This is a genomic window from Actinoplanes nipponensis (assembly GCF_016862275.1).
Classification (GTDB): Bacteria; Actinomycetota; Actinomycetes; order Mycobacteriales; family Micromonosporaceae; genus Actinoplanes; species Actinoplanes nipponensis.
Genome location: NZ_BOMQ01000008.1, coordinates 110986 through 341671, shown reverse-complemented (window position 1 = coordinate 341671; position 230686 = coordinate 110986). Strand labels below are relative to the sequence as shown.

General features: G+C 72.0%; 182 protein-coding genes, 1 tRNA gene and 6 pseudogenes (1 of these 189 cut by a window edge). 105 read left to right on the top strand and 84 right to left on the bottom strand.

Features of this window, described 5'->3' with window-relative positions:
• Positions 1-64: 64 nt before the first annotated feature.
• The 5 genes from Ani05nite_RS02795 to Ani05nite_RS02775 form a co-directional block, all read right to left on the bottom strand.
• On the bottom strand, positions 65-247 hold the full coding sequence (locus Ani05nite_RS02795; protein WP_203764129.1) for a hypothetical protein: 183 nt from the start codon (positions 245-247) through the stop codon (positions 65-67).
• Between the two features lie 154 nt (positions 248-401).
• On the bottom strand, positions 402-842 hold the full coding sequence (locus tag Ani05nite_RS02790; protein ID WP_203764126.1) for an SRPBCC family protein: 441 nt from the start codon (positions 840-842) through the stop codon (positions 402-404).
• A gap of 46 nt (positions 843-888) precedes the next feature.
• A complete protein-coding gene (locus Ani05nite_RS02785) occupies positions 889-2172 on the bottom strand; it encodes an MFS transporter (RefSeq protein ID WP_203764124.1) in 1284 nt (427 codons plus the stop codon).
• 68 nt (positions 2173-2240) lie between these two features.
• On the bottom strand, positions 2241-3479 hold the full coding sequence (locus Ani05nite_RS02780; protein WP_203764122.1) for an MFS transporter: 1239 nt from the start codon (positions 3477-3479) through the stop codon (positions 2241-2243).
• Positions 3476-4831 (bottom strand): MBL fold metallo-hydrolase, encoded by a 1356-nt coding sequence (locus tag Ani05nite_RS02775; RefSeq protein WP_203764120.1) that lies wholly within the window; start codon positions 4829-4831, stop codon positions 3476-3478. The genes Ani05nite_RS02780 and Ani05nite_RS02775 overlap by 4 nt, the downstream gene beginning before the upstream one ends.
• A gap of 74 nt (positions 4832-4905) precedes the next feature.
• Between Ani05nite_RS02775 and Ani05nite_RS02770 the strand changes: the two genes are divergently transcribed.
• Complete coding sequence (locus Ani05nite_RS02770) at positions 4906-5565, top strand: ArsR/SmtB family transcription factor (RefSeq protein ID WP_239129142.1); 660 nt, start codon at positions 4906-4908, stop codon at positions 5563-5565.
• Between the two features lie 163 nt (positions 5566-5728).
• Positions 5729-6364, top strand: coding sequence for a class I SAM-dependent methyltransferase (locus Ani05nite_RS02765; RefSeq protein WP_203764118.1), 636 nt, complete (start codon positions 5729-5731; stop codon positions 6362-6364).
• Positions 6365-6408: 44 nt separating this feature from the next.
• Here the strand turns inward: Ani05nite_RS02765 and Ani05nite_RS02760 are convergent, their stop codons facing one another.
• Entirely contained in the window at positions 6409-7029 is a 621-nt protein-coding gene (locus Ani05nite_RS02760) for a TetR/AcrR family transcriptional regulator (RefSeq protein ID WP_203764116.1), read from the bottom strand.
• Positions 7030-7106: 77 nt separating this feature from the next.
• On the opposite strand from Ani05nite_RS02760, the gene Ani05nite_RS02755 reads away from it, so the two are divergent.
• Complete coding sequence (locus tag Ani05nite_RS02755; RefSeq protein WP_203764114.1) at positions 7107-7610, top strand: HXXEE domain-containing protein; 504 nt, start codon at positions 7107-7109, stop codon at positions 7608-7610.
• Positions 7611-7619: 9 nt separating this feature from the next.
• Here the strand turns inward: Ani05nite_RS02755 and Ani05nite_RS02750 are convergent, their stop codons facing one another.
• Together Ani05nite_RS02750 and Ani05nite_RS02745 are read right to left on the bottom strand one after the other, a co-directional pair.
• Positions 7620-8282, bottom strand: a complete 663-nt coding sequence (locus Ani05nite_RS02750) for a response regulator (protein WP_203764112.1) — start codon at positions 8280-8282, stop codon at positions 7620-7622.
• Complete coding sequence (locus Ani05nite_RS02745; RefSeq protein WP_203764109.1) at positions 8257-9429, bottom strand: sensor histidine kinase; 1173 nt, start codon at positions 9427-9429, stop codon at positions 8257-8259. The genes Ani05nite_RS02750 and Ani05nite_RS02745 overlap by 26 nt, the downstream gene beginning before the upstream one ends.
• Before the next feature lie 174 nt (positions 9430-9603).
• Here Ani05nite_RS02745 and Ani05nite_RS02740 point away from each other — a divergent pair, with 174 nt between their 5' ends.
• From Ani05nite_RS02740 to Ani05nite_RS02725, 4 genes are all read left to right on the top strand, one after another.
• Entirely contained in the window at positions 9604-11850 is a 2247-nt protein-coding gene (locus Ani05nite_RS02740; RefSeq protein ID WP_203764107.1) for an MMPL family transporter, read from the top strand.
• 132 nt (positions 11851-11982) lie between these two features.
• Positions 11983-12195, top strand: coding sequence for a hypothetical protein (locus Ani05nite_RS02735; RefSeq protein ID WP_203764105.1), 213 nt, complete (start codon positions 11983-11985; stop codon positions 12193-12195).
• Positions 12179-12520 carry a hypothetical protein gene (locus tag Ani05nite_RS02730; protein WP_203764103.1) on the top strand — a complete coding sequence of 114 codons (342 nt, stop codon included), beginning with the start codon at positions 12179-12181 and terminating at the stop codon, positions 12518-12520. The genes Ani05nite_RS02735 and Ani05nite_RS02730 overlap by 17 nt, the downstream gene beginning before the upstream one ends.
• Positions 12521-12675: 155 nt before the next feature.
• A complete protein-coding gene (locus Ani05nite_RS02725; protein WP_203764094.1) occupies positions 12676-13209 on the top strand; it encodes a GNAT family N-acetyltransferase in 534 nt (177 codons plus the stop codon).
• A gap of 15 nt (positions 13210-13224) precedes the next feature.
• Here the strand turns inward: Ani05nite_RS02725 and Ani05nite_RS02720 are convergent, their stop codons facing one another.
• The 3 genes from Ani05nite_RS02720 to Ani05nite_RS02710 all read right to left on the bottom strand — a co-directional run bounded on the left by Ani05nite_RS02720 (position 13225) and on the right by Ani05nite_RS02710 (position 16739).
• Complete coding sequence (locus tag Ani05nite_RS02720) at positions 13225-14943, bottom strand: amylo-alpha-1,6-glucosidase (protein WP_239129140.1); 1719 nt, start codon at positions 14941-14943, stop codon at positions 13225-13227.
• Positions 14944-14972: 29 nt separating this feature from the next.
• Positions 14973-15554 (bottom strand): carbohydrate ABC transporter permease, encoded by a 582-nt coding sequence (locus Ani05nite_RS02715; RefSeq protein WP_203764087.1) that lies wholly within the window; start codon positions 15552-15554, stop codon positions 14973-14975.
• A gap of 144 nt (positions 15555-15698) precedes the next feature.
• The gene (locus tag Ani05nite_RS02710) at positions 15699-16739 is read right to left on the bottom strand and encodes a sugar ABC transporter substrate-binding protein (protein WP_203764074.1); all 1041 of its coding nucleotides are present in this window, start codon (positions 16737-16739) and stop codon (positions 15699-15701) included.
• Positions 16740-16989: 250 nt separating this feature from the next.
• Between Ani05nite_RS02710 and Ani05nite_RS02705 the strand changes: the two genes are divergently transcribed.
• Positions 16990-18003, top strand: coding sequence for a LacI family DNA-binding transcriptional regulator (locus Ani05nite_RS02705; RefSeq protein WP_203764072.1), 1014 nt, complete (start codon positions 16990-16992; stop codon positions 18001-18003).
• Positions 18004-18086: 83 nt separating this feature from the next.
• A complete protein-coding gene (locus tag Ani05nite_RS02700; protein WP_239129138.1) occupies positions 18087-19886 on the top strand; it encodes an RICIN domain-containing protein in 1800 nt (599 codons plus the stop codon).
• A 94-nt stretch (positions 19887-19980) separates the two neighbouring features.
• On the opposite strand, the gene Ani05nite_RS02695 is transcribed toward Ani05nite_RS02700, so the two are convergent.
• Positions 19981-20577, bottom strand: a complete 597-nt coding sequence (locus tag Ani05nite_RS02695; RefSeq protein WP_203764070.1) for a hypothetical protein — start codon at positions 20575-20577, stop codon at positions 19981-19983.
• A gap of 159 nt (positions 20578-20736) precedes the next feature.
• Here Ani05nite_RS02695 and Ani05nite_RS02690 point away from each other — a divergent pair, with 159 nt between their 5' ends.
• The 4 genes from Ani05nite_RS02690 (at position 20737) to Ani05nite_RS02675 (ending at position 25811) form a co-directional block, all read left to right on the top strand.
• Positions 20737-21219, top strand: coding sequence for a hypothetical protein (locus Ani05nite_RS02690; RefSeq protein ID WP_203764068.1), 483 nt, complete (start codon positions 20737-20739; stop codon positions 21217-21219).
• Positions 21216-23987: a M48 family metalloprotease gene (locus Ani05nite_RS02685; protein WP_203764066.1), complete on the top strand. Its 2772-nt coding sequence runs from the start codon at positions 21216-21218 to the stop codon at positions 23985-23987. The genes Ani05nite_RS02690 and Ani05nite_RS02685 overlap by 4 nt, the downstream gene beginning before the upstream one ends.
• Before the next feature lie 111 nt (positions 23988-24098).
• Positions 24099-25361, top strand: a complete 1263-nt coding sequence (locus tag Ani05nite_RS02680) for an outer membrane protein assembly factor BamB family protein (protein WP_203764064.1) — start codon at positions 24099-24101, stop codon at positions 25359-25361.
• Between the two features lie 66 nt (positions 25362-25427).
• Entirely contained in the window at positions 25428-25811 is a 384-nt protein-coding gene (locus tag Ani05nite_RS02675; RefSeq protein ID WP_203764060.1) for a Rid family detoxifying hydrolase, read from the top strand.
• A 49-nt stretch (positions 25812-25860) separates the two neighbouring features.
• On the opposite strand, the gene Ani05nite_RS02670 is transcribed toward Ani05nite_RS02675, so the two are convergent.
• Positions 25861-26835 carry a hypothetical protein gene (locus tag Ani05nite_RS02670; RefSeq protein WP_203764058.1) on the bottom strand — a complete coding sequence of 325 codons (975 nt, stop codon included), beginning with the start codon at positions 26833-26835 and terminating at the stop codon, positions 25861-25863.
• Positions 26832-27398 (bottom strand): RNA polymerase sigma factor, encoded by a 567-nt coding sequence (locus tag Ani05nite_RS02665; RefSeq protein ID WP_239129137.1) that lies wholly within the window; start codon positions 27396-27398, stop codon positions 26832-26834. The genes Ani05nite_RS02670 and Ani05nite_RS02665 overlap by 4 nt, the downstream gene beginning before the upstream one ends.
• A 104-nt stretch (positions 27399-27502) precedes the next feature.
• Here Ani05nite_RS02665 and Ani05nite_RS02660 point away from each other — a divergent pair, with 104 nt between their 5' ends.
• Together Ani05nite_RS02660 and Ani05nite_RS02655 are read left to right on the top strand one after the other, a co-directional pair.
• Complete coding sequence (locus tag Ani05nite_RS02660; protein ID WP_239129134.1) at positions 27503-28990, top strand: glycosyltransferase family 39 protein; 1488 nt, start codon at positions 27503-27505, stop codon at positions 28988-28990.
• 13 nt (positions 28991-29003) lie between these two features.
• The gene (locus Ani05nite_RS02655) at positions 29004-29747 is read left to right on the top strand and encodes an SDR family NAD(P)-dependent oxidoreductase (protein ID WP_203764054.1); all 744 of its coding nucleotides are present in this window, start codon (positions 29004-29006) and stop codon (positions 29745-29747) included.
• Between the two features lie 6 nt (positions 29748-29753).
• On the opposite strand, the gene Ani05nite_RS02650 is transcribed toward Ani05nite_RS02655, so the two are convergent.
• The 5 genes from Ani05nite_RS02650 to Ani05nite_RS02630 form a co-directional block, all read right to left on the bottom strand.
• Positions 29754-30584, bottom strand: a complete 831-nt coding sequence (locus tag Ani05nite_RS02650; RefSeq protein ID WP_203764052.1) for a hypothetical protein — start codon at positions 30582-30584, stop codon at positions 29754-29756.
• A 40-nt stretch (positions 30585-30624) separates the two neighbouring features.
• A complete protein-coding gene (locus Ani05nite_RS02645; protein WP_203764049.1) occupies positions 30625-31131 on the bottom strand; it encodes a hypothetical protein in 507 nt (168 codons plus the stop codon).
• Positions 31132-31279: 148 nt separating this feature from the next.
• Entirely contained in the window at positions 31280-33952 is a 2673-nt protein-coding gene (locus Ani05nite_RS02640) for an outer membrane protein assembly factor BamB family protein (protein WP_203764046.1), read from the bottom strand.
• A complete protein-coding gene (locus Ani05nite_RS02635; RefSeq protein ID WP_203764037.1) occupies positions 33949-36621 on the bottom strand; it encodes a TIM barrel protein in 2673 nt (890 codons plus the stop codon). The genes Ani05nite_RS02640 and Ani05nite_RS02635 overlap by 4 nt, the downstream gene beginning before the upstream one ends.
• A 5-nt stretch (positions 36622-36626) precedes the next feature.
• Positions 36627-37415 carry a citryl-CoA lyase gene (locus Ani05nite_RS02630; RefSeq protein ID WP_203764034.1) on the bottom strand — a complete coding sequence of 263 codons (789 nt, stop codon included), beginning with the start codon at positions 37413-37415 and terminating at the stop codon, positions 36627-36629.
• Between the two features lie 158 nt (positions 37416-37573).
• Here Ani05nite_RS02630 and Ani05nite_RS02625 point away from each other — a divergent pair, with 158 nt between their 5' ends.
• Both Ani05nite_RS02625 and Ani05nite_RS02620 read left to right on the top strand, forming a co-directional pair.
• The gene (locus Ani05nite_RS02625; RefSeq protein ID WP_203764031.1) at positions 37574-38647 is read left to right on the top strand and encodes a ThuA domain-containing protein; all 1074 of its coding nucleotides are present in this window, start codon (positions 37574-37576) and stop codon (positions 38645-38647) included.
• A gap of 97 nt (positions 38648-38744) precedes the next feature.
• Positions 38745-39602 carry a shikimate dehydrogenase gene (locus Ani05nite_RS02620; RefSeq protein WP_203764028.1) on the top strand — a complete coding sequence of 286 codons (858 nt, stop codon included), beginning with the start codon at positions 38745-38747 and terminating at the stop codon, positions 39600-39602.
• A 7-nt stretch (positions 39603-39609) separates the two neighbouring features.
• Here Ani05nite_RS02620 and Ani05nite_RS02615 read toward each other — a convergent pair whose 3' ends face one another.
• Both Ani05nite_RS02615 and Ani05nite_RS02610 read right to left on the bottom strand, forming a co-directional pair.
• A complete protein-coding gene (locus Ani05nite_RS02615; protein WP_203764025.1) occupies positions 39610-40809 on the bottom strand; it encodes a CaiB/BaiF CoA transferase family protein in 1200 nt (399 codons plus the stop codon).
• 54 nt (positions 40810-40863) lie between these two features.
• Complete coding sequence (locus tag Ani05nite_RS02610; protein ID WP_203764022.1) at positions 40864-41664, bottom strand: IclR family transcriptional regulator; 801 nt, start codon at positions 41662-41664, stop codon at positions 40864-40866.
• A 213-nt stretch (positions 41665-41877) separates the two neighbouring features.
• On the opposite strand from Ani05nite_RS02610, the gene Ani05nite_RS02605 reads away from it, so the two are divergent.
• The 8 genes from Ani05nite_RS02605 to Ani05nite_RS02570 all read left to right on the top strand — a co-directional run bounded on the left by Ani05nite_RS02605 (position 41878) and on the right by Ani05nite_RS02570 (position 50775).
• Positions 41878-43353, top strand: a complete 1476-nt coding sequence (locus Ani05nite_RS02605; protein WP_203764019.1) for an aldehyde dehydrogenase family protein — start codon at positions 41878-41880, stop codon at positions 43351-43353.
• Entirely contained in the window at positions 43353-45092 is a 1740-nt protein-coding gene (locus Ani05nite_RS02600; protein ID WP_203764016.1) for a thiamine pyrophosphate-binding protein, read from the top strand. The genes Ani05nite_RS02605 and Ani05nite_RS02600 overlap by 1 nt, the downstream gene beginning before the upstream one ends.
• A gap of 28 nt (positions 45093-45120) precedes the next feature.
• On the top strand, positions 45121-46269 hold the full coding sequence (locus Ani05nite_RS02595) for an ABC transporter substrate-binding protein (RefSeq protein ID WP_203764013.1): 1149 nt from the start codon (positions 45121-45123) through the stop codon (positions 46267-46269).
• A 19-nt stretch (positions 46270-46288) separates the two neighbouring features.
• A complete protein-coding gene (locus Ani05nite_RS02590) occupies positions 46289-47158 on the top strand; it encodes a branched-chain amino acid ABC transporter permease (RefSeq protein ID WP_203764010.1) in 870 nt (289 codons plus the stop codon).
• Positions 47155-48963: a branched-chain amino acid ABC transporter ATP-binding protein/permease gene (locus Ani05nite_RS02585; RefSeq protein ID WP_203764007.1), complete on the top strand. Its 1809-nt coding sequence runs from the start codon at positions 47155-47157 to the stop codon at positions 48961-48963. The genes Ani05nite_RS02590 and Ani05nite_RS02585 overlap by 4 nt, the downstream gene beginning before the upstream one ends.
• The gene (locus Ani05nite_RS02580) at positions 48960-49703 is read left to right on the top strand and encodes an ABC transporter ATP-binding protein (RefSeq protein WP_203764004.1); all 744 of its coding nucleotides are present in this window, start codon (positions 48960-48962) and stop codon (positions 49701-49703) included. Before Ani05nite_RS02585 ends, Ani05nite_RS02580 begins: the two co-directional genes overlap by 4 nt.
• 90 nt (positions 49704-49793) lie before the next feature.
• A complete protein-coding gene (locus tag Ani05nite_RS02575; protein WP_203764001.1) occupies positions 49794-50423 on the top strand; it encodes a TetR family transcriptional regulator in 630 nt (209 codons plus the stop codon).
• Positions 50424-50499: 76 nt separating this feature from the next.
• Positions 50500-50775, top strand: coding sequence for a hypothetical protein (locus Ani05nite_RS02570; RefSeq protein ID WP_203764000.1), 276 nt, complete (start codon positions 50500-50502; stop codon positions 50773-50775).
• Positions 50776-50899: 124 nt separating this feature from the next.
• Here the strand turns inward: Ani05nite_RS02570 and Ani05nite_RS02565 are convergent, their stop codons facing one another.
• Genes Ani05nite_RS02565 through Ani05nite_RS02550 form a run of 4 tightly spaced genes read right to left on the bottom strand, consistent with a single transcriptional unit; the run spans position 50900 to position 58504 of the window.
• On the bottom strand, positions 50900-52351 hold the full coding sequence (locus Ani05nite_RS02565; protein WP_203763998.1) for a lipopolysaccharide biosynthesis protein: 1452 nt from the start codon (positions 52349-52351) through the stop codon (positions 50900-50902).
• Positions 52348-54450: a hypothetical protein gene (locus tag Ani05nite_RS02560; protein WP_203763996.1), complete on the bottom strand. Its 2103-nt coding sequence runs from the start codon at positions 54448-54450 to the stop codon at positions 52348-52350. The genes Ani05nite_RS02565 and Ani05nite_RS02560 overlap by 4 nt, the downstream gene beginning before the upstream one ends.
• Complete coding sequence (locus Ani05nite_RS02555) at positions 54447-57515, bottom strand: glycosyltransferase (RefSeq protein ID WP_203763994.1); 3069 nt, start codon at positions 57513-57515, stop codon at positions 54447-54449. The genes Ani05nite_RS02560 and Ani05nite_RS02555 overlap by 4 nt, the downstream gene beginning before the upstream one ends.
• Before the next feature lie 11 nt (positions 57516-57526).
• Entirely contained in the window at positions 57527-58504 is a 978-nt protein-coding gene (locus tag Ani05nite_RS02550) for a glycosyltransferase family 2 protein (RefSeq protein ID WP_203763992.1), read from the bottom strand.
• A gap of 628 nt (positions 58505-59132) precedes the next feature.
• Between Ani05nite_RS02550 and Ani05nite_RS42200 the strand changes: the two genes are divergently transcribed.
• Both Ani05nite_RS42200 and Ani05nite_RS02540 read left to right on the top strand, forming a co-directional pair.
• Complete coding sequence (locus Ani05nite_RS42200) at positions 59133-59393, top strand: PadR family transcriptional regulator (protein WP_369076840.1); 261 nt, start codon at positions 59133-59135, stop codon at positions 59391-59393.
• An 11-nt stretch (positions 59394-59404) separates the two neighbouring features.
• Positions 59405-60109 (top strand): SsgA family sporulation/cell division regulator, encoded by a 705-nt coding sequence (locus Ani05nite_RS02540; protein WP_203763988.1) that lies wholly within the window; start codon positions 59405-59407, stop codon positions 60107-60109.
• Between the two features lie 510 nt (positions 60110-60619).
• Here Ani05nite_RS02540 and Ani05nite_RS02535 read toward each other — a convergent pair.
• Positions 60620-62872, bottom strand: coding sequence for an N-acetylmuramoyl-L-alanine amidase (locus tag Ani05nite_RS02535; RefSeq protein WP_203763986.1), 2253 nt, complete (start codon positions 62870-62872; stop codon positions 60620-60622).
• Positions 62873-63056: 184 nt separating this feature from the next.
• Between Ani05nite_RS02535 and Ani05nite_RS02530 the strand changes: the two genes are divergently transcribed.
• From Ani05nite_RS02530 to Ani05nite_RS02510, 5 genes are all read left to right on the top strand, one after another.
• The gene (locus Ani05nite_RS02530) at positions 63057-66356 is read left to right on the top strand and encodes a DUF6603 domain-containing protein (RefSeq protein ID WP_203763984.1); all 3300 of its coding nucleotides are present in this window, start codon (positions 63057-63059) and stop codon (positions 66354-66356) included.
• The gene (locus tag Ani05nite_RS02525; protein WP_203763981.1) at positions 66356-68779 is read left to right on the top strand and encodes a hypothetical protein; all 2424 of its coding nucleotides are present in this window, start codon (positions 66356-66358) and stop codon (positions 68777-68779) included. The genes Ani05nite_RS02530 and Ani05nite_RS02525 overlap by 1 nt, the downstream gene beginning before the upstream one ends.
• A gap of 3 nt (positions 68780-68782) precedes the next feature.
• Positions 68783-72955, top strand: a complete 4173-nt coding sequence (locus Ani05nite_RS02520) for a hypothetical protein (RefSeq protein WP_203763978.1) — start codon at positions 68783-68785, stop codon at positions 72953-72955.
• Complete coding sequence (locus Ani05nite_RS02515; RefSeq protein WP_203763975.1) at positions 72952-74577, top strand: hypothetical protein; 1626 nt, start codon at positions 72952-72954, stop codon at positions 74575-74577. Before Ani05nite_RS02520 ends, Ani05nite_RS02515 begins: the two co-directional genes overlap by 4 nt.
• Before the next feature lie 137 nt (positions 74578-74714).
• A complete protein-coding gene (locus Ani05nite_RS02510) occupies positions 74715-76763 on the top strand; it encodes an NACHT domain-containing protein (RefSeq protein ID WP_203763970.1) in 2049 nt (682 codons plus the stop codon).
• A gap of 121 nt (positions 76764-76884) precedes the next feature.
• Here Ani05nite_RS02510 and Ani05nite_RS02505 read toward each other — a convergent pair whose 3' ends face one another.
• Positions 76885-78381: a hypothetical protein gene (locus Ani05nite_RS02505; protein ID WP_203763968.1), complete on the bottom strand. Its 1497-nt coding sequence runs from the start codon at positions 78379-78381 to the stop codon at positions 76885-76887.
• Between the two features lie 35 nt (positions 78382-78416).
• Positions 78417-78866: a hypothetical protein gene (locus tag Ani05nite_RS02500; protein ID WP_203763966.1), complete on the bottom strand. Its 450-nt coding sequence runs from the start codon at positions 78864-78866 to the stop codon at positions 78417-78419.
• Between the two features lie 819 nt (positions 78867-79685).
• Between Ani05nite_RS02500 and Ani05nite_RS02495 the strand changes: the two genes are divergently transcribed.
• Positions 79686-80177 (top strand): NUDIX domain-containing protein, encoded by a 492-nt coding sequence (locus Ani05nite_RS02495; protein ID WP_203763964.1) that lies wholly within the window; start codon positions 79686-79688, stop codon positions 80175-80177.
• An 18-nt stretch (positions 80178-80195) separates the two neighbouring features.
• On the opposite strand, the gene Ani05nite_RS02490 is transcribed toward Ani05nite_RS02495, so the two are convergent.
• Complete coding sequence (locus tag Ani05nite_RS02490; protein ID WP_203763962.1) at positions 80196-81296, bottom strand: hypothetical protein; 1101 nt, start codon at positions 81294-81296, stop codon at positions 80196-80198.
• Between the two features lie 55 nt (positions 81297-81351).
• Here Ani05nite_RS02490 and Ani05nite_RS02485 point away from each other — a divergent pair, with 55 nt between their 5' ends.
• Positions 81352-81528 (top strand): hypothetical protein, encoded by a 177-nt coding sequence (locus Ani05nite_RS02485; RefSeq protein WP_203763960.1) that lies wholly within the window; start codon positions 81352-81354, stop codon positions 81526-81528.
• A gap of 88 nt (positions 81529-81616) precedes the next feature.
• Here Ani05nite_RS02485 and Ani05nite_RS02480 read toward each other — a convergent pair whose 3' ends face one another.
• Entirely contained in the window at positions 81617-82162 is a 546-nt protein-coding gene (locus tag Ani05nite_RS02480; RefSeq protein ID WP_239129129.1) for a GNAT family N-acetyltransferase, read from the bottom strand.
• Here Ani05nite_RS02480 and Ani05nite_RS42195 point away from each other — a divergent pair.
• Positions 82126-82458: pseudogene (locus tag Ani05nite_RS42195) on the top strand (hypothetical protein); the annotation flags it as partial. The gene Ani05nite_RS02480 and the pseudogene Ani05nite_RS42195 overlap by 37 nt on opposite strands.
• 165 nt (positions 82459-82623) lie before the next feature.
• Here the strand turns inward: Ani05nite_RS42195 and Ani05nite_RS02470 are convergent.
• Positions 82624-85674, bottom strand: a complete 3051-nt coding sequence (locus tag Ani05nite_RS02470; protein WP_203763956.1) for a glycoside hydrolase family 9 protein — start codon at positions 85672-85674, stop codon at positions 82624-82626.
• A gap of 274 nt (positions 85675-85948) precedes the next feature.
• Between Ani05nite_RS02470 and Ani05nite_RS02465 the strand changes: the two genes are divergently transcribed.
• Complete coding sequence (locus Ani05nite_RS02465) at positions 85949-86671, top strand: pyridoxamine 5'-phosphate oxidase family protein (RefSeq protein ID WP_203763954.1); 723 nt, start codon at positions 85949-85951, stop codon at positions 86669-86671.
• Here the strand turns inward: Ani05nite_RS02465 and Ani05nite_RS02460 are convergent.
• Positions 86627-87559, bottom strand: coding sequence for a helix-turn-helix domain-containing protein (locus Ani05nite_RS02460; protein ID WP_203763952.1), 933 nt, complete (start codon positions 87557-87559; stop codon positions 86627-86629). The genes Ani05nite_RS02465 and Ani05nite_RS02460 overlap by 45 nt on opposite strands.
• Positions 87560-87763: 204 nt before the next feature.
• Between Ani05nite_RS02460 and Ani05nite_RS02455 the strand changes: the two genes are divergently transcribed.
• From Ani05nite_RS02455 to Ani05nite_RS02430, 6 genes are read left to right on the top strand one after another with little or no spacing between them, the layout of a single operon-like run.
• The gene (locus Ani05nite_RS02455; RefSeq protein ID WP_203763950.1) at positions 87764-88117 is read left to right on the top strand and encodes a cupin domain-containing protein; all 354 of its coding nucleotides are present in this window, start codon (positions 87764-87766) and stop codon (positions 88115-88117) included.
• Complete coding sequence (locus Ani05nite_RS02450) at positions 88110-89486, top strand: class I tRNA ligase family protein (protein WP_203763948.1); 1377 nt, start codon at positions 88110-88112, stop codon at positions 89484-89486. Before Ani05nite_RS02455 ends, Ani05nite_RS02450 begins: the two co-directional genes overlap by 8 nt.
• Positions 89479-90537 (top strand): NAD(P)/FAD-dependent oxidoreductase, encoded by a 1059-nt coding sequence (locus Ani05nite_RS02445; protein WP_203763946.1) that lies wholly within the window; start codon positions 89479-89481, stop codon positions 90535-90537. Before Ani05nite_RS02450 ends, Ani05nite_RS02445 begins: the two co-directional genes overlap by 8 nt.
• A 14-nt stretch (positions 90538-90551) precedes the next feature.
• A complete protein-coding gene (locus tag Ani05nite_RS02440; protein WP_203763944.1) occupies positions 90552-91811 on the top strand; it encodes a lysine N(6)-hydroxylase/L-ornithine N(5)-oxygenase family protein in 1260 nt (419 codons plus the stop codon).
• Positions 91812-91816: 5 nt separating this feature from the next.
• Positions 91817-92146, top strand: a complete 330-nt coding sequence (locus tag Ani05nite_RS02435; protein WP_239129244.1) for an avidin-fold protein — start codon at positions 91817-91819, stop codon at positions 92144-92146.
• Positions 92139-92816: a LysE family translocator gene (locus Ani05nite_RS02430; RefSeq protein ID WP_203763940.1), complete on the top strand. Its 678-nt coding sequence runs from the start codon at positions 92139-92141 to the stop codon at positions 92814-92816. The genes Ani05nite_RS02435 and Ani05nite_RS02430 overlap by 8 nt, the downstream gene beginning before the upstream one ends.
• Positions 92817-92872: 56 nt before the next feature.
• On the opposite strand, the gene Ani05nite_RS02425 is transcribed toward Ani05nite_RS02430, so the two are convergent.
• Positions 92873-93472, bottom strand: coding sequence for an RICIN domain-containing protein (locus Ani05nite_RS02425; RefSeq protein WP_203763938.1), 600 nt, complete (start codon positions 93470-93472; stop codon positions 92873-92875).
• 86 nt (positions 93473-93558) lie between these two features.
• Between Ani05nite_RS02425 and Ani05nite_RS02420 the strand changes: the two genes are divergently transcribed.
• Entirely contained in the window at positions 93559-94596 is a 1038-nt protein-coding gene (locus Ani05nite_RS02420) for a MerR family transcriptional regulator (protein ID WP_239129127.1), read from the top strand.
• A 73-nt stretch (positions 94597-94669) separates the two neighbouring features.
• Here Ani05nite_RS02420 and Ani05nite_RS02415 read toward each other — a convergent pair whose 3' ends face one another.
• The 7 genes and pseudogenes from Ani05nite_RS02415 to Ani05nite_RS02385 all read right to left on the bottom strand — a co-directional run bounded on the left by Ani05nite_RS02415 (position 94670) and on the right by Ani05nite_RS02385 (position 103262).
• Positions 94670-94963: an antibiotic biosynthesis monooxygenase gene (locus tag Ani05nite_RS02415; protein ID WP_203763936.1), complete on the bottom strand. Its 294-nt coding sequence runs from the start codon at positions 94961-94963 to the stop codon at positions 94670-94672.
• Between the two features lie 655 nt (positions 94964-95618).
• Positions 95619-95747 (bottom strand): annotated as a pseudogene (locus tag Ani05nite_RS02410) (IS30 family transposase); the annotation flags it as partial.
• A gap of 548 nt (positions 95748-96295) precedes the next feature.
• Positions 96296-97339, bottom strand: a complete 1044-nt coding sequence (locus tag Ani05nite_RS02405; RefSeq protein ID WP_203763933.1) for a polysaccharide deacetylase family protein — start codon at positions 97337-97339, stop codon at positions 96296-96298.
• Entirely contained in the window at positions 97336-98634 is a 1299-nt protein-coding gene (locus tag Ani05nite_RS02400) for an oligosaccharide flippase family protein (protein ID WP_203763930.1), read from the bottom strand. The genes Ani05nite_RS02405 and Ani05nite_RS02400 overlap by 4 nt, the downstream gene beginning before the upstream one ends.
• On the bottom strand, positions 98618-100012 hold the full coding sequence (locus Ani05nite_RS02395; protein ID WP_203763927.1) for an O-antigen ligase family protein: 1395 nt from the start codon (positions 100010-100012) through the stop codon (positions 98618-98620). The genes Ani05nite_RS02400 and Ani05nite_RS02395 overlap by 17 nt, the downstream gene beginning before the upstream one ends.
• Entirely contained in the window at positions 100003-100935 is a 933-nt protein-coding gene (locus Ani05nite_RS02390; RefSeq protein WP_203763924.1) for a Wzz/FepE/Etk N-terminal domain-containing protein, read from the bottom strand. The genes Ani05nite_RS02395 and Ani05nite_RS02390 overlap by 10 nt, the downstream gene beginning before the upstream one ends.
• Positions 100936-100937: 2 nt before the next feature.
• A complete protein-coding gene (locus tag Ani05nite_RS02385; protein ID WP_203763921.1) occupies positions 100938-103262 on the bottom strand; it encodes a glycosyltransferase in 2325 nt (774 codons plus the stop codon).
• A 292-nt stretch (positions 103263-103554) separates the two neighbouring features.
• Here Ani05nite_RS02385 and Ani05nite_RS02380 point away from each other — a divergent pair, with 292 nt between their 5' ends.
• From Ani05nite_RS02380 to Ani05nite_RS02370, 3 genes are read left to right on the top strand one after another with little or no spacing between them, the layout of a single operon-like run.
• Positions 103555-104820, top strand: a complete 1266-nt coding sequence (locus Ani05nite_RS02380; RefSeq protein WP_203763918.1) for a carboxylate--amine ligase — start codon at positions 103555-103557, stop codon at positions 104818-104820.
• Positions 104817-106034 carry an NAD(P)-binding domain-containing protein gene (locus Ani05nite_RS02375; RefSeq protein ID WP_203763915.1) on the top strand — a complete coding sequence of 406 codons (1218 nt, stop codon included), beginning with the start codon at positions 104817-104819 and terminating at the stop codon, positions 106032-106034. The genes Ani05nite_RS02380 and Ani05nite_RS02375 overlap by 4 nt, the downstream gene beginning before the upstream one ends.
• Positions 106031-107155, top strand: coding sequence for a hypothetical protein (locus Ani05nite_RS02370; protein WP_203763912.1), 1125 nt, complete (start codon positions 106031-106033; stop codon positions 107153-107155). Before Ani05nite_RS02375 ends, Ani05nite_RS02370 begins: the two co-directional genes overlap by 4 nt.
• Before the next feature lie 4 nt (positions 107156-107159).
• On the opposite strand, the gene Ani05nite_RS02365 is transcribed toward Ani05nite_RS02370, so the two are convergent.
• The gene (locus Ani05nite_RS02365) at positions 107160-108575 is read right to left on the bottom strand and encodes a sugar transferase (protein ID WP_203763909.1); all 1416 of its coding nucleotides are present in this window, start codon (positions 108573-108575) and stop codon (positions 107160-107162) included.
• A 407-nt stretch (positions 108576-108982) separates the two neighbouring features.
• On the opposite strand from Ani05nite_RS02365, the gene galE reads away from it, so the two are divergent.
• The 5 genes from galE (at position 108983) to Ani05nite_RS02340 (ending at position 114049) form a co-directional block, all read left to right on the top strand.
• Positions 108983-110029 (top strand): UDP-glucose 4-epimerase GalE, encoded by a 1047-nt coding sequence (gene galE, locus Ani05nite_RS02360; RefSeq protein ID WP_203763905.1) that lies wholly within the window; start codon positions 108983-108985, stop codon positions 110027-110029.
• 212 nt (positions 110030-110241) lie between these two features.
• Positions 110242-110757, top strand: a complete 516-nt coding sequence (locus Ani05nite_RS02355) for a hypothetical protein (protein ID WP_203763902.1) — start codon at positions 110242-110244, stop codon at positions 110755-110757.
• A gap of 7 nt (positions 110758-110764) precedes the next feature.
• Positions 110765-112222 carry a DUF7405 family protein gene (locus Ani05nite_RS02350; RefSeq protein ID WP_203763899.1) on the top strand — a complete coding sequence of 486 codons (1458 nt, stop codon included), beginning with the start codon at positions 110765-110767 and terminating at the stop codon, positions 112220-112222.
• 231 nt (positions 112223-112453) lie between these two features.
• The gene (locus tag Ani05nite_RS02345; protein WP_239129239.1) at positions 112454-112948 is read left to right on the top strand and encodes an RICIN domain-containing protein; all 495 of its coding nucleotides are present in this window, start codon (positions 112454-112456) and stop codon (positions 112946-112948) included.
• Positions 112949-113215: 267 nt separating this feature from the next.
• Complete coding sequence (locus Ani05nite_RS02340) at positions 113216-114049, top strand: S1 family peptidase (RefSeq protein WP_203763894.1); 834 nt, start codon at positions 113216-113218, stop codon at positions 114047-114049.
• A 162-nt stretch (positions 114050-114211) separates the two neighbouring features.
• Here Ani05nite_RS02340 and Ani05nite_RS02335 read toward each other — a convergent pair whose 3' ends face one another.
• Positions 114212-114502 carry a hypothetical protein gene (locus tag Ani05nite_RS02335; protein ID WP_203763891.1) on the bottom strand — a complete coding sequence of 97 codons (291 nt, stop codon included), beginning with the start codon at positions 114500-114502 and terminating at the stop codon, positions 114212-114214.
• Positions 114503-114793: 291 nt separating this feature from the next.
• On the opposite strand from Ani05nite_RS02335, the gene Ani05nite_RS02330 reads away from it, so the two are divergent.
• Positions 114794-116323 (top strand): exo-alpha-sialidase, encoded by a 1530-nt coding sequence (locus tag Ani05nite_RS02330; protein WP_203763888.1) that lies wholly within the window; start codon positions 114794-114796, stop codon positions 116321-116323.
• 444 nt (positions 116324-116767) lie between these two features.
• Here the strand turns inward: Ani05nite_RS02330 and Ani05nite_RS02325 are convergent.
• Positions 116768-117471 (bottom strand): annotated as a pseudogene (locus Ani05nite_RS02325) (IS6 family transposase); the annotation flags it as partial.
• Between the two features lie 152 nt (positions 117472-117623).
• Here Ani05nite_RS02325 and Ani05nite_RS02320 point away from each other — a divergent pair.
• A pseudogene (locus Ani05nite_RS02320) lies at positions 117624-117959 on the top strand (integrase core domain-containing protein); the annotation flags it as partial.
• A 293-nt stretch (positions 117960-118252) separates the two neighbouring features.
• On the opposite strand, the gene Ani05nite_RS02315 reads toward Ani05nite_RS02320, so the two are convergent.
• From Ani05nite_RS02315 to Ani05nite_RS02300, 4 genes are all read right to left on the bottom strand, one after another.
• Complete coding sequence (locus Ani05nite_RS02315; RefSeq protein WP_203763885.1) at positions 118253-118681, bottom strand: Imm32 family immunity protein; 429 nt, start codon at positions 118679-118681, stop codon at positions 118253-118255.
• Positions 118682-118952: 271 nt separating this feature from the next.
• Positions 118953-125900, bottom strand: coding sequence for a polymorphic toxin-type HINT domain-containing protein (locus tag Ani05nite_RS41740; protein WP_203763882.1), 6948 nt, complete (start codon positions 125898-125900; stop codon positions 118953-118955).
• Positions 125901-125994: 94 nt separating this feature from the next.
• Positions 125995-129390 carry a DNRLRE domain-containing protein gene (locus Ani05nite_RS02305; protein ID WP_203763879.1) on the bottom strand — a complete coding sequence of 1132 codons (3396 nt, stop codon included), beginning with the start codon at positions 129388-129390 and terminating at the stop codon, positions 125995-125997.
• 340 nt (positions 129391-129730) lie between these two features.
• Positions 129731-129964 carry a hypothetical protein gene (locus tag Ani05nite_RS02300; RefSeq protein ID WP_203763877.1) on the bottom strand — a complete coding sequence of 78 codons (234 nt, stop codon included), beginning with the start codon at positions 129962-129964 and terminating at the stop codon, positions 129731-129733.
• 238 nt (positions 129965-130202) lie between these two features.
• Here Ani05nite_RS02300 and Ani05nite_RS02295 point away from each other — a divergent pair, with 238 nt between their 5' ends.
• The gene (locus tag Ani05nite_RS02295) at positions 130203-131129 is read left to right on the top strand and encodes an NADP-dependent oxidoreductase (RefSeq protein WP_203763874.1); all 927 of its coding nucleotides are present in this window, start codon (positions 130203-130205) and stop codon (positions 131127-131129) included.
• Between the two features lie 9 nt (positions 131130-131138).
• Here Ani05nite_RS02295 and Ani05nite_RS02290 read toward each other — a convergent pair whose 3' ends face one another.
• Entirely contained in the window at positions 131139-132092 is a 954-nt protein-coding gene (locus Ani05nite_RS02290; RefSeq protein WP_203763870.1) for a GGDEF domain-containing protein, read from the bottom strand.
• Positions 132093-132406: 314 nt separating this feature from the next.
• On the opposite strand from Ani05nite_RS02290, the gene Ani05nite_RS02285 reads away from it, so the two are divergent.
• The gene (locus Ani05nite_RS02285) at positions 132407-132613 is read left to right on the top strand and encodes a DUF397 domain-containing protein (RefSeq protein ID WP_203763868.1); all 207 of its coding nucleotides are present in this window, start codon (positions 132407-132409) and stop codon (positions 132611-132613) included.
• Positions 132614-132683: 70 nt separating this feature from the next.
• Here Ani05nite_RS02285 and Ani05nite_RS02280 read toward each other — a convergent pair whose 3' ends face one another.
• From Ani05nite_RS02280 to Ani05nite_RS02270, 3 genes are read right to left on the bottom strand one after another with little or no spacing between them, the layout of a single operon-like run.
• Entirely contained in the window at positions 132684-133508 is an 825-nt protein-coding gene (locus Ani05nite_RS02280; protein ID WP_203764953.1) for an SAM-dependent methyltransferase, read from the bottom strand.
• 17 nt (positions 133509-133525) lie between these two features.
• The gene (locus Ani05nite_RS02275) at positions 133526-134521 is read right to left on the bottom strand and encodes a helix-turn-helix domain-containing protein (RefSeq protein WP_203763865.1); all 996 of its coding nucleotides are present in this window, start codon (positions 134519-134521) and stop codon (positions 133526-133528) included.
• A 42-nt stretch (positions 134522-134563) separates the two neighbouring features.
• Positions 134564-135268 (bottom strand): pectate lyase, encoded by a 705-nt coding sequence (locus Ani05nite_RS02270; RefSeq protein WP_239129123.1) that lies wholly within the window; start codon positions 135266-135268, stop codon positions 134564-134566.
• A gap of 456 nt (positions 135269-135724) precedes the next feature.
• Here Ani05nite_RS02270 and Ani05nite_RS02265 point away from each other — a divergent pair, with 456 nt between their 5' ends.
• The 7 genes from Ani05nite_RS02265 to Ani05nite_RS02235 all read left to right on the top strand — a co-directional run bounded on the left by Ani05nite_RS02265 (position 135725) and on the right by Ani05nite_RS02235 (position 146528).
• Entirely contained in the window at positions 135725-136138 is a 414-nt protein-coding gene (locus Ani05nite_RS02265) for a hypothetical protein (RefSeq protein WP_203763860.1), read from the top strand.
• A 325-nt stretch (positions 136139-136463) separates the two neighbouring features.
• A complete protein-coding gene (locus tag Ani05nite_RS02260) occupies positions 136464-138839 on the top strand; it encodes a NucA/NucB deoxyribonuclease domain-containing protein (protein ID WP_203763858.1) in 2376 nt (791 codons plus the stop codon).
• Between the two features lie 11 nt (positions 138840-138850).
• Positions 138851-139573, top strand: coding sequence for a hypothetical protein (locus Ani05nite_RS02255; RefSeq protein WP_239129121.1), 723 nt, complete (start codon positions 138851-138853; stop codon positions 139571-139573).
• Between the two features lie 320 nt (positions 139574-139893).
• A complete protein-coding gene (locus Ani05nite_RS02250; RefSeq protein WP_203763837.1) occupies positions 139894-142863 on the top strand; it encodes an alpha-mannosidase in 2970 nt (989 codons plus the stop codon).
• A gap of 192 nt (positions 142864-143055) precedes the next feature.
• Positions 143056-144447, top strand: coding sequence for a hypothetical protein (locus Ani05nite_RS02245; protein WP_203763834.1), 1392 nt, complete (start codon positions 143056-143058; stop codon positions 144445-144447).
• 389 nt (positions 144448-144836) lie between these two features.
• The gene (locus Ani05nite_RS02240) at positions 144837-145199 is read left to right on the top strand and encodes a universal stress protein (RefSeq protein WP_203763831.1); all 363 of its coding nucleotides are present in this window, start codon (positions 144837-144839) and stop codon (positions 145197-145199) included.
• A gap of 39 nt (positions 145200-145238) precedes the next feature.
• Positions 145239-146528 carry a lactate racemase domain-containing protein gene (locus Ani05nite_RS02235; RefSeq protein ID WP_203763827.1) on the top strand — a complete coding sequence of 430 codons (1290 nt, stop codon included), beginning with the start codon at positions 145239-145241 and terminating at the stop codon, positions 146526-146528.
• 580 nt (positions 146529-147108) lie between these two features.
• On the opposite strand, the gene Ani05nite_RS02230 is transcribed toward Ani05nite_RS02235, so the two are convergent.
• The 7 genes and pseudogenes from Ani05nite_RS02230 to Ani05nite_RS02195 form a co-directional block, all read right to left on the bottom strand.
• Positions 147109-147954, bottom strand: a complete 846-nt coding sequence (locus tag Ani05nite_RS02230; RefSeq protein ID WP_203763824.1) for an SMP-30/gluconolactonase/LRE family protein — start codon at positions 147952-147954, stop codon at positions 147109-147111.
• A gap of 15 nt (positions 147955-147969) precedes the next feature.
• Positions 147970-149013, bottom strand: coding sequence for an FUSC family protein (locus Ani05nite_RS02225; protein WP_203763821.1), 1044 nt, complete (start codon positions 149011-149013; stop codon positions 147970-147972).
• Positions 149014-149199: 186 nt separating this feature from the next.
• Positions 149200-149613, bottom strand: a pseudogene (locus tag Ani05nite_RS02215) (phosphoketolase family protein); the annotation flags it as partial.
• Between the two features lie 170 nt (positions 149614-149783).
• Positions 149784-151172: a mannitol dehydrogenase family protein gene (locus Ani05nite_RS02210; protein ID WP_239129120.1), complete on the bottom strand. Its 1389-nt coding sequence runs from the start codon at positions 151170-151172 to the stop codon at positions 149784-149786.
• Positions 151169-152584, bottom strand: coding sequence for a glucuronate isomerase (gene uxaC / locus Ani05nite_RS02205; protein ID WP_203763817.1), 1416 nt, complete (start codon positions 152582-152584; stop codon positions 151169-151171). Before uxaC ends, Ani05nite_RS02210 begins: the two co-directional genes overlap by 4 nt.
• 53 nt (positions 152585-152637) lie before the next feature.
• Entirely contained in the window at positions 152638-154764 is a 2127-nt protein-coding gene (locus tag Ani05nite_RS02200; protein WP_203763802.1) for a beta-glucosidase family protein, read from the bottom strand.
• A gap of 112 nt (positions 154765-154876) precedes the next feature.
• Positions 154877-156256: a glucose-6-phosphate dehydrogenase gene (locus Ani05nite_RS02195; RefSeq protein ID WP_203763799.1), complete on the bottom strand. Its 1380-nt coding sequence runs from the start codon at positions 156254-156256 to the stop codon at positions 154877-154879.
• A 235-nt stretch (positions 156257-156491) separates the two neighbouring features.
• Here Ani05nite_RS02195 and Ani05nite_RS02190 point away from each other — a divergent pair, with 235 nt between their 5' ends.
• From Ani05nite_RS02190 to Ani05nite_RS02180, 3 genes are read left to right on the top strand one after another with little or no spacing between them, the layout of a single operon-like run.
• The gene (locus Ani05nite_RS02190) at positions 156492-158552 is read left to right on the top strand and encodes a cytidylate kinase family protein (RefSeq protein ID WP_203763796.1); all 2061 of its coding nucleotides are present in this window, start codon (positions 156492-156494) and stop codon (positions 158550-158552) included.
• A gap of 39 nt (positions 158553-158591) precedes the next feature.
• On the top strand, positions 158592-160622 hold the full coding sequence (locus Ani05nite_RS02185; RefSeq protein ID WP_203763793.1) for a glycoside hydrolase family 3 protein: 2031 nt from the start codon (positions 158592-158594) through the stop codon (positions 160620-160622).
• Positions 160623-160650: 28 nt separating this feature from the next.
• Entirely contained in the window at positions 160651-161220 is a 570-nt protein-coding gene (locus Ani05nite_RS02180; RefSeq protein WP_203763790.1) for an NADPH-dependent FMN reductase, read from the top strand.
• On the opposite strand, the gene Ani05nite_RS02175 is transcribed toward Ani05nite_RS02180, so the two are convergent.
• Complete coding sequence (locus tag Ani05nite_RS02175; protein WP_239129117.1) at positions 161221-161484, bottom strand: hypothetical protein; 264 nt, start codon at positions 161482-161484, stop codon at positions 161221-161223.
• A gap of 26 nt (positions 161485-161510) precedes the next feature.
• Between Ani05nite_RS02175 and Ani05nite_RS02170 the strand changes: the two genes are divergently transcribed.
• Both Ani05nite_RS02170 and Ani05nite_RS02165 read left to right on the top strand, forming a co-directional pair.
• Positions 161511-161804: a hypothetical protein gene (locus Ani05nite_RS02170; RefSeq protein WP_203765064.1), complete on the top strand. Its 294-nt coding sequence runs from the start codon at positions 161511-161513 to the stop codon at positions 161802-161804.
• A 562-nt stretch (positions 161805-162366) separates the two neighbouring features.
• Entirely contained in the window at positions 162367-163725 is a 1359-nt protein-coding gene (locus Ani05nite_RS02165) for an extracellular catalytic domain type 1 short-chain-length polyhydroxyalkanoate depolymerase (protein ID WP_239129115.1), read from the top strand.
• Positions 163726-163780: 55 nt separating this feature from the next.
• On the opposite strand, the gene Ani05nite_RS02160 is transcribed toward Ani05nite_RS02165, so the two are convergent.
• From Ani05nite_RS02160 to Ani05nite_RS02150, 3 genes are all read right to left on the bottom strand, one after another.
• Complete coding sequence (locus tag Ani05nite_RS02160) at positions 163781-164233, bottom strand: hypothetical protein (RefSeq protein WP_203763784.1); 453 nt, start codon at positions 164231-164233, stop codon at positions 163781-163783.
• Between the two features lie 123 nt (positions 164234-164356).
• Positions 164357-164899, bottom strand: a complete 543-nt coding sequence (locus Ani05nite_RS02155) for a fascin domain-containing protein (protein ID WP_203763781.1) — start codon at positions 164897-164899, stop codon at positions 164357-164359.
• A 152-nt stretch (positions 164900-165051) separates the two neighbouring features.
• Positions 165052-167805, bottom strand: a complete 2754-nt coding sequence (locus Ani05nite_RS02150; RefSeq protein WP_203763778.1) for an AfsR/SARP family transcriptional regulator — start codon at positions 167803-167805, stop codon at positions 165052-165054.
• A gap of 489 nt (positions 167806-168294) precedes the next feature.
• Here Ani05nite_RS02150 and Ani05nite_RS02145 point away from each other — a divergent pair, with 489 nt between their 5' ends.
• Both Ani05nite_RS02145 and Ani05nite_RS02140 read left to right on the top strand, forming a co-directional pair.
• Positions 168295-168567 (top strand): recombinase family protein, encoded by a 273-nt coding sequence (locus Ani05nite_RS02145; RefSeq protein WP_203763775.1) that lies wholly within the window; start codon positions 168295-168297, stop codon positions 168565-168567.
• Positions 168564-169085: a recombinase zinc ribbon domain-containing protein gene (locus Ani05nite_RS02140; protein ID WP_203763772.1), complete on the top strand. Its 522-nt coding sequence runs from the start codon at positions 168564-168566 to the stop codon at positions 169083-169085. Before Ani05nite_RS02145 ends, Ani05nite_RS02140 begins: the two co-directional genes overlap by 4 nt.
• A 163-nt stretch (positions 169086-169248) precedes the next feature.
• Here Ani05nite_RS02140 and Ani05nite_RS02135 read toward each other — a convergent pair.
• Positions 169249-169333 (bottom strand) — tRNA-Leu (locus Ani05nite_RS02135).
• Positions 169334-169522: 189 nt separating this feature from the next.
• Between Ani05nite_RS02135 and Ani05nite_RS02130 the strand changes: the two genes are divergently transcribed.
• From Ani05nite_RS02130 to Ani05nite_RS02100, 7 genes and pseudogenes are all read left to right on the top strand, one after another.
• Positions 169523-170608, top strand: a complete 1086-nt coding sequence (locus tag Ani05nite_RS02130) for a fibronectin type III domain-containing protein (RefSeq protein WP_203763769.1) — start codon at positions 169523-169525, stop codon at positions 170606-170608.
• A 125-nt stretch (positions 170609-170733) separates the two neighbouring features.
• Positions 170734-173391, top strand: a complete 2658-nt coding sequence (locus tag Ani05nite_RS02125) for a fibronectin type III domain-containing protein (protein WP_203763766.1) — start codon at positions 170734-170736, stop codon at positions 173389-173391.
• A gap of 10 nt (positions 173392-173401) precedes the next feature.
• A complete protein-coding gene (locus Ani05nite_RS02120; RefSeq protein ID WP_203763763.1) occupies positions 173402-174388 on the top strand; it encodes an AAA family ATPase in 987 nt (328 codons plus the stop codon).
• 178 nt (positions 174389-174566) lie between these two features.
• Entirely contained in the window at positions 174567-175712 is a 1146-nt protein-coding gene (locus Ani05nite_RS02115) for a DUF58 domain-containing protein (protein ID WP_203763760.1), read from the top strand.
• A gap of 109 nt (positions 175713-175821) precedes the next feature.
• A pseudogene (locus Ani05nite_RS02110) lies at positions 175822-177798 on the top strand (transglutaminase TgpA family protein); the annotation flags it as partial.
• Between the two features lie 712 nt (positions 177799-178510).
• A complete protein-coding gene (locus Ani05nite_RS02105; protein ID WP_203764941.1) occupies positions 178511-178915 on the top strand; it encodes a YkvA family protein in 405 nt (134 codons plus the stop codon).
• Positions 178916-179021: 106 nt separating this feature from the next.
• Positions 179022-179498 (top strand): nitroreductase/quinone reductase family protein, encoded by a 477-nt coding sequence (locus Ani05nite_RS02100; protein ID WP_203763758.1) that lies wholly within the window; start codon positions 179022-179024, stop codon positions 179496-179498.
• A gap of 128 nt (positions 179499-179626) precedes the next feature.
• Here Ani05nite_RS02100 and Ani05nite_RS02095 read toward each other — a convergent pair whose 3' ends face one another.
• Together Ani05nite_RS02095 and Ani05nite_RS02090 are read right to left on the bottom strand one after the other, a co-directional pair.
• A complete protein-coding gene (locus tag Ani05nite_RS02095) occupies positions 179627-180697 on the bottom strand; it encodes a PIN domain-containing protein (protein ID WP_203763742.1) in 1071 nt (356 codons plus the stop codon).
• A gap of 4 nt (positions 180698-180701) precedes the next feature.
• The gene (locus Ani05nite_RS02090) at positions 180702-181577 is read right to left on the bottom strand and encodes a helix-turn-helix domain-containing protein (RefSeq protein WP_203763739.1); all 876 of its coding nucleotides are present in this window, start codon (positions 181575-181577) and stop codon (positions 180702-180704) included.
• A 326-nt stretch (positions 181578-181903) separates the two neighbouring features.
• Here Ani05nite_RS02090 and Ani05nite_RS02085 point away from each other — a divergent pair, with 326 nt between their 5' ends.
• Positions 181904-182158 (top strand): DUF6232 family protein, encoded by a 255-nt coding sequence (locus Ani05nite_RS02085; protein WP_203763736.1) that lies wholly within the window; start codon positions 181904-181906, stop codon positions 182156-182158.
• A gap of 1 nt (position 182159) precedes the next feature.
• On the opposite strand, the gene Ani05nite_RS02080 is transcribed toward Ani05nite_RS02085, so the two are convergent.
• Positions 182160-183032 (bottom strand): helix-turn-helix domain-containing protein, encoded by an 873-nt coding sequence (locus Ani05nite_RS02080; RefSeq protein WP_203763733.1) that lies wholly within the window; start codon positions 183030-183032, stop codon positions 182160-182162.
• Between the two features lie 131 nt (positions 183033-183163).
• Between Ani05nite_RS02080 and Ani05nite_RS02075 the strand changes: the two genes are divergently transcribed.
• Positions 183164-183364, top strand: coding sequence for a DUF397 domain-containing protein (locus Ani05nite_RS02075; RefSeq protein WP_275410487.1), 201 nt, complete (start codon positions 183164-183166; stop codon positions 183362-183364).
• A 12-nt stretch (positions 183365-183376) separates the two neighbouring features.
• On the opposite strand, the gene Ani05nite_RS02070 is transcribed toward Ani05nite_RS02075, so the two are convergent.
• Complete coding sequence (locus Ani05nite_RS02070) at positions 183377-184747, bottom strand: FAD-binding oxidoreductase (protein WP_203763730.1); 1371 nt, start codon at positions 184745-184747, stop codon at positions 183377-183379.
• Positions 184748-184890: 143 nt separating this feature from the next.
• Here Ani05nite_RS02070 and Ani05nite_RS02065 point away from each other — a divergent pair, with 143 nt between their 5' ends.
• From Ani05nite_RS02065 to Ani05nite_RS02055, 3 genes are read left to right on the top strand one after another with little or no spacing between them, the layout of a single operon-like run.
• On the top strand, positions 184891-186327 hold the full coding sequence (locus tag Ani05nite_RS02065; RefSeq protein WP_203763727.1) for an aldehyde dehydrogenase family protein: 1437 nt from the start codon (positions 184891-184893) through the stop codon (positions 186325-186327).
• 57 nt (positions 186328-186384) lie between these two features.
• Positions 186385-187623 carry a TIR-like protein FxsC gene (locus Ani05nite_RS02060; RefSeq protein ID WP_203763724.1) on the top strand — a complete coding sequence of 413 codons (1239 nt, stop codon included), beginning with the start codon at positions 186385-186387 and terminating at the stop codon, positions 187621-187623.
• A complete protein-coding gene (locus Ani05nite_RS02055; RefSeq protein ID WP_203763721.1) occupies positions 187623-189710 on the top strand; it encodes a KGGVGR-motif variant AAA ATPase in 2088 nt (695 codons plus the stop codon). The genes Ani05nite_RS02060 and Ani05nite_RS02055 overlap by 1 nt, the downstream gene beginning before the upstream one ends.
• Here Ani05nite_RS02055 and Ani05nite_RS02050 read toward each other — a convergent pair.
• Complete coding sequence (locus Ani05nite_RS02050) at positions 189657-190337, bottom strand: toll/interleukin-1 receptor domain-containing protein (RefSeq protein ID WP_203763718.1); 681 nt, start codon at positions 190335-190337, stop codon at positions 189657-189659. The genes Ani05nite_RS02055 and Ani05nite_RS02050 overlap by 54 nt on opposite strands.
• 63 nt (positions 190338-190400) lie before the next feature.
• On the bottom strand, positions 190401-190766 hold the full coding sequence (locus Ani05nite_RS02045) for a VOC family protein (protein WP_203763715.1): 366 nt from the start codon (positions 190764-190766) through the stop codon (positions 190401-190403).
• A gap of 58 nt (positions 190767-190824) precedes the next feature.
• Here Ani05nite_RS02045 and Ani05nite_RS02040 point away from each other — a divergent pair, with 58 nt between their 5' ends.
• A complete protein-coding gene (locus tag Ani05nite_RS02040) occupies positions 190825-191271 on the top strand; it encodes a MarR family winged helix-turn-helix transcriptional regulator (RefSeq protein ID WP_203763712.1) in 447 nt (148 codons plus the stop codon).
• On the opposite strand, the gene Ani05nite_RS02035 is transcribed toward Ani05nite_RS02040, so the two are convergent.
• Positions 191272-191802, bottom strand: a complete 531-nt coding sequence (locus Ani05nite_RS02035; RefSeq protein ID WP_203763709.1) for a GNAT family N-acetyltransferase — start codon at positions 191800-191802, stop codon at positions 191272-191274.
• Positions 191803-191907: 105 nt separating this feature from the next.
• On the opposite strand from Ani05nite_RS02035, the gene Ani05nite_RS02030 reads away from it, so the two are divergent.
• On the top strand, positions 191908-192603 hold the full coding sequence (locus Ani05nite_RS02030) for a phosphatase PAP2 family protein (protein WP_203763706.1): 696 nt from the start codon (positions 191908-191910) through the stop codon (positions 192601-192603).
• Here the strand turns inward: Ani05nite_RS02030 and Ani05nite_RS02025 are convergent.
• Positions 192595-193491, bottom strand: a complete 897-nt coding sequence (locus Ani05nite_RS02025) for an alpha/beta fold hydrolase (protein WP_239129111.1) — start codon at positions 193489-193491, stop codon at positions 192595-192597. The genes Ani05nite_RS02030 and Ani05nite_RS02025 overlap by 9 nt on opposite strands.
• A gap of 46 nt (positions 193492-193537) precedes the next feature.
• Entirely contained in the window at positions 193538-194539 is a 1002-nt protein-coding gene (locus Ani05nite_RS02020; protein WP_203763700.1) for a hypothetical protein, read from the bottom strand.
• A gap of 390 nt (positions 194540-194929) precedes the next feature.
• Here Ani05nite_RS02020 and Ani05nite_RS02015 point away from each other — a divergent pair, with 390 nt between their 5' ends.
• Positions 194930-196378, top strand: coding sequence for a methyl-accepting chemotaxis protein (locus Ani05nite_RS02015; protein WP_203763697.1), 1449 nt, complete (start codon positions 194930-194932; stop codon positions 196376-196378).
• 10 nt (positions 196379-196388) lie between these two features.
• Here Ani05nite_RS02015 and Ani05nite_RS02010 read toward each other — a convergent pair whose 3' ends face one another.
• Positions 196389-197468, bottom strand: coding sequence for a GNAT family N-acetyltransferase (locus Ani05nite_RS02010; RefSeq protein WP_239129110.1), 1080 nt, complete (start codon positions 197466-197468; stop codon positions 196389-196391).
• Between the two features lie 143 nt (positions 197469-197611).
• On the opposite strand from Ani05nite_RS02010, the gene Ani05nite_RS02005 reads away from it, so the two are divergent.
• From Ani05nite_RS02005 to Ani05nite_RS01965, 9 genes are read left to right on the top strand one after another with little or no spacing between them, the layout of a single operon-like run.
• Positions 197612-198382: a polysaccharide deacetylase family protein gene (locus Ani05nite_RS02005; protein ID WP_203763693.1), complete on the top strand. Its 771-nt coding sequence runs from the start codon at positions 197612-197614 to the stop codon at positions 198380-198382.
• Positions 198375-199505: an aminotransferase class I/II-fold pyridoxal phosphate-dependent enzyme gene (locus Ani05nite_RS02000; RefSeq protein ID WP_203763690.1), complete on the top strand. Its 1131-nt coding sequence runs from the start codon at positions 198375-198377 to the stop codon at positions 199503-199505. The genes Ani05nite_RS02005 and Ani05nite_RS02000 overlap by 8 nt, the downstream gene beginning before the upstream one ends.
• A gap of 26 nt (positions 199506-199531) precedes the next feature.
• Positions 199532-200788 (top strand): glycosyltransferase family 4 protein, encoded by a 1257-nt coding sequence (locus Ani05nite_RS01995; RefSeq protein ID WP_203763687.1) that lies wholly within the window; start codon positions 199532-199534, stop codon positions 200786-200788.
• Positions 200775-202421 (top strand): tyrosine-protein kinase domain-containing protein, encoded by a 1647-nt coding sequence (locus Ani05nite_RS01990; protein ID WP_203763684.1) that lies wholly within the window; start codon positions 200775-200777, stop codon positions 202419-202421. The genes Ani05nite_RS01995 and Ani05nite_RS01990 overlap by 14 nt, the downstream gene beginning before the upstream one ends.
• Positions 202414-203718 (top strand): lipopolysaccharide biosynthesis protein, encoded by a 1305-nt coding sequence (locus Ani05nite_RS01985; RefSeq protein WP_239129109.1) that lies wholly within the window; start codon positions 202414-202416, stop codon positions 203716-203718. The genes Ani05nite_RS01990 and Ani05nite_RS01985 overlap by 8 nt, the downstream gene beginning before the upstream one ends.
• Positions 203715-204944, top strand: coding sequence for an O-antigen ligase family protein (locus Ani05nite_RS01980; RefSeq protein WP_203763681.1), 1230 nt, complete (start codon positions 203715-203717; stop codon positions 204942-204944). Before Ani05nite_RS01985 ends, Ani05nite_RS01980 begins: the two co-directional genes overlap by 4 nt.
• Positions 204941-206101: a hypothetical protein gene (locus Ani05nite_RS01975; protein ID WP_203763678.1), complete on the top strand. Its 1161-nt coding sequence runs from the start codon at positions 204941-204943 to the stop codon at positions 206099-206101. The genes Ani05nite_RS01980 and Ani05nite_RS01975 overlap by 4 nt, the downstream gene beginning before the upstream one ends.
• A 12-nt stretch (positions 206102-206113) precedes the next feature.
• Positions 206114-207127, top strand: a complete 1014-nt coding sequence (locus Ani05nite_RS01970) for a GNAT family N-acetyltransferase (RefSeq protein WP_203763675.1) — start codon at positions 206114-206116, stop codon at positions 207125-207127.
• 9 nt (positions 207128-207136) lie between these two features.
• Positions 207137-208387, top strand: a complete 1251-nt coding sequence (locus Ani05nite_RS01965; protein WP_203763672.1) for an FAD-dependent monooxygenase — start codon at positions 207137-207139, stop codon at positions 208385-208387.
• Positions 208388-208496: 109 nt separating this feature from the next.
• Here Ani05nite_RS01965 and Ani05nite_RS01960 read toward each other — a convergent pair whose 3' ends face one another.
• Genes Ani05nite_RS01960 through Ani05nite_RS01940 form a run of 5 tightly spaced genes read right to left on the bottom strand, consistent with a single transcriptional unit; the run spans position 208497 to position 212398 of the window.
• The gene (locus Ani05nite_RS01960) at positions 208497-209087 is read right to left on the bottom strand and encodes a GNAT family N-acetyltransferase (RefSeq protein ID WP_239129108.1); all 591 of its coding nucleotides are present in this window, start codon (positions 209085-209087) and stop codon (positions 208497-208499) included.
• Between the two features lie 18 nt (positions 209088-209105).
• Positions 209106-209957 carry a DUF72 domain-containing protein gene (locus Ani05nite_RS01955; RefSeq protein WP_498366859.1) on the bottom strand — a complete coding sequence of 284 codons (852 nt, stop codon included), beginning with the start codon at positions 209955-209957 and terminating at the stop codon, positions 209106-209108.
• 57 nt (positions 209958-210014) lie between these two features.
• On the bottom strand, positions 210015-210599 hold the full coding sequence (locus tag Ani05nite_RS01950; RefSeq protein ID WP_203763669.1) for a hypothetical protein: 585 nt from the start codon (positions 210597-210599) through the stop codon (positions 210015-210017).
• 39 nt (positions 210600-210638) lie between these two features.
• Positions 210639-211292: a response regulator gene (locus Ani05nite_RS01945; RefSeq protein WP_203763666.1), complete on the bottom strand. Its 654-nt coding sequence runs from the start codon at positions 211290-211292 to the stop codon at positions 210639-210641.
• The gene (locus tag Ani05nite_RS01940; RefSeq protein ID WP_203763664.1) at positions 211289-212398 is read right to left on the bottom strand and encodes a sensor histidine kinase; all 1110 of its coding nucleotides are present in this window, start codon (positions 212396-212398) and stop codon (positions 211289-211291) included. The genes Ani05nite_RS01945 and Ani05nite_RS01940 overlap by 4 nt, the downstream gene beginning before the upstream one ends.
• Positions 212399-212535: 137 nt before the next feature.
• Here Ani05nite_RS01940 and Ani05nite_RS01935 point away from each other — a divergent pair, with 137 nt between their 5' ends.
• Both Ani05nite_RS01935 and Ani05nite_RS01930 read left to right on the top strand, forming a co-directional pair.
• Positions 212536-212922, top strand: a complete 387-nt coding sequence (locus tag Ani05nite_RS01935; protein ID WP_203763661.1) for a hypothetical protein — start codon at positions 212536-212538, stop codon at positions 212920-212922.
• A gap of 29 nt (positions 212923-212951) precedes the next feature.
• Positions 212952-213557, top strand: coding sequence for a DUF2306 domain-containing protein (locus Ani05nite_RS01930; protein ID WP_239129107.1), 606 nt, complete (start codon positions 212952-212954; stop codon positions 213555-213557).
• On the opposite strand, the gene Ani05nite_RS01925 is transcribed toward Ani05nite_RS01930, so the two are convergent.
• Both Ani05nite_RS01925 and Ani05nite_RS01920 read right to left on the bottom strand, forming a co-directional pair.
• Entirely contained in the window at positions 213545-214729 is a 1185-nt protein-coding gene (locus tag Ani05nite_RS01925; RefSeq protein WP_203763656.1) for a spore photoproduct lyase family protein, read from the bottom strand. The two genes, Ani05nite_RS01930 and Ani05nite_RS01925, sit on opposite strands and share 13 nt — an antisense overlap.
• 54 nt (positions 214730-214783) lie before the next feature.
• Positions 214784-215581, bottom strand: coding sequence for an SDR family oxidoreductase (locus Ani05nite_RS01920; RefSeq protein ID WP_203763654.1), 798 nt, complete (start codon positions 215579-215581; stop codon positions 214784-214786).
• Between the two features lie 180 nt (positions 215582-215761).
• Here Ani05nite_RS01920 and Ani05nite_RS01915 point away from each other — a divergent pair, with 180 nt between their 5' ends.
• The 10 genes from Ani05nite_RS01915 to Ani05nite_RS01875 all read left to right on the top strand — a co-directional run bounded on the left by Ani05nite_RS01915 (position 215762) and on the right by Ani05nite_RS01875 (position 228283).
• The gene (locus tag Ani05nite_RS01915; protein WP_203763651.1) at positions 215762-215953 is read left to right on the top strand and encodes a thiomuracin/GE37468 family thiazolyl RiPP peptide; all 192 of its coding nucleotides are present in this window, start codon (positions 215762-215764) and stop codon (positions 215951-215953) included.
• Positions 215954-216023: 70 nt separating this feature from the next.
• On the top strand, positions 216024-218702 hold the full coding sequence (locus tag Ani05nite_RS01910) for a lantibiotic dehydratase (protein WP_203763648.1): 2679 nt from the start codon (positions 216024-216026) through the stop codon (positions 218700-218702).
• Positions 218695-219588 (top strand): thiopeptide-type bacteriocin biosynthesis protein, encoded by an 894-nt coding sequence (locus Ani05nite_RS01905; RefSeq protein ID WP_203763631.1) that lies wholly within the window; start codon positions 218695-218697, stop codon positions 219586-219588. The genes Ani05nite_RS01910 and Ani05nite_RS01905 overlap by 8 nt, the downstream gene beginning before the upstream one ends.
• Positions 219585-220637: a thiopeptide maturation pyridine synthase gene (locus Ani05nite_RS01900; protein WP_203763628.1), complete on the top strand. Its 1053-nt coding sequence runs from the start codon at positions 219585-219587 to the stop codon at positions 220635-220637. Before Ani05nite_RS01905 ends, Ani05nite_RS01900 begins: the two co-directional genes overlap by 4 nt.
• Positions 220634-221953, top strand: a complete 1320-nt coding sequence (locus Ani05nite_RS01895) for a SagB/ThcOx family dehydrogenase (protein ID WP_203763624.1) — start codon at positions 220634-220636, stop codon at positions 221951-221953. The genes Ani05nite_RS01900 and Ani05nite_RS01895 overlap by 4 nt, the downstream gene beginning before the upstream one ends.
• Entirely contained in the window at positions 221950-223854 is a 1905-nt protein-coding gene (locus Ani05nite_RS01890; RefSeq protein WP_203763621.1) for a hypothetical protein, read from the top strand. The genes Ani05nite_RS01895 and Ani05nite_RS01890 overlap by 4 nt, the downstream gene beginning before the upstream one ends.
• Complete coding sequence (locus tag Ani05nite_RS40780) at positions 223844-224302, top strand: TOMM precursor leader peptide-binding protein (RefSeq protein WP_239129106.1); 459 nt, start codon at positions 223844-223846, stop codon at positions 224300-224302. The genes Ani05nite_RS01890 and Ani05nite_RS40780 overlap by 11 nt, the downstream gene beginning before the upstream one ends.
• Positions 224299-225744 (top strand): TOMM precursor leader peptide-binding protein, encoded by a 1446-nt coding sequence (locus Ani05nite_RS01885; protein ID WP_239129105.1) that lies wholly within the window; start codon positions 224299-224301, stop codon positions 225742-225744. Before Ani05nite_RS40780 ends, Ani05nite_RS01885 begins: the two co-directional genes overlap by 4 nt.
• A gap of 24 nt (positions 225745-225768) precedes the next feature.
• A complete protein-coding gene (locus tag Ani05nite_RS01880) occupies positions 225769-226575 on the top strand; it encodes a KAP family P-loop NTPase fold protein (protein ID WP_203763615.1) in 807 nt (268 codons plus the stop codon).
• Between the two features lie 40 nt (positions 226576-226615).
• A complete protein-coding gene (locus tag Ani05nite_RS01875) occupies positions 226616-228283 on the top strand; it encodes a hypothetical protein (RefSeq protein WP_203763611.1) in 1668 nt (555 codons plus the stop codon).
• Between the two features lie 18 nt (positions 228284-228301).
• On the opposite strand, the gene Ani05nite_RS01870 is transcribed toward Ani05nite_RS01875, so the two are convergent.
• The 4 genes from Ani05nite_RS01870 to Ani05nite_RS01855 all read right to left on the bottom strand — a co-directional run.
• The gene (locus tag Ani05nite_RS01870) at positions 228302-228889 is read right to left on the bottom strand and encodes a hypothetical protein (RefSeq protein WP_239129104.1); all 588 of its coding nucleotides are present in this window, start codon (positions 228887-228889) and stop codon (positions 228302-228304) included.
• Between the two features lie 80 nt (positions 228890-228969).
• The gene (locus Ani05nite_RS01865) at positions 228970-230004 is read right to left on the bottom strand and encodes a hypothetical protein (protein WP_203763608.1); all 1035 of its coding nucleotides are present in this window, start codon (positions 230002-230004) and stop codon (positions 228970-228972) included.
• Positions 229994-230626, bottom strand: a complete 633-nt coding sequence (locus tag Ani05nite_RS01860; RefSeq protein ID WP_203763605.1) for a sugar transferase — start codon at positions 230624-230626, stop codon at positions 229994-229996. Before Ani05nite_RS01860 ends, Ani05nite_RS01865 begins: the two co-directional genes overlap by 11 nt.
• Positions 230623-230686, bottom strand: partial view of a nucleotide sugar dehydrogenase gene (locus tag Ani05nite_RS01855; RefSeq protein WP_203763603.1) — the 3' portion only. It continues 1193 nt past the right edge of the window; only the last 64 of its 1257 coding nucleotides appear in the window; its start codon lies beyond the right edge, outside the window; its stop codon occupies positions 230623-230625. The genes Ani05nite_RS01860 and Ani05nite_RS01855 overlap by 4 nt, the downstream gene beginning before the upstream one ends.

The following is a 230686-nucleotide window of genomic DNA, read 5'->3' as shown; positions in this document are numbered from 1 at the left end:
CGGGTCATGACGACGAGTTGGGCCACACCCGCGCGAAGCAGGTCCCATCGATCCGCGGCCATGACTACGGCGAGGACGCCGCAGCGGTGAACGGCGCCGGCGGGCCGAACACTGCGTGGGGTGACCCGATGGGCGCGTCATCGGCCTGCGGCGCGTCGCGGGTCGCGCCGTGCGCGGCCGGTTCGTCGAGGGCGGCCAGGGCGATGCCGAGGGAGACGGCGAGAACTACGACCAGGAAAGTGATCATGGTAGGCGCTCCGATGAACGAGCAGGAGCCCCCAGGCTGCCGTCGACGGGCGTGCAGAACGCCACGCCTCGATGTCCAGCAGATGAATGGATCAACACCGCTCGGTCCGGCCATCCCCCGTTCGCCGGCGGCGCGATCCAGCGGTGCACGGTCCCTAACCATGTTCGAGGCGTCGTTTGAGCGCTGCCAGATTGTGCGGCATCTCCTTGCGGGCTTCGCGGCGTACGACGAGGGGAACGAGCAGCTTGCCGATGCCGCGGCCTTCGAAGTCGACCGCGATCGTCAGCCGCGCCCGGCCGGAAGGCAGGGGCTCGACGGCGACGTCGACGATGGCCCTGATGGGTCCGTCGATGCCGCGCACTCCCCACGAGTGTGGCGGGTTGAGGTGCGCAATGGTGGAGGTGCTGGACCGGTTCGCGCCGCCGATGCGCCGGGCCGTCAGGCATCGCGCGCCTACCGTCGGTTCGCCCGGCTGTTCCATGCGGCCGCTGACGACGCCCGACTGCCATTCGTGGAAGCGGGTCGGGTCGGTGGCGTAGGCGAACACGTCCTCGGCGCTGCGCTCCACTTCGATGCTGATGGTGATCGGCGGCATGCCCGACATGGTAAGCCGCCACGAACGGACTTACCTACCTCTGCCGTCAAGTCGGCGGTGCTTGCCGATCAGCCAGTGTGCTGGCCGGTCGTCGGCGCACGAGGAACGGGATGACGGCCAGCGCGAGGATCCCGCCGCCCAGAGCGAGCGTGGCGTAGTTGGTGACGGTAAGGATCAGGCCGCTGGCGATGCCGCCGCCCGCGCCGGCCAACGCCACGCACAGATCAACGGCGCCCTGCGTCCGGGCGCGGGTGTCCGGCGGCAAGGCGTCGGTGACCATGGCGGTGCCGGAGATCAGGCCGAGGTTCCAGCCCAGGCCCAGCAGCCCGAGGGCCAGGGCGAGGGCGGCGACCGAGGCGGTCGGGGCGCTCGCCGCGACCACCCCGGCGGCGAGCAGCGTCAGCCCGGATGCGACGGCGACGGGTATGCGGCCGAGGCGGTCCACGAGCAGGCCGGTCAGCGGGGACGGCAGGTACATGCCGGCGATGTGCACGGCGATGACCAGGCCGGTCGCTTGCAGGTCATGGCCGTGGGCTCGCATGTGGATCGGGGTCATGGCCATGACGGCGACCATCACCAGCTGGGTGAGGACCATCGTGGTCGCCCCGGCCATGACACCACCGGCGGACGCTGCGCCGGCGACGGTTCGCTGCCCGCCGGCGACGGCCGTGTCCGGCGGCTGGGCGGCAGTGATCCGCAGGGACGTCTGCAGCGGGTCCGGGCGCAGCAGGGCGAACAGGGTCGCACCGGCCAACGCGTAGGCGATCGCGGCGAGGCCGAACGGACCGGCCAAAGCCGGGATACCGACGTGGCGGGCGGCACCGCCGGTAATGGCGACCAGGTTCGGGCCGGCGACCGCGCCGAGGGTGGTGGCGACGAGTACGGAGCTGACGGCGCGGCCCCGGTGCTGCGGGACGGCGAGGTCGGCGCCGGCGTAGCGCGCCTGCAGGTTGGTGGCGGTGCCCGCGCCGTAGACGAGCAGGAACAGCATCAGCAGGGCAACGCTGTCGACGGCGGCGGCGAGCACGACCCCGGCGCCGCCGATCGCGCCGGCGGCGTACCCGGTGGTCAGTCCGGCGCGGCGCCCGAGGCGCTGCGAGAGCCGGCCGACCAAGAGTGCGGCGCCGGCCGATCCGGCGGTGAACAGGGCCACGGGCAGCCCGGAAAGACTACTGGTGCCCAGCATGTCCGCGGCCAGCAGCGTGCCGACGGTGACCCCGGCGGCAAGACCGGCGCCGCTGAACACCTGAGAGGTCATGACGACGCGCAGGGTTCTGCGCTGCAGGGCCGCACGGGCGGCCGGCGGGTCGAGGGAGGTGGTGGCGGCCATGCGGAGAGCGGGTCCTTTCGGCGTGGACAGCGACACGCCCGTGGGTGGGCGCGCCATGGGGCGGTTCGTCAGGGGCGGGGCCGCGTTTCGTACATGCGCGTCCAGGCGAGCAGTCCGGAGGCGGCGGTGAGCGCGGCGACGACCCAGACCGCGGCGCGGATGCCGGCGAAGTCGGCAACGATCCCGGCGAGCAGGGCGCCGACGGCGAAGCCGCCGTCGCGCCACAGTCGGTAGACGCCGACAGCGCGGGCCCGCCAGGCGGGGTGGGCGACGTCGCTGACGGCGGCGAGCAAAGTCGGGTACACCGCGGCGGTGCCCGCACCGAGCAGCACCGCGGCAATGGCCCAGGCGGTGAAGTCGTCCGCGAGCGCGATCAGGGCCAGGGCGGCGGCCTGCAGGAGCATCCCGGCGACGATGAACGGTTTCCGGCCGTACCGGTCAGACGCCGGGCCGGTGGCGAGCTGCCCGAGGCCCCACACCGCCGGATACAGGGCGGCCAGTGCGCCGATCTGGGTCAGTGACAGTCCGGCGGCGGCGAACAGCAGGGGGAACAGTCCCCAGGCCAGGCCGTCGTTGAGGTTGTTGACCATGCCGGCCTGGCTGGCCGACGACAGGGCGGGCTCGCGCCAGCTGGTCAGGGCGGCGACCTGCCGGGTGGACAGGTCCGCGTTCTGCCCGCCGGTGTGGGTGGCGGCCTCGTGGCGGGCATGCCCGCGGGTTTCGTGCACCGAGAACAGCGACAGGCCCAGGCCGAGGACGAGGTAGGCGGCGGTGAGCAGGAACGGCGCCGGGCGTAGTCCGTACTGTGCGGCGAGGGCGCCGGTGGCCATTGCGGTAGCGGCGACGGCGAGGTAGCCGGCGGCTTCGTTGAGGCCCATCGCCAGGCCGCGCCGGTTCGGTCCGGCAAGGTCGATCTTCATGATGACGGTGGTGGACCAGGCCAGGCCCTGGTTGAGGCCGAGCAGCACGTTCGCGGCGATGATCCAGCCCCAGCTCGGGGCCCAGATCAGCATGACCGGGATCGGGATCGCGACGAGCCATCCGGCGAGCAGGACCGGTTTGCGGCCGTAGCGGTCGCACAGGGTGCCCGCGAAGAAGTTCGTGACGGCCTTGGTCGCGCCGAACGCGAGGATGTAGGTCAGGCCGGCGGTGTAGGCGGCGAGGCCGAACTCGCGGTCGGCGAGCAGCGGCAGCACTGTGCGCTCCGAGCCGAGGACCCCGCCCACCAGAGCGTTGACGACGACGAGCAGGGTGAATTGGCCCGCGTTGGCGACCAGGCCCAGCCGAGGTACGGCGGCGGTGCTCATGCGCTCCGCTTCAGTTGGTGGCCGGTGGCGGTTGCCCAGTCATCCGGGCCGCCGACGAGCACCGACACGTCCCGCCGGCCGGTGCGTTCCAGCAGGGTGGCGGCGGTCATCGCGCGTTCGCCGTGCCCGCACATCAGCACCGCCGGGCCGGTCGGGGCGGCGTGTGCCGCGTCAGGAAGGTCACCGAGTTCGAGGTGTATCGCGCCGGGCAGGTGCCCGGCGCCGTATTCGCTGTCCTGGCGGATGTCGAGCACCGGGGCGTCCACCTGATCGGGGCGCACCAGCCGGGTGGTGATGACCTCGCCGGTCCACGCGCTCATCCCGCCGGCGAGTTCACCGGCGATCCGGTCGAAGCCGATGTTCAGTGCCGGCCACAGGACGTCGGCCGGGTCCTGGCCCGGGTTTCGCACGATCACCACCGGGGTGTCGGGGGCGACGAGCCAGCCGAGCCAGGTGGCGAACTGTGCCCGCAGCGGAATCGCGATCGCGCCCGGGATGTGACCGGTGGCCACGTCGGTTACCGGGCGCACGTCCACGACGACCGCGCCGGCAGCGAGCAGTCGCCGCGCTTCGTCGGCCGACAGCGCCGGCACTGCGGGGGCGCCGTCGAGGACGGCGGGCCCGCGCCGGTTCGCCTCCGCGAGCCACCGGAAGTACGCCGGATAGGAACCCAGCGAGGCGACGAGCCGGGTGACGAACGTGTCGGCGTCCGGCGCGGCCAGCAGCGGATTGCTCGCCTTCTGGGCGCCGATGGTGCTGGTCCGCGCCGTGCCGGGCGGCGCGGAACAGAACGACCCCGCACCGTGCGTCGGCCACACCGCGGTGCTGTCCGGAAGCAGCGCAAGGCGGTGCAAGGAGGCGTACTGGGCCCGAGCCAGTTCGCCGGTGCGGTCGTCGCCGAGCAGGTCGGTGCGGGCGGCGGCGCCGACGATCAGCGATCCACCGGTGAACACCCCCACCGGCGCCGCCGCGTCCAGCAGCACGAACGACAGGTGCTCATCGGTGTGCCCCGGGGTGGCGAGGGCGCGCAGCGTGAGACCGCCCAGGTCGACCTCGTCGCCATCGGTCAGCCCGCGGTGATCGAACTCCCGCATGCCGGCGGCCGAGGCCAGGATCTGTGCTCCGTCGGTCGCGGCGAGTTGCACTGCGCCGGAGAGGAAGTCGGCGTGCAGGTGCGTATCGGCGACCCACGCCACCGCCAGGCCCCGCCGGGCCGCTGCGGTACGTAATGCGCGCAGGTCCCGTGGCGGGTCCACCACCAGGGCCCGCCCGTCCCCGACGTCGTACAGGTAGGCGCTGTTACCCAGTCCCTCGTCGACCAGCGGTATCAGCCGCTCATCCTCGCTCGTCATGGCGTCCCTCCGACCCGAGCAGCGTTACCGGCTCCCATCTTCTATACTATTCCACAGAACATTGGAGGATCGTCATGGGTGATCCGATCGCCAAGGCCGAGCTGTTCGACAGCCTGGCCCGCGTCGGCAAGGCATTGGGTAGCGGCAAACGCCTCGAACTACTCGATCTGCTCGCCCAGGGTGAACGCAGCGTCGACGCTCTGGCCCGCGCCGCCCACCTCGGGCTGACCACCTGCTCGGCGCATCTGCAGACGCTGCGGCAGGCCGGCCTCGTCGCGACCCGCCGCGACGGCACGAAGATCCACTACCGGCTCGTCGGGCCCGATGTCGCTGCCCTGTACGCCCTGCTGCGCGACGTCGCCGGCGCCCGCAGCGCCGAGGTGGCCGCCGCGCGCGACGCCTACCTCGGCACCGACAACTCCACCGCCGTGGACCGCGAGGAACTGCGACGCCGCCTCGCCGCAGGCGAAGTCGTCGCGGTGGACGTGCGCCCCACCGAGGAGTACACCGCAGGACACATCCCCGGCGCCGTCTCCATCCCCCTGGACCAACTCGCCGACCGACTCGCCGACCTGCCGGACGGCACCGACGTGGTCGCCTACTGCCGCGGCGCGTACTGCGTACTCGCCCACGACGCCGTCCGGCTCCTGCACACCCACGGCCGCCGCGCCGCCCGACTGGCCGACGGGATGCTCGAATGGCGCCTCGCCGACCTACCCGTCGCCACCGCATGACCGCGCCGGTGGTGCTCGACGCCGGGCAACCCGACCCGGATCTGGCCGACTTCCGAATCCGGCACGTCATTGCCGGAGTCATCACCGCCGCCTCGGACAGCGGGCTCGGCGACCGTCCCCGACCGCCTGAACCCTCGCCCCCCTCGACCGGTTGGAGCACTTCATGACAGCGACACCGAACGAGACGGCCAAAGTCCTGCGCGCCTGGGAAAAGAGCGCACCGAGCTACGACAAGCAGATCGCCTTCTTCGAGAAAGTCTGGTTCGGCGGCGCCCGGCAATGGCTCGGTACCCGCGCCCAGGGCCGCATTTTGGAAGTCGCGATCGGCACCGGCCTCAACCTGCCGCACTACCCGGCCGACGCCACGATCACCGGGATCGAGCTGAGCCCGGCGATGCTGGCCATCGCCGAGCGCCGCGCCGCCGACCTCGGCCGCGACGTCGAACTACACACCGGTGACGCCCAGGCCCTGCCGTTTCCCGACGAGGCGTTCGACACCGTCGTCTGCGCTCTGTCGCTGTGCACCATCCCCGACCCCGCCGCCGCGATCGGCGAAATGAAGCGGGTGCTCGTGCCCGGCGGGCAGCTGCTGCTCGTCGACCACATCGCCAGCACCTGGCCGCCCATCCGTGCCGCGCAGTGGCTCCTCGAGCGACTGACCATCCGCGCCGCCGGCGAGCACTTCACCCGCCGTCAACTGCCGCTCGTCCGCGCGGCCGGGTACGACATCGTGGAGGCCGAGAGGCTCAAGGCCGGCACCGTAGAACGCGTCGCCGCCCGCAAACCGCGCAACGACTGACATCCCGCCGAACGCCGGAGTCGGGTGCTCAGCGTGGCTCGGCCTCATCGACTGGGTGGGCGCCAACCGCGGGATGCCCCGGGGGCCCGGATCGACCGGAGCGTCATCGCCGCGACCGCCATCGCGTCCGCGGCGGACGGGTTCTCGTGCAGGACGGTGGACCGGTAGATCATCAAGCCGGCGACCGTGTCGACCACCAGCGCCGGGTCGGTGCCCGCGCGGAACAGCCCCCCGGCCACACCGGCGCGGACCAGCCGGATGCCGTGTTCGCGTACCGGGTCGATGATCCTGGCCCGGTACGCGGCGGCCAGTTCGGGCTGTTGCATGACTTCCAGGCCGATCAGGGGCAGCGCCCGGGCGAGCGGCGTGCGGGCCATGGATTCCGCCACCACCCGGGTCAGGGTCAGCAGGTCGGCTTCCACGTCACCGGTGTCCGGCAGCGGGCGGGGTCCCAGCGCCGCCTCCATCACGGCCACGATCAGGCCGGTCAACGACGTCCACCGCCGGTAGATCGTCGTCTTGGCCACCCCGGACTCGCGGACGACGTCGTCGATGCGCAGCCCGGCCACGCCACGCTCGTCGAGCAGTCGCCGCGTCGCCGCCAGCACCCGGTCGGTGGCGTCCCGGCTGCGGGGACGTCCCGGACCGGTTTGCGCTGTTGTCACGTAGCTCACCCTATCCGCGCCGGGCCAATACGATACCATCAGTATCGTATTAGAACGCCGGCCCTGAGGAGACGGCAATGACCCCGATGACCAAGGTCGCGCTCGGCCTGTTCGGCGCCTGGGCCGTACACGACCTGGAAGAACTGATGACCATGGGCCGCAGCAGCCGGGAGATCCTGCCCCGGCTGCCCCAGCGCCTGCCCGTGCCGGAGGCGCTGCGCCGCGACGGTGTCTCGCCGCAGCACGCCGGCCTGTCGATCGCCATGATGGGCGCCCTGACCGCCGCGGCCGCCGCCGAGGGCGTCCGCACGCAGGGCCGTTCCGCACTGTTCCGCGGCGGCGTGCTCGCGTTCGGGCTGCACGGCTTCAGCCACCTGATGATGGCCGGGGCCGCACGCCGCTACGTCACCGGCGTGGCCACCGCCCCGACGCTGGTCATCCCGTACTGGGTGTGGGCCCGGCGCCGGCTGGCCCAGCGGGGCATCCCGGCGGCGGACGGCCGCGCCACCGCCGTGGCCCTCGCCGTCGGCCCGGTCCTGGTGGGCATCCACGTGCTGACGTACCGCCTGCTGCGGCGCTGACGCGCACTGTCAGGGGCCGGGGACGATCCGGCGGGTCTCGTAGGCCCACATCGCGATCTCCACGCGGTTGCGGGCGCCGAGCTTGGCCATCAGGCTCGCCAGGTGGGTCTTCACCGTGCTCAGGCTGATGTGCAGGGCATCGGCGATCTCGACGTTGGTCAGTCCCTGGGCGACGGCCAGCAGCACCTCCTCCTCGCGGGCGGTGACCGGGGAGATCGGCTGCGTGGCGGGCCGTCCGGTCGGCACGTCCGCGAACGCCCGCAGCAGGCGCACGGTGACGCTCGGCGCGATCAGCGCCTCGCCGTCGGCGGCCGACCGGACGGCCTGCCCGAGCAACTCCGGCCCGGCGTCCTTGAGCAGGAACCCGCGGGCTCCGGCGCGCAGGGCGCCGTAGACGTACTCGTCCAGGTCGAAGGTCGTGATCACGACCACCGCCAGCGGATCGGCGACGCCCGGACCGGCGATCATCCGGGTGGCTCGCAGCCCGTCGAGCACCGGCATCCGGATGTCGAAGAGGCAGACGTCGGGTCGCAGGTCCCGGGCCAGCCGGACCGCGTCCCGCCCGTCGGCCGCCTCGGCCACCACCTCGACGTCGGGCTGGGCGTTCAGCATGATGCGCAGCCCGGTACGGATGACGGGCTGGTCGTCAGCGACGAGCACGCGGATGGACACCGTTGTTCGCCCTCCCCCGCGGCAGCTCCGCCTCGACCCGCCAGCCCCGGTCGGCATCCGGCCCGGCGCTCAGCTCCCCGCCGAGCAGGGCGGCCCGCTCGCGCAGCCCGGCAAGACCGTACCCGTCGCGGCCGCGGCCGGCCCCCGCGCCGTCGTCGCGCACCGTCACCCGTACCCGCCGGGGTTCCCCGGTGATCCGGACGACGACCTCGGTCGCGTCCGCCGCGTGCCGCATGGCGTTGGTCACCGATTCCTGCACGATGCGGTAGACCGCCGCGTCCACGGCCGGGGACAGCGCTTCCAGGTCGCCGTCGAGGCCCAGGTCGACGCGGAGCCGGACGCCCGGGGCGCGCAGCAGGCGCGCCAGGTCGGCGATGCCGCCCGGCGGCGCCAGCTCGGCGCCGGCGCCGCTGTCCCGCAGGGTCGCGACCATGGCGCGCATCTCCTCCAGCGTGCGCGCGCCCTCCTCCTCGACCCCCTCCAGCGCCTCGACGGCGGCGGCCGGGTCCGCGCCGGCGACCACCCGGCCGGCCTGCGCGCGGATCACCATGGCCGAGACGTGGTGGGCCACCGTGTCGTGCAGTTCCCGGGCGAGCCGCTCGCGCTCGCGGGAACGCACCCGCTCCCACTGCCGCTCACGGGTGGTCACCCAGAGCCGCACCGACGCCCCGATCACCGCGGGCATGAGCAGGAACACCAGGCCCCCGACCGCCTCACCGGCCGGCGGGTCGTCGGTGGCGACCGACACCGCGAAGCCCGCGAGAACCACCACGCCGCCCAGCACGACCTCCCGGCCCGATCCCCACCGGGGCAACGCGTACACCAGCACGAGCACCACCAGGCCGGCGTACAGGCCGACCGGCTCGCCCGGGTCGGCCACCACCGTGACCACCTGGAGCAGGATCGTCGCGCCGAACGCCAGCGCAACCGTCAGCAGCGGGCGGGTCCGGCGCCACAGGGACAGGACGGCCAGCCAGACGCTCAGCACCACCGCCACCGGCCGCCACACCACGTCGTCGCGCAGCACGGCCTCCAGCGCCACCCCGCTCAGGATGGCGCCGAGCAGCGCCCAGTCCCGCCACACCCGGCCGGGGACACCGGGCGGGCGCGGTTCGGTCCACAGGGCCCGCACGTCGTCTCGCAGCACGGTCTCAGCCTAGGGAGCCCACCGCGGCGCACATCGGCCGAAAGAACGGGGCGTTCCTCCGTCCGGGGACGGGCCGATCCGCGGCCCCCGGGCCGATGCCGGCCGGCGCCGCCGTGACGACCCTGGTCCTCGGCGGTCGCACGACGGCGGCCGGCGAGGTGGTTGGAGGACCCCATGCTCACGAAAGCCCTCTCCCGACTGGGCGGCAGCGCCGCCCGCCATCCGTGGCGGGTGATCGCGGCATGGCTGCTCGCCGCCGTGCTGGCGGTCCTCGCCGCCACCGCCTTCGGCGGTCGGACCGCCGACACGATGACCGCTCCCGGGCTGGACTCCCAGCGGGCCGCGGAGCTGATCGAGCGGGCCGGCACCGGCCAGGAGGGGATGACCGCCCAGGTGGTCGTCACCCCCACCGACAGCGCGGCGACGTTCTTCGCCGACGGCCCGGCGCGCACCGCGTTGGCGCGGTTGCGGGACGAGGTGCGCCGGCTGCCGAAGGTGCGGGACACCAGCGACCCGGCGGAGGCGCTCGACCGGGGCCGGGACGCCGCCGTCGGCGCCGGCCTGGTCTCGGCGGACGGACGCATCGCCGTCGTGCGCGTGCAGTATCCCGACCAGAGCCGGCTGTCGGCCGACGACCTCGACGCTCTCGTCGACCTCGGGGACCGGCTGCGCGGCGAGCTGCCGCTGCGCGTCGAGATGGGTGGGGATCTGTTCTTCGCCTTCTCCGGCGCCGGCGGCGGCGCCGGCGAGCTGATCGGTCTGCTCGCCGCGGCCACCATCCTGTTCCTGGCGTTCGGTTCGCTCACCGCCGCCGCGCTGCCGATCGGGATGGCGGTCTTCGGCCTCACCGTCGGCGTCGCCACGATGACGGTGCTCGCGCGGGTGACGGAGATCCCGACGTTCGCGCCGGTGCTCGGCAGCATGGTCGGCCTGGGGGTCGGCATCGACTACGCGCTGTTCGTCCTGGTCCGGCACCGCGAATACCTCGGACTGGGGGTGGAACCCCACGAGGCGGCCGGGCGGGCGGTGGCCACGGCCGGGAGACCCGTCGTCTTCGCCGGCGGCACCGTGGTCGTGTCGATCCTCGGCATGGCCGTCTCGAACGTGCCGTTCATGACGGTGGGCGGGCTCGCGGTCGCCCTGGTCGTCCTGATCATGGTGGTCGCGTCGGTGACGTTGCTGCCGGCCTTCCTCGGCGCCGCCGGCCCGCGCCTGGCCCGGCCCGGGACCCTGGGCCGGCTGCTGCGCCGGGGTCGCTTCGGGCGGCGGCGGGCGGCGGCGGGCGGCGCGTCCGGCTGGCGGCGCTGGATCGGACACGTCAACCGGCACCCGGTGCCGTACGCGGTCGGCGCGGCCGGGCTGCTGCTGGCCGCGACGCTGCCCGTCCTCGGCCTGCGCGTCGGGCTGCCCGACGACGGCTCGCTGCCGGAGAACCGCACCGAGCGCCGGGCGTACGACCTCGTCGCCGACGGGTTCGGCCCGGGCACCAACGGTCCCCTCATCATCGCCGTCGACCTCGCCGGCGATCCGGGATCGGCGGGCCGGGTCGCCGCGGCGGTCGCGGCCGACCCGGGCATCGCCTCGGTCGCGCCGGCGCGCGTCGATCAGGCCACCGGGATCGCGACCCTCGTGGTGTTCCCGACCACCGGCCCGCAGGAGCGGGCCACGGCCGACACCGTCGCCCGGCTGCGCGCCGAGGTGCTGCCCACGGTGGTCGGGCCAGGCCCGGCGAGCGCCCACGTCGGCGGCGCCGCGGCCAGCCTGTCCGATGTGGGTCGCCGGACCAGCGAGCGCCTGCCGTACTTCGTCGCCGCCGTGCTGGCGCTGTCGTTCGTGCTGCTGCTGCTGGCCTTCCGGTCGGTGCTCGTGCCGCTGAAGGCGGTGCTGCTGAACCTGCTGAGCATCGGCGCGGCCTACGGCGTCATGGTCGCGGTGTTCCAGTGGGGCTGGGGTGGTGCCCTGATCGGGCTGGAGGCGACGGTGCCGATCGTGTCGTTCATCCCCATGTTCCTGTTCGCGATCCTGTTCGGTCTGTCGATGGACTACGAGGTGTTCCTGCTGTCGCGGGTGCGGGAGGAATACCTGCGAACCGGCGACAACGGCACGGCGATCGTGTCGGGCATCGCGGGCACCGCCCGGACGATCACCTCGGCTGCCCTGATCATGGTGGCGGTGTTCCTGTCCTTCGCCGTCTCCGACGATCCGTCGACCAAGATGTTCGGGCTCGGCCTGGCCACCGCGATCTTCATCGACGCCACCGTGGTGCGCATGGTGCTGGTGCCGGCGACCATGACGCTGCTGGGCCGGAGCAACTGGTGGCTGCCGGGGTGGCTGGACCGGCTGCTTCCCGGACGCCCGGCCGGCCTCGAGATCCGGCGGCCGCTTGTTGATCACGAGACGCCCGCCGGCGTTCCGTCATGACGGTGGCAGCTACGCGACCGCTCCGGGCGATATTCGTGGTTGAACGGGTTCAACTTGGGGAATGATCCGGCTCAGCCACCTCGTCCGCGCCCGCGGGCCGGGGCTTGCACGCTGAAGCGAAGGATGACGCTCATGACCACTCCCGCGCCCGAAGTGCACGACATCTCCGAGACCGGCAAGGAACTGTGGGACTACCTGACCGGCAAGGAAGCCGCCATCTCCTACACGTTCTCCGACATGGAGGTGCAGGTCCCGCGCCGCACCGGGGACGACTCGCCCCGGGCCACCTGGAAGATCAACGGCACGGTGCAGATCACCACCGCCGACCGTGACACCGCGCGCTGAGCGCACGTCGCAGGTCGTCGGCGACCTGACCGTCACCCTCGACGCCGGTGGCCGTACGGCCACCGCCCGCCTGCACGCCGAGGCGGGCCGCCCGGTGGTCATCACGGTCACCGATCCGTCCGTGCTGTGGCGCGAGGTGGCTCGGCCGGCGCTGCGGGACACCGTACGCCGGCTTGCCGCGCTCACCGCGGTCGACGTCGAGGACACCCGCGGCCGCCGGTTGCTGCGTTCGGTTCCCCGCAGGGGCCGGGCGCGGGCCCGCTGGACCGCGGCCGGCCTGGTCACCCTGGCCGGCGCCGGATGGCTCGCCCTCCGGCGGCACTGACAGGCCTTGGCCGGGCCGCGCGCGGCGCGGTGGAGGCAGTCGGGGCCGGCCGCCGTCGCTGATGCGTCGGCGGCCGGTCGCGGGTCAGGAGGATCAACCGCGGCGGCCCGGCAAAATCCTTTGACGGCGGGGAGGCCGGGCGCGAGGGTTCGGTGATGATGATTCGACGTGAACGCTCCGACGACGGTGACGCGATCCACGCGGTTACGGCGGCGGCGTTCCGCGGGCTCGCCTACAGCGCACCGCCGGCGGAGCCGGGTGGCGATCCGGGCGAGGCGACGCTCGTTTCCTGGCTGCGCGACGATGCCGGTTGGATCCCGGAACTGTCGCTGGTCGCGATCGAGGACGACCAGGTCGTCGGTCACGTTCTCGCGACGCGGGCTCATGTCGGGGCCCGGCCGGTCCTGGGTCTGGGGCCGCTGAGTGTGCTCCCGCGTCGCCAGCGATCCGGGGTGGGTACCGCCCTGATGCACGCTGTTCTCGGCGCGGCCGACGCGCTCGGCGAGCCGCTGGTCGCGCTGCTGGGCAACCCTTCCTTCTACGGCCGGTTCGGCTTCGTTGCGGCGCAGCCGGTGGGGATAGCCGCGCCGGTCGCCGCATGGGGTGATTCCTTCCAGGTCCGGACTCTCAGCCGGTACGACGGCCTGGCCGGCCGTTTCCGGTACGCCCGACCGTTCGACCGGCTCTGAACCCTTCCGGCCTGCTCAGCTCCGGCGCTGGTGGGCGGCGGCCAGGATGAGGTAGCAGCTCGCTGTCCAGGTGTAGGCGCGGTCGCGCAAACCGGCGCCGGTTTCGGCGTCGAAGTTCTCGGCGAAGCCGGATTCCTCGCACAGCGCCCGGAAGCGTTCACTGATGCTGTCGGCGAGGTCGGTGTAGCCGGCGCGGCGCAGCCCGTCCTCGATGAGCACGGTGGACGGGGCCCAGATGGGGCCGCGCCAGTATCCGTCGGCGGCGTAGTCCGGGGAGTCGGGTGGTTCGGTGGCCAGGCCGTGGTCGGTCAGGTGGCCGGCGATGCGCGTGGCGAGGGCGGCAGCGATCTCGGTGGGCAGGTCGTCGCCGAGCACGATCGGCATGAGATCGAGCAGGCTGGTGCCGGCCCGCGTGGTCCCGGAGCGGACGGACCGCGAGACGAACCTGGACTCCTGCCACAGCTCGTGCAGCAGCGCCGCGCGGATGGTGTCGGCGGTCTCGCGCCATCGGCGGACGTCGTCGGGCCGGCCGAGGGTGTCGGCGAGGGCCGCGAGTTCCCGTAGTTGCAGGATCAGGAAGGCGCTCAGGTCGCCGGTCTCGATGACGCGGTCGCCGTCGAAGGTGGTGGCGTTGTCCCAGCCGCTGTCGTTGCCGTGGTGGTAGTGCGGTAGGTGGTGGCCGGGCGCCCGGCGCTGGTCCAGCCAGAACCGGGTCCAGGCGGCCAGGCCGGCGTAGGCGTCGGCCAGCTGTTCCCGGCTGGGCGGGGCCTGGGCCCGGAGCCGCCGCAGGGCCCAGCCGTGGATCGGTGGTTTGACGAAGTTGTACAGCACCTCGGAGTGGGTGACCGAGTCGGGCAGCGCCCCGGTCGGGTCCTGGTGGTCGAAGGGCAGCCGGAACTGGTCCCAGGCCAGCGCGGGGTCGCCGGCGGCGAGGGCCAGGGCGTTGAAGCAGTGGTCCCAGCTCCAGACCTTGTCCATCCAGTGCTTGGACATCAGCACGCCGGGCCGGGCCAGGAATCCGGCCGGGTCGACGGTCGCCGACCACAGCACGTACGCGGCGAGTTCGGCGGCCGGGGTCGTCGTGCCGCGCCACGGGGCCACCGCGTCGACGAAGGTTCGGAACTGCCGGTCCGCCGCGGTGACGACGTCGTCGAACGAGGTTCCCGCGGGCACGGTGAACGGCGCCCGGCCGGTCCGGTATTCCTCGATCGCGATCTCCCAGCCGGCGCAGTCGGGCAGGGTGAGGTGGCGGTCTCCGGAGCCCAGCAGCTCCAGCCCGGCGCTGCCGGCGATCGCGCCGTGCAGCACGGTGATCCGGTACCGGCGCCCGGTCTCGTAGGAGGTCAGCACGTAGCCGCCGGCCACCGGATCCTGGTAGAGGTAGCACCCGCTGAACGGCGTCAGGGCGGTGGCGGCGACGGCGATGCGCAGTCCCAGGCCCGTGCCGCGGAGGCGGATCGTGTCGGCGTTCTGGTAGGCCAGCTCGATCCCGGCCGGGCCCGGGGTGTGGCGGGCGTGCCAGGCCAGCCGGGACGGGGTGGCGACCACGGTGGTGTCGGCCCGGGTGCCGCCGTGCAGGGGTACGAGACGCAGGACGGGATGCATGCCGGTCTGGTGCGAGACCAGGTGCAGGTCGTCGGAGACGGTCTTCTCGGCGATGACCGGGGAGACGTTCAACCACGATCCGCGGTACGAGAACGGGATGTCGTGGATGGCGAAGGTGGGGCCCTGCACGGTGCCTGCTTTCTTCCGGTACGGGCCGGTCAGTCCTTGACCGCGCCGGCGGTGACCCCGGCCGCGACGTACCGCTGGGCGATGATCAGCAGGATCGTGGCCGGGACGGAGGCGACCACGGCGGTGGCCATGATGGCGTTCCATTGCTGGTTGTTGTTGCCGATGTAGTGGTAAATCGCGGCGGCCTGGCTGAGCTCGTCGGGGATGCCGGCCATGAACGCGGTGAAGAGCACGCCGGCCTTGAGGTAGATCGCGTAGAAACCCATCGCCATGATGATGCCCGGGATCATCTGGGCGATCAGGAGTATGAAGCTGATCGCCGGTCCGCCCGCCGGGCGCAGTTTCGCCAGGGCGTAGCCGGCCGGGGCGGCCAGCACGACGGTCAGCACGACAGTGCCGAGGCCGACCAGCAGGCTGGTGCCCAGGTAGGGCAGCCGCTGGTCGAGGACGGCCCGGTAGCCCTCGATGGTGTCGTCGAACGGGAACAGGTGCGGTGGGCTGGCGCGCATGTCGGTGTCCTTGGTGAAGGACACGTTGATCATCCAGTAGACCGGGAACAGCATGACGGCGGTGAGCAGGACCCCGACGGCGGTTCGCAGGTGCCGGGTCATGACAGCTCCTGGCGGCGCTGGACCCGGATGTACAGCATGCCGTACAGCAGCGCCATGACGATGAGAAGGTTGCCGAAGGCGGCTCCGGGGCCGAAGTCGGGCAGCAGGCTGCCGAAGCCCTGTCGAGCCCGGCGAACGGCGCGTTCACTTGGCGGCGGAGGCGGCGCTCGCCTGGGCGGCGGTCAGCGCGTCCTGCGGCGACTTCGACCCGCTCAGCGCCGCCTGCACCGCGGTCCGGAGCGGCTCGGAGATCCTCGGATACTTCGTGCCCAGCCCGTCGCCGGTACGGCCCCTGGCCACCTTGACCGCGTCGACCCACACCTTCAGGGCGGGGGTCCGGGCGATCTGCCGCTGCTGGACGGCGTCGGTGGGGCCGACGTAGGACAGGGTGGTGTCCGTGGCCAGGAGGTTGTCGCTGCCGGTCAGGCACGTGACGATCTTCGCGCTGGTGGCGTACCGCCGGGTCGAGTTCTGGACCGGGATCGAGACGAACTCGCCGCCGGTGGGCGCCGGGGCCGTTCCACCCGCGGCGGCCGGGATGGGGATGATGCCGTACGCGAAGCCGGCCTTCTCGGCGTTGACCAGCTGCCAGGTGCCGTTCTCGGCGAAGGCGTAGTCGCCGGTGGCGAATTCCTGCCAGCTGGTGGTCTGGGTGTTGTTGATGACCGAGTTTGGGGCGTGGTCCGCCTTGAGCCAGCCGGTCCACAGCTGCAGCGCCGAGACCGCCTGCGGCGAGTCGAGCCGGGTGAGCTGGGCGCCGGAGCCCCCGAACCAGGGCAGGAACTGGAAGCTGCCCTCCTCGGTGCCGATGCCGGAGAAGGTGATGCCCTTCCTGCCGGCCGCCTTGACCTTCCGCAGGGCGGCGTTCAGGCCCGCCCAGTCGGTGACGGCGGCCGGGTCGACTCCGGCCGCGGCCAGGACCTGCTTGTTGTAGTAGAGCGCGAGGGTGTTGGCGCCGATCGGCACTCCGTAGGTGTTGCCGCCGGCCTGCCCGGCGCCGAGCAGGTTGGGCAGCATCGCCGAGGTGTCGTGCGGGTACGGATCCCAGATCTGGTAGGTGCCGGTGGCCGCGTCGTCCGATTCGCGGCCGGTGGAGCCGGACGAGCAGGCGGGCAGTGAGGTGGTGACCACGACGGCGGCCAATGCGGCGGCCGAGGCCCGTCGCGCCCGAGGAGAGAGTGGCATGCGGCGACTCCTTGATCTTCGAGGGGGACGCGGCGAACCGATTCGACGAATCGATTCGCCGCGAGAGTAGGACCGGCCCCGCCACCGGTCAAGCCCCATAGCGTTCGCTGGTACCGTCATTGACATCCATCAACGTGGGCATCTACGCTTTTTGGCGAATCGATTCGACGATCAGGCCGACGATGATCAGTGCGTCATGATGCCGGGGACGCGGGCACGAGCTCGCCACGCGGCAGCGCTGGAGGACGAGATGAACATCGGTGAGATCGCCCGCAGGGCGGGAGTGTCCCGCAGCACCGTCTCGTACGCCCTCAGCGGCAAGCGGCCCGTGACCGAGGAGACCCGAGGGCGGATCCAGGCGGTGATCGACGAACTCGGCTACCGGCCCAACGCCGCCGCGCGGGCGCTCAAGGAGGGCCGCACCCGCACTCTCGGTCTGGTCATCCCCCCGGCCAGCCTGCGTCTGACCGACATGCAGCTCAGCTTCGTCGCCAGCGTCGTCGAAGCGGCGGCCCGGGCCGACCTGGACGTGTTGCTGTCGCCGTCCGGAGGCGACCACGACCGGTCCTTCGAGCGCATCGTCTCCGGCCGGCGCGTCGACGGTGTCATCCTCATGGAGATCCGCCTCGAGGACGAACGCGTCGCCCGGCTGCAACAGGCCGGCCTGCCGTTCGTCACCATCGGACACACCGCCCACCCGCACGGCACGTGCTGGGTCGACGTCGACTACGGGACCCTCATCGCCCGCTGCGTGCACCACCTGGCCGACCTCGGCCACCGGCAGATCGCCCTGATCAACCGGTCGGCCGAGTTGGTCGCCGCCGGCTACGGCCCCGCCCACCGCGCCCTGCAGGGGTTCACCGAGGCGGCCACCCAGCGCGGCATCGGCAGCCTCACCGTGACCTGTGGCGACGACGCCGCCGCCGGGGAGGACTGCATCGAACGGCTCCGCGAGGACCACCCCGAGATCACCGCGGCGGTCACCCTCAACGAGGCCGCGCTCCCCGGCATCCAGCGCGGGCTGGAACGCGCCGGTGTCACCGTTCCCCGCGACTTCTCCATCGCCGGTGTCGCCGCCCGGCACTGGGCCGAGGACTTCCGTCCGCAGCTCACGGCGGCCGACGTGCCCACCCTGGAGATGGGCGCGGGCGCTGTCGACCTGCTGCTCGAACGCATCGCGGCTCCCGAGGCGTCCCCGCGTCACCTGCTGCTGACCCCGCCGATCTCGCTGCGCGCGAGCACCGGCCCCGCCCCGATCCGCTAGCCGGGTCCCGTTCACGCCGGGACGAGCCACCGCTCGTCCCGGCGATTCCCCCTGCCCACCCGCACCCCGAACAGGAGATCCCCGTGTCCCTACGCCGCCGTTTCGCCGCCGGACTGATGTCCGGCACGCTGCTGCTCGGCTTCGCCTCCCCCGCCCGAGCCGCCAACGAGAGCATCAGCATCGACTTCTCCGTCGCCGGGGGCACTCCCACCTACCGGGCTTCCGGCTGGATCTACGGAATGACCGAGGACGGCGCCGGGCCCGCCGACCACTTCTACACCGACCTGAAGTTCCGGGCGATGCGCGCCGGCGGCGCCCAGCTCGACCAGCCCGGCGGCTGGGTCTCCGGCCGCTACCAACGGCGCTGGGACGCCACCCGGGCCCAGATCCTGCGCACCGCGGCCCTGGGCGGAACCTTCGTGCTCCTCCCCCACGACCTGTGGGGCGCCGACGGCTACCCCATCTCCCGCTTCCCGGGCGACAACGGCGACTGGACCGACTACGACAGGTTCCTCACCCGCGTCATCGCCGACGTGCGCGCGACCGGCGTGCCCGTGCAGTGGGACATCTGGAACGAGCCCAACCTCGGCCTCTTCTGGAACCGCCCGCAGGCCCAGTACTTCGCCCTGTGGCAACGCACCTACCAGCGGCTGCGCGCCGACATGCCGACCACGCCCCTGGTGGGGCCCAGCTTCGCCGGAGTGCCGTCCACCGGCGGGTGGTGGACCCAGTACCTCGACTACGTCAAGGCCAACAACGTCGTACCCGACATCTTCAGCTGGCACAGCCTGCCCGGGGACCCGGTCGCCAACGTCGCCACCGCCAACAGCACCCTCGGCGCCCGCGGCATCGCGCATCCCCGCCCGTACCAGATCAACGAGTACGGCGACCCGGGGGAACAGAACCCGGGTGACGGCTCCTGGTACATCGCCCGCCTCGAACGCGCCGGCGCCGACGGGCTGCGCGCCAACTGGGCCAGCACCGCCAACCTGCACAACGACCTCGGCAACCTGCTCGTGCGCAACGCCGCGGGCCAGCACCAGCCCAAGGGCGAGTGGTGGGTCTACCGCTCCTACGCCGGACAGACCGGCGTGATCGCCTCCACCACACCCAGCCCCGCGTACGACGCGTTCGCCACCAAGAACACCGGCGTCGCCAACATTCTCGTCGGAGGGGGCGGCACCACCGGCGCCATCGCGGTACGCATCAACCGCATCGACGCCACGAGCGGCATCGTCGCCGGCAACCAGGTCCGGGTACGCGTACAGCGCATCCCCTACAACAACGGTGGCGCGGTCGCCGGCCCCACCACGGTCTCGGACTCGGTCGTCACGCTCTCCGGCAACGCCACCACGGTGAACCTCGACCACAGCAACGCCGACGACACCTTCACCATCACCCTGCTACCCCCCTCGGAGCGCAGCTTCCAGACCGTCGCTGTCGCCCAGCACAGCCAACAGTGCCTGGACAACACCAACCTGGCCACCGGCGACGGCAACCGGCAGCAGCAGTACTACTGCGAAGGCGGTGACCAGCAGCTCTGGAACTTCCGGCCGGTCGCCGGGGCGGCGGGCACCTACACCGTGGTCAACCAGCAGAGCGGCAAATGCCTCGACGTCAACGGCGCCGGCACCGCCGACGGAGCCGCCGTCCAGCAGTGGACCTGCCTGACCGGGGCCACCAACCAGCAGTTCACCCTGCGCAAGGTCACCTACAGCGGCAACGACTCCCACGACTACCAGCTCGTGGCCCGGCACAGCGGGAAGTGCGTAGACGTCAGCGAGATCTCCACCGCGGCGCACGCGGTCGTCCACCAGTGGACCTGCATCCCCGCCGGCCAGGGCAACCCGCTCAACCAGACGTGGCGCCTGCTCGGCCGCTGAGCCGACAAGGCGCGACCGGTGGCCCAACACCCGAGACGCCCGGCTCCGCGGAGCCGGGCGTCCCGCGGCGGCGGCACCGCCGTGACGAGGGTGGTCAGAGCGTGGCGAGCTCGTTCACCCGCGCCTTGACGTGAATCGTGCACTTCTTCGTGACGTGGCCGTGCTTCACGGTCAGCGTGTACCGGTGGGAGACGTAGGTGTTGGCCGGGCCGGCGCACGGGAAGTCCAGTGTGGCGGAGTCCTTGGCGCCGTACTCGCCGTAGAGGCCGGGGCCGTCGACCGCCAGTGTCGCCTTGGCGGCGCCCTTGACCTTCCATTCGAGCACCACCGGCCGGCCCGGGAAACGCACCGCATCCGTGCCGGATTCACAGGTCGGCTTCTGCTTGACCCGGAAATACACGATGCTCACGCCGGCGCGCTTCTTCGCCACAGGCCTCACGGCGTGGGAATTCTCGGTGATCTTCGCGGGGGTGGAATCGGCCGCGCCGGCCGGCTTGGCCTTCTTGGCCGGCTTCGGCGGCTTGGACGAGCTCTTCAGCGGGCTGTTGACGGAGACCGGAGTGGGTTCGCCGGCAGCCGGCCGAGCCAGTGCGCAACCGCTCCCTCCCGCGAGAACAACCGCGGAGATTAGAACGGGAATGTACCAACGGCGCTTCTTCGCCGCCGATGAAGCGGTGTATACATTCGGCACTTCAAGTCCTCCTCAGTAGTTGCTGTGGCACTGAGGAGAACTCTAGGAACAGAGCATCGCCGCCGACGGGACGAGCAATTCTCCTGGCACGAAGCCGGTACCCCGATGGTGGGGCGACCGCGTTGCCGGGGCGAGCGCGCACCCGTCACACTCTGCGGTATGGAAACCTCGGAGAGTGTGCCCGCTCCCCTGTCGACGTTCTCGCTGGCCGTGGCCACCCGATCCGCTGTGGAGCGCCTGGCGCCGCAGGAGCTCGAGCTCCTGGACGACACGCTGACCGCCTGGGAGCGGCACGACCTGCCTCGCCGGCGTGACCGTCGCGCGGCGGCCGGCACCGTCGGCCTGGGAGTCGACATCGCGCTGGTCACCGAGACGGTGCTGGCGGTGCTCACCGGCGCGGCCACCGAGGTGCTCGGCACGGTCGCCACCGACGCTTGGCAGCGGCGCCCCCGCTGGCGGCGCAGGACCCGGGCGGACCGCGGGCCCGCGGCGCAGCACCGGTTCGCCCTGACCGCCGGGGAGGCTGACCGGTTGCGCGAGGCGTGCCGCCGGCACGGTCAGACCCTGGGGCTCTCCGCCGAGCAGGCCGACCTGCTCGCCGATGCCGTACACGGCGCCATCGAGGGCCCGGCGCACCGGTGAGGCGGCCGACGGCCGACCTCGGCCGGATGTACGGTCTGCTCTTCCTGCTGCTGGGGGCCATCGGGCTGAACGCCGGATGGATCGCCTCGATGTCGTACGCCATCGGGGCGCACACCCGTTTCGACGCGTGCATGGCCGACGCGGGCACCCTGTGGCCGGCCCCGGACCTGGCCGGGACGGAGGCGACCCGTCGGGAGCTCGGGGCCTGCCTGCGGCCGATCACCCAGCCCTGGGCACTGATCATGCTCGCCGGTGCTCTCACCGCGTTCGCGCTCACCGCCCTGCTGGCCGTCGCGGGCGCCGCTCGGATGCGCCGCCTGCTTCGCGCGGCGGGCCGGGCGAGCGGACCGGCGGCGGACGCCGCCACCGCCCGTTTCGCCGACCTGTGCTGGGAACAGGGGGCAAGCGGCACACGGCGGCCGCAGATTCACATCCTGCGGCCCGGCGCACGCTTCACCCAGCCCTTCACCACGGCCGGCGCGGGGCGGCCGGTGGTGGTGATACCGGCGGCGGTCGCCTGCGCGGGTCCGGACGTGCTGGACGCTGTGGTCCGGCACGAACTGGCGCACGTCCGGTCCCGGGACGTGTGGCTCGCCGCCGGCGCGTGGTGGTCGGGGTGGACCGGCGTCCTGCTGCCCGCGGTGTGCGCGGCGCCCCTTCTCGACCCGCGCCGGGCCACCGCTCCCGGGTACGGCGCCGGGCTGCTCGTCGCCGCGGTTCTCGGTGGACTGTTGTTGGCGCTGCGGGCCCACATGCTGCGGCTGCGCGAGCTCGTCGCCGATCAGGCCGCCGCCGTACCCCCGGCGCAGCCCGGCGCGTTCGCCCAGCTGCTGCGTGCCGGGCAGCGGCCCGCCGGACGCCTGCGCTCGCTGCTCGCCGTACACCCGGACACCGCGACCCGGATCCGGGCGCTGAGCACCGGGACCGCCGGCACCGACGGCGGCTTCCTTCCGTCGGCGGTCACCGCCCTCGTGTCGATCATCGCCGTACAACCGGTCTACCAGGTGTTCCTGCACTGGGTCGGCTGGGCCGGGCCGTCATCGCGACCGCTGTTCGCGGTCGCGGGCGGGCTCGTCGCCGTGCTGCTGATCCCGGTCTGGGCCCGCCGGTACGCCGCCGACCCGCGGGCGCCGTGGTGGCCGCCGGTGCTCGGCGTCGCCCTGGGCGGGGCGGCCGGGTTCTTCCTGCCGGGACCGGGGCTGCCGGTCAGCCCGGGCGGCCGCGCGCTGAGCATGAACTGGATCACCGGACCGCTGCTGGTGCTGGCCCTCGGCGGGACAGCCGTTCTGCTGGTCGCCCTGGCGTACGGCGTGCAACCGGACCGACGCGGGCAGCTGCTCGCGGCGACGGTGGCCGGCATGGGCGTGGCCGCGGTGACGATGCCCGCGGCCGTACAGGTGGTCATCGAGTGGTCCAGCGGCATGCTGCCGCCCACCTTCCTGCGGCTGGCGATGTTCTACGGCGCCGCTCTGTGGGACGCCGAGCCGGCGGTGGCGTTCGTGGCGGTCGCCGCCCTCGCGGTGGTCGCCGCCCGGTCCGCGCCGCACCCCCGGCCGGCGCCGCGACCGGTGTTCAGCCTGCTCGTCGCCGTGGTGGTCACCGCGGCCGCGGCCGGCGTGCTGATCACCCTGGTGCGCCAGTCGCCGGACGGCGATCCGGTCGCCGACTTGCCGCTGCTCTGGCACCGGTGGTGGGTGTCGGCCCTGGCGGGCGTCGTCGCGCTGACCGTGCTGCTGACCCGCGCGCCGGCCGGCCGCACCACCACCCTGCGACTGGCCGGGGCGATGACCGCGGCCGCGGCGGTCACCCTCGCCGCGGCGGTCGCCCAGTTCGCCGCCCGGACCGTCGCCACCGGCTGGGACGACGACTATCAACCGTGGCTGCTCGGCCAGTACGTGACCGTGCCGCTGCGCCTGCTGCTGTTGATGAGCGCGGTGGTGGCGCCGGTCGCGCTGCTCGCGGCCCGGCCCGTACGGCGCAGGCCCGGACGATGGAGCACCCCGCTCGCCGCAGCCGTCACCGGACTGGTGTGCGCCGCCGTGATGTTCGGCGCGGGCGAGATCCTCACCGGCGGGGTGGCGGACGCGCGCAGCCTCGCCGCGAAGGCGCAGCCGGCACCGTCCACCACCGCGAGCACCGCCCCGCCGACACCGACAGCCTTGAGTGGCGTCCTGACGCCGGCGCAGGCCCGGCACGCGGTCGACGCCGCCGGCGCCGTGCTGCCCGGTTGGACCACCAACCCTTCCCTGACCGGCGGCGGCGACGACAAGTCGGCGTGCGCCGCCGCACTGGTGACTCCGCCGACCGCCGAGCCGGACGTGGAAGCCGCCAGGGGCTTCTCCGCGACGCCGGAAAGCCAGCCACCGACCGGCGCGCACATCGTCGTGACGGTGGAGTCGTACCGGCAGACGCCCAGGCCGGAGGCGGTGTTCGCCCCGCTGCGACAGGAGATCGACGCGTGCGGCTCGTACACCGAGCCGAACCCGGAGTCGTCCGACGGCCGCAGCCACATGCGGCTGTCCGTCCGGGAGCCGGGGTCGACCGGGTATCCCGCGTTCGCCTACGGCCTCGTCCGTACCGACAAGGGAGCGCGTGGGCTGTCCGCGGTCACCACCGTGCACGCGGTGATCGTGGTGGTCGGCCACCAGGTGGTGAGCGTCGGGACCATCCTGCCCTTCATCGGTGAGCCGCCCGAACGCCGGTTGGCCGCACTGGATGCCACGGCGGCGCGGGTGCTGGCCGAGGTGATCCATAACCTGGGCGGCTGATCCGGGCGGCGCCGGGACGTGACCCCGTCTCGGTGACGGCACCCCGCCTGCCCCGGCCGTGCGGTCGACGGGGTACCGGTCCGTCGGGGCCGGGTGTTAGATGAGGTCGTCATGACCATCATCGAGCTGGGCGACCCCGGCTCCGCCGCGACGGCGCCCGCACGACGCCGTCGTGAGCACGACGTCGTCCGGCGCTGGGCGGCCGCCGCCGTGGCCGCCCTCTGCGCTGCCACGCTCACCGGCTCGGCCGTCTCCGGGTCGGCCGTGGTCCGGCCCCGGTGGAGCGTCGCCCTCAGCCTGACCAGCCTCGTCGACGTGGCCCGCGACGCGGTGTTCGTCCAGTCCATCAACGCGGGCTCCCAGGTCACGGCGTACGAGCTGGGCAGCGGGGCGGTCCGCTGGTCGCGAGGGCTGCCCCGGCCGCGCGGCCGGATGACGGCCCGGGTGCCCGGTGCGGTGCTGGTTCCGATTCTGCTCGAGGGGACGGCCGCGCTCGATCCGCGTACGGGGGCGGAGATGTGGCGGCTGCCCGGCGACATCGTGTTCGCGACGCCCGGGACCGCTCTGCTCGCGCAGCCGGACCGGACGCTGGTGCTGGTCCGGATGGCCGACGGCGGGCGGATCTGGTCGCGGGCGATCGAGGGGGACGAGTCCTGGGCGGTCGTCGGTCCGGAACGGCAGCGGATCGTGGCCGCCACCCCGGACGGCCGGCTCCGGGTGTTGCGCCTGAGCGACGGTGCTGTGCTGTCGCAGGGCCGCGTGGACAACGGCAGCGGCGTACCCGTCCGCAACGGCCTCGTGGCCGAGTCCGGCCGGTTGTTCGTCAACCGGCTGGAGGCGGACCGGGCGGTGGTGACCGCGTACGACCTCGACACGCTGCGGCAGCGCTGGCGGTACGGGCAGTCGGCGACGGACGAGATCGTGACCGGGCCGGCGGCTCGCGCGTGCGGCGTCGTGCTGTGCTTCGCCGACGGCACCACGACCGTCGGGCTTGATCCGGGCACCGGCACCGTTCGCTGGCGTGCGGCGGGTCTCGTCAACGCCGTACCGGTCACCGGGCAGAACAGGGTGCTGGCCGACAGCGGCGACACCGGCAGCAGTGCGCTGATCGACCCCACCACGGGCACCGTCGTGGCGTCGCTGGGCGCGGGCACCGCCGTGCGGGACGCCGTCCGCGCCGTGCCGGCGTACTATCTGCGCCCGGCCGCCCCGGACGGACGCCGCGTCGCGGCCGGCCGGATCGACCTGGCGACCGGCGGGTGGCAACTGCGCGGCATCATCGGGGCCGTCGGCCCGCAGGGCTGCACGGCCGTCGCGGACACCCTGGTCTGCGGCACGAAGGACGGCCGGCTGACCGTCACCGACGTCGGCTGAGCCGCGCGCACGTGGCGGCGTGGGCCTAGTGTCGCGGCTGACGCTCATCGTGGAGAGGGACCAGTCATGGCGAGAACCGCGGTATCCACCGAGGCGGCTCCGGCGGCCATCGGGCCGTACAGTCAGGCGATCGTCGCGGGCGGGTTCGTCTTCTGTTCCGGGACGCCGGGCATCGACCCGGCCACCGGCGTCCTCGCCGAGGGCATCGAGGCCCAGACCGAGCAGGCCCTGCGCAACCTCGCCGCGATCCTCGCCGCCGCCGGCTCCTCGATGGCCGCGCTGGTCAAGACGACGATCTTCTACACGAACGTCGAGGACTTCCCGCTGATCAACGAGGTCTACGCCCGGCACGTGCCGGACCCGGCGCCCGCCCGCTCGGCGCCGGCCAACGCGGTGCTGCCGCGCGGCATCCTCATCTCCATCGAGGCGATCGCGCAGGTCGAGGCCTGACCGGCCGGCGACGGTGCGCCCGGCCGCCGGCGCGGCCGGGCGCCGGGGCCTACCCGGTCTGGCCCGGGCGGTCCACGATGGCCATCCTGCGATAGATCACCTGCCGGTACAGGTCGCCCTTGCGCCCGTCGCCGGTCCCGCGCTCGTCGTCGACCGCGATCAGTCGATCGCCGATCAGCGTGTACGTCTGCCGGTCGAAGAGCAGCTCCTGCGACAGGTAACCCTCCACCACCCGGCCCAGCCCGATCGCCGGGTGCCCGTCGAGGTTGACCGCGTCCGGGTTGACCTTCATGCCCGGCTGCCGGGCGAGGTAGCGGAAGACGGCCGCCTTGACCTCGGGCGGCAGCACGTACTGGCCGGCCAGCGCGTCGGGCGCCGCCATCACCCCGCCCTCGGGATGCTCGACGTAGGCGGCGATCGCCTCCGGCGTGGTCAGCTTGACGATCTGCGACCAGGGGACGAAGGCGAAATACGCGCCGTCCTGGCCCTGCCGCCGCACGTCCAGCCGGCCGTCGCGCATCGACGCCTGCACCTGGCCGTCGATCCGGTTCCACGTCTGGACCTTGCGGTACCGGGCCCGGCCGGGCAGCAGCGCGCCGTTCGGCGCCTTCTGCTCGTACGCCGGCGGGTTGCGCATCTCCTGGGTCTCGACGTACATGAACTGGGTCGGGGCCGGATCGGTCCACGTCTCCTGCTCGACCGTCCACGCCGCGTTCTCCAGCACCTGGGCCGCGTCGACCGGGCGCAGGTACGGCAGGCCGGCAGCCTGGGTGTGGTTCGGCCGCTGCGGCGGGACCGGCGGCGTCACCCGGGTCCCGCCGCCGGCGTTGCCGATCGCCACCGCCGCGACGACCGTCGCCGCCACCGCGACACCGGCGGCGATCGGGACCCGCAGCCGCCACGAGGCTCGGGCCCGGGGCGCCATCCGGCCCCGCAGGGCGGTCCGGGCCCGCTGCTCGGCCGCCGCGGACGGCTCCGGGTCCGGGCCGAAGGTCTCCCGCAGAATGCTGATCTCGTCCATCATTCGTCCACCTCGATCTCGGCGCCCAGCGCCTGCCGCATGTCCTGTCGTGCCCGGTGCAGCCGGGACCGGGCCGTGCCCGCGGGTATGCCGAGCGCCTCGGCGGCCTCCTGCTGGGTGAGCCCGGCCCAGGCGACCAGCAGCAGGACGGCCCGTACCGGTTCCGGCAGCCGCCGCAGGGCCTCGGCGAGCCGGCCCCGCACGGCCGCCGCGTCGAGCCGTCCGGCGACCGCGTCGGCGTGGCTGTCGGCCGCGCCGGCGTCCCGCCCGCCGGCCCGGGCGAGCGCCCGATAGCGCCGCAACTCGGCCCGGACGTGCCGGGCCACCAGGTTCGAGGCGATCCCGAACAGCCAGGGCCGCGGGTCGCCGCGGGCCGGATCGAAGGTGTGCCGGCGATCGAACGCGGTCAGGAACGTCTCCGACGCCACGTCCTCGGCCAGGTCGGGGCCGAGCCGGCGGGCCACGTACGCGTAGATGGTGCGGTAGTGCCGGTCGAAGATCGCCGTGAAGTCCCGCTCGATGAGGTGAGCGCCGGCGTCCAAGCCCGTGGTGCCCGGTTGTTCCACAGGGTGCATCACACCCTTACTTCGCCGGAGCCGGGAAGAGTGTTCGGCCGAACGGCTGCGGCCGGTTGGGGACCCGGGCGCCCGGCGTCGGCTAGGGTGCGCACGTGATCAGCGAGCGCTCCCCCGCCCGGCCACCCATGGCCTGGGCGCCGGTCGCCGCGGTGGCCGCCGCCGTCGCCGTGCTGCTCGCCGCCACGTCGAACGGCTACGGCTATCACCGCGACGAACTCTACTTCCGCCTGCTCGGCGACCACCCCGCGTGGGGCTACGTCGACCAGCCACCGGCCACGCCGCTGCTCGCCCGCGCCACCGCGGAGATCGCCGGTGATCACCTGTGGGCGTTGCGCCTGCCCGGCGCGCTGGCCCTCGCCGTCACCGTGGTCCTGACCGCGATGCTCGCCCGGGAGTTCGGCGGCGGCCGCGGCGCGCAACTGCTCGCGGCCGCCGGCGCCGGCGGCGCGTTCCCGCTGACCTTCGGCCATGTGCTGCTCACCGCGACGCTCGACCTGCCGATGACCGCGGCCGTCCTGCTCTGCGTCGTCAAGGCGCTGCGCGCCGATCCCCGCTGGTGGCTCGGGGCCGGCGCCCTGACCGGGCTGGCGCTCTACAACAAGCACCTGGTGACGCTCACCCTGATCGCCATCGGTGCGGGACTCGCGATCGTGGGACCGCGCCGCGTGCTGTGGTCCCGGTGGCTGTGGTCCGGCGTCGCCCTCGCCGCGCTCGTCGGCCTGCCCAACCTCGTCTACCAGATCGCGCACGACTGGCCCCAGCTGACCATGGCCCGGGCGATCGAGCAGGACAAGGGCGCCGACTCGCGGACGCTGTTCCTGCCCCTGCAACTCGCCCTCCTCGGGTTCTTCCTGGTGCCGGTCTGGGTGGCCGGGCTGGTGCGGCTGCTGCGGGATCCGGCGCTGCGCACGGTACGGGCCCTGGCGGTCGCGTACCCGGCGGTGTGCGTGCTGATCCTGGTCACCGGCGGGCAGCCGTACTACGACCTGGGCCTGGTGCTGGCCCTGTTCGCGGCGGGCGCCGAGCCGGCCGTGCGGTGGCTGACCGCCCGGCGCCGGCGTCGATGGGCCTTCGCGGGCGCCTTCGCGCTGAATCTCGCGATCTCGGCCGTGGTGGCGCTCCCGCTGCTGCCCGTCGGCACGCTGGGCCGGACGCCGATCGGCGACATCAGCCAGGCCACCAGCGACCAGGTCGGGTGGCCGGTGTACGTCGGCCAGGTCGCCGGTGTGGTGGACACGCTGCCCGCGGCCGAGCGCGCACGGACCGCCATCATCACCGCGAACTACGGCGAGGCGGGCGCGCTGGAACTGCTGGGCGGCCGGCACGACCTCCCGCCCATCCACAGTGGACAGAACGAGCTGTGGTTCCGCGGCGGACCGGCCGAGGGCACGTCGACCATCATCGCGGTGGGATACTTCCCGCAACGGCTCGCCGGGGACTTCGCCTCCTGCGCGGTGGCGCGCGAGCTGGACAACGGCGTCGCTGTCCCGAACGAGGAGCAGGGCCTGCCGGTGACGGTGTGCCGCGGGCCGGAGGGAACGTGGGCGGATCTCTGGCCACGCTTCCTGCACTACTCGTGAGGCCCCACGACCGATGATCGGCGCTCTGGTCACGGGGGCCGGCAGCCCCGACGGCATCGGCTCGGCGATCGCCGCCGCCCTGGTGGCCGACGGCTTCCGGGTGGTGGTCACCGCGACCACCGACCGCGTGCACGAGCGGGCCCGCGACCTCGGCGCGGCCGCCGGCCTGGTCGCCGACCTGCGCGACCGCGATCAGGTACGACGGCTGGTCGAGCAGGCCACCGCGGCGGTCGGCGAGATCGGCGTGCTGGTCAACAACGCCGGGATGGCGCAGACCGGGCACGAGGACCGCGCCGCCGCACTGGGCGACCTCGATCCGGACGAGTTCGACCGGCAACTGGCCATCACGTTGACCACCTGCTTCAACGTGACCAGGCTGGTGCTGCCCGGCATGATCGCCCGCGGGTACGGCCGGGTCGTCAACATCTCGTCGGTCACCGGTCCCCTGGTGACCGTGCCGGGACAGTCGGCGTACGCGGCCGCGAAGGCCGGCATGGACGGGCTGACCCGTACGTGGGCGCTGGAGTCCGCCCCGCACGGCGTGACCGTGAACAGCGTGGCGCCCGGCTGGATCGCCACCGCATCGAGCACCCCCGAGGAACTCCGGGCCGGCGCCGCCGCGCCGGTGGGACGCCCCGGCCGGCCGGACGAGGTGGCGGCCGTGGTCGCCTTTCTCGCCTCGCCCAGGGCCAGCTACGTCACCGGTCAGGTGCTGGTGGTCGACGGCGGCAATCTGCTGGACGAACGGCGGGCCTGAGCACGCTCACCGCCGGATCGAGCGCAGCCACAGGATCAGCGGCACGAGGGTCGCCGCGGCGAGCAGAACGAACATCACGGAGCCGGCCGGCGTCGCGACGTCGGAGGCGGGATCGGCGCGGTGACCGAACCACTGGTCGACCGCGACGCCGACCGCCTCGATCTCCCAGAAGACCAGCCCGGCTCCGGCGAGGAAGACGCCAGACGGCCGGCGCCGCCAGAGCAGCACGGCCACGATCGCCAGGGCGGGCAGCCACACCGCCAGGTCCTGGACGTGGATCGGGTTGGTGGTCAGGCCGGTCCCGGCCAGGAAGCCGGGCGGATCCTCACCCAGGTCGGGCACGATCAACCGCAGCCAGGCCAGCGCGTTGAGCGCGGCCACGGTCAGGATGAACGCGGCCAGGCCGCGCGCGGGCAGCCGGCTGTCCGGCGCCAGGGGCGGCCGGGGATCGAGCAGCGCGCTGACCAGTGACCACAGCGACAGCCCGAGCAGAGCGACATAGGCCAGGAACAACTCGTTGAACGGGGTGGCGTACACCAGCAGGGTGGCGTTGTAGGTGAGGTAGCCGAGCGCGCCGATCAGGGCGGCCCGGCCCCGCACCGAGCCCCGGGCCGAGGTGACCAGCCCGACCGCGAGCACCGGCAGCGCCAGGGCGAACATGGTGAGCGCGGTGCCGCGCGCGGAGCCGTTCATCACCGGCGTCCCGTTGAGGATCCCCGTCACGAAGAACGTGGGAACGGCCGCGACCAGCACCAGGGCGGCGACCACGACGCAGAGGCGCTGGGTACGGCGGCTCACACCCTCGGTGGACCGCCGAACGTCGTCGGCCACTGTCATCGACATCACGATCACGTCCCTCTCGCCGGTAGTCCGCGCCTCATCGCGCCTTCGCCCCCACGGCATGTCCGCGCCGGGGCGACGTGGACTGTCGGCGCCGGCGTCGCATGGTCCAGGCGTCGGTGGGAAATTCCTGGGTGAGGAGGTAGGCCAGGCCGGCCGCCAGGACCAGGTTCGGAATCTCCTCCAGCCCCAGCGGGGTGATCCCGACCAGGAACACGATGGCGGCGAGCAGGCCCCCCTTGACGAGTCGACCGCGGCTGAGGATGAGCGCAGCGGTGATGGTCTCGAAGGCGAGCATGAAGACGCCGAACGCCAGCGGGTTCGGTTCGGTCAACGACGTTCCGATATCGCGATAGATCCCCCACGGCGCGTGGGCGGCGAAGTCGACGTAGCTGCGGGGGTTCGTCGCGATCAACGCACCGTGGATCCCCAGGCCCATCGCGCCGAAGAACAGACCGATGAAGATCCTCGCGGGCTGGGGCCTCCGGAAACAGAACGCGGCCAACGCAACGGTGAACGCTCCCCAGACGAGGAATCCGCGCATGACGACCCCCTACGGCCAGTGACCACGCTAGGTGGCGCGCGCGGGCCCGAAGCAGTGCCGAAGGTCCCCTGGTCAAGCACCAAGGTCCTCGCCGGCTTCCGCGGCTGCGGGCCGGGCGAGGTGGCTCGCCCGGCCCGGCGCCGGTGTGCTACTTGACGACCTTCACCGTGGCCGTCGACGTGAACGCCTGCTGCGCCCCGTCACGGACGAAGTCGGCCGTCAGGGTCAGCGACACGGCGTCGCCCCGCGGGACGTTGTTGTCGAGGTCGGCCCGGTCGAATGTGACGAACAGCGTGCGGCCGACGAGCCTCGCATGGGTGGCCTTGACGGGCGACCGGGACAGCGGCGTCATCAGCGTGACGGCGCCGTCGAGCCGGTAGCCGGCCGGTACGCGCATCGTGGCCGCGACGGCGCCGTGGACCCCGGTGAAGACCCCGGTCGGCGAGCGGAGGTCGATCGTCGAGGGTACGAACCGCAGGGCGCCCGGCAGGTCCCGCGGTGTCGCGTACACCTCGATCTTGCCGGCCGGCCGGGGGTCGGTGCAGTCGTTGAAGAAGTACTCGCCGGCTCGGCCGAAGGTGAACGCGAAGCGTTCCCCGGGCCGCAGGCGCGGGTTGAAGAGGCCCTCGAAGTACTGGGTCGCGCAGTGCGGCAGCCGGTTCGGGAAGTTCGGGAACGTCTCGGCGCCCGGGTTCACGAACGTCACGGTGGTGCCGACCGGGACCCGCAGGTGAGTGGGGGCCATGCCGCGCTGTGAAGTGCTGTCCGCCGCCGGGGCGGTGTCGGTCGTGCGGTCCGGGCGGGCCAGGTACACGGTGTTGTCGACGGTTGCCCCCTCGACCGCTGCGCCCTGGACGGGGCGGCGGATGGTCAGCGGCGCCGGGTCGGGGCCCTCCTGGCTGCCGGACTCGGTCGTGTAGGTGCCGCCGAGCTTGAACGCCCACAGCGAGTCGCCCTGGGTCACCGAGGCGCCGTACGGATTGGTGGCCCCGGCGGCCAGGACGGCGACGTACTGCTCGCCGCGGACGGTGTAGGTGATCGGTGCGCCGGAGATGCCCGAGCCGGTCTGGAACTGCCACAGGACCTTGCCGGTGCGGGCGTCCATCGCCAGGAAGCGGCCGTCGATCTGGCCGACGAACAGCAGGTCGCTGGCGGTCGTCAGCGGGCCCTGGCCGTGGGCCATGTCGGTGCCCAGGTGGTTGCGCCACTTCACGTCGCCGGTGGAGGCGTCGTAGGCGAGGATGCCGCCGGTCTGGTACTGGCCGATCGCGCGTTGCCCGTTGGTGGCGGCGCCGTTCCAGTGCGCCGCCGGGTTCACGCCGTACGGGTAGTAGACCATGTTGGTGCTGTGGCTGTACGAGTCGTTCGACCAGTCGCCGCCGCCGTTGGGGCTGGTGGTGGACAGGATCGGCAGGTCCCACTGCGGGTCGTACAGGCATCCCCGGCGGTGGTCCGCCGGGTAGCCCGCCGGATAGGTCAGGAAGGGCGCGTCGGCCTTGACGTAGCTGTCGGGATCGAAGACCAGGTTGCCCTCCGCGTCCGGCTGGTAGCCGTTGTAGTTGGGCACGGCGCGCCACGGATCGCCGGGGACGGTGCGCGGGTCGAGTTTCTGCCAGACCACGCACTCGGGCAGCAGGCGCTTGGCGGGAAACGGCTGGGTCGCCGCGTTGTTCTGCCGCGAGTCCTGGATCATCGGCCGGTCGGCGACGGGCAGCACGGGCCGGCCGTTGGTGCGGTCGAGCACGAACTGGTGGCCGGACTTGCTGCCGTAGAACAGCACCTTGCGCGGCCGGCCGCCGACCGTGATGTCGGCCAGCGTGGGCGGGTGCACGTTGTCCATGTCCCAGATGTCGTGCCGGATCGACTGGTAGTGCCACTTGTACCGGCCGGTCTTCAGGTCGACCGCGACGATGGTGTCGGAGAACAGGTTGTCGCCCGGGCGCTGCGAGCCGTCCTGGGAGGTCCGGCAGCTGCGCGGGTTGCCGAAGGCCATGTAGTAGGTGCCCAGCCGGGGGTCGGCGGCGCCGTGCATCCACGGTGTCGCGCCGCCCGCGAGGTTGCACTGGGTGCCGTCGGGCAGGGTGGGGCCCCAGGTGCCGCCGGCGTCGACCGACCTGCCGTTGACGTCGGTGAAGATCATGCCGCGTTCGGGGCCGCCGAAGAAGTGCCACAGATGGCTGCCGTCGGCGGCGCGTACGGCGACCACCGCGGCGCGGTCGCCGTTGGCCGCGTGGGCGTAGACCACGCCGTCGTGGTAGACGGTGGCGACCCGGTCGATGCTGCCCAGGTCGACGCCGGCCTGGGCGGACGGTTGCACGGCCCAGAGCTGCCGGCCGGTGTCCTTGTCGAGGGCGACGATGCGGTCGCCGCCGGCCAGCGTGAAGACCTTGCCGTCTCCGATGGAGACGCCGCGCCGGGTGTCCGCGGTCGCGAAGCCCTGCGGCGCCCATTTCCATTTCGGCCAGCCGGTGGCGCCGTCGACGGCGATCACCTGGCCGCCGGGTGTGTCGAGGTAGATGACCCCGTCGGCGACGACGGGTGTGGTCTGCTGGCCGACGTCGTCGCTGGCCGGTGCGACAGCCGAGACGTGCGTGCGCCAGGCGGGGCCGAGCCGGTCGAGGTCGCGCCGGGTGATCCCGGTGAGTCCGGAGTAGTGCTGGTTGCCGAGGTTGCCGCCGACGTTGGGCATGTCCGCCCCGGTGGGCGCCGTCCCGGACACCGGCGGGCGCGCCGCCGCCGTGGACGGCAGCGCCAGGACAGCCGGCGGGCCGGTGGCGACCGCGAGGGCGAGCAGGGTCGGGGCGAGGATGCGTCTCTTCATCGGTTGCCTTCCGCTTGGGGGTTGCGGGCCAGATGGGCGCGGGCCGCGGTGATGGCCAGCCGGGCGTGTTCCTTGCCGCCGACCTGGGCGATCAGCGTGGCCCGGGGGATCTCGAGCGCATAGGGCAGGCCGGGCGGCAGGGCGGCGAGGATGCCGTGGACGTCGATGCCGCCCTCGCCGGGGAACAGGCGCTCGAACCGTGCGGTGTGGATGAGGTCCTCGTTGGTGGTCGGAACCGCCGGTGGGGCGTCGCAGACGTGCGCGAAGTGGAACCATTCCGCCGGTAGCTGACGCAGATCGGCGATGCTGGAGCCGGATCGGGCGAAGTGCAGCAGGTCGACCAGGATGCCGGCGTTGGGCTGGCCGGCGCCGCGCAGCACGCGGACCGCCGCCTTCAGGTCGGGCGTCTCGGTCCAGGACGGGAATTCCAGGTCCACGGTGAGCCCCAGCGGCCGGGCCAGCTCGCAGAGCTGGGCGAAGCGGTCGGTCTTGCGCGCGTGGTCGGGGTCGGGCAGCTGGGTGATGACGTGCCGGGCGCCCAGTTCCGCGCCGGCCTGCAGGAACCGTTCGAAGTCGCGGGGGTTGTCGTCGGGGCCGATCCGGGCGAGCTCGATGTCGAGAACCTCGATGCCGGTGGCGGCCAGCCGTACCTTGGTGGTTCTCATCAGGGCGGGGTCGGTGGCCAGCGGGTAGTGCGGCTCCTGCGGGGTCACCCGGGTCAGCCGCAGGCCCACGTACCGGTAGCCGGCGTCGGCGGCGGCGTCGACGAGTTCGGGCGGCGACAGGCTCAGGGCGGTGAGGTGGGCCAGGGAGAAGTCCGGCTGGGTGGTGGTGGCGGTGCTGTGCCGCAACGACAGCAGCCGCTGTTCGCGGTGGGCGGCCATGCGTACCGGCGCGCTGACCGGACCGCCGTATCCGTCGTACGCGCCGAGGCGCTGCACGACCGCGAAGAAGGTGCGGGAGCTCAGCATCGTCGTGTAGAAGTGCAGGTACGCCCCGGACTCGTCGCGGTCGTACAGGATGGAGTTCTCGCGCAGCGTGGCGAGCAGATCCGCCGGCAGGGCGAACCGCGCGTCCAGGTCGGCGTAGTAGTTGTCCGGGATCGGCAGCAGCGGGGCGCCGGCGGCACGCATGCCGCGGGCGGCGGCGATCGCGTCGTCGGTGGCGAACGCGATGTGCTGCGGATTCGGTACGGGCGGGGCCCAGTCGCCGCGGCGCATCGGCGCGGTGTTGAGCGTGATCCTCATCCGGTGGGCGGGATCGATGACCGCCCGGCTGCGGATCGGTCCGAACGGCGCCGCGATCTCCGAGGTCGCCCCGACGTTCAGTCCGAGCACCGCGCGGTAGAAGAGGGCGGCCTCGTCGAAGTCGTCGATCGTGTCGGTGAGCGTGACGTGGTCGGTGCCGGTGACCGTGGCCGGGCCTTCCGCGGCCGGCTCGCCCGGCTCGAAGTCACCCAGCCAGCCGTCGTTGCGCACCAGGAAGATCGAGGTGCCGTCGGGTGCGGCGATGGAGGGCAGGTCGGCCTCCCCCGGCCGGCGCAGGCGGGGAAGGACCGGGGCGAGCAGCCGCTCCGCCCGCCGGGTGGCCGCGACCGGGTCGGTGCTCTCGACCGCCAGCGCGCACACCGTTGCCGTGCCCGGCGCGACGGTGCGCTGAGCGGCGTAGTTGAGCAGCACCCGCGCCCCGCCCTGCTGCCACAGCTGCACGGGTTTCGAGCGGTGGCGCCCGGTGGGGGCGAAACCGAGCGCCCGCAGGCCGTCGGCGATCGTGGGTCCGGAGACCGCGTCGACCGCCAGCTCGGTGAAGACGATCCGGCCCAGGCCGGGCGCCGGTGGCAGATCCCGCATCCCGGCCGAGGGCGCCGACTCCTGCAGAGCGAGCATCGACCGCATGCCGTTGATGGCGGCGTGCCGGGGGTCCGCCTGCCGGTACACGTCGTCGGAGACCTCGAGGGTCAGCGGTCCGTCGTAGCCGGTGCTCAGCACGCTGCCCAGGAAGCCGGTCAGGTCGTACGAGCCGAGGCCGGGGAACAGGCGGTGATGGCTGCTGCGCTCGGCCGTGTCCATGACCGTACGGGCCGCGTCGGCCAGCTGGACGTGGAAGATCTTGTCACCGGGTATCACCCGCAGTCCGGTGCTGTCGGTGCGGGACAGGACGTGGAAGCTGTCGAGGCAGAGGCCCAGCGCGGGGTGCCCGGCGCGGCGGACGATGCGCCACGCGTGTGCGGCGGTGCTGACGAAGCGGCCCCAGGCGAGGGCCTCGTAGGCGATGCGCAGGCCGCGCCCGGCGGCGAGATCGGCGAGGGTGTGCAGCTGCTCGGCCGCGAGGTCGTCGTCGTCCACCGCTTCGCCCGACATCGTGGAGCCGACGACGACGGTACGCACGCCGATCTGCTCCAGGACGTCGAAGGTGCGGCTCGCGCGGCGCAGGTTGTCGGCGAACGTGCCGGGCGGCACCGCCTCGATGTCGGTCAGCGCCTGGTACGCCTCGACGCCGAGGCCCCGCCGTGCGCATTCCTCACCGATGCGCCGGGGCGACCACGACGACGCGACGAGATCGCGGCCGGCGAGCTCGACGCCGTGGAACCGGGCGGCCGCGGCGGCGGCCAGCTTGTCCTCGAGGGTTCCGGACAGACACGCGGTGGCGATGGTCAGCTGGGCGGGCATCGCGGTCAGCCGAGGTAGGTGGGGCGGACGGACGGAGGGATCGGTCCCTTGTTGCGGCGTCCCTGGCCGATCTCCTCCCACGCGTGGGCGAGGATCCCGACGCTGCGGCTCAGCACGAACAGTCCTCGCGCCAGGGGCGCGGGGAAGCCCAGCTCGGCGTAGATCACCGCGGTCGCGCCGTCGATGTTCATCGGCACGGGCCTGCTGCGGCCGCGGTTGAGGACCTCTTCGACGGCCAGCGCGGCGCGCAGGTGGTCGCCGGGAACGACATGGTCGGTGGCCGCCGCCGCGACGAGCCGGAGCAGGGGGTCGCGCCGGGGATCGCGGGTGTGGAAGCGGTGGCCGAAACCGGGAAAATATCGGATGCCGCGGGTCCGCCAGGCGGCAACGACGTCGGCGGCGGCCGGCCCGGGGCCCGCGCTGCCGGCGGAGCGGGTGACGACTTCGTCGAGCAGGACCACGCAGTCCTGGCCGGCGCCGCCGTGCGAGTCGCCGAGCGTGTTGATGGCGCTGGCCATCGCGTTGTTGAGGCCGACTCCACAGGTGACGGCCATGCGGGCGATCGCGATCGACGGCGCGTGCGGCCCGTGGTCGACACCGGCGACCAGAGCGGCCTCGAGCAGAGCGGCCTGCCGCTCGTCCGGGCGTTCACCGCGCAGCATAAGCCAGATCATCGAGCCGAAGCCGATGGCGCCGATGAGGTCCTCGACGGGCGTGCCGCGGAGTTCCACGACATCGGGTTCGATGCGGGACACCGCGGTGCCCCACCAGTCGGCGACCGGCGAAACGTTCATAGCGCGACCATAAACCGTGGTCCGCTTCGCGGTCCAGTAGGTCCGCTCTGCGGATCGGTTCTCTGCTTGCGCGCGGAGGAGCCCCGTCTCTACAGTGATCCCAACCTCACAGCGGAACCGACGGTCCGCTACGTGGACCGCGAGAAGGGTGGCCGGTCATGGCAAGAATTCCTCGGCGCTTGGTCCTGCGCGGTGCGGCCGCCACGGCCGCGGCTACCGCCGCCACCACCGCCCTGCCCGGCCAGACCGCCGCCGGCGCGACCCCCGACGAGGCCGGCGCGCGGCATGCCGGCGGCGCCGAGCCGACGGTGAAACAGCCGATCACCACCACCGTCCCGCGCGGGCAGTGGGACTACCTCGACCCGTACTACAACGTCGTCCGGGGGCAGGTACCCGCGTCGTACCACCCGTGGGTCAGCAACCGGCAGGACCGGATCCTGCTGTACACGCGGACCGCCGGTCCGCGGCACGCGCACCTCGGACCGGCGCTGCCGGCCGGGCTGAACCCCGCGCTGACCGACGCCCACGTCCTGCAGAACGCGGTCGTCAAGTGGATGGGCGAGGTCGGCGTGCAGGTCGACTGGACCGAGGACGTCACCCGGATGCCCGGCATCGGCAGCACCTACAAGGCCGTGGTCTTCGGCAGCACCAGCCGCGACACGCTGTGGAAGCACGGCACGGCGGTGCAACCGGCCGCCGCGGTCGACACGACCACCGGCGCGCACCTGGACGCGGCCCGGACCGCGCTGCGGCAGTACCTGCGGGCCGGCGGCGGGTTCGTGGGGATTCACAATGCCATCGGCGGCACCGAGTACAACTGGCCCTATTACGAAGGCTTGTGCGGCGGCACCCAGTACTACGACCACGGCGCCCACCAGAACGGCATCATCGTCACCCTCACCAGGGACTCCTCCACCGCCGGGCTGCCGGCCCGCTGGGAGTTCAAGGACGAGTGGTACAACTGGATGCCCTTTCCCACCCGGGTGAAGTTCCTCCTCGCCGTCGACGAGTCCACCCTGGCCACCCGGGCCGGCACGCACCCCGGCCATGGCCGGTTCCACCCGATCTCGTGGTGCCAGTACTACGACGGCGGCCGTTCCTGGGTCACCGCCCTGGGCCACGACTCGGCCGCCTGGACCGACGGCTCGGGTTACGTCGGGCAGGCATTCTTCAAGGAGCACATCGTCACCGGGATCCTGTCCGCCATGGGCAAGCTTCCGTTCTGCGGCTGAGCACCGCAGCCGGGCCGGCGCGGAGGACCAGGCATTGACGTGTTTCGGTCCCGCTAACTAACGTACTGGTTCGTACAAAGAGTGCGGAGGCGGCGGCATGGCCGAGGAGCAGGAGCGCTACCTGGTGGGCCTGATCGGCTCCGGCATCGCCACGTCCCTCAGCCCGGCCCTGCACGAACGCGAGGCCGACCGGCAGGGTCTGCGCTACCTCTACCAACTGGTCGAACTGCGCAACGGCGACGTGGGCGAGCTGCTGCTCGCCGCGCGGCAGCTGCGATTCCGCGGGCTCAACATCACCCACCCCGCCAAACAGGCGGTCCTGCCCCACCTCGACGTGCTCGCGCCGGAGGCGGCCGAGATCGGCGCGGTCAACACCGTGGTCTTCGACGGCGACCGGGCGACCGGGCACAACACCGATCGGTACGGCTTCGCCACCGGCCTGGCCCGCGCGCTGCCCGGCGTCGATCTGCACCACGTCGTGCTGCTGGGTGCGGGCGGCGCCGGCCTCGCCGTGGCGGCCGCCCTGGCCGAGGCGGGATGCCGGAGGATCACCGTGGCCGACGTCGACCTCGGCCGCGCCCAGCGGCTCGCCGCCGCGCTGAGCCGACACGCCGCCGTGACCGTCGTGCCGGTGACGCCCGAGGCCGTCCCCGGCCGGCTGGCCGACGCGGCCGGACTCGTCAACGCCACCCCGATCGGGATGGAGGGCCATCACGGCAGCCCGATCGCCGCCGAGCACCTGCGACCGGACCTCTGGGTCGCGGACGTGATCTACCGTCCGCTCGACACCGCGCTCATCCGCGCCGCCCGCGTCCGCGGCTGCCGGGTGGCCGACGGCGGCGGCATGGTCGTGCACCAGGCCGCCGCGTCGTTCCGCCTCTTCACCGGCCATGAGCCGGACGCGGAGCGGATGTTCGCGGACTTCCTCGCGTTGACCGGTGGCGGCAATGCCTAGCGCGTCGTTACCGGGCGCCGCGCCAGCGCCGCACCAGCTCGGGCAGGTCGGCGTTGTGTTCCCCGAGCCCGGGCGGCGGAGCCGGCGGCGTCAACGGCTCGCCGTCGACCAGCACGCCGGCGCCGCTGACCCGCAGCGTGCCGGTCCGGTCCCGCACGGCCGCCGGCGTGCCGGCGGGCAACGGCAGCTCGGTGACGAACCCGCGGCCCACCACCTGGTCGACGGCGACGGCCTGGGCGACGGTCAGGATGCGGGCGGCCGGGACGCCGGCCGCGGAGAGCAGCTGCTCCCACTCCAGCGCGGGCCGGCGGCGCAGGGCGTCGTTGAGATGCTTGTTGAGCTCGTCGCGGTGCAGCTTGCGGGCCTCCCGGTCGGCGAACCGGGGGTGGTCGATCAGATCGGGCCGGCCGACCAGGCGGCACAGCGTCTCGAACTGTTCCTGCCGGTTGGCCGCGATGTTGAGCGGGCCGTCCGCGGTGTCGAACGTGCCGGAGGGCGCGGCGGTGGCGTTCTGGTCCCCCATCGGCTGCGGCTCGACGCCGCTGACCAGGTAGTTCGAGACCGCCCAGCCCATCGCGGACAACGAGGCCTCCAGCATGGACACGTCGAGGAAGCAGCCCCGCCCGTCCTGCTGCCGGCCGGCGAGAGCGGCGGTGACGGCCAGGGCGGCGCTGAGGCCGCCCACGGTGTCGGCCACCGGGAAGCCGACCCGCAGCGGCGCGGTGTCGGGCGTACCGGTCACGCTCATCATCCCGGACAGGCCCTGGATGATCTGGTCGTACGCCGGAGCCTGGCTCATCGGCCCGGTCTGGCCGAAGCCGCTGATGGCGCAGTAGACGAGCCCGGGGTTGAGCGTGCGCAGCCGCTCCCACGAGAAGCCGATCCGGGCCAGCACGCCGGCCCGGAAGTTCTCGACGAGCACGTCGGCGTGGGTCACGAGCTCGGCGAAGGTGGCGCGGCCGGCCTCGTCCTTGAGATCCAGCTCGATCGACTTCTTGCCGGCGTTCTGGGCCAGGAACGACGTGCCCAGTCCCGCCCGGTTGAGCTCGGGGTCCGGCCCGAGCCGGCGGGCGAGATCGCCGCGGCCGGGCAGCTCGATCTTGATCACTTCCGCGCCGAGCAGCATGAGGTGGTACGTGCAGTACGGCCCGGCGAGAACGTTGGTGAGGTCGAGGACGCGGACACCGTGAAGCGGCCGGTCGTGCATGCGCGATTCTCCTTCCGATGCTCCCGGCCGGACCGGGCGCGGCCCGGCCGGGGTCTAGAACGACGAGCCGAGCGGGTGGTCGAAGCCGCGCTCGTTCATCTGTGTCGCCGCGGCCAGCAACGCCTGGGCGAAGGCGGCGACCCGATCGTCGGTGAACCGCACGGTCGGGCCGCTCAGCGTCAGCGCCGCCACCACCGTGCCGGACCGGCCCAGGATCGGCACGGCGACCGCGGACAGCCCCGCGTCGCGTTCGCCGTGACTCACCGCGTACCCCTGGTGGGTGGCCTCGTCGATCCACTCCCGCATGCGCCGTACGTGTCCCGCGCCGTAGGGCGAGGACGCGGCGACGCGATCGAGCAGCGCGGGGGACGCGTTGCGCAGCAGCACCTTGGCCGAGGCGCCGGCCCACAGCGGCAGCTCGTCGCCGACGTGCACGACGTGCCGCAGTGGTTGCGGGCTCTCCTGCTGGGCGATGCAGACCCGCACGACGTCGCGGGCCACGTACATGTTGACCGTCTCCCGCTCGCTCGCCGCGAGCTCGCGCATCAGCCGCTGGGTCTCCGGCGGGAGCTCCCAGCTGCGCCGGGCCAGGTGCGCCCACCGCCACAGGCCGGGACCGGCCATGTAGCCGGCGTTGGTCGCCCACAGCAGACCGCTCTGCTCGAGGGTCTGAACGATCCGGATGACCGTGGTCTTGGCCAGCCCGGTGGCGGCGACGATGTCGCGGATCGCGATCAGCGGTCGGTCGTCGCTCAGCAGCGACAGGATGTCGAGGGCGCGCTGGATGCTGCGGACGCCCTGGCCGTCGGACGTCTCGTCGGCGCTGGCGGATTTGCGGCCGGTCGCGGATGGCACCGTGACTCACTCCCTTTCGTCGGCCGCGGCAGGCGGCCGGTGGTGGCGTGGACACCCCAGATTGTGCCGTCCCGGGTCATGGCGTCATCGGCTCGTAACTTTTCGATGCCGCCCCTTGCCTTCGACCGGCGGCCAACCGTACGTTACACCCGGGTCCACAGAGCGGTCCAGACATGGCATTGTGGTCCGTACAACGGACCAAGGGAGGGTTTGATGGTGGACACGATCCTCGGTGAGGCACCCGGAGCGGTGGCGTACGCCCCCTCGCTGCTGGCCGGCCGATGGCGCGACGACGGTCCGTCGGCCGAGCGTGTCGGCCCCTTCACCCGCTCGGTCGTCAGCCGGGCCCGGACGGCCGGGAAGGACGACGCCCGCGTGGCCGCGCAGTACGCGAAGGCCGGCGCCCGCACCGTGGCGCGCATGGCCCCGGCCACCCGCGCCGACATCCTGGAGCGGGCCTCGGGCCTCGCCACCGGGCACCGCGACCGGCTCGCCCGGCTGATCGCGCTCGAGCTAGGCAAGCCGGTCACGGACGGCCGCAACGAGATCGACCGCGTCGCCGACACGTTCGCGGTCTGCGCGGCCGAGGCCCGCCAGATCGGCGGCGAGCTGCTGCCGGTCGCCGGCTGGGCGCGCGGCGTCGGCCACACCGCCCTGACCTACCGCGCGCCGGCCGGCGTCGCCCTGGCCATCACGCCGTTCAACGCCCCGGCCAACCTGCTCGCGCACAAGCTGGGCGCGTCGTTCGCGGCCGGCAACAGCACCATCGTCAAGGCCCCGCCGCAGGCGCCCGCGGTGTCGGCCGGCGTCGTCGCCCTGCTGCTCGAGGCCGGGGCGCCGGTCGAGGCGGTGCAGCTGCTGCACGGCGGTGGCGCGATCGGCGCCGCCCTGTGCGCCGCGCCGGAGGTGGCCGTGATCAGCTTCACCGGCAGCGCGGAGACCGGCGCCGCGGTGGCCCGGGCGGCCGGCGCCAAGCGGCTCGTCCTCGAGCTCGGCGGCAACGCCGCGACGATCGTGTGCGACGACGCCGATCTGGCCGCCGCCGCGGCCGTCTGCGCCCGCACCGGTTACAGCAACTCCGGGCAGAGCTGCATCTCGGTGCAGCGGGTCTATGTGGACCGCCGCTGCTTCGGCGCCTTCGTCGACCTGCTGACGGCCGAGGTCGGCAAGCTGCGGGTCGGCGATCCGCTCGACCCGGACACCGACGTCGGGTCGATGGTCGACGACCAGGCGGCGCAGCGGGTGCTGAGCTGGGCCACCGAGGCCGCCGAGCGGGGCGCGCGCATCACCGCCGGCGGCACCCGCGACGGCGCCACCCTGGCTCCCACCGTGGTCGCCGACCCGCCGGCGGACGCCGCCGTGGTCACCCACGAGGTCTTCGGCGCCCTGGTCAGCGTCCTGCCCTTCGACGACTTCGACGCGGTGCTGGCCCTGTGCAACACCAGCCGGTTCGGGCTGCAGGCCGGGCTGTTCACCGCCGACGTCAACCGCATCCTCACCGCCTGGCGGGAGCTGGAGGTGGGTGGCCTGGTGGTCAACGGCTCGTCCAACTTCCGGCTCGACCACGTCCCGTTCGGCGGGGTGAAGGACTCCGGCTTCGGCCGGGAGTCGCCGCGGCACATGGTCGAGGACTACACGGTCGTCAAGACGCTGATGCTGCGAGGCCTGTCGATCTGGGGAGAGAACTGATGACGGAACGGACCGCGGCCGACGCGCTCGTCGCCCAGCTGGCCGCCTACGGCGTCGAGCACATCTTCGGCACCTGCGGGCACACCAACATCGCGCTGCTGGACGCGCTCGGCCGCAGCGACATCCATTTCGTCATCGCCCGCCACGAGCAGACCGCCGCGCACGCGGCCGACGGTTACGCCCGCGCCACCGGCAAGCCCGGCGTCGTGCTGCTGCACGTGGGCCCCGGGATGATGAACGCGGTGACCGGCGTGGCGACCGCCGCGCTCGACTCGGTCCCGCTGATCGCCATCTCCGGCGACATCCCGTCCCACCTGCACGGCCGGCACCCGCACCAAGAGGTCAACCTGCACGCCGACGCCGACCAGACGGCCATCTACCGGCCCTTCGTCAAGCGGGCGTGGCACGTGCACCGGGTGGCGGACCTGCCGCGCTTCACCGAGCGGGCGTTCTGGACGGCGACCTCCGGCCGGCCCGGGGCGGTGCTGCTCAACGTGCCGATGGACATGTTCTCCCGGCCGCCGGCGGGCCCCGGGAACGCGTACCCGCTGCCGCGGGCCGCCACCGTCCCGGACCTCTCCCCCGCCGACGCCGACCGGATCGCGGCCGAGCTCGTCGCGGCCGAGCGGCCGCTGATCTACCTCGGTGGCGGGCTCGGCGGACCCGAGGGCCGGCGCGCGCTGCGCGAACTGGCCGAGCATCTCGACATCCCGGTGGCCCACTCGCTGATGGCCAAGGGCGCCCTGCCCGACGACCACCCGCTGGTGATGGGCATGACCGGCTTCTGGGGGCTGGCCCAGACCAACGCGTACGCCCGCGCGGCCGACCGGGTGCTGGCCATCGGCACCCGGTTCGCCGAGACCGACTCCAGCTCCTGGAACCCGCAGCACACGTGGAGCTTCCCGCCGAGCCGGCTGATCCAGATCGACATCGACCCGGCCGAGATCGGACGCAACTACCCGGTGGAGATCGGCGTGGTCGCCGACGCGGGTCTCGCCGTCGGGCAGATCCTCGGCGCGGTGCGCCGGCTGCGGCCCGACCCGGCGACCCGCGCGGGGCTGCGCGAGCAGATCCGTACGGCGCGCACCGAGCTGTTCGCCGCCAGCGCCGAGCGCGGGCGCAGCGACCAGTTCCCGCTGCGCCCCGAGCGCATCCTGGCCGACGTGCGGGCCGCCCTGCCCAGCGACGCCGTGCTGGTCACCGACGTCGGCTGGAACAAGAACGGCGTCGCCCAGTGCTACCCGCTGCCCGCGGACGGCCGGTTCATCACCCCCGGCGGCGCCTCGACCATGGGCTTCGGCCCGGCGGCGGCCCTGGGCGTACAGATCGCCGACCCCGACCGGGTCGTGGTGGCGCTGATCGGCGACGGCGGCATGAGCGCGCAGCTGCCGGCCGTGCCGCTCGCCGTCGAGCAGGGACTCCCGGTGATCTTTCTGGTGATGAACAACCGGGCCCACGGCACCATCTCGGACCTGCAGTCGACCTTCTTCGGCCGCAGCTACGGGTGCGACTTCGTCGATCCGGACGGCAACCCGTACAGCCCCGACTTCGCCGCGCTGGGCCGCGCCTGCGGCGCCGACGGCTACCTGGTCGGGGAGCCGGGCGACCTGAGTGCCGCCCTCAAGACGGCCGTGGAACGCCGCCGGCCCGCGGTCATCGACGTGCCGATGGTCAACGAGCCGGTACCCACCCCCGGCCACTGGAACATCAAGGACATCTACCAGGGCGTTTTCGAATGACCCACTCCTGATTGAGGTGAGACGCTCCATGCTCCGACGACGCGCCGCCGCCATATCCGTCCTCGCCGTCCTGTCCGCCGCCTTCGCCACCGGGTGCAGCGCCCCGGGCGCCGACCAGGAGTCGTCCGGTGACAACTCCGGACCCATCAAGATCGCCCTGGTCGACGCGCAGAGCGGCCAGCTCAGCTCGCTGGGCGCCTGGGAGCTCAAGGGCGCCCGGCTGGCCATCGACGAGTGGAACGCCGCCGGGGGCATCGACGGCCGCCAGATCCAGCTCGGTGTCTTCGACGACCAGGGCGACCCCACGGTGGGCACCAACCTGGCCCGGAAGATCGACAGCGAGGGCTACATCGCGATGATCGGCACCGCGGAGAGCGCGGTGACCATCGCCATGGCACCCATCCTCAAGCAGGCGCAGATTCCCAACATCACCTCCGGTCAGTCGCCGGGCCTGGTCGCGGTGGGCAGCGAGTTCCTCTTCCTCAACGGCCCGACCAGCACCACCTACGACGAGACCCTGGCCCGGCACGTCGTCGACGACCAGGGCGTCCGGAGCATCGCCATGATCAGCAACAACGGCGGCTACGGCAAGGGCGAGCACGACGCGTTCCTCAAGGCGTTGCGCAGCCGCGGCGTCACCCCGGTCGCGGATCAGGTGGTCACCACCGATCAGAAGGACTTCAGCGCCGCGCTCACCGGCATCCGCCAGAAGAACCCGAAAGTGATCTTCCTGGGCGCCGAGGAGGTCGAGTCCGGCCTGATCGTCAAGCAGGCCCGCGACCTGGGCATCACCGCGACCTTCGTCGGCGCGGCGCCGCAGGGCACGCCGGTGTTCATCGACACGGCGGGCGCCAGGAACGCCGAGGGCACCATCGTCAGCTCGCCGTACCTGAGCAACGAGATCAACGACGCGTCCAAGAAGTTCGCCGCCGCGTACCGCAAGAAGTTCAACGAGGAGGCCGAGCTGCACGGCGCGAAGGCCTACGACGGCACCCAGATCCTGCTCACCGCGCTGAAGACCAGCAACGTGGCCACCGGCAAGGACCTCGCCGAGGCGATCCGCGCCACCCGGTACCAGGGTCTGCTCGGCGCCTTCGCGTTCGACAAGACCGGCGTCGGCATCTTCGAGACGTCGATCGGCACCATCCAGAGCGGCAAGCTCGTCGCGGCGAGCTGACGGGCCGAAGGAGAACCCCGTGCAGGTCTTTCTGCAGACGATCGTGGGCGGCGTCAGCCTCGGCGCCGTCTACGCCCTGGTGGCCCTGGGGTTCTCCCTGGTCTACCGCACCATGGGCCTGGTCAACTTCGCGCACGGCAACGTCGTGACCGTCGGCGCCTACCTCGCCTCCACGTTCTACCTGTCCACCAAGCTGCCCTTCGCCCTGGCGATGGTGATCGCCATCGCGCTGACCGGGGCGATCGGCCTGGTCATCGAGCGGGTGCTGCGGCCGCTGGAGAATCGCGACTTCGATCTCATGCTGATCGGCACGATCGGCTTCGGCATCGTGCTCGACGCGTTGATCATCATGATCTGGGGGGCCACCGGCCGGGCGGTGCCCTCGCCGGTCCCGTCCGCCCCGCTCGACCTGTTCGGCCTGCGCATCCGCACCTACGACCTGGTCGTGCTGGCCATCGCGGCGGTCGCCACCGTGCTGCTGGTGCTGTTCCTGTCCCGGACCAAACGGGGTGCGGCGATGCAGGCCGTGGCGATGGACCACGAGGCGGCCACCGCGGTCGGCATCCACGTGGGGCACAGCAACGCCGTCGCCTTCATGATCGGGGGTGGCCTGGCCGCGCTGGCCGGCGGGCTGGTCGGTCCGCTGCTCTACGTGAGCCCGGCGCTGGGCGGCGCGCTCGGCATCAAGGGATTCGCCGCCGCGATCCTCGGCGGGTTCGGCAGCATCCCCGGGGCGATCGTCGGCGGGCTGGCGATCGGCATCCTCGACTCCTTCACCGCCGGGCACTTCCAGGGCTACTCCGAGCTGGTCACCTTCCTCGTCTTCACGGTGATCATCATGGTCCGCCCGACCGGCGTCTTCGGCGAGCGGACGGTGAACCGGGCATGAGATCCCGCCTCGCGCTGATCGCGCTGATCGCCGTCGCGGCCTGGCTGCTGCCCTACGGCCTGGACTCGTACGCCATCCACGTCGTGAACGTCATCCTGATCTTCGCGATCCTGGCGACCGGGCTCGGCCTGGCCATGGGCATCGCCGGCCAGGTGAACCTGGCCCAGGTGGCGTTCTTCGGCGTCGGCGCCTACGTGACGGCCATTTTGACGACCCGGGCGGGCCTCGGCTTCTGGGTCTCGGCCCTGCTCGCCGTCGCCGCCACCGTGGCGATCGGCCTGGTCGTCGGCACCCCGGCGCTGCGCGTGCAGTCGCACTATCTGGGCATCGTGACGCTCGGCCTGGCGCTGGCCTTCACCAACTGGGTGACCAACGCGGAGATCACCGGCGGCGCCGAGGGCATCTCGGCGATCCCGGTGCCGGTGCTGCCCGGCGTCGACCTGTCCAGCGAGTACCTGTACTACTACCTCGAGCTGATCGTGCTGGCCCTGGCGCTCGGGTTCGGCCTGTTCGTCGTCCGGACCGGGCTCGGCCGGCGGATGCGCGCGATGCGCGACGACTCGCTGGCCGCAGGCTCCCTGGGCGCCGAGGTCCCGCTGCTGCGGATGACCGCCTTCCTGCTGGCCAGCGTCTACGGCGGCGTGGGCGGGGTGCTCTACGCCGGGCTGATCCGCTACGTCGCGCCGGAGTCCTTCGGCATCGCCAACATGTTCCTGCTGCTGGCCATGGTGATCATCGGGGGGCGGCAGAGCCTGATCGGGTGCGTGGTCGGCGCCGTGAGCCTGGCGCTGGTCCGCGAGGCGCTGGTCGACCATCCGACCATCGCGCAGGTCGCGTACGGCACGGTCGTCGTGCTCGTCGTGGTCTTCGCGCCGACCGGGCTGGCCGGGCTGCCGGCACGCGCGAGGGTGCTGCGGCAACGCCGGCGGGGACGACAGGGTGCGGCCCCGCGGCTCGGGCCCTTCACCCCGTACGAGCCGACGGCCGCGCCGCCGGACCAGGCCACGACCATGCTGCGGGTCGCCGAGGTGACCATGCGGTTCCGCGGCCTCAAGGCGCTCGACCGGGTCTCCCTCACGGTGGACAGGGGCGAGATCCGAGGCGTCGTCGGGCCGAACGGCTCCGGCAAGACCACGTTGTTCAACGTGATCAGCGGCCTCTACCGGCCGACCGGGGGCCGGGTGGAGTTCCGGGGCCGGGACATGACCGGGAGCACCCCGTACCGGCTGGCCCGGGCCGGCATGTCGCGCACCTTCCAGAACCTGCGCCTGTTCGGCGACCTCACCGTCGAGGAGAACGTGCTGGTCGCGCTCGACCGCAGCCGCACCCTGTCGAGCTGGCGTTACCTGCTCGGACCGGTCGGCATCCTGCGGCGCGACCGCGAGCTGCACCGGCAGGCCCGCGCCGTGCTCGACCGGTACGGACTCGCCGATTTCGCCGGCCTGCCGCCGAAGTCGCTGCCGTACGGCATCCAGCGGCGGGTCGAGATCGCCCGGGCGGTGGCCGCGGCGCCGTCGCTGCTGCTGCTCGACGAGCCCGCCGCCGGCCTCAACGGCGAGGAGGTGCGCCAGCTCAGCGACATCGTGCGCGCCATCCGCGACAGCGGCGTCACGGTCATCGTCATCGAACACAACATGGGCCTGGTCATGTCGTTGTGCGAGCGGATCACCGTGCTGGCCGGCGGCCGCGTCATCGCCGAGGGCGAACCGGCCCAGGTGGCCCGGACGCCCGCCGTCATCGAGGCCTACCTGGGCGACTCGATGAGCTCCGACGACCTGCCGTCCGTCCCGGAGGTGACCCGATGACCGCGGTGTCCGAGCCGACGACCACGACCGCGCCGGAGCTGACGGTCGAGGGGCTCAGCGTCCACTACGGCGGCGTCTGCGCGGTGCGTGACCTCAGCTTCTCCGTACCGGCCGGCGAGGCGATCGGCGTCATCGGCGCCAACGGAGCCGGCAAGACCTCGACGCTGAAGGCCGTCATGGGCCTGGTTCCGCGCCGGGTCGCCGCGCTGCGCTTCGGCGACACCGACCTCAGCCGGGTGCCGGCCCGGATGATGGTCCGCCACGGCATCGGGTACGTGCCGGAGGGGCGGCACGTCTTCGCCGGGCTGTCGGTGGAGAAGAACCTGATGCTCGGCGCGTACGCCCGCAAGTGGAACGCGCCCACCCGGGCGACGATGGCCGAGGTCTACGAGCTGTTCCCGGTGCTCGGCGAGATGCGCGGGCGGCTGGCCGGCGCCCTGTCCGGCGGGCAGCAGCAGATGCTGGCCATCGGGCGGGCGCTGATGTCCCGGCCCCGCCTGCTGCTGCTCGACGAGCCCTCGATGGGCCTGTCGCCGAAGCTGGTCGAGGACATCCTCGCCGTCCTGGTGCGGCTGCGCGCCGAAGGGCTCAGCCTGCTGCTGGTCGAGCAGAACGCCAAGCTGACCTTCGAGGCGACCAGCAGCTGCCTGGTGGTCGAGAACGGCGAGGTGGCGATGACCGGCACCTCGGCCCAGCTGCGGCACGACCCGCAGGTGCGGCGCATCTACCTCGGCCTGTGAGCCCACCGTCGCCGAGGCCGGGGCCGTCCGCCGCGGCCCGGCCGTCGTCGTGTAAGCCTTGAGCGCAAACACGGAAGAAGAGAGGCGCGCATGGCAGCAGCACCACGGGTGCGCGACCCCGAGCGGACGCGCGCGGAGATCATCGACGTGGCCACTCACGAGTTCGCCGACCGGGGCTACACCGGCGCCCGGGTCGACGAGATCGCCGCCAAGACGCGGACCACCAAACGGATGATCTACTACTACTTCGGCGGCAAGCAGGGGCTGTACCTGGCCGTGCTGGAGGGCGCCTACCGCCACATCCGCGCGCTGGAGCAACAGCTCGACGTCGACCACCTCGAGCCCGTCGACGCCCTGCGCCAGCTGGCCGAGCTCACCTTCGACCACCACGAGTCGCACCAGGACTTCGTCCGGCTGGTGGCCATCGAGAACATCCACTACGCCGAGAACCTGCTGCGCTCCGAATCCCGCGAGGTGCTGGCCGCGCCCGCCCTGGACGTGCTGACCCGCATCATGGACCGCGGACGCGCCGCCGGCCTGTTCCGCGACGACCTGGACGCCCTCGACGTCCACATGATCATCAGCGCGTTCTGCGTCTTCCGCGGGGCCAACCGCTACACCTTCCGGGCGATTTTCGACCGGGACCTGCTGGACCCGGGCCTGCGCGACCACCTGCGCCAGATGATCGGCGACCTGGTGGTCGCCCACGTCACGGCTTGAGCATCCGGACGGCTGGGGCAACGCTCTGCCTCACCGACCGGCCACACGAGTGGTCTGGCGCCGTCCGCTGCCGACAATGACCGATAGCCTGTTGCGCCGGCACAGGCTGAATCGCCTGCCGGGGGACCTGACGGGGCCGCTACTCGGCACAATCCGGCTCCTCGGGGCGCCGGACGGACCGGAGCTGGACCACACCGCGTGGGAGCTCTCGGTGGGGCTGCCGGAATCGGCGCAGCAGTTGCTCATGTTCGCCACCAACGCGGCCGATCAACGCGGGCATTTCGACGTCGTCGTCAGCTCTGCCTTGCATGGCCGGTTGGGACGCTCGCGCTGCTCTGGTCGCTCTGGCTGACCAGGCATCCGCGACACGGTGACGAGGCGCTTCGGGAACGCGCCCGCGGGGCTGGCCAGCAGCTCGAACAAGATCAGGTGCGCTGCCTCGATGCGTGGCGGGTGCGGCTGTCGAACAGGAAGGGTTAGGACCCAGCGGGGTCGGGCCGGGGCATCTTGCCGATGCGCGTCAGCTCGTACAGGAACCAGACGACGCAGCCGACGGCGGCGGCGACGCGGACGGTCAGAACGACCGGGGTCTCCGCGATGCCGGCCGACAGCACCGCGAACACGGCCACCCCCGCGAGCTGCAGCTGCAGCAACCGGCCCGGCGGTGGAGCCTTCTGGCTGCCGCGCCCGGCCACCGACAGCGCGACGTGCAGGAACGCGTACGCGGCCAGCGTGGCCAGCGCGGAACCGGTCAGCGCGAGCCAGGGCACCAGCAGGAGGTTGAGCGCCACGTTGAGCGCCGCGGCCAGGATGGTCACGAAGGCGATCACCACCGTCCGCCCGTCCGCGGTCAGGGCCCTGGTCGCCGCGAGCTGGCCGGCGGACGGGATCGCCGTGATCAGCACGATGCACAGCAGCAGGAGCAGGCTGTCGGGCCGGTACGACGAGGGCGCCCAGACCCGCAGCACCAGCGGGGCGCCGCAGGCGAAGCCGATCAGGATCGGGATCAGCAGCCGGTAGAGGGCGTCCCGGCTCTCGGCCAGCACGGTACGCCGTTCCGCGTCGCCGGTGATCGCGAAGAACCGGGGCATCCAGGCCGAGTGCAGGATCCACAACAGCAGCATCGGCATCGACCCGATGTTGTACGCCACCTGGTAGCGGGCCACCTCCTCGCTGCCCAGGGCGGCGCCGATGACCAGCCGGTCGGAGGTGGACAGCACGAAGCTGCTCAGCGCCGACGGCACCAGCGGCAGCGCGAACGCGAACGCGCGGATCAGCACCGCCCGGTCGCTCAGCCGGAAGAGCGCCGGCGGAGCCAGCGCCAGGCCCAGCAGGGCCGCCAGGAACTCGGCGGCGACCTGCCCGGTCAGGAAGACCTCGGCGGTGGGCCGGTAGAACTTCACCAGGCCCAGCGCCAGGGCCTCGGCGACGACCGACTGCACGAGGCCGACCACGCTGAAGAAGGCCAGCTTGTCCTGGCTGCGGAGCAGCGCGAGGGACACCGTGGTCAGGGCCGACGAGCCGGCCCACAGCACCGCCAGCCGCAGCGCGGGCCCGTCGTCCGTCATCTGCAGGGCGTCGGCCCACAGGCCGATCGTGCCCCAGGCCAGCGCCGAGATCGCCACGATCACCACGACGGCGGCCAGGACCAGCTGGCGGGCTCCCCGCGGGTTGGCCCGGGCGGAGTACTCGCGCTGGACCGCCGTCTGCAGGCCCAGACCGGCGAAGACGAACAGCACCTGCATGACGGCGTTCGCCGAGGTCACCGTGCCGAACGAGGACAGCCCGAGGACGCGGGTGGTGACCGGGGTGAGCACCGCCGCGCTGACGATCTGCACCGCCCACATCAGCATGTACAGCGAGTCGCGGCCGAAGAGCTGCGCCACGTGGTCGTCGGGCGCCGGCTGGGCGCGTACCTTCACCGTCACGGGCCGGTGTACTCGAACAGGACGGTGCCGCCGGACGAGTAGACGACCCGCCAGGACGGCGACGCGGCGAACGAGTCCCGCAGTCCCTCGAACTGCTGCCGGGTGTGCATCCCGTATTCCCACCCGTAGGCCGACGACGCCGGGGACCACAGGGCGTACCGGCGCGCGGAGGGTGACCGGGTGGCGGTGTAGCTGACGAACTCATCGGTGATGTGTTGCCGGTTCGCCGCCGCGGACCCGCCGGTGAGCGCGAAGCCCTGCGGGTCGATCTCGCTGCGCCGGAGCACGACGTGGGTCTGTCCGGCTTCCGGCGCGGAGATCGGCAGGTCGAGGACGGCCGGCCCGAGCAGGAGCAGGAAGCCGGCCGCGGGCGGCCGGAGGTCGGTGGCGAGGAAGCGGTGCAGGGCCACCCGGTCCGGCCGGCGCAGGACGTTCGACGCGTCCAGCCCGTGCGCGGCGACGCCGAAGGTCGCGCAGAGGGTCAGCAGCACGGCCAGCGATCGCCGGCCGGCCGCCGCCGGGGCGCCGCGTACGACGGCCGGGGCGGCGAGCACGGCCAGCCAGGGCAGCGCGAAGAGGATGGCGCGGAAGATGCCCTCGTTCCCGTACGGGTTGATCGCGACCGCGACCAGCCCGACCGCCGACGCCACCGCCAGGGCCCAGGTCCGCACCTGCCGGCGGTCCCGGATCAGGGTCGACAGGGCGAGGAGGCCGACCAGCAGGACGCCGGCGAGCATGGCCACCAGCGTGCCCGTGACGATCGGCTGCTTGTGCAGGCCCGGGGTCACCGGCGACTGGGGGATGCCGAAGTTCCCGACGTCGCCGACGCTGCCGAGCGAGACGAACTGGGCCAGGTCACCGGCGTGCACGCCGGTCCAGGCGAGCACCGGGACCAGCACGGCGGCCGGTGTCCACCAGGGGCGCAGCCGGCCGAACGCCACGAGCACGCAGAGCGTGCCGCCGATGATGTACGGGCTGAGCTGATGAGCCACGGTGACGGCCGAACCGAACAGGATCATGATCGTCACCCGGGCCGCGACCCGCATGGCCGACAGGGCGACCCCGACGATCAGCAGGCCGAGGACGAGGCCGACGGACTGGGGCGAGAAGTAGTCCTGGCCGAGCGGGTCGGCCAGGACGCCGATCCCCGTGGCGAGCCACGGCAGGATCCTGCCGTCGAGCAGCTGACCGGCGAAGTACCGCATCGCGAACACCCGGGCGACGCCGATGACCGCCGGCCAGGCGGTGGCCAGCGCCATCGGATCCCGCAGGCCGGCGACGTCGCTGAGCCAGGCCATGGCCGAGAAGAAGCCGGGCCAGTCGTTGTAGACGGCGACCGGCGTCCGCAGTTGGAAGGTGTCGCGGATCTGCTGGACGAACTCGAGGTGCTTGGCCGCGGTCTGGATCCGCGGGCCGTCGTAGACCAGGGCCGGCGTGCCGGTGAGCACCAGCATCAGGAGCAGCACCCCGAGGCCCAGGCTGAGCTCGCCGGCGGACCGGGCCGAGGCCAGCGCGGCGACGATCAGGAGCAGGCCCAGGTACCACAGCGGTCCGATGTCGGCCAGGTAGCCCCAGAGCCCGGGTTCGAGATGGCGGTGGGTGAGCGCCGCGATCCCGCAGAGCGCCGCGCCGCCGACCGCCAGCAGCAGGGCCCGCGGTGGGGCCGGCCACGGGGACGCGGACCGCGCCGGGAGTTCGCGTACGGCGGCAGCGATCCCGGCCACGTGCAGCGCCGCGGTGATGGCGCAGACGATCGCCGCGAAGAGCATCGGCTGCCACAGCCGGCCCAGCAGCATCACGGCCGACACCCCGACCAGGACGGCCAGCGAGGTGCCGCCGGTGAAGGCCAGGCGCTGGACCAGGCCCATGCGCCGGCTCAGCGCACACGGCGCCGCGCCCAGCCCGATCAGCAGGTAGCCGAGCATGCCGGCGGCCCGCAGGTCCCCGGCGCCGGTCAGCAGCCCGGCCACGCCGATGAGCAGGGCGACCAGGCTGATCGCCGAGAGGACCAGCCGGGCCCGGGCGGTGTCGCCGGGCCCCGGCGTCTCGGCCGGGGCAGCAGCCCGCGGCGCAGCGACGTGCGACAGAGTGGCGGTCACGTGCGGGCCTCCGAGCGCCGGGCCGCCCGGCGGGCCGCGGCGTACAGCCACGGACCGGCCAGGTAGCCGGTGAACTCGCGGCGCAGGGCGCCGCGCGGCGCCGTCACGGACGCGGCCATCCGCTCGTCGGTCTGCCGCTTGATCAGGGCGATCCGGGCCAGGCCGGCGGGCACCCGGCGCAGCACCTGCATGCGGGTGTCGGCGTGCAGCACCAGCTTTGTGAGGTACGCCGTCAGCCCGGTCCCGTACCCGTACATCTGCTGCAGCAGCGAGTCCTCGTCCGCGCGGTGGTGGTGCCACACCACCGCGGACGGCTCGTACGCGATGGCGCCGCCGCCGAGCAGCACCCGGACGAAGGCGTCGAGGTCCTCGCCGCCGCGGGTGCGGGTGCCGGCGCCGAGGGCCTCGTCGAACCCGCCCAGCCCGACCAGCCGCTCCCGGTCGAACGCGAAGCTGGCCCCGGTGCCGAAGATGCCGGCCGAGAACGGGTACAGCGCGTCGCTGCGACGGCTCGCCGACATGTCGAACAGTTGCGGGCTGGTGCGCGTCGACCAGGACAGCAGCCGGGCGTCGCAGTAGGCCTCGGAGTCGTTGGCGATGGACGCGGTGCCGACCAGGCCGGTGACGCAGACGACGTCGGCGCGGCGCTGGAAGCCCCGGGCCAGCCCGCGGAGCCAGCCGGCGTCGACGGCGACGTCGTCGTCGGTGTACGCGATGTAGCGTCCCCGTGCCGCGGCCAGGCCGGCGTTGCGGGCGCGGGACAGGCCGGGCCGGGGCTCGCACAGGTAGCGGAACCGTTCGTCGGCGGCGGCGTACGACTTGACCAACAGCTCGGTCGAGGCGTCGGCCGGCGCGTTGTCGACGATCAGGAACTCCACCGCCGGGTGGTCCACGGCGGCGAGCCGGTCGAGACAGGCCGGCAGCGACTCGCTGCGGTTGCGGGTGCAGACCACCACGGAGAACAGCTCGTCGGTGTCGACCCGGTTGGGACAGGCCGGCGGCGCGGCGGCGGGACGCCACGCGGTCCGCTCGGAGTCCGCCGGGATCCGGGCGCCCTCGGCCGCCAGGTGCGCTTGCAGGGCGGCGCCGAACTCGCGCCAGGCCGCGGCCCGGATCTCCGCCACGTCCGCGGCGGTCCCGGTCCGCGGCAGGCTCAGATAGCCCAGCGGCTCACCGTGCAGACGGACGAGCACGCGCATCGTGGTCTCGTCCCGGGCCGCGACCACGCCGGTGGGCGCGAGGTCACCGGAGAGCTCGAACTCACCGCACCACGCCGCCGGGGAGCCCACGCCGGCCCCGGTCGCGCCCTTACGGCGCGAGCGGGACAGGACGGCCGTTACGCCGACCGCGGTGGCCAGGGCGTGCAGCTCCCGCCCGACCCGTACGCCGGGACGGGTCCGGGCCGGATCGGCCATCATGCGGAGCAGCGCCGCCGGGGTGGTGTCGCGCTTGGCCTCGACGCGCGGGAGCGCGTACCGGTTGTGCGGGCCCGGGTGGGCGTGCTCGGTCGTGACGGCCAGCGCCGCGTCGAAGCCGGCCCGGCGGACGTGGGCCCGGAGCCGGGAATCGTGTTCCCCGTACGGGTACACGAAGATCCGTGGCGTCCCGAGCCCGGCCGCGGTCAGGGCGTCGCGCCCCGCGCGGAGGTCGGCGCGCAGGTCGCCGGCCCCGAGCGTGGTGAGGTGGGCGTGCCGCCGGCTGTGCGAGGCGATCTCCCAGCCGCCGGCCCGCAGCGTCGCCAGCTGAGCGGCGTCCAGCAGCGGCAGCCGCGCCCCGCCGTGGTCGGCGACCCAGGCGTTGTACCCGCCGATCTGGTCGCCGACGACACAGACCACCCCGCGGATCCCGAGCCGGTCCAGGACCGGCGCGGCGTCGGTCAGCACGCTGGAGTACGCGTCGTCGAAGGTCAGCAGGACGCTGCGGGGCGGCAGCGGCCGGCCGTCCAGGTGTTCGAGCAGGTCGTCGGCGTCGATGAAGCGGTGGCCGGCCTCCCGCAGCGCGGCGATGTGTTCCGCGAACAGCTCGGGCGGCACGCCGTACTGCCCGTTGCGGCTGTCGGTCAGGTCGGCGATCGCGTGGTAGGCCAGGATGAGCGGGCCGGCGTCGGCCGACACGTCGAGCCCGCCGTTCTGCCGGACCGCCCGCCAGTACACCGAGTCGCGGAACCGGGCGAACAGGTACTCGGTGGGCAGGTCCATGCGGCCCCGGCCGACCCGGCGGACCACCACCTCGCCGGCCGCCCGGGTCACCCCGTCCGGCAGCATCGCCAGGGCGCGTAAGAGCCGGCCGGCGGCGGTGTTCCCGCCGTGGTTGGCGGTCAGGATCGCGCCGAGGCCGGGATGCTTGCGGGCGAGCATGGTGTCGGCCCGCCCGGCCTGCGTCCATTGCCGGATGTTCTGCTCCGGGGACACGACGTAGTGCTGGTGCGAAACCGCGGACAGGTTGGCCCGTACGCGGGCGCCGTCCTGCAGCAGCCGGTAGACCAGGTCGGTGTCCTCGCCGCCGAACGTGCCGTTGGCCGTCAGGCCGGCGTCGAACCCGCCGAGCCGGGCGAACCACTCGGCCCGCACCGACAGCTGGCCGCTGAGGAAGTCGCCGACACCGAGCCGGCCGGCGGAGCGGTCCAGCCGCGCCTTGCGCTGGGCCGCCCAGCGTTCGATCCCGCGGGTCAGCAGGTTGCGGGGCGACCGCGGATCGAGCTCCATGTGCCCGACCACGGCGTCGGCCCCGGCGGCCAGGGTCTTGCCGTGCTCGACGAGCAGGTCGGCCTCCACCGTCATGTCGTCGTCGAGGAAGAGCAGGTAGCGGCCCCGCGCGGCGGCGGCGCCGGCGTTGCGGGCCGCGGCGGATCCCTGATTCGGCTGCTCGTGGACCGTCAGCGGGAGCGGCAGGTCGAGGCCGCGCAGGGCCTCCACCGTCCCGTCCCGGGAGCCGTCCACGACGACGATCAGCTCGCACGGCCACGGCCGCCGGGTGGCGACGACCGACGACACGGTGCTCAGCACGATGTCCCGGCGCTCATAGGTGGGAATGATGATGCTGAACAGCACGGACGATGCGTCCACGGCGTTTCCCATCAGTGGTTCGCCGAGGTGAGCCGGCCGCGTTGCAGCGACTCCACCACGTAGCCGAGGACCGTGCTGCCCAGCCCGATCAGGACGACGCCGCCCCGCAGCAGCCCCGCCGGGTTGCGCCGCACCCCGGCGACGGCCAGGTAGAGCGCCAGCGGCAGGGTGACCTTGACGTAGCGCCGTTCCGAGGCCAGACCCGCGCGGCTGCCCTGCAGCAGCGACACGATCCGCTTGGACCGGCCCTCGTGGTAACACCGGCTGACGAAGTACCGGATGGTCTGCCGGACCGCCGGCACGAAGTGGTCGACCGCGGACGTCGGGTCGAACACCACCGTGTTGCCGTCCCGGGCCGCCACGCGGATGCAGAACTCGGTCTCCTCGCACCCGACCGGGGTCGTGCCGACCCGCCCGATCGCCCCGGAGAAGCCGCCCACCTGCCCGAACACGGACCGGCGGACCGCCATGGAGGCGCCGATCGGGTTGCGTACCGTCGCCTTGACCTCCGGCAGGCCGCGGTAGCTGCACCCGACCACCCAGCCGAACTCGGGCGGGAACCAGCTCGGCGGCCGGCCGCCCTCCCAGCGCGGCTCGACCGCGGTGCCCGCCACGGCGACCTCGTCGGGCGCGAACGACTCGCGCAGGCCGGCCAGCCAGCCCGGCCGGGCTGCCGCGTCGTCGTCGAGGAAGGCGACCACGTCGCCCCGGCTGAGCCGCACACCGGTGTTGCGGGCGTCGGAAAGACCCCTGGTGCCCTCGTTGCCCGCGACCCGGGCCCAGGGCAGCACGGCCCGCGCGCGGGCCAGCAGCCCGTCGTTGTGGTCGATCACCACGACCACCTCGTCGACCGGGCTCAGCTGGGCCCGGACCGACTCACAGGCGTCCAGCAGCTCGCCGAACCGCGAGTCGGCATAGCTGCAGATGACAACGCTGATCGACCGGGAAACGGCCGCCGCCGTCGCGACTTGTTCCTCAACCGGGTACACCAGGAACCGGTCCTCTCCGTCACCGAGGCCACCACCGCGGACGGGGTCTCCATCGGTGGCGGGGCCTGCGACCTGAGGAAATGCCGGCGCCGGAACCGGATCTGCCGTACCCATAGGTGGCAGCTGAGATGGCTAGCCGCGCCGGGGCGGGCTGGAAGCATGGCGCGTTCCGGAGTCGCCGGTGCCCGGCGCCGGGCACCGGGCGTACGGGGCGTGGACGTTGCGAGTTACGCCTTCCTGCCGGCACTGATCATCCGTGGCCTGATCTACTTAGCAATTCGCGGGTGCAAGTCCAATTTGATCTCCATCCACCTCAGATCCGAAGGCTCGTGAGTTCATCAAATCCTGACCGGGCAGGGTCAATCGTGGAGGGTCCTCCCATATTTGGAGGTGGTCATGCAGTCGGCCATGATCGAAGCATCGACTCCCTGCAGCCGTATGTTCGCCTGCACCGCGGTGCGCCACTACCGCGGATCAACAACGCTCGACCGTCGGAGCAATACTCCGACGATGGTCACGAGTGAGCCTTGACCGATGTAGGTAAGATAAGCTCGTGCCTAGCGTAGCGCGCATCACCGAGCCCCTCCTTGACGTACTTGAGTTTCTACTCAAAACGGACACGTCTAACATGTCCGCATACGGATGGATGATTGCCAAGGACACTGGTCGGAGCGGCCCCACGGTCTATGGGATCCTTGACCGACTTGAGCAGGACTGCTGGATCGATAGCGAATGGGAACAGCAGGAAGACCCGGCTAACAACCGGCCTCGCCGCCGAATGTACCGGTTGACTAAGCGCGGGCGAACAGAGGCGTTTGATCTGTTGTCAGAACGACGGCCACATTGCGTGCGAAAGCTGATAGCTGCGATACAAGCTGGCCGCCAATGACGGCTTGGGGGGTGACGGCGACCATCCTACTAGGACTCGCTATCAATGAGATGTGCGATATTTCGCCTTGGATGGCCAAGCAGGTAGTCGCGGTCGCCGCCCGACTGAACTACATAGACCATGAGCTTCGAGCCATTCGGGGCGAAGAGTGGGCGGGGTTATTGGACGAACGACCCGGGAAGCTGTTCAAGCTTGCAACAGCTCTTGGCTTCTTGGCGGCAGCATTCGGCAGTCGTATGCGACGGCGAACCATCTTGACGCGCGCCCTCCTTGCGGATGCAAGGAGGGCGGCAATTGACATCGCGGCGAGTCGAAAGCGGCGTTCGAGTGGTATCACTATGGCGATCCGAAACTGGACCATGAAAAACGATGGCCTATCGCCCGGCTTCATGACGTTGACATACACACCAACAAACCCTTATGCAGTCAACATCAGGTTCAGCGGACCGGCCTGGGATGTAAGCCGCGATCTATTGTCTCTAGGACTATGCGAAAATGCCGGCGAAGGCGACTTTCAAGTTTGGACTAGCCAAGGGCCCCAAAAATGGCTGTGGTTCTTCCTGGACAGCCCAAGCGGCAGTGCTGCCATCCGATTTCGCCGGTCGGCGCTCAGAAAATTCCTGCGCCGATCTTACAGTCTGGTCCCCAGCGGTACAGAACCTCATTACCTTGAGCTCGATTCCACCCTCAATAAGCTTCTTGATGCTGACAAATAAATCTCGGCGTGCATATAGGCGTGTCAGGTCGCATCCGTTGGCTCGATTCCATCGTATCGGTCCGGTCACCGGGGCGGGCCGCGATTTAGCCCAACCTGAAGGCGGCCTAACGCGGCTCCTGCTTTTGGTTTTCCGGGGTGATGTCGGCAGGCCATCGCTGGTGACCCGGCGTTCCGGTGACCCTGGCCACGTTACGGGCGGCTCCCTGGGTGAGCCCGCACGCTATGCGTCGGCGTGCTGCTGACGAAGCGTGTCAACCCTGTCCAGCAACCATCGCGCGGGCGTGGCCGAGGATTTGATTTGGGTTGAGGTTGCTGACTGCCAGTTGATGAGTTCAGCGCTCCGCACGGTCCACCGGCGGGAGGTGCCCGGTCAGTTGGGCGGTGATCGAGGGGAGGCCGGCGGCGGCGCCGGCCTGGGCGACGAACGGCACGGCCGGCAGGCCGAAGATCGTCGCGCGGGAGGCGACCTTGGCTCGCGCCGCTGACCCGCGGCAGCCCTCCCGAGCGGTCAGACGCGGCGGCTGCGGGGCTCGGCGGGCGCCGGGAGGGGATTTCCGGAGGCGTCGACCTGCCGGTACTTCGGCCACTCGTTGCGCCAGGTGAGGTCGTTCAGCCAGGCCATGAAGTCGAAGGCCCGGTAGTGGAAGACCCGGCCGTCGAGGGGGAGCCGATCGGCCGCGGCCACCCGTGGGTCGAGGGTCATCGCCCGGGCCACCTCCGGCCACCAAGTGACCAACGTGAGGTCCACCCCGGCGGCGGTCAGCGCGGCCGCTTCGGCGCCGGCCGGCACCCGCGACCACTCGCTCGGATACCGCTGCACCGGCGATCCCGCGAAGGAGGAGGGAACGGCGTCCCAGCTCACCCCGCCGCCGGTGAGGACGAAGCCGGGCGCCTGGAAGGACGGCGAGAAGACCTCCACCCGGACCCCGATCTCGGTCGGGGCCGGGCCGAGCGCGCCGCCGGTGCCCAGGAAGTCACCCAGGATCACCTGGACGGGGGTGCCCTGGTCGACGGTCGGCGCGATGGCCACCCCCCCGGCCTGGAGTGTGGTCAGGAACGCGGTGAGCGCCGTCTGGTCGATCCGCCAGCCGTCGGCGAGGGTCGGGCGGGTGGCGTTGCCCGGCAGTGGCTGGTTCCACGCGGCGTCGGGAATGCCGTGGTGGGTGCTGTGGCCGTGGAAGGTCATGCCGAGATCGCACTCCCGCTTGCGCAGGTGCACCCGGTTGAGCCAGTCGGGGTTGGCGGTGTCGACCGCGGTGAGGTTCAGGCCGGCCGGATGGCCCAGGTGCAGGTACAGCGTGTACACCGTGTCCGGCGGGCGGTCGTAGTCCAGCCGGCCGACGTCGGCCGGCGCGGGGTGGCCCTGCTGCCGGTGGAAGACGCGGTGCCGGACCAGCACGAAGGACATGCTGACCGGGCCGCTCGGGCGGGCGAAACGGGCGGCGACCAACTCGCCGTTGGCCAGGGCGTACACCGGGGAGTTGGCGTCGAGCCGCCAGCTCGACGGCGACGACGACGGCCCGTGCACGCCCAGCCGGGCCCGCGCCTGATGCCGGCTGTCCAGGATCTGCGCGCCCGGCGTGTGATTGTCGTCGTCGAAGTAGTGCTCGAGAAGCGGGGTGGAGCCGTCGGGGGCCCGATAGCCCCGGGCCGGGGTAGCGGTGGTGGTGCCGGGCATGGGGAACGGCAGGTCGTCGACGTCGAACGGGTACCACCACCAGTCCCACACCTCGCGGGCGAAGCGGTGCCAGTCGAACACCGGGCCCGGACAGTCGTGGTCCCGGCCTCCCGTGTCGCCGGAGAAGACATGGCCGTGGAACCCGCGGTAGGTCTGGAAGAGCCGGTTCCAGGCCTGGTTCTGGCCGCCACCGGCCCGGGCCGCGTACCGCGTCTGCAGCGTGGCCGGATTGGTCTCGAACAGCGCCGTGGTCATGCCCCAGCCGGCCGGCAGATCGGCCACGATCGCCGCGTAGCCGGGGTCGGCCAGCACGATCCTGCGGTACGTCGCCGCGGTGGTGACGTTCTGGGCCCGGCGGGCGTGCGGGAACAGCGGAAAGTTCCGGGGCACGCTGAACTGCTCGGCCAGGAACCGGGCCAGCACGGCCCAGGACCGGTACTGGGCCTCGGAGAACAACATGGTGCCGGCGCCGGGGGCCTCGCGGGCCGGGCCGGCGTAGGCAGCGGTGGTCCACCAGCCGGCGATCACCTCACGGGGGGCATCGCGAAGGTCGCGTACGAACAGGTTGGCGCCGGGCACATCGTCGCCGGCCGGTGCCTGGGCCACCCGGACCCAACCGTTTCCCGGTGGGGCCGAGGTGCGGAACAGGCTGCCGGTCTCGACGCCGAGCGCCCAGCCGTTGGTGTATCCGGCGTGGAAGGTGATCCGGGCCTCGTCGTGAAGGTTGCTGATGAGCCGGGCTATCGTCCCGTCCGACGAGATGTAGTACTGCGGGCCGATCCCCCACTTGCACTCGCAGCCGGCCACGCCGACCGGTTGCGGATGCGGGCCGCAGTTGCCGCACGGGACCACCTGCCCGGCGGCGGACTCGCCGTAGCGGATCAGGGTGTACCGGTTCACGAAGCCGGTGGCCTTGGCCCGCGACGGCCAGCCCGCGGTGTGATGCGGGACGATCGCCCGCACGTCGCCGTACACCTGGCCGAAGTGGTTGGCCGGGTTCCAGCCGGCCTGCTGGTTCATCACCCGGGACGCGGGGTCGTCGTCCAGGATGGCGGTGACGAGGTCGAGCAGCTCGCTGGGCACCAGCGAAACGTATAGCTTCCGGCGGCGATCCCTTGTAGGCAATCGGACAGTATCGCTCCCTGCCCGCACCGCTCCCTCTGCTGAATACTGCGAAGCCAGGCTGGCTCCATCGACGACGAACCGATGAGGGGGCCCTACTCTGTCCGACAACCTCGCATCCTGGCTGCGTGACGAGCTCTCCCGCATGCTCGCCCCGCTCGGCAGCGCGTCCACGCCGGCCGGCGCGGCCGGCCTGCTGGCCGCGCTCGGGCGGACCGGGACCGACCCGGCCGTGACCACGGAACTGCGGCGCCTGGCCCGGCTCTCCGCGGACCTCGCCGCCCTCGACGACGCCACGCTGGCGTCCTGGTCGGGCCTGGCCCAGCTCCTTCAGGCCAGTCGCGGCGTGATGTCGGCCCTGCGCGGCCTGGAGCGGGTGGTCGCCGATCCGCAGGCGGCGGCGCGGCTGCGGGGCCTGGGACGCGAGCTGACCGAACTCCTGCTCGGGCTCTACCTGCGCGCCGAGCACCCGCGGCTGCTGCGCGCCGGCGATCTGCTGACCCTCGTCGATCCGGCCGAGCGCGCGACAGCGGTGCCGGTCGTCGACGCCGGCACGGTGCGCCTCCCGTGGCGGCGGGACGTGCTGCGGACCGATCGGATCGCGGGGTTCCTCGACGATCCGCTCGGCACGCTGGAAGCCGCCTATCTGCCCGGTGGGCTGGCCCGCGCGGCCGACACCCACCGGGCCGCCGCGGAGCTGTTCGCGGTGGTGCACGAGCTGGCCCGGGCTCTCGGGCTGGCCTCGGCCATCGGCTTGTGGGATCCCACCGCTCCCCCGGTTCCGCCGGCGCCGCCGAGCGACGAGGTGGACATCGGCGAGACCTTCCCGGAGTCCCGGCCGCCGGAGCCGGGCACCGGCGACCCCGAACCGCCGCCACCGCCACCGCCGCCCGACCTTTCGGCGTTCCAACGCCGCTACTTTCCGCAGCTCACCCTCGCGCTGCCCGGGCCGGCCGCGGCCGGCGGCCCACCGGCCGCGCCGCGGCTGAGCGTGGCCGTCCTGGCCTCGTCCGCCGAGCACCCGGGCGGCGTGCGGGGGCTGATCGTGACCCTGAACAGCGCGACGTCCTGGAGCGAGCGGCGCGGCGACTGGGCCGTCGGCCTGACCGCCGACGGCGTCCTGCCCGCCTTCGTCATCACCGCCGACGGCCTGGGCCTCGCGCCCGCGACCGGCCCGGTCCACGGTGCGCGCGCCCAGCTCACCCTGCAGCGCATCGCCGTCGCGGGCACGCCCGCCTTCCGGCTCGGGTCCGCCACCGGCACCCGGCTGGAGCTCGGCGCCCTGACCGTGGCGGCCGTCGCCGATCTCCAGCTCACCCGGCAGAGCATCGAGATCTCGGCCGACGCCGCCGACGGGGCGCTGGTGCTGGCCGGGGGCGACGCGGACGGGTTCGTGAGCAGTCTGCTGCCGGCGCAGGGGTTCCGGGCCGCCTTCGACCTGGGCCTGATCTGGTCGAGCCGTACCGGCTTCCGGCTTCGGGGCGGCGCCGGCCCGGAGGCGTACCTTCCGCTCGGGTTGTCCCTGGGCGGCGTCACGCTCACCGACGTGCGCACCGGGTTGCGCAGCAGCGACGGCCGGCTGAGCGTCGAGGTTTCCGCCGGACTGTCCGCGTCCATCGGCCCGGTGCGGATCGCTGTCGAGGGCGTCGGCCTGGCCGGCCGGCTCACCTTCCCCGACGACGGCGGCAACCTCGGGATCGCGGAGCTCGCGGCCGACTTCCAGCCGCCCGCCGGCCTGGGCCTGGCCGTCACCGCTCCGGCGGTCACCGGCGGCGGATCCTTCACCAGCGAGCCGGCACTCGGCCGCTACACCGGGGCCCTGCACATCAAGATCGCCGACACGATCGACATCGCCGCGTTCGGCCTGCTGCAGACCGGCTCGGCCGGCCGGCACTGGTCGCTGCTGGTGATCCTGGCCGGGCACCTCTCCCCGATCGAGCTCGGCTGGGGCTTCCGGCTCACCGGGCTCGGCGGACTGCTGGCCCTGCACCGCGGCATGGACACCGACGCCCTGCGCGACGCCGCCTACGGCGTCCGGGGCAGCCTGGACGACCTGCTGTTCCCGGACGATCCCGCCACCCGCCTGCCGCAGCTGCTGTCCAGTGTGGAGCGATTCTTCCCGCCCGCGGTCGACAGCCACGTGGCCGGCCCGATGGCCGAGCTCGAGTGGGGGCCGAAGGCCGAGGTCAACGCGCGCATCCGGCTGGCGTTGCTGCTGCAGCTCAACGCCCAGAAGGTGGCGCTGTACGGCACGGTGCGGATCGGCTTCCCGACCCTGACCCGGGACTCGACGCTGCGGATCCGCGCCGCGGTCGAGGCCGTGGCCGACCTGCGCAACCGGACGGCCCGCTTCTCCATCACCCTCATCGAGGCCAAGCTGTTCGGCACCATCCAGGTCAGCGGGGGCGCCGCCTTCTTCCTCCGCTGGGGCCCGGGTCGGGTGTTCGCCTTCACCATCGGGGGCTTCCACCCGGCCTTCCGGCCCTACATCCCGGCCGGGCTGATCGAACCCGCGCGGGTCACCGTGCACTGGAACCCGATCTCCGCGGTCCAGATCGACCTGACCCAGTACTTCGCGATCTCCTCCACCAGCATGCAGTTCGGCGCCGCCGCCCATGCCGTGGTCGGCTGCAGCTGGGGCCGGGTGACCGGCGACCTGGCGTTCAACGTGCTGGTCATGACCAGCCCGTCGCTGCACCTGGAAGCCGACCTGCACGTACGCGTCACGGTCAGCGTCTTCGGCGCCGACCTCCTCTCGGCCGGCCTGGACGGCTCGCTGTCCGGGCCCGGCCCGTGGTCGTTCTCCGGCACGGTGAGCTGGCGGGTCTGGATCTTCGGCATTTCCAAGAGCTTCCACTTCGAATGGGGCGAGCGCGGCTCGATCGGGGCCACCCCGCAGTCGGCCGGTCAGATCCTGGGCGCGGAGATGGCGGAACCGGCCAACTGGACCCCGCTGCGCCTGCGGGCACTGCCGGTCAAGCTCCGGACCGGGGCGAGCGCGCTGGCCCCCCGCGACGAGGTCGAGGTACGGCAGAGCAAGCTGCCGTTCGGCACCCGGATCGAGACCATGGAGGGCAACCCGCTGACCGACGCCGGGATCTGGACGCTGACGACCACCTCGACCGGCAGCATCACCAGGCTGAACGACCTCACCGACGTCTTTCCCGAGCAGCGTTTCCTCGCCGTACCGTCCAAGGAGCGTCCCTTCCGGAACGGGCTCGTCTGCGGCGCGCGCCTGGGCCGCGCCGACTGGGAGGTCCCGGCGGCGGCCGTCGCGATCGACAGCACGGCGACCGACGACCTCGTCATCGACGGCGACACCACCGTGTCCGGGCCGGTGACGCTGCCGCCGCTCACCGCCGCCCAGACGGTGTCCGTGGCACTGCCGGCCCTGGCTCCGGCGCGCGCCTTCACCGCGGGCTGGTCCATCCGGGAGGTGGCGTAGTGATCCTCTGGTATCTGCCCTACGTGCGGGAAGGCTTCCGGCCGTCCGGCGACGGCTTCTCGGCGACCGTGGGCTGGCGACCGCAGACGCGGGTCACCACCCGGGTCGCCGCGCCGGGCCGGCCGGCCCACGACACCGTGACCCGCTTCGATCTGCTCGGGCCCGGCGACGTGGTCGGCATCGACGCCGCGCAGGTGCTGCGGGTGCTGCCCGCGCCGAACAGCCGGCGGGCCGAGCCGGAGTTCTTCCCCACCGTCGAGCTCGACGCCCCCGATCTGCCGTGGGCCTTCAGCCCGACGCCGGCCGGCGCCAACCGGCTCATCCCCTGGCTGTGCCTGATCGTCGTCGAGGACCAGCCGGGCGTGAGCCTGCGGCCCGGCGCCACCGGCCAGAGCCAGTGGATCCTCAGCCTCGACCCGGCGGTCGCCGCGCACGAACTGCCGCTGCTCACCGAGGCCTGGGCCTGGGCGCACGCGCAGGTCACCTGCGACACCCAGGCGCAGATCGCCGACACCCTGGCCACCGCGCCGGATCGCACCATCTCCCGGCTGGTCGCGGCGCGGCGGCTGCTGCCGGACCGGCGCTACCTCGCCTGCCTCGTGCCCACCTATCACGCCGGCGTGGTCGCCGGTCTGGGCGAGGACCCCGAGGCCATCCCGGCCGCGAGCGCCCGGGATCTGGCCTGGAGCGCCACCGCCCTCCCGGCCGAGCTGCCGGTGTACTACACCTGGAGCTTCACCACCGGCGAGGCCGGCGACATCGAGTCGATGCTGCGCCGGTTGGGCCCGGCCCCGGCCCCGGCGGACGCACGCCGGCCCCTCGCCCTGCGGCTGGCCGGCGGGGACACGCCGGTGGTCGTCGACTGGCAGCCCCCACTGCGCCGCCCGCAACAGGCGAGCGTGGATCCCCGGCCGGCCGCCATCGTGGCCGGCATCCGCGCCGCGCTCGCGCCGGGCACCGGGGACGGTCCCGTGGTCGGCCCGCCGTTCCTCGGCGAGCCCTGGGTCGCCGGCCGGGCGCTCGATCCGATCACCGCCTGGACGCCGGCGCTGAACCTCACCCCGATGGCCCGCGCGGCCGCGGGCCTGGGCGCCGATCTGGTCCGCGAGCGGCAGGAGGAGCTGGTCGCCGCCATCTGGGAGCAGTTCGCCGCCTACCGGGAGGCCGATCGGCAGCAGCGCCTGCAGCAGCTCTCCACCATCGTCGAGAACCAGGTCAAGGGCCGGCTCCAGCAGGCGCCGATCGAGCAGGCGTCGCGCGTGCTCGGCCCGGTGGTGGCCCAGGCCGTACCGGATGCGCCCAGCGTCGGCCTGCGTACCGCCGTCGGCCGGCGGACCACCAACAAGATCTGGCGCATCCAGGCCCGGACGGTGAACGACGACGGGCAGAGCCTGCGGCTCGCGCCGTCGCCGCGGGCCGCCCTTCCGCTGGCACCGGCGGTCTCCCTTCCACCCGCGGTCATGCTCACCCGGGGCGCCCCGCCCGGGCCGCCGGTGGCGGCCGCGGCCGCGCCGCCGTCCGAGGTCGGCGGGAAGCCACCGCCGGTGGCCGACACCCAGGCCCTGCTGGCCCCGGGCGATCCGGCCTACCACGGGAGCCGTTTCGCGCCCCGCCTGGCCACCCCGCTCGCCGAGATCCTCGCCGAACGGTTCCGGGCGCTGCTCCTGCCGTCGACCGCCGAGATCAGGCCCGACACCATCCTCGGCGTCGAGGTCGACCGGGGATTCGTCGAGGCCTTCCTGGTCGGGGCCAACCAGGAGCTCAACCGCGAGTTGCTGTGGCGCGGCCTGCCCGCCGACCCGCGGGCCACCGCCTTCCGGCGATTCTGGCGGAGGACCGATCAGGCCGACGACATCCCCGCCATCGCCAGCTGGCCGGCGACCACGGCGCTGGGCGGCAACAGCACGCCGATGGACGCCGGCGTGCTTCTGCGCAGCGAGATCGTCCACCGCTGCCCCAGCCTGGTCGTCGCGGCCGTCCCGGCCGTCTGGGGCAGCGACGGCAAGCGCCGGCCCAGCGGCGATCCGGCCGCGCTCAAGCTGCCGATCATCCGTACGCTGATCGGCGACGATCTGCTCTACGTCGGCTTCGCCGGGCTGACCCTGACGGCGATGATCGGTCAGCATCATCCGGGCGGCCCGGCCGGCTGGTTCATCATGCTGGCCGAGAACCCGGTCGACCCGCGCTTCGGCCTCGACCCGCCGGTCACGCCGGCGCCGGACCCGGCCCGGGGCAACCTGAGCTGGTCGCACGTCCGGATGCCGGCCGGCGACACCTACGCGCGGGCCAGCGGCCTGCCGGCGATCCCGGCCATCGGATTCTCCTTCGCCACCGCGAACGGGGCCAGCGTCGCCAACGTCCTGCAGCAGCGCACGTTTCGGGCCTTCCTGCACGGGACGGCGCTCGTCCGTCCGGAGAGTTGAGACATGGCGTTCGATCTGGCCCGCATCCAGGCGCTCGAGCAGGCGGTCGCCGCCGCCCGGCAGGCGCTCGCCTCCGCCCCGGCACCGCAGGTCCCGGCCGCACAGGCCACCCTCGACCGGGCGCTCGCCGCGCTCGCGACGGCTTGGAACGCCTACCAGGCCGAGGTTCTCGTCACCGCCGACCAGTTGCTGGCCACCGCGAGGACCACCGAGGTGCTGGGACTGTTCCCGGTCGCGCTGGAGGCCAAGCTCGAGCCGGCCCAGCACCGGCTGCGGCTGCGGGTCTGGCCGGAGCCCATCACCCAGTCCAGCCACGACCCGGCCCTGACCCCGGCCGAACAGGAGGCCGGGCAACGGTTCTGGAACGCGGAGGCCGACGCCACCACCGACGCCGCTCACCTCGCCGCGTGGCAGACGCTGGCCGGCGCCCTCGGGCCGCAGCGCGCCGCCTGGGTCGCCCGTACGCTGACGCCGACCAACCTCGCCGCCCTGGCCCCCGGCGTGGTGCCGATCTTCCCGGCGGTCACCGCCGAGGATCCGGCCCACCCGTTCGTGCCGACCGCGGCGATGCTGCCCGACCGCTGGGTGGTCATCGGCTACCGCGCCGGCGCCCGCGTGGTCGTCCACGTCGGACCGCCGATCGTGCAGCCGCTGATCACCGGTCTGGACACCACCGCGAGCGAGGTGGCGCTGGTGCAGAACGTCGACGGCCGGCCGATCCAGCTGCCGCGCCGGATGCGGTGGATGGCCGACTTCCCCAGCGCGGTCGCCGCCGGCATGGCGATGGAGATCCCGGTCCCCAACGACCTCGACCAGATCGACCAGCTGTACGTGTTCGGCGTACGCGGCGGCGGCGCCGCCTCCGGCCGCGCCGACCTGGAGGCCCTGCTCACCGGGCACCGCTACGGTCGCGGGCTGGCGTTCGTGCCGCAGAACACGCCCACCAACAACAGCCCCTCGGGCCAGGCCGGCCGGCCCACCCCGGCCAAGGCCGTCGATCAGGCGTTCACCCTGGAACGCAGACCCCGCACCTACAACGCGGCCCTGTCCTCGAACGGCCGGCGGGCGGCCGGCGCGCTGGGCATCGGCCCCGAGGTGCTGGCCCCGGTCGCGTTCTCGGGGGCCACGGCGCGCATCCACCTGGAGCCCGACGGCTACGAGCCGGACATCTCCCGGGCCATGCAGACCCTGCTGTGGATGCCGGTCCTCGGCCACTTCCTCGAGGACCTGCTCGGTCTGGACGCGGCCCGGGTCGACGCGCTGCGTACCCATTTCCTGGACCACGTCTCGGCCGCCGGGCCGGTACCGGCGATCCGGGTCGGCGATCAGCCGTACGCGATCCTGCCGGTCACCGACCTGCAGGCGTTCCAGGCGACCGCCGCCGAGAACATGGAACCCCATCTCCTCACGCTGATCCGGACGATCCCCCACGTCATGGACGGCACGCACGCGGTGGCCGGTCGCCCGGGCGAGATCCTGACGTTCACCGGCCGCCCCTCGACGTTCGTCGAGGCCCTGATGGCGCCGGGCACCCCGTTCTTCTCCGAATGGGTCTCCGACGCGCACTGGCTGAACGAGCACAGCGGCGGAGCCCTGCCGGCCACCTGGGCCGACGGGGCACTGTCCAAGCTGGACGGCGATTACAACTGGCCCACCGACGGTGGGATCTTCGACATGGACAAGATCCCGCCGCGCGGGCTCGGCGACCCGGCGACCCCGGCGGAGTTGCAGACGCTGGCCACCGCGCGCCCCGACGCCATCCGCGCCGCCGCGCCGCCGCGTTCGGTGCTGAGTCGCATCGCCCGCTACACGACGCTGTTGGAGTGGGCCCGGTTCGCCCGTGCCGTCGGCGAGGCGGCGCTGCTGGGGACCGCCTTCCTGGACGGCGCCCGGACCGCCGCGGCCGCCGACCGGGCGGTCTGGCTCGACCTGTTGCTCCACTGCTTCGACCCGGTCGGTCAGCCGCCCGTCCCGATCGACGCGGCCGCGACGCAGAAGATCGTCGCGTCGGTGGTGAGCCTCGACGCGCCGCCGCGGACCTGCCCGGGCCAGCCCCGGCTGGTGGCCTTCCGCGCGGCCCTGACCACGCTGGCGCAGGTGCCGGCCGCGCGGATGGACGACTTCGCCTACCCGGTGCTGACCTTGGGGCACACCCGGCACGACGCCTGGCAGATCTCGCTGGCCACCCACCGGCTGAACAGCCTCCGCCGGACGACCCCGTCCGGGGTGGTCGCGGGCGGCTTCGGCTGGCTGCTGAACGTCCGGTCGAGCCGGAACGCGCCCGAGTTCACCGCCGAGTTCATCCACGCGCCCTCGCACGATCAGGCCGCCGTGGCGGCGGTGCTGCGCAGCGCGGCGTTACGCGCCGACCGGGCCGACAGCGGCCACGCCGACATCGACCTGTCGTCCCGGCGGGTCCGCCTGGCGCACTGGCTGGTCAACGGCGTGCGCAACGGCCGTACCCTCAAGGAGCTGCTCGGCGCCCGCTTCGAGCGCCGGTTGCTGCAGGCCGGCGGGGGTGCCCTGCTCCCCCGGCTGCGGCGCGACTTCCCCGGCGGGCTCAGCAGCGGGATCCTCGACGGCCTGGCCCTGCGCGCCGCGCCGCCGGCGATCACCGACGCCGCGTTCGCCGCGGCGCTGACCGAGCTCGACAGCAGCTTCGACGCCCTCGCCGACGCGCTCACCGCCGAGGCGGTGTATCAGCTCGTGCGCGGCAATCCGGCCGGGGCGCTGGTCGACCTGGACGACATCGTGCGCGGCGAGGTGCCGCCCCGGCTCGAGGTCACCGAGTCGCCGCAGCTCGGTACGCGGATCACCTACCGGGTCGCCGCCGCGGTGCCGGCCGGACAGGCCGCGCCGGGCTGGCCGGTGGCGCACACGCCCCGCGCCGACGCCGACCCGCTCCTCGACGCCTGGTGCGGTCACGTGCTCGGCCCGGCCACGGGCACCACCGTGACCGTCGGCGGAACCGTTGCCGGGCAGCCGGTCACCGTCACCGTCGGCCTCGACCGCCTCGGCGTCGGCGCCGTCGACGTGGTGGCGGCCACCGCCGACGCCGGCGCCGAGCTGACCGCCCGGATCCTCGCCCAGGCCCGCGCCCAGCGCCAGGGCTTGACCGGGACGAGCGTACGGGCCGACCTGGTCTGGAAGGACCTGCTGAGGCTCGGCAACCGGATGGCCCGGCTCATCGCCCGGGCCGAACCGCTCACCACCGACGCGCTGGCCCTGCCGGGCTCACCGTCGGCGACCAGCGGCGGGGACGGCGATCTGCCCGCGCGGGTCACGGCGGCGCAGACCCGGCTCGAACGGCTACGCGACGCGCTCGTTCCCGCCGGCGCCCCGGCGACGGTCCTGCGGGAGGCGGCCGGCTTCGGCATCGTGCTGGCCGGCGTGCCGCTGGACGCGGCGCCGGGCCCCGGCAACCAGAACGCGCTGGCCGCGGCGGTTCGCGGCCGGCTGGCCGCCGCGGCCGCCCGCACCGAGCCGCGCGACCGCCTGCGGGCCCTGCTCGGCGAGGGCATCCTCGGCCTGGTCGCGGTGACGGCTCCGGATGCGACGGTGCTCGCGACCGCGGCCACGCCACCGCAGCACAGCTTCGCCGGCGTCGACGTCGCCTCGTGCGCCGCCTGGCTGACGTCGATGGGGCGGCTCCGCCCGGGCCTGACCCCGCTGGACGACGTGCTGGCGATGGCCGAGATCACGGGACGGGCCTCGGCGCCGGCGCTGCGGGTGGCCCAGGCCCCGTTCGTCGCCGACGATCCGTGGATCGCGCTGCAGTGGACCAATCCGCGCCTCAAGGCGCCGGCCGCGGGCCGGCTGTCCCTGCTTCTGCACGCTCCCGCGGGCGTCGTGGCGAACCGGCCGCTGGGTGGCTTCCTGGTCGACACCTGGGCGGACGCGGTTCCCCCACCCAAGCGGGACACCAGCCTCGCGGTGCACCACAACGGGCCCAACAGCCGCGCCCCGCAGGCTGTGCTGCTGGCCGTCGCCCCCGACCCCGGCGTGCCCCTCTGGACCACCGACACGCTGGCCGCGACGCTCAAGGCCACCCTGGACGCCCTGATCATGCGCCAGAGCCACCTGATCCTCTACAACCCGATGATCCACCTCGGGCACCGTACCGACGGCGCCGGCATCTCCTACGACCTGGCAGGAAGCGCGGGACCGGTCACATGAGCGACTATCAGCAGTGGGTCCAGATGGTCCCGATCGGCTACGACGCGACCATGGCCGCCGAACTCAAGGCACCCGTCCTCGATCCCGTGTGGTTCCTGCTCCGCCAGCTGCACTTCGGCGAGTTCCACCACGACGGCGGCAGCAGCCCCGTCGACATCGAGGTCACGCTCGCGCAGGCCCAGCCGTCCCGGATGCGGGCGGCGGCCGGCGGGCAGGAGCCGGCGGAGATCCGGCTCGGGCGCTCGCCGCTGGAGGCCGTCATCGAGCAGGAGGCGGTCGCCAACGACGGCCTGGAGAACCTGCGGATGCGCGCCGCGGGCGGGCTGCGTCTGCAGCGTCTGCTGCGCGCGGCCGGCCTGGCCGCGCAGGCCGACGTCTGGGCGGGCCGTGGCCGGTTCGTCCCGCCCGCGCGGGCGGTCCTGGACGACGAGGTCCGCGACTGGTACGACACCATGGCCGGCCGGGTTCCCGACGCGCGGCTGATCGGCGGCCAGGTGGCCCGGATCGTCTCCGGGCAGGACACCACCACCGTCCTGGCGCCGGGCGAGCTCGACGTGCTGAAGGCCTGGCAGGCCGGCACGGGCATCTGGGAGCACTCGGCCCGGGGCCAGGGCAACTGGGATCCGGAGCAGCTGGAGTACCGGCTCTCGGCCGGCGGCGTGGTCGGCGACGGCGAGGTGGTTCTCGACGTGCCGGAGTACGTCGAGGGAACCCTCGACTGGTACGCCTTCGACGTCGGCCACGTCAGCCTCGGGCTCACCGGGCAGACCGGCGTCACGCGCCTTCACCGCCTGCCGGTGCCGCTGGAGTTCGCCGGCATGCCCAACAACCGCTTCTGGAGCTTCGAGGACCCCGGCCTGAACTTCGACCTGCTCGAGCTGTTCACCCGCACCGACCGCCGGCCGTCGACGGCGACCATGATGGCCCTGGAGTTCGCGCTCAGCTACGGCGACGACTGGTGCCAGGTGCCCCTCCCGTTGCCGGCCCACGCAGTCTGCCAGATCCAGTCGGTGGTGATCACGGACTGCTTCGGCGACACGGTCACCGCGGAGCGCCCGGCCGGCCGGTGGAATCTGTTCCGACCCGACGACCCGCAGGCCCCCGACGGCCTGGGCACGGTGTTCGTCAACGCCGCCCCCAACCTGGTCCTCGACGGCGAACCGCTGGAGGAGGTCCACTTCCTGCGCGACGAGCAGGCCAACCTCGCCTGGGCCATCGAGACCCGGGTGCCCGCCCCGCTCGGCGGCAGCCGGCCGCCGGCCGCGCCGGCCGAGCCCGGGCCTTCCGCGAGCGCGACCGGTACGAGCTGGACCCTCGCGCCGGTGAGCCTGGCCCGGAACTGGTTTCCCCTGGTTCCGGTCGCCGATGAAGCCGGCCGGCTCGCGGTCGGAACCCTGTGGACGGCCCGCGATGCCCGCCCGGGCGGCCGGGTGCTCGGCGAGCTGCTGCCGGGCAAGCGCCTGCACGACAACGAGGTGCCCAGCGAGGGCGTACAGGTCGTCCGCTCGTGGCAGTCGGCCCGGGCGATCGACGGCAGCCTGCACTTCTGGATCGGCCGGGCCAAGATTCCGCGCCAGACCGACCTGGCTCCGGACCTGCGCTTCGACGTGGTCGACCCCTGAGGAGCGGGCCGGCGCGCTGTTCGGGGGGCACAGCGCTGTCGCGGCGCGGATGAGCAGGCCCGGGTCGAAGACGAGACGCGGTGTCTCGAACGGGGGAACCGTTTGACGGCCGGCCGGTTGATGTCGATCCTTGCCGGGTGGCATTCCTCCGGTACCGGCGTTCGCGTATCTGGTCGCTGCTGCTCATTCCCTCGATGGTGGGGCTGGCCATAGCCGGGGTGGCCTTCAGCGTCCACGAAGGACGCGCCAACTCCGATCAGTGGGCCAGCATCTTCGGGCTCGTGGTAGCAGTCCTCGTTTCCGTCGTGGCCCTGTGGCGGTGGTGGCTCGGCGGTCGGCTGATCCCGGTCACGCCGGCGATGCTCGACGAAGCGGCGGAGGCCCTCGCGGACGCGGAGCTCGCCCGGCGCAGTGCCGAGTACGACTTCTACCGGGTGGACGATCCGTCACCGTTGCCGATTCGCTGGTCGATGACAGGGGAGGCGCGCGGGTTGACGGCACGGTGGCGGGCGCAGCGCCGCGCCGGTCAGAGCGAGCCGTGTTTCCCGGACGGCGTTTTCGGTGACGTGGCGGACGCCTTCACCGACCCGGCCTGCCCCGGGCGCGTGGTCATCCTGGGCGCCCCGGGCTCGGGCAAGAGCACACTCGCGCTGCGCCTGGCCCGCGATCTGGCCCAGCGCTGGACCAAGCCGGCTCCGGTGCCGACATTGATCTCCATCTCCTCGTGGGAGCCGGACCGTGAGGGAATCGACGCCTGGCTCGCCAGGCAGCTGTGCGCGCAGAACCTGAACCTGCGCGACGAGGTGCTGGCGCCGGACGGCAAGCGGCGTACGCTCGCCGCGGAACTGATCAACCGCAACCGGATCCTTGCCGTCTTCGACGGCTTCGAAGAGATGGGACCCGCGGCCGCTGCCGCCGCCCTGCGGCAGATCGACGTCGTCCTGCCCCGCGATCGCGGGTTCGTCCTGATGGCCACTCCCTCGGCGTACAAGGAGGCGACCGAGGCCGGGGTGCGGCTCGGTCAGACCTGCGTCACGTCGATCGTTCCGCTCCGCGCCGCCGACGTGGCGGCCTATCTGGGCGACGACGAACGATGGGCTGCGGTCGGTGAGCGTCTCGCCGCCGGGTCGCCCACGCCCTTGACCGAAACGCTCACTCTGCCGCTGTTCGCATGGCTGGCGAACCGCGTGTACGGCGAGCACGGCGCGGACCCGACAGAGATGCTGACCGCCGACTGGGCGACCGACGAGGACGGGATCCGGCGCCACCTCCTGGGCGGAGCGGTGCCCGCGGCCTACGAGGTGACCGATCACGGACGGCCTGCCGACGATGCTCTGATCCGCGGCGTCACCCGGGCTCTCAACCGCCTCGCCGAGGACCTCAACCGCACGGGCGAACGTGAGTTCGCCTGGTGGCGGCTACGCAGCCGGACGTCGAATCTCGCGCTCCTCAACTGCGCGCTGGCGCCGCTGTTCATCTCGGTGATCGGCGCCCGCATCGCCGGCATGGATCTGACCGCACTCGGGCCCGGCCTGATCCCGGGCCTGCTGCTCGGCGGCGGCTTCGCCTTTCCCAGCCTGCGCGGCCGGGCCGACCTGGCCGTGCCCCGCCGGCTGACGTTGCAGACCTTGCGGGCCCGGTCGTGGCTGTTCTGGGTGGCGATCGCGGTCACCGCATTTTTCGCCACCGCGTTCGGCGTGCCGTTCGGGATGATTTTCGGACCCGCGGTCGGCCTGCTGATGGGCGTCACCTTCGGCGGCATGGCTCTGCTGATCACCGGTTTGAGCCTGGCCGGCAGCCCTGCCCATACGGTGAGCCCCGCGGTCGTGCTTCGCGACGACCGCCGGTTCACGCTCGTCCTGGTGTCGCTGTACGCGCTGATGACCCTGGTCGGCGTCGGCATTGTTCTGGATCTCGGAGTGCTGGCCGGCGTCTTCGCCGGTGTTCTCAGCGGCACGCTGGTGGCCTGCACCAGCGAATGGCTGCGCTTCGGGCTCGTCCGCTTCATGCTCGCCGTCCGCGGCCGGCTGCCGTGGAAGCTCATGACATTCCTGCGGGAAGCGCATGCTCGGGGGATTCTCCGACAGTCCGGCAGCAGGTATCGCTTCCGGCATGCCGCCCTGCAGGATCACCTGGCCGGCGACGTACCGTTCCGGGCCGACGCCGAAGACGGGAGCCCGGCCTGACGGTGCGGACGAAGAAGCGGGGATTCACCGGGTCCCCGGTGCAGCCGGGCGGCCTCCCCTACGACCGGCCGGCCGCCGTCCCCGATCGGGGACGGCGGCCGGCGTCGTCACCGGCCCACGGTCACTGCGGACACATCGAGTACACCGTGAACGTGCCGTTGAACCGCTCCGGCCCGCGTGAGCCGAAGATGCCGTGGCTGCCCAGCCCCTTCAGCGTGACCACCGGCGTGGCCAGCCGCGCCTGCTGGTCGTAGTTCGCCGCCAGCGCCGAGAACGATCGCCAGATCGTGTTGTCACCGAAGTTGAAGGCATAGCCCGCCGGGTAGGAGATCAGGTACTCGATCCCCGGCTTGTCGATGTCCTGCACGGTGAAGCTGCCCCCGCCCCGCGACGTGTCGATCTCGCAGCCGTTGCCGAGGGTGATCGCATCCAGACCCCAGTCGCTCTTGGTGTAGCCGGGTTCGCCGCCGGAGCCGGGCCACTGTCCGCGGATCGGCTCATCCTGTTGGTGCGGCACGTTCGCGTACGGGGTGACGTCGATGACGCTGTGCCGGCTGTCGCTCGAGCCGACCTGGATGTCGGTGGGCCGGGAACCGGCATTGGGGTAGGTGTAGGCAGGCAGCACGTAGCGCTGCTTCTCCCCGGCCCCGAGGTTGGTCACCGGTACCGTCTTCAGCGGGTCGTTCGGGCCCGGGCTCCAGGTGATCTGGAAGGCGTGGCTGTCGGATCCGCCATCGTTGAGCACCGTCACCACGGGCCGCACCGAGTCCGCGACGGCCCGGACGGTCGCCGGCATCTCGACGCTGACGATGTGCAGGCTGGCCGGAACGATCAGGGCGAGCGTGATCGCGTTCACCGTCCTGTCGGGCCACACGGCGACGTACTGGTCGCCGGTGGCGAGCGTGTCGAAGCTTTCCGGGCCGAAGTTGAGGTTGATCTGATACCGGGTCACGAAGGCGACCGCGACGGCCGAAGCGCGCTTGGTCACACCGGCCGAGTTCCGCAGCTCGACGGTGGGCAACGCGTCGGCCCGGAAGTCGTAGCCGTAGACCCCGACGATCTTGTCCGGCGGTTGGGTCATCGACCAGCCGCCGCTCTGCCCGGTCGAATGCAGTTCCGCGCTGTCCGGGGTGATCTGGCAGACCCGTTGCGGCGGCGGTCGGTAGGTCTTCTTCTGCTGCCAGAACTTGATCCGGCTGACCAGTTCACCGAGCGTTGCCTCGACGCGGGACCGGACGAAGTCGACGTTGCAGCGGATCTCGGCGCCGAACTTGGCGACCAGTTGCTCGGCGGTGAGCCCGGCCAGCGCGATGGTGTCCTGGGCGAGCGAGCGGACCTGGTTCGCGGTGTCGGTCACCAGCTGCTGCGCGTCCGCGTTGCCCTGCCCTTCCAGCTTCGCCGCCTGAGCCGCCAGGTCGGACTGCAACTGCGGCAGTTCGTTGCGCCAGGCCGAGGACTCCTGCTGAATCGTCTTCTGCGTGGACTGGATCAGGCTGACCGCGTTGTCCAGTGCGTCGGCGGCCTGATCGACCGCGGGGCAGGCGGTCAGCGACGCCAGCAGCAGCGCGGCGACCAGCCAGACGGGTGCGTGTTTCCGGATCGAGAGATGGTGGGTCATGGTCCCCTCCGAGGGTTTTCGATTGCCCGGACGCGTCACCGCGCGGGGCAGTTGCTGCCGAACCCGACGAACTTGGTGCCGGCCGGGAATTCCGTCTCGCAGCTCCCGCTGCCGTCGCCGACCGAGGTCACGGAGACCCGCCAGCGGCCGGGCCGCAGGGACGTGAACGTGTGCTGCACCTGGCAACGGTCACCGCTCGGGAAGAACTCGCGACGATCGTCGACAACGTTGACCGCGGTGGCCGTGCCGTCGCCCTTCGGCGGGACCGTGACCGGCGTGGCGCTCCATTGCGGCCCGGCGGTGCACTTGACCGCGCCTCCCGACGCGAACGAGGTGGTGAGCACGATCGTCGCGGTGGTGGGTGGCGGGGGCGGACCGGACCCACCCTGGGTCGACCAGCAGCCGCCCATCGTGGCGGTCAAGGCCGCCGCGACGGTCAGCGCACCGGCGCCGCGCACCATCGTCGTTCCGGTCGGTCCGGTCATGGGTGCCTCCTGGGCTCGGTAGGTCGCCTGCGGCAACCCCAGGCCGCCCAGTGTTGGCGGGGACCGGTCCCGGGCCCCAGGGAGCCTGCGCCCATCCGGCCCGGGAAGTCTGAGCACGTCGGCCTGGGCACACCAATCCCGGACCCGCTCCCTGTTGATCGGGATCAGGCCCGGCACAGCATTGAGTGATCGGACAGCAAGGAAGGGAGGAGCTATGTCGAAACTGTCGTCAGCCCGGATGGTGGGAGGCCGCCTGCGGTCGATGTCGGCGCGTTTGGCGGCCGTCGCGGCGGTCGGTGCATCCATCGTCGTGGGCGCCGCGGGAACCGCACAGGCCGGTGTCCATGCCGGCAAGGCGCCGGCAACGGTGGCGCGTGCGGACAGCTGGCACCCGGTCGCTGCCTATTGGAGTTACCCGGAGTGCAGTGCCGCGGCCGGCCAGTTCCCGGGGTACGCCTACTGCACGTATGAGGGTGGCTCATATCCGTGGGTGCTCTGGATCTGGTCCTGGTAGGCACGACCGGCACCACACCGACGGTGCGCCTCAGTACGCCTCCACGCGGCTGAACGTTCCCGTCAGGCGGGATGGACGGTCGAGGGCGATCGATGCGGGCGGCCGGTCCGGCGGGCGGGCGGCCGGTGGCCCGCACGAGCGCGGTGGCGAGTGACGCTTCCGCGCCGGGTCCGGCGGACCGGGTACGCCACGCCACGAATCCGTCTGGTCGTGCCAGGCCAGATCAGGACGCCACCGCCGTCTGCGAGTACCGCCCCGGGTAGTGGTGATGTCCATCCGGTCGGGGCGGCTCTAGCATGATCTCCATGAGCGACGGCAACGCTGATGAGCTCCCCGCGTTCGTACTCCCGACCATCCCGGCCTCCGCCGGGGCTCTGGTGCGTGGCCGCAAGGGCCGACTGCTCATCCTGAAGCCGACGTACAAGGGCGGTTGGACGATTCCGGGCGGGATCGTGGAGATCGGCGAGTCACCCTGGGACGCGTGTCGCCGCGAAACCAGGGAGGAGTGCGGCCTCGACGTCACCACGGGGCGGCTTGTGTGCGTGGACTTCCTGCGCCCCCGGCCCGGCCGTCCGGGCGGCATGCGTTTTCTCTTCGACTGCGGCGTCTTGGACGACGCCGTCCTGGGCACGGTGGTCATCCAGCCGGTGGAGATCGCCGAGAGCCGGATCCTCCCGATCGACACGGCGCTGCCCCTGCTCAGCGGACCGGTCCGACGTCGGGTGCGCGCCGCCTGGAAGACCAAACGGGTGCGCTATCTCGAGGACGGCCGCCCTGTGCCGGGAATCCGCCGCTAGCGGTCGGGCTCCGGTGGGTCAGCCCGTCGAGAGCCACCGCTGGTAACGGGCGGCCATGGCGGCGAAGCCGTGCTCGGCGCCGACGGCGAACAACGCGTGCAGCTGTCGGTAGTCGTTCGCCAGCGGGGCGCCCAGCTCCGCCGACCAGTGCGCCAGCTGGGCGCAGGCGGCGAGCATCGCGGGGATCGAGCAGGCCTCGTAGCCGGTGTACACCGCGGCGGTGAACCGCAGGACGGCCCGTTCGGCCCGGCCGGTGTCGGCCTCGCGGACGCCCAGGGCGATCGCCTCCAGCGCCCGAGCCTCGGTCGCCTTGTCGACCGTGATCGACGGCAGCTCCGGTGGATCACCCACCGGGTCCGGCCGGCCGGCATCGAGGGCGCCCTGACACGCCGGGGTCAGGGCGGCGGTGGCGGCCGGGTCGCGGGCGTCCCACCCGTCGACCACCCAGGGGAAGTCCGCGAAATCGCCGGCCCCGGCCCGCGGCGCGGAGCGGTCGAGGGGTCGGCGGTGCAGCCATTCATGGCTGGCCACCGTCATCCTGTCCGGCGGCTCGGCCAGCAGGATCACGGTGCGTTCCTGGGCGTGGGCCTCGCGGAGCAGGGTCAGCTCGGTCCTGACTCCGCCGGTCATGACGCTGGCCGCCAGCACCACGAGGTCGGCGCGCCCGAGGAGCCGGCGCACGGTTCCGGCCCAGGTGTCGTCGGCGGCGATGGCCAGGATGTGATCGTCCGTGGGCACGGCCAACCGCGCGAGCGCCAGACCCGCCGGGTTGTAGAACAGCACAACCGTGGCATTGCCCAGCTGCTCACGCACGACCGAGGCGGTCTCGACGCCGGGCAGGGCGAACGACAGCATCTCCCCCCGTGGCGAGCCGGAGGCCAGGCCTTCGTGGGCGAAGCTGCGCAGGTAGAACGCGAAGGTCGCGTCGCGGTCGTCCCAACGCGCCCGCAGCCGCTCCTCGACCCCGCAGTTGCCCCGGGCCACCGCTTCGAAGGTCAGTTGGAACAGGTAGTCGAGGTGATCCGTCCGCCAGCGCGGCCAGATGCGGTAATCGCCGTTCAGGAGCGGTGGGAGCGTCTGCCGGAAGGTATTGAAGTCGTTCCGGGTCGAGCCGGTCATCCACACCCCGGAGACGATACGACCCGATCGAGGCGGTCGACGGACAACCGGTCCGATGTGGACGAACTGGCGACGTCCGTCCGGTTTCCCGGTCACCTCGGCCGCAGTGCCCGGTCAGCCCGGCGGCGGGCGCGTGGGCGACCTGGGCGACATCGGCGTGCACTTCTGGCTGCGGTTCGGCGAGCCGGATTGGCTGCCGGAGATCGTCGAACGGTTCGGTCTGACCCGGTAGGTGGGCGCTGTCCGGTTGCCTTGGTCGTGGCCGGGCAATCGCCGTTCCGCGCCAGGCTGTCGAACGGGACTCGATGTCTGGACGCGGTTCACAAGTCCATGGCGTAGACGCGCACCCGGCGGCCGGTGTCCGGCTGCACTGTCTCGCGGTCCAACGACATGCCGAGTTTGAGCATCACCCGGGCGGATGCCTCGTTGCCGACGACGTGGATGCTGACCAGCCGCCGCAGGCCGAGCCGGGCGCGGGTACGGGCGACCACGGCCCGGGCCGCCTCGGTGGCCAGACCCCGGCCCCAGTGCGCCCGGCCGAGCCGCCAGCCGATCTCCACGGCCGGCATGACCTCGGGCAGGAACACCGGTACGGCCAGCCCGGTGAAGCCGGCCAGCTCGCCGGTCTCCTTGATCTCCACCGCGTACAGGCCGAAGCCGTGCTCGTCCCAGTGCCGTTGATAGCTGGCCAGGCGTTCCGCGGTTGCCGGCCGGTCCAGGGTGCGGCCGTCGTGGATGTAGCGCATCACCTCGGGCTGGGCGGTGATGGCGGCGAACCCGTCCAGATCATCGTCCCGCCAGCGGCGCAACAGCAGCCGCGGGGTCTCCAGTGACGTGGCAGCATCGAAGTTCGTCGCGTCAGGCACGCCCCTTCGTAGCACTTCGACGGCCCCAGGGCGATCGCTATGCGGCCACCAACCGGCCGCACGTCGCGATCTTCGACTCCGCCGACAAGCTCGGCATACCAAGCGCCTACCTGGATGGCCGCGGTCCTGAGGAGATCGATTCCAGGCGCTCGCTGCTCGATGAATACCCCTACCACATCCTCAACATTCACTCGGCGCCGTTACCTCGGTTCGGCGGTAAGGGGATGGTTCAGCCCGTCAGCCAGGCGCACGTGCGGGCGGCCGGAGTCAGCTACAGCGGGCCGACCATCCACCTCGTCGACGCCGAGTCCGTCCGGACGACACTCCCGAGTCCCTCAACATGCGCTGCAATCTGGCCGGCATGCCGCTCCATGTCCAAGCGATCAAGGATTTCGTCCACCGCCTCGACCACCCTGACGAATACTGAGGCCCGGCCGGCAGGCGCCGGCCGGGCCGCTCGGTCAGGACCGGTGGCAAGCTGCCCCGTTGAGGGTGATCAGCTCCGGCGCCGGGTTCGGTCCGCCCGGCGTGGTGGCGTTGAACCCGAAGTACACCGTTGCCCCGGGCTGGATGCGCTGATTCGTGGTGGTGTTCCGGGCCGTCACCGTGGCACCGGACTGGGCCGCCTCGGTCGACCACGCCTCGCGGAGGCGCTGACCGCCGAGGAAGGCGAAGCGCACCGTCCAGCCGTCGATGGTCTTGGTGCCGGTGTTGGTGACGGCCAGTTGCGCGGTGAACCCGGTCTTGTCCGCCCAGTCGCCGTAATTGGTGTAGGCGGCCCGGCAGGACACCGCCGGGGCCGACTCAGCCTTTCCCTGGTCGGCCAGGAAGGACGCCACCCAGGCCAGGGCGGAGTTCCAGTTGATGGCGATCTCGTTGGTCGCGTACGACTCGATGTCGTCGACGTAGCAGAACATCGGCTTGCACCCGGTGAGCAGGGCCTTCGCGAACGGGTCGTCCAGTCCGGCGTTCGCGCCGCCGGCCAGTGACCCGGCCGGCGGGTGCGGCAGCTTGGCGTCCTTCTGGTGGGCGAAGATCCGGCTGTGCTGGTTCTGCGACGCCTTCTCGCCCCAGCCGGTGACGTACGACTGGTTCAGCGCGTTGCGGCCGAAGATGTAGTCGACGCCCTGCACCGCTCCGTCGCGGTACTTCGCCGCGCCGGTCAGGTCGAACGCGGTGGCCAGCACCTGCACGTTGTTGAGGATGTTGCTGTTGGCGCCCCAGAAGTAGCTGCCGGCGTCGCCCGGCATCGGCAGCCCGTACGCCTGGGCGGTCAGCGTCGCCAGGTAGCTGTCCGCGGCGGTGACCACCGACTGGCGGATCCGCTGCCGGTCGGCAGCGGGCAGCGCGCTGGGCACCGTGGCCAGGTCGAGCCGGCCCAGCGCCGCGGTGCTGCCCCAGCCGAAGCCGGTGGCGGCGAAGACGTCGCCGGTGTGGTGCCGGGACGCGGTCACGTCGGTCAGGAAGGCGGCCTCGCCGGTGGTCAGATACAGCTCGGCGGCGGCCCAGTAGAACTCGTCGGAGACGTCGTCGTCGCCGTAGCCGCCGCCACCGCCGCCCAGGTCCTGCGCCGGCTTGGCCGGGTTGGCCTTGGCCGCGGCGTACGCGGTGCGGGCCGCGGTGAGGCACTTGGCCGAGAAGGCCGCGTCGTACGGCGCGAACAACCGCGCGCACTGGGCCGCCGTGGCCGCCAGGTTCAGCGTGGCCGCCGTCGACGGCGGGTGCAGCTCGCGCTGCTCGGGGTCGTCCTGGGGCTGCATCGGAATCCCGGTCCAGTTGGCGTCGTGCACCTTGTGGTGGGCCATCCCGGCGAACGGCTGGCCCGCCGGCACCTGCATGCGCATCAGGAACTCGAGTTCCCAGCGGGCCTCGTCGAGGATGTCGGGAACCTTGTTGCCCCGCTCGGGCACCCGCAGCGTGCTGTCGGCCAGCGCGGCCCCGTGCGCGGCGGTGACCGCGGTCTTGGTGCGTTCGAAGGTGCTCATGAGCTGCTGTACGGCGATACCGCCGTTGACCACGTACTTGCCGTGGTCCCCGGCGTCGTACCAGCCGCCGCGCACGTCCAGCCGGTAGTCGCAGGTGTTGGCGCGGCACGGCACGTCGGTGTCGCCCTTGTTCGGGGCCACGCCCAGGTGACCGGCCGGCCGGGCGTACTGCTCACCGAACAGGTCGCCGTCGATCGCGATGCCGCTGCGCTGGATGGAGAAGAACTGCAGGGCGTCCGACCGCAGCTGCTGGTAGACAGTGGCGGAGATGTCGAACGGGTGGCTGGTCTGCCCGTCGGCGACGAGCGTGTAGCCGGTCCCCGCGGTGGTGTGAGCGGAGAAGTCGATGGTGTGGACGTTCTGGCCCGACGCGGCGTCCACCCCGCGCGGCGTGCTGCGGCCCGACTTGACCACGTCACCGGCGGCGTTCTTGAGCTGCCAGTCCAGTGCCGCGGTGGCCTCGGTGACCAGGGTGGCGTTCTTGGGCCCGTCCGGCAGGTAACCGACCTGGTTGACCCGGACGCGCGGCCCGGTCTCCGGCACGTACGGCGGCTTTTCCTCGCCGCCGATCAACGACACGTTGTCCAGGCACAGCCGGTACTCCGCGGCGGCCCCGCCGACCTGGAAGGCGACCTGGCCCGCGGTGGTGTCCTCGGAGGCGGTGAGCGTGTACTCCAGGTGCTGCCGGGTGGGGGTCAGCGCGACGTCGCGGCTCAGGTACGACGTGTACGGCTCGGCGCCGAGCTGGACGGCGGCCCGCACGGTGGCGCCCGGGGTGGCCGTGGCGTCGAACGACAGCGTGTACGAGGAGCCCGCCTTCAACGTGACGTTGTTCTGCCCGATGCCGGCGTCCCAGGGGTTGGGCAGCCCGGACGGCACGGTGGCGCACAGCTGCCCGTCGTCGACCCCGGTCGCCGTGGTGCCGTAGGAGTACCAGCCCGCGGTGCCGTCGGCGAAGTCGCCGTTCTCCAGCTGCTCCGGGCCGGCCGGCGGCGTGGCGGCCTCACTGGTGAGCGACACGTCGTCCAGGCAGAAGGTGTACGCCTCGGCGCTCCCGCCGAGCTGGAACGTCAACGTGCCGTTGGCCGAGTCCAGGTTGGAGGTGAAGGTGTAGTCGAAGGTCTGCGCCTCGGTGGTCAGCGCAACCGCACGAGACAGCGCCGCGGTGTACGGCGCCTCGTTCAGCTGCACGTTGGCCCGGACGGTGACCGGCGCGCTGGCGTGCGCGCGGAAGCTGAGCTCGTAGGCGGCGCCGTTCGCGAGCGGGATGTCGTTGTGGCCGAGGCTGACGTCCCAGGCGTTGCTGGTGCCGGCGGGAACCTCGGCGCAGAGCTGCCCGCCGGTGGCGGAGAGCGGCGCGTTGTCGGTGGACCACCAGCCGGTCGTACCCGTCGTGAAGTCGCCGTTGGGGATGTGCTGGGTCGGTTCGGCCGACGCCGGTTGGACCGTCAACGAGGTCAGCGCCAGCGTGGCCGCCGCGGTGACCGCGGTCACCGCGGTGGCCCGCCTGCGCAGGTATGAAGTCACGGAGTTCCTTCCAGGACGTGGCGGAACGGTGGGGGACGAAGTGTGGGAGCGCTCCCACGAGCGTTATTGTTACCACGGGATTTCGGCGAGTCAATCGACCGGCCTGGATGACGGGCGGGCTGAGCGTCCGGATCATGGGGCAGCGCGCTGCCCATCGATCGGTCCAGGCGGTTCCGGCGACGGCCAGTTTGTCGGCCCGGCAAGATGCAGCGGCCGCAGCGGGACGTCAACCGGTCCAGCGCTAAGGTTCGCTCCGAACGAAGGAGAACCAGCCATGACCGATGCCGGCACGCCGTTGTCCGCGACACCCCGGACCAGGCTGCGCCGGATGAAGGAGAAGGGCCGTACCGACCGCGGCGCGCTCTTCGAGGTTCTTCGGGCCGGGCTGGTCTGCCATCTCGGCGTGCTGGTGGACGGCTGTCCGATGGTGGTGCCGACCGTCTACGGCTTCGACACCGACCACCTCTACGTGCACGGTTCGGTGGCGAGCCGGAGTCTCACCACCGGCGCCGAGGCCTGCGTGACGATCACGATCGTCGACGGTCTGGTGCTGGCGCGTTCGGTCTTCGAGCACGGGGTCAACTACCGGAGCGCGATGATCTACGGGGTGCCGCGGCCGGTGACCGAGCCGGCGGAGAAGCTGCACGGCCTCCGGTTGCTGACCGAGCACGTCTCGCCCGGCCAATGGGACTACGCCCGCCGGCCGGACCGACGGGAACTGGCCGCCACCGTGCTGTTGGCCCTTCCGCTCGCGGAGGCGTCGGTGAAGACCCGGTCGGGCCCGCCGGACGACGGCGCCGGGCCGGACGCCGCGCTGGGGCTCTGGGCGGGCGAGCTGCCGCTGGTGTCCAGCTGGCAGCAGCCGGTGGCCGATCCGGCCCTGCCGGCGGGTGTGCCGGCGCCTGCCCATGTGGCCGCGCGGGTCGGGACCCGCGTCGACCGCTCCGGAGGGTCAGCCGGTCTGCCGCAATCGCCGGACGACCTCGGACAGGGGTAGCCCGGGCTGGAGGACGGCCTGGGCCGCGGCCGCCGCCAGGCATCGGGGCACGCCGCCGCAGTGCTCGACGAGCTCGCGGACCGGTTCGGGCTCGGCGGCGAGGCGCCGTTCGCCGAGTCGGGCACGGAGCAGTCTGCGCCCCTCGCCCGGGGTGAGCGGGTCCACCGCGATGGGATGGGCGACCTCCCGGGCGACGAGGCCGGCGAGCGGGTCGCGACTGGTCACCACCACCACGGACCCGGCGACGCCGGGCAGCAACGGCCGCACATGGTCGGCGTCCCGCGCGTCGTCGAGCACGATGAGCATCCGACGCCCGGCCAGCAGGCTCCGGTAGAGCCCGGCCCGGGCCACGAGCGCGCGGGGGATGGCCTCGCCCGGCCCGAGCAGCGACTCGATGAGACCGCCCAGCGCGTCGCCCGGCGCCATCACCGACTCGCCGGGGCCGCTGCCGCCCAGGTCGACGTGGAGAACGCCGTCGGCGAACCGGCGGGCGGCCCGATGCGCCCAGTGCAGCGCCAACGTGGTCTTCCCGATGCCCGGCGCCCCGGCGAGCGTGCAGACGACCACTGTGGCCGGCAGGCGCGGATCGCCCTTCACCAGCCGGTCGAGCTGGGCGATCTGCCTCGTTCGACCGACGAAGCCGGGAACGTCCAATGGAAGCTGCATTGGTCGGGTCCGGACGGTTGTCGGCGGCTCGGCGGGTAAGCCGAGCGCTTCGCGCAACAGCCGGACGGTGGCCTGGCGGGGACGGACCACCCGGGCCGACTCGAGGTTACGGATGCTTCGCACGCTCAACCCGGTACGGAACGCCAGCTCCTCCTGGGTGATGTTGGCCCGGCGCCGGGCCGCGACGAGCTCGTCGGCCAGGCAGGCGTCGTAGCGATGCACAGCTCCGTCCCCGGTGGGCGCTCGTACGGGTCTGCCGTCTGATCGTGGGTCAACCGGACAAACCGCCGGGAGTTCCGGTCAGTTGCCGGTCGCGTGCCTGTTAGGTGGATCACCGTACGTCGAGAGTGATTACGGCAGTGCCCACGGTCACCGCCCACCCCACCGGCCGGCGCTCGCGGCCGGTCACCGTTCCCAGGAGGACTCATGCGCAAATTCGTCAGCGACACCGCGGAGCTCACCGACGAGTACGGCATCCAGATCGGCCGGTGGAAGCAGTACGGGGAGCTCGGGCCGCTGCCGTTCGACGCGATGTGGTGTGTCATCCCGCCCGGCGGCAGCAGCGCGGAGGACGTGCACCCGGAGATCGAGCTCGCCATGGTGACCCGGGGCACCGCGGTCTACGAGACGCGCGAGGGCAAGGTCGAGGTGCCGACCGGCGGGGTCGTCCTGCTGGACCCGGAGCAGTCCCACGTGATCCACAACCCCTCCCCCGAGCTGCCGCTGACCATCCTGAGCCTCTACTGGCTCCCTCGTCCCGATGCGAGCGACCATGCCTGAGCGCATCGACGCCGGCGCCACGGGTTCCGGGGTGGTTCTCCTGGTGACGCCGCCGCCGACCCCGAACGGCGCCCTCCACCTCGGACATCTGGCGGGCCCCTACGTGGCCGGTGACATCGCGGCCCGGGCCCTGCGCGACCGCGGCCGTCGCACCCTGACCCAGTGCGGCCTGGACGCGCACCAGAACTACGTGGTGACCAAGGCGCAGGCGCGGGGCGAGACGGCGGCGGACACCGCCGCGCACTACGGCGGGCTGGTGCGCGAGGCGTTGCGGGCGGCCCGCATCCGGTACGACGTCATGGCCGACCCGCTCGCCGACCCGGCCTACCGCGACGCCGTCGCCGGGCTGCTCACCGAACTCGTCGAGGCGAAGGTCGTCGAGGTCGCCCCGGTGTCGCTCTCGGCCTGCTCCGGCTGCGGACGGGTTCTGCACCACGCGTGGGTCGCCGGCACGTGCCCGAGCTGCGGCGCCGAAGCCGCCGGGGGCACCTGTGAGGGATGTGGCGGCTTCCGCACCGCCACCGACCTGGCCGATGCCCGCTCGACCTGCTGCTCGGCCGGCCCGGAACCGGTCACCCACACCGTGCCGGTGCTCCGGCTGGAGGAGCACCGGGAGCAGCTGTGCGAGTTCTGGGCGCAGGCGGTGCTGCCGCCTCGGCTGCGCCGACTCGTCGCGTCCTATCTCGACAGCGGGCTGCCGGAGGTGCCGCTGGCCTACCCGACCGACTGGGGCATCGCATGGGGCGACGGTCTGCGGGTGGACGTGTGGGCCGAGATGGCCCTGGCCAACCTGATCCTGCCGGGCCGGCACCTGCGACCGCACGCGAACACGCTGGCCGGGTACCTGGACGCCGGGCAGGACATCGACGAGCAATGGATCTTCCTCGGGCTCGACAACGCGTTCTACTACGCCGTGATGATCCCGGCCCTGCACCTGGCGGCCGGGCTGCGGGACCGGCCGACCGGGCTCGTGGTCAACGAGTTCTACCGGCTCACCGGGGCGAAGTTCTCCACCAGCCGTGGCCACGCCATCTGGGCGCACGAGTTCCTGGCCGCCGAGGATCCGGCCGTGGTTCGGGCCTTCGTCAGCTGGGACCGGCCGGACAGCTACGAATCCGACTTCCGGCCCGAGGCGTACGAGGCTTTCCGGGCGCTTCACGCCGCGGCGCTCGGCGGCGCCGGCCCGGTGCTCGACGGGGAGCTGGCCGATATCGAGGTGACCCGGGGAGAGCGGGCGTTGCGGCTGGAGGCCTTCGACCCGGCCACGGCGGTCCGCGCCGCGCTCGCCGCGGCGAGCAGCCGGCCCGAACGGTCGGCCCGGCTGCTCGGCCTCATCGGCGGCACGATCCCGGCGGGTGCTGATGACTGAGCCACGCGTGCTCGTCGTCGGCGCCGGCCTGGCCGGCGTGCTCCTGGCCCGGCGCCTGCAGGACGCCGGCGCCGAAGCGGTCCTGATCGGCGCCGGGTGCCGGGGCGCCCCGGTCGGGCCCGCCGACGCGACGGCCGCCTCAGGCGGACTGGTACGGGCCTTCGAGCCGGAGCCGGCCGCCCGCGCGCTGGCCACCGCGAGCCTCACCGAGCTGCTGAGCGATCCGGCCCTGGCGGCGAGCGCGGGCTGGCACCGTACCGGATCGCTCTATGTCCTCGCCGCCGGCCCGGGCGGCGGTCTCGAGATCGGCGGCGCGGACGTGCTCACCGGTCCGGAGCTGCGACGGCGGTTCGGCTTCGACGGCCCGGCGTCGGCGGTCGGCATCTGGGAGCCGCGGGCCGGCTACATCTCCCCGGACCTTCTGCGCCTCGCCGTCCTGCGGGGACTGGCTCGCACGGAGGCGGCGCCGATGGCGCGGCTCGACGACGGCGCGGTCGTCCTGCGTGACGGCAGGCGGCTCACCGGCGACCGGGTGGTGGTGGCCGCCGGCGCGTGGACACCCGCGCTGCTGCGGGCCGCCGGGTTCGCCACCGACCTGCGGACCAAGCACATCCAGTACGCCTACCACGCCGTGACCCGGGACGACCTGCCGTCCATGGTGGACGAGACCAGCGGGCTCTACGGCCGGCCGGCCGGCCCGGGGCGGATGCTGCTCGGCCTGCCCAGCGGCCGGTGGGACCCGGACCCGGCGGCCCCGGAAGCCGACGCCGCACTGGCCGAGCGGGTCGCGACGGTGGCCACGCTGCGACTGCCGGGCCTGGACCCGCGGCCGATCGGACCCCCGGTCAGCGCCGCCGACTGCTACAGCGAGCCCGCCGGCCTGGCCCTGCGGGCCGTCGCCGGCTCCGTGCACACGTTCACCGGCGGCAGCGGGGGCGCCGCCAAAACCGCCCTGGCCGCGAGCCGGCTCGCGGCGAGCACCTTGCTGGACCGGCCCGCGCCACGACGGCCGACCGGCTCCCGGGCCCCTGACGTCCCGACCACGCCCTAGACGGAGGCAGACTGATGACGACGACCTATCACACGGTGGGCATCGGCGCGGGCCCGGCGAACCTGAGCCTCGCGGCGATGTACGACGTGCTCGCACCACACGAGATCGCCCTGTTCGAGGCGAACGACCGACCCGGCTGGCACGACGGGATGCTGCACAGCGGCGTACGGATGCAAACCGGCTGGGTCAAGGACCTGGTGTCCCTCTACGACCCGACCCATCCCCTGTCCTTCCTCAACTACCTGGTCACCACGGGGCGGGTCTACGCCCTGCTGGGCGCCGGCTTCGACACCATCCCCCGCATCGAATACCACCAGTACCTGTCGTGGGCGGCGGGACAGCTGCCGAACATCACCTACGGCACGCCGGTGGACCGGGTCGACTTCGACGGCGTCCTGGTCAGCCGCAGCGGTGGCGAGGTCGTCGCCCGCTCCCAGCACCTGGTCATCGGCACCGGCACGGTGCCGTACCGGCCGGACTTCCTCGGCGCCCTCGACCCCCGGGCCGTCGTCGTCGCCGACCACCTGCACCAGCGCCTCGCCGCCGTGCCCGACGAGCCCGACCTGCCGTGGATCGTCATCGGCAGCGGGCAGACCAGCGCCGAGTGCGTCGCGGCCCTGCTCGGCCGCGGCTTCCGCGACATCCGCTGGATCGGCCGGCGGTCGTGGTTCGCGCCGCTGGAGGACTCTCCGTCGGCCAACGACCTCTACCGGCCCGCCTACCAGCAGGCCTTCCTCAACCTGTCCCGGGAGGTCCGCGAACGCCTGGTCTCCGGTCAGATCCTCACCAGCGACGGCATCTCGCCCGGCACGTTGCGGGGCGTCTACCAGCACAACTACGAGGAACGGCTGCGCACCGGCCGCTTCCCGGTGACCATCATGCCGAGTCGCACCGTGACCGGCGCCCGTCAGCTGGGCGCCGAGGTCGAGCTGGAGTGCCTCACGGCCGGTAGCGGCACGGAGCACCACCGGGCCGCGTACGTGGTGGTCGCGGCCGGACGGCGGCAGGCGCCGCTGCCCTTCGACGACGAACTGTCCGCGCTGGTCGACTTCGACGAGCGCGGCGACCTGGTCATCGAGCCGGACTACTCGATCCGGTGGAAGCACGCCGACGACCACAAGATCTTCGTGCTGAACCGGGGCCGATACGTGCAGGGCCTGGTCGACTCGAACCTGAGCATCCTGCCGGTACGCAGCGCCATGGTGTTGAACGCGATCGCCGGCCGGGCCGTCTGCGCCGTGCGCGACGACTTCCTGAGCACCCAGTGGGCGTGATCGCGATGCCCTTCAACTACGACGGCAAGACCTTCGTCTCCCCCGGCGACGCCCTCACCGGGCACTACCGTCAGCACGGCAACCTGGTCTGGGGCGAGATCACCGGCGGCGCCGTCCGGCGCGGCGCGCTCGCGGGCATCTGCGACCCCGACGGAGTGATCCGCTTCGCCTACCATGAGGTGCTCGCCGACGGCTCCGTGGTGGTCGGCGAGTGCGTGTCCCGTCCCGAGCGGCTGCCGGACGGACGGATCCGGCTCCGGGAGGAATGGGTCCGGCACGGCCCCCACCGGGACAGCGGGATCTCCGTCATCGAGGAGGCCGTACGGGATGTCTGACATCGAGGTGCTCGGTTTCCTCACCGCCAGCATCGTGATCATCCTCGTGCCGGGAGTGGATTTCGCCCTGGTGACGAGGCAGACCGTGCGGCACGGGCGACGGGCCGGCTTCGCGGTCCTGGGCGGTCTCACGGTCGCCGCTCTGCTGCACGCCTCGCTGGCCACGGCCGGGCTGTCCGCCTTGCTGATCTCCTCACCGCGGGTCTACACCGTCCTGCGGATCGCCGGGGCGCTGTACCTGCTCTACCTCGGCGGCACCATCCTCTGGGCCGCCCGGCCACGCAGGACGGTGCCGGCCGCACAACCGGTCACCGTGGGCGGAGGTTCCGGCGACGGCACGCCCACCCAGAACCCCCCGGTCGAGGAGGAGCACACGGCCCGGCGCTCGTTCACCATGGGCATCGCCAGCCAGCTGCTGAACGTCAAGGTCGTCATCTTCTATGTCTCGTTCGTCCCGCAGTTCGTCACCTCGGGCGAGGGCGCGGCGGCGCGGACAGCGGTGCTGGCGGCGACGTTCATCGGCCTGGCGGTGCTCTGGTGGGCCAGCTACATCCTGCTGATCGATCGCCTGCACACCTGGCTGACACGGCCTTCGGTGCTGGTGGTCATCGAGCGGGTGACCGGGTTGATCATGATCGTGCTCGCGGTCCGGCTCGTCCTGAGCCGGTAGGCCGGCAGGTGCTCGGGAGCCGGCGCCCGGAGGCGCCGGCTCACCGTCCATCGCTGTCAGGCGGAGTACGGGTTGTACGGGTAATTGAAGCGCTGGTCGCTCGCGCTCGCGGCATGGTTGCAAGCCCGCTGGATCAGACGGGCGCCGTTGGCGCTCGACGCGCTCTCGATGGCGATGCACAGGCCACTGTTCGCGTTCATGATGCTGTAGCCGCCGGCCAAGGTGTCGGTCGTCGACCACTGGCCGTTCTTGTTCACCGTCGTGCAGGTGTACTGGACGACGCGCGCGCCGCTGGCGGTGGATCCACCGAGCACGGTCAGGCACTTGCCGCTGGCCTGGTTACGGATCAGCAGGTTGTTGCTGCTACCCCGCTCGAAGCGCCAGTTCTCGTTGGTCTGCGACACGCACGTCCATTGGTCCATGACCACGTTGTTGCCGGTGGCGTAGTTCGGGTTGTCCACGCACTTGCCCGAGTGGACGTTCGTGAGGTGGGCGTAGGCGGTGACGGCCTGGGCCGGCGAGGCGGCGAACATCAGGCCCGCGGTGACGGCCACGATGGCGAACGCCGCGGTGAAGAACTTCTTCAATTGCTGTCCCTTCGGTGTGTGCGCGAACAGCGCACTGATGGTGTGCACGGGAACGAACGGGGTGGACATGCGGGCGCGGGATCCGCGAGTATCTGCCGCTCTGGCCTGGCCCGTTCGCCTCGAGACCATCGCAGGGGCACTCCGACGGTTCGGCTGTGGAATCCCTGAGGCGCAGGGTCGACATCGCCGGTGACCGGCGCATCACCATCGGCGGGGTTGTATCTCCACCGGGTGGAGGTTGGAGGGTGGTCGGCGTGGATCACGGGACGTCGTACTCGATCGGGGATCTGGCTCGGCGGACCGGCCTGTCGGTACGCACCATCAGGTTCTACTCCGACGCCGGCGTTCTGCCGCCCACATTCCGTAGTTCCGCCAACCATCGCCGTTACGACCTGACCGCGGTCGCTCGTCTTGACCTGATCCGCACGCTGCGCGAGCTGGGTGTCGATCTGGCCAGCATTCACCGGGTGCTCACCGATGAGATCAGCGTGTCGCAGGCCGCGACCGCCCACGCCGAGGCGCTCGACGTGCAGATCCGAGTGCTTCGCCTGCGGCGGGCGGTCCTCCGGGCGGTGGCGAAACGGGACTCCAGCCCTGAGGAGATGGAGCTCATGCACCGCATCGTGCAACTGTCCGAGGCCGAACGTCACCGGCTCATCCACGACTTCGTCGACAGCACGTTCGGCGGCGTCGACGCCAACCCGGAGCTGGTGGAGCTGCTGCGTTCGGCGGTGCCGCACCTGCCGGACGAGCCGACCGCCGACCAGGTCGAGAGCTGGATCGAGTTGGCGGAGCTGGTGCAGGACACCGACTTCAGAGCCGGTGTCCGGCGGATGGCCGAATACCAGGCGGCCGAGCGGGCCGACGGCGACCGGACGGGGCTGCATCACGAGCTGACCAACCACGTCCGTGACCGGGTCGCGGCGGCGATCGCCGGTGGGATCCGGCCTGCGTCAACGCAGGCCGGGCCGGTGACCTCCGAGCTGGTCGCCCGGTACGCGGACACCTTCGGGGCCACCGACAGCGCCGAGTACCGCGCCAAGCTGGTGACCCGGCTGACCATCGCCAACGATCCGCGGGTGGAGCGGTACTGGCAGCTGATCGCCATCATCAACGGCTCGGCCCCCATGACGCCGCTCGCGCCGGTCTTCAGGTGGTTCACCGAGGCGCTCCGCCACCACCCCGAGCCATGACCGATCGAGACCCATCATGGCCCGCTGGACGCGCGGATCGCGGCAGATCCGGATGCGTGACGGACTTCGGTAATCACCCGGATGAGGCCGGAGCGCGATGTTCGACGATGTCCACCTTGTCGAAGGTAGGCGGGACGGCGAAGAGATGGCCGTAGGTCTTCGATAACACCGGGCCACCGGCGGCCAGCAGAGCATCACGGTCATCCTCATTTGCGAAGACGGCGAAGGCCGCATACGTCGAGGGCCCAAGCCGAGCCGCGTACCACCCGGTTGACGCGGGTTGGCTTTCCACGATGACGCGGCCCTCCGCGAAGAAGCGGCTGACCTCCTCCTCGTGGCCGGCAACGAATTCGAACTTCGCCAACACTCCCACCATGATGCGACCCTCCGTTTCGCCACGGTCTCTCAGCTCGACGCTAGCGGGCGAACAGGCCACGGTGGGTCCCTGTGGGTCCTGAACACTCACGTGGCCGTTGTCGGCACGGTCGAGCATCACCGCCTGACCGCTCGGTAGTCAGCGCGCACGCTCGGCGGCAGATCCGTACAGCTGACTCTGAATGTTCCTGCGGAAACTGAGGCTTGCCGACGGGCGCCAAGCTCTCGGGCCACCGGCCTATCATCCCGTGATGGCTTCCAAGACCTTGCTGGCTCGCGGTGGGCTTACCTATGTCGATCGTCGTGACTTCACCCGGGGCGACTCACTGCGCGTCGTCAGGCGGATGCGTTGGCCGTCGGTATGCCTCTGGGTCGAGGACAGCAAGTTGACTCTTTCGTCGCGGGCCGGCTCCGACGTGCTGCAACACGCTGAGGTAACCGCATTGCCACACGGGCCGATCTTGGCCAGGCATTGGGCCTTTGCACTCGCGGTGTCCTTCGAGACCGCGGAACGTGATCAGGTTCTGCTTTTCTGGACTGCTCGTGCACGAGGAGTTCTTCGGGAACTGGCTCGGCGTGGTTGGGATGCCGATCCCCGCGCAGACGACTTCGTAACATAGTCGAAGACATCCGAGCGCACGCACATCCCAGCCGAGGATCTTGCGTGGCCGGCCGATGAGTTCGGCGGCTACTCCGGTCAGGTCCTCGGCGGTGTGCCGGCTGAGGTCGCTGCTCTTGGGGATGTACTGGCGGAGCAGGCAGTTGGTGTTCTCGTTGAGCCGCACTGCCACAGGCTTCGGGCCGGTCGCGATGCCGCAACGGCAGAGCGCGACAGATCTGCTCCGGGCTCGACCGCCGGCTTGGGCCGTGGGCGACCGGCCGCCGCACTCCGATGAGCTGCAAAGGGGTGGTAGTCGCCGGTCGCCGGGGCGCTTTGGAGGATCTCCCGGCTGATTGTGGACGCCGCCCGGCTCAGCAGCGCGGCGATGGCCCGGATTGTGCTGCCGGCCCTGAGGCGAGGGTCGTGATCACGTCTCGCTTGCTCGGGACCGGCGCCTGGTGGCTTACGCGGACGGCCGGGCTTGGGCACGGCAACTCCTGAACGGGCCAGGTGTTGCGACGACCGTTAGAACCGAAGCCGTCAGAATCAGTAGTGACTGCGACGGCCACGATCACGGCCGCGGCGGCCTGCCGGATGGCAGCGGCGAGCCCGGCGTGCAGGGACGTGGCGGTGTATGGGAGCCGGGTGGCGGCGGCCGTCGCGGAGACGGTGGTCATCAGGGCGGAGGCCACGCCGTACGCGGGGCCGCCGACCGACCAGCCCTCAGTCCACGGTGACGCGGGCAGCGGTCCTGTGCTCTCGCGCGGCGATCGCCGCGCGTAGATGCTCGCGGGAGTGATGGATCTGCGCCGGGAACGTCAGGAGGCCGTGGCCGCCGCCGACGCCGTCGCGGCGGAGTTCGAGCAGCGGTGTCGAGGCGGTGTTGAGGCCGGGCCGGGTGGTCACCGCGGCGCGGATCCCGAGGTCGCGCAGCAGTGCGGTGGTGCCGGCGTCGTAGTCCTGCGCGGTGCCGTTGGGGTAGGCGAACAGTTCGCAGGGCCGTCCGGTCAGGTCGCGGGTGGCGCGGATGCTGCGGTCGATCTCGCGGGCGGCCCGGTCGGCGTCGACCCGGGTGAGGATCGTGTGGGTGTCGGTGTGCGCGCCGAACTCGACGAGCCCGGAGCCGGCCAGCTCGCGGATCGCGGCGGACGAGAGCACCCGCCACGGGTCGCCCCGGCCCGGCGCGTGTGGCGCCAGCTGGGTCTCGATCGCCCCGACCTCCTGCTCGACGACGTCCGGGTGCAGCTGCTTGAGCCGGTGCTGGAGATCGGCCGAGGCGGCGCGGCGGGCGGACGGGCTGCCCAGGGCGTACCGGTGGCCCCGCCACCGGAGGGTCTCGCGGTCGGTCAGCGCGAGCGCCCGGACGATCCGGCAGAACCAGACGGTGCGGCCGGTGTCGACGAACCCGGTGTTCAGGAAGACGGTGGCGGGTACGCCGAACTCGCGCAGCACCGGCAGCCCGGCGTCGCGTACGCCCTGGAAGCCGTCGTCGAACGTGACCACCGCGACCGGGGTGGTCACCGCGCCCTCCTGCAGGCGGGTCACCGCCTCGGACAGCGCGAGCACCTCGAAGTAGGTCCGGAGGTACCGCATCTGCCAGCGGAAATGCGCCGCGGACAACAGGCACCAGTCGCCGAGTCCGACGGGACCGGAGCTCAGCGCGTGGTACATCAGGATGGTCACCCCGGGGCGGGTCCGGGAGCGTTCCAGCAGGCGCGGCAGGCAGCCGGCGGCCGCGGCGGCCCAGCGCTGCGCGTACGTCATCATCGCAGCACCTGTCCCGGCGCTGTCGCCGCCGGTGCGCGGCGGCCCCGGCCGAGGGTCCGGTTGAAGAGAACGGCCGCGGTGCCGCCGCCGATCAGGTACGCCACCGTCGAGGCGACCGCCGCGCCGACCGCGCCGAAGTGCGGGATCGCCGCCAGGTAGAGGATCACCGCCACGCCGAAGGCGCAGCCGCTCGCCGCCGACTCCAGCCATGGGCGGCCCCGCGCGGTCAGCGCGTTGCCCAGGATCTTCAGCGTCGCGATGCCGAGCGCCCCGGGGATCAGCAGCCGCAGCAGAGGTACGGATTCCCGGAACTCGGCCCCGAACACGCCGACGCAGAGCAGCGGCGCGGCCAGATAGAGCAGGACGCCCAGGGCGGCGGTGACGGCCAGCGACAACGCGCAGCCGCGCCCGGCCAGCCGGCCCGCTTCCTCGTCGCTCGACCGGGCGATGGTCGGTCGCAACGCCATGACGAGCGCCTGCGGCAGCAGGAAAAGCCCTTCGAACCAGGCCACGGCCACGCTGTAGATGCCGAGCTGGTGCGGGCCGGCGACCGCGCCGAGAATCCAGCTGTCGATCCGGTACGTGACGCTGTTGGTCAGCCCCGCGCCGTGGGCCCGGATCGCGAACCGCAGGAGGCGCTGGACCAGCACGCGGTCGGGCAGCCGGATCGAGCCGAGGCGCCGGACCAGATAGGCCCCCAGCACCAGCGCCGACAGCAGTTGCGCGACGGCCCAGACGAACACCGCGTTGCGGGAGGTCAGCAACCCCAGCGCGGCGAGGGTGGCGTTGGCGGCGACGCCCAGTGCGGTGGCCACGAGGGCGACATTCGCCACCCCCACCGCGTGTGCTGCCCGGACCAGGTACGAGAGGTACATCTGCAGGATCAGCACCGGGATCGACGCCAGCGCGGCTGCGAACGCCGGCCCGTCCACGTCCAGACGCAGGAACGGCACATAGTGCACGGCGAGGTACGCGGTCGCGGCGCCGGGGAGGCCGAGGACCAGCGCCAGGACGACGGCGCCGCCCGCCAGCTGGGGCCTCTCCTCCGGCCGGGTGGAGGCGCGGTTGGCCATGGCTTCGTGGGCGCTCAGGGTGAAGCAGAACGCGATGAGCCACGCGACCGCGGTGAGGAACGCGACGTCGCCGCGCCCGTCCGGCCCGAGCGAGCGGGCGATGACCAGGACGTTGGCGAGGCCGAGGACGGCGACGGCCACCTGGGCGCCGTACGTGGTGACGGCCGCCCAGCCGAGCGCCGGTCGCGCGCCCGGCCGGACCGCCTCAACGGGCCGGCTCACGCGCCACCTCGTTCGGTCGGGGCGCCGCCGTCGCGGTCCGGGCGTGCGCGACGGCCAGCAGGACCGGGCCGAGGGCGAACAGGACCCAGAACTCGTACGCGCGGCCCATCGAGATGAACATCGCCGAACCGGCGAACGCGGCGACCGCCACGACCACGACACGGCTCAGGTCGGCCAGCCGGGCCTGGCCGAGGCGGTCGTACGTCCGGGCCGCCCGCAGGCAGCACCACACGCACCCGCCCACGATGATCAGGAACAGGGCCAGTCCGATCGCGCCGGTCTCGGTCCACAGCTGCAGGTACGTGTTGTGCACGACCCGCCGGTCCTCGGCCAGGGCCCGCGCGTCCAGGACCGGTCCGATGTCCAGCGCGAGCGCCGCCTCCCGGCTCGGGAAGTTGCCCAGCCCGATCCCGGCGGCGGGATGGCCGCTCGCCAGCCGCGTCGCCGCCCGCCACAGGTCGCTGCGCCCGGAGCCGCCGTCGTCGAACTCCGTCACCCGCAGCCAGAACTGCGGGAACAGCGCGAACCACAACGCGCCGGAGGCGAGGACCGCGAGCGCCGGGATCAGGACCACCCGCGCCTTGTGCCGGAACACCACCAGCGCCACGACGCCGGCCAGAACCACGGCGAGCAACCCGCCGCGCGAGCCCGTACCGGCGGTGGCCGCGCCCAGCAACGGCAGCGTGAGCACCAGCAGTACGCGACCGGTCCGCGAGCGCACCACCCGCAGCAGCCCGAACACCAGGATCATCCCCGCGATCAGCCGGGACGCCAGGTAGTTGGGATCCCCGGCCGCCCCGGCCAGTCGGTCGTCGAGCGTGTTCGAGGCGCCGAGCTGGCCGCCGCTCTGGAAGGAGAGCAGCGCCGAAGCCGCGGCGACGGCCGCGCCGGCGACCCACGCGACGAGGACGAGGAGCATGTCCGCGGCCCGGGTGACTCCGGTCAGCACGATCATGAACACTTCGATCGCGAGCATCCAGCGCCATTCCTCGTCGATCGCCGCCGGTGGGTCCTGCGCCCAGGCGAGCGTGACGACGAGCCAGACCGCGAACGCCGGGACGGCGAGAAGCCACGGACGGAACCGGCCCAGCCCGGCCAGCACGGCCCGGCGCCGGGCCAGGACGTCGGCCACCCAGACCAGGCTGCAGACGACGAACCCGGCCATCAGCAGCGCCTTGCCGCGGGGGTCGCCGGCGACGAAGAACGACGGCACCCACAGCGCGACGCCCCACGCGAACCGGTGCAGCGTGATCGCCACGAAGCTCGCGGCGGCCAGGGCGCCGACGGTCCACAGCGGCTGACAGGCGAAGGCCGCGCCGGCGAGGACGCCCAGGACGACGATTCCGGCGTACGCGCCGCCGCGCCGCATCACTCCCATTGCGCGTCGCTGCCCGCCCGGCTGCGGATCGCGTCCCAGGCCATGGCGAGGACGACGCCGAGCACGACGCCGAACAGGAACGCCAGGAACACGGTCAGCGGTGGTGCGATGCCGGCCCGGCTGGTGGCCATCGACGCGGTCGGGGCGAGCGAGACGGTCGGATCGCCGGTGGCCGCCAGCAGGTCGAGCCGGGCCAGTGCGGCCTTCTGCGCGTCGCTCGCCCCGCCGGCCGCGATCATCGATCTCTTGAGCGACTGGGCGATCAGCCCCGCCTGCGCCTTGACGTCGGCGTTACGCAGGTCGAGCGCGCTGCGGGCGAAGGTCCTGGCGAGCAGTTCCGCGGCGTCGGGCGTGCCCGCCACCGCCGTGACGTTGACGATGTAGCTCTGCCCGCGCGGCGTCACCGTGACCGCCTTCTCCACCGCCTCCGGTGTGTACGGGTCCCCCAGCCCCTCCGCCGTGCGGACGGCCACGTCCTGGGTGTTCAGCAGAGCGACCGCCGTCTGCACCGCGCGCGTCGGCTCCGACCCGCCGATCAGCCGCAGCCCGTCCAGGGAGGCGTCCGGCTCCGCCGGCGTGACCAGGATCTGCACCGATGACTGGTACTTGGCCGGGGCGATCAGCACGTACGCGACGCTGCCGGCCACGCAGGCCAGCACGACCAGGACGATCAGTTTCCAGCGCCGGGCCACGATGGTGAGCACCGAGCGCCGGGCGGCGGATCGGATCTCCCCGGCCGGCAGCCGGTCGAGGATGATCGGCCCGTCGGCGGAGCGTTGCGTGGGGACGACCCGGGACCATCCGCTGTAGATCGCCGAACCGCCGACGGCGTGGCCGTTGGTCGGGTACGGGCCCGGCATGGTGTCGCCGGCCGGGAGGGACTGGACGTCCCGGTCGGCGCTGTCGGGCGATGGGGCCGGCATGGTCACCGGCGCCTGGTCTGTGCGGGAACGGGTGTACCGGCAGGGGACGGCCGGCGCTGGTGGGGCAGCGGCCGCAACGGGTGGGTGGCCACCGTGGTCAGGGCACGCACCGGCGGCCCGAACTTGAGGCACCCCCAGAGGAAGCCGAAACCCCAGCTCAGGTGCATCGTGCCGAACACGGCCGGCAGGGCCGCCACGTCGCGGGGCGCCAACTCCCCGGCCTTGCTCAGGCTCACCGCGGCGGTGGTCAGCGCGTAGACGCCGATGGTCGTGCGCGCCGCGGTGCGCACGCGGCGGGGGCCGGCCGCGGCGGCGAGGACCGTGCCGGCCAGGGCCGGCGCGAGGACGTGGGAGCGGCGCAGGCTGTCCGGGTGCAGGCGGGCGGTCTGGACGCGGGAGCGGCCGTACGCCCAGTACTGCCTGGCCAGCTCGCGCAGGTTGTTCCGGGGCGCGTACTCGGCGGCCATGCCGGGCAGGCAGACGATCCGGCCGCCCCGTTCGCGGATCGTGGCGGCCAGCTCGCCGTCCTCGCCCGGGGCCACCTCTTCGTTCCAGCCGCCCGCCTCGACGAGCGTGGAGCGGCGCCAGACCCCGACGAAGCCCGAGTCGACCTCGACCTCGCCGTCGACGGGTGTGCGGAACCGGGCCTCCCCCACGCCGAGTTTCGTGGTCAGGGCGGCGGCGATCCGGCGCGACCACGGCCCCGAGCCGCGGGCCAGCTGCGGCCCGCTGACCGAGGCCACGTCGCCCCGGGAGATCCGCGCGATGCCGAGGCTCAGGTAGTCGCGCGGGTAGACGCTGTGCGCGTCCACCCGGACGATGTATTCGCCGGCCGTCGCGGCCAGGCCGATGTTCAGCGCGGCCGGTGCGATCCGCCGGGGATTGTCGAGGACGCGGATGCGCGGGTCCTCGGCGGCCAGCCCGGCCAGGATGTCACGGGTGCCGTCGGTCGACCCGCCGTCGATGAAGACGAATTCGACGGGGCCGCGGTAGTCCTGATCCTGCAGGCTCCGGACCGCCTGGCGGATGCATCTGCGTTCGTTCAGCACCGGAATCAGCACGGTGACGGTGGTCCTGGCGTCGTCCGCGGGCACGGGGTTCGCCTCCTCGATCGATCGGCGCGGTGAAGGGCGCGGGGCGCGTGCACCTGTCGCCAGGAACTCGGCGACGCGGGTGCTCTCGTGTTCCAGCGTGCGGTCGGCGAAACGTTCGGTGGCGTTGGACGCGATCGTCTGCCGCAGCGCCGGGAGATCACTGACCCGCTCGATCGCCTCGACCAGCGCGCCGCAGTCGCTGGGCGGCACGAGCACCGCGCACCGGCCCTGGTCCATGGCGTCGCCGACCCCACCGACCCGGGTCGCGACGATCGGCACGCCCAGCGCGGCCGCCTCGAGCAGCACCTGGGGCACCCCTTCGGTGAGGGCGACGTGGACGAAGATGTCGGCTGCGGCGTACCGCTCGAGCAGCGCGGGGCCGAACGGCAGGAAACCCGCGAAGCTGACGGCGTGCGCCAGCCCGGCGGCGTCGACGCGCTGCCGGGTCTGCGCCTCGAGGGGGCCGGTGCCGATCCAGTCCAGGCGGAACCGCCCGGGATGACGGCGCTCCAGGGCGGCCATCGCCTCGACCAGCAGACCCGGGTTCTTGTCGACGGCGAGGCGGCCGACCGTGATGAGGCGTACGGAGTCCAGCGGCCCGGCGCCGGTCGTGCGCCGCTGGCTGCCCCGCACCAGGGGGACCACCATGTCGAGGACGCCGGGGCGCGGTGCGCCGTAGCGGCGGGCGACGACGGAACCCACGGCGGTGACCCGCCACCGCCGGCCCAGCAGCCGGTAGCCGCCCTCCAGCCCGGAGAGCAGGGCCCGCAGGGGCACCTGCCCCGGAGTCAGGCGGGCCTTGAAGTACTCGCCGGTCTCCTGGCGTACGCCGAGCACGACGGTGCGCCCGCGGGCGGTGGCGAGCAGGCCGCCGACCACGCCGAACGGGTGCGGGCCCATGGCCCACAGGACATCGACGTCGCGCAGGCCGCGCCACATGGTCCGGGCGGTCGGGGCGGTCACCCGCAGGACGCGGCCGACGTCGCGGAGGCTGTCGTACGCGGGCAGCCCGCACAGCCGCACCTGCTCGCTCGCCGGCACCGCGACCAGCCCGCCGGCGTCCGCGGCCTGCCGGCCGAAGACGGTGAGCGCGCCGAACCGCTCGGCCACGGCGCAGACGAACAGCAGAAAGCTGTACGCGTCGGGATGCACGTGGAGGGCGCCGGCGGCGACCGCGGGATCCCGGTGGAAAGGGGCATCGACGAAGACGCCCAATCGCATTCCGGGTCGCATCGCGTGCCTCCTGCTCCGCTGACAGGTACGGGCCGGCCTTCCAGCACATTCGCATGGCGGCGACCGGCTCGAACAGTTGCATATGTCATGTCAGACCAGAACGGTTCTCACATTCACCGTGGTCCCTGGGAGGTACGAATCTCTTTCGCGAATCGCATGACAATCGACACTATTTTCGGCCTTCCCGCCGCGCGCATGCTCCACAAGGCAGCACCCCCGTCATCTGCCCGGCCGAGGGTCGGGTCCGGCGCGGAGAAGGGATCGACATCATGCCCAGACCCGCGGCCGTCCGATGATCGATATCGACGCGTCGGTCCCCGCCCTGCTGGTCCGGATCGGCCGTTATCCGATCCACGCCGGCAGCCTGGGCGTCGCCCGTACGCTCGGATCGCTCGGCGTCCCGGTGTACGCGCTCGTCGAGGGCCGGTTCACCCCGCTCGCCCGGTCGCGCCAGCTGGCCGGCGCCTTCTCCTGGCGCGGCGACGAACCGGACGACCTCGTGGAGCAGGTGTGCGCGATCGCCGGCACGCTGGGCCGCCGCGCCGTCGCCGTGGCCACCGACGACGACGCCGCCATCCTGCTGGCCGAGAACGCCGACCGGTTGGCCCCGCACCTGTTGCTGCCGCCGGTCGCGCCGGACCTGCCGCGGCGGCTGGCCAGCAAGCGCGACCTGTACGAGCTGTGCCTCGCGCACGAGGTGCCCACACCCCTCACCCTCTGCCCCGCCTCCGCCGCCGACCTCGAGGCGTGCGGCGACGAGCTGGGCTATCCGCTGGTCGCCAAGAACGCGCTGGCCGCCACCGGGAAGACGGCAGTGCGGGGCACCACGGTCGTGCGGGACCGGCGGGAGCTGCGCGCGCGGTTCGCCGGCCTGCCGGACTTCTCGGCGCTGTTGCTGCAGGAGCACATCCCGTTCGAGGGTGACAACGACTGGTTCGTGCACGCCTACTGCGACACCGGCGCACAGCCGGCGGTCACGTTCGTGGGTCGTAAGGCGTACGCCTGGCCCCCGGCCCGCGGGATCACCGCCGACGCGCGGTCGGCCGACAACGCCGAGCTGCGCGAGCTGTCCGCCGGGTTCTTCAAGGCGCTGCACTACAGCGGCGTGAACGACCTCGACTGGCGGTACGACCGCCGCGACCGCCGCTACAAGCTGGTCGACTTCAACCCGCGGGTGGGCGCGCAGTTCCGCTTCGGCGTGACGACGGCCGGCGTGGACGTCGTCCGGGCCCTGCATCTGGATCTGACCGGGCGGCCGGCTCCGGCCGGGGATCAGGACCACCGCCGGCGGCTGGTCGTCGAGAACGTGTACCCGGCCGCCCGGCTCGGGCACCGCAGGGCGGGCCTGCCGGCCCCGGCGGCGGCGCCGGCCGGAAGCCGTACGGCCGGGGCGTGGCGCGAGGGCAGCGCCGGTGACCCGGTGCCCCTGGTCGTGATGATCGCGACCGTGGCGTGGCGGGCCGCACGCGGCCTCGTGCACGCGCTCATCCACCGCAGCCGGGCGGAGCGCACGGCGACGAGTACCCCCTGGGACGCGAGGCAACTGGAGGACCAATGAGCCGAGACGACCGCCCCGCCGTGGTGATCGGAGCAGGGCCGTACGGCCTGTCGATCGCCGCCCACCTGCGGGCGCGAGGCGTGCCGACCCGGGTGTTCGGCGACCCGATGGCCACGTGGCGCGACAACATGCCGACCGGGATGTTCCTCAAGTCCGCCCCGTCGGCGTCCAGCCTGTCGGCGCCGGTCGAGGGGCACACGCTGGCCGACTACTGCCGCGGGCACGGCATCGCGGTGCTCGGCACGCACGAGCCGGTCCCGGTCGACCTGTTCATCCGCTACGGTCAGTGGTTCCAGGAACGGCTGGTCCCCGAGGTGGAACGGGCCCACGTCATGCGGCTGGCCCGGGCCGGGGTCGGCTTCGAGATCACCCTCGACACCGGCGAGACCCTGCGGTCCTCGTCCGTCGTCGTGGCGAGCGGGCTGACCGCGTACGCGCACACCCCGCCGGCGATCGCCGCGCTGGCTCCGGACGGTCCGTCGATCAAGGGGCCGGTGTCGCACAGCTCGCAGCACGCCGACCTGTCCCGGCTGCGCGGCTCGCGGGTGGTCGTGATCGGCGCCGGACAGTCGGCGCTGGAGACTGCCGCCCTGCTGCACGAGGCCGATGCCGAGGTCGAGGTCGTCGCCCGGCGTACGGTCGTCTTCGCCGACCCGCCCGCGCGCACCGACGGTCCGGAGAGGTTCTCGTTCCGCAGCCCGCCCTCGCCGCTGGGGGCGGGCTGGAAACTCGTGGCCGCGCACCGGCTGCCCGCGCCGTTCCGGTATCTGCCGACGTCGACGCGGCTGACCGTCGTGAAGCGGATCCTCGGGCCGAGCGGCGGCTGGTGGCTGCGGGACCGTTTCGCCGACCGGGTGCCGGTGCGGTACGGCGCCGTCGCCTCCGCCGCCCTGAACGACGACACGGTGGAGCTGACCGTCACCGGCCCGGATGCCACCAGGACGGTAGTCACCGCCGACCACGTCATCGCCGCGACCGGCTACCGGGTGGACGTCGAGCGCATCGACTTCCTGGACGCGGGCCTACGGGCCGGCATACGCCGCTTCGCCGGATGGCCACGGCTCGGACCGCATTTCGAGTCGTCCGTGCCGGGTCTGTACTTCGCGGGCCTGAGCAGTGCCGGCACCTTCGGGCCGCTGCAGCGGTTCGTGTGCGGCACCCCCTTTGCGGCCGGGCGGATCAGCCGGTCGGTGGCGGCCCGGGAGGCGTCATGACGAAGCGGGTGATCGCCAGAGGTCTCGTCGCGGCCACTGCGGTGATGACCGCCGTGTCCTCCTCGCCGTCGAGCTCGGCGGCGCCCGCCGGCGCGGTGGCCGCACGCCGGGCGCCCACCGCGACCGTGACCTGCGGGCTGGGAACTTTCCGGGCGGGCCACTGGCCCGACGCCTGCTGGCGGCCGTACGCCGACTCCAGCCCGTTCAACCGCCCGGTGCCGGACGAGCCCCGCATCGCGGCCGGCTCGGCGGCGATCGTCGGCCGGGTGCTGGACACGGGTCCGGTCGCCGGGTTCGTCGCCGGGGTCGCCGACACGACCTCCGACTGGTATCACCCGCTCTACTGGTCGCAGCGGACCGACCCGGTCTACGTCGTCCATTGCACCGAGTCGTGGGGCCGTTGCCCGGTCGAGGACATGCCGGTCCGCATTCCCGCGGCGGCCCGCCCGACCGGCGGCTCCGACGGCCACCTCGCCGTGGTCAGCCAGTACTCCGGATGGGAGTACGACTTCTGGCAGGTCCGGAGCAAGCCGGCCGGCGGTGGTGTGCTCACCGTCAGCTGGGGTGGGCGTACGCCGATCACCGGCGACGGCCTGCACGCCGGCGCCACCGCGAGCGACTTCGGCCTGGCCGCCGGGGTGATCCGGGCCGCCGAGCTGGAGGCCGGCACCATCGATCACGCCCTGTCGGTCATCGTCGACTGCACCTCGGACGCGTACGTCTACCCGGCGGACAAGACCCCGCAGGTCTGCGCCGACCCGGAGAACGCCCCGGCGAACGGGCAGCACCTGTGGCTGGACATGACCAGCGCTGAGATCGAGGCGCTGGAGGCGCCGGACTGGAAGAAGACGATCCTGCGGGCGATGAGCACGTACGGCGCCTACGTCGAGGACACCGGCGACAACGTGGGCATCGCCTTCCAGATCGAGTCGGGCAGCACCTTCACCAGTTTCGGCGTGACCGATCCGATGGTCGACTTCGCGGGCCGGCAGACCGAGGATGTGACCCGCGAGGGCGACACCTGGGTCTTCGACATGGCGAGCGACGTGGACTGGGCCGGCCGCCTGCGGGTCGTCGACCCGTGCGTGGCGGCCGGGGACTGTTCCTCCTCCTGCGGCTGACGGCTCACGCGCTGCGCTGCGCCGGTATCCCGGGCACCTCGCGCGGGATCGGGTCGACCGGCCGGTCGAAGGCGGGCTGGCGCCCGGCCCCCTGCCACTGCTGGTCGAACACGAGGGTCCGCAGCGTCTCGAACAGGATCAGGCAGTCCAGGCCGAACGAGTGGTGCCGGACGTAGTAGAGGTCGCAGGACGCCTTCAGCACGGAGCCGGCCTCGGAGCCCGCGTAACCGCAGCGGACCTGGGCCCATCCGGTGATGCCGGGCTTCACCACGTGCCGCAGCCCGTAGAACGGGATCCGCGCGTCCAGGCGCCGGACCAGGAGTGGCTGTTCCGGGCGGGGACCGACGATGCTCATGTCGCCGCGCAGCACGTTGATGATCTGCGGCAGCTCGTCGATGTGCGTACGCCGCATCAGCCGCCCGATCGCGGTGACCCGCGGGTCGTCCCGGGCCGACCACTGTTCGGCGGCCCCGTCGGCCACCCGCATCGATCGCATCTTCAGGATCTGGAAGGAGGTCCCCCGGTAACCGACGCGCTGCTGGCGGTACAGGACCGGGCCGTGGTCCAGCTTGATGAGGACGGCACAGACCAGCAGGACCGGTACGGCCGGGATCGCGGCGAGCAGCGCGACGGCGATGTCGAAGGCGCGCCGGGCGACCGAAGCGGCGTAGCGCTGGGTGGACGGTACGACGTACTGCAGCCAGGACGAGTCGATGAGATTGACCGCGACCAGCCCGAACGCCTCCTCGACGAACGCGGCGAGCCGCCGGACCGGGACGTCCATGGTCAGGTAGTCCCGGGCGAGCTCGTCGCAGGTCAGCCGGTACGCGGTCTCGGAGGACACCACCAGCAGGTCGACGGCGTGCGCGGCCACGACGTCGGTCAGGCGGGCGTGGTCGCCGAGCCGGGCCGGGCCGGCGTGCGGACCCGGCCGGGGCGAACCGTCGTCGATGTAGCCGAGCACCGTGTACCGGCGGGACGGCAGCCGGGACAGCTGTTCCCGGAGCGTGGCAGCCGTCCGCTCGTCCCCGACCACGACGATCCGGGTGGACGCGGGCCGGCGGCCGCTCAGCCGGGCGCGGGTCAGCAGCAGCGCAGCGACGCTGACGGCTACGGCGATCAGCAGGTGCCGCCACGACAGCGCGGTGGAGTCGGTCGCCGCGGCGATCGCCGCGAGCACCGGCAGGGCGATGAGCGGCCCGATCGCGGGGCGCAGCGCCGCGGACATCGGCAGGAAGCCGGCCCGCGCGGCCGGCCGCCGTACGGCGAGACAGCTCCCCAGGACGACGCCGCCGATCACCCAGGTCTCCGCCGGCCGCGGCGCACCCGCCGTCAGCGACAGAGCGACCGACACCGTCGCGGTGGTCGACGCGGCCAGGGCAGCTCGCCCCGCCGGGAAATAGGGGAATCGCGCCCTCACCAGGTCCTCCCGCCCATCGCAGCGATCGTCACCAGCAGAAACCGGCGCCGCGGTTCCTGTGATCGACCATTTCACCGGATCGGCCACCGACGACAGTTGCAAATGTCATGCGAAACATGATGACTTCTCACTTACCATTTCCGGCTTCGCGCCGCGCAACTCATCGTGCGATTGCGCCATTCCAGCGACCGTCCTGACAGGACGACCGAGGGGTGATCGGACTGTCGGACATCAATCCCAGCCGATCCGTCGAGGCGCTGCGGCGCACGTCCGAGCGCGAGTATGAGAGGTTTTCGTAAACGGCATGACATACGCTACTTGAACCGGGCCCCGCCGCCTGTGAATGTCGCCATTGCAGCTGCCATTCCTGACAAATAGTGATCGTCGTTTGGAACCTGGAGCCAATGATGAAGGTTCTTGTCACGGGCGGAGCGGGTTACATCGGTAGCACCGTCGCCTCCGCCTGCCTGGACGACGGCGTGCAGCCGGTGCTGCTGGACGACCTCAGCACCGGGCGGCTCGATTTCACCCGGGACCGCCTGTTCTATCGCGGCGACATCGCCGACGGCGCGCTGATCGACCGCATCTTCCGCGATCATCCGGACATCAAGGTCGTGGTGCACTGCGCGGCTGTCATCGTCGTATCCGAATCGGTGGACCAGCCGTCGCGCTACTACCGCGTGAACGTCGCCAAGACCCTCGATCTCGTCGAGCACCTCCGGCGCAACGGCTGCTGCCGGTGGGTCTTCAGCTCGTCCGCGTCGGTGTACGGGTCCGGAGCCGAGCAGTGCGTCGACGAACGGTCCCCGCTCAACCCGGACAGCCCGTACGCCCGGACCAAGGCGATGGTCGAGCAGATCCTGGCCGACTGCGCCCCGGCCTACGGCCTGCAAGTGATCACGTTGCGATACTTCAACCCGATCGGCGCGGACCCGGCCATGCGCACCGGCCCGTACGCCCCCCACCCGAGTCACGTCCTCGGCAAAATGATCGAGGCGGCGAGGGAGGGCACCCCGTTCGAGGTGACCGGCACGGACTGGCCGACCCGCGACGGCTCGGGCATCCGCGACTACATCCACGTCTGGGATCTCGCCCGCGCCCACGTCCAGGCCCTGCGCCGCTTCGACGCGCTGTTCCCGGAAACCGGTCACCGCTACGAGACCGTCAACGTCGGCACCGGCCGGGGCACCACGGTGCGCGAGTTGCTCGCCGCGTTCCAGCGGGTGCTGGGCCGGCCGCTGACCGTCCGCGAGGCCGGTCGGCGCGCCGGCGACACCGCCGGCAGTTTCACCCGCAGCGAGCGGTCCCGGGCGCTCCTCGGCTGGGAAGCCCAGCTCACCGTCGAGGACGGCATCCGGGACTCGCTGATCTGGGCGGGGTTGTCCGACACCCGGGAGGCGATCGCCGGTCCGGTCGCGTGGCCCATGGCGGGAAGCGGGGCCGCACCCAGCTGAGAGCGGACCCTCCACCAGGCGGAACAACCCCGCTCCGGCGGGCCGGCGTCGCCGGACGCCAGGCCCATCCGCCGGGCCGGCCGAGGCCCACCCGGACGATCGGCCCATTTCCGGGCTCCGCGATACCGATCACGGAACCGTCCTGGCAGGCTCACCAAGCGCGACGAAGCAGATGCTCGTCGATACCTGCCCACAGCGTCCGGGGACTTTCCATGACCATGCCGTGGCACCGCAGAAGACTCGTCAGGCGCGCCCTTCCCCTCCTGGTCGCCGGCCCGCTCGTCGCTTGGACGGCGGCGGTCGCCGTGCTGCCCGCGGAGGCGGCCACCGTCGTGAACGCCACCATCCACATCCCCGCCGACGTGCGGACGAACCCGTGCTCTCCCGGCGACGTCCTGAACCTCGACGGCGACATCCACATCGTCATCACCACGACGGCCAACGGCCGCGCCGGATACCAGGTCAAGGACCACCTGGACGCCCACCTGAGCGGCGTCAGCATCACCACGGGCGCCAAGTACCTCAGCAACGAGGCCAACAACGGGTCGTGGTCCACCGGCGCGGTGCTCCCCGCGGTGCACCGCGACGTCTACTCGTTCCTGCTGATCAGCCAGGGCAGGACACCCAACTACGTGCTGTCCGCGACCGTCAGCGAGACGGTCGACGGCACGGGCGGGGCCGACGTGACCGCCGAGCAGTGGTCGATGAGCTGCCAGGGCCGGGGGTGAGGCGCCGATGACGACGCCGGATCACGAAACCACCCGCCGGGAACTGCTGCGGCGTACGGCCACCCTGTCGCTGGCCGCGATCAGCGCCCGCGGCGTGTACGAGGTGCTCGAAGAGCTCGGCGGCGGGCCGGCGCGGGCGGCGGCCGCCCCACCGAGACGACGCCAGGAGCAGTACCTGGTCGACAACGTCGAGATCATCCTGGACAACGGCGTCACCGTCGCGATCCCGCCGCTGTACAACGACGTCATCACCGCCAGGCTCACCACCCGGACCACGTGGACGGTGACTGCGCTCAAGAAGGCGAAGACGCGGGTCGAGACCGCGCTGGCCGCCGTGGAGGCCCCGTACTCGTCCAACGCCGCCGGGCTCACCATGGTCGTCGGGTGGGGACTGCCGTTCTTCCGGACGTTCGTGCCGTCGCTGTGGCCCGCGTACCTGCCGGCCATCCCCGGCGCCGACCCCCGGCAGTACGCCGTCCTCGACGCGATCCGGTTCCCGAGCGACGACGCGAGCACGGTCCTGGAAGACAACCACGTGATGTTCAAGTTCCGCAGCGACTCCTCGGCCATCGTCAGCGGGGCCGAGCGGGCACTGTTCGAGGACCAGAACAGCAAGGCCTACATCGGCGACCTGTTCGACCTGACGAGCAAGCGCATCGGCTTCCTGGGCCGCGGCTTCGACAAGCCGAGCATCGGCCGGACCCTCGCCCTCGCCGCCGGCGTCCCGGGCGCGGGCAGCATCCCGGACCGCGCACAGCTCATGATGGGCTTCACCAGTACGCAGACACAGGCGCTGGCTCCGGACAACATCCCCAGCTTCGAGACCCTGCCGGGGGTCACCGACCAGTGGCCCAGCGGATACTTCGCGGCCGGCTGCGCCATGCACCTGTCGCACCTGTACCTGGACATCGACACGTGGTACCGCAGCTTGGACTTCAGCACCCGGACGAAACGGATGTTCTCCCCCCGTACCCCGGACCAGGCCGCCGGGACGGTGACCGTGCCCAACGGCCCCGCCCAGGTGGCAAGCCTGACGGAGGTCAAGCAGGACGCCGCGAACCTCCACCAGAGCGGACACAACTCGCTGTTGCAGCTGGCCACCCGGCTGGGCGCCGACGTCACCGACAACTACGGGCGCGTCCGCACCAAGGGAGCCGCGGTGCCGCTGCGCGAGGACTTCAACACGCTCGACGACCCGTTCTCGTGGGCGCCCGGTGGCGTCGGTCCGGCCGACAAGCCCGGGTTGCACTTCGTCGCCTTCGTGCCGGGGCATCACCTGTTCCACCGGGCCCGGCTGGCCATGGACGGCGTGCTCCCCGACGGGACGGACCTGCGGCAGGCCCCGTACAGCATCGCGGCGCGCGACAGCGGCATCAACGCGATGATGCGCGCCTCGCACCGGCAGAACTACGTGATCCCGCCGCGACGCAACCGCTCGTTCCCCCTCGCCGAGCTGCTCACCTGAGCACCGCGGGGGTTTCCGGCTGATCACCGCGAACACTGACCGTAGCTTCGGCCGGGACTCGTGGCGGCTCATCGCGATGATCCCTTCGGCGCCGAGCCCGCCCGGGCAGACCGATGACATGGGCCTTTCCGTGACGCTTCAGCCTTCCGTCAGCGGAGCTCGAACACTGGTTCCCGTCCGCAGGGAAAGCAGATCGGTGGAAGGATGAGAATGCGGCACAAGATAGTGACCATGGTGGTGTGCGCCGTCGCCGTGCTGGCGTCGAGCGTGACGGGTGCGGGTGCGGCGCAGGCCGCCCCGGTGAGCGCGCGGACCGGCGTGTTCGTCCCGATCCGGAACAACCAGACCGGGTTGTGTCTCCAGCCGGAGACGCTCGACGAATTCGCCCAGGTGGTGCAGGAGCCCTGCAACGGTCAGCCGATGCAGGGGTGGCTGTTCCAGCGCGTGACGGGTACGCGGTACAAGTTCATCAACCAGGCCGATGGTTTGTGCCTGGACGAGTTCGACCGGCTGGCGATCGGCGCCCGGGTCCTCATGGGCCAATGCGTCCGAATCAGCAACGAGGAGTGGCAGACCCACGTGACGTTGCCGTTCTTCGCGGCGCCACTGGAATCACGCTCCGGCAACACCGACACGGAGTTCTGCGCCGAGGCCGGATTCGGCCGGGCGATCCTGATGACCGGGTGCACCGGTACGACGTTCCAGACCTGGAACATCGGCGCTTGAGAAGTTGCTGCGGCTCCGGAAACCGCAGCCGTGCACTTGGGGCCTCCGCCCGGCTGGTCGCTGTGCGATCACGCCGGGCGTGGGTGCTCAATCGAAGCGTCATCGGGCGGCGGTATGACCCATCCGCTATCGGTTGACTCCGGCGGAGTCGCAATGCGACCGTTCCCTCGATCGATCGATCAGCGTCGGTGCGTTGCCGCTCGTCGTACTCCACCGCGATGCGGCGGCGGCTCACTGTCGGTTGCTCTCCGCAGAGATGGGACATCCATGCGCGTACGACGGGTCCTCGCACTCGCCACCGCCACAGTCACCGCAGCCATCGGTGTTGTCGCCGGGCCCGCGCCGGCACAGGCCGTCGCGGCTACCACACTGTCCTCCACCATCGCACTGAGCAACTGCTCGGCCTCTCTGGTGCGGTACCCGTCCTCGACGAGCAGCGACCGCGCGATGATGCTGACCAATGGCCATTGCTATGAAGGCGGCTTCCTCGGCGCCGGTCAGGTACTGCAGAACCGCACCTCGTCCCGTTCCGGAAGCCTGCTCGACAGCGGCGGCCGAACGCTCGGCACGGTACGAGCCGACCGGATCCTCTACGCCACAATGACTGGCACTGACGTCACGCTCTACCGCCTGACAACTACCTTTGCCACCCTGCAGAGCCGGTACGGCGCGACGGCGCTGACGATCGCGAGCAACCGTCCGCCGAACGGCCAGAGCATCACCATCCCGTCCAGCTACTGGAAGCGCATCTGGAACTGCAAGATCGACGGTTTCGTCCCGCAGCTGAAGGAGGGCAACTGGACCTGGCGTGACTCGATCCGCTACGACGCGAACTGCGACACCATCCACGGCACCTCCGGTTCACCGATCGTCGACGCCACGAGCGGCCAGGTCGTGGGTATCAACAACACCGGTAACGATGACGGGGAACGGTGCACCGTCAACAATCCGTGCGAGGTGGATGCCAATGGCACCGTGACGGTGTCACAGGGGCAGAGCTACGGCCAGCAGACGTACTGGTTCACCACGTGCCTGACCGCGACCCGCACGATCGACCTCACCAAGTCGGGCTGCCTGCTGACCAGGCCTTCGGCCGCCTGACAGGACCGGTGCCCGATCAGGTCCTCGCCGGCGGTCCATCCGGGCCGGGCGTGACGTGAACGGGAGGACTCCCGGGAATGCGTCCCCGGCCCTCGGCATCTGGCGAGGGCCGGGGACACCACGACCGGCGCCGGCGTTGCGACGACCCGCAGCGCTCCGGCCTCAGTCGTCGTCCGAATCTGCCTGCGAGTGGGCCTCCCGTAGGCGCTCAAGCTCCTTCTCGTCGAGGTTCACCGTGATGCCGTGGTTCCTCATCACTTGCACCAGCGAGGCGAGCGAGAGATGAACATCCTTCTTGCCAGCCTCCTGCCACCCCGACTCATTCAGCGAGTCCCCGGGAAGCGTGAATGGGATCTTGACGCCGAAGTGAACTTCCGAGCACATGATCGCAGTTCCGTCCGGACGGGTTCCACACTGAAAGATACGCACCTCGTCGATGAAATCTCCAGGCATGATGACCCTCCAACGGGCGCGATTCAACGGGCTCGGAACCATGCACTTTCGCAGTTCCGAGTGATCGAGGCAAGGGATCGATCGGATCGTCGACGGGCGCCGTTCGGCGGTCGGTGTCGAGCTCAAAGATCGTTACGAGGCAACGGTAACCATCGCCTCGATCAAACAGGACTGACTTCCGATGGTGCTGGTCGGCCGAAGGGAGGAGCCGGATCTGAGCGGAGCGGCGATAGGGCGGCACGCCTTCACGGAGTATGTCTCAATCGAATCCCTCGAATGTGAGGAGCGGTTATGCGTACGTCGGGAAGGTTTGCCGCGGTCTCATCCCTGGTGGTGCTGGCCCTCGCGTCCGGCACCGCCTCCTGGGCCGGTTCCCGGGACCCGGTGCAGGTTTCGCACGGAAGCCCGTTCGCCGGCTGCACGGTCGGCGCCGCACCGGGCTCGGTGCTGTACCCCGGGGCGGAGGTCGAGCCGTCGGTCACCGCCAACCGCTTCCGTCCGAGCGAGGTCGTCGGCGCCTGGCAGCAGGACAGGTGGAGCGACGGCGGCGCGCACGGCCTCGTCGCCGGCTACTCGCGCAACGGCGGCAAGACGTTCACCGAGGTGCCGTGGCCGGTCTCCCGGTGCGCGCCGGGCGGCCTGAACTACGAGCGGGCTTCCGATCCTTGGGTCAGCGCCGGGCCGGGATCCGTCGCCTACGGCAGCGCGCTGGTCTTCGACGCCAACTCGCCGCGGAACGGGGTCGTCGCCCTCACCTCGTACGACGGCGGCCGGAGCTGGCGCAACGTGACCGAACTGATCGTCGACACCGAGCCGGGCATCGTGGACGACAAGAACTCCGTGACCGCCGACCCGGCCCGCCCAGGCTCGGCCTACCAGGTGTGGGACCGGCTGCGGCTTTCGCCCGACGGCTCGCTGCTGTTCACCGGCCCGACTCTGCTGTCGGTCACCCGTGACCTCGGACGCACCTGGAGCCGGCCACAGGTGATCGTCGACACCGGAGAGTTCCAGCAGACCATCGGCAACGTGATCGTGGTGAACCGGCGCACCGGCGAGCTGTACGACTTCTACGAGAGCATCCAGTACACCGACGCCACCGCGACCGCCACCGTCTTCACCAGGTACGAAATGGTCCGCTCCACCGACGCCGGACGCAGCTGGAGCCGGCCCGTCGTGGTCGCGGACGACACCGGCGTGCAGGACGTCGACCCGAACACCGGAGCGGTGCTGCGGACCGGCGTCGGCATCCCGTTCCCGGCCATCGACCCGCGGACCGGCGAGCTGTACCTGGCGTACGAGGGCACCGACTTCACCGGCGGCGCGTACAACCAGATCCAGCTCGTGCGCAGCCCCGACCGGGGCCGGACGTGGAGCGCGCCCACCCGGGTCAACAGCGACACCACGGTGCCGGCGTTCACCCCGAGCATCGCAGTCGCCGAGAACGGGGACGTGGGCGTCACCTACTACGACGTGCGCACCCTGCGGCCCGGGAACACCACGACGCTGCCGACCAGCACTTGGCTCACCGTCTCGTCCCGCGGCGGCCGCCACTTCGACCGCGAACGGCAGATCGCGCCGGTCTTCGACATGCTCCAGGCTCCCCAGGCGGGCGGTTACTTCATCGGTGACTACCAGGGGCTGGCCACGGCCGGCGACCAGTTCCGGGCACTGTTCGTGACCACGCACAGCGGCCGGCCGGACAACCGCACCGACGTCTCCTACACCGAATCCGGATCTCTCAGCACCAGTCGGACGACCACAGCCTCGCCCCTCCGAGCGTTCCGCGCGCCGGCCCGCCAGCACCCGACGATGAGGAGGTGACTTTCAGCGTGCCGGTCATGACGGCGCCTCGGCCGCGGTGTGGGATGCCTCGATAACTCGGGCCAGCACTGCGTCGGTGACCGGGTCGCCCCTTCGATGCCCGGGTGGTTGCCCGCCAGGCCACTATCCGGGCGACGGCGCGGCGGCCATGACGGCGTAGATCTGGTCGACCGGCCGGCGGGTAGCGGTGGGTTGGCGTCGTCGTACGTGTGCGAGCGCCGGACCGCTGCGAGTGGGAAAGCCTCCGGTCACGTGTGTATCGGCGGGGCTCCACTTGGCCTGCCATTTCGCCGTCACGTACGGAAAAAAGGGTTGGGCCCCGGTCGGCGTGGACTCGGAGATCGACACGTGGCGCACTGACTTGGCATAGATCGAGGGGCGTTGTCGCGTTGCGAGCTCAGCGGGCACGCTGAGCTCCGGCGAGGACAGGTGTAAGGTCCCTTCTGCGAGTTCGGTGAACGCCGCGGCGATCCTCGGTGCCGGGCGGGCGTCGACATCGAGTTTCGTAGTGGCCGCGGCGCAGATTCTGTACGAAGGCGTGCCCGGCTATCACTACCTGTGCTGTCCGATCGGTCCGCAGTCCGCGCATGGGTCTCAGCCGGCGCTTGAGCTGACGATGATCGGCTTCTATCCGGTTGTTCGCGTACTGCTCGACGTGGTGCCACACCGCCGGCACCAATTCCTCACGGCTGGGTAGACCGGTGTGGCGTGGGTGACCTCGTCGTTCGGGATGACCTTCAGCGTCTGAAGCGCTCGCGTGAAGAACCGGCGAGCGGCTGCGGCGTCTCGCCGGGCCGAGAGCAGCCCGTCGCTGACCTGTCCGTGCTGGTCGACCGCGCGGTAGATGTAGTGACACACGACGTTGACCTTGACGGAGGTTTCGCCGACGAACCACCGGTCGCCTGGCGCGTGCCGTGTGAATCGTGCGGCGTCGGCCAGCAGCGGGGTGAACCGCTGCACCCACCGATAGACGGTCACATGGTCGACGTCGATCGCGCACTCGGCGAGCAGTTGCTCGACGTCGCGGTACGACAGGCCGTAGCGCAGGTACGGCGCACCGCCACCACGATCACCTCCGGCGGGAACCGGAACCCGGCGAACGCCGAGCGGGGATCAGACCAACGACGAGACCGAACCGCGGACTTCATAGCTCAACCCTGCCCGATCATTCGCTCAGCCGACGCAACAGAGTCCACGCAACTCCCATCGCAACACGCAGTTGGGAAACGACGGCCGTCCGCGCGATGCTGCAGAACCCGCGCTACATCGGCCGCAGGTCTGGAATCGAGCACGCACCGACGACCGCGGGTCGCAATTTCGCAGCCGAAATTTGCCTGCGCCCTCGACCACCACCGCATGGTCGGATCGATGGGCAGAGTCGGCGCCGCCGGCGAACACAGCCATGGAATCGTTCTTCGGGTTGCTGCAGAACATCATCCTCGATCGACACACCTGGCACCCGCGACAGCTGCGGATCGCGATCGCGGCCTGGATCGAACGGACCTACCACCGCCGCCGACGACAGCGCTCACTGTCCCGGTTGACCCCTATCGAGTACGAGACCATCATGACCCACCGGCCAGTCAGGCCGGTTGACTTGACCTCTCACCTATCGGTGCAGCAGACCTCCGTCTAAGACGCACAAGACGCTAGCATCTAGTGACAAATTCGATGCATTTCCGGGCTTGACGGCAACCGTGACGGCAACGCAAGCGCGCACCCAGACGCGTGCAACCCGCATTCACAGCAAGTAATCGGCTCATCATGTCGCGTCCCAAAGACGACCACGCTCGCAGAAAGGACGTACCGTCTACGCTCCGCCCATGTCACGACAGATATCAAGTCAGCGCGGAAGCCTCAAACCTGCGCTAATTGCACCACCATCTCGCATGTCCCCAGAAACCTTCCAACACTGCCCGATCCTTGCGGTCAGCTCGCAAGCGCAATTACCAACGGATCTGAAGACTCATCGAGATAGTCATGCCCTGGAAAGTAGTCGATGTGAAGATGACTCATAGCGTCCGCATCATCTGCGAATCCCCGCACATTCGTAGCAAATAGATTGAGCTGAGGAAGGCCTCCACGGATTTCTAACTCGTCTGAACCAACAGAACATACTACTGCGATCGGGCCTGACGCTAGGAGTACATTAACGCGCGACAGGCTCCGACCGTAAGGCGAAGGATCGCCAACTCGATCGAGATCTAAGGATCCGGAACCTGAGATCAATAGGCTGGCGAAATCGGTCAATTCTGCGGCGGTTCCCCGCAGTTCCATCTCCCGGGTCGCATCGAGTCGCCGAAGCTGCATTAAATCTCCTTCATCGATAATTTTAGGCCACTGATACCGTGCCAACACGGGATCGCATGACACATGCACACGAACCATCCGTTTACTGGCTTCGACGACAGAGGCCGACTGAGGATATTACGGGCGCACACGCACCGCCACCTCAGCCGACCCTAAACATTGCTGCCGGACGTCGCGTGTCCCAGCGCGCGGTTACGATTCACCTCGCGGCATTCAGGCTAACGCATCATCTTCATAAACTCCACCGATAAGGAAGAGCACCACCCCTCAATAGCCTGCGGGTTTCAGTATTTCGGATCGATGGTCGGTCTCGCGAAGACTAGTCCCACCAATCACCATTCCTGATAGTTGCCGGATCGATGGGCGTGTGCGGATCCCTGAGTGGCCCCGTAGTTACGGTTCGACCATTTACCTGCGTCTCCAGGTTCAGGTGCGGACCCCACTGCTGTACGTGGGCGCTATTGGGGTTCACGTCAAAACGCGCGATCTTTCTGACGGTGTTCCCGGCCGAATCCACCGTGACGCTCATGAATTGCACGCCACCACTGCCCGAGCGAACGACCGTAGGATTATCACCAACATGCTTCGCCGCCTGGTCGAGGGCAGTATCCATGGAGACGCTGCACGGACCCGTGTTGTGCACCAGCACTGGTGTGTTGCCGGCGAGCACATAGTACGTGTGGATGTCGGCGACCGTGAGATTGTACGCGTCGTCGATCCGACTTTCCTTGGAGAGCGACCCCACTGGCGAAGTGGAACTCTTGGGCCCGAGGAGAAGATCGCCGTAGTCGAGCGCGTCAGCGCGTTGCCATTCGTGGTCGGTGGCGTTCCAGAACGGATGGTCTTCCGTTGTTGCAATGGTCTCGCCTGCGACGGTCAGATCGAAGAGCGCATCTTGGTGGACCCAGACCTCAGTGACTACTCGCGGGCCCTCTCGGCCAGACTCAGGGTCTGTGGCGAGTACAACGTCGCCGACCTCGAGTTCCTTCATCGGCTTTGTAGTGCCATCCGCCATGAGCACCGGTGTATTCTCGCCGAAACTACAGGCTTTCCCCACCTTGAGAAGCTTCGTGGCCTTCCCGAGAGGTACGATCCCTACCGTTTCGATCGCGGCGGTCGTGTAGTCGCCCCTTTCCACAGCCTTCTTGATAAGGACGACAGAGTATGGAATTCCGACGTACGGAACCATGCTCATGTAATTGTAGTATGCGTCGCGGTTTGCCTGGTCCGCGGCGAGAGAGGCGGTGCAGTCGCCTAGGTATTCACAGGCGTAGGCGATCCAGGCCTGATTTTTTTCTGCTTCGGTGAGGTCGGTGATGTGGCATGCGCCGATGGTGAGGTAGCCGACGCCACAGCCGTCAATGAAGTCAACAGCGAACTTGGCGAATTTCGGTGGTTTCTTTTTCGTGACGGCGCGGTGTTCGGCGGCGTTGGAGGAGGAGCTGGTGCTGGTGGAGGTGGGCTTGTCGGAGTCTTTGCGTCCGCCGCCGGGTTTGCCGCCGCCGCTGGTGTCGTCGCCTTTGTCTTTGCCGGGGAAGTCGTCGTACTGGCTGCCGCCGCCGACGTTGCAGCCCCAGGCGTAGTCGCAGTCGGCAAGGCCGGTGGGGTCGCTGAATGATGCGGGGTTGTTGTGGCTGTAGGCGTAGCCATGCCACTGCTGGGCGTCGTCGAGGGTGAGGACGGGGTCGACGGAGATGAACCGGCCGGTGGTGGGGTCGTATTCGCGGGCCCCGAGGTGGGTCAGGCCGGCGGGATCTTTGGTTCCGCCGAGGAAGCCTTTGTCGATGAAGGGCGGCCATACACCGTTGGTGGTGCCGCGTTCTTCACCGAAGGGCAGGGTGCGACGGCGCGTGGTGGCCAGGGTGCCGGCGTCGACGGTGGCTTCGGAGGTTTGGTGATGGTCGTTGACCATCCATTTGAGTCCGGCCGCGGTGCGGACACCGATGGTGGTGCCGACGTGGTTGTAGTAGCGCGTAGCGGTGACGGCGCCGCTCGTGGTTTGCCGGACCTCGGTCCCATCGGGCAGGTAGAGGGTGCTGCCGGTGGCGTCACGACGGATGATGCGGTTGCCGTCGGCGTCATAGACATAGCTGGTGGTTACGCCGTCGATGACGGCGGTGGCGAGGTGGCCTTCGACGTCCCAGGTCAGTTTCTGGTTGTTGGTGTCGGTGCCGAGGGCACAGTTGTTTCCGGCGGCGCCCGCGGGGCGGCAGGTGGTGTTGCCGGCGGCGTCGTAGTCGTACGTTTCGGTCTTGGTGGTGGCCCCGGCCGGGTTGGTGGTGGTGACGGTCTGCAGGGCGTGTGGTTTGCTGCCGGCGCCGCCGCCCTGTGTGGGGTAGGTGTAGTCGCGGGTGGTGTCGCCGCTGGCGGTGTGCCTGATTTCTTTGGTGCGTGAGCCGGTCAGGCCGGGCTTGTCGGTGTACTGGTATGAGTGCCAGTACGGTGCGGGCCCGCCCATGGCGCTGACGGTGGTGGGTGCGGTTTTGCAGTCGGGGTTGGTCGGGGTCCACGCTTCGGTGAGGCGCCGCAGATAGTCGTAGGCGTAGCACTGCGTGTCGGCGGTGCCGTTCGCTGGTTTGTCGGTGATCGCGGTGATGTTGCCGATCGCGTCGTAGTCGTAGTGGAACTTCGAGATGTCTTGGGTGGCGAGTTCGGCGATGGCGCTGGCGTCGCTGAGTCGGCTGGTGTGCTGGTCGTAGATGTAGCTCTGCCAGATGCGCTTGGGTTGCTCGCCGAGGACGCGCTGGGTGAGCTGGCCGAGTTTGTTGTAGGTGACTTGTTGGACGTAGATCTGGCCGGCGGTGACGATTCCCGCGGCGGCGCCGACGTCGTTGTAGCCGTACAGGAATCTCTCGCTGGGTAGGTCTGCTGCCTGCGGCAGGGTGGCGGTGGCGGTGTGTCCGCTCGCGCGGTAGGTGACGCTACTGGCGTAGGTGCACGGTGTGGTGCCGGCGGCGGCGCAGAGACCGCCCTCGGCGGCGGGAATGGTGGTCTGGTTCTTGGTGGCGCGCCCGGCGGTGTCGAACTCGGTGACTTCGTTGACGTACTGCTGGCCGTTGAGGTAGCGGATCGATTTGTTGAGCTTGCCGATGCCGTTGGGTAGTTGGTCGTAGACCCATTCGGCGCGTTTGGGACCGTCGATGGTGGTGTCGCGGCTGGTCAGGCGTCGGCCGAGGTCGTCGTAGGTGTAGGCGAGGGTTTGCTGGCGGGCGTCGGTGGTGGTGAGCAGTTGCCCGGCGGCGTCGTAGGTGTAGGTGGTGGTGCCTTTGTCGGGGTCGCTGTCGCTGGTCTTGCGGCTGAGTTGGTCGTAGGTGTAGCGCCAGGTGTTGCCGGCGGCGTCGGTGAAGGACGCGAGTTGTCCGCGGCTGGTGTAGGCGTACTGGCTCTTGTCGTAGCTGTTCGGGTCGGCGCTGCCCAGATCGGAGCGCTTCTTGTACTGGCGGACCTCGGTCTGTTGGCCGCGGCCGTCGACGATGCTGGAGGTGGCGGTGCCGCCGTCGGGTGGGGTGATGTCGGTGCGTTCGCCGGCGTAGGCGTAGGTGGTGTTCCACTTCGCGACGGTGCCGACCATGAAGGTGCTGGTGGTGATCCGGGCGGCGCCGTCGTAGGTGTTCACGGTGGTCGCGGGGGGCGGCGGGTCGCCGGGGCCGCCGGCGAATTTGTCGGCGGTGGGGGTGGCGTTGGTGGTGTCGTAGTACGGGCTGGAGGTCCAGTCGAGCAGACCGCGCGAGTCGTAGACGGTGTCGGTGATGGTCCGGCCGCCGCCGGGTGCCTGTGTCTGAGTCTGGCGGGGTCGTAGCTGGCCGTCGTACAGGGTGATTCCGGTGGCGTAGGTGTTGGAGCCATTGGGCAGCAGCGTCTTGGTGGTGACGGAACTGGGCAGCTTGTTGCGCAGTTGGTAGGCGTACGACGCGTTCGGGGCGGTGGGGTTGGTGGCCTTCGGTCGGCCGGGAAGCCACACGCCGAGCAGCCGCCCGGACGCGTCGTAGGTCATCTCCGTGCTCTGGCTGTTCGGGTCGGCGACCTTCGTCGGCACGCCCCAGGCGGGGTGCAGCGTCGTGGTGGTCGTCCGGCCGAGCGCGTCGGTTCCGGTGGTTGCGGTGACCGGGCCGGCCGACGCGGGAACATACTTGGTGCCGGTCTTGCGGCCGAGCGCGTCGAACAGGTCCAGGACCCGGCCGTTCGGGTCGAAGGTCGCCCTGTTGGCGGTGCTCCACACCGGTGTGGCGCCGTTCCAGGACGAGATCTGCTCGGTCTTGACCGCGTCACCCTTGACCGGCAGATCGGTGTCCCAGTTGTTCGCCGCGTTGTCGTAAGTGATGCGCGTGCTGGCGTGCATGTCCCTGGGAAGGACCGCCGTGGTGGTGCAGGCAACGCCGACGGTTTCGGACCTCTTGGTGAGGTTGAGCATCCACCTGTCGGCGTTACGCGCGTACCAGGTGCGGGTGCAGCGGTCGTCGGCGGTGGTGGACTCGTCGCCCAGGTCGTCGGCGGTGGTCGGCAGGTTGTCGCTGTTGTAGGAGAAGGCCGTCTTGCTCCAGCGGGTGCCACCGTTGGACAACTTGGTACGGGCGCGAAGCGTGCCGGTGTTGACCATCCACGCCTTCAGCGGGCCGCTGCTGGCGGTGGGGCCTTGCTTGACCGGTGTGCTGATCAGACCGGAGTTCCAAGCCCCGCCGGCACCGAGCAGGGTGGTCTGCTCATACAGCATCCCGGCATAGGCCTCATGGTCTTCGATCTTGGTGTTCTGGGAGTCGGTGACCCACTCGTCGCGGGTGAGGGTGAGCTTGCCGTCCTTGTCCGGCTGCTTGTCGCCGTCCATGCCGCGCAGGTAAAGGTATTCGGTCGCGGATTGCACGCCGGACTCCAGCCCGGTGCGCACGCGGACTTTGCCGTAGCCACGGAACTGGCCCCAGGTGCGGTACTTGACCTTGACGAGCTCGGAATCGTCATAGTGCCATGCCGGCGCGTCGAGATAGTCGTAGTTGCTCTGCTCGTGGGTGAAGCCGCCGGTCTGGTCGTACACATCCACCCGCGCCACCCGGTAGTGGTGGAACCAGTCCAGCTTGGGGTCTTCACCGCTGGGCGCGTACCACTGCGGAAAGCAACGCTTGCCGTTGCTGTGCGGGGCTGGCAGCGTGCTGCGGGTGCACTCCGTGCCGGAGTAGGTCACGCCGATCTGCGCACCGGATTCGGTGGTGATGGTCTTGATGCGTGACCGGAACAGGCTGGAGCGGCCGTCGGCGGGTCCGTCGACGCGGTTGGCCAGCGGTTCGTTGCCGGCGTCGAAGACGATCTCGGGGTCAGTTGTCTCTGCCCCGCCGCCGGCCCCGGTGACCTTGCCGGTGTGGGTGATGCCGGCCAGCCACATGGGCTTGCCCTCATTGCCGCCGGCCTGCAGGTAGGTGTGGCGCAAGGTCCAGGACTCGACGTCGGTGTAGGTGGTGCCGGTGCCGGAGTAGACCTGGGTACGGATGCCGGCCAGGCGCTTGGTGGTCCAGAAGGTGGGCGCGAGCTGGTCGGTGCAGGGCGCCGCCTTGCAGTACTGGTCCCACGGCGTGTCGACCCAGGAGGCCGGTACCGGGTCCGTGCCGTTGTAGCAGCTGCTCGCGCAGCGGTTGTCGGTGGTGAACAGGACGCGGGCGGCTGCCTGCACGGTGGTGGCGGCGTCGATGCGGTTGCCGTAGTCGATACGGCTCAGATAGCCGCCCCGGTCGTAGGTGGTCCGCTTGTCCTTGGACCCTTCCCTGCCGTAGGCGCCTTGCTCCGTGCCGTAGTAGTAGGACATGGCGTTGCCGTGCGGGTCGACGACATAGTCCAGGTTCCACCGCCACGCCTGGGTCTTGCCGGAGTCGGCGAACTTGTCCGCGACGTACCCGGGTTCCTTGGGGTGGTTGCCGTACACCGGCACGGTCCACGTCGAGTTGGTGACTTCGGTGCCGGAGGCACCGCCGGGGACCTTGTTGCGGCCGAAGTAGTACTGGGTGCCGTCGAGGGTCGTGACCTTCCAGTACTCGCCGTTGTCGTCGCCGTTGCCCAGGGTGGTGTCGGTCAACAGCTCGATCTTCGAGCCGTCGTCGGCGACGCCCTTCCACTGGTTGCCCGACGATTTGACCAGCTCGGTGGCCTGGCCGTTGAACGACATGGTGGCGTTGCCCTCAGGCTTGTACCAGCACAGGTCGCCGACATCGAGGCTTGCGTTGTTGGGCTTGACGGCGTCGACGGCGTCCTTGTCCTCCTGGCACCCGACGAAGGTCCGCTCGATGGAACCAGGCCACAGGTCCCAGCCGTCACCGATCCACGAGCCTTGGGTGTTGGTCCCGGCGGTGCGCCCGTCGACCGACGCCGAGGAATACGACAGGGACAGGGACGGTGCCGGCCCGCCGACACCGGGTGGCGTGCGTAGCGGCTGGGACCAGCTGAAGCCGCCGTTCTGCTGCGACACACCCCAGGTGCCGGCCTGCGACAGACTCGTGGCCGAGTAGGTGCCGTTGTCGCCGGACGCGCCGGCGCTGACCGCCAGCGTCGTGACGGCGCCGTTGGCGGCCAGCGGCACCACTGCCGACACGGTCGAGGTCTTCGTGTCGTTCGTGCCCGCCACCGGTTTCCCGTTGGCCAGGTTGACCAGGCGCAGCCGCGAGGCCCAGTCGCCGCCGTAGGCCTGGGCGAAGCCGGAGTAGTCAACGGTCACCGATGTGGCGCCCGCGGTCGGGGCGCCGTCGCTGCGGTGGAGGTCGAGGACCAGCCCGGCCACCCCCGCGCGTTTGGTGGCGGCCCGGTCGCGTATCGCGACGCTCACTGCGTCCACCGGGGTGGCACCGCCGGCTGCCTTGGCGGCGGTCTGCGGCACGCCACTCACCCACACCGGAAGGTTGCCGACGCGAACGGGCTGCGGCCGTGCGGCCGGTCCGTTGCCCGCGTCGGCTTGACGTGCACCGGTGGCGGCCTTGCTCGCGGCCAGGTTGGCAATCGCCCGTCCGCCGGCCGGCCAGGTCACCGGTGGTGCCTTGAGGACCTCACGGGCACCGGCGGTCCACGAGGGGCGGCCGGGGGGCGGTTCGGCGGAGTGCCGGGGCACGCCTGCCACCTCGGTCGGCCTGGGTGCCGGCGGCGGCTGCCACGGGGCGGCCGCTGCGGGGCCGGCCGGCAGCTCGGCGGCCAGCGTGACGACCAAGGCGGCCGCCAGTGTGGCGGCGAGCCGCCGTCGGCGTCCGCCGATCAGTCTCGGTTGATCGGCGGTTGGCTTGGCCCCGGTACGCCCGTTCATGGTTGCCTTCCTCGCTGCGCCTGGCAGGGGGTATCGATTGCGGCGGAACCGGTTGCCCGATCCCGGCGCGGGACTGACGTGATGCATGGTCGTATTACTGCAGGGACCACCGCGCGACTGACTCGGCGGGGGCGGCGCCTGGTACCGCGCGTACCTCGTCGATGTCGCCGTTCCAGCCGTCGGCGTCCGCGCCGCCGACGGCGTTGCCGATGGTGAAGGAGCCCGTGGCCGACCACGGTGCGGTGTTGTTGACGACCGACGTCTCGACGCCGCCGTTCAGGTCACCACCGTTGACGTACAGCGTCATCGTGGCGTTGACCCGGTCGTAGACCCCGGCCAGGTGCACCCAGTCCTCCGTGACGAACTGGGGGGTGCAGGCGGCCGTCACGCCCGCGGTCGGGCTGTCGGTCTGACGCATGGTGAAACACCAGGCGAGATCTTTGGTGCCGTCGCCGTCGGCGTCGATCTGGTCCTCGCGGAGTTGCAGCTGGAACATGGCGGCGTTGGCACCGGCCTGCGACACGACCGTGTCGTATCCCGCCGCGGCGCGGTCGGTCATGCGCGCCCAGCCGGCCACGGTGAATCCGGCGGCATCGGCGGTGTTCAAGACCGGCGATTGCGTATCGAGTTTCCCGGTGCCGTTCATGGCGATGGCGGCGCTTCCCGCACGCCCGGGTGTAGTCCATGCCGTGCCGGTCGTGCTGGCGGTGACCGGCCGGTTGTTGTCAGGGGTTGAGGCGCTGACGGTACCGGCGCCCTCGTCGAGGCTCCACTGCCAGCTTTCACCGGAGCTGCGCACCAAGTACTTGTAGAACTGGATCTCTGAGGTGAGGCCACTGCCGGTGCGCGATTGCACAGCCAGGATGTTCCGGCCGTCGGACGGTGGCGCCAGCGTGACGGTCGAGGTCGTGCCGGTGATTTCGCGGACCGACAGGTCGTCCCAGTACACCGCCTTGGCGGTGTTCGCACTGGTGGAAGGGTAGCCGTTGTATACGCGCACGAAGGCTTCGGTGGCGCCGGCGGGCACGGTCAAGGTCAGCGAAAGCTGCTGCCAGCGGCCGGTGACGCTGGCCATCGCCGACTTGGCCTCGTTGTAGGTGGTGGCGCCGGCCGCTTTGGCGTACGCGGTGATCCGCAGGCCTCGGGGTGTGCCGAAGGTGCCGCTGGGGCTCAATCCTGTCGTGGGTGGCACGTAGATCCAGCCGGTGATCTGGTACCGCTTACCGCCTTGCATGCCCAGCTGCAGGCCGCCTTTGTCACCGCCGACGGAGGCGAAGGTGTCGCCGGCCGCGCCGTCTGCTGTACCGGTGGCCTTCGGGTTGAGCTGCAGCGAACCGCCGGCCCAGTGACCCAGCTCGGAGCGGGCCATGCTGGTGCTGCCCAGCACGGAGAACCCGCTCAGATCGGTGGTGACGCTTTGCTGGTTGGTGCTCAGTTTGTCGGTCGCGGTGATGCCGGCCGGGATGGTCACCGCGCTACCGCCGTTAAGGCTGTAGATGTACTCCGTGACGCCGGTACCCTGGTTCGGGCCGAACGTGAACGACCCGGGCTGACCGATGCCCCCGTTCCAAGTGCCGCCTTCCTCCTCGGCGTAGACATCACTGACCACGGTGGGCAGGTCCGGCATGGTCGTATTGACGGTGAAAGTGAACCACGTCGTCGAAGCCACCGCCGGGGCGGTGTAGGCGCTGCACAGTGCGGCGCCGTCGAACTTCTGGCAGGCCCGGACCCGATAGTGGTACGTGCCATTCGCCAGCTTGGTGCCGGAGACCGGCACTACCTCCCAGGGTGCGGTCTTGCCCGACGCCACCCCTGTCACCGCGGTGCCGGACCGGGCGACCACGGACTGCTTGGTGCTGTTGAAGACCTCGAACTCCACCCACATCGTGCCCCCGTCCGGATCAGACACCGTCGCCGACAACGTCGGCGTGCCAGAGCTGACCGTCGCCGGCGACGAGCACGCCTTATAACACGAGTTGATCTTCAACCCGGTGGGCACGTTGGGCTTGTGGTTGTAGACCAGCTCGACGTAAGGCCGGTTCGAGGAGGCTTCCGAGGAGTTGAACTTCTTCCAGCCGTTGTGGTTCGACTCGCTGCTCGCCCGGAGGCCGATCTTCGCCCAGCTCGCGGCTGAATTGTTCAACACGGACTGGAAGGTGTTCCGCACCGACACCGACACCCACCCGTCGGAGCAGGACCCGTAGCCCTTCGTTCCCGTGGACGTGCCGTCGCGTGACTCCCAGGCCGGTTGATGGCTCCACCGGGCCGACGTGTCGGCGAAGCTGACACTCCACGCCTCCCACGCGGTGGGCGTACACGACCACGAGTGGGTGTTCCACAAGAACAACTCGGCCGACGCGACGGTGGCCCCCTCCAGACCTCCGAGGCGCTGGAAGTTCAGCAACGAACGAGCCGTGCACCCCGAGCCGCAGCCCTCGCTGGAGTCGTCGCTGTAGCCCAGCTTCAGCTCGGAGGAACCGGACTGGTCCGTCGAGTAGGTGTTCTGGATGAACGCGTCGAAAGCCGGAGCGATATCGATCGCCGGATCAATCGTGACCGGGTAGACCACATCCGGTGCACGGAAGAACGCGGGATCTGCGGTCAGCACCAGGTCGGTCGCACCGGCAACCGTGGCGGTGCTGACGGCCACATCCGCCTGGTACACCGGCTCCCCGGACTTCGACGACACCCGGGCATCCCACATGCGCGCGGGCGACACCACCGGCGACACCACCGGATCTTGTGACATCGCCTGCGCGCGAGCCGTACCGGTCGGCACGTCGGACAACGGCGGTCCGCTGTAGGGCATGGCGATCGCGGCCACGCTGGACACCGCAGCCTTGGTCTTGACCACAAGGAAGTACTCAAAGCCCACCGGTCGCGCCTCCACGACCAGATCCAGACCCGGCTTGACGTCGGCGTAGGTGGCACGCGAACCGGCAACCGCCGGTACGGGCAAAGGCCCTCGCCAGCCCAGCGACACCCGGTCCACGCCCGAGCCCAGACTGACCAGGGCTTCACTATCCGCCGATCGAGTACCCGACAGCGTCAGTCCACGAGGATGCGCCTTGGGAGCCACACTGCCATCAGCCTTGACCTCCATGGCGAGATCCACGGCGACCCAGCGGCCAGAGGCGTCGCGCATACGCTCCGGCGCGGCGTGCACCGAGGACCGGAAGGTGCCGTCCGGCTGCGCCCACGTCACGGACGTTTCGGAGGTGCGACCGGTCACCAGCACCGGACGTTGGTAGCGATACGCCATCCGGGCCGCGCCCGCGTCGTCCGGCGCCTCCAACGCCTTCGAGGCGGCCGCACCCTCCACCGGCGCCGTACGGCTGTCAGCAGCCGCTGGTGCTGACCAGGCCAGTGCTGACATGCCGACCGTCAAGACTCCGGCCAGCACTGCAGCCGCCCACCGTCGCACGTACGACGGTGGGCGGTTGGCGGATCGGGAGATGGGCGTGCGGGCAGGCTTGAGCGGCGCGATCATCGATCCCCCGTGTCACCAAACGTCGGTTAGCAGCACGGAGCCCGCAGTGGTGCGAGTCGATGCAACGGCATGCTAGCGAACCATGACGCTCCGCCACAAGATCTTGGGATGTGACCTCAGAAGAGCCACCTGCTCCTACCGGCTCTCGGTCTACAGGTACTGCTGCCACCGCAGGTTCTGCGGTGCGATCTCGGTAGGCCGGTGTTCGTCCTGACCGCACGGCGGCGCCTGTACTGAAGGTGGGGCGTCTCTTCGCGGCTGTCGTCCGTCGGCGGCAATCCACGACAACCGCACAACAAGCCGGCATCGGACTTACCGCCTGTGACAAGAAGCTGGCCAGCTACCGCGCCACCCTCGACGCCGGCGCCGATCCGACCGTGGTCACCGCCTGGATCACAGAGACCCAAAGGAACGCCGACGCATCGAGGGTCTGATCGCCACCATATTCCAACCCGAAACCTGACCACGACTGACCCGCGACCAGATCAAGGCCATCGTCCAACAAACCGGTGAGCTCACCACCGCCCTCACCGAAGCAAACCCCAGCGACCGCGCCGAGGTCTACCGACAACACGGACTCATTCTCACCTAATCACTAGAACGACAAAAGTCCCGCGTACGGGCTCAGCCTGACGGGACTCATATGGGGAAATAGTTCGTGTCCGAGACTCGACACTGGGATTACGCCCACGGTGATCGCCTCCTGCGAGCTGCCGTCGGCCTCCCGGTGTGGCGAGGGTTCGTAACGGCGGCCTTGACAGTGCACGCCTTCCGGGCCGTTGCGACTCGGTGGTGAGGTCTAGAGTGGACGCGTGCTGGGAGTCGTCGCGACCGCGCTTGGCGGTCCTGAGGTGTTGCAGGTGACCGAGCTGCCCGATCCTGAGGCAGGGACCGGGCAGGTGGTCGTCCGGATCCGCGCGGTCTGTGTGCACCCGGCTGACCTCGCCGCCACCACCGGGGAAATCCCTCGCGGGCCGGTTCCGCCGCCGTTCTCGCCCGGGTGGGACATCGCCGGCGAGGTGGCCTCGGTCGGTCCCGACACGGCGGAGTTCCGGGTGGGCGACCGTGTCGTCGGGATGATCCCGTGGTACTCGACCCGGGGTAACCCCGGTGGCTACGCCGAGTTCGTGGCCGCCGACGCGGACTGGATGGTGCCGTTGCCGGACGGGCTCGACTTCGCGTCCGCGGCCACGGTGCCACTCAACGCCCAGACCGCACACCAGGGGCTGTCACTGGTGTCCTTGGCCATGCTCCCGGCCGGCAGCAGCATCCTGGTCACCGGCGCCAGCGGCGGGGTCGGCGGCTTCGCCACCCAGCTTGCCGCTCAGGGCGGCTACCGTGTCCTGGCGCAGGCCAGCGACGAGGATGAGCACTGGGTGCACGGTCTCGGCGCCCACGAGGTAGTCCCCCGCTCCGCCGATCTGGCCACGGTAGGGCCGGTGGCCGCCGTGTTCGACGCGGTCCCCATCGGCGAGGCGGCTGCCGCTGCCATCGAGGACAGAGGAGTCGTGGTCACCACCCGGCCCACGCCGCCCATCGTTCCGGCCCGTGGTGTGCGCCAAGAGCTGCAACTCATCCGGCACGACCGCGAGCTGTTGGCGTCCCTGGTGGGGCAGGTGGCGGCGGGACAGCTGCGCACGCGCGTGGCGGCCACGATGGCGATGACCGAAGCGGCCGACGCCCACCGGCGGGTCCTGGCCGGGGGCCTGCGCGGGAAACTCGTGCTGACGGTGGGCTGACGGCCGCAATCACCGGCTGGTGGAGGACTTCCGGTCCAGGTACGGATCGGCTTCGGTCCGGATCGTCAGGCAGCTCAGAGGTATGGTGTCGACCATCGTGCCGGCGCCGTTCGGGCATCGGTAGCGGACCAGGGCCGCCCATTCGCAGGCGCCCTCGACCACTCCCGCACGGCGGGCGCCGTTCCGGTGCACCCATACCGGGTCACCCGGCCGGCACGCCTCGGCGGGCGCCGAGGCGGTCAGGTCCGGCGGGGACACGCGGGCGGAGCCCGGCTGGTACGTCTCGGTGTGGTCGCCGCTCTCGGTGGCCACGACCCAGGTGATGCCGGCCTTGTCGGTGGTCTTCGCGTGCCGCTTGGCGCTGAACATCGCCTGGTCCGCGCGTCGCAGCAGGCCGGCCAGGTCGGCGGAGCGCCCAGCCGGTGCGACGCCGATCGAGGCGGTGACGGACAGGGTGTGGCCCTTGACGTCCATCGGGGGTGCGATCGCGGCGCTCAGCGAGCCGGCCACCTCGTGCCACCATGCATCCGGGGCGTCCGCGCGCGGGGCGCGCGGCAGCGCGGCAAACTCGTCGCCGCCGAACCGGGCCACCAGATGGTCGTCGAGGCAGGCGGCCATCCGGCGGGCGACCACGCAGAGGACCTCGTCGCCGGCCTCGTGCCCGTACGTGTCGTTGATCGGCTTGAAGCCGTTGAGGTCGAGGATCAGGGCGGCCGACGAGCATTCCTCGCTGTTGAGCAGCTCGGGGGCGAGTGCGTGGAAGAGGCGGCGGTTGGCGAGCCCGGTGAGCTCGTCGTGGTCGGCCATCCATCGCAGCGAGGCGCGCTCCTGCTCCAGCTGCTGGACGTGCGCCGCGAGCTGGTCGATGCGAGCCTGCAGAGGGGCGGTTCTGGCCTCGGTCCGCAGCTCAGCCTCATCTGGCGGGACACCGCCCGGGTCGGCGGCAGGATCGAGGATCCGCATCGGCCGTCCTCTCAAAACTGCGGCGGACCAGCGGGAGCTGGCGAGTCGACTACGTGGGGTCGCCACGCTCCATAGGGGAATCATCGCAGTCGACCGGGGCGGGTGCAAGATTTCACGCCGACGACTGTCGCGGTGACAAGATGCATCGGCGACTGGTTTCGCCTACTCTAGGTGTGCATCACTTTCGTGATGAAAGAGTCCTGCGTGGACTTCAAGCACTGATGGGTGCCTCAAAGCGGGCACGGGGTGACACACCAGCCACCGATACGGTGGCCCACCAGTCACCCACAGTAAGCAACTCCGGGGGAGCGCTAATGAGGAGCGACACCGGCTGGATCATTTCCAGCAGGTCGACGGGCAACGGCGGCAGTTGCGTCGAGGCCCGCCGCCAGGACGGCGTCATCGAGGTCCGCAACAGCAAGGCACGCGAGGCCGGCACGGTGGTGTTCACGATCGAGGAGTGGGACTCGTTCCTGTTCGGCGCCAAGCGCGGCGAGTTCGACCAGCTCCTGACCGACTGATCACGGCGACTTCCGCAACGACATCGTCGATCCGCGCCGGATCGTGGTTCGCGCCAGGTGGACGGTCCACTCAGGGCAGGCGGCCTACCCCGACGTAGAAGCTGGAGCGTTCCGGCTCGTCCTTGAATTCGTCGACCATGTCCGGCTCCGGCCGCCAGGCGTTGAGCCAGACCAGACCGGGCTCGACCATCTCGAACCCGTCGAAGAACCGGACGACGTCACTCTTCTTGCGAGGAACGAGCGACGTCGTGGTCTGCTGGCGGTAGTCCTTCTGAGTCTTCTCCCACCGTCGCTCGTCGACGATCAGCTCGTCGATCGTCGCGTGCGCCACCACGAGGTGGCTGCCTGGCGCAAGGGCGGACCGGAAGGTGGTCACGATGTCGCGTACCTCGTCGGAGTCTTCGACGAAGTGCAGCACCGCGACCAGCAGCAGCGCTATCGGCTGGTCGAAGTCGAGCAGACCGCGTACCCGCGGATGGTCGAGGATGGCTTGTGGCTCACGGACGTCCGCGCGGATCGCCGTGGCGAACTGGTTGCCCTCGAGCAGTTCCAGACTCTCCGACACCGCGTGGGGGTCGATGTCCACATAGACCACCCGGGCGTCCGGCGCCACCGCCTGGACAATCTCGTGGACGTTGCCCTCGGTGGGGATACCGGAGCCGATGTCGAGAAACTGGTGCACGCCGACCGACATCAGGTAGCGAACGGCGCGGGCGAGGAACGCCCGGTTGTCCCGGGCGATCGTGCGGAGCTTCGGAGTCCGCTCCAGGAGGACCTTTGCCACCTCCCGGTCCGCCGGGAAGTTGTGGATCCCACCCAGGTAGTAGTCGTACAGTCGGGCAGCCGTGACGGGCTTCCGATGGGCGTCCTGGGCGCCGCGCCCCACGCTTGTCACGTCGTCTCCCCCGTTGCTCACCGGAACTCTCCGACCGGTACGGAATCTTTGCTGATGAGCTCGAAGATCCGCCGGTATTCCTCCACCTCGGGCTGCTCCTCCAGGTAGAGGGCACCGACGTGGGATTCGAGGTAGACCACGTCCGGATCGTTCGGGTCGTCGAACTCCAGAATCCGGAAGGCCCCGGCCATCGCCGCATGCGCCCCGACCGAGAACGGCAGCACCCGGATGTCGACCATGTCCTCACCGGACAGTCGCCTCAGATGCTCGATCTGCCCCGTCATCACCTGTTCGCCGCCGACCGGCCGGGTCAATGCTCCCTCGCCGAGCACCGTCATGAGGCGGATCGGAGGGTTGCGAGCGAAGAGCGTCTTCTGCCGCTGCATGCGGAGTTTGATGTGGCGCTCGGCGGCCTCCACGTCGACCGGCTGCTCGGCGCCGAACACGGCTCGCGCGTAGTCCGGAGTCTGCAACTCGCCGGGAACGACCTCGCCGTCGTACCCGAACATCCGGGACGCGGACGCCTCCAGGCCGACGTACAGCTTGAACCACTCGGGGATCACCGGGCTGGCGTCCCACCACTCCTGCTGGGACGTGCCCAGCGCGAGGTCGGCAAGCGCGTCAGTGATGCTCTGGTCCGCACCGTAGAGCCAGCAGAGCGCGCGTACGTTGGCCCCGGTGACCGGCACCTTGCCCGTCTCGATGCGGTGCAGCGTCGGCTCCGAGATGCCCAGCCGGGCTTCCACCACATCCCGCCGGCTCATCCCGGACGCCGTGCGCAACCGCGTCAATCGCCGCCCCAACGCCCGCCGCACGACGCGTTGGCCTGTGACCGGCACCCTTACCTCCGCCTGACCAACCCGTGTGGACGGTGACGCGCACCACAGTACCGCGTCTGATCCGTGCTCACCCGCACCGGCCCAACGTAACGGACGCGGGCGGCCGCTCAAGGCCGGCTCCGCGAGGTCGGCAGGCACAAGATCGAACGCCGGAAGACGGGCGGACAGGGACAAGAATGGCCTCCTGGCGTACGCCAGGAGGCCATTTCGCCACCGTTAGGAAACGATGCAGTTTCTGCCGTTCGGGCCGGAGCCGGTCTTGGTCGGCTCGGCGCCGGTGTTGTTACCGGTGTACAGCCAGCAGGGCGGGATGCTGCCGATGTTGTTGCCCTTCAATGTCGCGACGTCGCCGTAGTTGGTGTTGACGCCGGCGATCACCTTGCCGCTGGTCGCGGTGATGTTCTGGATGGTCACCTTGCGGGCGGCCTGGGTGGAGCAGTTGCCGCAGGAGCGGTAGAGCTTGCCGAAGTTGGAGACCTTGAAGTTCTTGATGGTCACCGAACCGCCGGCACCGCGATTGTCCTGGAACACCTTGTCCGACGCGCTCGCCGCGCTGCCGCCGTCGATCACGACGGTCGCGTTGGTGCCGCGGAAGGTGGCGGCGTCCTCACCGACATCCTGCCAGACGACGTTGGCGAGATTGCAGCTTCCGGCGCAGTGGACGCCGTCGGCGGACGGGGCGCCCAGGATGACGTTCTTCAGGGTGGCACCGGCGGCCAGGTCGAAGATCGGGTCCTGGCCCTCGTCCTGACCACCGCTACCGAGTGCGCCGGAGCCGATGTAGCGCTTCCCGCCACCGTCGAAGGTACCGGTGACCTTGATCGAAGCAGTGACCTTCACATCCGTGGCGGCTGAGGCCGAACCCACCGTCGCAATAGAGCCGGCCAGCGCTGCGGCCAGAACTGCGGCGCCGATGAGCACGCGTGGTCTTTTCATGTGGGACCTTTCTCAGGGCCTCCCGCCTTCACCGAAGGCGCGAGGGAACCAGCGTCGTCATCGCAGCGTGCGGGTCCATTTGGATGACGACGGCGGGTATGGGAGGAGGACATCCCCAACCTGCCATGTTCATCGATACTGGTCAATAAATGCGGTTTGCAGCTTTGTTGCAGGATTGCGGGTGCTGCTTACCCTTCGCGCTCTCCGCAACCTGTAGTGGTTCGACAGGCGCGGAAGGTTGCCCGATGAAGTAGACGACACTGTTGCGCTGGCTGGTCGGATGGCCAGGCAGGGGCCGCTGCCACGTCGAGGCGGTCTCCTGACAGGCCGTACCGGGCGAGTCCGGCTGGGAGGTCGTCATCTTCAGCCCGAGACGGCCTACGCGGTACCGAGGCGTACGCAGGATGCTCGTTCTCGAAGGCGTCGGCGAACTGCCAAGCAATGCAGTCGCTCGAAGCCGTTTGCGTGCGCCACCGAGAGGGCTCGATCGCCATCGCGTTCAACCCGAACGCCACGCAAGATGCCGGCGGCCGCTCAAGCCGCTCACGATCAACGCGGAAGCCGCCGCCGACGCTCTCTGGCGCATCATCGACTGCGCCCGGAAGGCTCAGCGAACATGAGGTTCGCCTTCTACGGACGCGTGTGTTCAGGCTGCTCCGCCACGCCCACCCGCGCGACAAGCCGGAGCTGTACAGCCGAATCGACCTACGGCTGACCTACCAGCCTGACCCGGGAGCAATGATCGCCGAGGTAATCACCCCGGCGAACGATCGTGTCTTTGATTGGTGTCTGAGGATCGACACAAACCAATCACCCATGGTCGCCGATCATGAACTCGACCTGATCGTAGCCTGACCGCTCGATAGTTGGACGCATTGTCCGTCATGGCCTTCCTTGCTCCTTGATCAGCGGAGCATCGGCTCGATCGTCTTCCACTGAGTTCCCCCCTGCTGGACGGAGCTGGCGGGCGAATCTACTGCCCGAGCCGATCCCGTTGTCCGCAGCAGAGTCACGGGAGTGCTTCGGGCCACCGACCGGACCGGCTCGGCGGGACCGGGCGTGGATCTCGTATCCCGGCAGCCCTCCCGCATGACCGATTCCCGACGCTTCGAGCGTCGACTCGACCATCGATTTGGGTCTATAGTCGCGCCACGCAATCGCTCATACGGGGGTGGAGCATATGCGCCATCGATTCGCAAGTCGGACCCTTTTGCCGACAGCGCTCGCCGTCCTACTCATGGTGCCGGGCTCACTGGTGCACACTCCGGCCGCCCACGCGGCCGACGACACACCGGCGCCGGCACGTCCGTGTGCCGACCTGACCGTCCCGGAGGAGAACCACGCCTCCATCCGGCTGCGCGTGGACCGGCCGGCGGTCGATGAAAAGCTCGCGGTGGACGAGCACGGCACGATCTCCGTCAACGGCATCCTGCACAAGCAAGCGACCATGGTCGACGTCTCGGACGAGGTCGTGACGGCGACGAACTTCACCATCGGCCCGCCGCCGGACGGGGTGGCCGCCTGGGCGTCCTCGTGGAGCACCAGCCTGCGCCCGCCGCACCTGGGCGTGAACGAGCTGTGCGCCCGAGCCGAGCGCGATCCCCATCGGTCCGCCCGGATCCGGCGGTCCTTCACTGTCGTCGACCTGATCCCGCCGAGCAACGTTCCCGGCCTGACGGTCGGCACCGTCACGGCGAACTCGGCCAAGGTGTCCTGGAACGCGGCGACGGACAACTACGGGCTGGCCGGATACGAGGTCACTGTCGACGGCGGAACACCGCACCGGACCGTCGTCGGTACCCGTTCGTACAGCATCACCGGGCTGGCTCCGTCCAGTCGGCACAGCGTGTCGGTGGTCGCGGTCGACCTGGCCGGCAACAGGTCGGTAACCCCGGCGACGACGTCCTTCACCACGCTGGCAGCACCGCAACCGCCGGATCCGGCCACCGGCCTGACCATCGTTCCCGAGGAGGGCCTCGCCTACGTCAGCTGGCGTCCGGATCCCGCCGGGGAGGTCAGGTACGTCGCCTATCTGGACGGTAAGCGGTTCGAGGAGTTTCTGCCGGACCGGTACTGCGTGACCGCCGCCGGCAGCCCGGCCAGCCCGTGCACGGCCCAAGACGTGATCAAGCTGCCCGTCGGGGAACTCGACGAGGCCACCCCTTACCAGATACAGATCGCGGCCCTGCGCGCGGACGGCACCCAGTCGCGGATGCTCTCCGGCACGTTCACAACGCCGCCCGCCTCGCCCATCGTGCCCATCGAGACCACCCAACTGATCGCCAGCGAAGCTTCACGGTGTGCCGGCCTGGGCGGCGACTTCTATGCGTCGCCGAGCGTGCGCGCCACGGTGCCCGTTCCGGCCGGCAGCACCCAGCTCTTCACCGGCTGCTACAAGGTCGCGAACACCAGCTGCGTGGACGCCTTCCTGCCGCCTTCCGGCAACAAGGTGATGAAGTGCGTGGACGACATCACCACATTGCTCTATGCGGTGGCGCCACCCGGCCGCGGACCGGTGATCTCAGGCATGGACGGTGTACCCGCGTCGCTGGGCACCCTGGTGCCCTCGCCGGAGAAGTTGGCGGAACCGATCACCTGGTGCATCAACGACGAAACCTGCGTCATGATCATCGAGACCGCGGTGGAGACGGCCGAGGTCGCGGAGATCGCCTCAGCGGCCCTCGCCGGCACCTCCATCCTCGTCGTGGTGGCTGCGGGCATCGGCATCGGCCTGGTGATGGGTGTCCTGCTTTCCCTCATCTTCCAGACGCCGATCGGCTTCACGAGCTTCTTCGAGTTCCCGATCGACCCCGACACCGACTTCGACACCTTCGACAAGTGGGGCGAAGACGAGGGTGAGTGGTACAACAGCGCCCAGGCCTACGCCGAGGTGGTCAAGACCACGAAACAGTTGACGGAATCGGAGAGCCTGCCCTTCGCCTGGGACGACGCCAAGAGCCAGCTCCTCAAGCGACAGATCGACTCGGCCTGCTCGGCCCAGCACGGCACCCTCGCATCGGCCGGGTGCGACGAGAACACGATCGTGTACGTGCCGGGCGGCACGAACCGCCGGTACGAGCCCATGCTGGAAACCGGCAGGCACATCGTGACGGCCCTGGGTGACGGAGGCTTCCCGGTCCCGGAGCGGGCTCCATGGTTCTATCCCGCACGCAGCAAGGGCGGCGCGGCCGCTGACCGGGCGGGCTACGACCACACCTGGTACAACACTGTCGAGAAGTTCAAGCCGAACGAGTGCGATCTCAACAACAACTTGACGACCTGCGACGAGTTCCCGTTCTTCAGCACGAACCAAGCGGTCGACCTGTCCGGCACCCGGGCGTCCCTGAAACTGGTCCCCCGGGAGGAACAGGACCCCCAGATGTGGGACATCGGTGGATTCTATGGAAAGTGTCGGGTGAAGGACGACGACAAGTTCATCGTCCTGCCGGTGAAGCCGTGGGTCGAGGCCAAGGGCCCCAGCTTCGCATTCAAGATCGAAGCAGGCGGTACCAGCCTGTGCATGGCGCCGAAGCGGCCAGAGCCGAAGCCCAACTGATGCTCGACGACATGCGCGTTCTCCGTGCGGCGGCCCGGGACTACCGGACCGCCGCCACGGCGGCGGGTCTGAGGTGGCCGGACCACTCCGCTCCGTCGGATGGTCCGCCGCCGGACGTGGTGTACCGGCTCTTCGACGTCGACCACGTCGCCGATCAGCTGACCTGGCTGCAGTCGCAGGGATGGGACTCGAGCCCGCTGTTCCCCCACGGTGGCGTGCTCCTGCCCTGGCCGTCCGACGCCACTGCGGGCGCGTCGCTCACCGATCTCGCCGGCTCGGTCGGCACCCCGTTTCCGTGGCGGCGCCAGATGCCACTCTTCCGCTTCAGCGTCGTGGTGTTCACCTTCGTCCTCGAGGGCGACCACGAGGGCGAGATCTGGCGCTACGAGATCGGGCCGGACTACTGGGACACTGTCCGTGCCGCTCCCAGCCTGGCCGGCCTGCTCACCGAATGGACGAAGGGCCTCGAGGCCGGCGTCGTCTTCCACCGGCAGCGCGACGACTGGCTCGTCGTCGGCGACCGCACCGGCGTTCCGCCCGCGTTCAAGGTGCTGCGGGAACGGGCCCCGGACCTCGACCCGATGGCGTTCCCGGTCACTTTGACTCTGGAGCCGCTGCTGCGCCGGCGACAGCTCGAATGCGGTGTCGACCTGGACTGCATCGAGCGTGGCTTCGACTGTCAGGAAGAACTGCTCGCCGAGGTCGACGCCGTCCGCGCATCTCTCGGTGTCTGACCCCGGCTCACTGCCCCGGGGACACGCCCGCACCGAGGCACCTGCCGGCCGACACGAGCCGGCCGGGTCGCGGTCATCGCCCTGCTGATCGGCGTGGCGCTCGTGGCGGGGCGATGGTCGTCCGCCGCCGAACGGCCTGAGGAGGGCGACCTGCAGAACGGTACGAACGGGACCCGACGCTTCCGGATGCGCCAGTCGATGGCCGGCGACTACGGTGGCTCCATGCCGGTCGGAGTCGACAGACCCGGTGCGGGCCGGGCCACCGGCGGCCGGCATCCAGGTGGCGCCGCGCCCGTACCGGTGGTGCTGGAGGACCGACCATGCACACCGAGGACATCGCGCTCGACCGGCTGATCCGGGCCCTGCGCGACCGCATCCGGCCGGCGCTGACCCGGCCGGTCGGCACGCTGGAGGTCGCCGCCTGGGACGTCGGCGGCGAGCCGGTGGGCGCGGCGACCGGGCTGCGGGCGCCGTACCGGCCGTTCGCGATCGGGCAGCCGTGGGGCCGGCCGTGGGACACCACGTGGTTCCGGGTGCGCGCCACCGTCCCCGACCCGCCCCCGGGCGACCTGGAACTGGTCGTCGACCTCGGCTGGCGGGACGACTCGATGCCCGGCTTCCAGGCCGAGGCACTGGCGTACGACGCGGACGGCACCGTCCTCAAGGCTGTCCAGCCGCGCAACAACTGGGTCCCGGTCCGGGGCCCGGACGTCGAGGTCTTCCTGGAAGCCGCGGCCAATCCACAGTTCTTCGGCGCCCACATCGAGCAGTTCCGGCCAACTCCGCTCGGTGATGTGCACACCGCCGGCAACGAACCGCTGTACACGCTGGCCGCCGCGGCGGTGGTGGTCCGCGACGCCGCGGTGGCCGGCTTGATCGCCGATCTCGAACTCGTCGCCGGCCTGATCGCCGAACCGGCGGTGGACTCGACCCTGCGGGCAGTCGCCACGCGTGCTCTGCAACGGGCGATCGACACGCTCGACGCGCGCGGACTCGACGTACCGGCCGTCCGGGAGCCGCTGGCGGTGGTGCTGGACTCCCCCGCCGACGGGCACCCGCACCGGATCTCGGCGACCGGGCACGCCCACATCGATTCGGCCTGGCTGTGGCCGCTGCGCGAGACCCGCCGCAAGGTGGCCCGCACGGTGGCGAACGTGCTGCAGCTCATGGACGCCGGCCACGACCTGGTCCATGTGATGTCGGCGGCGCAGCACTGGGAATGGCTGCGCGAGGACCATCCGGCGCTGTTCGAGCGGGCCCGCGAGCGGGTGGCCGAGGGGCGGTTCGTGCCGGTCGGCGGGATGTGGGTCGAGTCCGACACGGTGCTGCCCGGCGGCGAGGCGATGGTCCGGCAGTTCACCGAGGGCCAGCGGTACTTCCTCGAGCACTTCGGCACCACCTCGCGGGTGGCCTGGCTGCCGGACTCGTTCGGCTACTCGGGGGCGCTGCCGCAGATCGTCCGGCAGGCCGGCATCGAGTACTTCCTCACCCAGAAGATCTCCTGGAACCGGGTCAACCGCTTCCCGCACCACACCCTGCACTGGGTCGGCATCGACGGGACCGGCGTGTTCACCCACTTCCCGCCGGCCGACACCTACAACGGTGAGCTGACCGCCAAGGAGCTGATCTACACCGCGGAGAACTTCCGGGAGAAGGGCGCGGCGTCGCGCTCGCTGATCCCGTTCGGCTTCGGCGACGGCGGCGGCGGACCGACCCGGGAGATGCTGGCCCGCGCGGCGCGGGCCGCGGACCAGCAGGGCCTTCCCCGGGTACGGGTGGAGACGCCGGAGGCCTTCTTCGACGCGGCTCGGGCCGAGTACCCCGATCCGCCCCAGTGGTTCGGGGAGCTGTACCTGGAGCTGCACCGCGGCACCCTCACCTCGCAGGCGGCGATGAAGCGGGGCAACCGCCGGGCCGAGCACCTGCTGCGCGCGGCGGAGCTGTGGGCGACCACCGCCATGGTCACCGGGGCGGCGGCGTACCCGTACGACGCATTGCGCGCCGCGTGGCGCACCGTGCTGCTGCACCAGTTCCACGACATCCTGCCGGGGTCCTCGATCCGCTGGGTGCACCGCGCGGCCCGGCAGACCTACGAGCAGCTCATCCGCACGCTGGAGGAGCTGATCGGCGCCGCGCAGACGGCGCTGGCCGGGGACGGAACGGCGCCGGTGACCTTCAACGCGGCGCCGGTCGAGATCGCCGGGACGCCGGCCGGCGGGGCCCGGCTGGGTCCGGCGGTCACGTATCCGGCGGCGACGGTTCACGGGCTGACGCTGACGTCGGAGACCACCGCGGTGACGCTGGCGACGGACGGCACCATCACGTCCGTACGGGATCTGGCCACCGGCACCGAGGCGATCGCCCCCGGCGGACGCGCGGGGCTGCTGCAACTGCACCCGGACTACCCCGCGCACTGGGACGCCTGGGACGTGGACCGGCACTATCGCGCGAGCGTCACCGACGTGACGGACGTGCAGTCGCTCGAAGTGTCGGTGACCGAGGACGGCGCGGCCCGTGCGGTGATCGAGCGTCGGTTCGCGTCCTCGGCGGTCCGGCAGACGGTGACCGTACGGCCTGGGCAGCCGGGCGTCGAGATCGTACTGGAGGTGGACTGGCACGAGCAGCAGCGACTGCTGAAACTCGGCTTCGACGTGGACGTGCACGCCGAACGCGCCCGGTTCGAGACCCAGTTCGGGCACGTGACCCGTCCGACGCACGAGAACACGTCCTGGGACGCCGCCCGCTTCGAGGTCGCCGCCCACCGATGGGTGCACGTGGGCGAGCCGGTCGGGGTGGCGCTGGCCAACGACGCCACGTACGGCCACGAGGTCCGCCGGGTGGCCCGGCACGGCGGCGGCATGGCGACGTCGCTGCGGGCCACGCTGGTCCGCGGGCCGCAGTTCCCCGACCCGCAGACCGACCAGGGCCGGCACGAGTTCCGTTTCCACCTGCTGGCGGCGGCCACCGTGGCCGACGCGGTGGCGGCCGGCTACCGGCTCAACCTGCCGCCGGTCGAGCGCCCCGGCGTGGCGGCGGTCGAACCCCTGGTCCGGCTGGAGGGCGACGCCAACGTGCTGATCGAGGCCGTGAAACCGGCCGACGACCGCTCCGGCGACGTGGTCGTGCGGCTCTACGAGAGCCACGGCGTACCGGGCCGGGTGACGCTGCGGACGGCGTTCCCCACCGCGGGCCTGAGCCTGACCGACCTGCTCGAGCGGCACGTCGCGGACACCGGCCCCGAACTGCGGCTGCGCCCCTTCCAGATCGTCACCGTCCGCCTCAGGCGGTGAGCCGGCGCGCGGACGATCATCGACCACGCCCGCGAGCGTCCCGTTCTGTACTTGATGGTTCTGCCCGCTGGCGTCCGCCCGGCCGCCAGCTCGTCGCAACTGAACTGGCGCACCGTCGGGTGGTTCACGGTGTGATGGTCACCCAGGGGGCGGGATCTCGGTTGAGTTGCCCGCTTGGATCATGATGAATCGGTGAATCTGCGCCGTTCAGCCAGCTCCCGGGCGATCGCGGTGGTTTCCGCGGCGTTGATGGTGGGATTCGCCGGTTATCTGGTGAGCCTGCAAGTCACTGTCGACGGCTCGGTGTACGGGCGGCTCTGGAGTGGAGCGGGCACGCTGATCGCCCTGCTCATGGCGGCCGGCATTCTCTGGTATGCGCTGCAGCCGTTTCAGGTTGCCGCCGACCGGGACGGCTGGACGGTGCGGATCGGCCGGTATCGACGTGAGCTGCGATGGGCCGAGATCTCAGCGGTGGTGATCAAGAACCGGGAAGTGGAGGGGCGGGGTCACCGGGTAATTCCCGCGCTCTACCTAGTGCTCGAACCGAACGTCAGCCTGGACGCCCCGAGCGACCTGCGGGCCACCGTGGACGGCCGGCCAGCGGTGCGGCTGTTCGACCTGGCCGAGCCGAAGATCGAGGAAAGGCAGTTCGTCCGCGACCTCGCGAACTTGGCCGGTGACCGCCTCGAAGTCCGGGTCTACCGCCTCAGCCTGGTGCTGCTGAGCGAAAACGCCCGCGAACGACTCCACGGAAATGCCGGGGAACGGCCGGCCGGCGGGACAGCTCTGCCCGCCTTCCCGCCCGGCGCGGAGGGCCTGCGGACGCAGCGCTGGATGAACCGGCGGCGCTTCCTGCTGTTCCTGAGCTGGTACCTGTTCGCCGTCGTTCCCGCGCTGCTGCTCACCGGCTTCGCAGCCCGGCAACACGAGCTGCTCGGCGCCACGGTCGCCGTGCTGGGCCTGCTCGCGGTCGTCGCCGCATACGCCCAGTTCGTCACGCTGTTCAGCCATGCCGGCATCCTCGTCGACTCCGAGTTCACGATCTCCGGCACGGAACTGGTGTGGGTGAACGGCGACCGCACCTACCGCGACGACATGCACGACGGCAAAGCCGTCGTGCTGCCGCCGCGGACAAAGCGGGGCTACGGCAAGGCATGGCTGCTCGGCTTCCCGCACCCCGTGGTACTGCTCGGCGATCCGCGGACCGGACGGCTGCGCGACCACCACGACCTGCGCGCCGTGTCGGCGGTGCTACGTGAATCACCTCATGAGACCGACCGGTCCGCCGCGCGGGACCTCGACAGCCTCGCCGTGCAGGCCCAGGTCGGCAACCCGGCGGAGCCGGGCGATGCCGCAAACGCCAACCTGTGGATCTCGCTGACCAAGACCGGCCGCGTCCTGGCCTGGGCCGTCGTCGTGGGTTCCGTCCTACTGGCCGGCGGCTGGATGCTGGAGAGCACCCGATACCTCGGCGGCGCGGTGATCTTTCTCAGCGTTCCCCTGGCCACCGGGTGGGCGGCATACGCGCTCTACCGCGTATTCGCCCTACTCGACGCTGCGTGGCAAGCAGTCCGCAAGAGATGAGCCGCTGGGCCCCACCGGATCACCGCGCTGCTCGGGAGATCAATGCGGCGAAGCAAGCGCTCTGACCGCTGGACGCATCGAGGCTTCGTGCCCGCCCGCCCGCCGGGCGAGCGTCCGGCCGGTCGCTGGCGTGATCGATACGCGATCGTCCGATGCGTCTTCGCGGCGGCCCGTCGGACGAGCGAAGGCTCGTACGCTATCCGGCTGGACGACTCTCCGTCGATCAGCCGCAGCACCGTCCGGACCAAGCGCCGGTGGCCCGACGGCGCAGTGGGCCCACTCCGTTTGACGGACATCCAGGATCAGGAGACCTGGGGTCTCGGGAAGGATGTACACCATCATGGAGAGCCTGGGTAAGGAACGACCTCGGCCGCGGCGGGTGCAGGGCCATGCTGGCGTCACTGCACCGTACGGCGCGACGGTTGCGGGACGACGGCGTCCCCGTCACCGTCCTGTCGTCCAGGACCACCACGCGCAACGTTCCCTGCCAGATCCTCGATCTTGCCGGCAGCGCCGGCGCAGACATGCTGGTCGTCGGTAACAGCGGGCACGGATCAGTGGTCAACTTCCTGCTCGGCAGTGTCGCCACCCAGCTGCTCCGGCTCTCGCCGTTACCCATCCTCACAGTGCCGTCCGTCGCCCGCGCACAGCCGCCGGCCGAGATATCGCACGGCTGGACGGCCGCCGGTGCAAGACTGGTCATGCCCCACGTCCCACTCGGCGGTCCATCAGTTGCCGTCAGGCGCACCTGAGCTTGCCGCGGGTGCCGGTGGTGGGCCAGATTGGAAGTCATGACCGGCATCGCGGGCACCCGTACCCAGAACCATCTCGAGGCCACCCGGCTCGGCGGAGCCACGACGGTTCTCACCGACGACCAGGTACGCGCCTTCGTCGGCCGCCAGCTGGCCGGCGTCGACCTCGACGGGCGCAGCGTCTGCATCCTGGTCCCGGACGGCACCCGGACCTGTCCGCTGCCCCTGCTGCTGGGCGCGGTCCACCAGGCGCTCTCCGGGCGGGTGAGCCGGATGACGACCCTCATCGCGCTGGGCACCCACCAGCCGATGACCGACGCGGCGATCGCCCGGCACCTCGGGTTCAAAGAGGGAGCGCTCGATGCGACCTATCCCGGTATGACCGTCCTCAACCACGAGTGGTGGCGGCCCGAGACCTTCGCCGACCTGGGTACGATCCCCGCCGCCCGGCTCGCGGAGCTGTCCGAGGGGCGGCTGAGCATGGACGTACGGGTGCTGCTCAACAAGGCTGTCGTGGAGCACGACGTCGCCCTGGTCGTCGGGCCGGTCCTGCCCCACGAGGTGGTCGGCATCTCCGGCGGCAACAAGTACTTCTTCCCCGGGGTGGCCGGCCAGGAGATCATCGACGTCTCGCACTGGATCGGTGCCCTCATCACCTCGGCCGAGATCATCGGCACGACCACGGTCACCCCCGTCCGCGCGCTGATCAACGAGGGTGCTGCGCGCGTACCGGCGGAGAAGTTGTCCTTCTGCGTCGTCGGCGAAGCCGGCAGCCTGGCCCTGCACTCCATCTCGTTCGGTGACACCATCTCCGCCTGGGCGGACGCCGCGGAGGTGTGCGCCGCGACCCATGTGCACTACCTCGACGAACCGGTACACCGGGTGATCTCGCTCGTGCCGGAGATGTACGAGGACATCTGGACCGGCGCCAAGGGCTTCTACAAGCTCGAACCGGCCGTGGCCGACGGTGGTGAGGTCATCCTCTACGCGCCGCACATCACCGAGATCTCGACGAGTCACCCCGAGATCAACGAGATCGGTTACCACTGCCGCGACTACTTCGTGAAGCAGTGGGACCGCTTCAAGCACATCCACTGGGGCACCCTGGCCCATTCCACCCACCTGCGCGGCGCGGGCACCTACGACCCGGAGACCGGCGAGGAACGCCTACGGGTACAGGTGACCCTGGCGACCCGGATCCCGCCGGAGGTCTGCCACGCCGCGAACCTGGGCTACCTGGATCCGGACTCCATCGATCTGCCTGCGGAGATCGCCGCGGGCAGCTTCGTCGTGCCCGACGCCGGCGAGGTCCTGTTCCGGCTGCGGTGAGCCCCGGATGCCGGGAGCCGTGCCGTAACGGATCACCGCGCGGAAGCTTGATCGTTCCTGCGGTCGTCGGCCAGTTCGTCGACCACGAGCAGGTCCTTCCTGACCTGTCCGGCCCGGTACACCGCACGGCCCACCATGTGCGCGGCGACCGGGGGTAGGCGTCGACGGCTCGCCGGAGTCCGACGATGCCCTCCGGTACGGGCGATCAACGCATGGCACCCGAGCGGCACGCCGCAGGAGGTCGAGCGACTCTCGGCGCTGCGCTCCGTGGCCGAACTCCGCACGGCCCTGCTGCAGGAGGTCACCTCCGGCGTGCAGGACGTGGTGGCACGCGTGGGCGCTGCGGATGTCACCGTGACCTCCCAGGTCCTGTACGGCGACCCGGCCCGGATGCTGATCGAGGAGTCGCGCGGGAGAAACCCTGCGGGAAAGCATTCGGCGGGCCTCGGTCGACGCCGACCGGCCCGATGTCGAGCTGTGGCTGGTCGAGGGTGTCCACCCAGTGCCTCACCCAGTCACCGTGTCCGGTGGTCGTGATCCGCGACCCTGAGTCGGCGAGCTGACCGGTCCCCCGTCGATCTCAACCCGCGAACAAGCGGACCGGCTGACCTTCGACGCCCACGTCGGCGCGAAAGAGCGACCCGGCCAGCGGGTCGTCGCGGGTGTCGACGTTCTCCTGCGACGTGGTGATGAACAGTTGGTCGAGGCGTTCGCCGCCGAAGGTGCAGGCGGTCACCTTCCGCGCCGGCACCTCCAGCTTGTCGTCGAGTACGCCGCCGGGGCTGTAGCGGTAGACGGCGCCGCCGTTGGAGACCGCGGTCCACACCCCGCCGTCGGCATCGACGGTCAGCCCGTCGGGGCGGCCGCCGTCGGGCAGCTCGGCGAACGTGCGCCGGTTCGTCAGTCCGGCCCGGGCGTCGTAGTCGAACACCGAGATGGCACAGGTGGCGGTGTCGTTGTAGTAGACCCGTGAGCCGTCCGGGCTCCATTCCAGTCCGTTGGACACGGTGACCCGGTCCAGCACGATCCGCACGGATCCGTCGGGCGCGAGCCGGTAGACGGCGGCCGCGCCGGGTGACTGGTCGTAGGCCATGGATCCACAGTAGAAATTGCCGTCCGGGTCGCAGCCGCCCTCGTTCATCCGTACCCGGGCGTCGGTCCACAGGTGCGGCAGCGCCGTCAGCGTCCCGTCGGGATCCTCCAGGGCGAACCCTCGTTTCACGCCTATGACCGCGCCACCGCCGGCGCGTGGCCGCAGCGCCGCGGCCACCTCTCCGACGTGGCGGCGTGACAGGGAGCCGTCCTCCGCGAGGCTCATGACATCGCCGGCCAGCATGTCGACGAACCGCAGCCCACCCCAGCCGGGATACCACACCGGGCCCTCGGCATGGTAAGCGACGGGGTCTGTCAGCTGCTCTACCCTCATCCGTCCTCCTGGAGTTCAACTCGCCGTGGTCGTCGTGCTCTGTTCGTCTTCGATTCCCGCGACCATCATGACGTCGGCGGCGACCATCCGGATGCCGGCGTACGCGTCGGCGAGCGCGGACTGGGCCGGCACCTCACCGCCGTGCTCGACCAGCCACCTGGCCAGCTCGTCGGCACGCTCGGCGACGCTCTGCCGAACCGACCGGTCCCCCGGGTCCGCGGCAAGACCTTCGAGCTCGCCGGCCAGTTGCCGGATGATGGCCGCCAGCGGGAAACGCTGCGGGCCGTCGACGGCTATGGCGGTACGGGTGAGCATGAGGCAGCTGCCGACCAGCAGATCAAGGTGGTCCGCACGTTCCCGTTCGGTCACGACCGGCCCGGCCCGGCGCCGCCAGGGGAACGCGTGCCGGATGATCCGTGCGCTGGCCGCTCGGGAGGTGCTGAGCTCCGCCAGATCGTCCCGCAGGTTCCGCAGCTTCGTGGTGGCGGCTGTCGCGCGCTGCCGGTCACCCTGTTCCACCGCGTCAGCGGTCATCCGGAGACCGTCCGTGAGGCTCGACAGCACCTTCGCCTGCGCGCGCCTGAGCAGCCGCAGCGGCTCCGGCGGGAACAACACCTGACTGAACGTCAGCGCGACCACGCCGCCGATCGCGGCATCCGCCAGACGATCCCAGCCCTGCTCCGGGTGGCCCAGGACGGTGACCAGGATCGCGCTGACCGCCGCCTGCGCCCGCAGGATCCGGGCGCCGCCCACCGCGGCGGCGACCAGCATGGCCACGAAGATCGACGCCGCCAGGGTCCAGACGCCGCCGCCGGCCAGCCAGAACGCCGCCTCGGCCACCAGCACTCCGATCAGCACGCCGAACAGCATGTGCACGACGTTCGAGCCGCGTCGTCCCAGCGCGACGTTCAACCCGATGACTGCCGCGATCGGCGCGAAGAGCGGGTCCGCGTGATGGGCGATCCGTACGGCGATCAGCCACGCGATGACCGCCGCGACACTCTGCTGCGCGACCGGCCAGGCGACGCCCGTCCACCGCTGAGGCGGCGTCCACCTCATCGGATCCGCCCCTTACCGGTGCGCCGGTGGCCGGTGGCTCACCCGGGCCAGACCCAGTCCGCGACCGCCGGCATGTCGGCGCCGTGCTCGCGGGTGTAGGTGCGGGCGGCCAGCCGAGCGTCGACCATGTCCTGCCGCAGACCCGCCGCGCGGGCGCCGAGCGAGGGCACACGGTCGATGACGTCGGGTCCAGCCCTTCGGAGTACGCAGGACGATCATCGGCCATGCGGGGCGGCCGTCGTCGCCGCCGGCACGCGCGGCGCGCTGGATGTCGACGATCTGCTGCAGGCAGTCGTCCAGGACGCCCGCGAACCGCTGGTGCACGGCGGCCGGATCGTCGCCGGCCACGACCTGCGGGGCGTAGCCGTAGCCGCGCATCAGCTCCAGCAGCTCCGGCTCGGGGATGCGGGCCAGGATGGTCGGGTTGGCGATCTTGTACTCGTTCAGGGCGAGGATCGGCAGCACCGCCCCGTCGCGGGCCGGGTTGAGGAACTTGTTGGCGTGCCAGCTTCCGGCCAGCGGACCGGTCTCCGCCTCGCCGTCACCGACGACGCAGAACACGGTGAGCTCCGGGTTGTCCAGCGCCGCGCCGAAGGCGTGCAGCGTCCACGGCCTCCAGGTCATCGGCGCTCAATGGACCCGCCACGTCCGACAGTTCATACGGTCGCAGCGCGACCGACTCGCCACTACCGGCGCGGTCGAAGTCAGCCGAGGTGTCCCCGCCCATACTCGCCAGCTGCGTCATGGCAACGACCTTCCTGTGTCAGCCGTCATGTCGTCGCCCCGCCGGCGAGTTCCTGACACTGCTGCCACACGGTGGCGACCACCTCGGCGTCCTCACCGAGGGCGGGGTCGAGATCGTGCAGCACCCGCCGTGCGGCGTCGCGCAGCGGTCCGTCGGCCAGCGGGACCACCGACTGCGCGTGGACGTCGGAGACCGGGGCGCCGAGGCCCCGCAGGCAGCAGATCCAGGCGGCGAGGACAAGTGTGGCGCCGGTGGGCATCCGGCCCGCGGCCCGCTCCGCGCGCAGCACCGGCAGGATGCGGATGGGCAGCTTCTGCGAGCCGTCCGCGCCGATCTGGGCAAGCTGGTGATGCATCCGAGGATTCGCGAACCGGTCCAGCAACGCGTGACGGTACGCCGCCAGGTCGGCTTCGCGCTGGTCCAGCTGCCGCGAGGCGGCCTGCCACCACTGCTCCAGCCACTGCCGGCAGGTGGCGTCGCCGACGGCTTGCGACACGCTGGTGTGCCCGCGGATCGACCCCGCGTAGGCCAGCAGCGAATGTGCGCCGTTGAGCAGCCACAGCTTGCGGCGCTCGTAGGGCGTCACGTCGTCGGTGAAGGTGGCCCCGGCGTCCTGCCAGCCCGGGCGACCGGCTGGGAAGCGGCCGCTGAGCACCCACTCCCGGAACGGCTCGGTGACCACCGGACAGTCGTCGTCGAACCCCGTCGCCTGGCGGACGCGGCCGGACTCGTCCGGGGTGGGGCGCGGGGTGATCCGGTCCACTGCCGTGGTCACCACCGTCAACGAATCGTCGAGCCAGTCGGTCAGGGCCGGGTCGAGCAGGTGCGCCATGTCGCGGACCACCCGGTCCACGATCGCTCCGTTGCCCGGCACGTTGTCGCAGGGTACGAGCGCGACAGGGCCGGCACCGGCCGAGCGGCGCGCGACCAGTCCGGCCACCAGACGGGCCGGCGCGGTGCGTACCACTGCCGAGAGATCGGCGCGTAGCGCGGCGAGGTCGGCTTGCACCTCGGGGCGCCCGGCGTCCAGGCCGCCGTCCGGTCCGCGCAGGTAGCCCGCTTCGGTGACGGTCAAGGTCACGACGCTCAGCCGCGGTGAGCCGAAGTAGGTCAGCCAGGCCTGGTGATCATCGGCGTCGTGCGCTCGCGCCAGGCTGTTCACCACCTCGAAGGTGTCGCCGGCAGCACCCCGGGTGACCAGGGTGTAGAGCCCGTCCTGCGCGGTCAGGCGCGTCGGTAACCCGCCGCCGCCCCGCCCGGAGAAGGCGGCATAGCCCCAGTCGGCGGCGTCCGGGGCGTGGTCGGTGTACCAGCACTGGTGGGCCCGGAAGAAGTTCCCGAGTCCCAGATGCACCAGCCGCACCGGCGGCGCGGCCCGCCCGTGCCCGGCCGACCGCGACAGCAGCGCGTTCACAGCTTGAACACCGCCTTCGGCTGGTCCGACGTGAGGCGCACCGCGATGTCGGCCGCCTCCTGTTCGCCGAGGCGGTTCTCGGCGACCAGGCCGGCGAGGAAGCCGGCCTCGACCCGGCGCGACATGTCGTGCCGGGCCGGGATGGAGCAGAAGGCCCGGGTGTCGTCGACGAATCCGGACGTGCGGGAGAAGCCTGCCGTCTCCGTCACCGTCGCCCGGAACCGTCCGATCGCGTACGGGGCGTCGAGGAACCACCACGGCACGCCGACGTACAGGCAGGGGTAGAAGCCGGCCATCGGCGCGAGTTCCCGCGACCATACGGTCTCGTCGACCGTGAAGGCGACGAGATGGAAACCCGGGCTGGTGCCGTACCGCTCCAGCAGCGGCCGCAAGGCGTCGGAGAACTCGACCCCGAACGGTATGTCCGCGCCCACGTCCGCGCCGTATCGCTGGAAGGTCGGTCCGTGGTGGTTGCGCCGTACGCCTGGATGCAGGGTCATGACCAGGCCGTCCTCGCAGGACATTCGGGCCATCTCCAGCAGCATGTGGCGGCGGAAGGCGGCGGCCTCCCCGGGCCCGGCCTCGCCGGCGAGCGCGGCCCGGTAGATGCGCGCGGCCTCGGCCGGGCTCAGGGGATCCGTGCGCACATCCGGGTGGCTGTGGTCGGCCGAGACCGCGCCGTGCGCGACGAAGTACCGGCGGCGGCGCTCGAGGGCTTCGACGTAGCCGGCGTAGTCGCCGACGTCGATGTCGGCGCTGCGGCCGAGGGCGGCCACCGCGCCGCACCAGCCTTCCTGCCCCGGTTCCAGATACCGGTCCGGACGGAACGTCGGGATCACCCGGCCGTGCCATGCCGGGTCGGCGGCGAGGGCGGCGTGCGCGGCCAGATCGGAACAGGGATCGTCGGTCGTGGCCAGCACCGAGATGCCGAAGCGCTCGTACAACGCCCTCGGGCGGAAGGCTTCCTCGGCGAGCGCGGTGCTGATCTGGTCGTAGATGGCATCCGCACTGCTCGCCGACGGAGCCAGCGTCACACCGAAAATGTCCGACAGTTCCGCCTCGAGCCAGTAGCGCACCGGAGTGCCCTGATAGACGTGCCACCGCTCGCACAGCAGCCGCCACGCCTGCCGCGACGCCGCCTCGGACAACTCGCCCTGACCGACGCCGAGCGCGGACAGCTCGACACCGTCGGCGTGCAGCAACCGGGTCATGTAGTGATCCGGCGTGAGCAGCAGCGTCGTGGGATCCGGGAACGGGTGGTTGTCGAGCAGGACGGCGGGGTCCACGTGCCCGTGCGGCGAGATCACCGGCAGCTGCCGCACGCGGTCGTACAGCCGGCGGGCGATCGCCCGGGTTCCTGGATCCGCCGGCAACAGGCGATCGGGGTGCACCTCAAGGAGGTTTCCTGCCATGCGCCGGCCCCTTTCCACCTACCTTGCGCGCCGGGGGTTCCCGGGCTCAGCACTCACTGCACGGTGAGCGTCGCCGTGTGCGGGGTGTCGTCGGCGGAAGTGCCCACATAGACGGTGTACTCGCCGGGTCTGGTGACGAAGCCGCGGGTGCCGTAGTCCCAGACAGCGAACGGATGGTTGGTCGTGGCCGGGTCGACCGTGATCGTGATCTGCTGATGCTCCCCCGGTTCCACCCACACTTTCCGGAAACCGACGAGCCGCTTGGGCGGCTGTCCCGACACCGGCACCCCGAGGTAGACCTGCACCACTTCGGCGCCGCGTACAGCTCCGGTGTTGGTCACCGTCGCGGTCACCGTCAGGGGCGCATGGCCCGCGTCGGGCGCATCGACCGCCACCGCGCTGAGGTCGAAGGTCGTATAGGACAGACCGAATCCGAACCCGAACAGCGGCTCGATACCTTGCGCCTGGAACCAACGGTAACCGACCTCGAGGCCCTCGGAGTAGCGGATCACCGGATAGCCGTCCCCCTCGTCGGTGCCGGGGTAGCGCTCCGGCCGGCCCGCGTACAGCGTGTCGTCCGCCGATGCAGGATAGGAGGTGGGCACCTTGCCGGACGGGTTGACCACGCCGAACAGCAGGTCGGCGACGACATGCCCGTCCTCGGCGCCCTGGTTCCAGGCTTCGAGCACCGCAGGAGCCTTGTCCAGCCACGGCATCAGCACCGGATTGCTGTCCTTGAGCACGACCACCGTGGTCGGGTTGACGCCCAGCAGCTCGTCGAGCATGCGGTTCTGGTCGTGGGGCATGGTGGCGTCGGACTGGTCGGTGCCCTCGGTGGCCACGAGCCCGGCCATCAGCACGACCACATCGGCCTGCCGGGCGGCCGACCTGGCCGCGTCGAGGTTGGACAGGTCCTCGCCGACGGTGACCTTGGTGACCGTCGCCGCCGAGCCGAGATCGCGCAGCACGTCGCGCAGGCCGTCCAGCGGCGGCACCGTGTACAGCGGGATGACCTTGGAGGAACCGCCACCGCCCAGGCAGGCCTGGTCGACGAACGCCGGCTGGCCGATGATGACGATGGAACCGACGTGGGGATCCAGCGGCAGCACCCCACCGTCATTCTTGAGCAGGACCGCGATCTGTGAACCGATCGTCCGTGCGGCCGCCCCGTGGCCGCGAGCGTCGATCTCGCCGGGCGCGTACGGGCGGTCGAACTGTCCGAATCGGAACATCTGCGTGTAACGGCGCACCAGGGCCCGGTTCACCGTTTCGATCTCCAGGCTGGTGTCCTGCAGGGCGGCCTTGACGTTCGTCTCGTTGAGCCACTTGGCGTCCGGCATCTCGTGGTCCATGCCGGCGTTCAGGGATGGCGCAGCCGAACGGCAGGACCAGAAGTCGGACTGAACGTACCCCTCGAAGCCCCATTCGGTGCGCAGGATGTCGGTGAGGGTGTGGCGGTATTCGGTGGCGTAGACCCCGCGGATGCGGTTGTAGGCGCTCATGATCGCGGCGAGACCGGCATCCTTGACCAGCATCTCGAACGGCAGCAGGTAGAGCTCACGCAGCACGTGCTCGTCCACCTCGACGCTGGCCCGGAACCGCTCGTACTCCTGGTCGTTGACCACGTAGTGCTTGCCCATGGCGATCACGTCATGCGCCTGGATGGCCCTGGTCACCGCGACCCCCATCACGCCGGTCAGGTAGGGGTCCTCGGAGAAGTACTCGAAGTTGCGACCGGCGATCGTGGTGCGGTGCAGGCACACGCCGGGGCCCTCCAGCACGTGCTGGCCGAGCGTAGCCGTCTCCGAGCCGATGATGTCGCCGTAGGTGTGCGCCAGCTCGGGGTCGAAACCGGCGGCGACGCCGATCGTCATCGGCAGCGAGGTGGCGGGCGGGCTGGGCGTTCCGTCACCCATGCCCACCCCGACCGGGCCGTTGGTGATCCGGAACCGCGGGATGCCGAGTTCGTCGATCGCCGCGACGTGCCGCTCGACCTGAACCTGGGCGGCGAGCTGGTCCATGTCCGCCCCGGACTCCGCAAGTTGCGCGCTGAGCGCGTAGATGTCGATGGTCTCCATGGCGCCGTGCAGCTGAGCGATCTTCTGCTCCAGCGTCATGGCCCCGACCAGCTTCTCGGCCCGTTCACGAGCAGAGCCGTGCTGGGGCGTCGACGATGACACGGGACCTCCTACCGGCGCGGTGTTGGTCAAGGTTCATCCTGCGCCGCGCCGGGCCCGGCGGCAAGTCGCCGGCACGATCCGGCGCCGGCGACGCGAGGATCTCGCCGTCCTTTCACTCCGGACTGCGGTCGCTTGCGGGGCCGTCGCTGCCCGCGACGTACTCCTGCAGGGGCACGTGTCCGTCGCGCCATGCCCGCAGGACCGGCTCCACGATCCGCCAGGTCTGCTCGGCCGCGTCGCCGCGGACCGACAGAGTGGGGTTTCCGGTCAGTACCCCGGCCAGTACCTGGCCGTAGGGCGGCAGATCGCCGGGCGCGAGCTGCACGGTCATCTGGACGCGTTCGACGGTACGGGGGTCGGCGGGGCCGTTGACGTTGAAGTCCAGCCGGAGCACCTCGGGGTCGAGACCGATATGTACGCGATCCGTGTGTGTGCAGCCCAATAGTCCTTCCGGGACCCATTTGGGCTCGCGGAAGGTGATCACCACGTGTTTGTCCAGCCGTCGCAGGGCCTTGCCCGCGCGTAGCCGGAAGGGCACCCCGGCCCACCGCCAGGTGTTCACCTCCACCGTCACCTCGGCGAAGGTCTCGGTACCCCGGTCCGGATCGACGCCGTCCTCATCGACGTAGGACGGCAGCGAGCGGTCGCCTACCGTACCCGCGGTGTAGCGGGCGCGGCGGCTGCTGCCCACCGGGTCGTTCTGCCACACCCGGGTGGCCCGCAGGACGGCGGCGGCCCCGTCCCGCAGATCCTGGGCGTCGAGGCTGCTCGGCGGCTCCATGGCCAGGAAGGACAGCACATGCAGGGCGTGACTCTGCAACATGTCCACCAGGGCACCGGCCTGGTCGTAGTAGCCGGCGCGTCCCTCCAGGCCGAGGCTCTCGTCGAGCAGGATGTCGACGCCGGCCACGTGATCGGAGTCGAGAACCGACTCGAGCACCCGATTGGCGAACCGTAACCCGATGATGTTGAGTACGGTGGACATGCCGAGGTAGTGGTCCACCCGGTACACCTGGTCCTCCGGCACCAGGGTGGTGATCAGCCGGTTGAGCTCCTTCGCCTCGGCCAGGTCGGTGCCGAACGGCTTCTCCATGACCAGCCGGGCGTCGGCGGGCAGGGCGACCTCGGCGAGCGCCCGGCACGCCTGCGCGGCGACCGCCGGGGAAAGGGCGAGGTACAGAACCGGTGGACCGGAGCACGCGGCGAGGAGGCGTTCGAGCTCGGCCGGATCAGTTGCGTCGGCCTGCACGTAGCGGGTGTCACGGATGAGCGCCTCGAGTGCGGAGCCCGGGTCCGGTCCTGCCGCCTGTGCGACCCGTTCCCGCCACTGGTCGTCGTCCAGCTCCTCGCGCCCGCTGCCGAGCAGTTCGACCTGGGTGTCGTGGCCCCGCACCAGCCCGGCCAGTCCCGGGATCAGGAGGCGGGTGGTCAGGTCGCCGAGGGCGCCCAGGATCACCAGCGTGGGGCGCTCGTTCCGGGTCACCGCGGCCATGCTGCATTCCAACACACCTGACGGTGGATCGCTGGAAGACGACCTCCTGTCGTCGTGGGCGTGCTGCCCGAGCGGGCCCGTTCGCCCCTTGCCCCTCGGGCGCCCTACGGACCAGAGTTAGCCCATGACGACCATCTCAGAGCCGCACGCGGGCGAGGTGCTCCAGCGCCTGCGGCCCGGGACGTCCAGCGGCGGGCTGGCCGGCTGATCAGGCCACTCGCGACCGGAGGACGAGATGAGCAGATCCGTTCAGGTTCAACCGGCGAGCTCGGCGGACGAGATGCCCCGCCGGCGGGTGCTCTCCTACGCGCTCGGCGATGTCGCCAACAATGTCTCGTTCCAGATGACGTCGCTGTTCCTGATGGCGTACATGACCGACATCGCGGGGATCTCCGCCGCCGCGGCGGGCACCATCTACGGCATCACCAAGATCTGGGCCGGCGTCACCGACCTGGTGGCGGGCAACACCGTCGGGCGCAAGGACACCAGATGGGGGCGCCTGCGCCCGTGGATCATCACGGTCAGCCCGCTGCTGTCGATCAGCCTCGTCGCGATGTTCAGCACACCCGCCGGGCTCAGCCCTGGGGCGACCGTCGCGTGGGTCCTACTGTTCGACGCGGCCTTCCAGGTGTGCTACTCCTTCGTCAACATCCCGTACGGGTCACTGTCGGCGGCCATGACGGAGAACAGCAACGACCGGTCCCGGCTGGCCGGCGCGCGGTCCATCGCGTCCGCGGTGACCGGCGTCCTGCTCGCCTTCGTCCTGGCCCCCCGCTTCGAGGACACCACCGCGGACGGCATCCGGCTGCGGTTCACGATGGCGACGATCGTCCTGTCCGTCGTGGCGCTGGTCCTCTACTGGATCTGCTTCCAGGGCACCAAGGAGGTGGTGCCCCGCGGCGCCGGGAAGCTCACCCTGTCGACGACACTGGCGATGGTGCGGCAGAACAAGCCGCTGCTGGTGCTGTGCCTCGGCGCGCTGTTCCTGCTCGGTGCGGGATTCACCATGAACGCGGTGATGCTGTACTTCGCCCGCGACGTGCTCGGCAACGCGGGCAGCTTCACCTGGCTGTACCTCGCCCAGACCGTGGGCACGATCTGCGTGGCCTCGCTGGTATCGACGATCACCGTCAAGCTCGGCAAACGGATCGGCTACGTGATCCTCGCCGGCTTCGCCGTCATCGGCTTCGTGCTCGTCGCTCTCGTGCCCACCGGCGGCGGTGGCCTGCCGCTGGCCCTGCTCGCGTTCGGGGTCTACGGCGTCGGCTTCGGCGGCACGAACGCCCTCATGTTCTCCATGCAGGCCGACACGGTCGACTACGGCGAGTGGAAGACCGGCACCCGGGCCGAGGGCGGCAGCTACTCGATCCTCTCCTTCGTCCGCAAGTGCGGCCAAGGCATCGGCGGCTTCATCGGCGGAGCGGTCATCGGCGCCTTCGGCTATGTCGCAGGCGCGGATGCTCAATCGGCCGGAGCAATCCAGGGCATCAAGGTGGCGGCCGGGTGGGTGCCGGCCGGACTCTGCGTCCTCGCCGCGCTCGCGCTGTCCCGCTACCCCCTCGGGGCCGGCCAACATCGCGAGATCGTCGCCGAGCTGCGCCAGCGCCGGGCCCAGGGGGCACTCGGCGACACCGCGACCCACGACCGGGCGGTGTCGTTCGGCCCGCACGGTGACCTCGTCGCCTCCCGCCCGATCGTCACCGTCAACGAGCAGTTCGGCGCCGGCGCGTCGTACGTGGCAGAGCGGGTCGCGCAGCGGCTGGGAGTTCCGTACGTGGGCACCCGCTTCAGCTCGGCAGACCTGGAGGCCGCCGCCACCACGGCGCCCGGACGTACGGATGGCCCGGTGTCGGAGTTCCTCCGGTCGTTCTCGCGGACCCCGAACGAGGTGGACGCATCGATCGCCGCGGACGCCGAGATCGACACCGAACTCGTACGCCGCAACATCGCCGACGTCCTGGACACCGTGAAGGACTCGGGCGGCGTGATCGTCGGCCGCGACGCCACCGTCATCCTCGCCCGTACGCGGGGTGCCGTGCACGTACGCCTGCAGGCGCCGGTCGAGGCACGCGTCTCCCGCGCCGCGCAGGACTCGGGTGTCGGCCGCGACGTCGCGCAGCGGCGCCAGCAGCGCGAGGACCGCGTCCGTACGCAGATGTCGCAGCGGCTCATGCACTGGGATCCCGCCGACGCGGGCCATTACGACCTGGTGATCGACACCGGTGACGTCCCGCTCGACGACGCCGTGGACAGGATCGTCGCCGCCAGCCAGGCCGAACGAGGCGGGACCACGTGAACGCAGATGTCCGTGACAAGCCGATCACCAGGAGGATCCATGGTCGAGCAGGTGCCCATCGGCGCCCGGGTCAAGCCGGTGCTGACCGTCCAGGGACTGACCTTCAAGGACCTCAATGGCAACGGTCGGCTCGACCCCTACGAGGACTGGCGGTTGAGCCCGGCGCAACGGGCCGCCGACCTGGTGTCCCGGATGTCGGTCGACGAGAAGGTCGGGTTGATGGTGATCAACTCACGGTCGATGGGCCTCTCGCAGCCGGACCCCGCGCTGACCAGCCACGACGGCGTCCTGGACGAGCAGTACCATCCGGTCCGCAACGATCCGCACAACACCGCCGGCAAGCCGTACGAGGGGACCACCCAGCAGATCACCGACCTGCACATGCGGCACTTCATCATGCGCGAGACACCACCGGGCTCGGCGATCGCCACCTGGGTCAACGCGATGAACGAGGTCGCCGAGGGCACCCGGCTGGGCATCCCCGTGCTGGTCGCCGCCAACTCCAAGAACGAACTCGGCGGCTTCCGGCTCGGCGCCACGCCGCACGACCGGGATTTCACCCAGTGGCCCGGAACCCTGGGTCTGGCAGCCACCGCCGACCTGGATCTGATCCGCGACTTCGCGGAGAAGTCACGCACCGAGTGGGTCGCCTCCGGCCTGCGCAAGGGTTACATGTACATGGCCGACACGGCGACCGACCCCCGGTGGTTCCGGACCAACGGCACCTTCGGCGAAGACCCGGAGTTCGTCAGCCGGGCGATCGCCACCGTGATCCGGGCTTTCCAGGGAGAGGACGGTCTGGGCCGCGACGGGGTGGCGCTGACCGTCAAGCACTTTCCCGGGGGCGGGGCGCGGGAGAACGGCTTCGACCCGCACTACGCGGAGGGCCGTTTCAACGTCTACCCGACGCCGGAGTCCCTGAAGACCTACCACCTGCCACCGTTCCAGGCGGCCATCGACGCCGGCGCCGCCAGCATCATGCCGTACTACGCGATCCCCTCGGATGAGAAGTCGGCGATGCCGCAGCCGCCCCTGGACGGTTTCGAGCAGGTCGGCTTCGCCTTCAACCGGCCCATCCTCGACCTGCTGCGGGCGATGGGGCACCAGGGCTACGTCAACTCGGACTCGGGCATCCTGTCCAAGATGGCCTGGGGCGTGTCCGAGCTGAGCGTTCCCGAGCGGGTGGGCAGGGCGGTGACGGCCGGCACGGACATCATCGCCGACACCAACGACGTCGAGTCGATCCGCACCGCGTTTCTCGAGGAGCTGTTCAGCACCGAACGGCTGGACGAGGCGGCGTACCGGCTGGTGTGGGAGATGTTCGCCCTGGGCCTGTTCGACGACCCGTACGTCGACCCGGAGCAGGCGGACGAAATCGTGGCCAACGAGCGGTACGCCGCGGCCGCGGCGGAGGCGCACCGCAGGTCCGTGGTCCTGATGAAGAACCACGACGGTGCGCTGCCGCTGACGCCTTCCCGGCCGGCCGGGCAGCGGGTCTACGTCGAACTGTTCGAGCGTCACCTGACCGGGGCGAAACTCGACCGGCTCCGGGCCGACCTGGCCGCGGCGCACCCCGACATCGACTTCACTGCCGACTATCGCCACGCCGACGTGGCCGTACTGTTCCTCAACCCGTTCACCGGCTCCTACTTCGACTTCACCGGCCTGCTGGACCTCGACATCCATGAAGCCACGCACGTCGACCTCGACCGGATCCGCCACATCCGCTCCGCGGTGCCGCGGCTCGTCGTCGGCCTCAACGTGATGCTGCCGTGGCTGCTCGGCGCCGTCGAGCCGCTGGCCGACGCCCTCGTGGCCGGCTTCGACACGAGAACCGAAGCCCTGTTCGCCGTCATCGTCGGTGATGCGGAACCCCGCGGCCGGCTGCCCCTCACCTTCCCCGCCGACCACGCGGCCATCGCCGTCGACGACAACGGGATCTGCGCCTCGCCCAACGACGTACCGGGTTTCGACAAGGAGAAGTTCATGAACGGCCGGCCCTACGTGTACGTCGACAGCGACGGCAACCGCTACCAGTGCGGGCACGGACTGACGTACACCACCGGCTGAGGCAGCACCGTAGACAAAGGAGAACGGCATGGTTTCGTACCGGGTCGGCTATTTCGTCGGCAGCCTGTCATCGACGTCGATCAACCGTACGCTCAGCCGTGCTCTGATCCGGCTGGCGCCCACCGATCTGACTCTCACCGAGATCCGCATCGACAATCTGCCGCTGTACAGCCCGGACTTCGACGCCGACTACCCGCCGGAGGCCCGGGCGCTCAAGGACGCCATCGCCGCCTCCGACGCCGTTCTGTTCGTCACGCCGGAGTACAACCGCTCGATCCCCGGCGCGTTGAAGAACGCGATCGACTGGGCGTCACGTCCCTGGGGACAGAACTCCTTCGACCACCTGCCCGCCGCGGTGATCGGCGCGTCGATCGGCCAGATCGGCACCGCCGTGGCGCAGCAGAGCCTGCGAGCGGTGCTGAGCTTCTGCAACGCCCGGCAGATGACCGCGCCCGAGGCCTACGTGTACTTCCAGCCCGGCCGCTTCACCGACGACGGCGAGGTCACCGACGAATCGACGGCCAGGTTCCTCGGCGACTTCATGAACGAGTTCCGCGACCACATCGAACGTGTCCTCACGGTACTGCCGCGCAGCTGATCAGGGCGGTCCGACCAGGACCAGTACGGTCTCCCGCGGAGCGAACCCGGGGGGCATCCCGGTTTGTCGCCAGGTGCGGGCGGGTGCGGGCGGCGGCAACCATTCCGGGCGGAAGGCGCCGAGGGCAAGACCGAGACCTTCCAGGCAGACCCGCAGCGCCGGGCCGGTCAGTGGGGTGCGCAGGTGCTCGGCCCACAGCTGCACGCGCAGGTCCCGCACCGCGGCACCGCTGCTCACCACCGCGATGCTCAACTCGGTGTCCACGCCGGCCATCGACCGGCTGAAGAAAGTTGGCCGATCCGACGCTGGCGAACACGTCGTCGATGATGACAATCTTGGCGTGCACGGTCAGATGGTTTGATCCGCCACAGTCCGACGGCGCGTCGCAGGTGAGGGGGCAACGGTTCGACGATCCGCTTCTCCAGATCATCGTTGAGGGTGCGGTTGATCACCGGCGCGCGTTCGTCCGGGTTGCGGGTGCCCGAAACGACCAGGATTTCGCCGTCTGCGAGCAGCTTGGTCGGACCGCCCGGAGCAGCACCAAGGCCTCGACGATCGAGATACGAATGGCAGCCCCGCGGTGATCGTCGTCGGCCCGCCGGCCGGCCTGTGCGGGTGAATGCTCCGTCGATCGAGGCGGCGCGCTGACCGAGCGCGCGCAGCCCGGTGACGTCGCCGTACTCGGTGGGCCACGTTCGGGGACGGCACCGCCTCGACCTCCGGGCCATCAGCGACCAGTCACGGCGGCAGCGAATAACGCTTTTCCGAAACTTCCGAAACATTTCCGAGAACTATTGTTCCCAGATGCCCCCTCTGCCTAGCATCGCTCTACATCGAGCTGCATCCATATCGTGCTCAATCCAAGCGCCGATTCGAGGAGGGAGAGGCCGTGGCGGGTGCGCCCTCAGTTTCGCTGGGCGTTACGCGCCGTAGACGGTCGTTGGGAATGCGGACCGTGGTCGGAGCACAGTCACGGCGGCCGTGTCGGGCACGGGCAACGGCCAGCAGATCCAGCTCCACGACTGCAACGGCCAAACCAACCAGAGGTTCAGCCTGGGCTGACCCAGCCGGGTTGTGGTGGGCGCCTCACCGCCAGACCCCGGCCCTCGCACCACGCCGCATACCGTCGTCTGAAGAGAAGGTTTGATGAAGCGCCTCTTGCAGATCCTGCTCGCGGCCGGCACGGCGCTGGTCGCCGGCCTCGCCGCGATCCTGGTGTCCACCTCCCCCGCGATGGCGGCGAGCCTGACCCGGGTGACCAACTTCGGCACCAACCCGACCAACCTCAACATGTACATCTACGTGCCGGCGAACCTCGCGCCCCGGCCGGCGCTGCTGGTGCTGGTGCACTACTGCAGCGGTTCGGCGAGCGCCGTCTTCAACGGCAACGGCCACGACTACGTCAACGCCGCCGACCGCTACGGCTACATCATGGTGCTGCCCGAGGCCACCCGTAGCGGCGGCTGCTTCGACGTGTCGACGGCCGCCGGGCTCCGGCGCAACGGCGGCAGCGACTCCACAGGCATCAAGTCGATGGTCGACTACGCCCGCTCGCAGTACCCGGCCATCGACTCCTCCCGCATCGTGGTGTCCGGGTTCTCCTCCGGCGCCATGATGACCAACGTCCTGGCCGCCGAGTACCCGGACGTGTTCAGCGCCGGGTCGGCGTTCTCCGGCGTACCGGCCGGCTGCTTCGCCACCAGCGACGGGTCGATGTGGAACAGTCAGTGCTCCGGCGGCAACGTCATCCGGACGGCCCAGCAGTGGGGCGACACCGCCCGCGCCATGTACCCGGGCTACACCGGCGCCTACCCACGCATGCAGTTGTGGCACGGCACCACCGACACCACGCTCTCCTACCCCAACTTCGGCGAGGAGATCAAGCAGTGGACCAACCTGCACGGCCTGTCGCAGACGCCGGCGTACACCGACCGCCCGCAGTCCACCTGGACCCGGACCCGCTACGGTGATACCGGCACCCAGGCGACCGTCGAGGGGATCAGCATCTCCGGTGTCGGCCACCAGCTTCCGATGAGCGGCCAGATCGCGTACGCGATCTCCTTCCTCGGACTCGACCGGTCGTCGACCCCACCGTCGTCGACCCCGCCCGCCGGGGGCGCGAAAGAAATCGTGGGGACCCAGTCCGGCCGGTGCATCGACGTGCCGAGCGCGTCGCGCACCAACGGGACGCGGGTGCAGCTCTACGACTGCCACGGCCAGTCCAACCAGCAGTGGACATACACCGCGAGCAAGCAGCTCCAGGTGTACGGCAGCATGTGCCTGGACGCCGCCGGGTCCGGCAACGGGTCAGCGGTGCAGATCTACGCCTGCAACGGCCAGAGCAACCAGCAGTGGAACGCCAACGCCAACGGCACCGTCACCGGCGTCCAGTCCGGCCGCTGCCTGGACGTGTGGGGCACCGGCAACGGGCAGCAGGTTCAGGTCTACGACTGCAACGGCCGGCCCAACCAGCAGTTCACGCTCGTAAGCGCTGCGCTCCGGTAGCTGACCCGGAGGCGCATGGTCGAGCCCGGCGACCAGCAGGCCGCCGGGCTCGGTGTCACCAGTACTGGTTCGGACTGTCGGCGCTGTAGATGAAGTTTCCCGAGCTGTTGTAGAAGACCGTGTGGGTGTACCCGTAGCCGGAGGAGCACGGCTTCGAGTACGACCACTGGGGCGAATGCGTACCGCTGATGTCCCAGTTCCCGGCGAAGTGCCCGTAGAACGCGCCGTTGCTGCAGGAGACGTTGATGTACGTCTTCGTCCGGCTCTCCCCCTGGCTCGTCCCGTCGACGTAGAAGTCGGCCCACAGCGGGTTCCACGTGCCGGAGCGGACGCTGATGCACACACTGACGGCCGTGTTCTGCGAGGCCCGCCGACAGCCGCCGCCAGAGTCGGCCGATGCCGGCGCTCCCACGCTGAGCACACCCGCGGCCACGGCCAGCATGGCGACGCCCGTGCTCACCTTGGTCGCCGACCTCTTCATCTTCACCTGCGGTGCGAGTCGAGTCATGACACTTCCCCTCCCAAACCGATGGGTCCTGAGTTTTCTCACTGCGTTTTCCGTTCCGGAATGGCTCGGATCCGTCGCGGGCGTTCGCCCGTCGGCGGCGAGCCCGCCCATGGACGTGAGGATCTACTGCCAGAGGATGAGGAACTGTTCCCAGATGTCGGCGCTGCCGGAGCGCGCCCTCAACATCCCGTACTTGGTGCCGGTGTAGTCGAGCTCCGTCGAGACGTATTGGCCGGTCCAGGTCGATTGCAGCTGGCTACTGGGGAGACCGTAGATCCAGTTGAACCGCTCCCAGACCCCCGGCTCGTCAGCCCGGGCGCGCAGCATGCCCTTGCCGGTGCCGCTGTAGTCGAATTCGGCCGACACGAACTTGTTGTTGGCCGCGGCGAGGAAGGCGAACTCGTCCGGCCCCCAGTCGTCCTGATAGCACAGGTAATACGTCTCCCACGGCCCCACGGCGTCGGCCCGGGCCCGCAACATTCCGGCGTTGTTGCCGGAGTAGTCCCGCTCGGTCGTGACGTACTTGCCGTTTCTCGCCGACTTGATGGCGATCGGGTCGGAGTAATTGCAGTGAGTGTCGGCGGCCAACCCGGGTGCGGCCGACGCAGCGTTCGGTGCGACGAAGAGAGCGGCGATCACGAGCAGGGCGCCGAAAGCGGATCTCATGCCGTTCGGTATGGACATTGTTCCCCCGATCTGTCAGCCCGTGCCGGTGCGCGGGCCTACCCTCCCACCGGGATTCCTGTAACCCGGAGAAGACGCGGTAAGCGTTGCGCCGGCTGCTCGGCACGTTCTCGCCGAAACCTCAAATCCCCAGGTCAGGTCAGCTGAGCGCGGACCTGGTCAGCGTCCGGATGGTCGAGGTCCTCGAGGATCCTCAGGGCGGCCCGCCAGTGCTGTCTGGCGCTGAGCCGATCGTCAGCGGCGGCGAAGGCCTCCGCGAGGTGCCTGAGAGTGTCGGCCTCGTAGTAACGGTCACCGAACTGGCGGTACAGGCTGATGGCATGCCGGTACGAGACGATCGCGGCGTCGACATCGCCGTGCCGGTGCTGGGCGTACCCCAGGCTGTCCCAGGTGGCCGCCTCCCCGTGCCGGTCCCCGAACTGCTGCAGCAGCGTGAGAGCCTCCCGGCAGGCTTCGATGGCGGCCTCGTGTTCCCCTCGTTGCGCCCGGTACCAGCCCATCGCATTGAGCGACATCGCCTGCCCGTACCGGTGGCCGGCCTCGCGGTAGAGGGTGAGGGCCCGCTGGGTGTGGTCCTCGACGTCGGCGGCCCGACCCTGGCGATCCGCGGCCTCGGCCAGGTCGAGGTGAGCATGAGCCTGCCCCGGCAGATCACCGAACGTCCCGAACAGGTCGGCCGACAGAAGCAGTCGCTCTTCCACGTCAGCGAGCCAGCCGAGTCGGGTGTGCGCGCGGGCAAGGGTCCGGTGGGTGTGCGCCTGGCCGACGGTGTCGTCGCTGCGGATGGCCGCCCGTAACCCGTCAGCCTGCACCGACACCTGGTCGTGCCAGTAGCCCTGGCGGTCCAGGTAGATCGTCATGGCCCAGGCCAGCTGCCAGGCGTAGGTGTTCAGGCCCAGGTCGGCGCAGCGGCGCACGGCGGCCGTCAACACCTGCCGTTCGGCGGCGAACCATGCCATCGCGTCGTCGTAGCAGGCGAGAAATGCCGGGACCACACCGGCCCGGTGATGGGCCATATCGATGGAGTCCCAGTGTGGGTGCAGCACGGTCGCTGCGGCGTACGCGCTGTGCAGTTGGTGGTCCAGCCACCGCAGCAATGCCTCAGTCCGCTCGGGCTCCGGATCGACGGCGGCCACTTCGACGGCGAATGTGCGCACCAGGTCGTGCATGGAGAACCTGTCCAGCGCGGAGGTGAACAGCAACTGCGTATCCGTCAGCTCGGCCAGCCAACGCCGGACGGACCGTTCGTCCGAGGCGGTCAACGAGACCGCGGCGAGCACGCTGAATTCGGTGCCAGGCAGCGCCGCGGCCTGCCGGAGCAGCCGGCGCGACCCGGCGCTGAGCAGACTGTACGACCAGGACAGCGCCGACCGCACGTTGCTGACTTCGTCCCCGCCGTCGAGCGCGTCCAGTGGCTTGGCCCCGCGCAACTCCGCGACCAGCGCGCCCAGGGTCAGCCTCGGCAGGGTGAGAACGCGAGCTGCGACGACGGTCAGCGCCAGCGGCAACCGTCCGCAGAGGTCGGCCAGCTGGTCCACGGCGCCGGGTTCGGCGGCCGCTCGCCGGCCGATCCGCCCGCGCAGCAGGTTGCCCGCCTCGACCGCGCTGAGCAGGCCGAGGGGCAGCGGTTGCGCGCCCTCGGCGGCGACCAGACTGGTCAGCGGATTCCGGCTGGTGACCAACACCAGGCAGGACTCGGCGCCGGGCAGCAAGGGGCGCACGTGCCCGGCGTCGCGGGCGTTGTCGAGCAGGACCAGCATGCGCCGGTCGGCAAGCAGGCCACGGTAGAGCGCGGCCTGCGCCGGATGGTCGGCCGGCATACTGCGGCCGTCGACGCCGAGGGCCACGAGAAAATCCCGAACGACATGGTCGGCTGCCCGGGGTACGCCGTCCGGGCCGAAACCCTCGAGGTCGACGTAGAGCGCGCCGTCGGGGAAATGCGGGGCGGCCCGGTGTGCCCAGTGCACAGCCAGGGCGGTCTTGCCGATCCCGGCCGCTCCGGTCACAACTTGGATGGGCACCGTGAGCCGGCCGTCCTCCGCGGGCAACACCTCATCCAGCACGGCGAGCTCGGCCTGGCGGCCGGTGAAGGCCCGAATGTCCATCGGCAGTTCCGCCGGGACCGGGCGAGCCGCGGGCACCGGCGGTGTCACCGGCTCGGCGGCATCGACCTCGCCACGCAGCAGGGCCCGGTGCAGCTGCCCCAGCTCCGCACCAGGATCTGTACCCAGTTCCTCGGCGAGCTTGCGGCGGACGGCCGTGAAGTGGCTCAGGGCCTGCGCGCGCCGGCCACTGGCGGCGAGCGCCCGGATCAGCTGGGCGGCCACCCGCTCGTCGAGGGGTTGTTCTTCGGCCAGGCAGGACAGCGATTCGATCACGTCGGTGACGTCGCCGACCAGCAGCTTCGCGGCGGCCCAGTGCAACGTCGCGTCGATGCGTTGCCGCTGCCAGGCCTGACGTTCCCGGGCGGCCCAGTCGCCGGGCAGGCCGGCCAGCGGCTCACCGTGCCACAGGGCGAGGGCCTGGTTGAGCAGCGGGATCCGCTCGGCGGGGTCGACGTCGCGCTGCGAGGCCCGGCGTACCAGGCTGCGGAAATGGCGGCAATCGACCGCCTCGGTCGGCACATTCAGCAGATAGCCACCGGATCGCCGGACGACGGCGCCGGAGGCGCCGGATTTCTCGAGCGCCTGCCGGATGCGGGAGATGTAGACGTGCAGGCTGTGTTGGGCCCGCTGCGGGAGGCGCTCGCCCCAGACGCGGTCCAGCAACGACTCCGGCCGCACGGGCCGGCCGACATCGACGGCCAAGGCCGCCAGCACGGCGCGCTGCCGGGCCGCGCCGACGTCCACCGGTCGGCCGGATGCCCACACTTCGATCGGTCCGAGCACCCGAATCTCCATACCAGTCACCCCCGCGCCGATGATATTTGCTGGTAGCGATGCGTCCGGTCAGAGTCGGAATTCCTACTCCCGATGGGCGTCTCACAACCGGTGTGCGGTCGCTTCCGGTCGGCGGGTGAGCGACCGGGCAGACCGCCAACGGCATCGATGCATCAGTGGTCTGAAGTGGACGGCAGCGAGCGCGGTATTCAGCATGCTGGGCGACCTAGCGCTCGGCGTGGTGCCGGCCCGCGCCCTGCCGGCGGCGACCGCGGCACGTTCGCCTATCACCGCCGGCGTCTGCCAGCCCGCTACCGACCGTTCATGTCTACGAACCCGGCACTGACCCTCAGGTTGTCCACCGGCGGATACCCCCTCGCGCGACCGCTCAGCGAGCGGTTCCAGGCGGTCGGGGCCGTGGACGGTCCACGTCACCATTCTCGACCCGCCGCCGACTCCATGCAGGAAGGTCGCCGGCCCGCTGGTGGACGATGGGGGGTGAACCGCTCAGACGACGCCCGCAACTCCCACCGCCACGTGCAGGCCTGGGGCAAGAGCGCCATCCGGGTCATCCTGACCAATCCCCGCTACACCGGCCGGCAGGTATGGAACAAGCAACGCAAGGCCGAGATCCTCATCGACTTCGACGACGTCGCTCTCGGCCACGAAACCAAGATGCGCTGGAACCCGACCCAGGCTGGGTCTACTCCACCACCCCGGCACACGAAGCGCTCATCGACGACGAGACCTTCGAACAGGTCCAGACCATGATCGCGGCCGGCGCGCGACGGCCCGACATCAACCGCAAACCCCGACGCAGCAAACGCTGCTACGCCTTCTCCGGGCTGCTCTTCTGCGGCCTCTGCGAGCGCAGGATGATCGGCAGCTTCAACAACGACCGCAATCACTACCGCTGCACCTACAGCTCCGAATACGCCGACGCCCACCGGCTAGCCCACCCACGCAGCCTCTACCTACGCGAAGACAAGATCGTCGACCTCGTCGACCCCTGGATCCGACGGGCCTTCTCACCGACCAACCTGCGCACCACGCTGCAGGCAATGGCCGAGCCCAACACGACGACGCCGACCAGCATCGTCTCCTCGCCGCCGCGAGAAGATCAACACCTGCAAGACCAAGCTCGACCGGTACCGAGCCGCACTCGACGCCGGCACCGACCCGGCCCTGGTCCAGCAGTGGATCACCCAGGTCCAAGCCGAGAAAGCCGTCGCCGAAGCCGACCTACGACGGATCACCGGACGCCGCACCATGACCGCCGACGAAAGTAACACCCTGGTCGAAGCCATGTCCGGCATCGCGACGATCCTGCGGCAGGCCGACCCCACCGACAAAGCCGAGGTCTATCGACAACTCGGAATCAAGCTCACATACAAGCCAGGCCTCCGCTTGATTCAAGCAGAGGCCTCGCCAAGTGGATCATGTACTAAAGTGTGTCCGAGGGGGGACTTGAACCCCCACGTCCGATAAAGGACACTAGCACCTCAAGCTAGCGCGTCTGCCATTCCGCCACCCGGACAAGGTGAGCACAGCCTAACCGCACCGACCCGCGTCACACACCCGCGTTTCGGCTGCCCGGCGGGCCGCACAGGAGAGAAATATACACGCCCCGCCACCACCCCCCAACGCCACCCCCGGACCGGACATATCCGGACAGCAAGACCGTCCGTACTGGCGTCCTCCGACCGATCCGGGCAGCATGGCCTGCGTGTCCCAGCCGTCCCCGCTCTTCGCCGCCCGGCAGCGTGCGCAGGCCCTCGCCGATTCCGGTGATCTGGGCCAGGCGCGCGCTGTGCTCGAGCATGCCGTCGATCTGGGGCGGGCCAATCTCGGCGAGGACGATCCGGACGTTCTGCTCACCGCTCAGCAGCTCGCCGCCGTGCATCAGCGGGCCGGGGATCCGTCCGGCGCGCGGCGGGTGCTCGAGGAGGCGTACGCGGCCGGGCAGTGGCGGCTCGGCGACGCCGACCCGGTCATGGTCGGGATTTCCTACGATCTCGGCGTCGTCGCCGAGGAGATGGAGAACCGGCACGAGGCGCGGCGGGCGTTCGGGCGGGTGGCCGCGCACGGCCCGGCCGCGCTCGGCGCGGATCACTGGGCCGTCGTCCGCGCGCGCTCCTACCTGGGTGAAGACCCTCCGACGGTACGCATAGAGCTGCCGGCCGAGCAGGTGCCGCGCTTGCCGGCTCCGCAGCAGCCACCGGTACGCCCGCAGCCCGCCCCCGTGCCGCAGCAGCAGGTGGTGGTGGAGCCGCAGCCCCGGCACTTCCCAGCTCCCCCTCAGGCACAGTCCCCGGCCCGCTACGAGCCGCCGCCGATCACCCCGGCCGCCGTGCCCGCGCGAGCCGGCAATTCCTCGTACTCCCGCAAGGCCCCGGCCCTGTTCGCGGCGATCGCCGCGGTCCTCGGGGTGATCATCGCCGTGGTCGCGCTCGTGATCGTCCTCGCCTATCGCGATGACGATCCGGCCTCTGATGTGCCAACTCTCGCCGGCCCCGCCCCTACCGATGTGCGCATGCGCGACTACGGATCGTCGGTCAAGCTGTTCTGGGCCGATCCGGCCAACGGGCGCGCCTCCTTTGTCATCACCGGCGGGCGGCCCGGTGAGCAGCTACGCCCGATGGGGCAGGTCGGGCCGACCACCACCACCTTCAATCTCAACGGTCTCAACGCTGACCTGGACTATTGCTTCGCGGTCGTGGCCGTCTACACCACCAGCCAGTTCTCCACGTCGCCGCAGACCTGCACAAGTCGCTCCGGTCCTTCCTCCTCCTCGCCGCCCGGCAAACGATGATCACTCTGGGCGATCACCGTTATCCACAACGGTGACTCACCGGGTGTCCACACCGGCCGCCGTCCCCCTATGATGGCCTGCGTCCTGAACGGGGCGACGCCGGCAAACGGGGAGGTAGGCACGCCGTGGCCAGTGCAGATGTCGTGATCGGTCCACGCAGGCGCCGGTGGCGCAGTCGTGGCGGCCTCGTCACCCTGGGCACTGTCCTGAGCCTCGTTACGGGCCTGGGACTCACCGTCCTCGGCCTGGGCGCCGCCGATCAGGCCGTCGCCAGCTACGACGCCGCCTCCTGGGTGTGGAGCAGGACCAAGGGCGAGACCGCCCGCATCAACGGCATCACCGCCCGCGTCGACACCCGGGTCAACGTGCCGCAGGCCCGCGGCCACCAGGTCCAGGTCTCGCAGAACGACCGCTTCGTCATCATGCGTGACCTGCAGACCGGCGTGATCAGCTCGATGGATCTCTCCTCGCTGCAGGTGTTCGTCAGCCCCTCCCCGACCACCGCCGGCCTCGGCGTCAGCGTCGCGCTGCACGAGGACGCCGCGTTCGTCATCGACGCCGTGCAGGGTGAGGTGCGCCAGCTCGACCCCCGCTCCCTGAGCCCGATCGGCGAGTCGCTGCGCTATCCGCCCGGCATCACCGGCGGGGTCTTCGACGGCGAGGGCAAGCTGTGGATCGCCGTGCCCAGCGAGGGCACCGTGTCCGCGATCACCGCCGCTCCCCTGCCGGACGGTTCCGCCACCGGCGGCACCGGCGGTGGCCAGCCCTCCGCCGTCGGCCCGGCCCTGGTCCGCACGGAGGCGGTCGCTGCGGCCAGTCACGACCTCACGCTCTCCACCCTGGAGGACGGCGTCGCGGTGCTCGACCGCACCACCAACAAGCTGACCACCTTCCGCGGCGACCAGCGCAGCGACCAGGTTCTGCCGCTGACCGGCCCCGGCACGCTGCCCGAGCACACCGACGGCGCGGTCGTGCCGGTCACCGTCCCGGACGCCCGCCACGTGTACGCGGTGCCCACGACCGGCGGCGTCGCCGACTTCGTGGTCCCCGGCGACGGCGGTGAGCTGCAGCCCGCGGTCGCCTGGGAGGGCTTCTTCTACATCGCCGACGAGTCCACCGGCACGGTGCACGTCTTCGACGCCGCCGGCCGGGCCCAGAAGGGCATCGACTTCAAGGATGCCGGCGGCCCGCTCGAGCTCGAGGTGCGTGAGAACTACCTGTTCATCAACGCTCCCGGCGCGTCCACCGCCCGGGTCGTCGACAACGCCCACCAGGTGCGCGTCGTCGACAAGTACGCCGACGACGTGCTCGGTGGCGACCCGCCGCCCACCCCGCCGGCCCCGCCGCCGCCCCCGCAGAAGCCGAAGAAGCCGCCGGTGAGCAAGCCGGGCGCGCCGCGCAACGTGCGGGCCGCCGCCGGCAACGCCGAGGTCCGGGTCTCCTGGCAGGCGGCGCCGGCCAACGGCGCGGAGATCACCCGCTACGTGGTCGAGGGCGCGGACAAGACGTTCCAGGTGGGCGCCAACCAGCGTTCGCTCAACGTCACCGGGCTGACCAACGGCGAGACGTACCGGTTCGCCGTGCACGCGGTCAACAAGAAGGGCGACGGGCCGGCCCGTAGCAGCAACGCGGTCCGGCCGACCGCCGAGGTCCCGGACGCGCCCACGGCCGCTACCGCGCAGGCCAAGCCGGACGGCACGGTCAGCGTCAGCTGGCCGGCCGCCAACGGCCAGGGCCTGGAGATCGAGCGGTACGCGGTGACGGCCGTCAGCGACGGCACCGCCGCCCCGATCGGCGAGGTCAAGGGCGAGACCAGCCTGACCATCAAGGACGGCGAGCTGGAGTACGGCAAGCAGTACGCGTTCTCCGTCGTCGCGATCAACGAGCGCGGCGCCGGGTCGAAGGCGTCGCCGGTCAGCAACAGCGTCGTGCCGTTCACCACGCCCGACCGGCCCGAGAACATCGACGCCGCCACCGTCAGCGACCAGGCCGGCACCATCAAGGTCACCTGGACCGCGCCGGTGGAGAACGGCCGTCCGATCACCAAGTACGTGGTGGCGGCGGGCGGCCGGAGCACCGAGGTCACCGACGGCACCGGCGTGACGCTCAACGGCTTCGACACCGGCGCGACGGTGTCGGTCGAGGTCCGGGCGGTCAACGAGGCCGGCGAGAGCGAAGCGGCCACCGCCACCGCGAAGACGCTGCCCAAGCCGGTCGTGACGATCACCGGCTCCTCCGCGACGTACAACACGGCCACCGTGACGTTCAGCGTCAACGCCGGCGGCGCGCAGGCCACCTGCACCGCCAAGACCACGCCCGGCGGCGCCACCGCGAGCGGCAGCTGCTCCAGCCTCAAGGTCACCGGGCTGGAGCCCAGCACCGGCTACACCTTCTCGGTGACGGCCAAGACCGCGGCCGGCACCAGCGACGCGCAGGCCAGGGCTCAGCGGACCGACGCCCTGTACGGCACGGCCACCTGCAAGAACGGCGAGAACGGCGACACCGCCACCTACTGCGACAAGGACCGCGACGGCCGCAACGGCAACGAGATCTTCAGCATCACCCAGCAGGACGACGACAAGCAGGTCGGCTGGGCCAAGCCGGGGACCAGGCTCGAGTCCTTCTGCAAGAAGAAGGGCGAAGAGGTCTACGCCTACATCTACAACAACGACAAGCGCAGCACCTGGTGGGTGCAGGTGGACTACAAGGGCAAGAACTACATCCCGTTCGCCTGGCTCAACCTCGACGGCGGCGACGACATCAACGACCTGCCCACCTGCTGAGGACCCTCCTGTGCGCAACGAACCCCTGCCGCCCCAGCACATCCAGGGCTTCGCCGCCGTGGCGGCCCAGCTCGCCGACCGGATCGGCACCGTCGTGCTGGGCAAGCCCGAGGTCGTGCGGCTCGCGCTCACGGCGTTCCTCGCCCAGGGGCACGTGCTGCTCGAGGACGTGCCCGGCGTCGGCAAGACCACGCTGGCCCGGGCCATGGCCGCGGCCGTACGCGGGCAGTGGCGGCGCATCCAGTTCACGCCCGACCTGCTGCCCTCCGACGTGTCCGGCGTGACGATCTTCAACCAGGCCAGCCGCGGCTTCGAGTTCCACCCGGGCCCGGTGTTCGCCAACATCGTCATCGCCGACGAGATCAACCGCGCCTCGCCGAAGACCCAGTCGGCGCTGCTCGAGGTCATGGAGGAGCGCCGGGTCACCGTCGACGGCGTGCCGCACCCGGTGCCGCAGCCGTTCCTCGTGGTGGCAACCCAGAACCCGGTCGAGATGGACGGCACGTACAGGCTGCCCGAGGCGCAGCTCGACCGTTTCCTGGTCAAGCTGTCGGTCGGCTATCCCGCCGAGGACGTCGAGGTCGAGGTGCTGCGCGGGGCGGCGCTGCGCTCCCCCGACGCCCTCGAGCCGGTCACCGACACGGTCACCGTGGGCGAGATGGTGCGCATGGCGCTGCGGGTGCACATCGCCGACCCGCTCTACACGTACGCGGTCCGCCTGGCCGCCGCCACCCGCGACCACCCGCAGGTGCGGGTCGGGGTCAGCCCGCGTGGCGTGATCGCGCTGACCCGGGCGGCGTCGGCGTACGCGCTGATCAACGGTCGCGGGTACGTGCTGCCCGAGGACTTCAAGGCGCTGATCGGGCCCGTGTTCGCCCACCGCGTGCTGCTGTCGCCGGACGCGCAGCTGCGCGGGGTCACGGCGGCCGAGGTGCTGGAGGACGCGGTCCGCTCGGTGCCGGTGCCGCTGCCGGACAACCAGCGCGTCGGGGCATGACCGCGCGCATCCGGCGCACGGACAGGCACGGGCTGGGCCGCCCGCTCGCGGCCCAGGCCGTAGCCGGGGACAAGCCAACCGGGCCGCGCGAGCTGCCGAGGCCCACGGCCGAGGCGGCCGAGGTCGTGTCGGCCGGCGCGCGCCGGCTGCCAGCGCGTGCGAAGAGTGCGGGATCGGCGTGAGGCGGCTGGGTGGGGTGACCGCGCGCGGCGCCGGGGTGCTCGTCGCCGCGGTGCTTCTGCTGGGGGCCGGGTTCCGGTTCGGGTATCCGGACCTCGCGCTGCTCGGCGCGGCCGCCGCCGTGGCCGTGCTCTGCGGCGTCGTGTTCGCCGTGTGGCGGCCCGGGCTCGGCGTCGAGCGGGTCGCCAGCCCCGACCGGGTCGCCCGGGGCGAGCCCGCCACCATGACGCTGACCGTGCGCAACATCAGCAGACTGCGGGCCGCGAACCTCGTCGCCACCGACCGGTGCGGGTCCGCGAGCGTGCCCGTGCCGCTGCTGCGGTTGCGGCCGGGCCGGGACACGACCGTGCAGTATCCGGTGCCCACGCACCGGCGGGGCGTGGTGCCGGTCGGGCCGCTGCGGGTCACGCGGGCCGATCCGCTCGGGCTCATGACATTGTCGCGAACCTACGGCGGGGTCGCCACCGTCTGGGTGCATCCGCGGATCCACCTGCTGCGGGCCGTGCCCGCCGGGATGGCCCGCAGCCTCGACGGGCGGATCGACAAGGTGCCGCAGGGCAGCATCACCTTCGACTCGCTGCGGGAGTACGTCATCGGCGACGAGCTGCGGCGGGTGCACTGGCGCAGCTCGGCCAAGGTCGGTGAGCTGATGGTGCGCGAACAGCTCGACACCAGCGAGCCGACGATCATCGTGCTGCTCGACGACCGGGCCGCGGCCCATCCGGAGGTACGCGACGGCACCGCCGACTCCTTCGAGTCGTGTTGTGAGGCGGCGGCCTCCATCGTGGCCGCCGCTGTGCGGGAGGACCTTCCCGTCGCGCTGCATCTGGTGTCCGGGGTGTCCGGGGGGCCGTTCCTGGACGTGCTCACCGAGGCCGGGCTGCGCGACGGCGACCTCGGTCAGACGTTGCGCAGCCTGCGGCAGAGCCGGCTCGGTGACACCCTGGTCTATCTGACCGGGCCGGGCGGGCGGGGTGACCTGGGTGCGGTGACCGCGCTGCGGGGGGCCTACCCGGTGGTGATCGCCGGGCTGTTCGGTGACCGGGACGCGGCGCCGGTGTCGGCCGGGGGCGGTCTCATCGTCATCGAGGCCGAGGACGGCGTGCAGTTCGCCGGCGCCTGGGACGGGGTGCGGGGATGGTGAGGTTGCCGCTGCGAACGGGCGCCGCCCACGACCGCGGTGCCGGGACGGTGCGGCCGCTGCGGGCGAGCACCGCCCATGAGCCGGGGCGGAGGCCGGGGTGTTGAGGTTGGTGCGGGCTGCGGTCGTACCCGTGGTCCTGGTGGTCTTGATCGGTCTTTCCGGGGTGGTGCTCGGGCGGATCTACGCCGATGCGCTGCTCGTGCAGCTCGTCGCCGGGGCGGCGCTGGGGTCGGTCGGGGTCAGTGTCGCCGTGCGGCGGTTGCCGTCGTGGACCATCGCGCCGCTGTCGGTGCTGCTGCTGGCCGGTTACACGCTCGGCGCGCTGCGGGTCGCCGCGGATCGGGCCGAGCTGGCCGGGCCGTTGCCCGGGATCGTTGCCGATGCGCTGGTCAACGGGATTCCGCGGCTGCTCACCGCCATGATCCCGGTCGAGCCGACGCCGGACACGGTGGTCGTGCCGGTCGTCGCCGCGTGGCTGGCCGGGCTCGCCGGGGCCGAGGTGGCGGTGCGGTCGGGGCGCGTGCTGCTCGGGTGCGCGCCGGCGGCGGCGCTCTACGGGGGCGCGCTCTACGTGGTGGGGCCCAACGCCGGGACCGCCGGGTGGCCGACGGTGCTGTTCGCGGGGCTGGTCGCGGTCGCGCTCGCCGTCAGTGCCCGTCCGGCGGCGGGGCCTTCGCCGGACGACGTACCCGCGCCGACCCGTGCGGCCGTGCGCGGCCGCGCGCTGGCCGGGACCGCTGCCGGCCTGGTGGCCCTGCTCGGCCTGATCATCATCGTCGGGCCGTGGGTCGGCGGCCGGGTCTCCGCGACCCCGGTCGACCCCCGGCGGTACGTCGAACCGCCGCAAGTGGACAGCCTGGACGAAAGCCCGCTGAACCGGATCTCCGGCTGGGCGCTGGCGCCGCAACAGAAGCTGCTCGAGGTCGGCCCGGGCGGCCCGGGCAAAGGGTCGGTGCGGTTGCGGCTCGCCGTCCTGCCCGACTACGACGGGGTGACGTGGCGGGTCGGCGCCACCTACCGCAACGCCGGACGGGTGCTGCCCACCACGCCGCCGCTGCCGGACGCGGCCCGGCAGCAGATCACCCAGGCCATCACGGTGGACGAGCTGACCGGGCGGCTGCTGCCGGTGGTGCCCACCCCGACCGGGGTGGACGGGGTACGCGTGGCCTACGACCCGGCGACGGGCACCCTGATCAGCCCCGAGCCGCTGCGGCCGGGGGTGCGGTACACCGTCACGTCCCAGACGCAGGAGCCCGACCTCAACCTGCTGCCCTCGGCGGACACCCCCACCGGCGACGAGGTGGCCCGCTTCCTGACCGTCGGCGCCGGGGTGCCCGAGCCGATCAGCCGGCTCGCCGAGCAGCTCTCCGACGGCAACGCGGGCTCGTTCGACCGGGCCGTGGCCATCGAGGAGTTCCTGGCCGAGCATTACCGCAAGGTCGCCGACTCGCCCAGCGGGCACGCGTACCCGAATCTGCAGTTCTTCCTCTTCGGGCCGCGCGGGCAGGGCGGGCAGCGCGGCACCTCCGAGCAGTTCGCGGCGTCGTTCGCGCTGCTGGCCCGGCTGACCGGCCTGCCGACCCGGGTGGTGGTCGGCTTCGACGCGCCCAGGGCCGGCGGCACGGTCACCGGCGGCAACGCGGTCGCCTGGCCGGAGGTGCTCTTCGACGAGCTGGGCTGGGTGGCGTTCGACCCGCTGCCCAAGAACGACGACCCGCGGCCGGTCGAGGAGGACTTCACGCCCAAGCCGTCGCCGCCGCCGACCTCCGAGCCGCCGCCGGCCTCGGCCACGCCCAGCGCGTCGGCGCCGCCGGCGCTCGCCCAGGCGCCGGCGGCCGGTGCCGGTGGGCCGCCGGGAGTGCTGGTGGCGACCGGGGCGACGGGGTCGGTGCTGCTGGTGCTGATCGCGGCGGCGGGCGTGGTGGTGATGTTGCGGCGAGGGCTGCGGCAGCGGCGGCTCGGGGTGGGGGCGCCGGATGAGCGGATCATCGGGGCGTGGCTGGAGTTCACCGACGCGTTGCGGCTGGCCGGGCGGCCGGTGCCGGCGCATCTCGCGGCCGGGGAGGCGGCTGTGTTCGCCGGTGAGCCTCCGGTGCCGCGGCAGCGCAAGGCGCGGAGGTGGGGGCGGGCAGGGCGGTCCGAGCCGGGCGGCGGGGGCGGGTCGGCGGGAGGACGCGACGGAGATCGGGGTGTCACGGACACCGGCCGGTTCGAAGCGGAGACCGGTGCCGGCGGCGAGGCTGATCCGCCCGGTGGGGGTGCGGGTTCGGCCGCGGGCGCGGATGCCGGTGCGGGCGCGGGTGCCGGTGCGGGCGCGGGCGTCGGTGCGGGCGCGGGTGCCGGTGCGGGCGCGGGTGCCGGTGCGGGCGCGGGTGCCGGTGCGGGCGCGGGCGTCGGTGCGGGCGCGGGCGTCGGTGCGGGCGCGGGTGCCGGAGGTGACGGGACCAGTGCTGCGGCGGCGGCCGAGGCGGCAGCTGTCGGGTGGCGGCCGGAGGACGCCCCGGAAAGCGCCGGCGCCGCCCCGGTGCGGTCCGCCACGCCGCCGCCGGGATACGAGTTGCCGCCGGTGGACGAGCTCGTCGCCGCCGTCAACACGGTCGGTTTCGCGCCCGGCGCCGCCGACGGGCGTCAGGCCGTGCGGGCCGGCCAGCAGGCCGTCGCCTACGCCGACGCGTTGCGGGCCCGGGGTTCCCGGTGGCGTCGGCTGTGGTGGAGCGTGCACCCGGGCCCGCTGCGTTGGCACCGCGACTCCCGCCCGTCCGGGCCCCCGGCACCGTAGGGTTCGGCGGGTGACCTCCCTGCATGACTGGCTCATCGGCCTCGGCATCGCGCTGGCGTGCCTGATCGCCAGCTGGGCGCTGCTGCTGGTGCTGGCCCGACGGCTGCCGCCGGGCATCCTGCGGGACCTGGCCGCGTTCATCCCGGACTGCGTCACCACCGTGCGGCGGTTGCGCAAGGACCCGCGGGTGCCGCGGCGCGCGCGGATCGCGATCATCATCGCCGGGATCTGGGTGGCCAGCCCGATCGACCTGATCCCCGAGTTCATCCCGGTGATCGGCCCGCTGGACGACATCGTGGTGGTGGCGCTGGCGCTGCGGTACGCGGGGCGGCAGGTGCCGCGCGAGGTGCTGATGGCGGCCTGGCCGGGCGAGCCCCGGCTGCTGGAACGACTCCTCGGGCCGGCCACCAAGCGAAACACGTGACACCGCCGACCGGTGGAAACCGATCTGCGGGCCGTGGCGAGGGTCAGGATCCAGGCGGGGCCCCGGTTTTGCGCCGGCCGCCTACCGTGGGCCGGGGGTGTCGACCATGACGGACGACCGAGAACCGAAGGCCCCGCGCCTTCCACCGCGCTGGTTCATCCGCCTCGCCTGGGCGGTGCACCGCGGCCTGTACCGCTTCTCCGGCGGCCACTTCGGGCTGTGGCGCCCCAAACCCGGCCGCTGGGGCGCGATGCGGCTGACCACCACCGGGCGCCGCAGCGGCCAGCCGCGCAGCGTGATTCTCGGCTACCTCGAGGACGGACCGAACCTGGTCACGCTGGCCATGAACGGCTGGGGTGACGGCGAGCCCGCCTGGTGGCTCAACCTGCGGGCCCACCCGGACGCGACCGTGCGGCTGGCCGGGCAGACGCGGCCGGTACGGGGACGCGCCGCCGTGGACGCCGAACGGGAGCGGCTGTGGCAGCGGTGGCGCGAGGTCGACCAGCAGCTGGACTCGTTCGCCGCGCTGCGCTCGTCGCCGACCGCGGTGGTGGTGCTGGAACCGCTGCCCGGCCGGGGCTGAGCCGCCGGGTTCAGTTGCCCACCCCGAGGCCGGACCTGAACGCCGGCGGGTAGCTGCTGGTGCTCACCCGGCCGACGCGGACTCCCGCGAGCGGCTGGAGCTTATGCGGGTGCTGGGGGTGCAGGAGTTCACGCCGGGCCGGCCGTGACCAGGTAGCCGTCCGACTCGGGGCTCCAGGTCAGGCCGACCGCGCCGCTGGTCGCCGCCGCCTGGCAGAACTGCAGGAAGCTGCGGTAGCCCAGCTTCTTCTCGCTGAAGTCGGGCGCCACCTTGCGGACCTGGTTCTTCAGGCCCGACAGGGCCGTCGACCCGGCGCTGCCGGCCAGGTCGAGGACCACGCTGCGCAGCAGGGCGAACGCGGCCTCCTTGTCGCCGTGCTCCGGCAGCGTCACCTCGGGGTCGCCCTTGGCCGAACCGGCGGTCAGCTCGACCACGTTGCTGCCGGACAGGTGTCGCAGCAGCTCGCCGAAGGCGCGGAAGCCGTAGTCGGCCTCGTTGAAGGTGGGGTCCTTGCGCAGCAGGGTGCGCTTGAGGGTCGAGGCGGTCACCGTGCCGTTGGAGCTGCGCTGCAGGCCGGCCACCGTCTGGGCGACCAGGGCGGCGAGCGTGTCGACGTCGCGGACGGCCTCGTCCTCGGCGGGCCGGGGCTCCGGCGCCACCGGCAGGGGCTCGGCCACGGGCGGGCTGGCCGGGCGGGACGGCCGGGTGCGGACGGGCGGGGCCTCCACGCCCTCCAGCCGGTCGTAGTAGAGGAACTCGTCGCAGGCCGGGGGCAGCAGCGCGGAGGTCGACTTCTCGACGCCGACGCCGATGACGCGCTTGTTGAGCTCGCGCAGCTTGTGGACCAGCGGCGTGAAGTCGCTGTCGCCGGTGCAGAGCACGAACGTGGAGATGTAGGCCCGTTCGAAGGCCACCTCCAGCGCGTCCACCACCATTTTGATGTCGGCGGCGTTCTTGCGCGAGGCGTTCATCCGCTGCGGGATGTCGATGAGCTCGACGTGCGAGCGGGTCAGCATCCGGCGGTCCTCGTCGAAATAGGACCAGTCCGCGTACGCCCGGCGCACCACCACCCGCCCGCGCTCGGCCAGCGCGTCGGCGACCGGGCGCAGCTCGAACGACAGGCCGCCGAGGTGGTCGCGCGCACTGATCGCCAGGTTCTCGTAGTCCAGGAACATGGCGATGCGCTCTTCGTGATCCACGCGGTCAGCGTACGCGCAGCGAGTCGCGGATCTCCCCGATCACCCCCAGCGCGTCCTCGCCCGACCAGCCCACCTCCCGCAGGATCTTCATCGACTCGCGGTACGGCGCGGTCGCCTCCTCGTCGGTCACGATGAAGTCGCGGGTCACCGCCTCCAGGAACAGCATGTCGGGCCGGCCCGAGCCGGCGAACTCCAGCAGCTCGAAGGTGCCGCCCAGCCCGGGATGGCCCTCCAGCCCCAGCGGCACGACCACCACGGTGATCGCGGGCAGCGCCGCCATGGCGAGCAGGTGGTCGAGCTGGCGGCGCAGCACCGCGATCCCGCCGACCGGCCGGCGCAGCACGGCCTCGTCCAGGGCGACGATCAGCTCGGGCCCGGCCGCGCCGTTCACCCGGTCCAGGAACGTGCGCTGGCGGGCCATGCGGACCTCGATGCGGGCCCGGACCTCCTCCGCGCCGGCGCCGCGACGCAGGATCTTCGCCGTGATGGCCCGGGCGTAGTCCTCGGTCTGCAACAGGCCGGGCAGGAAGAGGGCCTGGTAGATGCTGATCCGGGAGGCTTCCTCCTCGTAGCCGACGAACTGCCGGTACTCCTTGGTGAGCCGGTGCCGGCGCCACCATCGCCGTACGCGGGCCGCCGCGGCCAGGCCCAGCAGGGTCTCCCGCTCCTTCCGGCCGCGTACCCCGTAGAACTCCAGCAGGGCCCGGACCTCGACCGGCGCGACCGGGACCGCGCCCGCCTCCACCCGCTCGAGTTTCGCCGCCGACCAGTACATCTCGCGCGCGGCCGCCTCGGCCGGCAGGCCGAGCGAGTCGCGGATCTCGCGCAGGCGCACGCCCAGGCGCTCACGAGCGACCGCCGGTCCGACCTGTTTTGCCATGACGAGCCTCTCTAGCGGGGAGGTCCGACGTCGCTGTCGTCCTGCGGTGGGTGAAAGGAGCGCCCCTCTCTGCGGCCGGCCGCACGATGCGGAAAAGCGAACTTCCACGATAAGCGACCGGCCCCACCCCGCCGAGTGCGCGCCTGCGGGCCTACCCACGGGTGCGGGCACCCTCTGCAATGTGCAGATAGCGAACCGCAGTCCTAAATGAGATGTCTGATGCTTGCACGGGACCGGGCCGGGTCGGACGATCGAGGAAAGCGCAGTGAGGGGCAACCATGTCGATCGACCCGGGCTCCAGGCACCGTCCGCACTGCGGATGGGCTGTGTACTACGTCGACCCACGGATCACCGTCACCAGCTGGTACGTGGAGACCCCCGACGGCCGCTACACGATGGCGGACCTCAGTGACGTCGTGCGGCTGATCGGCGCGCGGCACGACCCCCAGTGGAGGGAGCTCCGGGCGCTGCACCACGGCGAGGAGGTGCTGCTCTTCGGCTCGCGCAACCCGGTCGAGTTCGAACGGGTCCGGCGGGCGCTGATCCGCGCGGTGGAGGTCAACCGCGACGCGCTGCCCTGAGTCACGGGCGCAGCGACGCCCGGACCTGCCGGATCATGGCGATCGCCGCGGCGCCCGAGCGGCCGGCGCCGAGCAGCTTGTCCATGTTGCCGCGCGACAGCTGCCGGCTGCGGCGGTCCTTGAGCAGGAAGTCGCGGGTCGGCGATTCGATGAAGACGATGTCGGCGTCGCTGTCCCCGGCGAACTCCAGCAGCTCGAAGTTGCCGCCGAGCCCGGGATGGCCGGGCAGGCTCAGCGGGACCACGGTCAGGTGCACGGTGGGCCGGTCGGCCATCGCCAGCAGATGATCGAGCTGCGCGGCCATGATCCGGTCGCCGCCGACCGGCCGGAGCAGCACGGCCTCGTCGATGGCGTGGCGCAGCGTGGGCGGGCGCTCGCCGGCCAGCCGCTGGTGCAGCGACTCCTGCCGTTTCATCCGGACCGCGACGACCTCGGTCACCGCCGGGTCGTCCACCTCCTTGCCGATGATCGCCGAGGTGATCGCGGCGGCGTAGTCGGCCGTCTGCAGCAGCCCGGGCACGAACGACGCCTGGTACGCGAACAGCCCGGACGCCTCGTTCTCGTAGGCGACGAAGTCCTTGAACTCCTCCGACAGCGCCCGGTCCCGCCACCAGGTGCGTTCGCGGGAGGTCTCCGACAGGTCCATCAGCGTGTCGATCTCGCCCGGGTCGTCGACGCCGTAGAACTCCAGCAGCACCTTCACCGCGATGGGCTCGATGGTGACCTTGCCGTTCTCGATCCGGTTCAGCTTCGACAGCGACCAGCGCATGGCCTCGGCCACGGCCTGGGCCGGCAGGCCGCGTTCCTCGCGCAGCTCGCGCAGGCGGTGGTGGATGCGCTGGCGCGCGATCGCGGGACCGACCGGCTGGCTCATGGCGGGAGTCTATTACCCGCTTCGGCGCAACCGGCCGTCTGCACTTTGCTAAGCTCTGGCGTCCGGTTCGGCTGGTGGCAAAACCGACACCGGCCGCGGCACCGATCGACTTCTGAGTTGCTGGAGGACCGTTGGCCGACCAGGGCCTGACGCCGCAATGGCGGACGAGCGCGCGCAGTTCCGGAGGCGCGTGCGTCGAGGTGCAGACGCGTCCGGACGTGGTGCTGATCCGCGACTCGAAGGACCGCGAGGGCGGCGTGCTGTCGTTCGACCGGGCGACCTTCGGCGAGTTCCTCGGCGCGCTCAAGAGCGACCGGCTCGACCCGAGCTGACCGCCGGCGGGCTCAGCCCAGCGCCGGGATGACCGAGGCGAAGACGGTGTCCGGGTCGTAGTGACGCTTGGCGGCCAGCAGCCGGCCCAGGTTCGCGCCGTAGGAGTCCCGCGCCCGGTCCTCGTCGGCCGGGCCGAGCAGGTTGGGGTAGCCGCCGGGCAGCGCGACCGGGTCCAGCGCCGTGGCCAGCGCGTCGGCCCAGTCGCGGTGGGCGGTCACCGGCTCCCCCGGCCGCCACGACGCGATGATCTCGACCACCGTGTGCGGGCGGCGCTGGGCGAAGGCCGTGGCTTCCGGGTCGACCCGCGACGCCGCGCCGTGGAAGCGGTTGAGCACCAGCGCCGAGTACGGCGAGGTGATGTCGGTGGCCGCGGCCACCAGCGCGGTCACCGCCGTACCGGGCAGGGCAGGCAGCCAGCGGTGCCGCAGCAGGTAGTGGTTGCCGTCGACCATGCTGCGGTCGAACATGGTCAGCGCGGCCTCGTACGGCATCGGCGCGACCTGGTCGACCACCGGCCGGCCCAGGGAGCGCAGCCGGTCCACCACGCGCTCACCGGCGGCGAGGTCGGCGCCGCACCAGAACGGGCACAGGAACGCCAGCGGCCGGCCCTCGGGACCGGGCAGGAAGCCGGTCATGACGCTCAGCTCGTCCGGGGCGCCGGCCATGATCTCGTCGTATCCGGCCAGCACGGCCCCGGCCTGCGCGAACGGGAACATCAGCATGCCGGCCAGCACGGCGGGGACCTCGTGCAGCCGGTAGCGCAGCTCGGTGACGACGCCGAAGTTGCCGCCGCCGCCGCGCAACGCCCACCACAGCTCGCTGTCGTCGTGCGGTCCCGCGGTCACCGTGCTGCCGTCGGCCAACACCACCTCGGCGCCGAGCAGGTTGTCCAGGCTCAGCCCGTACCGGCCGATCAGCGCGCCGTAGCCGCCGACGGTGGTGGAACCGGCCAGCCCGACCGCGCGGACCACCCCGGTCGGGGTGGCCAGCCCGTACGGCGTCGTCGCGGCCACCAGGTCGGCGGTGATCGCGCCACCCTGGACCGTGGCGGTACGGCCGGGTGCGTCGACGGTGACGCCCCGCATACCGGTGAGGTCGACGACCAGTCCGTCGCCGCGCAGCGCCCGGCCCGCCCAGTCGTGCCCGCCCGCGCGCACCGACAGCGGCACACCGGCCTCCCCCGCGGCCCGGACGGCGGCGCTGACGTCCGCGGCGTCGCGGCAGCGGGCGATCACGGCCGGCTGCGCCGTCACCGCGGCGTTCCAGACCTGGCGGGCGGCGGCGAACCCGGCATCGCGCGGCTCGAGCAGGCGCTCGCCGAACCGGGGCCGCAGGGCCCGGAGCACGCTGTCGACGGCGGCCGGGCTGGTGGTGGTGGACATGCGGCGACCGTACCGTGCGGTCACGCGGCGTGAAGTCACGAACACGACTGAGCCTACCCGCGGCGGAAAACCCAGGCAAATTCGTCACTCAGGGACGGCGCTACTGTGGGCTCGCCTCAACGTCCGCCCCGGCTGGGAGAGTCATGCAGCATCAGATGTTCGTCGACGGCGCCTGGATCCCCGCGCTGTCCGGCGCCACCACCGTCGCGACCAGCCCGGCCACCGGCGAGCAGCTCGGCACGGTGCCCGAGGGCGACCGGTCCGACGCGCGCGCGGCGATCGCGGCCGCCCGCAAGGCCGCCGGCGGCTGGGCGCGGCTGTCCGCCTTCGGCCGGGCCGCGCTGCTGCACCGGGTGGCGGACGTGATCGAGGCCCGCCGCGACGAGCTGGCCCGCACGCTGACCCTGGACCAGGGCAAGCCGCTGCGCGCCGAGGCCTACGACGAGGTGGACGAGCTGGTCACCTACTGGCGGATGGCCGCCGAGGACGGCAAGCGGCTCGGCGGGCTGCTGCCGAACTCGGCCGGCGCCGGCAAGCGCGCGCTGCTGGTGCGGCGCCCGCGCGGCGTGGTCGGCGTGATCACGCCGTGGAACTGGCCGTACACGATGCCCGCCGAGCTGATCGCGCCCGCCCTGGCCAGCGGCAACACCGTGGTCTGGACCCCGGCGCCGACGACCGCCGTCGCGGCCGTCGCGCTGGCCGGCTGCCTCGCCGAGGCCGACCTGCCGCCGGGCGTGCTCAACCTGGTAACCGGCCCGGGCCCGGTGGTGGGCGACGAGATCGCCCGCAACCCGGGTACGGACGCGGTGGCCTTCATCGGCTCCACGGCCACCGGCCGGTCGGTGGCGAGCGCCGCGGCCGGCAAGGCGACGCTGCTGGAGATGGGCGGCAACGGTCCCCTGGTGGTGCTGGCCGACGCCGACCTCGACCGAGCTGTCGAGGGCGCGCTGCAGGCCTGCTTCCTGTGCGCCGGCCAGAGCTGCACCGCCGGCGAACGGCTGCTGGTCGACCACGCGGTGCGCGAGGACTTCGCCGAGCGGCTGGCCCGCGCGGTCAAGGAGCGGATCCGGCTGGGCGACCCGCTCGACGACGCCACCACGATGGGCCCGCTGAACAACGCCGGCGTGGCGGCCAAGATGGACGAACACGTCGCCGACGCCGTCCGCCGCGGCGCCACGGTGCTGACCGGCGGGGCCCGCGCCACCGGCTTCGCCACCGACCTGTACTGGCCGGCCACGGTGCTCACCGACGTCCCGGCCGACGCCGCGGCCGCCACCGAGGAGACGTTCGGCCCGATCGCGCCGATCGTCGGCATCAGCGGGCTGCCGGAGGCGATCGAGCTGACCAACGCCTCCCGGTACGGGCTGCTGGCCGCCGTCTACACCGCCGATCTGAGCGCGGGGCTGGCGTTCGCCGACGCGGTGCGCACCGGCTGGGTCAACATCAACGAGTCCACGAACTACTGGGAAAGCCACCTGCCGTTCGGCGGGCGGTCCGGGTCGGACAGCGGGCTGGGGCGGGTGGGGGGCGCGCACCCGATGGAGGCGTTCACCGAGCTGCAGACGGTGATCATCGGCTGAGCCCGGACGTGGCGAGGGACTAGACTCCGGGGTGCCGCGCACGCCCGGGAGGTGTAGGTGCTGTATTTCTTCCTCAGCTACGCCCGGGGCCGCGACGACGTCTACGTGCACCAGTTCTTCCAGGACCTGTCCCAAGAGGTCCGAGCCCTGGCCGGACTCGGCCCGGAGGCCGAGGTCGGTTTCCTGGACCATCGCAGCATCCAGCCGGGTGACGTCTGGCCCGAGACGCTCGTCGATGCATTGTCGCGCTGCCAGGCGTTTCTCGCGCTCTGCTCGCCGGCCTATTTCCTCAGCGAGCCGTGCGGCCGGGAGTGGGCGATCTTCGCCGAGCGGGCCCGCCGGCACCGGCGCCACCTGGGCACCAGCGGGTCCGGACTGATCCCGCTGCGCTGGCTGCCACCGCGCACCATGCCCACGGCGGCCCAGGTCGTCCAGTACGTCCCGGAGCCGCCCCATGAGGCAGGGAGCGAGCGCGGCATCCGGCAGTTGCTGCGGATCCAGCGCAACCGAGACGACTACCTCGAGTTCGTCACCACCGTGGCCGAGCTCGTGATGGACGCCGCGACCAACGACCCCCTGCCGGCCGCCGCGGACCGCGTGCGGCTGGAGCTGGTGCCCAGCGCCTTCCACGACCCGGCGCCACCGCACCGCGGTGGCCTGTCACCGATAGAGACCCAGGGGCTGCTGGCGCCCTCCGACGAGGTCTACTTCGTCGTCGCGGCGCCCACCGCGCAGGAGGCCGCCGAGGAGAGCATGGGCCGCGGCGACCGCCAGTTCTACGGGGACAGCGCGCGCGCCTGGTCGCCCTTCCGGCCCGTGACGACCGCGCCGCTGCTGGACGAGGCGATCCGGATCGCCGCGGACCGGAGCCTCATCGCCCACGGGGCAACGCTCGACGAACTCGATGAGTGCCTCCGCCGGGCGCGGCGGGACAACCAGATCGTGGTGCTGCTGGTGGATCCGTGGAGCACGAGGATGGCCGACCACCACGACGTCCTGCACCGCTACGACCGGCGCGAGGACCACCCGGCCGCCGTGATGATCCTGTGGAGCAGGGACGACGAGGAGACCCAGGCCAACGCGCGCGAACTCACCAGCGCGCTCGGGCGCACGTTTCCCCGCAATCTTCTGCGACCGCACACCATCACGTTCCGGCAGGCCGTGCTGACGCCTGAGACCTTCCGCGCCGACCTGCAGATCATCCTGGAGGAGTTACGCAACCGGGCGATCGCGCACGGGCTCCGACGGCCACGGCCGGGACCGGCCGGATCAAGGGCGATACTGGAGGGACCGTAGTGGTCGCCGCGAGTCCTCCGCGCAGCCGCAACGGGCGTGTCGTCACCTTCTACTCCTACAAGGGTGGCGCCGGCCGCACCATGTTGCTCGCCAACATCGCCTGGTTGCTGGCCCACAGCGGACACCGGGTGCTCGCCGTGGACTGGGACCTGGAGGCGCCCGGGCTGCACCACTACTTCCGTCCCTTTCTCAGGGACCGCCGGCTACTGAACACCCCCGGCATTCTGGACATCATCCGGGAGCACAGCAGCCGCGCGATCAACACCGGACCGGCCGGGGACGGCGTCGGGCCGCAACCGGCGAGCAGCGTTCTGGACTATGCCGAATCTCTGCAGTGGCCGTTTCCCGGCCACGGCATGCTCGACTTCCTGCCGGCCGGCCGGCAGGACCACACGTACCCGGTGGCGATGGGCACCTTCGACTGGGCCGCCTTCTGGAGCGAGCAGGGCGGCAACCGGATCCTGCACGCCCTCCGGGACGACATGGTCTCGCACTACGACTACGTCCTCATCGACAGCAGGACCGGGATGAGCGACACGACCGGCATCTGCACGGTGGCCCTTCCCGACATGCTGGTCGCGTGCTCCGCGCTCAACACCCAGAGCATCGAGGGCACCGCCACCATCGTCGGCAGCGTGCTGGGCCAACGCGGCGGCCGGCCGATCCGGATCATCCCTGTACTGACCCGGGTGGGGACCGGCGATGGCTGGGCTGACCGCCTCACGACAGCGCGGAACCTGGCGTCGTGGCACTTCCGGAAAGCCCTCGCGGCGTCGATGACCGGCACCGCCGACCGCTTCGAGGAACTCATCGAGATTCCCGAGGAACCGTCCTTCGGCTACGAGGAGATCCTCGCCGCGTTCGCGTCCGAAGCCGTCCGTTCCGGGCCCGTCCTGCCCGCGCTCGGGCACCTCTGCCGGGCGATCACCGGCCGGGACGTCTCTCCGCTCGGGACTTTCGGACCCGATCATCGCAAGCGGCAGGACGCCTTCCTGCGGCCCCGGGCCTCGGGCGTGCTCATCTGCCACATGGGGGACGATCTCCCCTGGGCCCTGTGGGTGTCCGCGCAACTCGGCGATCACGGTGTGGACGTCACCCGCCGTCCTGTCCGCTCCGGAGAGGAGCTGTTGCCGAGCCTGCCCCGCGATCTCTGTGAGACCTTCGCCGCCGCCGGCTGTGGCACGATCCTGGTGATGCACACCGTCGCGGGTGAGCCGTTGGTCCGGGCCGTGCACCAGGCGGCCCGCGAATACGGAATTCCGCAGGGGCTCGTGGTGGTACACGCCGAGGACGTCGGCGGCGGGCCGGAGCTGCGCGACGCGAGGTCGGTCAGGCTCGCCGGGCTCACCGATGAACAGGTGCGCGCCGACCTCATCGCTCAGGTCCGGCCGGGGCGTCCGGTGGAGGTTCCCGTCCGGGCCATACCCCCGGCGCGGGTCCGGCCCCGCGCCGGGAACGACCGGTCGCCGATGTCGAACCTGCCACCGCGGATCGCGTCCTTCGTGGGTCGGGAGAACCTGCTCGAGGACCTGTACGAGCGGATGTTCCTGGGCGAGGGCCACCATGTGCAGCGCCTGCACGGTGTCGCGGGCGTAGGCAAGAGCACCCTCGCGATCGAGTACGGACACCGCTTCGCCGACCGGTACGACCTCGTCTGGTGGGTCGCGACCGCACAACCGGCCGCGGCCCGGACGATGCTGAGGCAACTCGCTGACCGCCTCGGCATAACGGGCGCCGACCGGGGCAGGGGTGCGGTCCTCCCCCGGCTGCTCGACGGCCTGTCCCGGGGAGAGCCGTACCGGCGTTGGCTGTTGACCTTCGACGGAGCCGACAACGGTCTGGACGGCATCATCGAGGCGTTGCCCTCGGGACCCGGGCACATCATCGTCACCTCCCGATCGACGGCGGCGGTAGCCGGCAACGGGCTCGAGGTGCCGAGACTGTCCCGCGATCAGAGCATGATGTTGCTGAAGAAGCTCGCGCCGGGCGTCCCGGCCGCCGAACGCCGCCGGCTGGCGGCGGAGGTCGACGACCTACCCCAGGCGCTGGTCGACGTCGCCCGAGGACTCGGTGGGGGGTACGTTTGACACCCGCGGGAAGTCCGCCGGATCGGGGAGCGGGGCAGCGCCGGCGTGCCCGGTGTGCCCGGTGTGCGGCATGCTGCGGACCAGCGTCAGAATCTCCTCGAGAAGGTCGCGCTCGCTGCGGTTCGGCGCCTGGGCGACCGGCTGCGGCAGGGGGATCGCGGTTACCTGCTCGCCGAATTCCGGCCAGAACTTGTCGAAGAGCCGCTCCAGCCGCTGCCCGGGCTGGGGATCACTCACCTGGGCGTTGAGCGCCCGGACCAGCCCCAGGAAGTCCGAGCGATCATGGACCGTCGTGGCCTGAAAGCTCGCCAGCGGCCCAGTGACGTCGGCTTTGGCGATGTGCAGCAGGAGCGTCCACACGTACGCCTTGTCGTTGACGGCCTTGGCCAGCGACCCCGCTTCGAAGTTGAGCCACGGGGAGGCGACGTTCTCCGGCGTGACACAGACGATCCCCTGAGCGGTCTCCCTGAGCTGCGCGAAGAGCTCCTCCCGCCAGGGCACGCCCTTGGCGAGATCGTTGTCCGACATCCAGGGCTTGACCCCCGGCACGAGGAGCGGCAGCCAGTCGACCAGCAGGTGGGCGAGGTGGCGGCTGGGCTCGCCGGACCAGCTGATGAAAACCCTCATCGCGCCTCCTCGCCGCCGCTGCGCCCATGGTAACGAGGCAGCGGGACGCCGGTCGCCGGGAGCTCACTGCTTGTCGTGGACGGTGACGGCGTAGCCGTCCGGGTCGGTGAAGGTGAACGTGCGCCCGAACGGCCCGTCGAACGGCGGCGCCGCGATCGGCACGCCGGCCTCGGCCAGCGCGTCGTGCAGCGCCTGGGCGTCCGTGCTGTGCAGCCACAGCGCCACACCCAGGCCGGGGCGGCCGGCGTCCAGGTCGACGCCGGGCAGCGGCTGCCGGACGGCGAACGGGACCGGGCTGGTGGCGAACACGACCGCGCCGGGCGGGCCGGCCGGTACGCGGCGCAGGCCGAGCCGCTCCTCGTAGAACGCGGCGGCGCGGTCCAGGTCGCGCACCTGCAGGGCGATGAAGTCGGGTCCGGTGACGGTCATGGCGATCTCCTCTGTATGTCAAAGTCCTGACATCCAGAGGCTATGTCAGAATACTGACATGGCGCAAGCGGAAACGGTCGGTCCGGTGGAGAACGCGGTCGGCTACGTGCTCAAGGAGGCAGCGGTCGCGCTGCGCAACGCGATGGACCTGGAGCTGCGGCCGTTGCAGCTCACGGTGTCGCAGTACGCCTGCCTGGAGCTGCTGGGTCAGCGCCCGGGGATGTCCAACGCCGAGCTGGCCCGCGGCGCCTTCGTCACCCGCCAGTCGATGAACGTGGTGCTGCAGGGCCTCGAGGAGCGCGGCCTGGTCACCCGGCCGTCCGTCGCGGCCCGCGGGCGCGAGCTGCCGGCCGAGCTCACCCCGGCCGGCCGGGACCACCTGCGGGCGGCCAGCACGGCGGTGCGCGGCGTGGAACGGCGGATGTGCGCCGGCCTGAGCCCGGACCGCCAGCAGGAGCTGCTCGACACCCTCGCCGCCTGCGTGCGCAACCTCGACCCGCGCTGATCAGCCCTCGGTCAGCTCGCCGCGCAGCAGGCCCATGGTGAACTCGTCGTACCACCGGCCGTCGCGGCGGAAGACCTGGCGCAGGCGGCCCTCCTCGACGAAGCCGACCCTCCGGTACGCCCGCCGGGCCGGCTCGTTCTCGGTCACCACGGTCAGCGTGATCTTGTGCAGGCGCATCTTATCGAAGCCGTACCGGCACACCGTGCGCACCGCGTCCGTCGCGTACCCCTTGCCCCAGTAGTTCTTCTCACCCAGATAGATGTCCAGCTCCGCGATGCCCAGCTCGGGGGTCGCCCCGTGCAGCCGGACCAGGCCGATCAGCTGGTCGTCGGCCTGGGCCTCGATGCCGAGCAGGACGTCGCCGTGCACGTTGCGGCCGCGCTCCTCGCCCAGCCAGCGCGTCATCCGGGCCAGCGACTGCGGATAGTTGTCCTGCATCCAGCGCATCACCTGCGGGTCGTGGTTCCACCGCCACAGCGCCTCGGCGTCGGCCGGTTCCATCGCCCGCAGGCGGACCAGATCTCCCAGCATGGTTGCCAGAACTACCACGGGCGGCGCCGGCCCGCGACCCGATATCGCCGCCGGCCGGCGCTGCCCGCGCCGATTCGGAAACCCGATCCGGGGTAGAGAAGAGCCATGAAGCTCGGCCTGCGCCTGACCACGGCGTCCGTCCTCGCGCTGCTGGTGCTGGTGCCGTTCGCGCTGATCGCGGCGCTCGTCTCCGGCGGCTGGGGCCCGCTGCACGACCTGGACGCGACGGTGACGGACGCCCTGCACGGCTGGGCCGTGGGCCACCCGCACGCGACGAAGGCCACCGTGTGGTGGACGAACATCTTCGGGCCCACCCCGCTGCGGATCGCGGCCCTGGGCCTGGTGATCTGGCTGCTGCGCCGCCGGGCCCGGCGGCTCGCGCTGTGGGCGGCCACCACGATGGTGGTCGGCGGACTGCTCGGCGCGCTGCTGAAGCTGCTGGTCGGCCGGCACCGCCCCGACCTGCTCGACCCGGTGGCCCGGGCCACCGGCTACTCGTTCCCGTCCGGGCACGCCCTCAACGCGGCCCTGGCCGCCGGGGTGTTCGTGCTGGTGCTGCTGCCGGTCGCCCGGGGCGCCCGGCGGTGGGTGCTGTGGGGCGCGGCCATCGCGGTGACGGTGCTGACCGGGCTGAGCCGGATCGTGCTGGGCGTGCACTGGACCAGCGACGTGGTGGCGGGCTGGCTGCTCGGGGTCGCGGTGGTCGCGGTGACGGCGGCGGCGTTCCCGCGGGTGCGGGCCACGCCGGTGGTCGAGGAGGGGCTCGAACCGGAACTGGCCCAGAGCCCGGCGTCACCCTGAGCTCTCCGCCGGGGCCTGGGCGGCGATCAGGTCGGCGAGGTGCTCCGGCAGACCCGGGGAGAAGTAGACGTGGCCCATGCCGGGGACGATGTGCAGGCGGGCCCCGGGAATCGCGGCGGCCACGGCCGCGCCGTGGGCCGGCGGGAAGATCGGGTCCTGGTCACCGTGGACGACCGTGGTGGGGGCGGTGATCGTCGACAGCGGAGCCAGCAGGTCCGGGCCCATCCGGGCGCCGATCAGGTGGTGGTGGGCGGCGGCGGCCGGGTCGGTGGCCCTGGCCCAGCAGCGCTGGAGCATCGCCCGGGCGGCCGGCTCGTCGAACGGGCGGACGTCGCCGTTCATGACCTTGAAGAGGGCCACGTCGGCTTCCACGCCGGCCGGGTCGCCGTCGGTGTCGGCCAGATGCCGCAGGAAACGCGGGGTCGGCGGGGGCAGGTCGGCGGGGTCGGCGGGCTGCCCGGCGGCGGCCCGCTGCCGGCCGGGGCCGGGATCGTGGCCCATCGGGGTGGTGGACAGCAGGGTCAGGGCGCTGACCCGGGCCGGCCGGTGCACGGCCAGCCACTGCGCGACCACGCCACCCATCGAGGCCCCGGCGAGGTGTGCGGACGGCAGCCCGTGGGCGTCCAGCACGGCCAGGGCGTCGGCGGCCAGGTCGGCCAGGCCGTACGGGTGCCGGTCGACGTCGACGATGCTCGAGCGCCCGGTGTCGCGATGGTCGAACCGGATCACCTGCCGGCCGTGGGCGACGAGGCGCTCGACCAGCGCGTCGGGAAACGTGATGCCCTGGGCCGCCGCGCCCGCGATCAGCAGGACGGCGGGGTGACCGGGGCGCCCGGTCCGTTCGGTCCACAGGCGCAGCGGACCGGAGCTCACGAAGGTCTCGGTCATGACCGGTGACAGTAGGCGGTCCATCGACCCGACGTGCGGGTGTTTCTCACGCCGGGACGCCGGCGCCGGCCGGGGCCGCGCACCTCGGCCTGGTACGGCGCTGGTAGGACACGGCCGCGACGGCCAGGGCGATGCCGTAGCCGCCGAACGACAGGCCGGCCGCGGCGATCAGGTACGGCGGGTTGCCGTCGCCGGCCAGCACGCCGGTCGCCAGCAGGACGGCGACCACCACGAGGATGACGCCGTACCCGCTCAGCGTGGGCGCGATCAGCCACACGGGCGTCAGCGGCAGCGCCCGCGGCACCCGCCGCCCGGACAGCCACAGCGTCCACCGCGGGAAGGCCATGCCCCACGGCCGGACCAGGCCCAGCAGCAGGAAGTCGGCCAGCGCGACGGCGCCGGACAGCGGCACGATCCAGATCGGCGGCGGCCGGAACCCGGGCGGCTCGATGCCGGGCACGCCGAGCGCGCCGAGGGTGTGCGCGCCGGCGTAGAGCAGAAAGATCAGGCAGCCCGCGTAGGCGGCACGGCGGACGCCCCGGGGCGCGGCGTGCGGGACGGGATACCGCCGGGCCGTCCAGCCGGCCGGATGCCGCCGCCCGCAGCGGACGCAACTGCCGGTGCTGCGGCGGTGCCAGGCCACGGCGGCGGCGCTGAACAGGACGCCGGCCAGGACGAAACCCAGCCGCTGGGCGAAGGTCAGCCAGTTGCTGTGGCCGTGCGGGTCCTCCACCCGGCCGGTGAGGACCAGGGAGATGAGGTCCAGCAGCACCCAGCAGCTGGACGCCAGGGCGAGCACCGCCACCGCCGCCTGCCCGGCCGTCACGGCCCGGGCCGGCACCCGCGCCGCCCACGGGGTGAGCGTCAGCCCGGCCACGGCGGCGCCGGCGAGCAGAACCGCGACCGCCGGCCCGACCAGCGCCCGCGTCCCCAGCACCGGGTGGTCCGCGGTCACGGCGGCCACCGCCAGCGCGAGGGCGTAGGCGGCCGCCCACGCCGCGGCCGCCGGGCCGATCCAGGCCGGCCATCGCTGCCACAGTCGGCGCATGAGGTCCTCCTCGGGCGGGAGGCCATTGTGGGCGGATTGCTGCTGGGCGCCGGCTGAGAAGCTCTCAGCGCATGCTCAGGACCGTCCGGGGCAGGTTCGAGCGGCGCAGGAAAGGCCGGAACCCGGGTGGGCGCGGTCCCGCCGGGGGCCGGCCGGGCGCTCGCGGGCGCGATCTCCGTCGAATGCCTCAGTTCGGGCCACCGGCGTTCGATGGGAGAGGTGTGTCCTGATCGTCCGGGGAGAGTGAGTTCGTTGCTCGGTTTCGCTTCGCTGCAGCGCAGCGTCGGTGCCCGTGTGCTGGCCGCATTCCTGTTGGTCACCACCATCATGGTGGGATTCGGGATATTCTGCATGTACCAGCAGGGTCAGGCGAACCATCGCGCCTCCCAGATGACGGTGCGTGATGTCATTCCGCTGGAGCACCTGCGGGCCGCCCAGGCCGCGCACTACCAGAGCACCATTTTCGGCCTGGTCGCCGCCAGCCTGCTCAATCCGGCCGCCCGCGCGGACCTCGCCAAGACCGCGCAGGTCTTCGAAGCGAGCACCGAGGCTTCCCTCGCCGAACTGCGCGCCAGCGCGCCGTCGACCATGGTGCCGGCCGTGGACCGGATCATCGCCGACCGCAAGGCGTTCCTCACCGCGCACCGGGCGCGGGAGGCCGCCACCGCGGCGGGCGACAGGGCCGCGGAGGCCGAGTTCGACGCTCAGGCCGCCAAGCTCGCCGGCCAGCTCGGCGGCGACTTCGACGCGATGGCGAACCTGCTGCGCGAGGACGCCGCCGCCCAGCGCGCCGAGATCGCCGCCGCGACCTCGCGGGTGCAGCGGGTCACCGTCGTGGTGCTGGTGGTCGTGGCCCTGCTCGCCGTGCTGCTGGGCTGGCTCGTGGTGCGCAGCATCCGCCGCCCGGTCAGCGGCCTCATGACGGCGATCGACCGGCTCGCGGCCGGCGACCTCAGCCAGCGGAACGAGGCGACCGGGAACGACGAGATCGGCCGGATGGGCGACGCGTTGCACCGTGCCGTCGCGGAGATCCGCCGGATCGTCTCCGGCGTGGTCGAATCGGCCGTCGCCGTCGGCAACTCCTCGGGCACGCTGACCGCGACCAGCCAGCGCCTCGCGGATGCGGCACAGGCCACCTCACACCGGGTCGACGAGGTGTCCAGCACCGCGGCGCGGGTGTCCACGAACGTTTCCACCATCTCGACGGGGGCGTCGGAGATGGGCACGTCCATCCGGGAGATCGCGCAGAACGCCGCCGAGGCGGCGCTGGTGGGCGAGGAGGCGGTGCGCGCCGCGCATTCCACGAACGACATCGTGGGCAAGCTGGGCGAGTCGTCCGCGGAGATCGGCAACGTCCTACGCGTCATCACCTCCATCGCCGAGCAGACCAACCTGCTCGCCCTGAACGCGACCATCGAGGCGGCCCGGGCCGGCGACATGGGCAAGGGATTCGCCGTGGTCGCGGGCGAGGTGAAGGATCTCGCCCAGGAGACGGCGCGGGCGACCGAGGACATCGGCCGGCGGGTGCAGGCCATCCAGAGCGACACGAACGCGGCAGTCGGCGCGATCAGCGAGATCAGCGAGATCATCGGCCGGATCAACGGCTACCAGACCATGGTGGCGGCCGCCGTCGAGGAGCAGGCCGCGACCTCGGCGGAGATCAGCCGCAGCGTGGCGGAGGCCGCCCACGGCACGAACGCGATCGCGGCGGCGGTGACCGAGGTGGCGGACGCGACCGGCACGACCGGCCGGGCCGTCTCCGACACCGAGCGCGCCTCGGCCGAACTGACGCAGCTCAGCGCCCGGCTCCAGGACCTGGTAACGCACTTCCGTTACTGACAGCCGCCGGTCAGCGGCTCACCCGGGCCAGGCGGGCCACCGCCCGCTGCTTGAGCGCGAATCCCTCCTTGGCCGCGTCCCGCAACCCGGCGACCAGCGGCGACCGGGACCGCCGGGCCCACGGCACCGGCACTTCCGTGGTGCCGTACTTGGCCTTGTAGGCGTTGCCGCCGACGAAGTCGAACTCGGCCACCCCGCGCTGTTTCGCCCAGCGCAGCGCGTGCCAGATCAGCGCCTCGTTGGGGCGCAGGTGCTGGTGCTCGCGCCAGCTGGCCCCGCCCCAGAAGTACATCGTGCGGTGGTACCAGGGCAGGACCGCCGTCGCGATGCAGCGGCCCTCGCCGTCGCGGGCGCGCAGCAGCAGGAGGCGCCCGCCCGGGGCCAGATTGCGGATCAGCGCGCGGACCCGCTCGATCGAATAGGTCGGCACCAGATTCTGTTTGGCGAAAACGTCGCGCAGCTGTTCGTGGAATTCGCCGGCGAATGTGTCGTCGGCGGGATCGGCTTCCGCCACGACCACCGACGACTTGGCCGCCTTGCGAATATTGCGGCGGCAGGCGCCGGTCATCGCGCCGAACAGCGCGTCCTCGTCGGGGGTCAGGTCGATCACCGCGGTGGGGGCCGCCGCCCAGCGCAGGCCCAGGCCGGCCAGGTCGGGCTCGGTCAGGCCGCGGTCGCGCAGCTCCAGGTGCGCGCAGCCCAGCTCGCCGAACGCGAACGGCACCAGCGCCTCCAGCGCGGCCCGGCGCGGCACCCCCGGATCGAGGTTGAAGCCCAGGTAGGAGGTGGTCCAGCCGGCCATCGGGCTGCCCAGGATCCGCAGGCCGTAACGCCTGGTGAGCAGCCCGGTGAAGTGCCCGACCGGACGCGGGCCGTCGGTGACCGTGGCCAGGACCGGCTCGGCACGCTGGGACTCGGCGACGAAGCGCAGCCACGGCTCGGTGTGGAAGATGAGGCGGTCGTCGTACGTGGCCCGGTCGGCCCACAGCGCGGCCGTCGGCTCCGCCCGGTGCAGTCGCAGCATGAAGATCTCCCCGGGCGGCTCGATAAATAGGCCCTCCTGCCGGATGATGCCCCGCCGCGCGGCCATTCCGCAAGGACCGTCCGGACCCCCGATGAATTGAAGTGAAGAGTCTTCATGTTCGTTATGACAATTGCTACTGACGCGACCCGGCCCCCATTTGTCAGGGTGAGTGCATCGCCGGACCGAGCACGGACAGGGGTGCCACGAGCGTGGAGTCGCCTACCGGTTTCCAACGACGGCTCAACGAGCTGGGGCTGCGCAGCAAGCTGCGGGCGCGCCCCCGGATGCAGGGCCGGGTGCTGGCGCCGGCCGGGATGTTCAAGCGGCTGCCGGCCACCGCCGGGCTGTACTTCCCCTTCTACCACGACGTTCCCGCCGCGTACGCCGGCGATCTGGGCCACCACCTGCGCACGTTCCGCCGCCTCGGCCCGCTGGTGTCCTGGGACACCGCGCTCGACGTGCTGGCCGGGCGCCGCCCGCTGACCGGGCCGATGTTCTGCCTGTCGTTCGACGACGGGCACCCGAGCTGGCCCGACGTGCTCGCCCCGATCCTGGCCGAGCTGGCCGTGCCGGCCACCTTCTTCCTCACCTCGGGGCTGGTCGGCCGGCCCGGCAACCTGACCTGGCGGGACTGCCGGGAGCTGGCGGCGGCCGGGCACCGCTTCGGCTCGCACACCGTGACCCATCCCCGGCTGGCCGACACCGACGACGACGCGGCGGTACGGGAGATCCTCGACTCCAAGAAGGAGATCGAGGACCGGCTCGGCGCCGAGGTGCGCGACTTCGCCGCCCCGTACGGCAACCCCGCCGTCGACTTCCTCGACCGCGACCTGCGCACCGTGCGGGAGGCCGGCTACCGCAGCTTCGCCACCACGCTGCGCGCGCCGATGCACCCGGGCGACTCCCCGATGGCCATCCGCCGCCAAGGCCTGCACCCGGCCTGGCCGCTGTGGGCCGTACGGACGCGGGTCCATGACTGACGCGCGCATCTACCTGTCCCCGCCCGACGTCAGCGACGTCGAGCGCAAGCTGCTGCTGGCCGCGTTCGACTCCAACTGGGTCGCGCCGGTCGGGCCCGACCTGGACGCGTTCGAGGCCCAGGTCGCCGAGCTGACCGGCGTGCGGCACGCGGTGGCGCTCAGCAGCGGCACCGCGGCGCTGCACCTGGCCCTGATCACGGCCGGCGTGCGCCGCGGCGACACCGTGCTGGTGCCCTCGTTCACCTTCGCCGCCAGCGCCAACGCGGTGATGTACCTGGGCGCCCGGCCGGTCTTCCTGGACAGCACCGCCGACACCTGGAACATCGATCCCGACCTGGTCGCCGAGGAGCTGCGGCTGCGCGCCGGCCGCGGCCAGCTCCCCCGGGCCGTGATCGCCGTCGACATGTACGGCCAGTGCGCCGACTACGAGCCCCTGCTGGAGGCCTGCGACCGCTACGGCGTCGCGCTGATCGAGGACGCCGCGGAGGCGCTCGGCGCGACCTACCGGGGACGCGCGGCCGGCTCGTTCGGGCTGGCCGGGGTGCTGTCGTTCAACGGCAACAAGATCGCCACCACCGGGGGCGGCGGCATGCTGCTCACCGACGACGGCACGGTGGCCACCCGGGCCCGCTACCTGGCCACCCAGGCCCGCGAGCCGGTGCCGCACTACGAGCACCGCGCCGTCGGCCACAACTACCGGCTCAGCAACCTGCTCGCCGCCGTCGGCCGCGGCCAGGTGCAGCGCCTCGGCGACCTGATCGCGGCCCGCCGGCGGACCTTCCGGCACTACCGCACCGCGCTGGGCGACCTGCCCGGCCTGACGTTCATGCCGGTCGCCGACTACGGCGAGCCCAATCACTGGCTCACCTGCCTGCTGGTCGACGCCGCGGCGTTCGGCGCGGACCGGGACCGGATCATCGAGCACCTGGGCCGGCAGCACATCGAGGCGCGGCCCGCCTGGAAGCCGATGCACCTGCAGCCGGTGTTCCGCGACTGCGTGGTCCGCGGCGGGGCGGTCAGCGCCGGCCTGTTCCGCCGCGGCCTGTGCCTGCCCAGCGGCTCCGCCCTCACCGACCAGGACCGCGAGCGGGTCGTCGCCGCCGTCCGCGCGGTGGCCCGATGACCGCCCAGCGAAGGAGCAGGCCCGGGATGCGCATCGTCTATATCCACCAGTACTACTGCAATCCCGGGATGACCGGCGGGATCCGCTCCTACGAGCAGGCCCGCCGGCTGGTCGCCCGGGGCGACGAGGTGCACGTCATCACCACCGACATCACGCCGGGCCGGCGCTCGCTGGGCTGGCGGCGCACCGACGACGACGGCATCCAGGTGCACTGGTTCTCGGTGCCGTACTCCAACCACATGTCCTTCGCCCGGCGGCTGCGCGCCTTCGCCGAGTTCATGGTCCTGGCCGCGGCCAAGGCCACCGCGCTGAAGGCCGACCTGGTCTTCGCCACCAGCACCCCGCTGACCGTCGCCGTGCCCGGCGTCGTGGCGGCCAAGCTGCGCCGGGTGCCGTTCGTCTTCGAGGTGCGCGACCTGTGGCCGGAGGTGCCGATCGCGCTGGGCGTGCTGCGCAACCCGCTCGTCCGCGGGCTGGCCGGCGCGCTGGCCAACCTCGCCTACCGCAGTGCCGAGGAGGTCGTCGCCCTCTCCCCCGGCATGGCCGCCGGGGTCACCGCACGCCGCCCCGGCACCCGCACCACGGTCATCCCCAACGCCGCCGACCTGGCCCTGTTCGAGGTCGCCCCGGCCGCCGTCCAGCGCTTCCGCGAGGAGCACCGCTGGCTCGGCGACCGGCCACTGATCGTCTACACCGGCGCGCTGGGCGCCGTCAACGGCGTGGAGTACCTGGTCCGGGCCGCGCGCCGGATGGCCGAGACCGACCCGGAGATCCGGGTGCTCATCGTCGGGCACGGCAAGGAGTGGGCCGAGACCGAGCGGCTCGCCGCCGGGTACGGGCTGCTCGGCCGCAACGTGCACATGTGGGAGCAGGTCCCCAAGGCCGACCTGCCGGTGATCCTCGGCGCCGCCACCATGTCGACCAGCTTCGTCCGGCCGGTCCGCGCGCTGTGGGACAACTCCGCCAACAAGTTCTTCGACGCGCTCGCCGCGTCCCGGCCCATCGCCGTCAACTACGGCGGGTGGCAGGCCGACCTGCTGCGCGAGACCGGCGCGGGCCTGGTGCTGGACCCGTACGACGCCGAGCGGGCGGGCGCGGAGCTGGCCGCGCACGTCCGCGACGAGCTGTGGCTCAAGCAGGCCCGGGAGGCCGCCCACCGGCTCGCCGTGCAGCGGTTCTCCCGGGACCTGCTGTTCGCGGAGTTCGAGGCCGTCCTGACCCGGGCGGCGGCCGCCCGGGGACCGCGCCGCGCGATGACGGGAGCCCAGAGTGGAACTGCGTGAGTACGCCCGGGCCTGCCGGCGCCGATGGTGGTGGCTGGTGGTGCCGGTGCTGCTGGCCGCCGGGATCGCCGCCGGGCTGAGCCTGACCGCGCCGCCGGCGTACCGCTCCTCGATGGTGCTGTTCGTGACCACCGGCGCCGGCGACCCGGACGCCAAGGCGAGCCGGCTCAACTCCTACATCGCGCTGCTGACCGGACCGCGCGTCGCCGAGAGCGTCCTGGCCCGGCTGCGGCTGCCGCTGAGCACGGCCCAGGTGCAGGCCAGCCTGTCGGCCCAGGTGCAGGAGGGCACCGACCTGCTGGTGGTCTCGGCCACCGACGCGTCCGCCGGGCGCAGCCGGGACATCGTCGTGGCCGCCACCGCGTCGCTGGTCAGCCTGGCCAAGCAGCTCGACCCCCCGAGCACCGCACCCACCGACGGGCCCACCCCGTCGGTCTCCGTCGCGCAGAACGCGGTCACCACCGAGGTGCCCGGCAACCTGGTCCGCAACGTCGGCTTCTCGGCGGTGCTGGGGCTGCTGATCGGCGCCGGCGCCGTCGCCGTCCGCCAGGCCACCCGCCGGACCGTCGCCGAGGAGGACGACCTGCGCCGGCTCGGGCTGGACGCGGTCGGGGTCATCTCGCTGGGCGGGCGCGGCGGGCGTCACGGCCACCCGGACGAGGCGCTGGCCGAGGCCTTCCGGCGGGTGCGCAGCCTGCTGCCCGACCTCGCCCGCACGCGCGGCGAATCCGCCGACGGCGACCCCGGGCGCGGCTCGTCGCTGCTGCTCACCGGCGCGCAGGCGCAGGAGGGCACCACCGCCGTCGCCTGCGGGCTGGCCATCGCCCTGGCCGAGACCGGCGCCACGGTGGTGCTCGTCGACGCCAACCTGCGCAGCCCCGGAATAGGCCGGTACCTGGCCCTGGACACCAGCCGCGGGCTGACCGAGGTGCTGTCCGGCGTGGCCGGCGTGCCCGACGTGCTGCAGGACTCGCTCGACGGCCGGCTGACCGTGCTGCCCTGCGGCGGGCAGCCCGGTGATCCCGGCGAGCTGCTGGCCTCGCCCCGGCTGAGCGCCACCCTGCGCAGCCTGACCGAACGCTTCGACGTGGTGATCGTGGACGCGCCGCCGCTGCACGGCGTGGCGGACGCCGCCGTGCTGGGCAAGGTGACCGACAGCGCGCTGCTCGTCGTGCGCGCGCACCGCACCCGCACCGTCGACGTGCAGCGCTCGATGGACCTGCTGGAACGCGTCGGCGCCAAGCTGGCCGGCGCGGTGCTCAACGCGCTGCCCCGCAAGCTGCCGACCAGCGCCGCCTGGCACCGCGGGGCCGTGGTGCCCGCCGCCTCCGACCCCGAGCTGGTCACCCAGCTGTTCGGCGAACCGGAGCAGGGCAGCGGCGGGCCGGCCGGCGAGCAGACCGTGGTCGCCCGCCCGCACCCCGGCACCGCCCGCGGCCGCGCCCCGGTGGTCCAGGCCACCGTCGGCTCGCCCGAGGAGGCCGAGCTGCTCCCGCGCGACGAGGACGGGACGGTGGCCGCCCGCGGGCAGGCCCGGGTGGTGGTCGCCCAGCCCGCCGACGAGGCCGCCGGGGAGCCGCCGCACCTGCCGGCGCAGCGCGTACCGGACGAGAAGCCGCGGCCCGGTGAGTGAGCTGCAGGCCGAGCGCGCCGCGCCGCGGGCGGGGCTCGCTCCGGCCCGCCGCGGCGGCCCGGCGGCCTGGCTGGTCGCCCAGCTGCGCGAGCCGTACGCCGGCCTGGTCGCCTCGCAGCTGCTGACCGGCGGCGTGGCGCTGGCCGCCAACGTGCTGATGGTCCGCGCGCTGAGCCCGTCCGGCCGCGGCGAGGTCGCGCTCATCCTGCAGGTGGTGTACCTGGCCACCCAGGTGCTGCTGCTGGGCACCGAACGCAGCTTCGTGGCCAGCTACCACGACGTCACCCCCGCGGCGGCGGTCCGGGCCTACGCCCGGCTGCTCGTCGTGCCCGCCGGGCTGGCCCTGAGCGCCGCGGCCGCCTTCGCCGCGCTGGCGCCGCAACGGTGGAACCCGGGACCGGCCGTCATCGCGCTGATCGCCGCCTTCGCGCTGGCCGAGGCCACCAGCCTGGCCACCCGGGCCGTGGCGATCTGCGTCGGCCGGGTCCGCGACTTCCTGTACGCCCGCGTCATCGAGTCCCTGCTGCTGCTGGCCCTGCTCGTCACGCTGTTCGTGGCCGGCGACGCCCGCCCGGAGGTCTGGATCCTGGCCTACCTGCTGGCCGGGGTGGCGCCGACGCTGGCGTACCTGGTGCGGTGGCTGCGGCTGCCGGCCCCGCCCGCCGCGCCGCTGGCCCGCAACGGCACGGTACGCCGCGAGGGCCTCGCGCTGTTCCCGGCCGCGCTGTCCAACATGGCGATGCTGCGGGCCGACCGGCTGGCCCTGCCGGTGCTGGCGTCGACCTCCGCGCTGGGCCTGTACGCCAGCGTCGCCACGATGACCGAGCTGCTGGCCTGGCCGCTGCGCGCGTACGCGGACTCGCGCCTGGGCCGGTGGCGGGCCGCCGACCGCGAGGGCGCCCTGCGCACCCGCCCGATCGTGGCCGCGGCCGCCGGCTACTGCCTGGTGGTGGGCCCGCTCGCGGCCGGCGCGCTGTACCTGCTGATCGTGCCGGTCTTCGGCGCCCAGTACGCCCCGGCCCGGGCCGTGGTGCTGCCGCTGGTCGCCGCCGCCGGCCTGTACGCCGTCTCCCGGATCAGCCTGGGCCTGCTCATCGCCCGCGGGTACAGCGCGCTGGTGTCCGCGGCCGAGATCACCGGCTTCGCGGTCAGCTTCGCGGCGTACCTGCTGCTGATCCCGCCCCTGGGCATCCGCGGCGCCGCGTACGGCTCGCTGATCGGCTACGGCGCCTGCCTGCTCTTCGCGGTCGTCACCAGCCGGGTCACCCGGGACCGGCGCCCGCGGGAGGCGCCATGACCTGGCTGCGTGGCCCCCGCGTCTTCCTGGCCCCCGGGCTGGTCCTGGTGCTGGTGGCCATCGGCGGGCGGTTCACCCTGGACCGGGCCGGCTTCCTGGACCTGGCCTGGGTCGACCTGCGGGTGATCGGCCTGCTCATCGCCCTGGTCGCGCTGGCCGTCGACCTCGCCCGCCGGCCGGGCACGCCGGGCGCGCGCCGCCGCGAGGGCTGGCTGGTGGCCACCGTGCTGTTCTTCCTGTTCCAGATCGCCTCGGGGCTGTGGGCGCCGCAGGCCGCCCGGGTCGGCCCGCAGACGCTGGACCTGGTGCTGCTGGGCGTGCTGACGCTGGCCTCCTACGCGTACGCGATCGGCGATCCGGCCGCGGTCATCCGCCTCACCTTCCTGCTGTTCTTCGTGGCCGCGGTGGTCTTCGCGCTGGCCGCGCTGTTCATCAACGGCCCGGGTGAGCAGGGCCGCTACTCCGCGTTCGGCGGCGGGCCGAACGTCTTCGTGCGCATCGAGATCCTCGGCGTGATCAGCGCGGTGGCCCTGTTCCTGAGCACCCGCCGGGTGCTGCCGCTGCTGGTCACCCCGCTGTTCCTGCTGGCCGCGGTGCTGTCCGGCTCGCGGGCCGGCCTACTTGCCGGGGTCGCGGTCGGCGCCGCCGCGCTGCTCAAGATCCGCGGCCGGCTGCGCGCCGGGCCGGTCGTCGCCGCCGGGGCCGGGCTGGTGCTGGCCACGGCCGCCGTCTGGGCGTTCGCCCCGCCCGCGTTCACCGACCTGTTCCAGGAGCGGTTCGTCGAGCAGACCGTGCAGCAGCACTACCTGTCGGACCGCACCGACATCTGGGCCGCCGCCTGGCGGCTGGCCGTCGAGCACCCGCTGGCCGGCGCGGGCCTGGACGGCTTCTACGGCCTCATCGGCGTCAACCAGGGCGTCGAGTACCCGCACAACTACGTGCTCGGCGTGGCCGCCGAGGGCGGCCTGATCGGCATCGGGCTGCTGGGCACCGCGGTGGTGCTGTGGGCCCGGACCGTGCGCGGCGGCGGCGAGCGCCCGCAGCTGACCGGGCTCGCCGTGGCCGCGGCCGTCTTCGTGGCGCTGAGCAGCCTGTTCTCCGGCGACTACTACGACGCCCGGCTCGCCTGGATGTTCGCCGCCCTGGCCGCGGCCGCCGCGGTGGTCCCGGCCGGCAAGGCCGAGGCGGCGGCACCGGCCGGCCGGCGGGAGCCGGTGCCCTCATGAGCGACCGGGCCCGGATCGGCCGGCGGGCGGTGCTGCTGCTCGCCGCGGCCTCGCTGACCGCCGCGAGCGCGCCGCCACGCGCCGACGTACCGGCCATCATGGAACCGCTGCCGCTGCCGCCGGCGCCGCCGGCCCGCGCGGTCGAGCTCGCGCCGGTCGCCCACTGGGCGTCGGTGTTCCAGCAGAGCTGGGACTACCAGTACGAGAACAGCCTGCCGATGAGCCGGTCGGCCGACAGCTGGGACCACTACGACCTGTCCTACTCGGTCGACGCGTGCGTCGCGATGTTCCGCGCCACCGGCGAGCACCGCTACCTCGACCGGGCCCTGGAGTTCGTGGAGAACGTGGCCGCCGCGGCCCGCCCCTCGTCCTCGCTGCCCGGCAGCGGCTTCCGCGACCGCTACCGCGGCTGGGCGTCGAGCGCCTCCGGGCAGGGCGGCGACGAGGTCCCGCTCTACGAGAGCTACTTCTGGCGGTACGGCACCGCGCTGCTGCTGGCCATGCGCGACGACCCGGCCGTGCACGGCGACCCGGCCTACCGCGCCCGCCACGACCGGCTGCTGGCCTTCGCCGAGACCCACGTCTTCGACAAGTGGTACAGCCGCGGCCCCCGCGAGGCGATCTACCGCGAGCGCACCCACATGGCGGCGCACTGGGCGCTGATCGCCCTCAACCTGTCGCGGGTCACCGCCGACCCGGCCCGCCGCCGGCGCTACGTCGAGGTGGCCGGCAACATCGACCTGCACCTGCCGGGCAGCGGCGCGAGCCTGCGCGGGCAGCTGCGCCGGCACCCCGCCGAACCCACCGCGTACTTCTGGAGCGACGTCTGGGGCTCGGCCCGGCGGCCCGGGCAGGACGTGAGCCACGGCAACGGCGTGCTGGCCTACGTCGTGGAGGCCCGCGACTGCGGCCGGCCGTGGACGGTCGCCGACATGGCCGCGTTCGGGGCGCTGCTGACCCGGGTGATCTGGCCCGGCGGCACGACCTACCGCGCCTACGTGGACGGCACCGGCGCCGACAACGGCTGGTTCTCCGACGGGTTCGTCAAGCTGGGCCGCTACGACGCGGCCGTGCAGCAACGGCTGGAGCAGCACCAGGTCGTCAACGATCAGTTCGCCGCCAACATGGCGCTCAACGCCCGGATCCTGCGGTCGTAAGGAGGCAACACCGTGCAGGCTTCGCTGCTGGAACCCACGGCCCGCGAGTGGAAAGAGGCGCTGGAGGAGATCCCCCACGACATGTACCACGAGCCGGCCTACGTCGAGCTAGACGCGCGGCTGGCCGGTGGCACGCCGGCCGCGTTCCACTACGCCGAGGACGGCCGGCGGCTGCTGCTGCCGTTGATCCTGCGCGACGTGCCCGGCTCGCGGCTGCGCGACGCCCTCTCGCCGTACGGCTATCCCGCGCCGATCGCCAGCGGCGACACCGCCTTCTGGGCGCGGGCCTGCGCCGCGCTGCTCGAGACGCTGCGCGCCGGGGGCATCGTGACGGCGTTCGTGCGGATGCACCCCCTGCTGGCGGCGCCGCTGGACACGCTGGCGCGCTTCGGCGTCCTGGTCCGCCACGGCGAGACCGTCGCGATGGACCTGACCCTGAGCCTCGACGAGATGTGGCGCCAGACCCGCAGCGACCACCGCAACCACATCAACCGCGCCCGCCGCGCCGGCACCCGGGTCGTCTTCGACGACTGGGACCGCCTCGGCGAGTGGGTGGGCGTCTACCACGACAACATGCGCCGGGTCGGCGCGTCCCCGTACTACTTCTTCACCCGCGAGCACCTCGCCGCCCTGCACGACGCGGTCGGCGACCGCATGCACCTGGCCGTCGCGCTGGAGGGCGACGAGGTGGTCGGCGGCAACACGTTCTTCGAACACGACGGCATCGCCACCGGCTACGTCTCCTCCACCCGGCGCGCGCCCAAGCGGTACGCCGACGAGCTGCTGTACGACGAGGTGCGGCGCTGGTGCAAGGAGCGCGGGGACACCGTCTTCCACCTCGGCGGCGGCAAGGGCGGCAGCGACGACTCGCTGTTCTCCTACAAGGCCGGCTTCTCGCCGCGCCGGCACCCGTTCCACACCTGGCGGGTGGTCGCCGACCCGGACGCGTACCGCCGGCTGCTGGCCGAGCGCCGGCCCGGCGCCGACCCGGACGACCGGTCCGCCACCTTCCCGCCCTACCGTTAGGAGCTCGGCATGCGCATCACCTGCGTCGGCGGCGGCCCCGCCGGCCTGTACTTCGCGGTGCTGGCGAAGCTCGCCGACCCCGCGCACGAGATCACCGTGCTGGAACGCAACCCGGCCGGCGTCACGTACGGCTGGGGGGTGGTCTTCTGGGACGACCTGCTCGACGACCTGTACCGCTACGACCCGGTCAGCGCCGAGCGGATCAGCCGGGCGGCCTGCCGCTGGGACTCCTACGAGGTCCGCGCCACCGGCAAGGCGGCGACCCACCTGGCCGGGTACGGCTTCAGCCTGGGCCGGCGCGAGCTGCTGGAGATCCTCGCCGCCCGGGCGCTGGAGCTGGGCGTCGACGTCAGGTTCCGCGACGAGCCGGCCGAGGTCCCCGCCGCCGACCTGGTCGTGGCCAGCGACGGCGCCGGCAGCCGCATCCGCGAGCGGTACGCGGAGCACTTCGGCGCCGAGATCGAGGTGGGCCGCAACAAGTACATCTGGCTGGGCACGCCGCACGTCTTCGACACGTTCACCTTCGGCTTCGAGCAGACCGCGGCCGGCTGGATCTGGTACCACGCCTACCCGTTCGACGCCGAGACCAGCACGTTCATCGTGGAGTGCACGCCGGAGACCTGGAGCGGGCTGGGCCTGGACGAGCTGGACGCGGCGCGGGGGTGCGCGCGGCTGCAGGAGATCTTCGCCGCGCACCTGGACGGCCGGCCGCTGATCGACCACCGCGCCGGGACCGGCGGCACCGGCTGGCTGAACTACCGCCGGCTCACCACCCGGCGCTGGGACCACGGCAACGTGGTGCTGATGGGCGACGCGGCGCACACCACGCACTTCGCGATCGGCTCGGGCACGAAGCTGGCCATGCAGGACGCGATGGCCCTGGCCGACGCGCTGGCCGGCGGCGACGAGCCGGCGGTGGCGCTGGAACGCTACGAACACCGCCGCAAGACCGCGCTCGCCCCGCTGCAACGGGCGGCCAAGGCGAGCAGCGAGTGGTTCGAGCGGGTGCCGGACTACACGCATCTGCCGGCCAAGCAGTTCTCGTACGCGCTGGCCAACCGGCGCGGGGAGTACCCGATGTGGCGGTACCTGCTGCACGTCACCACGCAGAGCGCCGGGCCGCGGGTGGCGCTGCGGTGGGCGCTGAGCGTACGGCGGTGGCACCGGGCGCGGCGGCGGCCGGGGCTGGCGGCGGCGCCGGCGGTGGCGGGGCGGGCGCCGGAGCCGGCCCGGACCGGATCGGGCCTGGCCGCCGGCTGACCACCCACCGGTACAACCTGTCCAACCACCTGGCCCGCCTACGCGGCTGCGGGCTGGTCGTCGACCCCGGGGTCCGCGCCGACGCCGGCGCGCAAGGCCGCTGCGCGGGTCAGGTCTCCGGCTGACCGGCCGGCGCCACGGTCCGGCTCAGCACCCAGTGATGCTTGCCCAGCTGACGCGCGCGCCGGAAACCCTGGCTCTCGAACATCGCCGCCGTGCCGTTGTGCAGGAACGACGAGGACGGCGTACGGCCCTGCGCGTCCTCGGGATAGCTCTCCACCGTGCCGCCGCCGAGCCGCGCGATCTCCCGCAGCGCGCCGGCCAGCGCGGCAGCGGCGACACCCCGGCGGCGATGCCCCTTGTGGACGTAGAAACAGGTGATCCGCCAGTCGGGCAGGTCGCCCAGTCCCGCCCGGTAGGCCCGGCCGTGCTTGATGCGGGGCAGCTCGGCGGTGGGGCCGAACTGGCACCAGCCCACGCAGTCGGGGCCGTCGTAGACCAGTGCGGCGTGCGCGCGGCCCTGGTCCACCCGCTCCTGTTTGGCGGCTCTGTTCTGCGCCGCTGTCCGGCCCCGGCCGACGCCCTCCTCGTGGAAGGCCATGCACCAGCAACCGCCCCAGACGCCGTTCTGGCTCTCGACCAGGCGCGCGAAGTCGGGCCAGGTCGACGCGTCGAGGGCGCGCACCTGAAAGCCGGTCACATCCACCGCACTCTCCGATCAGAACAGGGTCAGCGGCCCGGCCGGCTCGGGCTCCGGCAGCGGCTCCAGCTCCGGGACGCGCGACCGGACCTCGTCGTGGAAGCGGCGGGCCAGCATCGGCGCGTCCGCGTTGTCGGGGGTGTGCACGAACACCGTGGGAGAGCGGCCCTCGCGCAGCCAGTCCGCGGTCGTGGCGACCCAGGGCTGCCAGCCCTCGATCGTCTCGGCGACGGCGTCGCGGCCGAGGTAACGCACGATCGGCCGGTCCGTCAGCGCCCGGGAGCGGCGCGGCACCCGCGGTTTCTTCGTCCAGGCGTCGCGCTCGGCGTCGCTGGTGGGCGGCTTGCCGTACAGCGTGGTGGTGTCGAACGGGACCCACTCGGCGTCCGCGGCGGCGAGCACGCCCTCCAGCGTTGCCGTCGCGTGGGCGTCGGTGAAGAAGGCCGGGTGGCGCACCTCCACGGCGTACCGGTGGGCGGCCGGCAGCGCCCGCAGGAAGCGCTCCAGGGCCGGGACGTCGGCCGGGGTGAACGAGCCCGGCAGCTGGATCCACAGCGCGTGCGCCCGCGGGCCCAGCGGCTCGATCGCGTCCAGGAAGATCCGCAGCGGGTCCTCGTAGCCGGCCAGCCGGCGCTCGTGCGTGATGACCTTGGGCAGCTTGAGCACCAGCCGGAAGGTCGGGTCGGTCTGCTGGGCCCACGTCGCCACGGTGTCGCGGGCCGGCGTCGCGTAGAAGGTGGTGTTGCCCTCCACCGCGTTGCACCAGCCGGCGTAGGCCCGCAGGCGCTCGCCGGCCGGCAGCGGATGCGGCACGAAGCGGCCCTGCCAGGACTTCAGCGTCCACATCGCGCATCCCACATGGAGCCGCATGGTTCGGACCTCCCGTCGCGATGGTAGGCGAGCGCCCGGGACGGCCGGACGCCCGGGTCAGCCCGCGGCGACCGCCCGGAACACGATGGTCCGGCTGAAGGAGGCGCCGTCCACCTGGTACGCGTAGCAGCCCGGCCCGCCGACCGTGGTCGTCGCCGGCAGGTCGTTGTCCGGCTCGGTCAGCTCGGCGTGGTAGCCGTCGTCGCGCAGGCCGCCGAAGTAGGAGAACTGGGCGCTCGCGGCGCCCGGCCCGTCGATCCGGGCGACGCGCAGCAGCACCGGGCCGCGGTAGCCGGCACCGAGCCAGCGAACCTTCTTCACGTACGAGCCGTCCGGTTCCCGGTCTTCGCCGCGCAGTTCCAGCACGCCGCCCGGGAAGTAGTCGGCGATCGGGTACAGCGGCCCGTCGCCGAGCACCGCGGTCGCCTGCCCGGGGCCGGACCAGGCGTGCTTCGGCGTCACCGGGCACCGGTCGCCGGGCGCCATCACCGGGAGCCGCAGTGGCGGCATCGAGAAGACGACCGACGGCGACGGCGACGGTGAGGGCGAGGGCGAGGGCGAGGGCGAGGCTCCTGGTGCCGGGGCGTCGCACGCCGCCGTCAGGAGGACCGCGCCGAGCACGGCCGCCGCTGGAAACCGCATGCGCCGATTATCGGCCCTCGGCGGGCATTGCGGACCCCGCTATTCGACCAGTCCGGACTGGTAGGCGAAGACGACGAGTTGGGCGCGGTCGCGGGCCCCGAGCTTGACCATGGCGCGGCTGACATGCGTGCGGGCGGTGGCGGCGCTGATGCGGAGTCGTCTGCCGATGTCGTCGTTGGTGAGGCCCTCCGCGGCGAGCACCATGGCCTCCCGTTCTCGGTCGGTGAGGGTGTGGAGCTGGGGGTGGGGCGTTCTCGTGGTGGGTCTGAGCGTGACGAACTCCCGCAGCAGCGTGCGGGTGACCGATGGCGACATCAGTGCGCCCCCGTCGGCGACGGTCCGGATCGCGCGGAGGAGTTCCGCCGGCGTGGTGTCTTTGAGCAGGAAGCCGCTGGCTCCGTTGCGCAGGGCGTCGAAGACGTACTGGTCGTGTTCGAAGGTGGTGAGCACGATGATGCGGGTGTCGGCCAGGCCAGGGTCGGAGGTGATTCTCCGGGTCGCTTCCAGTCCGTCGATGCCGGGCATGCGGATGTCCATCAGCACGATGTCCGGTCTGGTGCGGCCGGCCATGGTCACCGTGGCGAGGCCGTCGGCGGCTTCGCCGACGCAGGTGAGGTCGTCCTCGTTGGCGATGAGGGTGCGGAGCCCGAGCCGGACGAGGTCCTGGTCATCGGCGATCAGAATGGTGATCACGCGCCGCCTCCGGCGGGGAGCCGTGCGCGCACCTCGAACCGCTGGGCCACCGGTCCGGCGACGAAGTCACCGCCCAGGGCCTCCACCCGGGCCCGCATCCCCCTGATGCCGGTGCCGTCACCGTTGGCCGGCGTGCCGTTGATCGGGTTCGCGATCGTGATGGTGACGTCGTCGGTGGTGTACCGGACGGTGACGTCGGCCCGCTCGCAGCGTCCGTGCCGCAGCACGTTGGTGAGTGACTCCTGGACGATGCGGTAGCCGGCCAGGTCGACCGCCGGGGGAAGAGCGCCGGGACGCTCGCCCGTGGTCCGGACGCGCACCGTCACGCCCGCGTCGGCCATGCGCCGGCGTAGGTCGTTCAGGCGGCCGAGACCGGCGGCGGGGGCGCGGTCGTCGCCGTCGACGTGCCGCACGGCGGCCAGTGTCGTGCGCAGTTCGTCGAGCGCCTGCCGGCTGGTCCGGCTGATCGCCGCCAACGCCACCCGAGCCTGATCGGGCTGGCGGGGCATGACGTGCAGGGCGATGTCGGCCTGCATCTTGATGGCGGCCAGGCCGTGCCCGACCACGTCGTGCACCTCCTGGGCGACGCGGAGCCGCTCCTCGTCCAGCCGCTGCCGGATCGCCTCGGCCCGGGCCTGCTGGCCGGCCTGCTGCCGCAGGCGCAGGCCGTATCCCAGAGCGCCGGGAACGACCACCCACGCGGCCACCGGTACGACGCCCAGCCATCCCAGCGCGCGGTCGGAGGTGAGCAGATGGACCAGCAGCAGCATCAGCGTCGCCGCCGCGCACCAGGCGGCGGCCGGTGGTGGAGCATGCCTGGCCGCGCTGTACACCGCGATCATGAGCACCAGGATGACCGGACCGTAGGCGTAGCCCAGGGCGAGGTATCCACCGGCGCAGACCGCCGCGGTCGTCAACGCCACGAGTGGCCGGCTCCGACGCGCCGACAGGCCGAGCGCCGCGACCACGACCAGGACGTAGCCCGGCGTACCCAGCGGCACCGACGGGCGGCCCAGCCCGTCGGCCACGGCGCTGCCGGCGGCAGCGGATGCTGCGAGCAGGGCGGCCAGGGCCAGGTCCGCTGCCGACGATCGGATCCACCTCATCCGGCGATCCTCGCAGGACGAGGACCGTGACCTGTACGCGATTCTGCGTACCACCGGCGACGCGATCGAGCCGACTCCGACGCCGTTGCGCCGCGGCACGCTGCATCGCACATCTTCGCCGCACCCAGGAGGAAGCGATGGCTGGCATCTGGAAGTCGACCACAATCCGTGGCCTCACGGTCGGGGGGCTCGCGGCGGGCGCCCTCGGTATCGCGGTCCTGTGGGCCTCTGGGGTCGAGTTCCCGTTCTATCCCCCACCCGGTCTCCTGCTCCTGGCGAGCGGCGCGGCGTTCGTCGGGGTGGCCAAGCGGGCCTGGGCACCCGGCGTCGGCGCGTTCCTGGGCCTGTTCGTGATCGTCGGGTTCGTCCTGTCCAGCGTGGTCAGCGGGGCCGGCACCGGCAACCTGACCGGCGACGCGGGCATCGGCGGGGTGATCGGCACCGTGATCCAGCTCGCCGGTGTGGTCACCGCCCTCGTGGCCGGCTCGGTCGCGGTCGGACGGGAATACCGGGCCGGGCGATGACCGGGCCACGCCCGCGAAGCGCACGGCTGATGTTCGTCGCCGCGATCGTCGTCAGCCTCGTCCTCGTCTACCCGTACCTCAGGCTCGACATGGACGACAGCCGCCTGGCCGTGAGTGGCAACCTGCACTACTCCGTGCTCGTGGCGCACATCGGCACGGCCGCGGTCGCGATAGTCCTCGGCCCCCTGCAGTTCATGTCCGGGGTGCGGGCGCGCCGGACGCTGCACCGCACGATCGGCCGGGTCTATCTCCTCGCCGGGGTCCTGCCTTCCGCGGTGACCGCGATCCCGGTCGCGTTGTGGTCCGGCCGCACCGTGACCCGGATCGGCCTCGTCATCGCGGCCGCTCTGTGGCTGATCACCGGTGGGCTCGCCTACCGTGCCGCTCGCCGCCGCGACTTCACCGGCCACCGCGACTGGATGACACGCAACTACGCCCTGACGTTCCTCGCCGTCACCGCGCGCGTTCTCACCCCGCTCCTGCTGCTGGCTCAGCTTCCGTTCATCGGCGACGGGGCCGGGCCGGTCGGGGCACGCGTGCAGTCCTTGATTCCGGTCGGCCAGACTCTCGGCTGGATCGTCAACCTGGTGGTCGCGGAGTGGCTCATCAGGCGCCGCACAGCTCAGGTCCAGTAGAGGATCCGGCAGGACGGCAGCCGCCGGGCGATCTCGGTCTCGAACCAGCCCCGCAGCTGCCGCATGGTCTCGGCCGGGTAGACGTACTTCACCGCGCCGAACTTGCCGTGCTTACGGCTGCGCGACTCCTCGTCCATCTCCAGCTTGGTGCGCGGGTACCAGCCCAGCAGCACCTCCTTGCTGCCCGGGGTGAACCGGTGGGTGATCAGCTCGGCGGTCAGGTCCAGCCCGGGCACGCCCGCGACGGCGGCGACGACCTGGTCCAGCAGCAGACCGTAGTGCTCCTGCCAGTCCGGCACCGCGATGATCGGGGCGATGGTCAGCCCGACCGGGTAGCCGTCCAGGGCCAGCCGGCGCAGCGCGGCCAGCCGGTCCGGCACGCTGCTGGTGCCGCCCTCCATGCGGGTGCTGACCGGCGCGCAGTTGACGCTGAGCCGGACCCGGGTGCGGCCGGCGTGCGGCAGCCCCACGAACGAGGCGACGTCGTCGAACTTGGTCGTCCAGCGCAGCTGCACCGGCGCGTCCCAGCCGCCGAAGTGCTCCACGGCCCGGCGCCAGCTGCCGGTCAGGTGCTCCAGCGCGAGCGGGTCGGTGTAGCAGGAGGCCTCGAAGGTGGTGCCCTCGTCGCGGCGGGCGGCGCGGCGGCTGGTGATCGTGCCGTGGCCGGCGTACGCGGCCAGGCCGGCCAGGATGTCGTCCAGGTCGGCGTACACCCGGGTCACCGGCGGCCCGGACAGCGAGCCGGCCAGGTAGCAGTACTGGCAGTGCGCCGGGCAGCCCTCGGCCAGGTCGAAGCGCCAGTCGGCGCTGGGCGCGATCGGCTGCAGCTTGCGCCGGGCGGGCGGGCTCACCACGATCGCCATGGTGGCCTTGGCCCGGGCGTAGGTCTCCCGGTCGGTCTCGCCGCGCACCCCGGTGAGCCGGTTGGCGGCCAGCCGTTCCACCTCGATGCCCAGCGCCTCGACCCGGGCCATGATGCGCCGGCCGTGGGCGTGGTCGTAGGCCGCCGGGGTCGCCACCACCCGCCGCGGCGTCCAGCGGCGCGCGGGCCGGGCCGGCGGCGCGACGGCGCTGAGGTCGAACGTGCGCACCGCCTCGCCGCTGGCGCTGTGCGGCGCCGCGGGCGTGTCGGGGGCGAGCGGCTGGTCGACGTCCACGGCGGGTTCGGTCACCCCCGGCCAGTACCCCGGCCCGGGCGGATGTACCGCCGGCGGGCCGGGCGGCGCTCAGCGCAGGGTGAGCACGTTGCCGGTGATCAGCGCCGCCGCGTCCGAGGCCAGGTACGCGATCACCTCGGCGACCTGCGCGGGCGTGGCCACGTGCACGTGGGTGGGGCTGCGGGCCACGAAGTGGCGGACCGCGCCGGTGACCCACCCGGTGTCGGTGACCGGCGGGTGGACCACGTTGGCGGTGATGCCGAGGTCGGCCAGCTCCACGGCGGCGGACATCGTGTAGTTGGTCTGGGCGGCCTTCGCGGCGCCGTACGAGACCTCCTCGGGGAAGCCCAGCGCGCCGCCGGAGGTGAGCCCGACGATCCGCCCCCAGCTCCCGCCGCGGGCCGCGTGCCGGCGGGCGAACTCGGCGATGAGCAGGGCCGGCGCCATCGCGTCGACGGCGAACTGCGGCGTGAACGTGGCCGCGGTGACCGGCTGCATCCGCCGGCCGTGCTGGTCGGTGGCGCGCGGGGCGAAGGTGTCCTGCACCCAGCCGGTCGCGTTGTTGATCAGGATGTCGACCGGCCCGAACGCCGCCTCGGCCCGGTCGAACAGGCGCGCCGGGGCCAGCGGGTCGGTCAGGTCCTCGTCTGCGGCGACCGCCGCGCCGCCGCGGTCACGGATCGCGGCCACCACCGGGTCCGCGGTGCGCGCCCGGTTCGCCCGGTAGGCGTCGGGCACCGCGGGGTCCACCGGATCGTCGATCCGCCGGTACGCGCAGACCACGGCGGCGCCGGCGGCGGCGAGCGCCTCGGCGGTGGCGGCGCCGATGCCGTGGTTGGCGCCGGTCACGAGGGCGACGTGGGGCATCCGCGCAGTCTGTCGGCCCCGGTGGGCGCGAGGCAACGCAGTTCCGCGCGCGGCCGCCCGGCCGACTGCGGACCACCGGCAGCGCCAGGACAGCGGACGGCTGCCGACTGCGGGGCGCGCCGCACCGATTCGCCGCAGTAGCGTCCGCTGACTGCCCTGGACTCCAGGAGGAGGTGAACTATGGATTCCTTCGACAAGCAGCCGCCGGACACGTTCGACATCGACCTCGCGGACCTGCCACTCGACGTCTTCGAGCTGGCCGATCCGGGCCTGACCATCGAGTCGCTCACCGCGGGTCACGGCATGCCCGAGAACGCGGCCTCGGCGTACACGAACTTCTGCCTGTGCAGTTGTTCGCGCTGTTCCGGCTGAGCTGCCCGGCGGCGGATGTCATCGGCGTGCCGCATGGCGTCCGCCGCCGGTCTGGAGAAAGGACGCGGTCGTGACGGCGCCTCGACCCCCGGTGGTCCGCATCGCCGGGATGCCGTTCCCGGCGTTGACCGGCCTGCGGCTGGAACGCACGTGGGACGAGGTCACACGCATCCGCGACGAACGCGGCCGCCTGGGCGCCGAGGGCGAGTTGCTGGCCGCTCTGCTGCACGAGCAGGTACGGCTGCTGACCGGCACCGCGCACCGCCCGGCGGTCCTGACCCTGCGCCGCCGCCTGCACCAGGGACGGCGCCCGCCCCCGTCGTCGTGGACCCCGGCGGTACGCGCGGCCCTGCCCGGTCCCCTCGCCGCCCGGATCGGCGCCTGGCTGGACCGGCACGCCGCCTGCGACGCGGCGGCGGCCCGGCTCGACGCCCTGCTGCACGAGGAGCACGCCGACAAGCAGGTCCGGCTGCTGGCGGCGGCCCGGGAGCCGGCGTTCCGGCGGGCGCTGGCCGAGTCGAGCCCCACCATGTCCGCCGAGCTGGGCAAGCGGCTGGCCGATCCGGCCCACCGCCCCGCGCGCAAGACACTGATCAGGCTGGCCCGGTACCTCGCCCGCGCGGCGGCCAAGACCAGCCCCTCCAGCAGCTTCACCACCAGCGGCTTCGGCACGTGGGCGGCCGACGGCCCGGCGGTGCGCTTCACCGGCACGCCCGCGGTCGGCGTCCCGGAGCTCAGCGCGCCGCTGGTGCGCAGCGTCGAGCGGGCGGTCGCCGCCCAGCCGTCCGTCCGGCCCGCCCGCCTGATCCGGGTGAACCCCAGCCTGGTCCGCTCGGCGGACCGGGTGCGTTTCCTGGCGGCCCGGCCCACCGAGCAGCTGATCGCAATGCCGGCGCCGGCCCTGCTGCGCCGCTGCCTCGAGCTGCTCGACAGCGCCACGGTGACGACCGTGGGCGGGCTGGGCTCGGCGGTGGCCGCGCTGGCCCCGACGGCCGACGCCGCGACGGTGGCCGGCTTCGTCGACCACCTGCTGACCAGCGGCCTGATCGAGGCCCGCCTGCCGGTGCCCGAGCACGCCACCGACCGGCTCGGCGCGCTGCTCGCCTGGCTCGCCCGCGAGCGGCTCACCATCGACGCGGAGCTCGCCGCGGCGATCGCCGAGGTCCGCGACGCGGTACGCCGGCCCGCGCCCGTCACCGACTTCGACCACCACCAGCGGTGGCGCGCCGACACCGACCACGCGGTGCGCCGCCTGCTGTCCGGTCTGGACGCGCCGCCGGACGCCCCCACGGCCGCGCCGGCCGGGGTCACCGACGCCCAGCAGGCGACGCTGCGCCACGCCGCCGTTCACGATCACGTCGTGCACACCGCTGCGGTGGCCGAGCTCTCGGCCCGCCGGTGGGGTCCCGCGCTGGCCGATCTCGACCTCGTCCGGCGCTGGCTGGCGGCGCTGGACCCGGCCGCTCCGCTGCGCCTGGCCGCGACCCGGCTCTGGCCCGAGCGTTTCCCACCCGGCGGCACGGTGACCTTCCTGGACTTCCACCACGCCGTGCAGGACGCCCGCAAGCACGCCGCCACAGCCGCCGAGGCCGAGGTCCGCCGGTTCCTCGAGGTCGACGCCCTGCTGCCGTTCTCCGCCGCCGCCGCGCTCAGCCAGGAGCCGCGGATCCGGCTGTTCGACCGGATCCGCCGCCGGGAACTGGACCGGCTGCGCCAACCGGTCGACGCCGACGGTGTCGTCCGGATCGACGTGGACGTGCTGGAGAAGGCGATCGCCGGCTGGCCCGACTGGATGCGCCCGCCGGCCTCGCTGGGGTGTTACGTGCAGACCCGCGGCGCCGGCGACGAGGTCCGGCTGGTGCTCAATGTCGCCGGCACCGGGCACGCCCGGGGGCACAGCCGGCTGGCCTGGCTGCTCGCCGAGCACGAGGGCGGCGGGACGCCCGCGCCCGACCGGCCCGCGGCCCGGCCGGGTCCCGTCCGGGCCGAGCTGAGCGGCACGTTCGGCAGCGCGGTCAACTGCCGCCGGCCGGCCCTGCCGTACGAGATCGACTATCCCTTCACCGTCAGCGGCAGCCCGGCGCCGGCCCGGATACCGCTGCACGATCTGGTGGTCGTCCACGACCGGGACGCCGACCAGCTCGTCCTGCGCTCGGCGCGGCTCGGTGTCGCGGTCACCGCGCTGCACCTGGGTCTCATGGCGGACTTCCTGCTGCCGCCGGCGGCGCGCCTGCTGTGTCTGCTCTTCGGCGAGGCCCACCTGCTGCATCCGAGCGTCCCGCTGGTGCCGCCGGAGTCCGAGGTGCTCGCGCCGCAGCGCCTCGGCCGGCAACCGCGCGCCGAGATCGGCCGGGTGGTGGTGCAGCGGGAACGCTGGACCGTGCCCGTGGCGGCGGTGCCGGCGCGGGCCGGCGGCGACACCGACGCCGGGTACCTGCTCTCGCTGGCCACCTGGCTGCGGGGCCAGGGCATCCCGGACCGCACGTTCGTCCGGGTGCCCGACGGCTCCGGACCGGCCGGGGACGGCGCCGGCGGGGCGGTACGCGACGCGCTCGCCAAGGCCCGCAAGCCGTTCCCCCTGGATCTGGCCGACTGGTTCGCCGTGCTGGCGTTCGAACGCGCCGTGCGGCTCTCGCCGGGGCCGGTGACGTTCGAGGAGGTGCTGCCGGGCCCGGCCGACGCCCTGACCACCGCGGACGGGCAGCAGCGGGCCACCGAGTTCCTGGTCGAGGTGTCCGGCGATGCGTGAGCCCCCGTGGGTCAGCGCCCACCTCGTCCACGGCGGCGACCTCGACGCCCTGCTGGTGTCGGTCGTCACCGCGGTGCACGCCTCCGGTCTGGCCGGGGACCTGTTCTTCCTGCGGTACTGGGAGGGCGGCGACCACGTGCGGCTCCGGGTCCGGCCCGCCGCGGGCGCCACGGCCGACGACCTGTGCGCGCTGCTGACCGAGCACGGCCGGCGGCACTTCGCGGCCCACCCGTCGACGCCGGCCGACCCGGACCAGTACGCCCGGCAGGCCCGCGCCCTGGGCGCACTGGAACGACTGCCCACGTGGGAGCCGGTGCAACTGCCCAACGACACCGTGGTCTTCCGGCCGTACGTGCCGGAGTACGACCGCTACGGCCGGGGCGCGGCGATGGACGCGGTGGAACGCCACTTCGTCGAGTCGAGCCGCATCGCGCTCGCCGTGCTGGCCGCCCGCCCCGACCCGGACCGCCGGCAGACCGCCGCCCTGTCGTTCCTGCTGGTGTCGGCGTCGGCCGGCGTCGGGACCGGCGATGCCGCGCCGCCGCGGGAACAGGCGCTGCGGGATCTGGCCGAGCGGGCCGCCTTCGCCCGGCGGTACGAGCGGCAACGCGGCAAGCTCATCGAGCTCCAGCGCCGGATGGCCGCCGTCGCCACCGGCCCGGCGAGGACCACCGGCGTGCTGGCGGCGTGGCACCGGTCGCTGACGACCCTGCGGGACCGGCTGGACGCCGCCGGCGCCGACCCGCCGCGGGTCACGGCGATCCTCGACACGTGCGGTCACCTGCTCTGCAACCGTCTCGGCCTCACCCTGGCGGAGGAGGCGTACGTGCGCTATCTCGCCGGGCGGCTGCCCGCCGACCGCGCCGTCGAGGAGGCCGGCCGATGACCTGGCACAGCATCCACGTCGCGTACCACGACGAGAGCCTCGACGACCTGGTGGTCGACGGGGTGTGGCCGTTGTTCACCGCGCTGGGCCCGGACGTGCCGGCCCGGTATCTCGTCCGGCACTGGCGGCGTGGACCGCACCTGAGGCTGAACCTGCGCACCGGCGGCGCCGACCTGCCCGCCGCCGTCCGGTCGGCCACCTGGCGCATCGTCGGCGGCTACCTCGCCGACCACCCCTCGACCCGGGTGCTCGACAGCGGGCGCTTCCGGGAGCTGCACCGGCGGCTGGCCCGGCTGGAGAACGACCCCGGGCCGACCGAGCCGTGGTACGACAACAACACCCTGCGGGCGGCGCCGTACGAGCCGGGCCTGGGTGGCGTGTGGACCGACTTCCACGTCGCCACCGCGGAGCTCACGTTCCGGATGACCGACCAGGTCCGGCGCGCCCGGGGACGGCTGTCGCTGGCGTACGACCTGCTGATCGCGACCGCGCACCGGCTCTCCGGCCGCTCGCTCGTCGAGGGTTTCCCGTCCTTCCGCTCGCATGCCGAGGGGTTTCTCACCGGCTTTCCCGAGGGTCCCGGGATGCGGGCGCGGTGGGACGACCACTTCGCCCGGCACGCCGATCAGCTCGTCGACCGGGCCAGGTCCGTGGTGGCGGCGCTCGACGGCGGTGGCCCGGGTGTCGCGCTGGTCGACGAGTGGACCCGCGTGCTGGCCGAGGTGCAGCAACGGGCCCGGCGCGACATCGAGGCCGGCCGCCTGAGCCTGGACGACCCCGAGCCCGGCCGCTACGACCCGGGGCTGCGGCCGTTGCCGGACGTCAGCGCGTTCCACCGCACGCTGATGGCCGACGACCGGTCGTGGGCGGACATGCGGGCGGCGACCTGGTTCCAGGCCTACCGGTTCGCGCTGAACTGCCTCTACCTCCAGCTGACCAAGCTCGGCGTCACCCCGGTCGAGCGCTTCATGCTCTGTCACCTGGCGGCCGACGCCGTGGAGGCCGGCTACGGCGTCACCGCGCTCGAGGTGCTGCGGGGCCGGCCGTGATCTCCGTACGGCTGCGGCTGCGCCCCGGGGTCTTCGCCGTCACCGACGCGCAGGACGCGGTCAGCCTGCTGGCCTGGCCGCACCTGACGTCGCTGGGCCGGCTCGACCCCGCCGGCCGCGCCCTGCTGGACGAGCTGGCCGCGGAGCCCGGCGTGGACGCCCCGCCGGCCGGCCGGGCGCCGCTGGTCGACCGGTTGCGCGCGCAGGGCTGGCTGACGGTCAGCGTGCGGGCCGGCGAGAAGCTCTGCTACGAGCTGGAGCCGCGGCGCCCGGCCCGACCGCCGGGGGACGACACCGTCGCCCGGCTGTCCCGGTTCGCCGTCATCACCCGGTCCGATCCCGGCCTGGTGCTGCGGTCGCCGCTGGCGTGGTGCGACGTGCGCCTGCACGACCCGCGGCTGCTGGCCGCGGTGGCCGACCCGAGCGTGCCGGGCCCGGTGCCCGGGTTCGTGGACGACCTGCGCTGGGCCGGTCTGCTGGCCACCGCCGGCGAGGCGGACGACGAGCTGCGGCACCGCCAGTGGGCCACCCCGGACCTCTGGTTCCACGCGGCCAGCCGGCTGGGCGCGCGCACCGGGGAGCCGACCGGGGCGACCGGCTGGGCCCAGGACCGGTTCCCGCCGCTGCCGGCCCGCCCGCCGGCCCGTACCGGGACCGCGACGGTCCTGGACCGCCCGGACCTCGACGCCCTCCGCCGGTCGGACCCGTCGCTGACCACCGTCGTCGAGCAACGGCAGTCGGTACGGCGCCACGACGACCGCGAGCCGCTCACGGTCCGGCAGGTGGGCGAGTTCCTGTACCGCTGCGCCCGGGTCCGCGGCGTCCGGCGCGCCGACGGCCTGGAGCTGGTCGACCGGCCGTTCCCGTCGGCCGGCGCGCTGCACGAGCTGGAGCTGTACCTGATCGCCCGGCACGTCGCCGGCCTCGCGCCCGGCGTGCACCACTACGACGCCCACGGCCACCGGCTGGAACACCTGAGCGGGATCACCGCGCCGGCGCACCGGCTCGTCTCGGACGCGGGGGCCGCCGCCGGGATGACGACTCCCCCGCAGCTGGTGGTCGTGACGGCCGCGCGGTTCGGCCGGGTGCTGTGGAAGTACCAGGACATCGGGTACGCGCTGATCCTCAAGAACGCCGGCGTGCTCTGCCAGACGATGTACCTGGCCGCCACCGCGATGGGCCTGGCCCCGTGCGCGATCGGCAGCGGGGACTCCGCGGCCTTCGCGGCGGCCACCGGGCTGGATCCGCTCGTCGAGGGCCCCGTCGCGGAGTTCGTGCTGGGCAGCCGCCCGGCCGGCGATCAGGAGCCGCGATGACGCTGCGGTTTCGGGCCGGGGTGCGCTGGACGGCCGTGGACGACGGTCTGTTCATCCTCGGGCCCGGGGTGTCCGTACGGCTGCGGGGCGCCTCGATCGCCGCCTGGTTCGAGCGGCTGGCGCCGTACCTGGCCGGCGGGCACACGATGGCGCAGCTGACGGCCGCGCTGCCCGCCGACCGGCGGGCGCAGGTCGAGGCGATCATCGGCCTGCTGATCGACCGGGACGTGGTGCGCCAGCAGCAGCCGGACCGGGCCGACACCCTCACCGCGGAGGACGCCACCCGGTACCGGCGCGGCATCGGCCTGCTCGCCGACCAGGGGCCGTCGGCCCGGTGGCGGTTCCAGCGCTACCGGGACGCGCCGGTCCTGGTCATCGCCGATGATCCGCTGTGCTCGGCGCTGATGCACGCGGCGCGGCAGGCCGGCAGCCGGGACGTCACCGCGATCGCCGCCGGTGCGCTGCCCGGGGCGGCGCACCGCACGACCCGGGTCGTCCTGCACGGCCCGCGGGCCGACACCGACCCCGAGACCGGGCCGGTGGACCGCTGGTGCCGGGAGCGGCGGGCGCTGCTGGCCCGGATCGTGCTGGACGGCGGCCGGGCCTGGGTGCAGGTCTCGGACACCGCCGAGACGCCGGGGGCCTGGGCGGGGGCCCGGAGCCGGCGCGCCGACCTGGGCTCGACGGCCGGTGGCGCCGGGCCCTGTGACCCCGGTACGGCGGCCCTGCTGGCCAACCAGGTGGTCCGGGCCGTGCTGCTGCGGCTGGGCGGCGTCACCGACGACCGGGCCCCGGTGACCACGAGCGTCGACCTCGCGAGCCTGCACACCGAGCAGCACCGGGTGCTGGCCCACCCGTACCACGCCGGGACCGCGCCGCCGACCGCGTCCGCGCTGATCGCCGAGGTCCGGGCGCTGGAGGCGGCACCGGCCGGGTCGCCCGAGGTCTTCTCCCGGCGGGCCGCCGGCTGCGCGGACCCCTTCTTCGGCATCCTGACCGCGCCCGACGAGGGTGACTTCGCCCAGACGCCGCTGCACGTGGCGCACTGCCGGGTCGCCGACCCGGGCGGCCTGGCGCCGGCGCCCGAGCACCGGTGGGTCGCCGGCAGCGGCCCGACCTTCGATCAGGCCCGGCTGCGGACCGGGCTGCGCGCGGTGGCCCGCTACGCCGCGCTGGCGGTGGATCCGCGCCGGCTGGTCGACGCGGCCGGCCGGACCGCGCCCGGCGAGGATCCCCGCGAGATGCTGCACCGGGTCCGGCGCCGGCCGGGCGACTTCCGCCTGTGGGGCTACGACCTCACGACCCACGAGCCCCGGCTGGTCCCGGCCGCCGCCACCTTCCCGGCGCTCGCCGGCCGGCCCGAGCCCGGGCCGGTGACCGCCTACGACTGGAACCAGGCTCTGCTGACCGGTCTGCTCGGCCGGGCGAGCGCCGGGCTCATTGCCCGTGACCCGACCCGGCCCGCCCGCTACGTCCCGCTCACCGACCGCCCGCTGACCGCGGACGGACACCGCTGCCTGCGGATCCTGCGGTCCACCGGCGAGCCGGCGACCTGCGCGGCGCTGCTGGAGGAGGCCGGGATCAGCGGGTACGCCGTCCGCCTGGGTGACCGTCCCCCGGCGGAGGGCTGGGCGCGCTCGGGTGACGCCGCGCTCGCCCAGGCGGTCGAACGCACGCTGCTGGCCCACCAGTCCGCGATCACCGGCCAGCCCCGGTACGCGCCCTCCCGCCTCGACCCGCCACTCCCCCACGACGGCGATCCGGCCACCGGACTCGACGACATCCTCACCGCCTTCGGCCGCCGCGGCCTGCGCCCGGTCGCCGTGCCCGCGATCCATGACCCCGCCGTGGCGCGGGTCCATCCGTTCGTGGTCTCGGTGGTGCTCGACGATGGACGATGACCGGAAACGGCTGCGCGTCCAGGGGTCCGGCCTGCTCGCCGAGGCGCTTCGCGAGCACCTCGGCGGCGGCCCGGAGCTGCCGGCCGGCCTCACCGTCGTCGCCCGGGACGGCTGGTGCCCCGATCCGCCGGAACGCACGGACGGGTCGCCCGGCCTCACCGTCTGGACCGAACTCGACAAGGTGGTCATCGGCCCGCTGCACACCCCGGGCGTACCGGGCTGCCCGACCTGTGCCCGGGGCCGGCGCCGTCGCGCCCGGCCGGACGCCGCCGCCGTCGCCGCCCTGCGCGACCGCCACCGGGCCGAGCTGGCCCGGGAGCCCTCGCCGTGGCTGACCGAGTCCGCGGCGCACACGGTCGCCGCCGTCGTCGGTGCGGACGTTCACCTGCTGGCGAGCGGCGGCCGGCCGCGCACGGCCGGCGCGCCCTGGCGTTCCTCGACCTCATGACCCTGACCCTGCGCTGGCACCGGGTGCTGCCCGACCCGCACTGCCCGGCCTGCGGCGAGCTGCCCGACGACTCCCCGGCCGCCGCCCGGCTGAGCATCGAGCCGAGAATCAAGCCGGCCCGCGACCGCTACCGGCTGCGGTCGCTCACCGCCCGGGCCGCCGACCTCGAAGCGGCCTATCACGACGAGGAGACCGGCCTGGTCCGCTCGCTGGCCCACGGCGCCCAGGGCGGCCTGACGGTGGCCGCGGCGGAGATCGGCCTGCGCGGCGACGACGCCACCGAGTCGGGGTACGGCCGCAGCCGCGACTACCGCACGGCCAGGGTGACCGCGATCGCCGAGGCCCTCGAGCGGTACGCCGGCATGGAGCCGGGCGGCCGCCGCACGACGGTGCGCGCGCCCTACGCCGACGTACGGGCCCAGGCCGTGCACCCCGAGACGCTGGGCCTGTACCCGGCCGCCGCCTACCGGCAGCCCGGCTTCCCGTACCGGCCGTTCGACGAGCGGCAGCTCTACCGGTGGGTGTGGGGCTACTCGTTCGCCCGCTCGGCGCCGGTCCTGCTGCCGGAGTCGTACGTCTACTACCGCAGCCGGCGCACCCACCCCGACGAACCCGCGCTGGTGTACGAGGTCTCCAACGGCTGCGCGCTGGGTTCCTGCCTCGAGGAGGCCGTCCTGCACGGCATCCTGGAGGTGGCCGAGCGGGACGCCTTCCTGCTCACCTGGTACGCCCGGATGACGCCGCCGCGGCTCGACCCGGCCTCGGCCGGGGACCCCGCGCTGCCCCTGCTCGCCGCGACGATCGAGGCGGAGACCGGCTACCGGGTGGAGCTGTTCGACATCACGCTGGAGCAGGGCGTACCCGCCGTCTGGGCGCTCGCCGCGGACGCCACCGGCGAACCGCACCGGGCCCGGGCCGCCTGCGCCGCCGCCTGTCACCCGGACCAGGGCCAGGCGGCGCTCAACGCCCTGGCCGAACTCGGGCCGCTGCTGCCCGACCTGGGCCGCGCGTACGCCGCCCGGGCCGACCTGGCCGCGGCGATGGCCCGCGACGCGTCCCTGGTGACCGAGATGGAACACCACGCCCTGCTGTACGCCGAGCCGTCGGTGTTCGACCGGTTCGACTTCCTGACGCGCAGCACGCAGACGGTGCCGCTGCGCCCGGACATCCTCGGCGGCGCCGACCTCGGCGCCGACCTGACCGCGATGATCGGCCGCTACCTGGCCACCGGCCTGGACGTCGTGGTCGTCGACCAGACCACGCCGGAGCAGCGGGCGGGCGGCTTCACCTGCGTGAAGGTGGTCGTCCCGGGGACGCTGCCGATGACCTTCGGGCAGGCCAACCGGCGGGTGCACGGGCTGCCGCGGCTGGTGAGCGTGCCGGCGGCGCTGGGCCGTGCCGTGCCGCGGGAGCTCAACCCGCATCCGCACCCGTTCCCCTGACCCGGGCTCGCTAACCTGCGTGACATGGTGGACAGTGCGGCAAGGGGCTGGTGGGCGGACGATCCCATCTCCTCCCCGGGTGAGGAGACGCTCGGGCGCCGGGAGTTCGTGGACCGGCTGGTCGCGATGTTCGCCGAGATCGGCACGCAGTCGAGCAGCACGGTGCTGGCGGTGGTCGGGCCGTGGGGCAGCGGCAAGACGAGCACGGTGAACCTGGTCCTGGAGAAGCTGGACGAGAAACGGTGGGGCATCGCGCGGCTGAACCCGTGGGCGCTGGGGTCGGCGGAGGCGATCGTCGCGGAGCTGCTCGGCGCGATCCGGTCGGCTCTGCCGGAGAAGGCCAGATCAGCGCGGGAGAAGCTCAAGACCTACGCCCTCTACGCGACACCGGCCCTCGGGCTCATTCCCGGCGCCGGCGCCGCGACCACCAAGGCGTTCGAGCTGGCCGCCCGCCGGTGGACGGACGAGGGCACGCTCCAGACGCACTTCGAGGAGCTCGAGACGGAACTGGCCGCGATCGATCGGCCGGTGCTGGTCTTCGTGGACGACGTCGACCGGCTGCAGCCGGATGAGCTGCTGGCCCTGCTCCGGGCGATCCGGGTGGTGGGACGGCTGCCGAACGTGCACTACGTCGTCGCCTACGACCAGCTGACGCTGGTCGACTTCCTGGTGGTGACCCACCTTCGGGCGACCTGTCCGCCGGTGTACCGGGCCGTGCTGGCCGACCGGTCGTGGCTGACGGCGCCGGTGGCCTTCGAGGACGACGAGCGGCTGCGCGCCTGGCGGGACGGGCGCCGGCTGGCTGATCTCCCGGGCCTTCGCGCGCGGTGACCTGGACCTGTCCGACGCGGAGCTGGCAAGGGTTCTGCACATGTGGGCGCGTACCCCGTTCCCCCGCCTGGCGCTGGACGGCCTGCTCACTCCCGACCCGGCCGACCGGGAGGCCTGCGCGAGCAGCGCCGGTGCCCTGCGGCGGTTGGCCGCCCTGTCCGAGCAGCTCACGCCGGACGAGGCCGCGGCGATTCTGTACGAGGCGGTGCGGTACCTGCCCATGCCCGCCGGTGCGGGCGTCGTGGGCGGCCCGGACGCTGCCATGGTCCAGTGGCTGACCCGCCTGCTGTGCATGATCGAGAGGCTCGACGTGCCCAACCTGATGCCCGCCCTGGCGAGGACGGGGTTCCGGGGTGTGGTCGACTTCCTGCACGCGCTGTCGACTGCGCGCAGCATCCTCACCGCCGACTGGCTGCCCGAGCTCATCGCGCGCACCACCGACCTGGGATGGGGGCTTTTCCAGGAGCACGTGCGCGACGGGGACGAGGCGCCGGATCAGCCGACCGCCACGCTGTTCACCCTGGTCGAGGATCTGCTCGGCGCCCGGGCGGTGAACCGGCGGCTCCAGGCGGCACTGGCCGACGGGTTACCGCTCATCGCGATCGCGGCCCGGCTGGTGCAGGTCAGGACGGAGGGTGACACCGGCCCTCCCCTGATCGTCCACTTCGATGCGACGGAGATGCTCGGAAGGTTCGGGCTGGACAGCGTGCGGACCGCCCTCGACGGCCCGCAGCTCCCGGGCGAGCCGGACGACCTGGACGTCTCGTGGGCGGGCCGTCGGCGCCACGCCACCGTCGCGTTGCGCGCCGTTGTCGCCTCGCACGCCGCCGGGAGACGTCTGCCGGCGCTGCCGGAGGGACCCCCCCGCCGACTCGGCAACCGGGCGACCGTGCTGCGCGCCCCCGGCGCCGAGGTGCCCGACCTCCGGGTGACGGTGGCTGTCCTGACGCCGGCCGACGCCTCGACCGAAGCCGGCCCGCCCGGCCCCGGGCTGGTGGGTGAGCAGCGTGAACGGGTCATCCTGGCCACGCTCGAAAACAGCCCGATGACGCGCTGGCTGGGATCGGCCGCGAGGTCCTGGCCGCTGGCCGCCCGGCGGTGGGAGATCGCGGATCCGGGCGACGGCCGCAGCTACACCCACTGCGTCACGGCGCTCGCCTCCACCGACGAGGACGCGGGCTTCTGGCGGGTGCAGACGCCGGTCCTGGCCGGCGCCGCGGTGCGGACCGGAGGCGACCTGCCGCGGCCGTTCCTGATGGCCGACTTCGAGATCGGGCTGTGGTTGACCGAACTCGGAGCGGACCGCCGGCCGGCGGGGCGGCGACACGACGCCCGGCCGCTGCCGGCCGCGCTGTCCCTGAACGAGATGGACGGCATGCTCACCGCGATGATCGCCACCGGCCTCGAGTCGGCGTCGGCGCTGTTCGGCCGCGTGCTGACCTCGTTCGACGCCGACCCCGCGCTGAATCTGCACGTGCGGATCGGCACGCCGGCCGGCATCGACGCCGTGGTCGACCTCGGGGACCTGCAACGGGCCGGCGCCGACGGCTCCCGGACCGTGTCGCTGGAGCACGACTTCGCGTTCGCCCCGGCCCGGGACGACGCGTCGACGCTGTCCGGCGGGTGGGCGCTGGCGCTGCTCGGCGAGATGCTGCTGCGATCCGGTTACCGCAGGTACGAGCAACGGCTGCTGGCGTTGCGCGACTGAACGCTCGACCCGTCGGCGCTACCGGCAGGGCGGCACGTACCGGTGGACGCGCAGCCCCCGGAAGGTCAGCTCGTTCGGTGTCTTGCCCACGAAGACCAGCCCGCGCGCCTCGCTCAGCGCCGACGCGTACGTGTGCGCCGGCGCGCCCAGTTCCGGCACCGCCGCCCACGCCTCCGGGCGGAAGCTGAAGAACCTGGTCACCACCCGTCCCCCGGTGGACGGCACCACCGTCGCCCACTGGGCGCCGCCGCTCCAGTGCGAGGCCGGGCGCAGTTGCACGTACAGGTCGTCGGTGGCGCTGTAGGTGAGGCGGAAGCCGGCGGAGCGGGACAGGTCGGCCTGGGCCTCGAACTGGTTGCCGAGCCAGACCACCGCCACGTGCCATTCGGCGTTCACGAACGTCACCCGGGCCTCGTAGCCGCCGTGCCGGGGCACCAGGAGGCTGCCGGTCGCCGGGACGGTGGCGCCTTCGCCGCTGGCCAGCCACTGCTGGAGGCGGTCGATCGACGGGGTGGCGCATTCGCGGGGCGGGGTGGGGTGTGCGGTGGCCGGGGGCGCGACCAGCAGGCCGGCGGCCAGCACCATCGCGGACAACGTTGCTGCCATGGACGACCTGCGCATGACCCGACCCCATCTCAGTAAGCTTTGTTAAATATTGGTCGGCTCCCTCCATGAAGTCAAGAACGTCAATGTCCGAGCACCGCCGCGACCCGGCGGACGTCCTCCGGCCCGCAGCGGTGGTCCACCGGTACGGTGAGGATCCGCGCGGCCCAGTCGGCGGCTTCCCCGTCGCCGCTGGTGAATCCGTCGCGGTCCTGCCGCCAGTGCACCGGGGCGAAGATCCCGTGTTCCCCCAGGTGCCCCAGCAGCGCGTCGCGGGCGGCCGCCGAGGCGCAGAGCAACTGCACCCGGAACGGGGCCGCCCCCGCCGGTCCCCCGGTCAGCAGCCGCCACCGCGGACTGCCCGCGCCCAGCGCCGCGACCAGGGCGTGGGCGTTGCGCGTGCTGGCCGCGCGCAGCCCGGCCACGTCCAGCAGGGGCAGCAGCGTCGCCGTCACCGTGCTGGCCGGTCCGGCCCCGCCCAGCAGGGCCTGCTCACCCCGCTGCTGCAGGGCGCGGAACATCTCCTTGGGCACCGGCCGGCCGGCCAGCCACGCCTGCTTGAGCAGCATCGCGGCCAGCTTCAGGTCCGCGCCGGCGCCGCGTTCGCCGGCCGGCCGGGGCAGGTCGAGCCCGCGGGGCGACCACAGTAGACCGCCGTCGGGCAGCGGCAGGGTCTTGCGCAGCGAGGCCATCGCGTACGGGGCCGTGCTGTGCCGGGCCCAGTCGCTGAACGGGTCGTGCGAGTGGTCCTCCACCACGGGCACGCCGGGGTGCGCGCGCCTCCACGCGTCCCACGGCGCCGGGTCGTCGCGGCCGAAGAGGTTCTGGGTCAGCACCACGTCGCCGGGCGCCGCGCGCAGGGTCGCCAGGCGCGGGCCGGCGCCGTCCGGCAGGTGGCGGTACCAGGCGATCGGCACGTACGCCGACAGCGCCTCGGCCACCCCCATGCAGAAGAACGACGGCACGTGCAGCCGGCCGGCCGGCGCCAGCCGGCGCAGCAGCGTGCTCAGCGCCCCGCAGCCGGTGGCGAACAGCTCGAACCGTGCCGGCAACAAGGAGGGTGAGGACCCGACGGCCGCCGGGTCCCAGTGGAACTCCGAGCCGACCTCAGGCCGCACGGCCGGTGTCCCGCGCCCGCCGGATGTTGAGCTCGTCGACGTGCACCGGCGCCTCGTCGCGGCGCAGGGTGGCCACGGTGCGCCAGAGGATGCGCAGGTCCAGCGCGGGCGAGCGGTGGTCGACGTACCAGCGGTCCAGGGCGAAGCGCTGCGGCCAGTCGATGTCGTCGCGCCCGTTGACCTGGGCCCAGCCGGTGATGCCGGGCTTGACCTCCAGCCGCCGGGCGTCCTGGGCCGAGTAGTGGGCCACCTGCGGCAGCACGTCCGGGCGCGGGCCGACCAGCCGCATCTGCCCGCGCAGCACGTTCACCAGCTGGGGCAGCTCGTCCAGGCTGGTGCGGCGCAGGAAGCGGCCGCAGCGGGTGATCCGCGGGTCGTTCTCCACCAGGCCGAACGGGTCGTCGATGCCGAGCTGCGCGCTGAGCGCGACCGAGTTGTGGACCATGGTGCGGAACTTGAGCATCCGGAACGGGACGCCGCCGAGGCCGGCGCGGTCCTGCACGAACAGGATCCCCGGGCCGTCGGCGATCCGGATCCAGGCCGCGATCACCAGGATCACCGGTGACAGCAGCAGCAGGGCGACGGCGGCGGCCAGGCGGTTGAGACCATCCCACACGGTCATAGCGACTCCACGTTCGGTCCGGTGATGCGGTGCCGGGTGTCCAGGACGTAGCGGGCGTGC

Bases quoted from the DNA above. Each gene is read 5' to 3' on its own strand.
- Ani05nite_RS02235 (WP_203763827.1), top strand. From the start codon at position 145,239: ATGACCGGCATCGCGGGCACCCGTACCCAGAACCATCTCGAGGCCACC.
- Ani05nite_RS02070 (WP_203763730.1), bottom strand. From the start codon at position 184,747: ATGTCCACCACCACCAGCCCGGCCGCCGTCGACAGCGTGCTCCGGGCC.
- Ani05nite_RS02335 (WP_203763891.1), bottom strand. From the start codon at position 114,502: ATGCCTGGAGATTTCATCGACGAGGTGCGTATCTTTCAGTGTGGAACC.
- Ani05nite_RS02485 (WP_203763960.1), top strand. From the start codon at position 81,352: ATGTGGACGAACTGGCGACGTCCGTCCGGTTTCCCGGTCACCTCGGCC.
- Ani05nite_RS02630 (WP_203764034.1), bottom strand. From the start codon at position 37,415: ATGAACGTTTCGCCGGTCGCCGACTGGTGGGGCACCGCGGTGTCCCGC.
- Ani05nite_RS42200 (WP_369076840.1), top strand. From the start codon at position 59,133: ATGTCCGCATACGGATGGATGATTGCCAAGGACACTGGTCGGAGCGGC.
- Ani05nite_RS01890 (WP_203763621.1), top strand. From the start codon at position 221,950: ATGACGCTGCGGTTTCGGGCCGGGGTGCGCTGGACGGCCGTGGACGAC.
- Ani05nite_RS02090 (WP_203763739.1), bottom strand. From the start codon at position 181,577: ATGGCAAAACAGGTCGGACCGGCGGTCGCTCGTGAGCGCCTGGGCGTG.
- Ani05nite_RS02770 (WP_239129142.1), top strand. From the start codon at position 4,906: ATGGGTGATCCGATCGCCAAGGCCGAGCTGTTCGACAGCCTGGCCCGC.
- Ani05nite_RS02785 (WP_203764124.1), bottom strand. From the start codon at position 2,172: ATGGCCGCCACCACCTCCCTCGACCCGCCGGCCGCCCGTGCGGCCCTG.
- Ani05nite_RS02735 (WP_203764105.1), top strand. From the start codon at position 11,983: ATGACCACTCCCGCGCCCGAAGTGCACGACATCTCCGAGACCGGCAAG.
- Ani05nite_RS02230 (WP_203763824.1), bottom strand. From the start codon at position 147,954: ATGAGGGTAGAGCAGCTGACAGACCCCGTCGCTTACCATGCCGAGGGC.
- Ani05nite_RS02195 (WP_203763799.1), bottom strand. From the start codon at position 156,256: ATGGCCGCGGTGACCCGGAACGAGCGCCCCACGCTGGTGATCCTGGGC.
- Ani05nite_RS02655 (WP_203764054.1), top strand. From the start codon at position 29,004: ATGATCGGCGCTCTGGTCACGGGGGCCGGCAGCCCCGACGGCATCGGC.
- Ani05nite_RS02340 (WP_203763894.1), top strand. From the start codon at position 113,216: ATGCGCGTACGACGGGTCCTCGCACTCGCCACCGCCACAGTCACCGCA.
- Ani05nite_RS02015 (WP_203763697.1), top strand. From the start codon at position 194,930: ATGACGGTGCGTGATGTCATTCCGCTGGAGCACCTGCGGGCCGCCCAG.
- Ani05nite_RS02780 (WP_203764122.1), bottom strand. From the start codon at position 3,479: ATGAGCACCGCCGCCGTACCTCGGCTGGGCCTGGTCGCCAACGCGGGC.
- Ani05nite_RS02790 (WP_203764126.1), bottom strand. From the start codon at position 842: ATGCCGCCGATCACCATCAGCATCGAAGTGGAGCGCAGCGCCGAGGAC.
- Ani05nite_RS02440 (WP_203763944.1), top strand. From the start codon at position 90,552: ATGACGACGACCTATCACACGGTGGGCATCGGCGCGGGCCCGGCGAAC.
- Ani05nite_RS02725 (WP_203764094.1), top strand. From the start codon at position 12,676: ATGATGATTCGACGTGAACGCTCCGACGACGGTGACGCGATCCACGCG.
- Ani05nite_RS01905 (WP_203763631.1), top strand. From the start codon at position 218,695: ATGCGTGAGCCCCCGTGGGTCAGCGCCCACCTCGTCCACGGCGGCGAC.
- Ani05nite_RS01885 (WP_239129105.1), top strand. From the start codon at position 224,299: ATGACCCTGACCCTGCGCTGGCACCGGGTGCTGCCCGACCCGCACTGC.
- Ani05nite_RS02040 (WP_203763712.1), top strand. From the start codon at position 190,825: ATGGCGCAAGCGGAAACGGTCGGTCCGGTGGAGAACGCGGTCGGCTAC.
- Ani05nite_RS02435 (WP_239129244.1), top strand. From the start codon at position 91,817: ATGCCCTTCAACTACGACGGCAAGACCTTCGTCTCCCCCGGCGACGCC.
- Ani05nite_RS02035 (WP_203763709.1), bottom strand. From the start codon at position 191,802: ATGCTGGGAGATCTGGTCCGCCTGCGGGCGATGGAACCGGCCGACGCC.
- Ani05nite_RS02185 (WP_203763793.1), top strand. From the start codon at position 158,592: ATGGTCGAGCAGGTGCCCATCGGCGCCCGGGTCAAGCCGGTGCTGACC.
- Ani05nite_RS02160 (WP_203763784.1), bottom strand. From the start codon at position 164,233: ATGACTCGACTCGCACCGCAGGTGAAGATGAAGAGGTCGGCGACCAAG.
- Ani05nite_RS02165 (WP_239129115.1), top strand. From the start codon at position 162,367: ATGAAGCGCCTCTTGCAGATCCTGCTCGCGGCCGGCACGGCGCTGGTC.
- Ani05nite_RS02530 (WP_203763984.1), top strand. From the start codon at position 63,057: ATGCTCGCCCCGCTCGGCAGCGCGTCCACGCCGGCCGGCGCGGCCGGC.
- Ani05nite_RS02640 (WP_203764046.1), bottom strand. From the start codon at position 33,952: ATGAAGAGACGCATCCTCGCCCCGACCCTGCTCGCCCTCGCGGTCGCC.
- Ani05nite_RS02765 (WP_203764118.1), top strand. From the start codon at position 5,729: ATGACAGCGACACCGAACGAGACGGCCAAAGTCCTGCGCGCCTGGGAA.
- Ani05nite_RS02650 (WP_203764052.1), bottom strand. From the start codon at position 30,584: ATGACAGTGGCCGACGACGTTCGGCGGTCCACCGAGGGTGTGAGCCGC.
- Ani05nite_RS01900 (WP_203763628.1), top strand. From the start codon at position 219,585: ATGACCTGGCACAGCATCCACGTCGCGTACCACGACGAGAGCCTCGAC.
- Ani05nite_RS02520 (WP_203763978.1), top strand. From the start codon at position 68,783: ATGGCGTTCGATCTGGCCCGCATCCAGGCGCTCGAGCAGGCGGTCGCC.
- Ani05nite_RS01880 (WP_203763615.1), top strand. From the start codon at position 225,769: ATGGTGGACAGTGCGGCAAGGGGCTGGTGGGCGGACGATCCCATCTCC.
- Ani05nite_RS02775 (WP_203764120.1), bottom strand. From the start codon at position 4,831: ATGACGAGCGAGGATGAGCGGCTGATACCGCTGGTCGACGAGGGACTG.
- Ani05nite_RS02495 (WP_203763964.1), top strand. From the start codon at position 79,686: ATGAGCGACGGCAACGCTGATGAGCTCCCCGCGTTCGTACTCCCGACC.
- Ani05nite_RS02585 (WP_203764007.1), top strand. From the start codon at position 47,155: ATGAGATCCCGCCTCGCGCTGATCGCGCTGATCGCCGTCGCGGCCTGG.
- Ani05nite_RS02345 (WP_239129239.1), top strand. From the start codon at position 112,454: ATGGTGGTGTGCGCCGTCGCCGTGCTGGCGTCGAGCGTGACGGGTGCG.
- Ani05nite_RS02265 (WP_203763860.1), top strand. From the start codon at position 135,725: ATGCAGTCGCTCGAAGCCGTTTGCGTGCGCCACCGAGAGGGCTCGATC.
- Ani05nite_RS01965 (WP_203763672.1), top strand. From the start codon at position 207,137: ATGCGCATCACCTGCGTCGGCGGCGGCCCCGCCGGCCTGTACTTCGCG.
- Ani05nite_RS02050 (WP_203763718.1), bottom strand. From the start codon at position 190,337: ATGAGGGTTTTCATCAGCTGGTCCGGCGAGCCCAGCCGCCACCTCGCC.
- galE (WP_203763905.1), top strand. From the start codon at position 108,983: ATGAAGGTTCTTGTCACGGGCGGAGCGGGTTACATCGGTAGCACCGTC.
- Ani05nite_RS02330 (WP_203763888.1), top strand. From the start codon at position 114,794: ATGCGTACGTCGGGAAGGTTTGCCGCGGTCTCATCCCTGGTGGTGCTG.
- Ani05nite_RS02385 (WP_203763921.1), bottom strand. From the start codon at position 103,262: ATGCGACCCGGAATGCGATTGGGCGTCTTCGTCGATGCCCCTTTCCAC.
- Ani05nite_RS02620 (WP_203764028.1), top strand. From the start codon at position 38,745: ATGGCCGAGGAGCAGGAGCGCTACCTGGTGGGCCTGATCGGCTCCGGC.
- Ani05nite_RS01860 (WP_203763605.1), bottom strand. From the start codon at position 230,626: ATGACCGTGTGGGATGGTCTCAACCGCCTGGCCGCCGCCGTCGCCCTG.
- Ani05nite_RS02715 (WP_203764087.1), bottom strand. From the start codon at position 15,554: ATGACCCGGCACCTGCGAACCGCCGTCGGGGTCCTGCTCACCGCCGTC.
- Ani05nite_RS02000 (WP_203763690.1), top strand. From the start codon at position 198,375: ATGACTGACGCGCGCATCTACCTGTCCCCGCCCGACGTCAGCGACGTC.
- Ani05nite_RS01930 (WP_239129107.1), top strand. From the start codon at position 212,952: ATGTTCGTCGCCGCGATCGTCGTCAGCCTCGTCCTCGTCTACCCGTAC.
- Ani05nite_RS02645 (WP_203764049.1), bottom strand. From the start codon at position 31,131: ATGCGCGGATTCCTCGTCTGGGGAGCGTTCACCGTTGCGTTGGCCGCG.
- Ani05nite_RS01950 (WP_203763669.1), bottom strand. From the start codon at position 210,599: ATGCGGTTTCCAGCGGCGGCCGTGCTCGGCGCGGTCCTCCTGACGGCG.
- Ani05nite_RS02395 (WP_203763927.1), bottom strand. From the start codon at position 100,012: ATGGGAGTGATGCGGCGCGGCGGCGCGTACGCCGGAATCGTCGTCCTG.
- Ani05nite_RS02080 (WP_203763733.1), bottom strand. From the start codon at position 183,032: ATGAGCCAGCCGGTCGGTCCCGCGATCGCGCGCCAGCGCATCCACCAC.
- Ani05nite_RS02180 (WP_203763790.1), top strand. From the start codon at position 160,651: ATGGTTTCGTACCGGGTCGGCTATTTCGTCGGCAGCCTGTCATCGACG.
- Ani05nite_RS02595 (WP_203764013.1), top strand. From the start codon at position 45,121: ATGCTCCGACGACGCGCCGCCGCCATATCCGTCCTCGCCGTCCTGTCC.
- Ani05nite_RS02290 (WP_203763870.1), bottom strand. From the start codon at position 132,092: ATGCGGATCCTCGATCCTGCCGCCGACCCGGGCGGTGTCCCGCCAGAT.
- Ani05nite_RS02380 (WP_203763918.1), top strand. From the start codon at position 103,555: ATGATCGATATCGACGCGTCGGTCCCCGCCCTGCTGGTCCGGATCGGC.
- Ani05nite_RS02605 (WP_203764019.1), top strand. From the start codon at position 41,878: ATGGTGGACACGATCCTCGGTGAGGCACCCGGAGCGGTGGCGTACGCC.
- Ani05nite_RS02635 (WP_203764037.1), bottom strand. From the start codon at position 36,621: ATGCCCGCCCAGCTGACCATCGCCACCGCGTGTCTGTCCGGAACCCTC.
- Ani05nite_RS02570 (WP_203764000.1), top strand. From the start codon at position 50,500: ATGACCGATAGCCTGTTGCGCCGGCACAGGCTGAATCGCCTGCCGGGG.
- Ani05nite_RS02045 (WP_203763715.1), bottom strand. From the start codon at position 190,766: ATGACCGTCACCGGACCCGACTTCATCGCCCTGCAGGTGCGCGACCTG.
- Ani05nite_RS02255 (WP_239129121.1), top strand. From the start codon at position 138,851: ATGCGCGTTCTCCGTGCGGCGGCCCGGGACTACCGGACCGCCGCCACG.
- Ani05nite_RS02710 (WP_203764074.1), bottom strand. From the start codon at position 16,739: ATGCCACTCTCTCCTCGGGCGCGACGGGCCTCGGCCGCCGCATTGGCC.
- Ani05nite_RS02370 (WP_203763912.1), top strand. From the start codon at position 106,031: ATGACGAAGCGGGTGATCGCCAGAGGTCTCGTCGCGGCCACTGCGGTG.
- Ani05nite_RS02355 (WP_203763902.1), top strand. From the start codon at position 110,242: ATGACCATGCCGTGGCACCGCAGAAGACTCGTCAGGCGCGCCCTTCCC.
- Ani05nite_RS02020 (WP_203763700.1), bottom strand. From the start codon at position 194,539: ATGCGCCGACTGTGGCAGCGATGGCCGGCCTGGATCGGCCCGGCGGCC.
- Ani05nite_RS02450 (WP_203763948.1), top strand. From the start codon at position 88,110: ATGCCTGAGCGCATCGACGCCGGCGCCACGGGTTCCGGGGTGGTTCTC.
- Ani05nite_RS01995 (WP_203763687.1), top strand. From the start codon at position 199,532: ATGCGCATCGTCTATATCCACCAGTACTACTGCAATCCCGGGATGACC.
- Ani05nite_RS02600 (WP_203764016.1), top strand. From the start codon at position 43,353: ATGACGGAACGGACCGCGGCCGACGCGCTCGTCGCCCAGCTGGCCGCC.
- Ani05nite_RS01935 (WP_203763661.1), top strand. From the start codon at position 212,536: ATGGCTGGCATCTGGAAGTCGACCACAATCCGTGGCCTCACGGTCGGG.
- Ani05nite_RS02705 (WP_203764072.1), top strand. From the start codon at position 16,990: ATGAACATCGGTGAGATCGCCCGCAGGGCGGGAGTGTCCCGCAGCACC.
- Ani05nite_RS02350 (WP_203763899.1), top strand. From the start codon at position 110,765: ATGACGACGCCGGATCACGAAACCACCCGCCGGGAACTGCTGCGGCGT.
- Ani05nite_RS01955 (WP_498366859.1), bottom strand. From the start codon at position 209,957: ATGCGGCTCCATGTGGGATGCGCGATGTGGACGCTGAAGTCCTGGCAG.
- Ani05nite_RS02675 (WP_203764060.1), top strand. From the start codon at position 25,428: ATGGCGAGAACCGCGGTATCCACCGAGGCGGCTCCGGCGGCCATCGGG.
- Ani05nite_RS02455 (WP_203763950.1), top strand. From the start codon at position 87,764: ATGCGCAAATTCGTCAGCGACACCGCGGAGCTCACCGACGAGTACGGC.
- Ani05nite_RS02680 (WP_203764064.1), top strand. From the start codon at position 24,099: ATGACCATCATCGAGCTGGGCGACCCCGGCTCCGCCGCGACGGCGCCC.
- Ani05nite_RS02305 (WP_203763879.1), bottom strand. From the start codon at position 129,390: ATGATCGCGCCGCTCAAGCCTGCCCGCACGCCCATCTCCCGATCCGCC.
- Ani05nite_RS02240 (WP_203763831.1), top strand. From the start codon at position 144,837: ATGCTGGCGTCACTGCACCGTACGGCGCGACGGTTGCGGGACGACGGC.
- Ani05nite_RS02405 (WP_203763933.1), bottom strand. From the start codon at position 97,339: ATGATGACGTACGCGCAGCGCTGGGCCGCCGCGGCCGCCGGCTGCCTG.
- Ani05nite_RS41740 (WP_203763882.1), bottom strand. From the start codon at position 125,900: ATGAACGGGCGTACCGGGGCCAAGCCAACCGCCGATCAACCGAGACTG.
- Ani05nite_RS02755 (WP_203764114.1), top strand. From the start codon at position 7,107: ATGACCCCGATGACCAAGGTCGCGCTCGGCCTGTTCGGCGCCTGGGCC.
- Ani05nite_RS02670 (WP_203764058.1), bottom strand. From the start codon at position 26,835: ATGATGGACGAGATCAGCATTCTGCGGGAGACCTTCGGCCCGGACCCG.
- Ani05nite_RS01975 (WP_203763678.1), top strand. From the start codon at position 204,941: ATGAGCGACCGGGCCCGGATCGGCCGGCGGGCGGTGCTGCTGCTCGCC.
- Ani05nite_RS02625 (WP_203764031.1), top strand. From the start codon at position 37,574: ATGGCAAGAATTCCTCGGCGCTTGGTCCTGCGCGGTGCGGCCGCCACG.
- Ani05nite_RS02740 (WP_203764107.1), top strand. From the start codon at position 9,604: ATGCTCACGAAAGCCCTCTCCCGACTGGGCGGCAGCGCCGCCCGCCAT.
- Ani05nite_RS02190 (WP_203763796.1), top strand. From the start codon at position 156,492: ATGAGCAGATCCGTTCAGGTTCAACCGGCGAGCTCGGCGGACGAGATG.
- Ani05nite_RS02260 (WP_203763858.1), top strand. From the start codon at position 136,464: ATGCGCCATCGATTCGCAAGTCGGACCCTTTTGCCGACAGCGCTCGCC.
- Ani05nite_RS01875 (WP_203763611.1), top strand. From the start codon at position 226,616: ATGTGGGCGCGTACCCCGTTCCCCCGCCTGGCGCTGGACGGCCTGCTC.
- Ani05nite_RS02500 (WP_203763966.1), bottom strand. From the start codon at position 78,866: ATGACCGGACCGACCGGAACGACGATGGTGCGCGGCGCCGGTGCGCTG.
- Ani05nite_RS02065 (WP_203763727.1), top strand. From the start codon at position 184,891: ATGCAGCATCAGATGTTCGTCGACGGCGCCTGGATCCCCGCGCTGTCC.
- Ani05nite_RS02615 (WP_203764025.1), bottom strand. From the start codon at position 40,809: ATGCACGACCGGCCGCTTCACGGTGTCCGCGTCCTCGACCTCACCAAC.
- Ani05nite_RS02425 (WP_203763938.1), bottom strand. From the start codon at position 93,472: ATGTCCACCCCGTTCGTTCCCGTGCACACCATCAGTGCGCTGTTCGCG.
- Ani05nite_RS02375 (WP_203763915.1), top strand. From the start codon at position 104,817: ATGAGCCGAGACGACCGCCCCGCCGTGGTGATCGGAGCAGGGCCGTAC.
- Ani05nite_RS02225 (WP_203763821.1), bottom strand. From the start codon at position 149,013: ATGAGGTGGACGCCGCCTCAGCGGTGGACGGGCGTCGCCTGGCCGGTC.
- Ani05nite_RS02515 (WP_203763975.1), top strand. From the start codon at position 72,952: ATGAGCGACTATCAGCAGTGGGTCCAGATGGTCCCGATCGGCTACGAC.
- Ani05nite_RS02580 (WP_203764004.1), top strand. From the start codon at position 48,960: ATGACCGCGGTGTCCGAGCCGACGACCACGACCGCGCCGGAGCTGACG.
- Ani05nite_RS02430 (WP_203763940.1), top strand. From the start codon at position 92,139: ATGTCTGACATCGAGGTGCTCGGTTTCCTCACCGCCAGCATCGTGATC.
- Ani05nite_RS02025 (WP_239129111.1), bottom strand. From the start codon at position 193,491: ATGACCGAGACCTTCGTGAGCTCCGGTCCGCTGCGCCTGTGGACCGAA.
- Ani05nite_RS02010 (WP_239129110.1), bottom strand. From the start codon at position 197,468: ATGGCCGCGCGGCGGGGCATCATCCGGCAGGAGGGCCTATTTATCGAG.
- Ani05nite_RS02575 (WP_203764001.1), top strand. From the start codon at position 49,794: ATGGCAGCAGCACCACGGGTGCGCGACCCCGAGCGGACGCGCGCGGAG.
- Ani05nite_RS02285 (WP_203763868.1), top strand. From the start codon at position 132,407: ATGAGGAGCGACACCGGCTGGATCATTTCCAGCAGGTCGACGGGCAAC.
- Ani05nite_RS01915 (WP_203763651.1), top strand. From the start codon at position 215,762: ATGGATTCCTTCGACAAGCAGCCGCCGGACACGTTCGACATCGACCTC.
- Ani05nite_RS02030 (WP_203763706.1), top strand. From the start codon at position 191,908: ATGAAGCTCGGCCTGCGCCTGACCACGGCGTCCGTCCTCGCGCTGCTG.
- Ani05nite_RS02505 (WP_203763968.1), bottom strand. From the start codon at position 78,381: ATGACCCACCATCTCTCGATCCGGAAACACGCACCCGTCTGGCTGGTC.
- Ani05nite_RS02490 (WP_203763962.1), bottom strand. From the start codon at position 81,296: ATGACCGGCTCGACCCGGAACGACTTCAATACCTTCCGGCAGACGCTC.
- Ani05nite_RS01940 (WP_203763664.1), bottom strand. From the start codon at position 212,398: ATGAGGTGGATCCGATCGTCGGCAGCGGACCTGGCCCTGGCCGCCCTG.
- Ani05nite_RS02250 (WP_203763837.1), top strand. From the start codon at position 139,894: ATGCACACCGAGGACATCGCGCTCGACCGGCTGATCCGGGCCCTGCGC.
- Ani05nite_RS02795 (WP_203764129.1), bottom strand. From the start codon at position 247: ATGATCACTTTCCTGGTCGTAGTTCTCGCCGTCTCCCTCGGCATCGCC.
- uxaC (WP_203763817.1), bottom strand. From the start codon at position 152,584: ATGGCAGGAAACCTCCTTGAGGTGCACCCCGATCGCCTGTTGCCGGCG.
- Ani05nite_RS40780 (WP_239129106.1), top strand. From the start codon at position 223,844: ATGGACGATGACCGGAAACGGCTGCGCGTCCAGGGGTCCGGCCTGCTC.
- Ani05nite_RS02155 (WP_203763781.1), bottom strand. From the start codon at position 164,899: ATGAGATCCGCTTTCGGCGCCCTGCTCGTGATCGCCGCTCTCTTCGTC.
- Ani05nite_RS02140 (WP_203763772.1), top strand. From the start codon at position 168,564: ATGATCGCGGCCGGCGCGCGACGGCCCGACATCAACCGCAAACCCCGA.
- Ani05nite_RS01920 (WP_203763654.1), bottom strand. From the start codon at position 215,581: ATGCCCCACGTCGCCCTCGTGACCGGCGCCAACCACGGCATCGGCGCC.
- Ani05nite_RS02690 (WP_203764068.1), top strand. From the start codon at position 20,737: ATGGAAACCTCGGAGAGTGTGCCCGCTCCCCTGTCGACGTTCTCGCTG.
- Ani05nite_RS02100 (WP_203763758.1), top strand. From the start codon at position 179,022: ATGACGGACGACCGAGAACCGAAGGCCCCGCGCCTTCCACCGCGCTGG.
- Ani05nite_RS01870 (WP_239129104.1), bottom strand. From the start codon at position 228,889: ATGGCAGCAACGTTGTCCGCGATGGTGCTGGCCGCCGGCCTGCTGGTC.
- Ani05nite_RS02465 (WP_203763954.1), top strand. From the start codon at position 85,949: ATGACCGATGCCGGCACGCCGTTGTCCGCGACACCCCGGACCAGGCTG.
- Ani05nite_RS01980 (WP_203763681.1), top strand. From the start codon at position 203,715: ATGACCTGGCTGCGTGGCCCCCGCGTCTTCCTGGCCCCCGGGCTGGTC.
- Ani05nite_RS02390 (WP_203763924.1), bottom strand. From the start codon at position 100,935: ATGCCGGCCCCATCGCCCGACAGCGCCGACCGGGACGTCCAGTCCCTC.
- Ani05nite_RS02445 (WP_203763946.1), top strand. From the start codon at position 89,479: ATGACTGAGCCACGCGTGCTCGTCGTCGGCGCCGGCCTGGCCGGCGTG.